The following is a 230,686-nucleotide window of genomic DNA, read 5'->3' on the forward strand; positions in this document are numbered from 1 at the left end:
CGCCCGCCGAGCGGGCCGGTGCGGCCGCGGCGGTCTCGGAGACCGCCTACGAGACCGGTATCGCCCTGGGCGTCGCGATCCTCGGCAGCGTGGTCATGGCGATCTTCCGCAACGGCCTCGACCTGACCGGTGTGCCGAGCGACCAAGTGGGTGTCGCGTCGGAATCCCTCGGCGCCGCCACGGGTTTCGCGCGTCAGCTCCCGGAGTCGGTGTCGGAAGCGTTCCTCACCTCGGTGCACGAGGCGTTCGTTTCCGGCATCCACTTCGCCGCGCTCGGCACGGCGTCGATCCTGTTGATCGCCGCGGTGGTCGCGTTCCGGCTGCGGGCCGCGCGTCCGTAAGGCCGAGAATTCGCGCCCGTTCTGGATTTCCCGGAGCGGGCGCGAAGCTCTATATAGAGGTGCCGTTCGTTATTCGGGCGCGGCCGTCATTCGGTTCGTTGCTCGCTCGGGTGCAGACCGCGCTCGGCCTGCGGCCCGGAACTGCGCGGGCGACCGAGCCGGGTCGGCGTGAGGCGGCCGCGCAGGGTGACGGACTCGCCGAGCTGCCAAAACGCCGCCTCGGTGTCGTCGGCGCTGTTGACGGTGTTCGCGGAGGTGAGCAGTAGGTCGTCGTGCTTGGCGAGTTCGCACAGCCGCGCCGCCTCGTTGACCGCGTCGCCGATGACGGTGAATTCGTAGCGCTGCCGAGCGCCGACATTGCCCGCGACCACCCGGCCCGCGGCGACACCGATGGCGGCGATGAAGTCGTCGGCGGTCAGGTCGAGGCGCTGCCGGATGGCGCGGGCGCAGGCCAGCGCCGCGCCCGAGGCGTCGGAAAGTGCGGCGGGCGTGCCGAATACGGCCAGGGCGGCGTCGCCCTCGAACTTGTTGAGCAGCCCGCCGTGCGCCTCCACCTCGTCGACCACGATGTCGAAGAAACGGTTGAGGATGGCGACCATCTCGGGCGCGGGCACCGTCGCGGCCATCGTGGTCGAGCCGACGATGTCGATGAACAGCGCCGCCGCCTCGGTCTCCACGCCGCCGAGCGTCGGATTACCGGCCAGCGCCGCGTCGGCCACGTCACGGCCGACGTGCCTGCCGAACAGGTCCCTGATCTGCTCGCGCTCGCGCAGCCCCTCCACCATGTGGTTGAAACCGCTTTGCAGCTCACCCAATTCGGTGCCGTCGTACACGGTGATGGCCACCCGCAGGTCACCGTCCTCGACCTGACGCAGCGCGCGGCGCACCCCGCGGATCGGCGCGATGATCGTGGACACGGTCTGCATCATCAGCAACAGGCCGAACACCAGCGTCGCGCCGCCGAGCGAGAGCACACAGACCGCGAGCCGGGCCGTGCTGACCGACGAGTCGACCAGGGCCCACCCCGCCACGATCATCGACAGCGTCACCGGCACACCGGCGCCCAGCATCCAGGCCACCATCGAACGGGAGAACACACCCATGCCGCGCCGCCGCCGCAACGGTGCCGCGTCCAGGACGCGGGCGGTCACCGCACGCAGTGCGAACTCGGCGATCAGGTAACCGTTGGCGCAGACCACGATGGCGCTGAAGGCGATGCCGATCAGAATCTTGGGAATGAGTGCGGGCTCCACCAAGGCGTAGAGCGGGGTCAGCACGGCGGCCGCACCCGACCACAGCAGGGCCTGTTGCAGCACCAGATGCCGGGGCACCCTGGACGCGGCGATCTGCTCCGCCTCGGTGGGCACCTGGTCCGGCTGGATCGCCCAGCGCAGCGTGCGCAGACCGCGCACGGTGCCCCACCACATGCCGACAAGCAAGGCCAGTGCCGCGTACAGCGGCGTCGCGATCACATCGAGCAGCAGCAGTTCCCGGGTGAAGACCGTCGGCCCGGGCAGCACGAACCCGATCAGCGCGAAAGTGACGGCCATGCCGGCCAGGTTCGCGGCCACCAGCGGTACGGTCAGCAGCAGCTGAACCCGGATCCGCCGCATCCCCGAGGACTCGTCCACCGGTCCGAGCAGCCGCGACCCGAACGCGGCTGTCGAGACGTCACTGTGGGCCATGGGACCAAAGCCTAGGCCGGAGGACCCGCGAAGAGCCGGACCAGTGGTCCAGGACCGGCCGAGCGCCTCGACCAGCGCGCGCCGGACGGTCAGTGGCCGCGGGGCAGTTCGCGGCGACCATGACCCGGCAGTTCGGGGTTTCGGCGGCCGCTGAGTTCGTCCTGCCGCCCGGCCGACAGGCCGTACGGCTGCGCCGCACCGTCCGGCAGTGCCGAGTAGCGCGGGTCCTGCTGCCCGTAGTCCGCGTCGACCACGGTGGCGGCGATGCGCTGGGCGTGCAGCGCCTCCGGCGAGCCCGGCGCGAGCTGGTAACCGGTCGGCGCGTGCGAGTCCTGGGTATCGACGGTGACCTTGCGGGTGCGGCGCAGGGTGAAGGTGATCTCCTCGACCTCTTCGAACGCCTGGCGGGCCGTGCGCAGCGGGTGCGTCGCGTTGTCGATCGCGTTGGCCACGAACGACGGCACCAGCGGGCGGATCAACCGGGCCGCGGTGTCGGTGAACGGCACCGTGCCGATCAGCGGGAGTTCCAGGCCGCCACCGGACTTGGGCGGCAGCGGCGCGGTGCTCGGGCCGAGTTCCCGCGCGGTGACGGGGGCGGGCAGGTTCGACGGCGCGAATCCTTCAGACACGGAGCTGTCCTTTCGGTCTTCAGCCGGTGCGGCTGGCAGTGCGGTTCGGCGCGGCGGCTCGGCGATACCGATCTCCAAGCCGCCGATGGCCGCGACGATCCTGGTGCGCTGGCGCTCCCGGTCGATGGCGGTGTCCGCCTCGGCGGCGAGGCGAGCCGCGGTGAGTTGTTGTTCGGCGCGCAGGGCTTGGGCTTCGGCGCGCACCTCGGCCCGTTTCAGGGCGATGGCCGTATCGGCTTCTTGCTCGGCGCGTGCCTGTACCTCGAGGTAGGCGACCCGCCGGTCGAACGAGGTCTGGCCGCGCCACCAGCGCAGTACCAGCGGCAGCAGCGCCAGCGCGACGACAGCGATGATGGTCAGGATGCGCAGCGGCAGCGCGCCCGCGTGGTGGGTGGTGTAGTCGTTCATCGCCAGCCAGCGCGCACCGAGGCCGCGGTCGGCGTCGGCGAAGGCGGCCGATTCGGCTGCGGCCACGGCCTTTTCGTCGTCGGCGATCCGCTGGTCCAGCGCGTCGGCCCGGCCTTGCGCCGCGGCCAGTTGCCTGCGGGCGTCGTCGAGCATGTCGTTGGCGGTCTGCGCTTCCGGCCCGCGTCCCGGCACATTGGTGATCCGGGTCTGCGGGCACTCGGGGGTCGGATTGAACTCACAACGGGCGATCACCAGCGAGCGGTCCAGGTCGGCCTGCGCCTTGGCGATCGACTGATCCAGCGCGGTCCGGTCGGCCCGCGCCTTGTCGAGCTCGGCGGCCGCGGCGACGACCCGCGGCGCGGAAGCGACGGAACGCTGGGCTCGTTCGTCGAGGGTCCGGTCGACGCTGCCGCCGAAGACGACGGTCGCGGCCAACTCGGCGAGCAACCCGCCGACCAGCACGGCGACGCCGATGCGAGCGAGCAGGCCGAGCCGGTCGGGCTCGCCGCTGGGTCGCGCGGTCGCCACCGCGCGGGCGATCGCGCCCGCGAGCACCGCGACGAGCAGCGCCACCGGAATTACCGCGAGCAGGGCCCAGGTGCCGGTCGAGGCCAGCGCGAGCGCGGCGACCAGGCCGGACACCACCGCGAACAACAGCACCGATGCACCGGTGACGGCATAGCCGGTGCGCTCGTGGCGGTAGGCGACTTCACCGGTCTGACCCCCGCCGAGCCAGGTGAACAAGCCGATGACGGTCATGGGAGCTCACATCCTCTTGGTCCCAGTCGATTTCAGGGCTCGATGAAACCGTCACGGTTTCGTGGTCACAGCGTGACAGGACCGAACCCGACACACCGAGTGGCGGCGGAGGTATGTGGTCAGGCTCACAAAACCGCCGATGTGGTGCGGGTACGGGTGCCGAAGGCGGGCGCGCGGTGCCGGTTTCGGGACCGGACGCGCGGGGCCGGTCGCTTACCCTGGCTCGATGATCGGTTTCCGCGCGAGCCAGCTCAGGAGGTCGGGTTATGCGCCTTGTCATGCTGATGATCGTGTCGGCGGCTCTGATCATGTCGCCGGTTAGCGCGGCGGCCGAGCCGGGCGACGACCGAGCCGAGTCGCTGGATCGCCTGGTCGCCCTGGTGCTCGAGCGCCTCGACACCGGTGACGCGGTGGCCGCGGCGAAGTGGGTGGCCGCCGCCGAGTCCGGCACCGAACCCACCATCGACGACCCGGCCAGGGAGGCCGTGGTCTACGACGCGATGGCAAAGCTGGGCGCCGGGCGCGACCTGCCCGAACCCTGGGTGCGGCAGGTGTTCTCCGGCCAGATCGAGTCCAACAAGATCGTGCAGCGCGGTCTGATCACCCGCTGGCGCTTCGATCCGGTCGCGGCGCCCGGGTCGGCCCCCGATCTGGCGGCGGTGCGCCCGGTGATCGACCGGGTGAACATCGAGATCGTCGACCAGCTGGCCGCCCGGCGGGCCGAGCTGACCGCACCGGACTGCGCGGAAAGATTGGCCTACAGCGTCTTCGGCGTATTCGGCGCCGGAAATACCGACGCCTTGCATCAGGCCGCGCTGGTGCGTGCCGCGGCCGCCTTGTGCGCGCCGCGTTGAACGCTGCAAGCTCCCCACGGAAGCCGCTCCATACCCCGCTTAACCCTTTCTTAAGCGCCGTCTTCAGGCGGAAAGTCCGCGCGATCGGCGAATATTCGGCGAAAAGCGTTCGGGCCCGCAATAAATCACACCCATTACCCCCTGACGGCGTATAGGTTTCGGCCGCGAAAATGTGTCGAATACCACTCCCGTCGGTTAGCTGAAAATGTGCTGAAGGCCACAGCAAACAAAACAGTCCGGACGGTCGGATCACAGCTCGGGCTCGTCAGGACCCTGTCGGAAATATCTCATCCAGCCCGCTTCCGAGTTAGCCGCCGCCGAGGGGTTTGCCGGATGCTGAGCGAGGGAAATCATCTTCGATGCAGGTGAGAGCGTTCTTCTGACCGATTTGCGAAGGTTGGGCCCGCTCTCGCGCGTCGGCGTCGAGCGGCTGGCCGAGGGTGCCGCAGGGTCGATCGAGCGGTACCCGCTGCTTTACACTGGACGACGCGCACACGTGGAGGACCGAATGAAGAAGCCCAGCTAGACCCGGTTATTAGTGCAACCTTAGTTGGTTGGGCCCCGGACCTGACTTATCGTTTGCTCTTACGCCGAACACAGAATGCTCGGCACCCTCGCCCGCTCGGGCAGCTCCTGGACCGGTGCTCAGCGTAGCTGGCGAGAACCCGCACGGAGGTAAGGATCTCGTTAGGGATCTGTTACCGACGAGCACCCACTACGTCACTGAAGCGGGTGAACAACTGGAGACGTGACTGCACGCCGAAGACCATCAGCGCGGCTGGTTTCGGAACGTACGGGCGCAGTCTTGTACGGAGGCATTCAGGCGAAATTGCGTAATTCATTTCGTCGAACGCCCTTCTTGAAGGCAGAGGCATGATGCAACTTCCTGGCCACAGGTCACCTGGACCCGTCGGGCTCTACGACCCGGCGAACGAACACGACGCCTGCGGTGTCGCGTTCGTCGTCGACATGCACGGCCGCCGCAGCCGCGACATCGTCGACAAGGCTATTACGGCTCTGTTGAACCTGGAGCACCGTGGTGCCGCAGGCGCCGAACCCAACAGTGGTGACGGCGCGGGCATCCTGATCCAGGTCCCGGACCGGTTCTTCCGCGCCATCGTGGACTTCGAGTTGCCGCCGGAGGGCTCCTACGCCACCGGTATCGCCTTCCTGCCGCAGGCCAGGCGCGAGGCCGCGCGTGCCGCCTACGGCGTGGAGAAGATCGTCAAGGAAGAGGGCCTCGAGGTTCTCGGCTGGCGCGAGGTGCCGATCGACGAGTCGTCGCTCGGTGCGCTGGCGCGCGACGCCATGCCGACCTTCCGGCAGGTCTTCATCGGCTCCCCGCGTGGTGCGGCCGAGCAGCTGTCCGGGATGGACCTGGAGCGCCGGGCCTACGTCGTCCGCAAGCGGGTCGAGCACGAGCTCGGCAAGTCGGGCCCCGGCGAGGGCTCGGTCGGCAAGGAGTCGGTGTACTTCCCGAGCCTGTCCGGCCAGACCTTCGTCTACAAGGGCATGTTCACCACGCCGCAGCTGCGCGCCTTCTACCTGGACCTGCAGGACGGCCGGGTGGAGTCCGCCCTCGGCATCGTGCACTCGCGCTTCTCCACCAACACCTTCCCGTCCTGGCCGCTGGCGCACCCGTTCCGCCGCGTCGCGCACAACGGCGAGATCAACACCGTCACCGGCAACGAGAACTGGATGCGGGCGCGCGAGGCGCTGCTGCGTTCGGACATCTTCGGCACCGACTCGGCGGGCAACAACCGGCTGGAGAAGATCTTCCCGGTCTGTACCCCGGGGGCGAGCGATACCGCGCGCTTCGACGAGGTCCTGGAACTGCTGCACCTCGGCGGCCGCAGCTTGCCCCATGCGGTGCTGATGATGATCCCCGAGGCGTGGGAACGCAACGACACCATGGATCAGCGCCGCCGCGCGTTCTACGAGTACCACTCGATGCTGATGGAGCCGTGGGACGGCCCGGCGTCGGTGTGCTTCTCCGACGGCACCGTGGTCGGCGCCGTGCTCGACCGTAACGGCCTGCGCCCCAGCCGCATCTGGATCACCGACGACGGCCTCGTGGTGATGGCGTCGGAGGTCGGCGTGCTCGACATCGACCCGTCCAAGGTGGTCCGCAAGGTCCGACTACAACCCGGCCGCATGTTCCTGGTCGATACCTCGCTGGGCCGCATCGTCGGCGACGACGAGCTGAAGACCGATCTTGCGGCCGAGCACCCGTACCAGGAATGGCTGGACGCGGGTGTGACCAAGCTCGAGGACCTGCCCGACCGCCCGCACGTGCACATGTCGCACGACCGGGTGCTGATCCGCCAGCAGATCTTCGGATACACCAACGAAGAACTGAACCTGCTGATCTCGCCGATGGCCAAGACCGGTGGCGAGGCGCTCGGCTCGATGGGCACCGACACCCCGATCGCGGTGCTGTCGTCGCGGCCCCGGCTGCTGTTCGACTACTTCTCCCAGCTGTTCGCGCAGGTCACCAACCCGCCGCTGGACGCGATCCGCGAAGAGGTGGTGACCAGCCTGCGCCGGGCCATCGGCCCGGAGGCCGATCTGATGCACCCCGGCCCGGAGTCGTGCAAGCAGATCGCGATCGAATCGCCGATCATCGACAACGACCAGCTGGCCAAGCTGGTGCACATCAACGACGACGGCTCCCAGCCCGAGCTGCGTTCGGTGATCGTGCGCGGCCTGTACCCGGTGGCCAAGGGCGGCAAGGGTCTGCGCAAGGCGCTCAAGGCCATCAACACCCAGGTGTCGGCCGCCATCGACGGCGGCGCCCGGATCGTCGTGCTCTCCGACCGCGAGTCCAACGAGAAGCTGGCGCCGATCCCGTCGCTGCTGCTGACCGCGTCGGTGCACCACCACCTGGTGCGCGAGCGCACCCGCACCATGGTCGGTCTCGTCGTCGAGGCCGGTGACGCCCGCGAGGTGCACCACATGGCGATGCTGGTCGGCTTCGGCGCGGCCGCGATCAACCCGTACATGGCCTTCGAGACCATCGAGGACATGCTCGAGCGCGGCGCGCTCGAAATGCCCGGCAGCACCGGCGATCACGCGGCGGACTTCCGCAAGGCGGTCGCCAACTACAACAAGGCCGCCAGCAAGGGCGTGCTGAAGGTGATGTCCAAGATGGGCATCTCGACGCTGGCCTCCTACACCGGCGCGCAGCTGTTCCAGGTGATCGGCCTGTCCCAGGACCTGGCCGACGAGTACTTCACCGGCCTGCGCTCGCACCTGGACGGCATCGGCCTCGAGGACATCGCGGCCGACGTCGCCGAGCGGCACCGGCTCGCGTTCCTGGAGAACCGCAACGAGCGCGCGCACCGCGAGCTCGAGGTGGGCGGCGAGTACCAGTGGCGGCGCGAGGGTGAGTACCACCTGTTCAACCCGGACACCGTGTTCAAGCTGCAGCACGCCACCCGCACCGGTCAGTACTCCATCTTCAAGGAGTACACCAAGATGGTCGACGACCAGACCGAGCGGCTGGCCTCGCTGCGTGGCCTGTTCAAGTTCAAGAAGGAGCGCGCGTCGATCTCGATCGACGAGGTCGAGCCGGCGTCGGAGATCGTGAAGCGCTTCTCCACCGGCGCGATGAGCTACGGCTCCATCTCGGCCGAGGCGCACGAGACCCTCGCCATCGCGATGAACCGGCTCGGCGGCCGGTCGAACTCGGGTGAGGGCGGCGAATCGCCGGCCCGCTTCGAGCCGGAGGAGAACGGCGACTGGCGGCGCAGCGCGATCAAGCAGGTGGCCTCCGGCCGCTTCGGCGTGACCGCGCACTACCTGACCAACTGCACCGACATCCAGATCAAGATGGCGCAGGGCGCGAAGCCCGGTGAGGGCGGCCAGCTTCCGGCGCACAAGGTGTACCCATGGGTCGCCGAGGTGCGGCACTCGACACCGGGTGTCGGCCTGATCTCGCCGCCGCCGCACCACGACATCTACTCGATCGAGGATCTGGCGCAGCTGATCCACGACCTGAAGAACGCGAACCCGCAGGCGCGGATTCACGTGAAACTTGTTGCGGAGCCCGGCGTCGGCACCGTCGCGGCCGGTGTGTCCAAGGCGCACGCGGACGTGGTGCTGATCTCCGGCCACGACGGCGGCACCGGTGCCTCGCCGCTCACCTCGCTCAAGCACGCGGGCGGTCCGTGGGAGCTCGGCCTGGCCGAGACCCAGCAGACGTTGCTGCTCAACGGACTTCGCGATCGCATCGTCGTGCAGGTGGACGGTCAGATGAAGACCGGCCGCGACGTGATGATCGCCGCGCTGCTCGGCGCCGAGGAATACGGTTTCGCCACTGCGCCTTTGGTGGTCTCGGGCTGCATCATGATGCGGGTCTGCCACCTCGACACCTGCCCTGTGGGTGTAGCGACGCAGAACCCGGTGCTGCGCGAACGTTTCACCGGCAAGCCGGAATTCGTCGAGAACTTCATGCTGTTCATCGCCGAGGAGGTCCGGGAACTGCTGGCGCAGTTGGGCTTCCGCACGCTGGACGAGGCCATCGGCCGGGTCGACCTGCTCGACACCGCCAAGGCCAAGCAGCACTGGAAGGCCAGCAAGCTGGACCTGTCGCCGATCCTCGACAATGTCGAGACCGCGTTCATGTACCAGGACCGGCGCTGCACCAAGACCCAGGACCACGGCCTGGACAAGGCGCTGGATCAGCAGCTGATCACGCAGAGCCGCGACGCGCTCGAGCGTGGCCAGGCGGTGAAGTTCGAAACCAAGATCACGAACGTGAACCGCACCGTCGGCACCATGCTCGGCCACGAGGTGACCAAGCTCTACGGTGGCGCCGGCCTGCCCGACGACACCATCGACATCACCTTCACCGGCTCGGCGGGCAACAGCTTCGGCGCCTTCGTGCCCGCGGGCATCACGCTGCGGGTGCAGGGCGACGCGAACGACTATGTCGGCAAGGGACTCTCCGGCGGCCACCTGGTGGTGCGCCCGTCGCTGAACGCGCCTGCCGAGTTCGTGGCGGAGGAGAACATCATCGCGGGCAACGTGATCCTGTTCGGCGCCACCAACGGCAAGGCGTTCATCCGCGGTGTGGTCGGCGAGCGCTTCGCCGTCCGTAACTCGGGTGCCCTCGCGGTGGTCGAGGGTGTCGGCGACCACGGTCTGGAGTACATGACCGGCGGCCGGGTGGTCATCCTCGGTGAGACCGGGCGCAACTTCGGCGCCGGTATGTCCGGCGGTGTCGCGTTCGTCTACAACCCGAACGGCACCTTCGAGTCCAGGCTCAACCCCGAGCAGGCCGACGCCGTCGAGCAGCTCTCCGGTGACGACTTCACCTGGCTGCGCGACATCATCACCCAGCACCGCGATCAGACGGGTTCCGCTGTCGCCGAACGCATTCTGGGCGACTGGTCGCAGCAGGTGAACCACTTCGTGAAGCTGATGCCGCGCGAATACAAGAAGGTACTGCTGGCCATCTCCGAGGCGGAGAAGGCGGGCAAGGACGTCGACGAGGCGATCATGGAGGCGGCCCGTGGCTGACACGCGACGCATTCAACAGCTGAGTCCGATGTTCCTAGGCAAGATTACGGAGGCCGAACGTGGCTGACGCACAAGGATTTTTGAAGCACACGCACCGGGAGCTACCGACCCGCCGACCGGTCGAGCTGCGCTTGATGGACTGGAAAGAGGTCTACGAGCAGGGGTATCCGAAGCAGACCCTGCAGCGGCAGGCCAGCCGGTGCATGGACTGCGGTATTCCGTTCTGCCACAACGGCTGCCCGCTGGGCAACCTGATCCCCGAGTGGAACGACCTGGTCTACAAGGGGCAGTGGCGCGAAGGCATCGACCGGCTGCACGCCACCAACAACTTCCCGGAGTTCACCGGGCGGCTGTGCCCGGCGCCGTGTGAGGCGTCCTGTGTGCTCGGCATCAACCAGGACCCGGTGACCATCAAGCAGGTCGAGGTCGATCTCATCGAGAACGCCTTCGACGAGGGCTGGGTGGCCCCGGTCTACCCGACTCGGTTGACCGGCAAGCGCGTCGCCGTCGTCGGTTCCGGCCCCGCCGGCCTGGCGGCCGCACAGCAGCTCACCCGCGCCGGCCACACCGTGACCGTGTTCGAGCGGGCCGACCGCATCGGCGGGCTGCTGCGCTACGGCATCCCGGAATTCAAGATGGAGAAGCGCTTCATCGACCGCAGGCTCGCGCAGATGGAGGCCGAGGGCACCATCTTCAAGACCGGCGTGAACGTCGGGGTGGACATCACCGCCGAGCAGCTGCGTGAAACCTACGACGCGGTCGTGCTCTCCGGTGGCGCCACCCTCGCGCGTGACCTGCCGATCCCCGGGCGTGAGCTCGACGGCATCCACCAGGCCATGGAGTTCCTGCCGTGGGCCAACAAGGTGCAGCTCGGCGACGACGTCACCGACGAAGACGGCCTGCCGCCCATTCACGCGCGCGGCAAGAAGGTCATCATCATCGGCGGCGGTGACACCGGCGCCGACTGCCTCGGCACCTCGCACCGGCAGGGCGCGGCCAGCGTCCACCAGTTCGAGATCATGCCGCGCCCGCCGGAGGAGCGCGCCGCGTCCACGCCATGGCCGACCTACCCGCTCATGTACCGGGTGTCCTCGGCGCACGAAGAAGGCGGCGAGCGGGTGTTCTCGGTGAACACCGAGCGTTTCATCGGCGAAGACGGCAAGGTCACCGGCCTGCAGGCGCACGAGGTCAGCATGGTCAACGGCCGCTTCGAGAAGGTCGACGGCACCGACTTCACCCTCGACGCCGACCTCGTCCTGCTCGCCATGGGCTTCACCGGCCCCGAGAAGCCGGGCCTGCTCGAAGATCTCGGCGTCGGCTACGACCAGCGCGGCAACGTGCAGCGGGACAAGAACTGGGCGACCAACATCCCCGGCGTCTTCGTCGCCGGCGACATGGGCCGCGGCCAATCCCTCATCGTCTGGGCCATCGCCGAAGGCCGCGCCGCGGCCGCCGCGGTGGACCGCTTCCTGGAAGGTGAGACGGCGCTGCCCGCCCCCATCACCCCCACCATGGTCGCCCAGCGATGACCTGAACCCCTCTCTTACCGGAGCGGAAAAGGCGCCTGTGGACAGCAATGTCCACAGGCGCCTTTGTTCTTGGCTGCCCAAATAACAAGGGGCTGACGGCAATCCGGTTCGACGCTCAACTACCCCAGCGCATAAGGACTTTCGCGACGAACGGGACGTAGCAGATTTGGGCATTCGACGAAAATTCGAACAAGGCCGGGGTTTCGGATGGCGCCGGCGAGCTGGTACCTCTATTGTGATCCCGTCGTGCTGCTGATCTTGGGATGTGGGCTGTGGTCGTAGCCGACACGTCGGTGGGTGGCTTGTGTTAACCCAGCGTGCACTGAAACGTCATCCGTCGGGTTCAGCATTGGGGCGCAACTTGTCGAGGACGCACTCGCGAGAGGCATGGTTTTGGACTGGAGCGGTATGCAGTTGAAGAAGGTTGTCGCGGCTCTCGGTGCTTCCGCGACGGTGTTGTCCGGCATGGTGTTCGGCGCCGGTGCCGCGAGCGCGGCGCCTGGCTGCCCGAGCCTGTACGTGGTGGCGATCCCGGGTACCTGGGAGACCGGCAAAGACAAGACGCCGAAGCCGGGCATGCTGGCCGGGGTCACCAACAATCTGCCCCGTTCGGCGGAGGTCGACTACGTGACCTATGCCGCGACCGCGTTCCCATGGGAGGGCGAGGTCTACGGCAACTCGAAGAAGGAAGCCGTCGACACCGCGCGCGGCCTCATCTCCGACATGGCGAAGTCGTGCGGCGCCACGAAGATCGCGCTCGTCGGCTACAGCCAGGGCGCCGACGCCGCCGGTGATCTGGCGGCCGAGATCGGCACCGGACTCAGTGTGGTCGCGCCGGAGCGGATCGCGGGCGTCGGCCTGATCTCCGACCCGCGCCGTTCCCCGAACGACATTCAGGTCGGCGCCCCGGCGCCCGGCGCGGGTGCCGGTGGCGCCAGGGTCGGCGGCTTCGGCTGGATCAGCGACCGCACCCGCAGCATCTGCGCGGTGAGCGACCTGTACTGCGCGACCGCACCCGACGACTTCGTCACCCGGTTCGCCGGCTTCCTGGCGCAGGCCTCGGACGCGAACCCGGCCAACATGTGGCGCTACCAGATCGAAGCCGGCAACATCATGAACGACCTGTTCGCGCATGGTGGCGTGCCGACCCTGCAGGCGCAGCTGACCGAGTCGGCGAACGAGCAGCGGGCCAAGGACCTGGAGCGCTTCTACAAGTCGCAGGCGCACACCCTGTACGGCAGCTACCCGGTCGGCGGCGGCCAGACCGCCGTGTCCTGGATGCACAACTGGATTGCGGGCATGGCCTAGCTCCACCGCGTACCGAAACGAAGGCCCACCTCCGGCAAGGAGGTGGGCCTTCGTCGTATGGACTAGCGGGACAAGGGATCAGCTGCTGCCCGCGGAACCGGTCGACGGTCGACCGTCCTTGAAGAAGATCCGCGGACCGGGCTCGTCCTTCCGGTGGATGCGCGGTCCGTCACCGCGCTCGCGATACTCCACCCGCGGGCCGTCATGTCCTTGGCCGCCGGGCAGCTCCAGGCCGCCGTGCGGATGCGCACTGATATCGGTGCCGTCAGCCGGGGTCAGCTGAATCGCCGCCGGATCGGGTGCCTGCGCCGAAGCTGTCGCGGCCAGCGCGCCGGCCGGTAACGCGATCAACGCTCCCGCCACGGCAATTCGGGTGAGGCGGCGTCTCGATGTACTGGAGAGCAACACGGGAATCCTTTCTCTGGAACCGTGCGCTACTGAGGGTGGTAGCGCACCCGTCCCATAGAAGGTTCCGTCGCTGGGACGGCGGTGCGATGTCCCTGCCAATCGTCTGTGAGTGCCGCTCAGGCTTTGATATTGCGCGGCAACAGATCCCAGACGTGCCCGTTCTCATTGATCGTCGCCGCGGTCCGGCGCCCGGTGCGGGAGAACAGGATTCGGGTGATCGAGCAGTAGTCGATCGGGAACGTCAGCGGCCGTTCCAAGCCGAGGATCTCCTGGAGCAGCACGTTGATCACGCCACCGTGCGTGAAGGCGACCACCGTGCCTGCCGGGTCGGTGCTCGCGGCGATCTCGGTGACGGCGTCGAGCACCCGGGACTTGAACGCCTTGCCGTCGATCTGATGCGGCAGGTGCCCCGCTTTGATCCGTTCGTAGACCTCGCGGAACTCGACCTTGGCATCCTCGATCGGAATGTAGGCGGGCAGATCGCGATCGTATTCGGCGAGATCATCGATGAGGTCGAGGCCGGCGCCGAGCTTCGCCGCGGTCGGTGCCGCGGTCTCGCGCGCCCGGCGCTGGGGGCTGCTCACCACCCGAGTGATCCGGTGCTGGCTCAACGCGGCGGGCACCCGCTCGGCCTGCTCGAGCCCGACGGGCGCGAGCTCGGGATCGGCGGGACCGGCCGAGTTCATGATCCGGACCGGTTGGGCATGGCGAACGAGGATCAACTGCACACGCCCACTCTGCCGTATCGGAGGCCGCGCCTCGATACGGGCGCGACACGGTGTCGCGTCAGCGACCGGTGCACTCCCGCGGCAGTTCGAACAGGGTGGTGAACTGCTCGGCGGCGGCCGCGTCGCCGGTTACCTGCGTGACGCCCGCGGTGATCGTCTCGGCCATCGAGTGCCCGTCGTAGACGACCGCGACGAAGGCCGCGACGCTGGTGTGGATGGCGGTCGCCGCGGTGCCGCTCGCACCGCGGGTGATGGTGAGCGTGCCGTCGTCGACCACCGCGTGGAATTCGTCGGTGTTCGCATCGGGTCCGGTGAAGTGCAGGTCGAAGTCGGCCCGTAGGCCGGCCGCCCGATCCGCCTGGAAATGCGTGCGCAGCGAGACGACGAGGGCGTCGGTGCTCACCTCCGAGCAGCGGTAGGTGCTGGGTGTGCGCGCACCCCAGTGACTGAGCGCGAGGATCACCGTGTCCAGTTCCTTGCCCCAGTCGGTGAGGTCGTAGACCGCGGCACTGACCGGCGGCGGCAGCTTGCGCTTGTGCACCACGCCCGCCTGGACCAGCTCGTCGAGCCGCTGGGACAGCACGTTCGGGCTGATCGTCGGCAGCCCGGCCCGCAGATCGGTGAATCGTTTGGGGCCGAGCAGCAGTTCGCGCACCACCAGCAGGGTCCATCGTTCACCGACCAGGTCGAGTGCGCGGGCCGCGCCGCACGCGTCGTGGTAGCTGCGCTTGTTGCGGTGCTCAGGAGCAGCAGTCATGGAATACAGCATATCAGCAGATACTGCAATCGAATTAGGTAGTTGTTTTTTAGGACTAACCACTGCTAGCGTCGCATCATAACGATCTTCGGGTGGAAGGCAACGCTGGTGGTTGACGTAAGAGAACGGACACGCGAGGCGGCGGACCGCGGTCGCTGGCTCGCGCTGTATGTGCTGTGCGGCGGCATGCTGATGATCGTGCTGGACGCCACGATCGTGAACGTCGCGCTAGCCGACATCCAGCAGGACCTCGGGTTCACCTCGGCCGGGCTGGCCTGGGTGGTGAACGGCTACCTGATCTCGTTCGGTGGCCTGCTGATGCTGGCGGGCCGGCTCGGCGACCTGATCGGTCGCCGCACCATGTTCCTGTCCGGCCTGGTGGTCTTCACCGTGGCCTCGGTGCTGTGCGGGCTGGCCGTCAACGAGGTCACCCTGATCGCGGCCCGGTTCCTGCAGGGCATCGGCGGCGCGATGACCTCCGCGGTGATCCTCGGCATGATCTTCGCAATGTTCCCGGACCCGAGGGAGCAGGCGAAGGCGATTGGTCGCTACGCGTTCGTCGCGTCGGCCGGTGGCGCGATCGGCCTGCTGCTCGGCGGCCTGCTCACCGCGCTGGACTGGCGGCTGATCTTCCTGGTCAATCTGCCGATCGGCATTCTGGTCGGGCTCGCCGCGATGAAGATCCTGGACAAGGATCAGGGCGCGGGCCTGAAGGACGGCGCGGATGTGCCCGGCGCCGTGCTGATCACGGCGGCGCTGATGCTCGGCGTCTACACCATCGTCAAGCCCGCCGCCGAGTACGGCTGGACCGACCCGGTCACCCTGGGCCTCGGGGTGGCGTCGCTGGCGCTGCTCGCCGGGTTCGTCGCGCGGGAGGCGACGGCGAAGACCCCGCTGATGCCGCTAACGATCTTCCGGTCCCGGAACCTGTCCGGCGCCAACGCGATTCAGGTGGTCACCGTGGCGGGCATGTTCGGCATGTTCTTCCTCGGCTCGCTGTACCTGAAGCAGGTGCTGGGCTACGAGCCGCTGCAACTGGGCCTGGCGTTCTTCCCGGTCGCCGCGATCATGGGCCTGCTCTCGGTGCGTTACTCCGAGGGCCTGGTGATGCGGTTCGGTGCGCGCAAGGTGCTGATCCCGGGTCTGTCGCTGATCCTCGCCGCGCTGCTCTGGCTGACCCAGGCACCCGTCGACGGCAACTACTGGCTGCACATCTTCGGCCCGATGGTGCTGTTCGGAACCGGTGCGGGCCTTGCCTTCCCGGCGCTGATGAACCTGGCGATGTCCGGGGTGGCGCCGGAGGAAGCGGGGCTGGCCTCCGGACTGGCCAACACCACCATGCAGGTAGGTGGCGCGCTCGGGCTCGCCGTGCTGGCCACCCTGTCGGCCAGCAAGACGACCGACCTGTTGGCGGCGGGCACCCCGGTGAGCGAGGCGCTGACCAGCGGCTTCCAGCTCGCCTTCTGGATCGGCGCGGCGTTGGTCGTCGCCGCGCTGCTGGCCGCGGTGCTCGTGCTGAAGTCGGTGCCCGCCACCGCGCACGGCGTCGACCTGGACGACGAGCTGTTGCTCGAGGCGGAAGTGGCGTCCGAGCGCACCGTCCTCTGAGCAACAGGCTGAACAAGCAATGGCCCGGTTCGTTATGCGAGCCGGGCCATTTCGGTCAAGGAGTGTAAGGCGGTTGCTGCTGCCCGTACGGGGGCTGCTCGCCGTAGGGCGGCTGGTTCGGCGGTTGCTGGTTGGGCCCCTTCTTCCGCCGCCGCATCAGGTAGACGCCTGCGATGATCGCCGCGACGACCAGCAGGCAGCAGAGCCCGCCGATGATCAGCCCGCCGCTGCTCCTGCGTTTCTTCTTGGCCGCGAGGTCCAGCGCCGAGTTCCAGACGTCCGGGCTCGCCCACACGCTCGTATCCACCAAGCTCATATTGGTCAGCAGGTCAACATACATTCAGAACCCCATCTCGTGTATCGGTCTCCTCCCGGGCCGAATACCACTCACCGCACGCCCGAACCACCGGCCGGTCAACCCGAGTATTCGGCCGCCCGGACCGAATAACCCAGGGTAGCTGTCCGATTCATCCGGAGTGGACCCTTCGCGAACCTTGCCTCGGCTCAGCGCGGTTTCACCAACGGGAACGGCAGCGTCTCGCGGATGCTGCGCCCGGTGATCAGCATGACCACCCGGTCCACGCCCATGCCGAGCCCGCCGGTCGGCGGCATCGCGTGCTCGAGCGCCTGCAGGAAGTCCTCGTCGAGCTCCATCGCCTCCGGGTCGCCGTTGGCCGCGAGCATCGACTGCTCGGTGAGCCTGCGGCGCTGCTCGATCGGGTCGGTGAGTTCGCTGTAGGCGGTACCGAGTTCGACCCCCCAGGCGACCAGGTCCCAGCGCTCGGTGACCCCCGGAATCGAGCGGTGCGCGCGGGTCAGCGGAGACACCGAGGTGGGGAAGTTGATGTAGAAAGTCGGTTCCTCGGTATGGGATTCGACCAGATGCTCATACATCTCCAGCACCACCTGGCCCTCGTCCCAGCCGTGCTGGTAGGGCACCTCGGCCTTGTCGCACAGTTCGCGCAGCTGGTCCAGGCCGGTGTCCGGGGTGATCTCGGTGCCGATGGCCTCGGACACCGCGCCGTGCACCGTCTTCACCGCCCACTCACCCGAGATGTCCACCGGCTCGTAGGAGCCGTCGTCCTGCGGCCGCAACGCCACCATCGCACCGTTCGCGGCGAGCGCGGCGTCCTGGATGAGCTGGCGGCAGGCGTGCATCATGCGCTCGTAGTCGCTGTGCGCCTCGTACGCCTCGAGAATGGTGAACTCGGGGTTGTGGCTGAAGTCGACGCCCTCGTTGCGGAAGGTCCGGCCGATCTCGAAGACCTTCTCCATGCCGCCGACGCAGAGCCGCTTCAGGTACAGCTCGGGAGCGATCCGCAGGTACAAGTCCAGGTCGTAGGCGTTGATGTGAGTGAGGAACGGGGTGGCGTTGGCGCCACCGTGCACCTGCTGCAGGATCGGCGTCTCCACTTCGAGATAACCCCAGGCGTTCAACGAGTCACGCAGCGAGCGGACCACCGCGCTGCGTTTGGCGAGCACCTCCCTGGTCTCGGCGTTGATCGCCATGTCGACGTAGCGCTGCCGCACTTTCGCCTCGGGGTCGGACAGGCCTTTCCACTTGTCCGGCAACGGATGCAGGCACTTGCCGAGCATGCGCCAGTCCGCCGCGAGCAGCGACAGTTCGCCGCGGCGGCTGCGCCCGATCTGACCGCTGACCTCGATCAGGTCGCCGAGGTCGAAGAATTCGGTGAACTCGGCGCTGCGCTCGGCGCCGACCCGGTCGCGGTCGATCACCAGCTGGATGTCGTCGGTCCAGTCCCGGACCCCGGCGAAGATCACGCCGCCGTAGTCGCGGATGCGCAGCAGCCTGCCGCAGACCCGGACCGTGGTGCCGCGCGGCGACTGCCTGGCCTTGGCGACGGTGTGTGTCGGCGGGTAGGCGACCGGGTAGGCCTCGACGCCGGACGCGGTGAGCCGGTCCAGCTTGTCCATCCGCACCCGCACCTGCTCGGGGCGGCGCGGCAGCTGCTCCTTGCCCTCGACGTGATCGATGTCGGGCGGGCTGCCGTCGGCGTGCAGGCCGGTCATGGTGGCGGGCACTGCGCTGTGTATACCGGTGTGCGCGACCGTATCCGGCTCCTTGCCGAAGCGCGGCAGGAAACCCTCGGCGAGCGCACTGGCCACCGCGACCCTGGGCAGTTGCCTGCGCTCCTCGAACAGGAAAAACCTTGGTACCCAATGCGGCTGGTACTTCACGTTGGAGCGGTACAGCGCCTCCAGCTGCCACCAGCGCGAAAAGAACAGCAGCACACCGCGCCACAGCCGCAGCACCGGTCCGGCGCCGATCCGGCCGCCCTCCTCGAACACCGAGCGGAACACCGCGAAATTCAGCGAGACCTTGGTGATGCCCTGCTGTTCGGAGTTCAGCGCGAGCTGCGAAATCATCAGCTCCATCACGCCGTTCGGGCCATTCGGGTCCCGGCGCATCAACTCCAGCGAGACACCGGTGCGGCCCCACGGCACCAGCGACAGCATGCCGAGCACCCGATCCTGACCGTTCACCGCCTCGACGAGCAGGCAGTCCCCGTCCAGCGGATCGCCGAGCCTGCCGAGTGCCATCGAGAAGCCGCGCTCGGTCTCGGTGTCGCGCCAGGCGTCCGCGCGGGCGATCACCTGCCGGAACTCCTCGGCCGGAATGTCGCGGTGCCGCCGGATCCGCACGGTGATGCCGTGCTTGCGCAGGCGGTTCGCGGCCTGACGGACCGGCTTCATCTCCGGGCCCGCGAGGGAGAACGTCCTGGTGTCCAGGATGGCCTCGTCACCGAGCCGGATCGCGGAGAGCCCGGCCCGCCGGTAGGAGGTCGCGCCGAGTTCGCTGGCGCCCATCACCGCGGGTGCCCAGCCGAATTGGTCGGCCAGCCGCAGCCAGGCATCGATGGCCTGCGGCCAAGCCTCGCGGATGCCGATCGGGTCGCCGCTGGCGAGGCAGACGCCCAGTTCCACCCGGTAGGTGACCGCCGCCTTGCCGCTGGGCGCGAACACCACCGCCTTGTCGCGGCGGGTCGCGAAGTAACCGAGCGAGTCCTCCAGATCGGAACGTTCCAGCAGGCCGCGGATGGCCGACTCGTCGGTGCCGGTCATCGCGTTCGCCGCGCGCTGCGAGCGCAGCAGGATGAGCACCGCGGCCAGCAGCGCGATCGCGCCGAACAGGCCGAGCAGGAAGTTGACGAACGGGCGCGGGTGACCGTCGAAGTGTTCGTTGTCCACCAGCACCGCGGCGGTCACCCGATAGATCGCCCAGCCGGGCCGCTGCGCGCCGCTCGGCAGCGAACCGGGGAACAACTCGACCAGACCCCAGCCGAGCAGCGAGCCGACCGTCAGGCCGCCGGCGAGCACCCCCAGCGCCTTCAAACCCGCGCCGCGGCGCACTCTCGTGTAGAACTCGCGCCAGGCCGCGATCAGCACGCCGATCACCGCCAGGTGCACGATCATCGCCACCAGCGCGTCGATATTGCCGGTGTCCGCGAAATCCAAGCCGTCGGCCAGCGCGTACAGCGCCAGATAACCGAGCAGCAACCACCAGGCGATCCGTTTCCGGCTGGCCAGCGCGCCCGCGAGCAGGCCGACGATCAGCGCCCACATCAGGTTGGTGTCGGGGGCGTCGAAGTAGTAGTTGTCGATGTAGCGACGCGGTACCTGGGTCAGGAAACGCAGGCCGGGCGAGAGGCTCCAGAGGAAGCACGCCACCGCGAAAACCCCGAGCACCAGGCCCGCGATATGCGGTACCTCGGCCAGTCGTCCATGTCCCCGATGCGGCACGGGCGGGGTCGGTCTATCCGCGGGCGGTTCGATCAGGTGTTGCCGGGCTTGCGTGGTGGTCACTGAACCAGTGTGTACGGTGCCGCCGTTTCGGTGCTCGAAGACCACCCGGGCATGTCGGTTCTCGGCGCGTCGCACACGCGTGTCAGCAACGCGCATCGGGGGCTGGCGTTTGCTGATTCCGGAGGCAAGGTAAGGATGTACCTCATGTCAGAACCAGTCGATGTACCGATCGATGACGACGTCATTCGGCTCGGTCAGTTCCTGAAACTGGCCAACCTGATCGAATCCGGCTCGGAGGCCAAGACGGTGATCGCGTCCGGTCTGGTGCGGGTGAACGACGAGGTGGAGCTGCGCCGCGGCCGGCAACTACAGATCGGCGACGTCGTCACCCTGGCCGGTCATCAGGCGAGAGTTTCAGTCTGAGAGGGACTTTCAGTCCTCGGCCCGCACCACGACGCCGTCGTGGTCGCTGTAGAGCATGTCGCCGGGCACGAAGGTGACGCCGCCGAACTCGACCGGCACGTCCCGGTCGCCGGAGCCGGTCTGGGTGCTCTTGCGCGGGTTGGTGCCCAGCGCCTTGATGCCGATGTCGAGCGTGCGCAGGATGGCCGAGTCGCGCACGGCGCCGTTGATGATCACGCCGGCCCAGCCGTTATCCACGCCGCGACCGGCGATGACGTCACCCACCAGCGCGGTGTGCACGCTCGCGTCGCCGTCGACGACCAGCACCTTGCCGTGGCCCGGTTCGCCGAGCGTCTGCTTCACCAGCAGGTTGTCCTGGAAGCAGCGGATGGTGGAGATGCGGCCGGAAAATGCCGCGCGGCCACCGAACTGGATGAACTGCGTATCGCAGCTGCGGATCTCGGGGCCGATCTCGTCGGCCAGGTCGGCAGTGGCGACAACATCATTCTGCGATTCGGTCACGGGCTCAGCTTAAAGGTGATCGAACAGCAGCTCCGGGAGGGCCGCTCCCGTTGTGAGGTTGATCGCTCTCGATGTGCTGAGGGGCGCTAACGGTGCCCGTAGCGCAGTTCGTACCGCTCCCGGTCGTGCTCGGAGAACTTGGCGCGGTTGACCAGTTCGGGGTTCAACCCGTGCTGGCCCAAACGGAAGCGGCGCCAGACATAGCTGAGCGCCACGGTGAAGATGACCATCGGAACGATCATCATCACGATCAAGCCGATCTTCAGCGGCATCGGACCCGGGAACAGCAGTACCAGGGCGAAGAACGGCAGCACCGGCCCGAGAAAGCGGACGAGATAGCGCTCCATGGCCCCGTGTCCGACGAGGTCGCGGATGACCCACTCGTGCAGCTCCTCGGAGAGCTCGCGGCCCAGATCGTAGGCGATCCGCTGCCGAATTGTGGGGGTTTTCATACCTAGAGGCTATGCCTGTGGTAAGGGTCACCGCTAGGTTGCTGAGCCGCTCAACCTCGGCCGTGCCGCCGCTCGTACGCGAGGCGTTCCGGCTCGGCTTTGCGCCGGGCATCCGCGTCGGCCAGCGCAGGGTCGAGGCCGTGCTTGATCAGCCGGTGCCGCCGGTACACGTACATCAGCGCGACCGTGAAGTAGATCAGCGGCAGATACAGCAGCGCCATCATGGCCAGGCCCATCCACAGCGGGCCGGGCAGCAGCAGGAACAGCATGAGCACCGGAATCAACGGCAGCAGGATGCGCAGCAGGTATCGCCGCGTCGCGCCGGGGCCGACCAGGTCTTCGCGCACCCAGTCGGTCATCGAGGGAGGCAGGGTACGGCCCGCGATGTAGCCGATGCGCTGGACGAAGGACGGCGTGGCACTCATCGACTAAGCATCCTCTACCGGTGGATCAATGCACGGACTCATCGGATTCCGCGGCGCGATCGGCATGGAAAGCCTGGATCTGGGTGATCAGGTTGTGTGTCGTGTGCTGCACCGCGATCTTCACGAACGGCTCGATGGTCTTGCCGAGCGCACGGCCGGCCAGGCCGCCGCCGACCCGGAAGTCGACGATCGCGTCGACGGTGCAGCGCGCATCGCCCTTGGGATGGAACAGGAAGGTCGACTCGACCTCGAAGCCCTTGATCGACTTCACCGCGATGAGGGTGTTCTCCGCCCAGCGCACCACCTCGACGCGGGACTTCAGCGAGGCGGGCCCGAGCTTGATGTGCCCGTCGAACGCGGCGCCGACACCGACCGTCTGCTCGCCGACCGGCGTGAACGACTGGATCCCGTACAGGAACTTCGGCAGATTCCGATAGTCGTTCACGTAGGCGAACGCGGACTCCGCCGACGCCGCACAGTCCTCGACGATCTTCACTTCGGTCATGCGAAAACAGTAACCGGTGGCGATCGAGGTCGCCCGGTCGCCGGAGGTGCCCCGGGTGCCGCACAGCGTTCCCTCGAGTTGGGGGGCCGGACCGAAGGGGGCGCCGCCACGAGGGGCAGAGGTTCAGGCGGTGACCGCGAGCGTTGCGGCCAAACCGAAGGCCAGCGCCATCACGACCACCTCGATGAGTGCCCGGCGCAGCGAAGCTTCCGCCGTCATCCGGTGATCGGCGGCCCGGCGTACCCAGCTGCGTCGCCACCACCAGCCCAGTGCCAGCAGACCAATCAGTACAAGAGTTTTCGCGAGCAGGATGCGGCCATAACCGGTGCTGATGAACGGCGTGATCCCGCCGACCCGCACCAGCCCGTTGAGCAGTCCGGTCGCCGCCACCACCGCGACCAGCGGCAACGCCGCCGCCGAATACCTCGGCAGCACCACGGCCCACTCGCCCCGGGTGCGCACCACCAGCGCGAGCGCCACGAGCAGCCCGAACCAGGCCGCCGCCGCCAGCGCGTGCACCGCGGCGAGCACCGACCCGAACGCCTGCTGCGACATGTGCCCGGTGATCGGCCGCAGCGCCAGCGCGACCGCCGCGAACACCAGAACCAGGTCGGCAGAGGCGATCTCGGTGCGCCGGAACGCCACCGTCGAGTAGCACGCGACCGCGCCGACCCCCACCAGGATGGCGATGCCGACCTGCCCGCCGCTGATCTCCACCAGATAGTCGCCGAACTGCGCGGCCCCCAACTCACTGATCGGCACCCCGACCACCTGGGCCGCCTCGAAGACGATGATCGCGAACTCGGCGCCGCACCAGCACCCGGCCAGCACCGCGAGCAACCGCCACGGCGGCTCGAGCCGCTGGTGCAGCCGGGGCAGCGCGGCCAAGCCGAGCACCGTCGCGCCGAACATGTCGGCGAGCACCCGGACGATGGCCTCGGCCGCGAAACCAGCGGACACGGCCAGCACCCAGGCGATCAGCACACCGAGCAGGCCGGCGGGGACGACCAGCAGCACCGCCCACGGTGCGCGTGCGGTACCCCGCCGCGCACCGCCCCGGCCGCCGATCGTCCTACCGGTCACTGGTTCGGTTTCCGGCTCCTGCCGCCGAACAGCGCGAACGCCAGCCCGCCGCCGAAGAGCACAACGGCGCCGACGATGAAGACCCACAGCGGGATTCCGCCGGAGCCGTCGTCATCGGAGCTACCGCTGTTGGCGTTCGGCTTCGCGCCCGGGACGCCGTTGCCCGCCTTGCTCAGCGTGAAATGCCGGGTGCCGCTGACCGGATGGCCGTCGGCGGAGGTGACGCGGTAGGCGATCGTGTATTCGCCGACCGGCCCCAGCTCGCCCACTTCGACGCTGACCGTATTGCCGTCGACCGTCGGCGAGCCCTTCGACCACAGCTTGCCGTCCGGGCCGACCACGGTGAGCGCCGGGAAGCTCGGCTGCAGGGCTTCGTTGAAGGTGACGCTCGCGCGCGCCGGGCCCGCCTCGATGGTCGCGCCGTCCTCCGGCACGCTGGCCGTCGGCGCCGAATGCGCGGCGGCGGTTCCGGTTGCGGCGAGACCGAATCCGAGCAGGAACAGCCCCGCGACGAGCGCGGTGAGCAGGCGCCGGGTCATGACTGCCGCGCCCGGATCACGTTGCCGAGGCCGAGCGCGACGGCGAGCAGGCCGAGTGCGAGGCCGATGCCGCCGAGCCAGCGGGCGGTGTTGTCGGTGCCGTCGGCGTCGCTGTGCGCGGCTTCGCTGTCGACCTTGTGGTCGTCGCCCGCGTCGGCCTTGCCCTGGGCGAGGGTGAGCGACGGCGCCGGATGTTCGGGCTCCGCACCGTCTTTGCCCGCGGGCTGATCCCAGTCGACGATCTTGCCGTCGCTGTAGGTCTGCTTGGCCGGGAAACTGACCGTCTCCTGCGCGGGCAGCGGGCCGACCGAGACGGCGAACCGCTGGAACTGGCCGGGGCCGACGCCCGGGGCGCCCGGATCCGCGGTCCAGGTGATCGCGGTGATCTCTTTCTTCTCGTTCTTGTCGACCTTGACCGACCAGCCCGGAATGGGTTCGGGCCGTGCGCTTTTCAGATTGGGCAGGGTGACGGTGAGCGCGGTGGTGCTTGCGGTGTCGGATTCGGTGGGCACCCGGAAGGTGGCGACCGAATACTTGCCCTGCTGGGCGCCCGGCGCGTCCACGCTGACGTGGGCGGCGGCGGTACCGCAGGCCAGCACGGCGAGGGTGGCGGCGGCTGCCGCCGTGCCGGTGGCGCGCGAAATCGAACGGTGCATGGAAAGGCTTTCTGTCCGAAGGGAAAAGGTGCTGCGAGTCAGGCGAGCACCGGTGGCGCGCGCGGGCCGATCGCACCCTTCGGCGGGCAGTGATAGTGCGCGAGACCGGGATCGGACCAGTGCGGCGATCCGGTGGCGCGGGGGAGACGCGGCGTGGCGAGTACCGCGCGGACGGCGCCGGAGACCAGCGCGTAGAGCCGCTCGGCGACCGAGATGACCGCGGCACAGCCGATCGTGGCGACGGCGTGCGCGGCGAGCATCCAGCCGGTGGGCAGCGGATTCGTTGCGGCAGTGCCGTGTTCGTGGCCGAGCAGACCGGACAGCGCGAGATGGCTCGCCACCTGCCCGGCCCCGAGCAGGGCGAGTACCGAACCAGGCCCGCGCGCAGCCACGTTCGCGGCGCTACCGGCCAGCGCGGCGACCAGCAGTACCAGGGTCAGCTCCGTCGAGCCGGGAAAACCGCCGCCTGCGACCCCGTGCGCGGCGACGGCGAGCGCGCCCACCAGCACACCGACCAGGCCACCACGCAGGTGGCCGGTACTCGGTGCTGGAGACATCGCGCGGAAGGTCAGCGCACGCCGAGTCGCGCGAGCACGTCCGCCTCGACGCCGGACAGTTCGTCCGCGATCGATGTGTGCACGGCGCGGCGCCGCGGCGCGGGCATCTGCTCGGCGGTCTGCACCGCGGCGGCGAGGCTGTCCAGGCGGGCCTGGGTGGCGGTGACGAATTTCTGCGTCTCGGCCTTGTCCTTGCCGCCCTGCGCGCCGACCTTGCCAAGGGCCGCTTCGGTATTCACGATCCTGGCCCGCAGCTTGGCGCCGTGGCCGCTGAAGTCGGCGAGCTGATCGACGCCGATACCCAGCTGCTGGGCCTTACGCGTGTCGAGCTGCGCGCGCACGAACGTCGCGCCACGGTAGGCCAGCGGCGCGAGCACGGGGATGAGCACCCGGGCAACGCCCAGGTACTTCTTCACCTGGCCCGCGCTGAACAGCTCACGCTCGGCCTTGGCGGCCAGCTTGAGCGCGGCCTTCTCCTCCGCCTGCAGGGCCGAGATCTGCGCCTTGGCGACCTTGCGCTGGGTACGGGCCTCCGCGCGGCGGGCTTTGCGGTCGTTCTTGGCGACCAGCTTGGCTTCCAAACCGGCCTTGTGCTTGAGAGCTTTCGCCTCGGCCCTGCGGCTCGGGCGCCGCTTGCGCTTCGTGAACAACCCCATCGAAGGCCCTCCGTCATGCTGGTTTGCCATGGCAGTACGACGCCGGGGAAAGCCCGTCCGCCCATGTCACACGGTTTGCGTCCTACCCTAACGGGTGCGTCGCGACACCAGCGAGCGTGGCAGGGCGACGAGCCGCGAACGGTGCCGTTGCCCATGGGGTTCGTGGGTTTGTCGGGGGTAGGGACCATACTGCATAGCGTGGAATCGGGCATCGGTGACCGAGCGGGTCGCAAGCACAACGGCACGGCCGTCGAACGGCCGGCCGGCGTCGCGGATGCGCCGACCCCCTTCATCGATGCCAGAGCGCTCATCGGCTGTCGTCATCGACTGCACTTGGACGCGGCGCATCCCGGGGCGCTGCACGGCGTCACCGAGGATCCGGGGGTGCGGCAGCGCAGGGAGGCGGCCACGGCCCATCGGCTGCGGGTCCGCGACGCGCTGATCGCGGCGGACCCGGCGGGCTGGGTGGTCATCGACCCCACGCTGCGCGCGGCCGAGCGCGCCGAGGCCACCATGCAGGCGTGTGCGGCTGGCGTGCAACACATCTGGGGCGGGCTGCTGCCACAGGAACCGGAGACGGGCAGGCGCGGCGGCTCGGAGATCCTGCTGCGCGACCACGATCGCGGCGGGGACATCCCCGGGATCGTGGGGAACCACAAAGGGACCGACCCCCGAAAACCCCAACCCGCCGATTTCCACCCGACCACCTCGAACCCGTACCACTGGAATCCGAAACCGGACCGGCACCGCAAGCTGCGCCAGCAGCCCCGCGACCAGCAGCGCCTCGCGCACCTGTACCGGATGCTGCAGCGCCACGGCATGGCCAGCCCGGCCCTGGTCGGCGGCGTGATCGGCTACCACTTCGACTGCATCCTGGTGCACGACCTCGGACCGGTGCTCGCCGACTACGACCAGCGCTACGCCGACCGGGTCGCGGTGGTCCGCGGCGAACTGCCGACCATTCCGTCGAAGGTGCCCGAGTGCAGGCAGTGCCCGTGGTGGACGCGCAGCATCGAAGGACCCAGCTGTGAGGGCTGGCTCATCGAGCATCGCGACGTCAGCCTGGTCGCGCCCGGCTCACGCGCCGACGTGCTGCGCAGGCACGGCGTGCAGACCATCGACGAGCTGGCCGAGTGGGCGGGCGACGACCCCGACGACTGGCAGCACGGCCCGTTCGACGAGGCGGTGGTCACCGCGCGCGCCTGGATCGCGGGCGCGCCGCTGGTGCGCCGGGTGGAGCCGATCCGGGTGCAGCGGGCCGATGTGGAGGTCGACGTCGACCTGGAGAGCTTCCAGGAATACGGCGCGTACCTGTGGGGCACGCTGCTCGACGGCGTGTACCGCCCGTTCGTCACCTGGGATCCGCTGCCCACCGAGGACGAGGGCCGCTCGTTCGGCGAGTTCTGGACCTGGCTGATGACCATCCGCGCGGAAGCCGCCGCGCGCGGCAAAACCTTTGCTGCCTACTGCTACTCGCGCACCGCCGAGGACAAGTGGCTCTACGAGTCGGCGCGCCGCTTCGCCGGTCGCCCCGGCGTGCCGACCGTTGACCAGGTGCGCGCGTTCGTCGACGGACCGGAGTGGGTGGACATGTTCCAGGCCGTCTCCGATCAGTTCATCTGCCCGAACGGCAAGGGCCTGAAGAAGATCGCTCCGGTCGCGGGCTTCGCCTGGCGCGATGCCGAGGCGGGCGGCGAGGCGTCGATGAGCTGGTATCGGCTGGCCGTCGGCTACGAGGGCGACCCCGACATGTCCCAGCGCACCCGGTTGCTGGAGTACAACGAGGACGACGTCCGGGCCACTCAGGTGCTGCGCGAATGGATGTCGAATCGGGCAGACCTCGAGGTTCCTGGCCTTGCGGATTTCGGGCGTCGTACTATCGCGTCGTGACAGAGCACGTCGAACAACTCGAGTTCCAGGCAGAGACGCATCAGCTGCTCGAGCTGATGATCCATTCGGTCTACTCCAACAAGGACACCTTCCTGCGGGAGCTGATCTCGAACTCCTCCGACGCGCTGGACAAGCTGCGGCTGGAGTCCTTCCGGGACAAGGATCTGCATGTCGACACGTCCGACCTCCACATCGAGCTGGAAGTCGACAAGGACAACCGGATCCTGACCGTTCGGGACAACGGCATCGGTATGTCCCGTGCCGAGGTGGTCGACCTGATCGGCACCCTCGCCAAGTCCGGCACCGCCGAGCTGCGCAAGAAGCTCAACGAGGCCAAGAGCGCGGCGGCCAACATCGACTCCGCGGAGCTGATCGGCCAATTCGGCATCGGTTTCTACTCGACCTTCATGGTCGCCGACAAGGTCACCCTGACCACCCGGCGGGCCGGGGAGACCGAGGGCACCCGCTGGGAGTCGGCCGCGGGCAGTTCCACCTACACCATCGAAACCCTCGACACCGCACCCCAGGGCACCGCGGTCTCGCTGCACCTCAAGCCCGCCGACGAAGAGGACCACCTCTTCGACTACACCCAGGAGTGGAAGCTCCGGGAGATCGTCAAGAAGTACTCCGACTTCATCGCCTGGCCGATCCGCATGCAGGTCGAGCGGACCGTCACCGAGGGTGAGGGCGAGGAGAAGTCCGAGAAGACCATCGTCGAGGACCAGACCCTCAACTCCATGAAGGCGTTGTGGACCCGCCCGAAGAGCGAGGTCAGCGACGAGGAGTACAAGGAGTTCTACAAGCACGTCAGCCACGCCTGGGACGATCCGCTGGAGATCATCCCGCTCAAGGCGGAGGGCACCTTCGAATACCAGGCGCTGCTGTTCCTGCCGTCGCAGGCGCCGTTCGACCTGTTCACCCGCGAGCACAAGCGCGGCGTGCAGCTCTACGTCAAGCGGGTGTTCATCATGGACAACTGCGAAGAGCTGATGCCGGAGTACCTGCGCTTCGTCAAGGGTGTGGTCGACGCACAGGACCTCTCGCTCAACGTGTCCCGCGAGATTCTGCAGCAGGACCGCCAGATCCAGATGATCCGCAAGCGGCTGGTCAAGAAGGTGCTGTCCACGGTCAAGGATCTGCAGGGCGCCGAGGACCAGACCAAGTACCAGACCTTCTGGAAGGAGTTCGGGCGCGTCCTCAAGGAGGGTCTGCTCGGCGACTTCGACAACCGCGAAACCATCCTGCAGGTCTGCTCGTTCGCCTCGACGAACTCCGAGACCGAGCTGACCACGCTGGCCCAGTACGTGGAGCGCATGCCCGAGGGGCAGGACGCCCTCTACTACATGACCGGCGAGTCCCGTCAGCAGGTCGAAAGCTCCCCGCACATGGAGGCTTTCAAGGCCAAGGGGCGCGAGGTGCTGATCCTCACCGACCCGGTGGACGAGATGTGGGTCGGCTCGGTGCCCGAGTTCGACGGCAAGGCCTTCACCTCGATCGCCAAGGGCGAGGTCGACCTGGAGTCCGAGGAGGAGAAGAAGGCCTCCGAGGCGCTGCGCGAACAGCAGGACAAGGACTTCGCCGAGGTGCTGACCTGGCTCGGCAAGACCCTGGACGACAGCGTCAAGGAGGTGCGCCTCACCAACCGGCTCACCACCTCACCCGCCTGCCTCGTCGGTGATGTCTTCGACTTCACCCCGATGCTGGAGCGGATGTATCGCGCGTCCGGTCAGCTGATGCCGGAAACCAAGCGGATTCTCGAGCTCAACCCGACCCACCCGCTGGTCACCGGCCTGCGCGACGCCTACGACACCCGCAAGGACGACGCCGACGCGGGCAAGGTGCCGGAGCTCACCGAGACCGCCGAGTTGCTCTACGGCACAGCGGTCTTGGCCGAGGGCGGCGAGCTGAAGGATCCGGCGCGGTTCGCGCACATCCTCACCGATCGCCTCACCCGCACCCTCTGATCCGGACTTCGGCGAGGGCCACCGCACGGTGGCCCTCGCCGAAGCACGTCCGGCACCAGTGGTTCACGGTCCTGCGTCCAGTGTGAAATGACAGGCTTCGCTACCTTCTGGCACGCGATCCGAATAGCTTCGCGCACAGCGTTATTCGCCTGAGTTGGTGCTGGGTCATGGGTGGACGCGGTTAAATTTGGGCGATCGAAAGGATCGTCAGCTTATGTCCGGAAACCCTCTTGCCGTCGCCGAGCCGTGGGATCTCGTCGCCGATGGATACGCCGAATTCGCGCCCGCGCTCATGCAGCCCTTCTCCGATCGCGCGCTCGAATTCGCTTCGCTGACACCGTCTTCCCAGGTCATCGATGTCGCGGCGGGGACGGGCCTGCTGAGCCTGCTCGCCGCGCCGCAGGTGGCGCGGGTGCAGGCCATCGACTTCTCCGCCCCGATGATCGAGCGGCTCACCGCCGCCGCGCGGGCCGCCGGGCTGACCAATATCGAAGCGCGGGTGGGGGATGGGCAGGCGCTGCCGTTCGAGAGCGACACCTTCGACGCGGGATTCTCGATGTTCGGGCTGATGTTCTTCCCGGAACGGGCCAAAGGTTTCGCCGAACTGTTCCGGGTGCTGCGCCCCGGCGGCACGGCCGTGGTGTCCAGCTGGGCGCCGGTGGCCGAATCACCGCTGATGCGCACGATGTTCGGCGCGTTGCACGCCGCCGACCCCACCGTCCAGGAGCCGCAGCCCAACTACCTCAGCCTGGAAAATCCGGAGGTCTTCCAGACCGAGATGCGCCGTGCGGGCTTCGAAGCCGTCTCCATCCAACGACATTCGACCGCGCTCGCCTTCGCCGGTGCCGACGAGATGTGGCAAACCCTGGTGCGCAGCAGCGCGCCGCTGGCCCTGATGCGCCGTAGCGTCGGCGAACAGGTGTGGGCCGAACGTGTCGCGCTGATGAAGGCCTACCTCGCCGAGCACTATCGCCCGCAGCGGCCGTTGTCCACGACCGCGTTCCTCGGTATCGGGCACAAGCCGCTCGGCTGAGTCACACGAAAAAGCCGCTGCCGACCGTGTTGGTCGGCAGCGGCTTTCGCGTTGGTTTTCTTTAACGCGGGGCCATGCGCAGCGCGCCGTCCATGCGGATGGTCTCGCCGTTGAGGTAGTCGTGCTCGACGATGTACTGCGACAGCTGCGCGTACTCGTCCGGACGGCCCAGGCGGGACGGGAAGGGCACGCCCGCCTCGAGGCCCTTGCGGTACTCCTCGGTGACGCCGGCCAGCATCGGGGTGTCGATGATGCCGGGGGCGATGGTGTTCACCCGGATGCCGAACTGGGCCAGGTCGCGCGCGGCAGGCACGGTCATGCCGTGCACGCCACCCTTGGACGCCGAGTACGCGATCTGGCCGATCTGGCCCTCGAACGCGGCGACCGACGCGGTGTTGATCACGACGCCGCGCTGGCCGTACTCGTCCACGGCCTCGGTCTTGGCGATGGCGTCGGCGGCCAGGCGCATCACATTGAAGGTGCCGAGCAGGTTCACGGTGATGACGGTGCGGAACAGCTCCAGGTCGTGCGGGCCGTTCTTGGACAGGATGCGTCCGGCCCAGCCGACACCGGCGCAGTTGACCACGATGCGCAGCGGCGCACCCGAGTCGACGACCTGCGCGACCGCGGCGCTGACCTCGTCATTGCTCGTCACATCGGCCGGAATGAGGGTAACCCCGGCGGGCACATTGTCCCCGGCCCGCTCGATCGACTGCGGCACATCCAGTCCGAAGACAGTGGCCCCCAGCTCGGCGAAACGCTTGGCGGTGGCGGCGCCGAGGCCGGATGCGCCTCCGGTGACAATGGCGGCGGAACCCGAAATCTCCACGATGGTCCTCTCGTTCGTGACAGCCAGTTGGCCCTTCGTCAATTGCACCCTAACGGTTGCCCCCACCGACCTTCATGAGGCATCCCTCTCATTTCCGCGCGGATTGTCGGCTCACCTGCGGTGCGATTACCAAGGCCGGTCCCTTCGAGGCCGCTCAAGATCCTCGAAATCCGTAGCGACGATGCGGAACGGCTATTTGCGAACAAACGTGTTCTTGGGTGGTACGGTCGCTGCATGAAGCTGTTCGGTGGGGTGTCGGTGGCTGGGCGGCGGGTGTTGATCACCGGGGCGGCGCGGGGGATCGGGGCTGCGTTGGCTCGGCAGTTGCACGAGGCGGGGGCGAAGGTTGCGCTGCTGGGGTTGGAGGAGGAGCTGCTGGCGGAGGTGGCGCGGGAGTGCGGGGACGCGCCGTGGCGCTACTGCGATGTCGGGGATGTCGCCCAGGTGGATCGGGTGGTGGAGACGCTGGTCGGGGAGCTCGGCGGGCTGGATGTGGTGGTGGCCAATGCGGGGGTGGCGCGGCAGCTACCGTTGATCGGCGGCGACCCGGCGGTGATGGAGGAGACGCTCGCGGTCAACGTGCTCGGCGTCTACTACACGGTGCGCGCGGCCGGTCCGCATATCAGTCACGCGAACGGCTATGCGCTGGTGGTCTCTTCGCTCGCCGCCGCGGTGAATCTGCCGCTGGTCGGCGCCTACAGCGCGTCGAAGGCGGCAGTGGAGGCGCTCGGCCATACGCTGCGCATCGAACTGAAGCACACGGGTGCGAAGGTCGGCATCGCATACTTCGCCGAACTCGACACGGACATGACCTCGCGCGGTTTCGGCACCGCGGCGGCCCGCGCCATCCTCGGCCGCTCCACCGTTTCCGGCGTCGCGCCGCTCGGCCCCGCCATCGATTCGGTGGAAAAGGCCATCGCGCGCCGGCGTCGTCAGGTGGTTTCGCCCTGGTGGGTGGCCGTCGCACTGCCGTTCCGGCCGATCGCGCAGCGGCTGATCGGCGTCACCTTGCGCCGAGGTGTACGGCGCGCCTTGGAGATCGCGCGAAGTGAAGAGGCACCCTTCACGACGGACCAACCCACCCGACCCCGCAAAATGGAGCGGCCAGCCTAGCCCGACCGAACCACCGGAGCCACCGAATGACCGAACCGGCAACCAGCGCACGCCAACTCCCGCGCGGTAGGCACGGCCTGCCGCGGGAGCAGGTGGTCGCCTCGCAGCGCGAGCGCATCCTGATCGCGATGGCCGAGGCGATGACCGAGAACGGTTATGTCGGCACGTCGGTCGCGGCGATCCTGAAGCGCGCGGGAGTGTCCCGGGAGACCTTCTACGAGCAATTCCGTTCCAAGGAGGCGTGTTTCGAAGCCGCCTACGAGCGCGCCGTACAGAATCTGCTCGGCCGCATCGAGGATGCCTCTCGCGGCGCCGACGATCCGGCCGGACCGGAACTGAGCAGCGTGGACCGGATGGACCGGATCTTCCGGGCCTATCTGCAGCACCTGGTAGACGATCCGGCCAGCGCGCGGCTGTTCCTGGTCGAGGTCTACGCGGTGGGTTCGGCGGCGCTCTCGCGGCGGGCGCAACTGATGGAGCTGTTCGTCGGCCTGATCGCCGACGTGCTCGGTGCGGGCACCGACGATCAGCGCTTCGCCTGCCAGACCCTCGCGGCCTCGATCAGCGCGATGGTCACCGGCCGGATCGCGGCGGATGACCTGGACGGCCTGCTCGCGCTGCGGGTTCCGCTGCTGAATCTGGTGCGGCGCGGCGGGGAGCTGTACGGCGACGCCTTGCTCGAAACCGACGAACCTCGGACCTAGACGGTCACAACGTCGGCCGGACTACCGCCGACCCTTCGGATCGAGGGGCGCGACTCGCACTGCCGAGTCGGCCGCCGATGCGGCAGATAGTGGCAGCCCGGACGGTGTTGGCAGGTCGGGTGTTTCCGCTGCGGGCTCCGGTGCCGCGACAGGGCGCAGCTTGCGCAGGATCAGCATGACCGCACCGCCCAGCGCCGGTGCGACGGTGGCCAGTACGGCCACGCTCGGCCCACCCAGTGCAGGCGCGGCAGTGGAAAGCAGCGTCGCGGCACCGAAGTACAGGAACAGCAGCCCCGAGCCGATGCCGATCGCGCGTTCCGGCAGATGCTTGCCGACCAGGATGCCGATCCCGATGGCGAGCGCGTCGGCGGCGACCATGCCGATGGTCGAGCCGAGCCAGACGCCGACCCAGTCGTAGTCGGTGGCCAGCGCGGCGGTCGCGAACATGGTCCGGTCGCCGAGTTCGGCGAGCAGGAAGGCGGACAGCACCACCAGGAACGGTGCGGTGCTCGCGCGCAATGACTTCGGGGCGGGGTTCTCTTCGTCCGCGCCGAAGTGCTCACGCAGCGTCCACAGGCCGACGGCCAGGAAGGTGAGGGCGGCGACCAGCGAGATGGCCCGGGTGGGCAGCGCCGATCCGAGGAAGTAGCCGACGCCCACCGAGATCAGATGCACCGCGGCCGAAGCGGTCGCGATGCCGCCGAGCACGACCCACCAGCGGTAGCGCAACGCGAACGTCAAGGCCATCAGCTGGGATTTGTCACCGAGCTCGGCAAGGAAGACGATGCCGATACTCAGCAAAATGGTGGCGATCATGATGTGTGCGGCTCCCGGGTCTCCGGCCTGCCGGTCGGAGTCTGGGTATGCCTCCGGCCGACAACGAAATAGTTGTCTCGGCCGAAGGTCTCGCCCACCGGTCTAGGCCGGTTCACACAGCCGGACCCGAGCCCTCGTGGGGAAGCGGGTCAGTATGTCGACTGTGCAATTGGGGGCTACTCCCCTTCGCTGTGCCCGACTCTACCCGCGGGTGCTCCGGTGTGCCAACCGGCTGTTACCCAAATCGCAATGCGCGCAGTAAGTTTGGCGATCCATGCGTAAGGTTTCGGGTACCCTTACGCGGCCAGCAGCATGGCCAGAACCGCAGTGTCGGGATCGCTGATCGGGTCCAGTCCCACCCGGCTGACCAGCGAGGTGACCGTGCCATCGGATTCGGCCTCGGCCCACGCCGCCCGGTGTTCCAGGCCCAGATGCGGCACGCCGGGCAGCAGCACACAGCCCGAGGCGGCACCCGCGCACTCCGGCAGCGACGGCCGGGTTTCCGAGGGTGGATGCAGCATCAACAGGGCGGCGGGCACATGGTCGGCAAACCGGCCGGGCGCGAGGGCCTCCTCGCCGAGCACCGTGCCCTCGGCCATCACCAGGCCGACCATGTCGGGTTCGGGGTCGTCCGGTAGTTCCTCGCGCACCCCGAACACCGTCGAGGTGGACAGCAGCCCGGGTAGCGTGGCCACCCGGACGGCGAGCACGAGTACCTGTGCCCATTCCTTGGTGGTGTCCGGCCAGCGGCCGGAGATGACGAAGCCGCGCAGCGAGCCGCGGGCATGGAAAGGCGTGATGCCGATCGGTCCATTCGTCCGCATGGTGCCTCCCGTCCGGGTAACCGGGGGCGGCCTCGCGCGTTCACGCTCGATAGCGCTCCCAGCGGCTTTGCCCGTCCTCGAACTGTGGAATCCGAGAATGAACTACGAATCACCTGGCACACAAGTACCAAAGAGTGCCAGCTGCCCGGCCAAATCGAGCTGACCAGCGATCGCGCCAGCCCACAGCCCCGCGACGGCCGGTCGGCCGCACGGTCCGAGACCGGTTTGCCGCTCGGGCGTGTCCTGATCGCGTCGCGGCAGTCACCCGAAACGGCGACGGGCCCGCGCCCCCGACCGCGCGAGCGCGGCAGAGACACGGGCCCGTGGGCGCGTGGTCGCTATCAGCCGAAGATGAGGCCCTTGCCCTGGCCGACGGCGCGGGTGAAGCGGTCCTGCACGTCTTCCCAGTTGACGACGTTCCAGAACGCGGTCACGTAGTCCGCCTTGACGTTCTTGTACTGCAGGTAGAAGGCGTGCTCCCACATGTCGACCTGCAGCAGCGGGATGATGCCCAGCGGGACGTTGGCCTGCTGGTCGTAGAGCTGGAAGGTCAGCAGCTTCTGGCCGAGGGTGTCGTAGCCGAGCACCGCCCAGCCGGAGCCCTGCAGGCCGTTGGCCGCGGCGGTGAACTGCGCGCGGAACTTGTCGAACGAGCCGAACTGGTCGTCGATCGCCGCGGCGAGGTCGCCGACCGGCTTGTCACCGCCGTTGGGGGACAGGTTCTTCCACCAGATGGAGTGGTTGACGTGCCCACCCAGGTGGAAGGCCAGGTTCTTCTCGTACAGGAAAATGGCGCCGTGATCGCCGCTTTCGCGGGCCGCTTCGAGCTTCTCGAGCGCGGTGTTCGCGCCCGCGACGTAAGCGGCGTGGTGCTTGGAATGATGCAGCTCGTTGATCTGCCCGGAGATGTGGGGCTCCAGGGCGCTGTAGTCGTAATCCAGATCTGGCAGCGTGTACTCAGCCACGATGTCCCTTCCTATGTCGGGCTGTGTGCGCCCTTATCGAGCACACCCAACCATCATTCGTACACCCGCTCGGTTCCAACCGGGCCTGATGCCCCCGCATTCCGACGCGGGCACGGGCTGTGCACCGGCACGTCGTCATCGGCAGCGGGTCGAACCTCACGCGTTGCATCGAACCATGTCGCGGTACGACGAACCAGTGCAGCGACCGCGCCTCCCCGCGCGCGTCCATGATCACCCGGAGCGGCGCTGCCCGGTCGGCAGCACCGATCCTCGTTCCGGATACCCAATACGTCAATGGTCATCCGCGGCAGCCGCCGATCCCGGAATCAGCCCGAGTCGAGGGCATGTTTCCGGCTGAGAATCACCGCGGTTGCCGCTCGCGCCGGCGACCCGGGATACAGAAATACCGCACATCCGGAAGTCCGAGTGTGCGGTATCGGTGTGGTGGATTCAGAGCGGCGGCGCTACGCCGGGACGGGTTGCGCGCGGGTCGCCCGCGTCGTGCGCCTCCCACCAGCGCGCCGCGCCGGCGATGAACTCCGCCAGCGGGATCTCCCGGCCTGCGGTGTCGTTGATGAGCATGTTGTCGAACCACACCCGCACGTCCAGCTCGCGCGGGTCGATGCCCTCCTCCTGGGAGAACTCCAGTACGTGCGCCGAGACGTGCTCGTCGAGGGTGGTGTCGAAGCTGAGCAGCTCGCTCCACAGTGCCCAGCCGCTGTCGTCGAGGTCGATGAACTCCCAGCCGTGCAGCCTGCCGCCGCCGAAGCTGCGGATGGCCTCGTCCAGACCGGTCAGTTCCAGTGGCAGCACCCGCGGTTCCAGGTCGTCCCAGTTCTGCATGCGCAGGGACGCCGCGACGCGGCTGACCCCGGTAAAGGTGACCTGCACCCGGTAATCCTCGGTGGGCGTTCCGTTTTCCGGAAGCGTCAGCACCTCTAAGTCGAGTCGTAGTTGTCCGGCCGCCGCGTCGACCTCCAGGCCGAGGCAGGTCGCCTCGGACAGAGCGACATTGAGCCCAGCCGTATCCATGCCGTCGAGTAGCCCCCTGCTCACGTTCATGGCCACAGGCTACCGACAGCTACCGGTGGAGCCCAGTATTTCAGTTTTTCGCTAGTGTTCTCGTTTTTTATGGAACCGAACCGGACCCTGCGCCGTCCAAGTAGATATCGGAACCCGCCGCGCCGCGAGTTCCGAGGTCGGCGGCGAATAACCGCTCCGGGATGGCGGTTGGAGGGGAGTCTCGGATCGGTTGTTCGCGCCGAAGGTCATGCCGCGAATCCGCTGAGGGCTGAGATGAGCCCCCTGATCCGGCAATCTGGGCTCGGAGGGCGGGTTAGCCGACGGGTAGCTTTGATAGCCAAACCCTGAAAATGGTGCGCTGTCCGATAGCTGCAGCCTGTGGATGAAGTTGTGGATTATGTGGATAACTCTGTCGGAGGTATGCACACGCCGACCCTGAGCGGGGCATCGATCAGGGTTCCGGGACGCAGAACATACCTGAAGTATCGGCTCGATGTCGAGCCGCCGACGGCCGCCGCGCGGGCGGAACCGCACGGCCCTCCGCCGCCCATGGCAGGATCGAAACTGTGACGAGTCCCCATGTGCCCTCGGTCCCGGTGGACGCGGTGCCGCGCGAATTCGACAGCGCCGAACCGCCCGCCGACGCCGCGCGCGCGATCCTGCTCGATGTGCGCGAGGACGACGAGTGGCAACTCGGGCACGCGCCGGGTGCCGTGCACATCCCGATGGTCGACGTGCCCGCCCGGGTGGACGAGCTGGAGTACGACGTCGATCTCTACGTCATCTGCAGGCAAGGCGGCCGTTCCCTCCAGGTGGTCGAATACCTCACGCACATCGGCTTCGACGCCATCCAGGTGAACGGCGGCATGGTCGCGTGGCAGCAGGCGGGCCGCCCGCTGGTCGCCGACGGTGACGGGCAGGCGAAGATCTACTAGGACCGCCGCGAAGGAGGCGTGATGAGACACAATGGCGCAGCGCTCATCAGCGCCGACCGGGCGCGGGTGTCCCGCAAGACACAGGAGGCACGGTGAGCACGGTCGTACAACCTTGTGCGCGGTGTGGCGCGCGCTGGGCCGTGCAGTCGACCCCGATGCACTGGTGCCCGCGCTGCCGCGGCGTGCTGCTCTCGCCCGCGCCCATCGACGCACCCGCCGAGCGGCGCAACTATCGCTGGGTGGCGCGCCGGCCGGACCATCGCGCGCGCCGGTCCCCGGCCGCCGGACCTCCCGTGCCGAGCGCCGAAACGCCGCGCTACACCCATATTCCGCGCTGGGGTCTGCTCGACCCGCCGCCTAAGCCCGCCGCCGCGGCCCCTCGTCCGCTCACCAGGCTGACCGCCAGGGCATCCACCCTGCTGATCACCACCACCGCGTTGTTCGCGGTCGCGGCCGTCGGCGAGTTGCTGCGCTATCTACTCCTGCTGCGCAATCGCACCCGGCTTATCCATCCCGCGCTGCTGTTCGCTTCCGACGCGCTCGTCATCGGCGCCGCGGTGCTCGCGCTGTTGTTCGCGCTGCTGAGCGCGGTCGCCGTGGTCGGCTGGTTGATCGACGCACGCCGCGCCGCCTTCCAGGAAACCGGGCGCGCCGACCCGCGATCGGTGCGGGTACTGGTGCTCGGCTGTGTGATCCCGGTGGTCAATCTGCTGTGGCCCGGGGTTTTCCTGACCGAACTCGTCGCACGACGGTCCGATCCGCGCGCGCTGCGGGCGATCCGGATCTGGTGGGCCGCCTGGGTGTTCGGCGGTGTGGTCGCCGCGGCCGCGCTGCTGTGGCGGACTGCGGATTCGTTGCAGGCCGAGGCGGACGGCGTGCTGTTCACCGCGTTCACCGACCTGGTCGCCGCCGCGGTCGCGCTGCTCACCCTGGCCATGATGCGGGCGGTCGAGGAACGAGACGTGCTCGGCCGCAGCAGGACCGCGCGGCGCTGGCTGGTAGCCGTCGACCCGGCGGTGCCGGTGATCGAGCCGGTGCATCCCGGTGGGCGGGCGCCGCAGGCGGTCGGTGCGTCCGCACCGGACGCGGCTGAGCACACCGATGCCGATGACAACGGCACAGGCGTTGAGGACAACGGTGCAGTGGACCGTGAGCAACAGGAGGTTTTGGCCAAGTGAGCCAGGTCAGTCGCGCACCGTTCGTCGTGGCGCACCGAGGTGCTTCGGCGGCGCGCCCCGAACACACCCTTGCCGCATACGAATTGGCGCTCCAGGAAGGCGCGGACGGCGTCGAATGCGACGTCCGGCTGACCAGGGACGGGCATCTGGTGTGCGTGCACGACCGCACCGTCGACCGGACCTCCTCCGGTACCGGCCTCGTCAGCGAGATGACGCTGGACGAACTGAAGGAACTCGACTTCGGCGCCGACGGCGAAGCCGCGGAGGTGCTCACCCTCAGCGAGCTGATCACGTTGGTGCTCGATTGGCGCAGCAGGCCGACGAAGCTGTTCATCGAGACCAAACACCCGGTCCGCTACGGCGCGCTGGTGGAGAACAAGCTGCTGGCTGAACTGCAGCGGTTCGGCATCGCCACCCCCGCCTCCGCCGATCATTCCCGCGCGGTGGTCATGTCTTTCGCGGCCACCGCGGTCTGGCGGATCCGCCGGGCCGCGCCCCTGTTGCCGACCGTGCTGCTCGGCGAATCGTCGCGTTACCTCGGCGGCGGCGCCGCGACCACGGTGGGCGCCACCGCCGTCGGCCCGTCGGTGAAGACGCTGCGCGACCACCCCGAACTGGTCGACAAGGCCGCCGCCGCAGGCCGCGCCACCTACTGCTGGACCGTGGACGACCCCGACGACGTGCGCCTGTGCGCCGACCTCGGCGTCAGCTGGGTTGCTACCAACCACCCCGGACGGACCAAGGCGCTGCTCGACGCCGCCTGATCCGCTCGAACGGGTTGGCGCCGCTGACCTTTGATGTAGTCCATGCGTACCCGCTTCGCGCCCTTCTCGACCGACGGGCTGGCTACTCGGTGCCACGTCATCGCCCGAATCGGCGACGCCTGGGTTCGCTGCCCATCGGCGCCGCTCGACACACACGGGCTGACGAATAGGCGGCTTGACAGAGTTGGTCTGGCGACTAGTTCACCTCGCGTCGGCGGACCGGCGAACCAGGTTGTGCGCGTGCGCCGTTCAGCAGCGACCTGCCCGCGGCCGCGCCGAGCACCGTCCCGGTGCCGTGGCGCGCGGGGTGGCGGAGCGCACACCATGTAGGTTGACCCCCCGTGGGTAAGAGCAAGCGCAATAGTCCTAAGCCCGGAGGGAACCGGGCACAGCGTCTCGCCGAGCGGAAGGTGGCGCTCGAGCAGGCGGCGCAGTCCGTCTCGCGTCCCTTCGAGGGGCTGGCCGCGGAGTGCGATCTGGTCGCGCTGTGCGAGTTCGTGCCGTCGGCGACCGCCGAACTGAAGCTGGCTTCCAGTGTCGCCGCCGAGCGTTCGGTCGTGCTCGCCACCGTGCTACCGGGTGCGGTGGCCGCGCTGGTGCGGGCCGGCGAGCCGCCGAGCGGCTACGTCGGCGCGCAGGTGCAGTTCCAAGGCGCCGACCTGGGCGCCGATATCGCGGCCGCCATCCTGTGGACGCAGTCCGCCGAGCCCGGTGACTCGCTGGCCTCGGTGGAGAGCGTCGCGGGCGGTCCTCGCCTGGCCGACGTGATCGATCCCGCTGCGCCGCTGGACATCACGGTGCACCAGGACTTCGACTGGTGGGTGCCGGAGGGCGTGCAGCCCGACCCGCAGGTCGCCGCGACCATCGAGCAGGCCAAGCTGGCGATCAAGCCGTCCGCCCGGATCGTGCTCGGCCCGGACGCGGTCGGCGCGGCGTGGTGGGTGGACGCCGGCGAGAAGGCGCACATCCGCTGGGTTCGCCCGGAGAACGAGGACGACCTGATGCTGGCGCTGGCTCGGTTGCACGCCGCGGGTGGTCTGCAGCTCGGCGAGGGCTCCCGGTTCGCGGGCTCGTTCCGCACGCACGGTGTGCTCGTCCCGGTCTTCGATCTGGATCCGGAGATGCACGCCGACGAATGGGCCAAGCCTGCTCAGGAATTCGACGCTCGGCTGGCCGAGGCGCTGGCTTCGGACGCGCCGTTGACCGCCGGTGAACGTCGGTCGCGGGATGGCCTGCGGTCGCGTCAGGTGACTTTGCGCTGAATTGCGGTGCACCAGTAGGAGAATTCAGCGAAAAACGGTCCGGCTAATTGCGCGGCCCGTTACTCCTGCCGAAAAGCGGTGCAGGTGAGCGCGGTCTCACGGACAGCGCGGCAGAAGAAACCGTGGACGTTATTCTTCGGCCGCTGAAATCGCTGCTCAGCACCGTGGGCGCTCAGTAGAACAGTGATAAACGGCAACAGGCCCAGCTCGTCGCGCGAGCTGGGCCTGTTCGCTATTGATGGGTGACGCCTATCAGACGGATCCACCCGCTGCCGAAGGGGCACCGGAAGTATCGCTGGGACCACTCATTTCCCGGGCGATGAACTCTTCCAGATCGAACAGGTTGGATCCGGCGCGCTCGGCAATGGTGAGCAGGGTGGTCATGTTGGCGACCTCCTCGACCTGCTCCTTCAGGAACCACTGCATGAACTGCTCGCCCAGGTAATCGCCCTCTTCGCGGGCGGTGCTGGCCAGCTGGATGATCTGGTCGGTGACCGTCTTCTCCTGGGCGAGGGCGAGCGCGATCGGCTCGTGCACATTCTCGAACTTGGATTTGGCGGCGTCGATGCCGGACAGCTCGACACTGATGTCCCGGTCGAGGAAGTACTGCACGATCATCATCGCGTGGTTGCGTTCTTCCACCGCCTGCGCATAGAAACGCTTGGCCAACTGGGGCAGATCAGCATTGTCGAACCACACCGCGATGGCGATGTATTGATGTTCGGCATTGAATTCATGCCTGATCTGATCATGGAGCAGGCCGTGGAATTTGCTGCGTGGGGACTCCGGATGGCTGGACATAGTAGCTGACATTAGCGCTGGTCAAGGCGCGTGTCATCCAAGTGCAACCTTATTGAGGCTAGTATTGCCTAATTAATTCTTCGCTGTGCCAGCCATTCTCGGGGTCGCGTTGTCGATGCGCTGCGGCACCCGGAGTTCGCGCGCGATGAAGTCCTCGACGTCGAACAGGTTGTCCGCCGCCCGGTCGATGACGGTCAGCAGCGTGGTCATTCTGGCGACGTCTTCGACCTGTTCCTTCAGGAACCATTGCACGAAGCGCTCGCCGAGATAGTCGCCCGATTCGCGGGCGGCACGAGCGAGCCCGGTGATCTGCGTGCTGCGGTGCTGCTCGGTCTCCAGCAGGAAAGCTATTGCGGCGCGGGGTGATTCGAAGGTCGACTGGATCTCGTCCAGTCCGCCGATCCGGACGTCGAGATCACGGTCGAGCAGATACTGGACCATCCGCAATGCGTGTGCGCGCTGCTCCTCGGACTTGCCGTAGCAGTGTCTGGCCAACTGCGGCAACCGATTCGCGTCCAGGTACACGGCGGCGGCGAGATACTGCTGCGCTGCCGTGAACCCGTGACGAATCTGTGCGGTGAGCAGAGTCGGGAAGGGGCGATCGAGCTCGGTGTCCGGCATGTGACCGACGCTACCTCGTCAGCAGGTCCTCCGGAATCGGACGGTCGGAAGCGAGCGCATCGAAGAACTGGCTCGCCTTGTTCTTGTCCCACACCAGCACATTGCCGCTGTCGGTATCGGCGAACCGGCCGATCGGCACCGTCGTCGCCACCGTGTCACCGCGCATCGCCCAGCCGAGTTGCGCCAGGTGCCAGATGTGGTCGCCGTCGTCGACCTTCAGCGACTTCACCGTGTCGGAGGCCAACGGCCACAGCTTGAACGGATTGACCAGGGTTGAAGTGCTGGTCGCCTTCTTCACCAGGGCGGCCATGAAGATGCGCTGATTATTGATGCGATCCAGGTCGGCGAGCGCGGTCGCGCGGCTGCGCACGAAACCGAGTGCCTCCGGGCCGCTCAGCTTCTGGCAGCCTGCGGGCAGGTTGATCCCGGCCAGCGGATCGTCGATGGCCGTCGGCAGGCAGACGTCGATGCCACCGAGCGCGTCGACGACGCCGGCGAAACCGCTGAATCCGATCTGCGCGTAGTGGTCGATGCGCACGCCGGTGGCGATCTCGACGGTTTGCACGAGCAACTGCGGCCCGCCGATGGCGAAGGCGGCATTGAGCTTGTCCTGGCCGTTGCCGGGAATACTGACGTAGGAGTCGCGCGGCAGGCTGACCATGGTGGTATTTCCCGACTTCGGGATGTGCACCAGCATGATCGTGTCGGTGCGCTCCGGGCCGACCTCGCCGCCGGTGGCGAGCTCCTGTTCCTGCTCGGGTGTCAGGCCCGCCCGGCCATCCGAGCCGACGATCAGCCAGTTGGTGCCGGGGGTGTCGCCGAGCCGCTCGGAGTAGTTGGCCAGTGCGGGGATGCGGGTCAGCGAGCCGTCGAGTTTCACGATGGCGCCGATGGCGGCCAGCACGAGCACCAGCAGCAGGACCAGGAACCAGCGGAAATAGTGGCGCTTGCGGCGCGGCCGCGGGGCGCGGGCCTGCCGTTCGCCACGCGATGGACCGGGGGGCGGTGGCGGCGGACTCCCGCGACGCGGCCGGGGCCGCTGCGGTGGCGGGCCCTCGCGATAGGGCACCGGCTGCTGGGTGGGCGCGTGCGTGGGGCCGCCGCGGGGCTTGTCGAGCGGCGGTGGCCGCCGCGACACCGCGGGTTCCGGCGGCACCTGCGAATACGCGAGCGGTTGGTGCGGGCCGCCGCGGCGCAGCACCTGCGTCGGCTCGATGTACGGCGACTGCGGGTCGACCGGCGGTCCGGCGCGGCGCGGTCCGGGGCGCGGCATCGGCGGCTGACCGGGCGGCGGCACCCGGCGCATCCGTGCGCGGTACTGGGGGTCGTCGCCATTCATCACTGAGACTCTACTTATCGCTCGTCGTTCGGGTCGGTGGTGCGACGGATGATCTCGATCCGGTCCGAGCGTTGTCCTGCCCCGTCGGCACGCGGGCATCGCCCCGGTCGCAGTGCCCGTCCGCCCGCGCACTCTCTATGAATTCGCCGGCACCCCGGCAGTGTTATCGCCGGACGGAGAACAGTTCGGTCACGGTAGCTGGCCGGGTGTATCGGGGCAGGTGAGCGGAGTCCCGGCCGAGTCGGTGTTGCGGCATCGGGTGTGACGAAAGGCGCGGCGCGCGGGGCGTGCGCCGCGGCGGTGGCGGCGGGGCAATAGATTCGAGCCCATGCGTGGTGAGTCCGGGGCCGAGCGGGGCGAGGCCGAGGTGACGGAGCGGGAGCGGCTCGGGATCAAACTCGAGATCGCGGTCGTGCTGGTGGTCACCTTCGGGTTGAGCGGGCTCAATGCGGGGCTGTCGCTGGTGGAGAGCGCGCTCTCGCCCGGCGGGGTGGGTGGGCGCACCGTCGCGCTGAATCCGTCGCGGTCCGCCCAGTCGACCATCGACCTGCTGTTCCAGCTGCTGAGTGTGGCGCGCCTGGCCGGGTGGGCGGCGCTCGGCCTGTACCTGTTGTGGCGCAGCGGGATCGGGCCGCGCCTGATCGGGCTGGCGGCCCGGCTGCGGTGGCGCGCGGATGTCGTGCCCGGACTGGTGCTCGCCGCCATCATCGGGCTGCCCGGCCTCGGTCTGTATCTGATCGCGCACACCATGGGGGTGAGCGTCACGATCGTGCCCGCGTCGCTCGGCGACCACTGGTGGCGGCTGCCCGCGCTGATCCTGTCCGCCTGCGCGAACTCGCTGGCCGAGGAGATCATCGTGGTCGCCTACCTGATCACCCGCTTGCGCAAACTCGGCTGGTCGGAGAACTCGTCGCTGCTCGCGTCGGCCCTACTGCGCGGCAGCTACCACCTGTACCAGGGTCTCGGCGGCGGCCTCGGAAACCTGGTGATGGGCTTGATCTTCGGCCGCTACTGGCAGCGCACGAACAAGCTGTGGCCGCTGATCCTCGCCCACGCCACCATCGACGCGGTCGCCTACCTGGGTTACATGCTCCTGCGCGGCCACGTGTCCTGGCTGCCGTAACAAGCACTCTGGCGGTCGCGGACATACCGCGCACGACGTACACCTGCACTGCACGCGAACCATTCCTAGCGCATGCACCATCGACGTGGTCGACTCCTGGGCTACTCAGTGCTGCGTCGCCACGTGTCCTGGCTGCCGTAAACGATCAGGCAAACGATCGAGTCGAGCGCTGCGGCCGGCGGTTCAGATGCGACGGAGTCCGTTAAGGAACGGGCAACCCGCCAGGGTGCGTACCGCGCGGCTGAGCGACTCGATGTCGTCGGCGGGGGAGTTGAACGGCAGCCGGAAGTCGTGGTCCCCGTCGCGGCCCTCGACGCGCAGGGTGAGACCGTAGCGGTCGATGGCGAGCGGGTGCACGATGCCGTGCTGGAGCCGGGGCGGCAGGTGCCTGGCCAGCTGTGCGACGACGTCCGCGTGGTCGGCGTCCATGTGCAGCAGCCAGGCGGATTCCAAGGCGCAGAACGGATCCGGTTGTGCCACCCGTAGTTCGTCGATGCTCACCGATTCGGCGCCGGTCGAGTCGGCGACCACCGCGGAGTTGATCACCAGCCGCAGCAGGGTCGCGGTGTGTCCGACGTCGAGCAGGCCCGGGTCCGGGTTCTCCTTGGCGACCTCGCCGGCCAGCGCCCGCTGCGCCTGCGCGGGCACCGCGCGCACCCAGCCGCGCAGCCAGACCAGCGCTCGCACGGGTTCGCGCAAGGGCAGCGGGGCGTGATCGGTGAGCTCCAAGACCGCGGGCGCGCCCGCGTCCGGTGAGTTGCCTGCCACCAACGCCGCCACCGACGTGGTCGGGACCGCGATCACCGCGTCGCCGCACTCGCGCACGTGATGCACCGAGACGGGCGTCGGATCGATGCCGGGCATGGCCAGCACCGCCTGTTCCGCATGCGCGCACGCGCTGCGAACCCGCTCGGCGGTGGACGGTGGGACGGTCGGTGTCGGACGCGGCATGCAAACCTCCGTGGTCGGGCGTTGTTCGCCTTGCTCGGCGCTCAATTAGGTTACCCTAAGCTAAGTGACGAGCGGAACATGCGCAAGCGTTCGCCCCACGCTGATCCTGAGAATTCGCTGCCCGTTGCACGGCCGAACTCCGCACCGCACCTGGTTGTTACGGTGGATCGGTGGCGCACGGAGAAGAAACACCTGGCGAACCGGTACTCATCGCCTTGACGGCACCCGCCCGGCGCAGCATCGTCGACGACCTGGTGCGCGTCCCGACCACAGGCGACTCGGCCCCGATCCTGGACGCTGACGCTCCCGACGCGGACATCGCCGACTTCCTGGCTGCCATCGTGCACACCGACACCGGCTTCATCGCCCGAACCTCCGCGGGCCCCCGCGCCCTTGCGATCGTCGCCGCCACTGCCGCCGCCCTCTGCGGTGAAGACATCCGCACCGCACTCAGTACCCCGGACACCGCGTTCCTGAACGCACTGAAACCGCCTGCGGTAGAAGCTCTGCGAACCGTCCTGCTCGCCATCGAGACCGAGCACCCCGACGAAGTAACCCACGCCCTCGCCCCGCTCGCGCGCAACAGTGAAAGGCGTGGTGAAAAGGGTTAGCCGGTAAATACCGGGAGCGCCGGTCGCGGACGCAAGTAAGGTCGTAACCGTGCCGCGTATCGCGTACTTCGGGCCCTCCGGAACCTTCACCGAGATGGCCCTCGCCGAACTCGAATCCTCGGGGGCCTTCGAAGGGGCCGTCGAGCGAGTTGCCGCGCCCAGTCAGGGGGCCGCGCTCGAGCTGGTCCGCGCCGGGGACGTCGACGGGGCGGTGGTGCCGATCGAGAGTTCGGTCGAGGGCTCGATCGCCGCGACGCTGGATTCCCTGGCCATCGGCCCGCGGCTGCAGATCGTGGCGGAGACCGAGCTGGAGGTGACCTTCACGATCCTGGGCCACCCCGGCACCGACCTGTGCGAGGTGCGCACGCTGGCCGCCTATCCGGTGGCCGCCGCCCAGGTCCGCGAGTGGGTGTCGCGCAATCTGCCGCAAGCCCAGCCCTACGTCTCGGCCTCGAATGCCGCTGCCGCCGAGGACGTTGCGGCAGGCAAGGCCGATGCCGCGGTGTCCACCGCGCTGGCGGGGACCCGGCTCGGGCTGGCGGTGCTGGCCGCGGGCGTGGCCGACCACGAGCAGGCGATCACCCGTTTCGTGCTGGTCACCCGGCCGTGCGTGGCGCCGCCCGCGACGGGTGCGGATCGCACCTCGATCGTGCTGGAGTTGCCGAACGAGCCGGGCTCGCTGATGCGCGCGTTCGCCGAGTTCGCCACCCGCGGTATCGATTTGACCAGGATCGAGTCCCGGCCGACCCGCACCGGCATGGGCACCTATCGTTTTTATCTCGACTGCGTCGGGCACATCGATGACACCGCGGTGGCCGAGGCACTCAAGGCTTTGCACCGCACCGCCCGGATCCGGTTCCTCGGTTCCTGGCCCGCCACGTCGGCGACCGGCACGCCTCCGCCCTCGGACGAGGCGGCCGCGGGATGGCTGACCCAGCTACGAAAGGGGGTGGCGGATCTGTGACCGAGGCGAAGATCGGCCCGGCCAAGTTGGTTCTGGTCCGGCACGGCGAGACCGAAGGCAATGTCGCGAAGCTGCTCGACACCAAGGTTCCTGGTTTGCCGCTCACCGAACGCGGTGCGGCACAAGCGAAGTTGTTCGGCGAAACCCTGCTGAACCCGCCGCGCGTGCTGTTCTGCTCGACGGCGTTGCGCGCCCGGCAGACCGCGGGCTACATCGAAGCCGCGACCGGCGTGCCCACCACGGTGCTGGACAACCTGCAGGAGGTGCAGGCCGGCGATCTGGAGGGCAAGCACAGCGAGGAAGCGCACCTGTTCTTCCAGCGCATCTACCGGGCCTGGCACAACGGCGATTTGGATGAACGCATCCCCGGCGGTGAGTCCGGCCGCGACGTGCTCGCCCGTTTCCTGCCGGTCATCGAGGAACTGCGCGAGACGTATTTGACGCCGGGGTCGAGCGAAGGCGATGTGCTGCTGGTCAACCACGGTGCCGCGATGCGCTTGGTGTCCCGCTATCTCGCCGACGTGCTGCCGCCGTTCACCACGAACAACCACCTCGACAACACCGAAACCATCGAACTGGTCCCGCTGCCCGACGGCACCTGGGACTGCATCCGCTGGGGCCGCTTCACCCCACCCTTCGGCTACGACGTCGCGCCCACCTCCGACGATCCGATGGGCTAGATCCGCACCAGCGCGATTCGATCTCACAGACCGTCCATACGTCTCACAGAGAGTGCTGGTCTTGTGAGACGTATGGAGGCCCTGTGAGTCGAAGCGACCGCCTGAACGGCCTCGGAAGCGGGCCGTTGAGGCCTCGGCTACACCTGTTCCGGTTTGCGTGGGAACTCCGCGCGCTCCGGCAGACCACTGATCAAGTCCTGCAACGCCGTTCGCAAACGGGATGTTGTTCCGGTGCTGAGCGATGTCCACTTCACGCCGTCATCGGATTTGCTCGCGGTCGCGATGAAACGGCCCGCGCGGGTGTTGAACACCGCGATGTGGTTGTCGGTGAGGTCGCGGGTGCCGTCGCCGTACACCACGCCGACGATCTCGGCGTGCGAATGGATCTGCACCATCGCCGAGGCGAGGGCTTGCGCGTCCGCAGGCGGGGTGCCGACCTTCGCCAACCGGTTGGCGGTCGCCGCCGCGTCGCCGGTGTCGTCGAAGATCGGGACCAGCTGTTCGGTCGGCGCCCGCATGCCGGTCAGGTCGAGCGGGTCGGCTTGGCCCAGGGCGGCGATCACCGGGCCGGGCAGGTCGTCCTCGGCCTCGTCGATCACATAGGACTGCGGCCCGCGCAGGGCGACGGTGACCACATCGTCGCCCTTCGCGAGACACATGCGACTCGCTTGACCCTCCACGAACAGCCGGAGCGCGACCACCCAGTGCGGCCGGTACAGCGCCCGCAGCCGGTCCTCCAGTTCCTGATGGACCGCGTCACCGATCAGCAGTTCCCGATCGGTGAGCGACTGCGCGGCCACGGCCATCGCGGCATCGTGATCGGTGACGTTGTCGTACTGCCCGCGTGCGTCCAGCACGACGGGCACCTCGTCGATCTCCAGCTTCTCCAGGAGAAACTGCATTTCATCGAGCGACAGCACCACCGATGCGAGCATCGACGGGCCGCGGCCCGCACCGAGCACCGTCACTTAGCGGCCATACCGGCGTCGGCGCCGATCACCCCGTCGGCGGCGTAGCGGCCGTCGTTGAAGTGCTCGGTCGAGCGCAGGTAGTCCTGCCCCTTGTGCTCGGACTCGTCGTCCTCGTCGCGCACCTGGTTGCCCAGCAACGGGCTGCCCGCGGTGTTGTTGCTGCGCGCCGGTGCCGCGGCGGGCTGAGTGGCCGAGACGTTCTCGACGACGGGTGCCGCGGCGGGTGCACCGGCCGGCGCGCCGGCGCCCCAGCCGTCGGGCAGCTTGAGCGAGCCGTTGCCGAGCGCGACCGAGGGGCCGGCGGAGAACGACGCGGACCGCGTTCCCGCCGCCGACGCGGCGGAGGCCAGTCCGGCGCCGCCGACCATGGCGGCCGGTGCGGCACTGGTGATTCCGGGTGTCGCGGCGGTGGTGACGGCCGCGACCGCCTGCGAGCCGATGGTGCCCACGGTGGACACACCGGTGGTCGCCACCGAGCCCGCGATGTTCGCCGCCTGTGTCGCGGCGCCCACCACGGCGGGGTTGTTCACGAACGCGCCCGCCGCGGCGATCGCGCTCTGCACCGGGTCGGCGTTGGTGGCCTGGAACGCCTGATCGGTCTGGCCCGCGTCCGCGGTGCCCGCACCCTTCGCGATCGTCGGCGGGTTCACGAACTCGCCGGGGGTGACCACCATCGCGGTGGTCGCCGCCTCGTAGGTCTCCATGGTGAGCGCGGCCCGCAGGTCGAGCGCGGCCTTGGCGGCCTCGGCCAGCTCCGAGGTGCCGTTGAGCACGCCGCCGGTCGAGTGCGCGGCGATGCGCGCCGCGTTCACCGCCGCGATCTCCGGGATGCTCGGCATGGCCAGCGAGGCCACGGTGTAAGCGATGGCGTTGCTCGCCGCCTTCGAGCCCATGGTGGCCGCCATGACACCCTGCTGCTCGGACCAGCCGATGAAGCCGGTGAGCTTGGACAGCGCCGAGATGCCGTTGATGCCCTGCATGCCGACGCCCAGCTCCGCCATCACCCGGGCGACGGTTGCGGTGGCATCGACCCAGGCCGCGGTCAGCCCGCCCCACGCGGTGGCCGCCGCCGAGATCGGGATGGCGTGTGCGCCTGCGTTCAGCGCGATCGAGTTGCCTTCTGCCTGACGGGGCAGCCAGAACACCCCGGTGATTCCTGCGGTCATGCTTTCTCCCCTTGCTTGTGCTTTATGCGATGCCCGCAGGCGTTAAGCGATTGTTCCGCTGACGATGTTGAGTGCGCCCGCCCGCACGACATCCTCACCGACGTGGGTGATGAGCTGGCTGCGCAACGTCGCGGCGGCGTGGTGCAGTTCCAGAATTCCCTGGGCTACGGCTTGGTCGTGCGTCGCGGCGCCCTTGTTGAGGTGGTTCGCGGCGTGCAGCGACACCTCGTCGATCCCGGAGGGCACGACATGCGTCGCGGGTGCGGTCAGCGCGGCGGCGGCGGCGAGCCGCTCGGCCAGCAGATCCAGCTCAGCGGCGGCAGCAAGGACGACCTCGGGTTGTACTAGTACGTGGCCAACCATGACTCGACTCCTTCTAGTGGCGGCTGTGGGGCGGAACCACGAGAATTCCCCCTTCGAGTGATAGGACGCGACAGCGAAGCGATCGGTTCCATCGAATCCCCTGAAGTTTCTTCCTGTCTCGCCCCAACTGCAACCGCACTCATACAGCTGGATAAAGACTAGCCCCATCCCAGCTGATGCAGGCGGTCTTCGTCAATGCCGAAATAGTGTGCGATCTCATGGATCACGGTGATTGCCACCTCTTCCACCACTTCGCTCTCGTCCGAGCAGATGGCGAGGATGGATTCGCGATAGATCGTCACGGTGTCCGGCAGCGCGCCGCCATAGTGACTGTCCCGTTCGGTGAGTGCGATTCCGTGATAGAGCCCGAGCAAATGTGGATCATCCGAATTGCGTGCTTCGATCAGCACGACCACATTATCGATGGCTTGGGCCAGCTCCGGCGGGATCCGATCGAGCGCATCGCCGACCAACTCCTCGAACCGGTCCTCGGACATGGAGACCGACATCGTCGCGGATTACCTCGGCTGCGGCGGCAGCGGCGCGGCGCCAGGCAGCGGCGTCGGGGTGGAGCGGCCGGTGTTCGGCGGCGGCTGCGGCGCCTGCCCGTTGATCAGGATGTCGCCGCGCGCGGAACCGGTGATCGGCGCGAAGCCCTCCCGATCGGCCCCCTTGCCGACCATGCAGTCCAGCTTGCGGCTGCCCGCCAGCCAGCTGCGCGCGTCCAGGAAGTCGAAGAACAGCGTCAGCGTCTTGTTGCGCACGACATCGGGCCCGCCGAGATACTCCGCCGAGGTGCGCGCGCACTCCTCCTCGACGAACCGGTCCTGCTCCTCCTTGGCGGGCGGCCCGCCCTGGAACCGCTGGCCGAGGTCGATGGTGGAGACGATCTCGACGGCGTGCACCTGCGAGCAATCCACCGGGTCGGTCGGCAGGTTCTGGTTGATGCCGAGGCATACGCCCGGCCCGTACACCTTCGACTGATCGTGTTCGGCGGCGCTGCCGGTCGACGGCGGCGTGCCCGCGCTGGCCGCGTACTGCAACCCGCAGCGCAGCGTGCGGTCGCCGTGCTGCCAGCCGTCCGGGCTCGGATACATCAACCCGACGATGTAGCGCCCGCGCGGATCGAACTTGCCGCCCATGTACTGCTGCACGGCGGGCACGCAGTGCTCTTCCTTCAGCTCGGTCAGCCGCAGCGAGTCGGGGAATCGCGAGCCGGGCCCGAACTCCTTGCCCGGGTACTTGCTCATGTCTATATCCGCCGCGACCTCGAACATGTGCTTGCTCTCGCAGCGCACCTTGACCAGGTCGGAGTGGTCGGGTTTGGACCAGCTCAGGCAATCGCCCTTGACCGCGGTACCGAACTCCTTGTCGACCACCGGTTCACCGGCCGAGGCCGGGCTGTGCGCCTCGATCTTGTTGTTGTCGAACCCCGTCACGAACAGCGTCACCAGGGCGGCGATCACCGCACCCGTGGCCACCAGCAGCAGCCCCCAGCGCAGCGTCGGCGCAGGCAGCGGCGTCTCACCGGTGAACACGCCCTTAACCGCGTCGAACGAACGCCGCGCCGCGCCGCCGCCGCTGCGTGACGGCATGGCGCGCGTGGTCGGCCGGCTCGATGGCTCTGGCTCGGGGGCGTGATCGGAGGGGGACATCGCGATCCATCATGGCAGTCTCCGCGCCGCGGTGCCACGACCCGTTCTGATCAGTGCTTTTCCCGGCTAACCACGGAACGCGGAGACGAAGATGCCGGGAATCCGGGCCGGGTTGCCGCTCGCGTAGAACTCGGTCAACTTGCGCGCGGTCGCCGCCGCGGCCGTATTGCCGACGAACCACGGCGGTTTCGGCGACAACGCGAGCTCCCCGTGCAGCAGCGAGCGCGGCGCGGGCCGGAACGGTCCGCGCACCACCGTGCGCTCCACGTCGTCGAGCAGGAAGGCGTTGTGCACCACGCCGATTCCGCTCTGCACGTCGTCGAGGGTGTGGCCGGGGAACGCGCCCCACGCGGCGTGCGGGGCGAGGAAAGCGAGCCCGGTCCACGCGTTCACCGCGATCGCGCCGTAGCGCAGCCGTTCGATGGCGCGCTCGAAGCCGATGCCGAGCCTGCGGATGGTGGACGGGTGGGCCAGCACGTTGGCGCCGAGCGTGCCGGTGAGTTCGTTGTTCACGAAATCGACCGCTCGCTGCAGGAATTCGCCGCCAGGGTAGGGCAGTTCGACCACGCCGAGCACGGGCGAGAAGTACTCGGTGCGCAGCAGCGGCGAATCGGTGAGCGGCAGCTGCTCGATCAGCACCCGGCCGGAGCCGACCTGCCCGGCGCCCGGATAGGACGCCAGCGCGTCCGCGACCCGCGAGTCGCTGCCCGGGTAGTACGCGGCCCGCTCCGGGGCCTGCGCGAGCGCGGTGCGCAGCTCGGCCAGGAACTTGTCCTTGAGCGCCCAGTCCTTGCTGAGCACCACCGCCTGCGCGGCGACGCAGTTGTAGCCGCCGTTGTGCAGCCGCTGGGTGGCAACGTGCTCGGCCTGGAAACGCAGATCGGCGTCGGACCAGTCACCGGGCACCACGATGGTCGGCGACACACCGCCGAGCTCGCTGGTGATCGGCTTGTCCAGCAGCGGCCGTTTGTCCTTCTTGCGTTCCAGCCCCTCCGGGCCGGGGCCCCACACGATCGTGTCGTGGGTCTGCGCGCTGCCGGTCATGTGCACATGCGCGACCTGCGGGTGGTGCACCAGGTAGCGGCCGGTGTCCGCGTCGCCGGTCACGATCCGCAGCACGCCGAGCTCGCACAGCGGTGCGAACACCATCTCGAACACCGTGTACAGCGGATCGGTGATCGGGTTCAGCTTCAGCACGACCACCCGGTTGTGCGCGAACAGCTCGTACAACGCGTCCAGCGGTGGAATGGAGGTGATGTTGCCCGCGCCGAGCACGACCCCGATGCCGCCGGTCGCGGTCGGATCGAGCTGCGCCAGCCCGGCCCGCCGCCGCGCGGTATCGGCGTCGACCCCCGGCCGCAGCCAGACCTCGCCGTGAAAACCGTTGAGCAGCAACCGGTCGTAGTTGCTCAGCGGCAGGATCGGCACCGCCACCCGATTGCCGAGCGCGGTCCGCACGGTGACTCCGTCGAGCGGGCTGCGCCCCTCGTCCAGCGCGGCCAGCGTCCCGGACAGCGCGGCCGTGGCCTGCAGCAGGGTCAGCGGTCCGGACATCCACTCCTCGCCGACCAGCGGCGAGTCGGCGGCCAAACCCTTGATGGTCCGCGCGGCCCGCACCCAGTCGCCGGCGAAGCGCCCGGTTCGGGCGTGGATGTCGTCGAGGAGCTCACGGCGGCGGCGCAGCGGGGTCTGTGCCCAGGCTTTCTCGCCCGCGGTCAGCTCGGTCAGTACGTCATCGATGGCTGATTCGTCGAAAGTTGTACCCACAAGCCAACTATGCGCGCGTCCTCGGCCGAGCGGTCCGCATCCTGGGATATCGGGGTGAAACAGCAATATCCCGACCACTAGGCTGAGGCCCCATGATCGACCTCCGATTCCTGCGGGACAACCCCGACGCGGTCCGCGCCTCGCAGCGCGCCCGTGGCGAAGACCCCGCCCTCGTCGATGCCCTGCTCGAGGCGGACGCCGCGCGCCGCGCGGCGGTGGCCACCGCCGACAACCTGCGCGCCGAGCACAAGGCGATGGGCAAGCTGGTCGGCAAGGCGAGTAAAGAGGAGCGGCCCGCGCTGCTCGCGCAGGCGCAGGAGATGTCGGTCAAGGTCAAGGAGGCCGAGGCCGCGCAGCACGCGGCCGATGCCGATATGGACGCCGCACACCGCGCCATCTCCAACGTGGTGCAGGAGGGCGCTCCCGCCGGCGGCGAGGCCGATTTCGTCGTGCTCGAAACCATCGGGACGCCACCGGAGTTCGACTTCGAACCGAAAGACCACCTGGATCTCAGCGAGTCGCTCGGCCTGATCGACATGGAACGCGGTGCGAAGGTCTCGGGCGCCCGCTTCTACTTCATGACCGGCTACGGCGCGCTGCTGCAGCTCGGTCTGCTGCAACTCGCGGCGCAGAAGGCGGTTGCCAACGGTTTCACCATGATGATCCCGCCGGTGCTGGTGCGCCCGGAGATCATGGCGGGCACCGGCTTCCTCGGCCAGCACGCCTCGGAGGTCTATCGCCTCGCCGAGGAGGACCTGTACCTGGTCGGCACCTCGGAGGTGCCGCTGGCCGGTTACCACTCGGACGAGATCCTCGACCTGAGCGACGGCCCGAAGCGGTACGCGGGCTGGTCGTCGTGCTTCCGGCGGGAGGCGGGCAGCTACGGCAAGGACACCCGCGGCATCATCCGGGTGCACCAGTTCGACAAGGTGGAGATGTTCGTCTTCACCACGCCCGAAGAAGCCGACGCCGAACACCAGCGCCTGCTCGGCTGGGAGCAGGACATGCTCGCGGCCGTCGAGGTTCCGTACCGGGTCATCGATGTCGCCGCAGGCGATCTCGGCAGCTCGGCCGCGCGCAAGTTCGACTGCGAGGCCTGGGTGCCGACCCAGCAGACCTACCGGGAACTCACCTCGACCTCGAACTGCACCACCTTCCAGGCCCGTCGCCTCTCGGTGCGTTACCGCGACGAGAACGGAAAGCCGCAAATCGCAGCCACTTTGAACGGCACGCTGGCGACCACCCGCTGGATCGTGGCCATCCTGGAGAACCACCAGCAGGCCGACGGTTCGGTGCGGGTGCCCGCGGCACTGGTGCCGTTCGTCGGCACCGAGGTGCTGACCCCGCCGAAGTAGCGGACGGGCCTGCGGCGGTGGGCGGACATTCGCTCGTCCCCACCGCCTCCGGTTCGCCCCGCGGAACTCTGGATAGTGGCTGTGAATATCGAGTGTGGGCACCCGTGGCCTAGTCGCGTTGGCTACCCGAATGTTTCGCGAAGATGAATAGCCAACCGTTCGCCACTCCGGATTCACGGGATGTGGCAACCGCTGGGATTCGTTGTGTCTAGGCTGTTCACCGTGCGAGGAATCGGGGCGCGCGGCGATACCCGAACCCGGGTGCGGGCGGCATCGGCGCTGGCGACAGCTATGGTCATGGCTCGGACCACCGGGGCGTTCTACGTCATGGGTGGTGTGCTGGGTCTGCTTATCACTGCCGTCGCCCCGGGCGACGAGGGTAATCGGGCACTGGTCGGCACGGCCGCGGCGATCGCGCTGACGCTCGGGCTCACCCTGCTGGCGTGGGGGCCGCGGTTGCCGCACTCGGTGCACCACGCTTACGTCGCGATCGCGACGGTGCTGGTGACCATCGCGGTGTACGCGTTCCCCAATACGGTCGGCGCGATCAGCCTCGCCGCGTTCTACGTCTTCATCGCCTGCGACGCCGCCCTGTTCTTCGCCTGGTCGCAAGCGGCCGCGCATATCGCCTTCGCACTGGCGTTGTGCCTGTGGGTGCTGCCCGCGCGGCCGGTGGATCCCGGGCTGCCGTGGTGGTCCGGGCTGATCCCGGCCGGTGTCACCGTCGGCGTCGGTGTGGTGGTCGGCATCCTCACCAGGATGGCCTCGGAAGCCGATATCGACGTGCTGACCGGGCTGTTGAACCGGCGCGGCTTCGATCGCGCGCTGAACTCCGCGATCGACCAGGCCACCCGCACCGGCCAGGGCCTCGCGCTGGTGCTGGTCGATCTCGACCGCTTCCAGAAGATCAACGACCACCTCGGCCACCGCGCGGGCGACGCCGTACTGCAGCGGGTGGCCGACACCTGGTCGAAACTGCTTGCGCCGGACCAGCGTCTGGCCCGCTACGGCGGCGACGCGTTCGCGATGTTGCTGCCGAACACCACCGAGCAGGCCGCCATCCTGCTCACCGAGCAACTACGCGCGGCGGTCACCACCGGCTGTTCGGCGGGCGTGACCTCGTGGCAGCCGGGCGAATCCGGCTCGCTGCTGGTGAGTCGCGCGGACGTCGGCCTGTACCGGGCCAAGCAGGCGGGCCGTAACCGGACGGTGCTCGAGTCGTCGCGCCAGCTGCCGCTTGCCGTGGAGTTGCGCGAAGCCATCGACCGCGGGCTGCTCGACGTGCACTACCAGCCGATCGTCAGTCTGACCGAGGGCGGCGGCAAGGCGGTCGGAGTCGAGGCGCTGCTGCGCTGGTCGTCGAGCGCGCAGCCGGACGTCACCACCGAGGGCCTGATCCGGGTCGCCGAGGAATACGACCTCATCTCCGATCTGGACGAGTTGGTGCTGCGCCGGGCCTGCGCCGACGCCGCCCGATTGCAGGACACCTTCGCCCAGCTCGACCTGACGCTGAACGTGAACGTCAGCGGCTTGGAACTGGCCGAAGCCGGCTACGCCGACCGGGTGGCGGGCATCCTCGCCGGCACCGGCTGGCCCGCCGAGCAGCTGGTGCTCGAGGTGACCGAGAGCGAGCTGGCCGCCGAATCCCACACCGCCATCGCGAATCTGCACACGCTGCGCGAGCGTGGGGTGCGCATCGCCATCGACGATTTCGGCACCGGATACTCCTCGCTCAGCAGGCTGGCCACGCTGCCCAGCGACATCCTCAAGGTCGACCAGTCCTTCGTCGCCGCGATCCGATCCGACTCCCCGGCGCCGCCGCTGCTCGGCGTGATCGCCGCGTTGAGCAGCGCACTCGACCTCCAGGTGATCGCCGAGGGGGTGGAGACCGAATACCAGGCCGCGGTGCTCACCGAACTCGGGTTCGCGCTCGCCCAGGGCTACCACTACAGCGACTCGCATCCGGTGGCGGAGCTGATCAGCGACCTCAACGAGAACCACGGACGGGTCGGTCCCGGTGCGACGGACCGGCGGCTCGACGACGGCGATTCGATGCACGCCGCCAACGGTTGGCTGCCGCTGCGATAACCGCTTGACGCGGCCCGGCGCGGCTGCGCATGCTGACCGTATGCGTTTGCTCGTTTATGCCTATTGACCTGTCAGTGAGGTGCTGGCCCGGCTGACGGGCAGCACCGATTCGCCGTCGCTGCGCGCGCTGACCATTCGCGCCGTGCTGTTCAAGGGCATCGGCGACCTGATCCCGCTGTATGCGCTGTACTCCCTGCTGTTCGCCGATCATGGGCTGAGCACCGGGCAGATCTCCTCGCTGTTCGCGATCTGGTCGACCACCGCGTTCCTGCTCGAGGTGCCGTCCGGCGCCTGGGCGGACACGGTGTCGCGGCGTGCCCTGCTCATCTTCAGCGGTGTGCTGCTGACCGCCGGGTTCGCCCTGTGGACCCTGGTGCCTACCTACCTCGGCTTCGCGCTGGGATTCGTACTGTGGGGCACGGCAGGCGCTTTGGTGTCCGGCACGTTCGAGGCCCTGCTGTACGACGACCTCGCCGCCCGTGGCGAACAGTCCTCTTACGCGCGCATCCTCGGCTACACCCGTGCGGCCTCGGAGACCGCCATCGTCATCGGCATCGTGGCCGCCACCCCGCTGTACCTCTGGGGTGGTTATGCGCTGATCGGTTGGTCCAGCGTCGGATTCGCCGCCCTGCACACGGTGATCGCGATGACGTTGCCCAGTGCGCCGAAGGTGGTATCCGCCACCGCGGTCGAAGAACTGGAAGACGAAGTCGGCGAGGGGTATTCGATCGGTGATTCGGGAGCCCTCGCAACGAGTCCTGCCGCGGTCATGGCATCGAGTGCGGACACAGTCGGCGACGGCCCGATTGACAGCAACTGGGTAGCGCGGGGACCGCACAGCACGGACCCAGCGGCGGCAGGCGCATTCGCTCGCTATCTCGGCATGCTGAAGACCGGTGTCGGGGAGGCGATTCGGGTGCGAGCGGTGCGCAACGGTGTGCTGCTCGGGGCGCTGCTGTTCGGGATCACCGCGTTCGACGAGTACTTCGCGCTGCTCGCCCAGTCGGCCGGGGTGGCGACGGCGGTGGTTCCACTGCTCGTCGGCGTGACGGTGCTCGGCTCGCTCATCGGCTCGGTCCTCGCCGGGCGCACCGAGGGCATGTCGGGTCGCACCATGGCGATTGCGGTCGGTTTTGGTGGTGTCCTGTTCCTCGGCGGTTCGCTCATCGCCGGGCTCGCCGAGGGGCGGCCGAGCGCCGTGTATGTCCTTACGGGCCTGGGGTTCACCGCGATCGGCGTCTCCTACGGCATCGTCTACAACGCCGGTGTCGTCGCGGGTGCGCGTCTCCAGGACGCGATCGAGGGTCCCGCCCGGGCGACCGTGACTTCGGTATCCGGGCTGCTCGGTGAAGTCGTCGCTCTGGTCGTCTTCGCCTTCGCCGCCATCGCCACCACCTGGTGGTCCATGCCGACCATCCTCGCCGTCCTCGGCGCCACACTGCTCCCGATCGCCCTGGTGACCACCTCGTGGCTACCGCCGAAACCGGTCGACCCGTCGTCAGCTGAGTGAGCCACCGCTTGGCACGTCATGCGTATGCCGGCTGATGACTAATCGAGCGTGACGCCGATGAGATGGCTTGCGGTGAGCAGGAATTGGTCGGTGGAGCGGTCGATCAGCGCGGTGCGGGTGATGGGAAGGGTGCCCGCCAGCCAGCTGTTGGTGGTTTCCCAGAGGCCGCCGAGGAGGTGGGTGGCGGCGAATTCGGCGTGGTCCCCGGCCTTTTCGACCACGTCGGCGCCGACCTCGCCCGCGCACACGGCCAGCATGATGCCCGCGAAGGAGCGCATCACCTCGGCCCTGCGCATAAGCAGTGCGGGGTTCAGCTGCGCTTCGACGGTGGCGATGCGCGCCTTGCGTGGGTCGTCGGCGATCAGGTCGATGGCCGCGGCGATGGCCGCCCTGGTCTTGGCGCGGATGTCGGTGGGCGTGGTGACGAACGCGGTGACCACCGCCTGGCCGATCTCGTCGACGATCCGGTCGAACACCTCGCTGAACACCGCGTCGAGATCGCTGAAACTCTCGTAGTAGTACCGCTCGGAGAGCCGCGCCCGCGTGCACAGACCGGAGACGGTCAGCTTGGCGAAACCCGAGGTCCCGATGATTTCCTGCGCGGCATCGAGCAGCGCGCCGCGACGCCGCGCCTTGCGCTGTTCGATCGGGACGCCGCCGTAGGACCGCGAGGTGGTAGCCATCCGAGACATTCTGGCATACATCCTTGCCAGATATCCGATTTTGTGGGACGGTCTTGTCAGAATGCTCGACCACGAACCTCGACCCGACGGGTGAAGTGCAATGGCGCATGACAACCAGAAACTCCCCACTCCGCAGCTGTTCACGGAGTTCCCGTTCAAGTACGCCGTGCCCGTCATGGCACCGGGCGACCTGAGCTGCACCGCCGCCCAGCGCGACTCGTTCCGCCGTTTCACCCAGGTCGGTGATCCGCTGGCGGACGCCGTGGTCGCCATGTTCAAGCGACTGCCCGTCGGCGAGGGCCGCCGGATGTTCGAGCTCGCCGTCGAAAACGGTATCGACGCCGTGCCGGATGCCCCGCCGGAGCTGGTGGCGCTCTTCGAACAGGTGGAAGCGGCGCCGTACTGGCTGGATCGCGACAAGATTGATCGCGGTGCCCGCGTGGTCGGTCGCACCGGCGTCTGGGGTGGCATCGCCATGGGCATGTTCGCCCTGATGGGCGGCTATCTGGCGTCGCGCGCGGACAAGACCCTGGTCGGCACCGGCGACCTGGACGCGATGGCGCCGCGCAGGCTGGCCGAGACCACCCAGTGGTGGCTGGACGTAACCACTCCCGGTGGCCTGGAACGTAATGCGATCGGTTACAAGAGCGTGCTGCGCGTGCGGTTGATGCACGCGCTGGTGCGGGCAGGCATGAACCGGCGCCCCGACTGGGACTACGCGGCCTGGGATCACCCGGTCAATCAGGTGCTCACCGTCGGCACCCTCGGCCTCTTCTCCATGGCGAACCTCGTTGGCGCCCAAGCGCTCGGGCTGCAGTTCTCGGCCAAGGAGAAGGACGCGGTATTCCAGCTGTGGCGCTATGTCGGGTTCCTGCTCGGTGTGGACGCGGAGATCCTGCCGACCTGCGAGACCGACACCTGGCGTGCCTTCTGGATTCTCGCCGACACCGAATTCATCCCCGACGCCGATTCCCAGCGCCTGGCCCAAGCCCTCATCCCCGCCGCCGGCGGCCTTTTCGTCGGCGACACCACCGCGGCGCAGCGCGCGGTGCGCCGCGTCGTCACCAGCTACATGGTCGCCTACAGCCGAATCATCCTCGGCCCCAGCAACGCCGACTTCCTCGACCTGCCCGACAGCAGGTTCTTCAAGACCGCCGTGCTGGCCACCGCCGTAGTCAACGGCGCGCTGGAGGTGCCCCGCCGAATCCTCCCCGGCGCCACCCGCTTCCACGAAAACCTCGGCGCCCGCATCCGCACCCGCCTGGTCCGCGGCTCCATCGCCCGCAACGGCGGCGACCGCACCTACGCCCGCCACGACACCTACGCCACCCGCGCCACCCTCCGCGCAGGGTGATCCCGCCTGTCGGCCTCCGTGCGCGGTGCACGCACCGGTCGCTGCCCGCGCCCTAGCGGTATCTGGGCGCTTCGCCGGCATCGTGTCGATCGCCTGGCCGTTGACCTCGGTGGCCACGTGGCAGTTAGTGGTCGACGGGTTGTTGATCGTGCTCGGTCGACCCTGCACGGCATAGCCCGCTGCTCCTGGCTCGGTGTGTCGGCGTCCGGCGTGCGCGCGGCGGGGTGAGGTGCTGCGGCGGTAGCGTGCCGGGGTGACCGCGCGGGCGAGGTTGGGACTTGTGTTCGGGTTCGGCATCGGCGCGGGTGTGGCCGTGCAGGGCCGAATCAATGGGGCGCTCGGGGCGCGACTGCACGACGGGATTGCCGCGGCCACCATCAGTTTCGGGTCCGGTCTGCTGATCCTGGTGATCGCTTTCGCGTTCAGCGCTCGACTCCGCGGTGGGGTGGTGCAGGTTCGGCGGGCGCTGGCGGCGGGCACGTTGCGGCCGTGGCATCTGCTCGGTGGCCTGTGTGGCGCGTTCTTCGTCGCGTGCCAGGGCCTTACCGTCGCGGCGATCGGGGTCACGGCTTTCACCGTCGCCGTTGTGGCGGGTCAACTGTTGAGCAGTCTCGTAGTCGACCGTCTCGGTGTGGCTCCGAACGGGCGAACTCCGGTCACCGCATTGCGTTTCGGCGGTGCCGCCCTGGGGGTGGCCGCGGTGATGCTCGCCGGGTCGGGCCGCTCGGGCGCACCATCCGGCGCCCTCTCGGTCCCCGACTCGCTGCGCGGCGCACCGACCGCGCTGCTGATCATCCTGCCCGCACTGGCCGGCATCGGCTTGGCTTGGCAGCAAGCGGTGAACGGCCGGGTGGGCCAGGCCGGTGGCCCGCTGCCCGCCACCCTGGTCAACTTCTGCGTCGGCCTGATCGCCCTGGTGGTGCTCGAGGCCGCCGTCCTGCTCGGTTCCGGCTTGCCCGCCGAATTCCCCACGCAGCCCTGGCTCTATCTCGGCGGCCTAATCGGTATCGCCTTCATCGCACTGGCCGCCCTCACCGTCCGCTGGATCGGCGTCCTCCTGCTCGGCCTGACCTCCATCGCAGGTCAACTTCTGATGTCGATCGCCCTGGACCTCGCCACCCCCACCAGCGCGGGACTGTCCGCCACTGCGGTAATCGGCAGCGTGCTCACATTGGTGGCCGTCGGCATAGCCACCCGTTCCCAGCCTTGAGTCGGGCCGCCGTCCTGGCTTGCGGCGCAGTTCCATGGTGTGCCACTCACCGGCGATCGAAGGCTGGAAGTAGTTCCGCTGATTCGTCTTTCGAGGGTTTGCGGGTGTGGGATGGTGCGCTCATGCTGATCGAATACGGGGTGTGGATTTCGCGGCTGGTGGTCGGTGTGCTGTTCGGATTGTCGGCCTTCGGGAAGGTGGCTGATCCGGTCGGTACGCGGAAAGCGGTGGGGGAGTTCGGTGTTCCGATCCGGTGGGTGGCCGTGGTGGCGTGGGGGCTACCGGCGCTGGAGGCGGTGGTTGTGGTCGCCGTGCTGGTGCCGTGCACGGTCCTGCCGGGCGCGTTGCTGGCGCTGCTGTTGTTGCTCGTGTTCACCGCAGCGGTGGTGCGGCTGTTGCGGCGGGGCGAGCGTCCGGCCTGCTCGTGCTTCGGCGCGATGAGTGCGGCGCCCATCGGGACGCGAACAGTGGTGCGCAACGGTGTCTTACTGGTACTCGCGGCGCTGGTCGCGTGGGGTGCGGTGGCGTACCCGCAGGTGCCGCGCGTGCTGCCGACCGACGATGCGGTCTGGCTCGTGGTGGCCGCGGTGCTGGTGGCGATGCTGGTGTGGGTGTGGGGCGAGGTGCATGCGCTGCGCAAACGGGTCGACGAGCAAGCCTTGTCGACGCTCGGCGCGGAGGGCTTGCCGGTCGGCGCGGTCGCGCCGGAATTCGAGCTGCTCGATGTCGGCGGTGGCCGAACGACTTTGGCGTCGCTGCTGGAGCGGGGCCGGCAGGTGCTGCTGGTCTTCGTGCACCCAGGCTGCGAACTGTGCGCGGCGTTGGCGCGGGAACTGCCGCGCTGGCAGCAGCGCACCGTGTCGGCGCTGACCATTGTCGTCGTCGGCAACGGCGACGCCGCCGAACACGCCGAATGGGGGCGTGAACAGGGACTGGCAGAGATCCCGGTACTGGTGCAGCAGGGTAACGAGGCGGCGCTGCGCTACCGCGTGCGCGGCACCCCGTCGGCGGTCCTCATCGACGCCGAAGGTCGGGTCGCCGCCCCCGTTGCCAGGGGCGCGATCGCCGCGCGTGAGCTGATAATGCAGGCGAAAACGGTTGTCCGGCGCTGAGAACACTGCGAATCAGGATTCCGGTACGCACCGCGCCGACCGTAACAGCAAATTCGTCCGTTTCTCCGAGCGCATACGGAACGGTCCTTTAATTATGTTGCCGCACAATCGATTTCGGCGGAAATAGTACAGCAGTGCTCGTTACCATCGAATGGCAAGGCTCCATCGACCGATCCTTCGAGGTGAAATATCATGGCGGACTTCGCATTCACGGATTACTCCGGCAAAGAATTCGTTGTCAGATTGACCAACGAGGCGCGCATCGCGGAAGCGCGACGGATCCTATCCGGCGAGGAACAGATGTCGATCCACGTGATGGGACGTATTCGCAAGCAGCAGGCCGACTACAACCCGGGCTGGAGTTTCCATTTGGACCCGGACACCGTCACCTTCTTCACCATGGCCATCGAGGTCTGCGACGCGAGCATCACCTATGTGGAGGACCACCTCGATGAGGCGTGCGGCGCGTTCCTGCCCGGATGCTTCTGGTGCCCATGGTCATCCCGGCTCACCAGGGAGTTGACCGCCTGAACACCGAAAAGGGGAGCGAACATCGGGCAGGTGCCGAAAGGTGCCTGCCCGGCCCGCTGCCTCAGCTCAGCTTGCGCGACCGCAGTTCGTGACCCTTGGACGTCTTGCAACGCCCCGATTCCAGATCCCACTGCCAGCCGTGCAGATTGCAAGTAAGGGTATTGCCCTCCACCACACCGAATTTCGACAGATCCGCCTTCAGATGTGGGCAGCGCCGCTGCACTTCCCACCCGTCCAATTCGGTCGAGGCGGAATCGTCGTGCGCCTCGGCGAACCAGCCGTCCGCGTAGGCGATCCGCTCGTCGGTGAGGCATTTGAAGAAGGTGTAGAGGAATTCGTTGTAGCCGCCGATCCGCCACGCCTGGAAGCGGGTGGACAGGAAAATCGTGTTCACCCAGTCGGGTTCGTTGTCCCGCAGCACGGTGCGCACCAGTTCGGGCGCGATGCGGAACCCGTAGCGGTATTTGCCTTCGCCCTCGATCGGGCCGCGCACCACGCGCTTGGGGAAGTCCAGCACCACGGTCTCGTCGCCGAGCACCAGACCGACCGGGTAACCGATGCCGTCGCAGATCAGATCGCTCTGCGCCATGATCGGCTCGAACAGTGCCTGCAGCGGTTCCAGCAGCGGCCCGTCACCCGTTGCCCAGGAGGCCTTTTCGGCCGCGAGCACCGGCGCGAGCCGCTGCGCCATCAGCTCGATGTACTCGGCCTTGTTGTCGTAGATCAGCCCGGGCTCGAAGGGGTGGGTCAACTCGAGCTCCGCGCCGCGCACGTCGGCGACCGAGCCGGGGATCATCAGGATCCCGCCCTCGTTGCCGTGGATCTTCATCTGCTCCAGGAACACCATCTGGTCCGGGAAGATGTTGCCCTCGTCGCCGCGATCATCGTTGAGGTAGCGCAGCTCGTCGTCCAGGAACACCGGCGGCCCGGCCGACGGCACCACCCAGGTGGCCCCGACCTGCTCGATGTAGCTGCGGCACCGGTCCATGCCGCGCTGGCGCTTCTGCTTACCGAAGTTCGACTTGGTCCGGCTCGGGATGTCGTAGACCATCGGATACCAGATGGCGCCCGAATACTGCAGCAGGTGGATGTCGATGTGGCCGAACGAGTCGTGCAGCACGTCCATGTCGACCGGGCGAGCGTCGTTCATGTTGAAACAGGTGGTCTCGCCGTCGGAGACGACCAGCCCGGAGTCGCCGATCGGCCCGTCGGCGGGCGCGCGCAACGCGATGATCATGATGTCCAGCGCGGCGCCGTCCCGGCCGGTGAGGGTGTGCTTGACCGAGTCCTCGGTCTCGAAGAACTTGTGGAAGCCGAGCGCCTCCAGCTCGCGCCGCAGGTCCGGCACCGGATAGTCCGGCAGCAGTACCGTCGCGTCCTTGTTGACGTGCTCGGTCAGGTTCCTCGCGTCGAAGTGGTCGCGGTGCAAGTGCGACACGTAGAGGAAATCGCAGTTACCCAGCTCGTCCCAGTCCAGCTGGGTGTTGTCGGGGAACGGGAACCACGAAGCGAAGTACGCGGGGTTGACCCACGGGTCGCAAAGAATCGACCCCGCCGCGGTGCGGATGTGGAATCCGGCGTGTCCGACGCTGGTGATCTGCACGAGCTGCTCCTCCTACCGTTACCAGCCATCCAGGGTAGTGGCTGTAGGGAATGCCGACGCTCGCGGTGCGGTACGAGCACCCCGGGCTAGGGGGAAACGTCGCCGATGCAGTAGCCCTGTTCGCCGGCGACCAGGGTGAAGGTGCGGGTCTTGGTCGCGCCGGCGGAGTTGGTGACCGGGACCTCGACGGCGAGGTAGTCCCCGCGCAGCGTCTCCGAGCTGATCTGCTGATCGGCGAAGCTGGTGACGCCGGTCAACTTGCCCGGGTTGTTGGCCAGTGGCGCGGCGATGGCCTTGCCGGTCCCGGTGGGGTCCCAGGTCGCCGGGGCAGCTTTGCAGACCAGCGGGTAGGTGCCCTCCTTGTCCGCGGCGTCGAGCGGAGTGCCGACGACTCTGGCCAGATAGCGGCGCACGGTGTGCCTGGCATCGGCGTCGTTGTACTCGATGTCCGCGCCCGCCGAGGCGACCCGGGGGCAGGCGTAACCGGTGTCGAGCGCGGCACGTTCGACGGAGACCGTGGTGGTGCGGGTCTTCCAGGTAACCGCGTCCTCGGTGGCAGTGCCCGGCTGAGCGAGGGCGGCCAGGATGGGCTGCTCGTCGGCGTACATGTCGGATACGTTCTTCGGCGCGATGGTCCAGCATTTCGCCTGGAGTTGGGCGATCGTGCTGGTCTTCAGATCGTTCGCCCAACGCTGCACGGCGGCAGGCAGTTCGGCGACGGCGCCGGTCGAGGGGGCAGCGGCCGACGGTGCGGGCGCCGCCGAGGTGGCGTGCATGGTCGGCACCGCGGCGGACGGGGTGGTGACCGCGGCGGGCGCCGGCTCGTCGCCGGGGATGCCGGAGACCGAGTCACAGCCAGCGAGCACGAGGGCGCCTGCGATCGCCAGGCCGCCGACGACTACTCGCCGAGCACGGGACGCCGACTGGTGCTGCGCGCCGAGCAGTCGCGAGGGATCCGGGGTGATCCTGCCGAGCTGCTGTCCGGTTCGGCGCGTCGTTTTCCGGTCGCGTCCAGATGAATTCGGACGGGCGGTTTCCACTTCGACGATCCTCTTCTCTACAGCGTGCGTCGGTCGAGCGAGCTGTCCCAGGCCCGGTGTGACCGAGAAAGCAGCGGCCCACTGCCGGATGAGACAGTCAGCGACTACGCTAGCGGAATTGTGGAACCCGTCTACCGGACGATCATCGGCCTTGCCCGTACCGTCTTCTTCGTCGAAGGCCTGAAGTTCACCGTCAAGGGCGATGAACATATCCCCGCGCGGGGTGGTGCCGTGCTCGCGGTCAACCACACCGGGTATATGGACTTCACCTATGCGGGTCTACCGGTGCGCACTCCCAAGCGCTACATCCGGTTCATGGCCAAGAAAGAAGTCTTCGACGACAAGATCTCCGGCCCGATCATGCGTGCGCTCAAGCACATTCCGGTCGACCGTGGCGCGGGCGCGGATTCGTACAAGGCCGCGGTCGAGTACCTGCGGCGCGGTGAGCTCGTCGGGGTGTATCCCGAGGCGACCATCAGCCGCAGCTTCGAGATCAAGGAATTCAAGTCCGGCGCCGCGCGCATGGCGATCGAGGCCGACGTGCCGATCATCCCGATCGTCATCTGGGGCGCCCAGCGGGTGTGGACCAAAGGTTTCCCGAAGCGGCTCGGCCGCACCAACACTCCGATCTCCATCGCGGTCGGCGAGCCGATCCCGCCGTCCGAGCCGGCCGCCGAGCTGACCGCGAAGCTGCGCTCGACCATGCAGGAGATGCTGCTCGATCTGCAAAAGGACTACACCCACGAGCCAGGCGCTTACTGGGTACCGGCCCGGCTCGGCGGCAGCGCTCCTACCCTGGAAGAGGCCGACGCGCTCGATGCCGCCGAGGCCGCGGAGAAGGCCGCGCGGAAGACGGCCACGTAGCAGCGGAGAATTCGGATGGCGCGGGAACCGGTTTACGACATGCTCACCGGCTTGGTCCGCACCATTTTCCTGGTGCAAGGTCTGCGGTTCGATATCGCGGGCCAGGACCGGATCCCGCGCACCGGCGGCGCGGTGCTCGCCGTGAACCACACCGCGTACCTGGACTTCATGGAGGTCGGGCTGGTCGGCCGCAAGTCGGGCCGCAACGTGCGATACATGATGAAGGCCGAGCTCGAACACGGCATCGTCGGCTTTCTGATGAAGCACTGCAAGGCGATCGGGGTGGACCGCACGGCGGGCGCCCAATCGTATAGTCGCGCGGTGGATGCGCTGCGCGACGGCGAACTAGTCGTGGTCTATCCGGAAGCCACCATCAGCCGCAGCTTCGAACTGAAGGAATTCAAGTCCGGCGCTGCCCGGATGGCGCTGGAGGCCGACGTCCCGATCGTGCCCCTGGTCATCTGGGGTGCCCACCGCGTCTGGACCAAGGACATCCCCAAACAGCTCGGCCGCCACCGATTCCCGATCAACATCCGCATCGGCGAACCCATCCCGCCCGCAGCACCACCCGAAACCCTCACCGCCACCCTGCGCACCCGCATGAGCGAGCTCCTCGACCAGGCCCAAAAGGATTACCCCATGGAACCCGGTGCCCGCTGGGTCCCCGCCCGCCTCGGCGGCACCGCCCCCACCCTCGCCGAAGCCGCCGTCCTGGAGCAGGAAGAACTAGCCCGCCGCCGAGCCAAATCCCAACGCCCACATCACTAGCTCACCGCCAACGGGCGGCAGGCGTGAGTGGCACATGGTTGCGGCATCGGCCGAGTTGCTTACTCCGTGGTGTGCCACTCACCGCACAGCCGCCAGCGGAATCGGCCGTGGTGGGCGGCTCGCCGGGCTAGATGCGGTCGAGTGGTCGGCATGCGGTTGGGGTGGGGAGGGCGCCGCGGAGGAAGGCGGTCGGCGGGACGCCCATGAAAGTGCGGAAGTCGGCGGTCAGGTGGGATTGGTCGAAGTATCCGTTGTCGGCGGCGAGCTGCGCGAGAGGAGTCCTGGCCGGTTGAGTGCCGGCGGTGCGCCACCGAGCGTGCCCCGCTTGGGCCAGCACCCGGCGCACCCGATCGATGCGCGCGAAGTGCTTGGGGGACAGGCCGATTCCAGCGGTGAACAGATTGCGGAGTTGGCGTTCACTGACCGCGAGTTCGCCGGCCAGTGTTTGCACCGAGCGGCCGATGGGGTCCGCCGACAGCGCCACCACGGCCGCACGGAGCACGTCGCGTTGGGTGCGCAGCGACGCGTTCTCCGAGATGCGTTGCGGCAGTGCCTCTTCCAGGAACGCAACGATCTCTTCCGGCGCCGATTCGGCCAGCTGATCGGCGAGATCGGCTGCGGCGCCGGGCAGGTCGGCGAGGCGAACCACCCGGTTGGTGAGGGCAGCCGCCGGAACACCGAGCAGCGGACGCGTCGCACCGGGCGCCAGGCGGAGCCGGACGCACCCCGCGGGTTTGATGGGGTGGGTGTAGAACGCCGTGGTCTGCGGGCCGATGACCAGCATCTCGCGCGGACCGAACTGCTCGGTGCGCAGCACGAGCGTGGTCGCGGTCTGCGGCAGGTGGGTGAACAGCTCGGGCAGGTCGTGCACCATCGGAATGCGACCGAGCTCGGTGAACCAGGGCCGCAACGACTCCGGCACGGGGACCGTCGTTTCGACGAGGTCCGTGGTCACGACGGGCGCCGTGCGCAGCATGGTGGTCACCCGACCCACTGTAAGCAGTGATCAGGTCGGCAACTGTGCCGAAATCTCCTAGAGAACGTGGTGGCTCGGGCGGCAACGTTGAGTTCATGATTCTGATCACCGGTGCCACGGGCACCATCGGTAGCGACCTCGTCCGGCAATTGGTGGCGCGCGGCGAGCAGGTCCGCGCCGTCACCCGGGAACCGGCGCGAGCGAACCTGCCCGCCGGTGTAGAGGTGGTTCGCGGCGACTACCTCGACCCCGCCTCGATGGCGGCGGCCGCGCGAGGCGCCGATGCGGCGTTCATCGTCGGCGTCCTCGGTCCGGAATACGTCGATGTCGACCGTGCCCTGATCGCCACCGCTCGGGACGCCGGTGTCCGCCGCATCGTCAAACTCTCCGCCATCGGCACCGGCGACACCGCGCTCGGCCGCGTCGGCAGCTGGCACCTGCCCGGTGAACAGGCGGCCCGCGAGAGCGGCGTCGAATGGACCATTCTGCGCCCCAGCTCGTTTGCCTCGAACACGTTGAGCTGGGCCGACGCGATCCGCGATGGCCAGCCGGTGCCCAGCATGACCGGTACCGGACAGCAAGGGGTGGTCGACCCACGCGACGTCTCGGCAGCCGCGGTCGAGGCGCTGCTCTCCGCCGACCATGCGGGCAACGTCTACACCCTCACCGGCCCAGAACTGCTGACCAGCACGGATCAGGCCGCCATCCTCGCCGAGGTGCTCGGTCGTCCGGTGCCGGTGCTCGACGTGCCCGACGAGGCGGCCCGCGAACACATGCGCGCCCTGGGCATGTCCGCGGAGTTCATCGAGGGCGCCCTCGCCGGGCAGGCCTTTGTCCGTGCGGGCGGCAACGCCGTGCTCACCGACGACCTCGGCCGGATCCTGGGCCGGGCGCCACGCACCTACGCCGAGTGGGCTACCGATCATGCCGCCGCATTCCTCGAAGCGCCGAAGGTGACTACCCCTGGCCGTATGACTCTGGCATAGCGGCCTCGAACAGGCGAGTAGTGCCGATTCCGGTTATGCCGTCATAGCAGTGGAAGACGCCGCGTCGGTATAGCAGTGACAGACGGTAGCGCCGGCATAACGGTGGAATCAGCGGCATCCCGCACTGAGCACGCCGAAGGGGACGACACCCTGTGGTGCCGTCCCCTTCGTATTCGCAGCGACTACTGCGCGGTGGAGCGGAACGTGCGCAGTCGCAGGCTGTTGCTGACGACGAAGACCGAGGAGAACGCCATGGCGGCGCCCGCGAGCATCGGGTTCAGCAGCCCGGCCATGGCCAGCGGGATCGCGGCCACGTTGTAGGCGAAGGCCCAGAACAGGTTGCCCTTGATGGTGCCCAAGGTCCTGCGGGACAGACGGATCGCGTCGGCCGCGGCACGCAGGTCGCCACGGACGAGGGTCAGATCGCTGGCCTCGATCGCGACATCGGTGCCGGTGCCCATGGCCAAACCGAGGTCGGCCTGGGCCAGCGCGGCGGCATCGTTGACCCCGTCACCCACCATCGCCACGACCTTGCCTTCGGCTTGCAGCCGCTTGACGGTGGCGACCTTGTCCTGCGGCAGCACCTCCGCGATCACCTGGTCGATGCCCACCTGCGCGGCGATCGCCGCGGCGGCGGCGGTGTTGTCGCCGGTCAACATGATCGGGGTGAGCCCGAGCGCACGCAGTTGCGAAATCGCTTCGGCGGAAGTCGGTTTCACGGCATCGGCGACCACGAGCACGCCGCGCGCCTTACCGTCCCAGCCGATCGCCACCGCGGTTTTGCCCTCGGCTTCGGCGGCCTGCATGGTCCGTTCCAGCTCCGCGTCCAGGTGCTGTGCCCAGTCGGCGAGCAGGCGGGCCCGTCCGACGATCACCGCGTGCCCGTCCACCACGCCCTGCACCCCGAGGCCCTCGATATTCGCGAAGCCCTCGACCGCACGCAGCGCACCGGTCTGCTCCCTGGCGCCCTTGGCGATGGCCTGGGCGATCGGGTGTTCGGACGAATCCTCCAGTGCCCCAGCCAATGCGAGCACCTCGGCGGTGTCTTCCCCGTCGGCCGCGACAACATCGAGCAGCGTCATCTTGCCGGTGGTGACGGTGCCGGTCTTGTCCAGCACCACGGTGTCCACCCGCCTGGTCGATTCCAGCACTTCCGGGCCTTTGATCAGGATGCCCAGCTGCGCACCGCGACCGGTCCCGACCATCAGCGCGGTCGGCGTGGCCAGCCCGAGGGCGCACGGGCAGGCGATGATCAGCACCGCGACCGCGGCGGTGAAGGCCGCGGCGACGGAACCGCCGGTGCCCAGCCAGAATCCGAGCGTCGCGACCGACAGCGCGATCACGATCGGCACGAAGATGCCGGAAATCTTGTCGGCCAGCCGTTGGGCCTGCGCCTTGCCCGTTTGCGCGTCCTCGACCAGCTGCGCCATCTGGGCCAACTGGGTATCCGAGCCGATCCGGCTGGCGCGCACGACGATCCGGCCACCGACGTTCACGGTGGCGCCGACCACGGTGTCCTCCGGCCCGACCTCGACCGGCACGGACTCGCCGGTCAGCATCGAGGCGTCGACTGCCGAGGAGCCCTCGGTCACCACGCCGTCGGTGGCGATCTTCTCACCGGGCCGCACGACGAACCGGTCGCCGACGGCCAACTGCTCCACCGGGATCCGCTGCTCGGTACCGTCGCGCAGCACCGAGACCTCCTTCGCGCCGAGTTCCAGCAGCGCCCGCAGCGCCGCACCGGCGCGCCGCTTGGACCGCGCCTCGAAGAAGCGTCCGGCCAGGATGAACGTGGTGACACCCGCCGCGGCCTCCAGGTAGATGCTGCCGCTGCCGTCCATCCGGGAGATGGTGAAATCGAACGGGTGCTTCATGCCCGGCGTGCCCGCGGTACCCCAGAACAGCGCGTACAGCGACCAGCCCAACGCGGCCAGGGTGCCCATCGACACCAGCGTGTCCATGGTGGCCGTGCCGTGGCGCAGGTTGGTCAGCGCCGCGCGGTGGAACGGCAGCGCACCCCACACCACAACCGGCGCGGCCAGCGTCAGCGAAAGCCACTGCCAGTTGGTGAACTGCAGTGCGGGGATCATCGCCATCGCGATCACCGGCACCGTCAGTACGAGCGACACCAGCAACCTGGTACGCAGGGCGGCCGTCGGATCTTGCTCGGTGACAGCGACTTCCGCCGGCGCCGACTTCGGTGGCGGCAGCGTCGCGCTGTATCCGGCCTGCTCGACGGTCGCGATCAACTCCGCCGGGGAGACGTCACCGGTGACATCGACCCGCGCCTTCTCGGTCGCGTAGTTCACCGTCGCGGTGACACCATCGAGCTTGTTCAGCTTCTTCTCGATGCGATTGGCGCAGGACGCGCAGGTCATGCCGCCGATTACCAGTTCGACCTGCCCGGTGCCGGGTGGTTGCGTCGCGGTGGTCATCGTGTGCTCCGTTCTGTGCGGCACGGTAGTGGAGATTCGTCGTCGCTGTCGCGACGGTGGTGCGCGCCGTGCTGGGTCGATATCTGCCGAGCCGGTGCCTCGCGGTCTGCGGAAGCACCGACCGGACATCAGTGGCCGTGTGCCGGTTCCGGGGCCGGGGCGCCGGGTGCCGGAGCGGGCGGGGGTGTGCTGCCGTGCCCGTCGTGGGTCACGGACTCCGCCGCCCCGGTGCCCTGGCCGACGGTCAGCGTGAACTCGGCGGTGCGGACCACCCCTTCGTGCTGGAAGTCGAGGAACAGCCGGTAGTCGCCCGCACTCGGTGCGGTGACATAGAAGGTGATGCCCGGTCCCGCCGGAGTGACACCGTCGCCGGGGTGACCGTCGGGGTGCACGTGCAGGTATGCGAGATCGGCGGCGCGCAGTGCGACGAGGTGACCGTAGGCCGCCAGGTACGGCTGCAGGTCGGTGACCGGCGCGCCGTTGCGGCTGACGGACAGCGTGACCTTCGAGGATTGTCCGGGGGTGACGGTGCCGTCGAGGGTGACGGTGTAACCGTCGACCGTGCTGGTGGTCGCCGCGACCGGCAGCGGCCTCGGATCGTAGTTGCCCGCGACCCGCAGGTCGGTGCCGAGGGTCAAGTTGTCGCCGCCCCCGGGGGTGAAGTCGGCGAACACTCGATAGTCACCCGCGCGGGTGAGATCCAGTGGGACGCTCCAGGTTCCGTCACCGCCGAGGACGGGGTGCACGTGCTGGAAGGCGGTCATGTCGCGCCGCACCACGATCAGGTGCAGGTCTTTGTCGTGGGTGCGCTGGTAGCGGGTGAGCGGTGCGCCGTCTTGGTCGAGGATGCGGAAGCGCAGCGTTGTGTTCGGCGCCGCGGCGGTGAGTGCGGTGTCGAGCCGCAGCGTGTAGCCGCTGGCGGTAGCCATCGTGCCGTTGGGTTCCCGGGCGGCGGGAGCTACCGGTCCGGCCTCGTGCGCGTGTGATTCGGGGGTTTCCGGCTCGGGACCGATCGCCGCGCCGGTGGCGATGGCGATGCCGAAGACGGCGGCCAGGCCGAGGGCGAAGCCGGCGAACTTGGTGGTTGCGTTCATCGGATGCTCCGTTTCCGGTGTCAGTCGGCGACGGTGTAGCCGGCCTGATCGATGGCCGCGACGATGGTGTCGCGCTCGATCGGGGCCGCGCTCTCGACGGTGACCTGGCCGGTGGGCAGGTCGATCGTGACGGTGTCGACGCCGGAGACGCGGCCGATCCCGTCGCGCACCGAAGTGGCGCAGCCGCCGCAGGTCATGCCGGTGACGGTCACGGTGATCGCGGTGCTCATGGTGGTTCTCCTTCTCCGGCGACGGCCTCTGCCGTGCTCCTGCTAGTTACCATACCCCCCTAGGGTACTGAGTCAAGAGGTTGTTTCGCGGCGGGAGAAGTGCGCCTGATCACAGGGGTGTTTGCCCGGGCACGAAAAAAGCCACCACCCGCAGGCGATGGCTAGTTCCGGTGGACCGCGCGATCAGCCCGCGTGCAGGTTGCGGGCGGTGGGGGAGGCTTCAGTGGTGGCGGGGTCGGGATGGGTGCCGAAGAGGCGATCAGCGGTGCCGGAGGTCGTCACGGTGAACCAGTAGTGCTCGTTCTTGTAGTGGTGGTGCCGGTGATTCCGCCAGACCGCGCGGTACAGCGCGCCTTTCGGCTTGTAGTCGGTGTGGATCAGGTAGTGCGTCCACTCGTAGCCGAGCCCGAGGATCGTGATGGTGATCAGGAAGGTCAGGCCCAGGCCTAGGCGCGGGAAAGCCAAGGCGGCCAGCGCGAGCAGCGCGACCACCAGCGCCGAGAGAGTCTTGGTCGGAATGAAGATCAGCGGGATATTGCGCGGATCGACATGGTGCTCCCGGTGTTTACGGGCCAGTTCGCTGTCGATCGGGATCGGCCCGAGTTGCCTAGGCCGCCAGTGCAATACGGTGACGTGCACGATCCATTCGAAGATCGGGAACACCGCGAGCATCACCGCTGGCACCAGGAGATCGGTCGATTGCCAGTCGCCCACCAGGATTCGGCCGACAACGGCCGCGATCAGCGTGCCGCCGATGAGCCATGGCGAAGGGTGGCGCAGAAACTCGCGGAACGCGGCGCCGAGCGTGAGTCCGCGACGCAAGGATCGTTCATCGTTGCGTACTCGGGCCCGCGCGTTCGCCTCGACTGAATTCTGCTCGGAAGCATGGGGTTTCGTCATGTTGTTTCCTCGTTGAAGCGTCCGTCGAGGACGTCGATCAGTGCGGTGGTCGCCGGCTCGAGCAGGGCCCGGGCGATCTCGGCGGCCTCTTGCGGCCGGCCCGCCACAATGGCGGCGGCCAGTTCGCGGTAGGCCGCGACATTGCCCACCTCGGCGGACATGATCGGGGCCAGCGCCGCGAGCGCTGGTTCATAAGCGGCCCGCAACATGTTGAACATCAGCCGGAATACGATCGAGTCGGCCGCGTCCACCACGTGATCCCAGAACTCCATCGCATGCCGCTGCTGCGCCACCGGATCCTGTTCCGCCGCAAGCGCTTCCACGGGGCCCGCCAGCAGGGCGCCCACTGTCTCGGCATCCGTCACACCCAGCCGCCCAGCGGCGAGTTCCGCCACCTTCGGCCCGTTGTGCAACCGCGCCTCCAAAATGCTGCGCGCCACCTTCGGATCCAACTCCCCGGCCTGCAGCAGCAGCCGCGGCAAAACCTCCAGCCCCGCCCCCCGCCGATAATCCAGCACCGTCGTCGCATCCCCCTGCCGCACCGCAACCAGCCCCGCCGCCGCCAACCGCTGCAACGCCTCCCGCACCGCAGGCCGCGACACCCCCAATGCCTCCGCCAACTGCCGCTCACTAGGCAACGTCGCCCCCGGCACCAACTCCCCACTCAGCACATCCGCCGCGATCTGCTCGAAAACATCCCCCGACACCGACCGCTTGACCACAGGTTGCAAAGCCATACCGCTACTGTGCGCCCTATAGGTCAGGAGGTCAAGTGGTCAGACCAATTTGCAGCACTGCATCGGTCATCGCGGCGCGCTCCGCACTTCGCTGCCGGTCCGCGCGGCGGAGATCTAGCGCCGGAGCTCGGACCCGGTTCGCCAGGGCAGCAGTAGTGAGCTGGTCAGCAGGGCGACCGCCGCGCAGCCGATGGCGAAGCGAACGCTGGTGACGGTGGCCAAGGCGCCACCGAGGGCGATGAAAATCGGCTGACAGCAGCGAGCACTGATGGACCAGGCGATGCCTACCCGCGACATGTACGCGTCGTCCGTCGCACGCATACGGAACGTGGTGAAGATCGGATTGAATACACCGGCACAGAACAGCAGCGTGGTCTCTGCCACGACAATGACCACCAGCCCGGCGACTCCCGGCCCGGCGAGCAGTAGGAATCCCATCCACCAGGTGCGCAACACCCCGAAGCCGAGCAGAACGGCGCGTTCGCCGAATCGGGCGACCAGCCGCCCGGTCAGCAACGATCCGACGATGCCGCCGAAACTGGGAATGCCGAGCGCAAGCCCGTACTGCCACGGCGTGAGCTGCAACTCGCGCAGCATCAGAATCGCCAGCAGCGGCCCGGACAGCCTGATCGCCCCGCCGAACAGCAGGGCGTTCCAGAACAACGCATGCAGCGTGCGATGCCGAAAGATGTAAGACCCCCCGCCGCGAATATCGGCCACCCAGTGGCGCTCGACCTGCGCGACCGGCGGTGCCGGCTCGGGTTGCCGCAGCGTGCGAATGCCCAACGCGGACACCAGGAAACTGACCGCATCGATCAACACGGTGACCCCCGCCCCGAACACAGCGATCAGGACGCCGCCGACCGGCGCACCGAGACCGGACACCGTCCAGAACGTCGTCTCGAACCTGCTGTTCGCCGTGGTCAGCATCGACTCCGGCACCAGTGCTTTCAGGTGCGCCCCGCTGGCCGCGCTGAAGACCATGGCACCGAGCACCTGCGCGGTAGCAACAACGCACAACTGGCCGTAACTCAGCACGCCGCAGGCCATCGCTACCGGAACGGTCGCCAGCGCCACGAAGCACAGTACGTCCGCACCGATCATCACCGGCCGCTTGCGACGGAACTCGATGAACGGCCCGAGCGGCAGTGCGATGGCCGCACTGACCACTGCTGCGAGCGCCGCGAGCAGTGCCACCCGAAAGTCCGAGGCCCCCAGCACAATGATCGCGATCAACGGCAAAGCACCGGCGCTCAGCGAACTTCCGAGCTGACTAACAGTGAACGCGCCCCACAGTCGGTGAAAGTCCTGGGGGAGCTTCGCTTCCACCGCTAGCGGCGATGTCACGCGCGGTTCAGCTCGGGTCGGAGCCGCGGATGGCGGAGAGCCAGAGGGCGGTGGCGGCGGCGACGCAGGTGGCGGCGAGGAAGGTGGTGAAGGAGCCGCCGTCGACGTAGATCCATAGGAGGGCTGCGAAGGGGGCGGCGACGGTGGATTGGGCATCGAGGAGTAGGCGCCGGCGTAGGCGGGACGCGGTGGTGGTGAGGGTGGGGGCGTCCGGGTCGGGGCGGGACGGGTTGTCGATCAGTCGGCCCGGTGGTTCCGTGGTGCGAATGCGGCCGGAGGGGTAGAGGCGGTGGCCTGCGACGTGGATGGTTCGATCGGTGAGATCGGCGGGGCTTTCGGTCAGGGTCATCAGTGCGGGATCGAAATAGACCGGTAGCCACCGTGGTCGGCCGGTCCCGCTGATCTCCAGCCAGGACCGGCTGAGCAGCCGGTGCTGCTGGCGGATACGCGAAACCCCCACGGTGCGTGCCGATCCAGAGGGCCAAAACGCGAGAAACCCCAGTGCAACGGCGATCCGATAGCTCGAATATCCGATGATCCCCAGCGCCACCGTCGCCAGCGCCGCCACCTGGTCCAGATCGCCGAACGGCGCCCAGGCGAGGCAAATCGCCAGGGCGCCGATCGTTACGCTGCTCGGATAGGCCAGTGGGTGGCCTGATCCGAAACTCACTTCAGGAAGCCTACTTTCGTGTAGTCGATGGAGGCGAGGCCGAAGGCGCCGTAGTTGGCGAGGTTTTCGCGGACGGCGTAGGTTCCCGATGCTTGCTGCAGCGGAACGGAGTAGCCCTCGGCCCAGATCATCTGGTCGCACTTGTTGGCCAGCTCGATCGCCTTCTGCGGATCCAGTTCCGAAATGGTCTCCTCGATCAGCGCATTCAGCTCTGGCGAACCGATTCGTGCCTTGTTGCCCTGCAAGTTGTTCGGATCGTAGGCGTAGATCTGCGGCAGTGCACCGAGCGGGAGAACGCTCCCGCCCCAGCTGAACTGGGCGATGTCGAAGTTACCCGGATCGATGACGTTCTTGAACAACCCGGCACCGGGCACCGTCTGGATATTCAGCTTCACGCCGACCTTCGCGAGATTCTGCTGCACGATCTGCGCCGTCTGGACCCACTGGTCCTGCTGATACATCACATCGCGGAGCTCGAGCTTGCGTCCATCCTTTTCGCGTACATCACCGTTCAGCTTCCATCCGAGTTCGTCCAGCATGCGCGCGGCCTCGTCAGGGTCGTAGGCGATGGGTGCGGAATTGTCTTGGTAACCCTTCTGGCCCGCCATGAAGATGTGGTTGTTGAGCGGTTTCGGATTGTCGACTACACCGTTCTGAGCTGCGTTGACCAGGCCCTGCCGGTCGATCGCCTTGGAAATCGCGATGCGCAACTTGGGGTCCTCGAGCAGCGCGCCGGGCGCACCGTTGAAGGTCAGGTGCGACCAACTCGGCTCAGGTGCGCGACGGATGACGACGTTCTGCGAATTGCGTGCCGCAGTGACGTTCTCGATGCCGGACATGTAGGCGTAGTCGAGTTCGTTGTTCTGAATCGCGGGCAGCCGTGCCGTGCTGTCGAGCACGCTGAAGGTGATCGACTCCAGCTTCGGTGTCGGACCCCACCACTTAGGATTGCGGCTCAAGGTGATCCGATTTTGGCCGCGGTCGATCTCGGTGATCCCGAACGGACCTGCGCTGACCGCCAGGCCGTTCCGGTCGCGATCGTTGAAGGCCTCGGGGGTTGCCGTGGTTTCCTTCGGATAGAGGTAGCCGAATTGGCCTTTCCACTCGGCATAGGGCTTGTTGAATGTGACGATCGCCTGCCGATCGTCCACTCCACGCTCGACCTTTTCGACGCGTTCGAAACCGCTGGTGGAAGATACGAGATACCGGTTGTCCCGGCCACTTTGCGCAGCCGCCTGCGACCGCAGGTCCTCCCAGGTGATCGGCGAACCATCGGACCACACGGCCTTCGGGTTGATCGTGTAGGTGACCTGTTGCGGGCTGGTACTCGTCAGCTTCACGTCGGTGAAGTAGTTGTGGTCCACGGTGAGCTCGCCCGCAGCGTCACTGACGAACGGCGAGGGCATGGTCGGCGCGGCAACAGCCGACACATCCTCCAGACCCCCGTCGACGTGCAGGTAGTTGAAGGTCTCAGGGAATGAGGTCAGCGCCAAGCGCAGATTGCCGCCATCGCGTAGTTCACTCGGATCCTTCGGGTTGATGTCGTTCGTGCTGCCGATGGTGCTCGTACCCGGCGTCACGCCGCCGTTGTCCGCACAACCGGACATGATCAGCCCGACGGCGACGCACGGAATCGCGAACCGCACGCCTAAATGGCGAATCCTCATTCGGGACCTTCCTTTTTCAATGGACAACTGGCAGCGCCTACTTCACGAAGCCGACTTTGGTGTAGTCGTAGGAGGCCAGGCCAGGCGCACCGAAGTTGGCGAGGTTGTCGCGTACTGCTACGGCTCCGGCAGACTGCACAATGGGCAGCGAGAAGCCTTCTTCGAAAATCATCCGATCGGCCTTGTTCGCCAGTTCGATCGCCTTCTGCGGATCGAGCTCGGAGATGACCTCCTCGATCAGGGCGTTGAGCTCTGGTGTGCCGATCTTGCCCTTGTTGCTCTGTGGAAGAGCAGGATCGTAGGCATAGATCTGAGGCAAAGCGCCCAGTGGAAGCGTGCCGCCGGACCAGGTGAATTGGACGATGTCGAAATTGCCGGGATCGACGACATTGGTGAAGAGTCCATTGCCCGGAACGGTCTGGATGGTGAGTTTGACGCCGACCTTCGCCAGGTTCTGCTGTGCGATCTGTGCCATCTGTACCCAACTGTCCTGCTGGTACATCACATCCCGGATCTCGAGCTTCCTGCCGTCCTTCTCGCGGACGTCGCCGTTGAGTTTCCAACCCAGCTCGTCGAGCTCCTTGGCAGCCTGTTCCGGGTTGTACGCGACCGCGGCGGCGTTGTCCTGATAACCCTTCTGCCCTTCCATGAAAATGTGGTTGTTCAATGGCTTGGGGTTCTCCACGACTCCGTTCTGGGTTGCGGTGGCGATGCCCTGCCGATCAATCGCCTTCGAGATCGCTACGCGCAGTTTGGGATCCTCGAGGATCGAGCCGGGTGCGCCGTTGAAGGTGAAGTGCGAGAAACGCACGCCGGGAGCGCGGCGCACCTTGATACCGGGTGCGTTGGTCGCGGTCTTCACCTCGTCGATCCCGGACACGGTCGCGAAATCGAGCTCGTTGTTCTGTAGCGCGTTGATACGGGCCGAATAGTCGAGCACGCTGTAGGTGACGGTGTCCAACTTCGGGGTGTCACCCCACCATTTCGGGTTGCGGCCGAGAACAATTCGCTGCTGTGCCTTGTCGATCGAGGTGACCATGAATGGGCCGGAGGACACCAGAAGGCTGTTGCGGTCGACGTCGTTGAAGGCTTGCGGCGTTTCCATCGACGCCTTCGGATACAAGGGATTGAACAGGCCCTGCCACTCTGCGTAGTGCTTGCCGAAAGTGACAACCGCTTGGCGGTCATCGACACCGCGCTCGACCTTGTCAACTCGGCTGTAGCCCTGGGTTGCGGACACCAGGAATTCAGGGTTGCGGCCGCTCAGCGCATTCGCTTGAGTCTTGAGGTCTTCCCAGGTGATCGGGGAGCCATCGGACCAGACTGCCTTCGGGTTGATGGTGTAGGTGATTTGCTGTGGGTTCGTGCTGGTGAGCTGCACATCAGTGAAATAGTTGCGGTCGACGGACAGCTCACCGGCGGCGTTCGAAGTGACGGTGCCTGGCATCGCCCACGCAACCAGGTCCGACAGTTCGCCGTCCGAGTCGACGTGATGAGCGTTGAAGGAGGCGGGAAAGCTGGTGAGGGTGAGCCGTAGATTGCCACCGTCCCGAATCTCACTCGCATCCTTGGGATTGATGTCGTTGACCGCACCGATCGTGCTTGAACTCGTCTGTGGGTCGCCGTCCGAACCACATCCCGTCAAGATCAGCGCCAGGGCGACAGCGGGTGCGGCGCATCGAATACCTATGGCACGGATGGTGTCGGTTTTGCCTGTGGTTGGGTTCACTTCATAAATCCGATCTTCGTGTAGTCATACGACGCCAACCCCGGTGACCCGAAGTTGGCGATGTCCGCGCGCACGCCCCAGTTCCCTTCCGACTGGGTCAGCGGCAACGAGTGCCCCTCCTCGAACACCTTTCGATCCACCTCGTTGGCCAACTCGATCGCCTTTTTCGGGTCCAGTTCGGACAGGGTGCGATCGATCAGGGCGTTGAGTTCGGGGGAGCCGATGTGGCCGAAGTTGTTCTGCCAGTCGCCGGGGTTGTAGCCGTAGGTCTGCGGGATGCTGCTGAGCGGGAAGGCGTCACCGATGTAGGCGAATTGGGCGACGTCGAAGTCGCCGGGGATGATGACGTCGGTGAAGAAGCCCGCGCCGGGCTTGGTGTCGATGGTGAGTTCGACGCCGATCCGGGCGAGGTTCTGCTGGATGATGCGGGCGATCTGGATCCAGGTGTCGTCGTTGTACATGACGTCCCGGATGACGAGCTTGCGGCCGTCTTTCTCGCGGGTGTCGCCGTTGAGCTTCCAGCCGAGTGCATCGAGTTCCCTTGCGGCGGCGTCCGGATCGAAGCCGAGGCTGTTGTCCTGGTATCCGGCTTGGCCCTCCAGGAAGACGTGGTTGTTCAGCGGTTTCGGTTGTTCGACCAGACCGTTCTGCACCGCGGTGGCGATGCCTTGACGATCGATTGCCTTCGAGATGGCTACGCGCAGAGCGGGATCGGCGAGGATGGAGCCGGGTGCGCCGTTGAAGGTGATGTGCCGCCAGCGATTACCCGGTGCGCGGCGGACGACGACGCCCGAGGACCTGCGCACGGTGGTCGCGTCGTCGAGGTTGCTGAGCAGCACCGCGTCGAGCTCGTTGTTCTGCAGGCCGCCGACCCAGGCGTTGCGGTCGAGCACGGTGTAGGTGATGGTGTCGAGTTTCGGCTTGGCGCCCCACCAGTTCGGATTGCGGCCCAGCACGATTCGGCCCTGGCCGCGATCGGTGGACTGGACCAGGAACGGGCCCGCCGTGGGCCCCATGTTGTCGACGAGACCCTTGTTGAAGGCATCCGGGTCGGCGGTCACCGATTTGGGAAACAGCGACGTGTTGCCCGCGAACTGGCCGCGCCATTCGGTGAAGGGCTGCCGGAATGTGATGACGGCCTGGCGGTCGTCGACGCCGCGCTCCACCTTCTCCACCCGGTCGAAACCGACGGTGATGGCGATCAGGAAGCGTTTGTCGGTGCCGTCGAGTGCCTTGGCCTGGGAGCGGATGTCTTCCCAGGTGATCGGATTGCCGTCGGACCAAACGGCTTTCGGATTGATCGTGTAGGTGACCTGCTGCGGGCTGGTGTTGGTGAGCTGGACATCGGTGAAGTAGTCGTGGTTGACGGTCAGCTCACCCGCCGCGTTGGTGTCGAACGCGCGCGGCATCAACGGCCGTTCGATGTCGGCGATCTCGCCGTCGTTGCCGTCGATGGACAGTGTGTTCCAGTTGGCGGGAAACGAGGTGGTGGCCAGCCGCAGGTTGCCGCCGTCGCGCAGCTCGTCGACACCTTTGGGGTTGATGTCGCTGGTGGAGCCGATCGCGCCGGACACGCCCTCGGTCGAGGGCGTATCAACCGCCCCGCAACCCGCCGTGAGCAGGCTCAGCGCGACCACCGGGATCGCCCAGCGCAATGCCGGCCTTCGGCTCGCTCGGATCGGCATCGCGCTCTCCTTCTATCGGCTGACGGCAGGCACGGGCACCGCGTCGATGAGCTCGCGGGTGTACTCGTGCCGTGGATCGGCGAAAATCTGTTCCGCCGGGCCGGATTCGACGATCTTGCCGCGGTACATCACCGCGATATCGTGGGCCAGGTTGCGCACCACGGACAGGTCGTGCGAGACGAACAGGTAGGACAGGCCGCGCTCGATCTGCAAGTCGCGCAACAGGTTCAGCACACCGGCCTGGATGGAGACGTCCAGCGAGGACACCGGTTCGTCGAGCACCAGGAGCTCCGGGTCCAGCGCGAGCGCGCGGGCGATGCTGATGCGCTGTTTCTGGCCGCCGGAGAAGTCGGCGGGATAACGCTCGGCATGATCGCGGCGCAGGCCGACCTGCTCGAGCAGTTCCGGTACCCGGCGGCTGATCTCGTCGCGTCCGCGCCCGTCGATGCGCATCGGCTCGGCCAGCGCGTCGAAGATCGGCAGGCGCGGATCCAGCGACGCGGTCGGATCCTGGAAGACGATCTGCATCTTCCGGCGGATCTCACGTTTGCGGGCCTTGGTCAGGGTCGCGACGTCGCTGCCCATGATTTCGATGGTGCCCGATTCCGGCCGGACCAGGTCGAGAATCTGGCTGAGCGTCGTCGATTTCCCGGAACCGGACTCGCCGACCAGCGCCAGCGTGCGGCCCGCGCGCACCTCGAAGCTGATGCCGTCGACCGCGCGGATCTCGCCCTTACGGCGCTTGAACAGGATGCCCGCGGTGATCGGGAAGGTCTTCACCAACTCCGAAACCCGCAGCACCACTTGCTCACTGACCTCGGCCTCGACCCTCGGCTCGGTGACTTCCTGCCGATACGCCTCGAACAGGTCGTCCGTGCCGACCTCCGCGGTGCGGATGCAGGCGGCGGCATGCCCGGGATTGGTCTTCTCCAACGGCGGCTCGGCGACCCGGCATTCGTCGATGGAGATCGGGCAGCGCGGCGCGAACGAGCAGCCCGGCGGCAGCGCGTGCATGGCGGGCGGTGCGCCGAAGATCGGGATCAGCGGCTGGCGGGCCGGGCGGTCCATCCGCGGGATGGAGCCGAGCAGGCCCACCGTGTACGGCATCCGCGGCGCGCTGAAAAGCTCAGTGGTGGTCGCGGTTTCGACGATCTTTCCGGCGTACATCACCGCGACCCGGTCGGCCAGTGTGGCCGCGATACCCATGTCGTGGGTGATCATGATGACGCCCGCGCCGGTGATGTCGCGCGCTTTGCGCAGCAGATTCAGGATCTGCTTCTGCACCGTGACGTCGAGCGCGGTGGTGGGCTCGTCGCAGATGATCAGCGCGGGATCGTTGGCGATGGCCATGGCGATCACCACGCGCTGGCGCATGCCGCCGGAGAACTCGTGCGGGAACGCCTTGGCGCGCACCTCGGGTTCGCCGATGCCGACCAGACCGAGCAGCTCGACCGCCCGGTCCGCCGCCTCGGTCTTGCTCATCTTGCCGTGGGCCAGCAGGGCTTCGGCGATCTGCTCGCCGACCCGGTACACCGGGGTCAGCGCCGAGAGCGGATCCTGGAACACCATGCTGATGGAACTGCCACGCAGTCTTGACAATTCGCGGTCGCCGAGGCCGAGCAGTTCGCGGCCGCGCAGCCGGATGGAGCCGCCGATCCTGGCCTGCTCGGGCAGCAGGCCCATCACCGCGAGCGACGACACGGACTTGCCGGAGCCGGATTCCCCGACGATGGCGAGCACCTCACCGTCGGAGACGGTGTAGTTGACCCCGCGCACCGCCTCGATGCGGCCCTCCTCGCTGGGGAAGGAGACCCGAAGGTCGGTGACCTCCAGCAGCGGTGCGGTGAAGTTCTTCTCGACCACGACCTTCTCGGTGGGGTCAGCGCCCGTCATACCTTTGCCTTCTTCTTCGAGCGCGCCCGCTTGGCGCCGGGATCGAATGCGTCGCGCAGTCCGTCACCGACCAGGTTGGCGCACAACACGATGGTGATCAGCAGGCCACCGGCGAACAGGAACAGCCATGGATAGGTGAGCGCCGACTTGGTGCCGGACGCGATCAGCGAGCCGAGCGAGACATCCGGCGGCTGCACACCGAAACCGAGGAAGCTGAGCCCGGTCTCGGCCATGATCGCCGCGCCGACCGCCAGCGTGGTGTCGATGATCAGGATCGAGGCGATGTTCGGCAGGATGTGGCTGACGATGACGGTGCGCGTCGGAGCACCCATATACCGTGCGGCCCTGACGAATTCGCGGTCGCGCAGGCTGAGCGTCAGGCCGCGCACGATGCGCGCGCTGATCATCCAGCCGAACAGGCTGAGCAGCAGAATCAGCAGCAGGATCGATCCGCTGCCCTTCGTGCGCGGCGCGAACAGCGCGACGATGATGAAACTCGGCACCACCAGCAGCAGGTCGACCAGCCACATGATCGCGCGGTCGGTCCAGCCGCCGAGCAGCCCGGCCATCGCCCCCGCCGTCGCCGCGATGGTGGTGGAGACCAGCGCCACGCACAGGCCGATCAGCAGGGACTTCTGCATGCCGCGCAGGGTCTGCGCCAGCACGTCCTGCCCGATCTGGGTGGTGCCGAACGGATGCTTGGCGCTGGGCGGCTTCAACAGCGCGGTGTAATCCAGCTGCTGGTAGTCGTATTTCAGCAGCGGCGGCAACGCGAAGCTGGCGATGAACAGCAAGATCAGGATCACCGCGCCGATGACGGCGGGCTTGTTGCGCAGGAACCTGCGCAGCACCAGCTTGCTGCGGCCTGCCGCCGCCGGTTCGGGCGCACCCTGGACGATGATCTCGACGGCTTCAGTCATCGCACACGCACCCGGGGGTCGAGAATCGCCAGCACCACATCGGAGAGCAGACCCGACACCAGCACCACCAGTCCGGCGAACGCGGTCACCGTGACCACCACGTACAGATCCTGCGCATTGATCGAATCCACCAGCCACTCACCGACGCCGTGCCAGCCGAAGATCTTCTCGGTGAACGTCGCGCCGGTGATCAAGCCGAGCAGGCTGTAGGCGAACAAGGTCGCCATCGGAATCAACGCCGTGCGCAAACCGTGCTTGTATAGCGCTTTGCTACGAGTCAGGCCTTTCGCGCGGGCCGTGCGAATGAAATCGCTTTGCAGCACATCGAGCATCGCGTTGCGTTGATAGCGGCTGTAGCCCGCCATACCGCCGAGGGCGAGACCGGCCGTCGGCAGCACCAGATGCTGCAGACGGTCGAGCAGTTGTGGCCAGAATCCGTCGATGCGGTTCGCCGAGGTCTCCCCGGTGTAGAGGAATATCTGCGAGCCGGTGAGCGAATTGATTTCCAGCGCACCGTATTTCAACAATGTCGCGAGCAGGAACACCGGCGTGCTCAACACCAGTAGCGAGATCACCGTGGTGAAGTAGTCACTGAATTTGTATTGCCTGATGGCACCCGCCGCACCGATCAGCACACCGAGCACCGTGCCGACCAGGGAGCCCAGGATCAGCAGCCGCAAACTCACCGCGACCCGGCGCGGCAGCTCCTCGCTCACCGGCTGGCCGGCCAGGGTTTTGCCGAAATCCCCTTGCGGGATCCCCTTGAGCCAGGTGATATAGCGCTGCGGGATCGGGTCGTTGAGGTGTAACTCCTCCGCCTTGGCGTCGATCACCGCCTGCGGTGGGCGCGGGTTGCGCTGTTCCAGACTGTCCAGCGGGCGAAACGTCAGCGACGCCAAGCTGAAGGTCAGGAACGACGCCAGCAGCAACAGCACGACATAGTGAAGCGCGCGTCGTAGCAGGAAGCCGGTCATCAGTCCTCATGGTCTTTCGGCTGGACGGACCAGCGTCGAGTATTAGCCCCTGATCATAAGGACGATGACCCGGTCGCGCGTGTCACGCGGGGTTCGGCATGTCCTTTATTCTTGCGGCACATAGGTGCGCGGGCGGTGCGACGCGTCGAAGGGGGAGTCGTGAGTTATCCGCAATATCCCGGGGGATACAACCCATATCCGGCGTATTCGGCCGGAGTTCCCGCGCCGAGCGGGGCAACCGCGGTGACCGCCGGAGTGCTGGCGTGCGTCGGCAGTATCGGCCAATTGCTCGGTGGCGGAATAAGTTTGGCGTTCGGGTTGATCGGCTGGCAACTGCAGGATTACGACACATCAGGGCTGTTTTCGCAGGACTGGTTTCAGACCTGGGCCATCGTGTCCGGGGTGCTGTCGCTGGTGATCGCGGTCGTGCTCGGCGTCGGCGCGGTCGCGATGTTCAGCCGGAAATCGTTCGGCCGGCTGCTCGTCGTCGTCGGCTGTGTCACCGTGGTCGTCGCGGAGATCGTCGGGTTCGCGCTCGTCAGTTCCATCGATGGTTCCTCGGACGGGCTCGGCGTGATCAGCGGCAGTGCGGGCAGTTTGATCGGGCTCATCTTTCCCGTCGCCACCGCGATACTCGCCCTGCTTCCGCCCACCTCCCGCTGGTTGGCACACAGTCCCGCCGTCGCCATGCCCCAGCCGTACGGATACCCCTACGCCGGCCCGCCGCAGCCCGGCCCGCCCTGGCAGCCCGCGCAACCAGGTGTCTCCGATGAGGCCTGGCACCAGCCGCCACAAGCCGCCTGGAGCGCGCCCGCTCAACCTCCTGCGCAATCCGCATCCGCGGATCCCACCGATCAGGTCGCCGCGGCCTCGCCGCAACCCACCTGGGGTCCACCCGCGCAATCTGGTGACGCGGTGTCCCTCGACAAGGCCGCGGAGGAGCCGTCAACACCACAGGTTGCCTGGAATCTGTCCGCACAGCCCCCGGCGCCGACCGGGCAGAGCGGGTGGCTGCCTGCCGTGCCACCGGCCGGTGGGAGCGGACCCGCACAATCCGGTGCCATGCCGCAGCGTGGCCAGGCCGCATCGTCTCCGCCAGAGCCGCAAGGTGCTTGGGGCGCACCCACCCAAACCCCGAGTGGTGTGGCTGCGGGGCCACGGCCAGAGCCGCAAGCTGCTTGGGGTGCGCCCGCCCAGCCGCCCAGCGGTCAGGAGGCGCGTCCGCAACCTGAGTCGCGAGCTGCCGGTGATCCGTCCGCGCAGCCCGCTCCCGAGAGGCGTGACGACGAGACGGTCCGGCAACCACCATCTTCGGAGCCGCCGAAACCCGAGGACGACAGCGTTTGGCGTCCGCCACCTTCGTAACCGCTGGGGCGTCGAGCGATCGGTTCCTGTGCGCAGCACGACACGCCCGCCACTTCGAGATGGTTGTCCGGCAGGATGGAATAGGTGACCCTCCTGCACCTGCCCAAGCCGAAGATGGTGGCCACCGACGTCGACGGCACCCTCATCGACCACGACGAGCGGGTCACCGCGCGCACCAAGGCCGCGGTCGACGCGCTGATCGGTGACGGTGTGCCGTTCGTGCTCGCCACCGGACGCCCGCCGCGCTGGATCGATCCGGTCGTCGACGGGCTGGGCTACGCGCCCCTGTGCGTGTGCGGCAACGGGGCGGTCATCTACGACAGCGCGACCGATCGGGTGCTGGCCAGCATGACATTGGACGTGGACACCCTGTCCTGGGTCGCCGACCTGGCCGAGGAAGCGCTGCCGGGGTGTGGCCTCGCGGCCGAACGGGTCGGGGCGAGTGCGCACGACGCGGTCACCCCGCAGTTCGTGAGCTCGCCGCTGTACGAGCACGCCTGGCTGAATCCGGACGACACCACGGTGGCCCGCAACGAGGTCGTCGACGCACCGGCGATCAAGATGCTGATCCGCCTACCCGGCGCCCGCAGCTCCGACATGCGCACGGTGCTGGCGCCGCTGATCGGCGAGCGCGCCGATATCACCTACTCGACCGAGCACGGCCTGATCGAACTGTCCGCACCCGGTGTCACCAAGGCCTCCGGCCTGTCGATCGTCGCGCAGCGCCTCGGCGTCGAGGCCGCGAACATCGTCGCGTTCGGCGACATGCCCAACGACGTGCCGATGCTCACCATGGCAGGCCACGGTGTCGCGATGGCGAATGCGCATGCCGAAGCCAAAGAAGCGGCTGACGAGGTCGCCGAGTCCAACTCCGACGACGGCGTTGCCCGCGTTCTCGAACGCTGGTGGATCTGAGCGGGTAGCCCGGCGCGCGATTGCCGCACGCGCCCAAGCAATTCCGGCGCAGAAGCCGAGGGGGGCCATGGTGTGGCATCGGCCGAGAGCCGCGATGCACCAGTTCCACCTGGGCTGTGCGGTTGGCAACAGACCATCGCGGCAGATAACGATGCCGTTGAACGAACTCGGAGCCCGCTGCTGTGGCAGCGAGCTCCGAGGGGTGGTCGTAGATCAGCCCGCTGGTTCCGGAGCGGGGTGCGGCAGGAAATCCTCGGGTGCTGGGAACTGGAGGGTGCCGGGTTCCGGAGTTGCGAACTCGGCGGGTGCGGGACCCTCAGCGGGGGCCGAATCCTGGCTCGGGGCCGGGACAATGGCGGGTGCCGGCGCGGGAACCACAGCGGGAGCTGGAGATTCGGCCGGAGCCGGTGCTACTGGTGCCGGACGACTCGCTTCCTGCTGATACATGTCGTTGTAGGTCTTCCACACCGTGGTGACGATCCCGGTCGCCTGGTTGAGGATCAGCGAGCCGTACTGGAAATCCGAACGCAGTCCGTCCGGCACCTGGTACGCATCGCTCTGCGGCAGGCCGAGCACGCCCGCGTCACCGCCGAGCTGCAGGAAACGATCGAGGATCGCGCCGAGCACCTCGATCACCTTGCCGTCCGGCGCGGTGTAGACGTAACCGTTGGCGAACTTGGCGTACTGCTGGCCCTGCGCGGCGGGCAGCGGTTCGGTCTGTGCGGCGCCGAGCGGTCCACTCGGACCACCCTTGTCGGCCCAGTGCTTGGCGATCGCGTTGTCGTTCACCATGCTGAGCAGCTTCTTGGTGAGCGCGGCCAGCGCGGCGAGGTCGGGCTTGCCGCGCGGCGCGGCCTGCGGGGCCGGGCTGTTCGCGGTGCCGTCGGTGCCGGTGCTGTTGTTCGCGCCGCTGTTTCCGCTGTTCGCCAGGCTCGCCCCGCCCGCGACACTCGCGGCGATTTCGCGAATTCGATCCATCATGTCGTAGGCGGCGTCACCCGGGCACGAGGTGTTGCCGACATCGCGGTGCGCGAACACGATCGGCAGCTTTACCGCCTGGCCGAGGGCGTACGACGTGAATTCGGTGCCCTCGGAATACATCGTGGTGTAGCCGACCGGGTCGAGGCCCGCGATCTTGGCCCGCCAGCCGATGAAGTTGCCGATCGCTTCGATGGACTCCTCGCTGGGCTCCTCGGAGGTGTAGTTGCCCATCAGCGCGACACCCGCGGTGTTCTCGTTGAAACCGCCCGCGTGCGCACCCTGCACCGCGCGGTTGAGCCCGCCCGCGCGGCCCTCGAAGATCTGGCCGTACTTGTCGACCAGTGCGTTGTAGCCGATGTCGCACCAGCCCAGCGTCTGCGCGTGATAGGTGTAGATCGCGCGGACGATGCCCGCGGATTCTTCCTTGCTGTAGTCGTTGCGTCCGGCGGTGTGGTGCACGGTGATACCACCGAGCCCGTCCTTGCCGGGGCCGTCGTCGTAGGTGGGTTCCTCGCAGCGGATGCTCTCGTCGGCGCCCCACCCCTCGCGGGTGATCACCTTGGGTCCGCCGCCGCCGGGCACGGGTGCCGCGACCTTGTGCAGCGCGCTGTCGATGGCGCCGCGACCCGGATCGATGAGCACGGCGGTCAGGTCGACACCCGCCAGCTGCGCGGGATCGTCCGTGCGCGGCGCCGGTGGGTTCGCGGAGTCCGGTGCGACGGCGTCGTCCACTGCCGCCGCGGCGGGCTTGCGGGTGACCAGCATCTGCACCGCGTTGGTGGTGCCGACATAGATCGGTTCGGTGCCGGACTTGCCGCCCGGGGCGGTGCGATCGGTGCGGCGAGTGTCCACCGGTTCGGTGTCGAACCAGGGGCCCCAGGTGCCGTCGGTCTGGCGGGCACGCAGCAGCGCCTTGGTGTTCGTCAGGTCCGCGCCGGTGAGCGCGACCACGCTGAAAGGTGTTTCCCGGGACAGTTCCTTGACCTGAGCGCCGACCTGGTCGGCCCATTCAGCCGGGACGGCGCCGGGTGCCAGCGCGGGCGTGTCGGGGGTGGTGCCCGGTTCGAGGTGGCTGGGATCCGCGATGAAACGGGCGCCGGGAGTGTAGGTCGGTGCCTGTGCGGGTTGCCCGGAGTTAGGGGCCTGACCAGGGGCTGGGTTCTGAATCGGTGCTGCGGCCTGGCCTGGAATGGGGTTCTGACTGGGCGCGACGGCCTGACCCGGTGCTGCGGCCTGACCGGGCGCTGCGGCCTGACCTGGTGCTGCGGCCTGGCTTGGAATGGGGTGACCAGGCGCGGCGGCTTGGCCCGGCACGACATTCTGGGCTGGCGCGGTGGCTTGACCTGGCACGGGATTCTGAGCCGGCGCAGTGGCTTGACCTGGCACGGCACTCTGGCCCGGCGCTACCGCCTGACCTGGGAAGGTGTTCTGCGCCGGTGCGACTGCCTGGCCTGGGACGGCGTTCTGGCTCGGTGCGACTGCCTGGCCTGGCACGGCGTTCTGGCTCGGTGCGACTGCCTGGCCGGGGACTGCGTTCTGATTCGGCGCTATCGCCTGACCTGGAGCGGGGTTCTGATTAGGCGCGGCACCCTGGCCTGGAATGGTGTTTCGATTCGGCGCGGTGGCCTGACCGGGAATCGGTGCCTGCCCTGGTGTGGCGGCTTGTCCCGGGAATGGTGTCTGGCCTGGTGCGATGCCTTGCCCGGGAGTGGCGTTCAGTCCAGGTGTGGAGTTCTGACCTGGCGCGCTCTGCTGGCCGGGAGTGGCCTGGTGTGGACCATTCAGCTTCGGTAGGGGAATTTCTTTGGGTAGTTGTACACCGGGCGGCAGCGGTAGCCCTTCCGGAATGGGAATGGACGCTGGTAGCGGCAGCATTCGTAGATCGGACAGGCGTAAATCCGGTAGGTCCAATCCGGTGAGTTCGCGCAGCGGAAGCACGATGTCGGGCGCCGAATTCAGCACGACCTCGGCGAGCTGCGCCGGTACGGCGGCGAGCTCGGTATCGGTGGCCGAGCGATAGTCGGGCGAGTCGCTCATCGTGAGCGCCGCGAGCGGGGCCGCTACCGCAAGCGTGGTGATAACCGGGAGGACGTAGGAACGTTTCGGTTTGCGGTAGGGCACGAGCGTCTCCATTCAGGTCGAACCAGTGATCGTGTGCAAAACCAGGGTTGCTTCCTGATGTATCAACGACCACAATAGTCACAACTGTCACATATCTAAACCTCTTGTTGAGGATTATGTGATTGCTCGAATGTAGCTCTCGGAATGCGGCCGGGACGGAACGACATGCCGACAGGTATGCAATCCACCTGGCCCCGGAATACCGTGGGAGTGAACGGATGCGACGCAACACAGCACCGGAACGAAAGAGCACGGGGGGAGCACGAATGCGGGTGAAATCTGCGCGCAGAGAAAAACGAGCGGTGCGCCGGGGGCAGCGCAGACGCGGACCCGATCGACCTGCGCTATCCGTGCGTCCAGTGCTGGTCACAGGTACTGCGGCGCTGGCGGTAGGCACTGTTTTCATGCTGTGGGCCTGGCCGGGGGAGTCCCCGTATCGCACGGTGGCGGGACCGGGCCACGGGCGCGGCATGAGCCAGCACGGCGCGTTCGCGAACGCGCAGGAGGGGTGGACCGCCGAAACCATCCTCGGTCACTACTACCCGGGCGCCACTCTCGGCACCGTTCCGGCAAACACCGTCGGCATCCGGCTGACCGCTCAGGACGACGCCACCCTCGACACCTACGCGGCCGCCGGTCTGCGCGTCGCCGGTCGGGTGGTGCAGGCCGGGCAGGCCGCACATCTGACCCCGCTGCCGAACGGCGGAGCGAACGTGGTGGTGACGGTCGGGTGCGAGGGCGAGGTGCTGTGGCAGGCGGGGACCAACGATCCGTGGGTCTATCCGCTCGACCCCGGCCCGAATCGGCCTGCCGCCGAACACCTCACCCTCTGCGGGGGCACCGGGTATCGCGGCGCGCTCGGGGTGGCGCTGGAGAACGGGGCGGCGCGCACAGTCAACCGCGTCGATGTGGAGGACTACCTGCTCGGCGTCCTACCGGCCGAGGTGCAGGCGAACTGGGCGGACCAGGGCGCGGCCGAGGCCTTGCGCGCCCAGGCGATCGCCGCTCGCTCGTATGTCCTTGCTGAGCACCGTTATTCGTACGCGCAGAGCTGTGACAGCACCGACTGCCAGGTGTATCCCGGTACCGTCAAGGAAGATCCGCGCACGGCCGCCGCCGTGGCGGCCAGCGCCGGGACCGTGCTGCTGCGGGACGGGCGGATCCTGCGAACGGAGTACTCCGCCGCCCCCGACGGCGGCGAACCCGCCGACATCTACACCTTCGATGTCGGACCCGCGCTGAGCGATCTCGCCCCTAATGCACCGCGGACCCCGGTGGACCCACGCACCCGCGCCGCAGTCGGCGAATCGCCGATCGACCTCGAGTACCGGCGGATCGGCGGTGCGAACAGCGCGGTCGGCCAACCACTCGGTCCGGAGATGGCACTGCCGGAGAACGCCGGAACCTACCGCATGTTCACCAACGGCGTCATCATTTCCACCCCCACCCTCGGTGCCCAGGTCGTCGACTTCACCACGCTCCTCCAGTTGGTCCCTGACCCGGCCACACCCGCCCCGGGCGTGCCGCCCGCTCGCGAGTCCGGCGTGGGCACAACGCCTGTGGATAAATCTGCCCCTGCCGGTTCGAGCACGCCACCTGTGCATGAATCCGCGCCCGCCGACGTGGGTGTACCACCTGCACCTGGCGATTTGAGCGTGCCTCCGGTGGGTGAGCCCGCACCCTCGGGTGTAGCGCCTGTGGATAAATCCGTACCCGCCGATGTGAGCACACCGCCTGTGCATGAATCCGCACCGGTCGGTGTGGGTGAGACCGCATCGGCCGGTGTGAACACACACCCCATGCGCGAACCCGGATCCACGGGTGTGCCGCCTGTGGATGAATCCGCGCCCACCGATGTGAGCGCGCCGCCGGGGGGTGCGCCCGTTCCGCCCAGCGGAAGTGCCCCGCCCGCAGGGAAATCCGGGGCGTCCGGCATAAGTTCGACGCCTGCAAAGGAATTCGCGCCGTCCTGGACGAATTCGCCAGCCGCGCAGGAGGCTGCGGTATCTGGGGCCAGCGTGCCTGTCGGGCCCGGGCCGTCCGGTACCAGCGTGCCGTCGCGGTACGAATCGGTGGTGTCGAACGCGAGCATGCCGCAGCAGCGAGAATCCGCGCCGTCCGGCACCGGCGGGTCGCGGCTGTCCGGCTCGGAGCCGTCGAACGCGAGCGCGCTGTGGATCCGTGAATCCGCGCCGCCCAGTGCGCATATCGCTCCGGTGCAGGATTTTGTGCCGCCAGAAGTCAGCGCGCCGTCGGCACACGAACCTGCGCCGTCCGATGTCGTCGTGGCGCCTCTGTACGAGTCGGCGCCGTCCAACGAGAGCGTCCCGCCGGTATTCGAGTCCGCGCCTTCGAGTTCGAGTGTGCCGCCCGTGTCCGCGCCGTCCGCTGTCAACTTGCCGCCCGCGGCATCAGCGTCACCGGGGCGCACGCTCGCACCGACCACTGCGGCTACTCCGACGCCACGTCCGACGCCTGGGATTCGTATCCCCGACAGGTAGTGCGACCGGCGGCCGGCTTGCCACCGTATCCACGGAAACCGTTGTGGCGGAGCGGTGATGGGCAGTGACGACTGCACGGTGGTGCCGGTCTAGGCGGACACTTTTCGTTGCGTCGCAACGCTAGAAGCCCGGCAGCGGCCGAAAGTGTCCACCCAGGCCGGGCTTTCGCTATAGCGATGTCAGTCCGGCGCCCCATCACCGAGTGATTCGGCGAGCGTCCGCAACAACCCTGCGAGCTGCTCGCGCGAGTCCAGGTCCAGCGACGCGAGCAGCCGCTGCTCGTTCTCCATGTGCTTCGGCAGCACATCGTCGATCACCTTGTGACCTTCCGGGGTGAGCCGGACTCGGATCACCCTGCGGTCCTCCGGGCACGGCTGGCGCTCGATCCACCCCTTGGCCACCAGCCGGTCGATCCGGTTGGTGATCGCACCCGAGGTCACCATGGCCACCTTGATCAGCGCGCCCGCGGTGAGGCCGGCTTCGCTGCCGGAGCGGCGCAGCGTGGCGAGCACGTCGAACTCCCAGAACTCCATGCCGAAGTCGCTGAAGAACCGCTTGAGGTCCTGCTCGAACAGGCGCGACAACCGTTGGATGCGGCCGATCACCGCCATCGGCGAGACGTCGACATCCGGCCGCTCCCGATTCCAGTGCTGGGTGAACAGATCCACTGCGTCCATGACCGCTCCTCTCTACTCGAAGAATCTTAACATTGATCTACTTGACGTTGAGGTACCCAACGGGGTAAATATTTCAACGTTGAGAATATCAATGAGGAGCGAACGACATGACCACAAGCACCACCCCGCGCGCCGGGAACTCGTACGCGGGCACCCTGGCGGTCACCGCCCTCACCCCCATCGTGTGGGGTTCCACCTACGCCATCACCACCGAATTCCTGCCGCCGGACCGCCCGCTGTTCACGGCGCTGATGCGCGCACTGCCCGCCGGACTCGCGCTCCTCGCCATCACCAGGGTGCTGCCGCGCGGCAACTGGATCGGGCGCGCCGCCGTGCTCGGCCTGCTCAATATCGGCGCCTTCTTCCCGCTGCTGTTCCTCGCCGCGTACCGGCTGCCGGGCGGCGTCGCCGGGGTGCTCGGTGCGGTCGCGCCGATGTTCGCGCTCGGCCTGGCCACCGTCGTGCTCGCCGAAAAGCCCAACGGACGCAAGGTGATCGCCGGTCTGATCGGTGTCTTCGGCGTCGCACTCGTGGTGCTGCGCGCCAACGCACAACTCGATACCGTCGGGGTCATCGCCGGACTGGCCGGTGCCGCGTCCATGGCGGCGGGCACCGTGCTCACGCAGCGCTGGGGACGTCCCGAAGGCGTCGGCCCGCTCGCGATGACCGGCTGGCAGCTCACCGCCGGTGGACTGTTCATCCTGCCGCTCGCCTTACTCATCGAGGGGGCACCGCCTGCGCTCGACAGCCGCGCCATCGGTGGCTACCTGTACATCGGCATCATCGGCACCGCCGCGGCCTACTGGCTCTGGCTGCGCGGCATCTCCAAGGTCCCCGCAACCTCGGTAGCTTTCCTCGGCCTGCTGAGCCCGGTGTCCGCCGCCGTGATCGGCTGGATCGCACTCGGTCAGGCGCTGAGCCCGCTGCAGATGGCCGGTCTGGTCATCGCGCTGGGCGGCACTGTGCTCGGCCAGATGGCGGGCAGGCCGAAGGCGGTGCCGGTCAACGTTGCCGCGCCGGTCGCCACCACCGAACGGACCATGCCGAGCGCCATTTCGCAGCCTGCCCGGCCGGTGCTGGCGACCGCGCGCTGAGCTGCGGATTAAAGGGTTGACCTTGACGTAACGTCAACTTGCATGCTGGTTACACCGACGAGATGAGAAGGGAGAACGAGGTCGTGCGCACCGAATGGTCCATCCAGGATCTGGCCAAGGCGGCCGGTACCACCAGCCGCACGCTGCGCCACTACGGCCAGCTCGGGCTGTTGCCGCCGAGCCGGATCGGCACCAACGGATATCGCTACTACGACCAGGGCTCCCTGGTGCGGTTGCAACGCATCCTGCTGCTGCGGGAACTCGGCCTCGGCCTTCCGGTCATCGCCGAAGTCCTCGCCGGTGAACAGGACTCCGGTACCGCACTGCGCACACACCTGGAACTGCTGCGGCAGGAACAGGAACGGATCCGGCGCCAGATCGAGTCGGTGCACACCACGCTGCACAAGACGGAAAGAGGTGAACCACTCATGGCCGCAGAGGTTTTCGACGGCTTCGACCACACTCAGTACAAGGATGAGGTCATCGAACGCTGGGGCAAGGATGCCTACGAGAGCGGTGATCGCTGGTGGCGCTCGATGAGCGAAGCCGAGCAGAAGCAGTTCCAGCAGACCCAGGCCGACATCGCCGCCGATTTCGGCCGGGCCCGCGCCGCCGGGCTCGCCCCGGACAGCGCGGAGGTGCAGGCCATCACGGCCCGCCATTTCCGCTGGGTCGGCATCGGCTGGCAGGGTCGCCCGGTCGCCAAGGAGGCCTTCATCGGGCTCGGTGAGATGTACGTCGCAGACCCGCGTTTCACCGCGAACTACGACGTACACGGCGCAGGCACCGCGGAGCTCATCCGTGATGCCATGCGGGTCTATGCCGAGACACACCTGTAGATCGCGCCCAACAGACGGCCGGTACGCATACTGGATGCGTGCCGGCCGTCGGCGGAGAAAGGGCATCGATGACATACGCCAGTGAGCGTCCCGCGGCGCCGAGTGGCGCCGTCGCGACCACCGCGGTCGTGCTGGCGCTGTGCGCCGGCCTGCTCAATCTGTGGGGCGCCGTAACCGTGCTGAACGCCTGGCGGGGCGAATCCCACATCGACCAATCCTTGGCCGTCTTCTCGATCCTGGGTGCCCTGCTCGCCGCCATCGCCCTCGGCTACGGCGCCGTCCTGCTGCTGCGCCGCGACGAAACCGGCCGCTTTCTCTTGGTCCTCACCTCGGGCCTGCTGACCGCACTCGCCCTTGTCGCCCTGGCCTGCGCACTGATCGACTACCAGCCGGAGTACGGCATCGATTGGCTTCCGGCAGAAAGCCATTCGCGCGAAGCCGTGAACGGACTCTTCAATGGTCTGGTCGGCTCGGTCACCGCCTTGCTCCACCGCGAATGGCTGGCCTCCCTGACCGCCGCCGTGCTGCCCTTCGCAGTGTTCCTCGCCGCCTCCTCGGGCTACACCACTCGCTGGATCGCCTACGCCCCTGACCGGCTGTCGGCACGCACGACGGTCCTTCACCCGGGCGAACCGTCCATTCGATAGCACCCCCTTTCCCTCACCCCCACCGCTCGGCAAACTTCCGGCGAAATTCGCATGGCTCGGACACGAAACCCGCCGCTGACAACCTGCCATTCTGTGCACCGCACGACTCCACCCAGACCCCGCGCGGACTTCCGATACTCTGGGCTCCCGTGACCGTCGCATCGTCCCCGGGTAACTCCGCCAACTCCACCTCACAGTTCGATCTGATCGTCGTCGGCTCCGGATTCTTCGGGCTGACCGTCGCCGAACGCGCCGCTACCGAGCTCGGCAAACGCGTGCTGGTGATCGATCGTCGCTACCACATGGGCGGCAACGCCTACTCGGAGCCGGATCCGGATACCGGGATCGAGATCCACAAGTACGGCGCGCACCTGTTCCACACCTCGAACAAGCGCGTCTGGGATTACGTCACCAAGTTCACCGAGTTCACCGGGTACCAGCACCGGGTCTTCGCGATGCACAAGGGGCAGGCCTACCAGTTCCCGATGGGCCTCGGCCTGATCTCCCAGTTCTTCGGCCGCTACTTCACGCCGGAAGAGGCGCGCAAGCTCATCGCCGAGCAGGCCGCGGAGGTCGACGCCAAGGACGCGCAGAACTTCGAGGAAAAGGCGATCTCGCTGATCGGCCGCCCGCTGTACGAGGCGTTCATGCGTGACTACACCGCCAAGCAGTGGCAGACCGACCCGAAGGAACTGCCCGCAGGCAACATCACCCGCCTGCCGGTGCGCTACACCTTCGACAACCGCTACTTCAACGACACCTACGAGGGCCTGCCCAAAGAGGGCTATACGAAGTGGCTGGAGAACATGGCCGCCTCCGAGCTCATCGAGGTCAGGGTGAACACCGACTGGTTCGAGGTGCGTGACGAGCTGCGCGCGGCTAACCCGGACGCCCCAGTCGTCTACACCGGCCCGCTGGACCGCTACTTCGACTACCAAGAGGGCGAACTCGGCTGGCGCACCATCGATTTCGAGACCGAAGTGCTCGAGACCGGCGACTACCAGGGCACCTCGGTGATGAACTACAACGACGCGGACGTGCCCTTCACCCGCATCATCGAGCCGCGCCACTTCCACCCGGAGCGCGACTACCCGAAGGACAAGACGGTGATCATGCGCGAGTTCTCGCGCTTCGCGCAGACCGGGGACGAGCCGTACTACCCGATCAACACGCCGGAGGACCGGGCCAAGCTGGCCGCGTACCGCGCGCTCGCCAAGAAGGAAACCGCGACGGAGAAGGTTCTTTTCGGCGGCCGCCTCGGCACCTACCAGTACCTCGATATGCATATGGCCATCGGCAGTGCGCTCAGCATGTTCGACAATGTGCTGCGACCGCACTTGGAGACCGGTGCGCCGCTCGCTGACGAAAGTGCAGAATGACCTCCCAAGCCCTTGTGGAAGACATGACCACCCAGACTCGCGCGAAATCGCTGCTCCAGCGGATCATCCTGCCCCGGCCGGGTGAGCCGCTCGATGTGCGCACCCTCTACGTCGAGGAATCCAAGACCAACGCCAAGCGCGCACACGCCGCCACTCGCACCTCGCTGTCGGTGGGCGCGGAGTCCGAGGTGTCGTTCTGCACCTACTTCAACGCGCTGCCCGCGAGCTACTGGCGCCGCTGGAGCATCCTCGACTCGGTGGTGCTGCGCCTGGAACTGGCGGGACACGGCCGGGTGGACGTCTACCGGTCGAAGGCGGACGGTTCGCGAATCCACGTGCAGGGCAAGGAGTTCGCGGTCGCGCCGGGCACCGAGTCGGTGCACGTCGAGTTCGAGACCGACCTCGGCCCGTTCGAGGACGGCGGCTGGATCTGGTTCGACATCACCACCGACACGGCGGTCACGCTGCTGTCCGGCGGCTGGTACGCACCGGTGGACGCACCCGACGAGGGCACCATCGCGGTCGGCATGCCGACCTTCAACCGGCCCACTGATCTGGTGAAAACCCTTGCCGCCCTTGGCTCGGACCCGCTGGTGCTGGCGAAGATCACCGCGGTGATCGTGGCGGACCAGGGCAACCGCAAGGTGGTGGACGAGCCCGGTTTCACCGAGGCCGCCGCGCCGCTCGGCGATCGGCTGTCCATTCACAACCAGCCCAACCTCGGCGGCTCCGGCGGTTACAGCCGGGTGATGTACGAGGCGCTCAAGACCACCGACGCCCAGTACATCGTCTACATGGACGACGACATCGAGATCGAGCCCGACTCGATCCTGCGCGCGCTGGCCTTCGCCCGGTTCGCCAAGTCGCCGATGCTGGTCGGCGGGCAGATGCTCAACCTGCAGGAGCGCTCACACCTGCACAGCATGGGTGAGGTCGTCGACCGCGGCATCTTCATGTGGACCTCGGCGCCGAACGTGGAGTACGACCACGACTTCGCCAAGTACCCGCTCAAGGACCGCGACAACTCCAAGCTGCTGCACCGGCGCATCGACGTCGACTTCAACGGCTGGTGGACCTGCGTGATCCCGCGCCGGGTCGCCGAGGAGATCGGCCAGCCGCTGCCGCTGTTCCTGAAGTGGGACGACGTCGAGTACGGCCTGCGCGCCCGGGTGCACGGCTACTCCACGGTCACCCTGCCCGGCGCCGCGGTCTGGCACATGGCGTGGAGCGACAAGGACGACGCCATCGACTGGCAGGCCTACTTCCACCTGCGCAACCGGCTGGTCGTGGCTTCGCTGCACATGCCGGGCAACGGGCGCGGCATGGTGGTGAACACGGTCAAGGCGACCCTGAAACACCTGCTCTGCCTGGAGTATTCGACCGTCGCCATCCAGAACCTGGCCATCCGCGACTTCCTGGCCGGCCCGGAGCGGCTGTTCCAGCTGCTGCCGAGTGCCCTCGGCGCGGTGCACGCGCTGCGCAAGCAGTACCCGGACGCGGTCATCCTGCCTTCGTCCACCGAACTGCCGCTGGCCAGCCATGTCGAGGTCGGCGCGGTCGGCGAACCGGCCAACCCGATCGCCAAGGTGGTCCGCCTGGCCAAGGGCCTCGTGCACAACCTGCGCCCGGCGCACACCCAGCACCACGAGGTCCCGCAGCTGAATGTGCCCACGCTGGACGCCCGGTGGTTCTTGCTGTCGCAGGTCGACGGCGTTACCGTCACCACCGCCGACGGCCGCGGCGTGGTCTACCGCAAGCGCGACCCGCGCCAAGCCCTCGGCCTCTTCAAGGAAGCCATGCGCCTGCGCAAGGAACTGGCCGCGCGCTTCCCGGAGATGCAGCAGCGCTACCGCGCCGCCCACCCGCAGCTGACCAGCACCGCGGCCTGGGAAAATGCCTTCGGCATCGGTGCTGAGACGAAGGGGGACGAGTCGTGAGCCTTGCGGACAACACAGCTGTAGACAAGCCGCTGCAGAGCACGAACGGCCACGGCGGCCCGGTATCCGCATTGCCGTCCACCGAGCAGGCAGCGACCGAGGTGCGGATCCTCAACGCGGTGCAGTCCAAGATCGGCACGCCCGAGGTGGTCAAAGTCGCCCGCGGCATGTCGCACTTCGGTGAGCACGCGCTCGGCTGGGTCGGCATCGCCGCGGCGGGCTGGCTGGTCGACAAGCCGCGGCGCAGGCAGTGGGCCGGCGTCGCGGTGGGTGCGGTCGGCGCGCACGCCGCCTCGATCGTCATCAAGCGGGTCGTCCGGCGGCCACGCCCGAACGATCCCTCGGTGCAGGTCAACGTGTCGACGCCGAGCAAGCTGAGCTTCCCGTCCTCGCACGCCACCTCGACCACCGCGGCGGCGGTGTTGCTCGGCAGATTGACCGGGCTACCCTTGCCTGCGGTGCTCGTCCCACCGATGCTGCTTTCCCGGGTCGTGCTCGGGGTGCACTATCCCTCCGATGTGCTCGCTGGTTCGGCGCTCGGTGCCGCGTCCGCCGCCGTTGTGCTTGCCGCCGAAAAGAGACTCGATGACCGCCACAGAAAGAGCTTTGGTAGTTGATATGAGGGAGCGCAGCGAGCGAATCATGAAACAGCGTGCTTCGCACATGACGGAGCCGAGCGCCAGCGAGGTGGAGTCATGAGCGAAGAGCCAACCGGAACCGACCTAGCCGAAGCGGTCGTCAAGGGTCCGCCGAAGACATTGGCCGGTGGGCTGTTCAAGGCTGTCCGGCCGCGGCAGTGGGTCAAGAACGTCCTGGTGCTGGCGGCCCCGCTGGCCGCGGGCACGGCCAACGAACTCGACGTGCTCCAGCCGATCGCCATCGCCTTCGTGGTGTTCTGCATGGCCGCCTCGGGCATCTACCTGATCAACGACGCGCTCGACGTGGACGCCGACCGGGCGCACCCGACCAAGCGGTACCGGCCGATCGCCGCGGGCGTCGTCCCGATCAAGCTGGCGTATGTGCTCGCGGTGCTGCTGCTGGCCGCCTCGATCGCCGGATCGTTCCTCGCCTCCTGGCATCTGGCCGTGGTGATGGCGGTTTACATCGGCATCCAGCTGGCCTACTGCCTCGGCCTCAAGCACCAGGCGGTGCTGGACATCTGCATCGTGTCCTCGGGCTTCCTGCTGCGGGCCGTGGCCGGTGGCGCCGCCGCGGATATCATTCTGTCGCAGTGGTTCCTGCTGATCATGGCGTTCGGCTCGCTGTTCATGGCGGCGGGTAAGCGCTACGCCGAGTTGCAGATCGCGCTGGGCACCGGCGCCAAGATCCGCAAGTCGCTGGAGTACTACACGCCGACTTACCTGCGGTTCATCTGGACCCTCGCGGCCACGGCCGTCGTGGTGTTCTACGGTCTGTGGGCGTTCCAGCAGGACAGTCTGAAAGACACCAACTGGTTCTCTATTTCTATGATTCCGTTTACCATCGCAATCCTGCGTTACGCGGTCGACGTCGATGGCGGCGAGGCCGGTGAACCCGAAGAGATCGCACTGGGGGATCGCGTCCTCCAGTTCCTCGCAATCGCCTGGATCGGAGCGGTAGGTGTCGCTGTCTATCTCACCTGACGAGATGTTGGTAGCGGGAGTGGAGCAAACGGAATACGCGAACGAGGGGCCGGCTGTGCAGCCGGCCCGCTCGGCGTCGCGGTACACCCTCCTATCCCGCGCCACGTTCGTCGGTGGGATCGCGTTCACCGTCGTCCTTTTCGCCGTCGGCGGCTGGCAGCGCCGCTGGATCGCCGACGACGGCCTGATCGTGCTGCGCACCGTGCGCAACCTGCTGGCAGGCAACGGGCCCGTCTTCAACGCGGGTGAGCGCGTCGAGACCAACACCAGTACCGCGTGGACCTACATCGTCTGGTTCTTCAGCTGGCTGACCCAGGCGCGACTCGAGTACGTGGTGCTCGGCATCGCGTTCACGTTGTCGCTGGCCGCGGTGGTGTTCGCCATGCTCGGCGCGAGCAGGCTGTGGGGCGGCCCGAAGTCGGCGCTGCTGCTGCCCGCCGGGATGCTCGTCTACATCGCCATTCCGCCGGCCCGGGACTACGTCACCTCCGGGCTGGAGAGCAGCCTGGTGATCTGCTGGCTCGGCCTGCTGTGGTGGCAGCTGATCCGCTGGAGTCAGGCGGAGCGGGTGCGGCTGCCCGGCCTGTTCGGGCTGGTGTTCCTCGCGGGGCTGGCCCCGCTGATCCGCCCGGAGATGACGCTCGTCGGCGGGCTCGCGCTGCTGATGATCGTCATCGCGCCGATGCCGCAGGCGCCGATGCGCCCGATCGTCTTGCGCGGCTTGATCGTTGCCGTCGCGGGTCTGGTGCCGATGGGCTACCAGATCTGGCGCATGGGCTACTACGGCCTGCCCTACCCGAACACCGCGGTGGCCAAGGACGCGGGCGGCGCCAAGTGGGGCCAGGGCTTCACCTACCTGTGGGATCTGGTCGGTCCGTACTACCTGTGGGTGCCGTTGCTGGTGCTGCTCGTCGCGGGTGTGGTCGCGGCGCGCGGCAAGGCGCCGGCGCCCGCGGCGCCGACCGGACGGCATGCCGCACCGGAGGAGCAGTCCCGGTGGAACGCGCACCGGATCCGGGTGTGGCTGCGCTCGCCGGGCGCGGTCGTCACCCTGGTGCTGGTGAGCGGTTTCCTGCTCACCATCTACGCGCTGCGCGTCGGCGGCGACTTCATGCACGGCCGAATGCTGTTGGCGCAGTTGTTCTTGCTGCTGCTGCCGGTCGCCGTGGTGCCGATCCGGTTGCCCGCGGGCGGATTACGGTCGGCCACCGCCGCCGACTGGTCGTTCGCCGTGGTGTTGTTCGCGCTGCTCGGCACCGCGGGCTGGGCGCTGTTCGCCGCCAATACGACCGCGATCAAGACCGGCACCAAGATCTCCGCGTCCGGCATCGTCGACGAGCGGGTCTACTACGTCCTCAACACCGGCCACGATCATCCGATCCTGGCCGAGGACTACCTGGACTACCCGCGCATCCGGCCGATGGTCGACACCATCGCGGCGACGCCGAACGGTGGCCTGCTGCTGAACTCGCCGTCGTTCATGTTCTGGTACATGGCCCCGCCGCCGCAGCCCATCCCGCCGGGCGGCGCCGGGCACACGGTCTACTTCCTCAACCTCGGCATGACCAGCATGAACGTCCCGCTGGACGTGCGCGTCATCGACCAGATGGGCCTGGCCTATCCGCTCGCCGCGCACACCGAGCGGCTCACCGACGGCCGGATCGGGCACGACAAGGCCCTGTACCCGGACTGGGTGGTGGTGGACACCGGCATGGTGGACAAGAAGCCGTGGATGCCCTGGTACATGGACGAGAAGTGGGTGACCCAGGCCCGCACCGCGATGGCGTGCCCGACCACCGAAGCGCTGCTGGTCTCCTACCGCGACCCGCTCACCTTCGAGCGTTTCCGGCACAACCTGCGCAATGCGCTGACCTTCGCCAAGTACCGGATCGACCGGGTGCCCAAGTACGAGATCGAACGCTGCGGCCTGGTCGATCCGTTCCCCAAGGCCCCGCAGCCGCCGCGCTAGCAACGTCTCCGGCCAACCCACCGAGCCCCGATTCTCCGGGTCCCGGTGGGTTGGTGCTTTCACAGGGTCCGGCGCGTCGCATTGGTCGAGTCCACAAATCTGGTGTACACCCCTCTGTCTCGGTTCGATAACGCCAGAGTCACGATGACACGCTAGGCTGCGAAAGTACGCCCGTCATGGCGTCAACTAGGTGTTGGCATCGGCGGGTCATCGTTAGACAACGGCCGATGCTGTTGCACGAACGAGAGGTCGAAACTGATGCGAGGCGTGTTCGGGCGTCTGAATACTCGAAGAGCCGGATCGTGGCTGAAGCGTTCGGCGCTGCTGTCGATGGCGATTCTGCTACCGCTCGGGGTGTCGGTGGCAGGCCCGGCCGGCCCGGCGTCTGCGGCGTTCAACCCGGACGGCTTCGATTTCTGGGTCGACTCGGAGATGGGCCCGATCAAGAATCGGGTCTTCCGTGCCGCCGACGGCAATACCAGTCGCGTGGTCTACGCGCTGGACGGCATGCGCGCCCGGCCGGATCTGAGCGGCTGGGAAGTCGACACCGAGGTCGTGCGCGAGCTGACCAAATGGAACATGAACGTCGTGATGCCGGTGGGCGGACCGTCGAGCTTCTACGCCGACTGGAACGGACCGAGCGATTTCTTCGGCCTCGGCAGCGCCGGATCCTCGTCCACCGGGTCGGCCAACTCCGGCTCCGGTCTGCTGTCGGGTTCGGCGGGCATGGGCAAGTCGAACACCTACAAGTGGGAGACCTTCCTCACCAAGCACCTGCGCTACGCGCTGCGTGACCGTCTCGGCTTCAACCCTAATAACAACGCCGTGTTCGGCCTGTCCATGGGCGGCAGCGCCGCGCTCACCCTGGCCGCCTACCACCCGGACCAGTTCCGTTACGCCGGTTCGTATTCCGGCTACCTGAACATCTCGGCCCCGGGTATGCGCGAGGCGCTGCGGGTGGCCATGCTGGACGCGGGCGGCTTCAATATCGACGCGATGGCGCCGCCGTGGGGCCCGCAGTGGCTGCGCATGGATCCGTTCGTCTTCGCACCGCGGCTCAAGGCCAACAACACCCGGCTGTGGATCTCGGCGGGCAGCGGCCTGCCGAGCGCTGCCGACGGGCTGAGCTTCAACACCGTCAACGCGATGGGGCTCGAGGCGCTGGCCCTGGCCAATACCCGTGCGTTCCAGGTTCGCATGATGACGCTGGGCGCCGGCAACGCCACCTACGACTTCCCGTCCGTCGGTGTGCACAACTGGACCTACTGGGCCGATGAGGTCTACCGAATGATCCCGGACATGTCCGCCAATATCGGGTGATTTTCGGGCAAGTCTGTTCGACCGGACCGCCCGGTGCCGAGTGCACCGGGCGGTCTTTTCGTGTGCCGGTCGTCCAAGTGCTGTTCGGTAACGAATGTGGAGAGGTAGTGGACGGTGAGTTGTGGCATGAGTCACTTTCCAGCAACATATAAGCTTCCGCTGCCGATTGATACACGAAGAACATGCACAGAGGTCGATTCGTCCCGTTTCGGTGGACAGCGGCACTCGGTGTCCGAAGAGGGGGCCGGTTTAGATCGCCAGCTGTTTGCCCCCCGGCCGCCCGAACGAAAGGTCGAGTTTGATGCGAATTGCCCGCTGGAAAGGTAGACCCGGTACCTCGGGAGCCACTGGTTCGTGGGTCAAACGATCCGCTCTGGGGATCGCCGTGGCACTTCTGCTGCCCTTCGGTATCGCGGCAGCAGGCAGCGGAGCCACCGCATCGGCGGGCTTCGACCCCGCCGCGTTCGACTTCTGGGTCGACTCCGGCATGGGCCCGATCAAGTCGCGCGTGCTGCGCGCCAGGGACGGCAATACCAACCGCGTCGCCTACGTGCTCGACGGCATGCGGGCGCCGGAGCACCTCAACGGCTGGGAAATCGAGACCAACGTCCCCCAGGTGCTGGCGGACTGGAACATCAACGTCGTCATGCCCGTCGGCGGCATGTCCAGCTTCTACGCCGACTGGAACGCGCCGAGCGAACTGCTCGGCATCCCGGCGGGCTCCGGCTCGTCCTCCGGCTCCGGCGCGCTCAACATCCTGGCCGCGGGGCCGGGCAAGAGCTACCGGTACCAGTGGGAGACCTTCCTGACCCGCGACCTGCGCAACGCGCTGCGCGACCGGCTCGGCTTCAGCGACACCCGCAACGGTGTGTTCGGCCTGTCCATGGGCGGCAGCGCCGCGCTCACCCTGGCCGCGTACCACCCGGACCAGTTCAGCTTCGCCGGTTCGTACTCCGGCTACCTGAACATCTCGGCGCCGGGCATGCGTGAGGCGATCCGGATCGCCATGCTGGACGCCGGCGGGGACAACGTCGACTCGATGGCGCCGCCGTGGGGCCCGCAGTGGCTGCGGATGGATCCGTTCGTCTTCGCGCCCAACCTGGTGCGCAACGGCACCCGCCTGTGGATCGCCGCGGCGAGCGGTTTGCCGACGGCGACCGACGGACCGAGCTTCAACACCCTGAACGGCATGGGGCTGGAGGCACTCGCCTTGGCGAATACCCGTGCGTTCCAGGTGCGGATGGCGACGCTGGGCGGCGGCAACACCGTCTACTCCTATCCTGCCTTCGGTATTCACGCGTGGAACAACTGGACCGACGAGGCCTACCGGATGATTCCGGACATGTCCGCCAATATCGGCTGACGAATTCGTCGTAACCAGACCGCCCGGCGCTATCCAGCGCCGGGCGGTCTGCTGCTTTCTGCCGGGCCGCGCTTATTGGCTGGTTGATCGCTGGCGGCCGGATTGCGATCTTGTCATCGGCCGGAGACACAAGCTGCCCGCTGATAACGGCAAATCACTGGTTTCCGTCACGATCCGGCATCGCCGTGCGTTTTCCGAATGGGAAAACCCGAATAACTGCCTATAGAAGAGCTATAGGCCCGAGGACTTCGCCAGGGGAAGCCACCGACGCCGAGTGTCGATCTCCATGCACCACGGTTGCGGTCAACGTCGACCGCACGGGCGAAAGGTGAAGTCGATGCGGTCTGATGGAGTACGCGGAGCGGTTGCCAGCGGGCGTGGAGCGATCGGTCGTCGCTGGTTCCGGCGCTCGGTCGCCGGTCTCGCCGTCGCCATTACCCTGCCGTTCGGCGGCGGCCTCGGCGCCCCCGCGCAGGCCGCATTCGATCCTGGCGGCTTCGACTTCTGGGTCGACTCCAGCATGGGCCCGATCAAGTCCAGGATCTTCCGCGCCGCGGACGGCAACACCGACCGTGTGGTCTACGCGCTGGACGGCCTGCGCGCTCGCAACGACCTGAGCGGCTGGGAGATCGACACCGACATCTCCCGGGTGCTGCCGCAGTGGAACATCAATGTGGTGATGCCGGTCGGCGGCCAGTCCAGCTTCTATTCGGATTGGATTGCGCCGAGTAATACCAACGGCCAACAGCAGGCTTATGCGTGGGAGACCTTTCTCACCGACAATCTGCGCTGGGCACTGCGCGACCGTCTCGGGTTCAGCCCGCGCGGCAACGGCGTCTTCGGCCTGTCCATGGGCGGCAGCGCCGCACTCGCGCTGGCCGCATACCATGCCGACCAGTTCCGTTATGCCGGTTCATATTCGGGCTATCTGAACATCTCCGCGCCGGCCATGAAGGAGGGCCTGCGGCTGGCCATGCTCGATGCGGGCGGCTACAACATCGACGCCATGTGGGGTCCGCCATGGGATCCGCGCTGGTTGCGCAACGATCCGTTCATGTTCGCGCCACTGTTGCGCGACAACGGAACTCGCCTGTGGATCGCCACCGGCAACGGCGCGAACGGACCACGCGATGTGATCAATGCCCCGATCGACGTCTACCACCTCGGCAACGCGATGGCGCTGGAGACGATCGCGCTGGCCAACACCCGTGCGTTCGAAGCGCGGATGAACAGTCTCGGTCCGAGCAATGCCGTGTTCGTGTACACCCCGGTGGGCGTGCACAGCTGGAACTACTGGCAGGACCAGGTGTTCCAGATGCTGCCAGATCTCAGCGCGAATTTGGGGTGAACTCAATTCGCCGCATTGCCAGGCACTCTCCGCTGTCCACGCCGGGTTCGGCGCCCGCGCTTGCGCTGACACTTCCGGCCATCAGGTGAAAATTTGGTGCTCCGGCACGACAATCACCGGCCGAACGCGATAGGGTCACCGCACCATCACAGATTGCGTACGGGCGGATTTCGGCCACCTGGTTGCCTCGGCCTTGCTAAGGCCACCGGTGTCGAATATCGTCCAGCGAGCGCAAGTGTGACCAGATCGTAGTTTCGCAGTCGCATGCGCCGGAATGTCGGGGTCCGGTGTGCTGCGGCGTGCGTCTCGTTGGCAGCACTGGTGCGGTTGCGCCCCTCGCGGGGTCGCCGACGGCACCACAACAGGCAGAAAAGCAGAAAGAGAGCAGGATTCATGCGTTTCGGCAGGGCGGCCGCGCCGATGAGAAGTGAGTCGGGACGGCGAGGCGCACCTCGTGGTTGGCGTAATCGAATTCTGGCTGTCGGTGCCGCTGCATTGGCGCTACCGATCGCCGCGGGCGTGGCGGCCCCGATCGCCACCGCGGCGCCGGTGCACGCACCGGTCTTGCGTGCTCCCGCAGGCGGATTCGAAGATTTGATGGTCCCGTCCAGCATGGGCCCGATCAAGGTTCAGGTGCAGTGGGCATCGCGCGGCGGCAACGCGGCGCTCTACCTGCTCGACGGACTCCGCGCGCGGGACGACCGCAACGCGTGGTCGTTCGAGACGAATGCGCTGCAGCAGTTCGCGAACGACAACATCACCCTGGTGATGCCGGTCGGCGGTCAGTCCAGCTTCTACACGGACTGGTACGCGCCGAGCAATACCAACGGCCAGAAGACCACCTACAAGTGGGAGACCTTCCTGACCAAGGAGCTCCCGGCCTTCCTCGAGGGCTACGGCGTCTCGCGCACCAACAACGCGGTGGCCGGTCTCTCCATGGGCGGCAGTGGCGCGCTCGCGCTGGCCGCCTACCACCGGGACCAGTTCAAGTTCGCCGCGTCGTACTCGGGCTACCTGAACATCTCCGCGCCGGGCATGCGTGAGGCGATCCGCATCGCGATGCTGGACGCGGGCAAGTTCAACGTCGACTCGATGGCGGCGCCGTGGAGCCCGGCGTGGCTGCGGATGGACCCCTTCGTGTTCGCACCGCAGCTCAAGGGCCTGCCGATGTACATCTCGGCGGCCAGCGGCCTGCCGGGTCAGTTCGACGCGCCGAACTCGGCGGTCGGTGTGTTCAACACCAGCAACGCGATGGCGCTCGAGGCCCTGTCGCTGGTCAACACCCGTGCGTTCCAGGCTCGCCTGGCCTCGCTGGGTATCCCGGCCCGGTTCGACTTCCCGGCCCAGGGCACCCACTCCTGGAAGTACTGGGAGGGCCAGCTCTTCAACTCGCGCAACCAGATCCTGGACGCCACCGGCGCCTGGTGATCGCCTGATCAACCACTCGGGCCGCACCCCTCAGGGGTGCGGCCCGAGTTGCGTTTCGGCACAGATGGTTTGCCGAGCCGCTCCCCGCGGTATCTCTGTGCTCACACATCATTTGTCCCGGTAAGACCGCTTCGGCGCCGCACCTTCTCGCACGGAAGAGGCGGCGCCGGATGCGTTGTGCGAGCCCGCAAAACGAACACGGCGGTTTTCTTATAGTGCGTGTCCTCCCCGGAAGACGGCGGGTACGGGAGTAGAAAGCTCTTGTGGCAGGGATTCGGCGCGGCAGATTGGGGAGACGCGAGCGTCGTGGCGCGCGTCCAGCTCGCGGGCGGTTAGTGCTGCTCGCCACCGCCATGGTCATCCCGTTGGCCGCGGGCGCCGCACCGGCCGCCGCGCAACCCGCTCCCGCCCCGGCACCCGGCCCGGCGGCCGCGGAGGCAGGCGCACCAGCGACCGTGCAGAAGGTGATCTGGCTGACCGACCGCCGGGTCGCCCTGTGGATCAACTCGCCGTCCATGGCCACCCCGATCCAGGTGCAGCTGCTGCTCGCCAAGGACTGGAACACCCGCCCCGACGTGCGCTTTCCGGTGCTCTATCTGCTCGACGGCCTGCGCGCCACCGACGAGGAGAGCGGCTGGACCAAGGATGCGGGCGCCGTCGATTTCTTCGCCGACAAGAACGTCACCGTGGTGCTGCCGATCGGCGGCCAGTCCAGCTTCTACTCCGACTGGATCCAACCGGACAACGGCAAGAACTACAAGTGGGAGACCTTCCTGACCAAGGAACTGCCGCCGCTGCTGGAAGCCGATTGGCGCGCGACGGATGTCCGTGGCATGGAGGGGCTTTCGATGGGCGGCACGGCGGCCATGTTCCTGGCCGCGCGCAACCCCGGCTTCGCCAAGTACGCCGCGTCGTACTCGGGTTTCCTCACCACCACCACGATCGGCATGCCGCAGGCCATCCAGTTCGCCATGCGCGACGCGGGCGGCTACGACGTCGGCGCCATGTGGGGCCCGCCGACCAGCCCGGAATGGGCCGCGCACGATCCGTACACGCTGGCCGACAAGCTCAAGGGCGTCACGCTGTACGTCTCCAGCGGCAGCGGCGCCTCCGGCCCGTTCGACCAGGCGTCCGGCATTCCCGGCGTCAGCACCAACTACGCGGGCATGGGGCTGGAGATCCTGTCGCGGCTCACCTCGCAGAACTTCGTCACCAAGCTCGGCAAGCTGGCGATCCCGGCGCAGGTGAACTACCGCCCGTCCGGCACACACTCGTGGCCCTACTGGGACTTCGAGATGCGCCAGTCCTGGACGCAGGCCGCGGCCGCGCTCGGCGTCGATCCCGGGCAGACCGGTTGTACGGTCGGCGGGCAGATCGCCACCGTGGCCGCCGCGAACAACTGGCTGGGCGACTGCCTGTCCGCCGAGTACCCGGTGGCGGGTGGCGGTGTGGCCCAGGACTTCCGGTCCGGCCGGGTCTACTTCACCCCGGGCAGCGGCGCGCACCCGGTCGGCGGCATGATCGGCGGTGGTTATCAGGCCACGCAGGGCGCCGCCGGTCCGCTCGGCCTGCCGACCGGTGACGAACGCGGGCTGCCGGACGGTAAGGGCCGCATGCAGACCTTCCAGCACGGCTCGCTCTACTGGACCCCGCAGACCGGCGCCCAGGCGGTGCGCGGCGCGATCCTCGACGAATGGGGCAAGCAGGGGTACGAGAGCGGCCCGGCGGGCTACCCGATCGGACCCGAGGTGGCGACCCCGGGCCGGGACGGCGCCGTGCAGTCGTTCGAGAACGGTCCGTTCTACTACAGCGCCAAGACCGGCGTGCACCGGGTGCAGGGCATGATCCTGGGCAAATACGCTCAAATGGGTTACGAGAACAGCTGGCTCGGCTTCCCCGCCGCCGAGGAGCAGCCACTGAAGGACCTCGGCCGGTACAGCCGTTTCGAGGGCGGCAATATCTACTGGAGCCCGCTCTCGGGTGCGTGGGCGGTGAAGAACGGTCCGCTCATGGAGGCCTGGCAGGTGCTCGGGTATGAGAACGGCAAGCTCGGCTATCCGATCAGCGACGAGTTCCCCGTCCCCGGCGGTGTGCAGCAGAACTTCCAAACCGGTTTCATCGTGCTGCGCGATGGCAAACCGGAGGTTCACGGGCTTTAAATCTGACCGGTCTGTTTGTTGTCCGGCTCCGATCTCTTAAGTCTTGCCGCTATGTTGGGTGGCGACCTCCCCCGTTTGCGAACAGATCGAGGACAGAATTCATGCAGAGGACCCGTGGCAAGGTATTCGGCGTTGTCGTGGCGATCGCGGCGACCGGCCTGCTCGCCGCCTGCGGTGGCAACGACTCGACCGCATCGAGCACGCCGACGCTGACCCGCACCACGGCGGCGACCCAGCCGCCCGCCTCGTCCACCAGCGGTGCCGACACCGGCCAGCAGGCGCCGGCGCCCACCCCCCAGCCCGAGCAGCCGCCCGCCGAGACGGTCGCCCCCGAGCGTCCGCAGCCGGTGCCTGCCGAGTCCGCGCCGCCCGCGGACACCTCGAAGCTCACCGACAAGGACAAGAAGTACCTCGACGCGCTCAAGCAGCAGGGCGTGACCCCGTCCACCCCGGATATCGCGCTCAGCGTGGCGAACTACGTCTGCCAGGGCGCTGCGTCCGGGGCCTCCGATCAGGATCTGATGACCTTCGTGACCGCGATGGCCGGCTCCGACCCCTCCTTCGACCCGGCCAAGATGCCGGTCGAGAAGGCCGGAGAGGTCTACATCAGCGCCGCGAAGCAGACGTACTGCAAGTCGTGAGCGACGTGAAGGAGCGCGGCGAGTGAACCGGGAACACAGCTGCACCGCAGGCCAGACGGAGCCGAGCGCTAGCGAGGCGCGGTTGTGAATGCGCGCCGTGGCGGCACATCCCGCCGGTCGAGGCCGGTGGGATGTCTCCTGCTGATCGGGATCCCCATCCTGATCATCATCGTGGTGTTGCTGCTGTGGTACCTGCTCGCCGGGCTGCTGCGCCAGCCGAAGCCGGGACCGAAGCCGCCCGAGGAGCCGACCTCACAACCGGCGAGTTGCCCGGACGTGCAGATGATCTCGGTGCCGGGCACCTGGGAGTCCAACAGCAACGACGACCCGCACAACCCGACCGCGAACCCGATCTCGTTGATGCTCAACATCTCCAACCCGGTCGGCCAGCAGTTCCCGAAGGAACGGCTGGACGTGTACACCGTCCCGTACGTCGCGCAGTTCTCCAACCCGATCGCCATTCCGCCGGACGGCCAGCAGTCCTACAACAACAGCCGGTCCGAGGGCACCCAGCGCATGATCGACGCGATGCAGCAGCGGCACCGCGAATGTCCGTTGACCACCTACGTGATCGCCGGGTTCTCGCAGGGCGCGGTGATCGCCGGTGATGTGGCTGCGCAGATCGGCCAGGGTAAGGGGCCGGTGCCTGCGAACAAGGTGCTCGGCGTGACGCTCATTTCGGATGGCAGGCGCACCGGCGACACCGGTCCCGGCCAGCCCGTCCAGATCGGTGCGGTGCCCGCGGGCGTCGGTGCCGAGGTCGCGCTGAAGGGTCTCAACGTTCCCGGCATCACGATGACCGGTCCGCGCCCGGGTGGTTTCGGCGAACTGGCCGAACGCACCTTCACGATCTGCGCGCAGGGCGACCTGATCTGCGACGCACCGCGCGAAGCACTGAGCCCGTGGAACATCATGGGCAGCGTCGGCGCGCTGGTGCGCGCGGCGGGCAACCCGGTGCACGCGCTGTACAACGGTTTCATCGTCGACGAGAACGGCACCACCTCCACCCAGTGGACCGTCAACTGGGCGAACGGCCTCGTCGAATCGGCACCGCATCCGCCACATTCGTGAGTAGGCGAACCGAAGACACAGCGCAAATCGCACGACGGAGCCGAGCGTCAGCGAGGCGTAGTCGTGAGATTTCACAGGCAAAGAAGGGGTCGGCACGCAGAACACCAGTACTGCCCCGACAAGCGCGACTCCCGTTGGACAGCACGCTGTAAAGTGCCGCAGGTGATCGCGACGCAGGTAGCACCGACGCCGTGTCCGGGACTGCACCCTGCACCGTCGCGCCCGAATTTCCTTACAGCCAGGAGCATGAGTTCATGACAGAAGCCGCCGCACCAGCCGGTGAGTTGACCGCGCTGGGTACGCCGCTGCGCAGCTTCCGCTTCGCGGCAGCGGGCGAGGGAAATAAGCAAGAGGGTGGCGCCCGCAAGTTCATCCAGACGGCGCAGCAGGCCGAGGAGTACGGCTTCGACACCTTCGTCGTGCCGGATCACCTGGGCGACCAGATCGGCCCGATCGCCGCCCTCGGCGCGCTGACCCAGGCCACCGAGAAGATCCGCCTCGGAACGTCGGTGCTGGCCAACGGTTTCCGGCACCCCGTGGTGCTGGCCAAGGATCTGGCCACCATCGACGTGCTGTCCAAGGGCAGGCTCGAGGTCGGCCTCGGCGCGGGCTGGAAGCAGGACGAGTTCGTCGCCGCGGGCCTGCCCTACGAGACGCCGGGCGTCCGGCTCGCGAAGCTGGACGAGGCGCTGACCATCCTGGACGTGCTGCTGCGCGGCCAGGAGTGCACCTTCGAGGGCAAGTACTACCAAGTACAGGGCATCAAGGGCACGCCTCGGCCACGGCAGGGTCCGCGCCCGCCGATCTGCACCGGCGGCGGCGGTCCGAAGATGCTGCGGCTGGCCGCCAAGCACGCCGACATCATCTCGGTCGTGCCGGTGACCACCAAGAACGGTAAAGGCCTCTTGTCGGGCATCACGCTGGAGAAGACCATCGAGAAGGTGAACCTGATCCGCGAGGCCGCGGGCGACCGGTTCGCCGATATCGAGCTGAACTGGGCCATCACCGCCATCGTCATCACCGACGATCGCGAGAAGACCGCTGAGATGGCGCTTTCCGCGATCGACCGCGGCCTGCACCCGGATCTCGAGGTGGACGTGAAGCTTTCGGTCGAGGACATCTTGAACTCGCCGTACGTGGCCATCGGCAGCTTCGAAGAAATCGCCGAGCAGATCCGCCGTGTGCGCCAACTCACCTCGATGTCGTATGTCGGGGTCTTTCCCACCCAGATGGACGCATTCGCCCCCGTTATTCCCCTGCTGCGAGACGAGTGAGCCGGTCTTCTCTGTAACATGACTCTGGTTTGAGTACATCTAGCCGATAGCGGTCACCGCGCAGACCGCCCAATAACTGCAGGCTGACTCGAGCACTTGGAGCCACCCGCGGGCGAAAGCGAGTCGGGGCCTCACAGGTAACAACGGCGTTGTCGCCGTCTTGCTGCGTGTGCCTCGGAGGAGAAGAAGGAATGGAAGAGACTTTCGACGACTACCTGGACGAGACCGGGAACATCCGAATTCCCGAGGATCACACCCTGGTCGATCACGTCGAGAAGCACACCCGGAACGACGCGAACACTCTGGCGTACCGCTACATCGATTACTCGCGTGAGCGTGATGGCGAGGCGCAGGAACTGACGTGGCGTGAGTTCGGCATTCGGCTGCGCGCGGTGGCCGCTCGACTGCAGCAGGTGACCAACCCGGGCGACCGGGTCGCGATCCTCGCGCCGCAGGGCCTGGATTATGTGATCTCCTTCTTCGCCGCGATCTACGCGGGCACCATCTCGGTGCCCCTGTTCGACCCGGACGAGCCTGGTCACACCGACCGCCTGCACGCCGTGCTCGGCGACTGCGAACCCGCCGCGATCCTGACCGCCAGCTCCTCGGCGGCCGGTGTGCGGCAGTTCTTCCGGTCGCTGCCCGCCGCGCAGCGCCCGCGCATCATTGCCGTCGACGCGATCCCGGACAGTGTCGGCGAGGGCTGGGTACGCCCGGACATCGCCATCGACGACATCGCCTACCTGCAGTACACCTCGGGCTCGACCCGTACCCCGGCCGGCGTGGAGATCACCCACCGCGCGGTCGGCACCAACCTGCTGCAGATGGTCGACGCGATCAACCTGGACTGGAACTCGCGCGGCGTCACCTGGCTGCCGCTGTTCCACGACATGGGCCTGCTCACGGTGATCCTGCCCGCGGTCGGCGGCAAGTACATCACCATCATGTCGCCGAGCGCGTTCGTGCGCCGCCCCTACCGCTGGATCAAGGAACTCGCCGCGCAGTCCGACGGCGCCGGAACCTTCGCCGCCGCACCGAATTTCGCGTTCGAGCACGCTGCGGCGCGTGGCCTGCCGAAGAACGGCGAGTCGCTGGATCTGTCGAACGTGATCGGCCTGATTAACGGCAGCGAGCCGGTGACCACCTCCTCGATGAAGAAGTTCAACGAGGCGTTCGCGCCCTACGGCCTGCCCAAGACCGCGATCAAGCCCTGCTACGGCATGGCCGAGGCGACGCTGTTCGTATCCGCGACCAAGGCCGAGGACGAAGCGAAGGTCACCTACGTCGACCGGCACGAGCTCAACGCGGGCCGCATGGTCAAGGTCGAACCGGGCTCGGAGAACGCCATCGCGCAGGTCTCCTGCGGTTACGTCGCGCTGTCGCAGTGGGCCGTGATCGTCGACCCGGAGACCGTCGAGGCCGACGGCGGGCACGAGCAGCCCGACGGCCGGGTCGGTGAGATCTGGTTGCACGGCAACAACATGGGCATCGGGTACTGGGGCAGGCCGGACGAGACCGCCGCGACCTTCCAGAACAAAGTCTCGCACCGGTTGGCCGAGGGCAGCCATGCCGAAGGCACCGACCGCGACGCCAACTGGATGCGCACCGGCGACTACGGCGTGTACCTGGACGGCGAGCTGTACATCACCGGGCGGGTGAAGGACCTGGTGATCGTCGACGGCCGCAACCACTACCCGCAGGACCTGGAGTTCTCCGCGCAGGAAGCCTCCAAGGCGCTACGCCCCGGCTTCGTCGCCGCGTTCTCGGTGCCCGCGAACCAGCTACCCGCGCTCGTCTTCGACCAGGGCAGCCACTCCGGACTCAAGTTCGACGCCGACGACGCCTCCGAGCAGCTGGTCATCGTCGCCGAACGCGGCCCGGGCGCGGGCAAGGCCGATCCACTACCCATCGCCGACGAGGTGCGCGCCGCGGTGGCGTCGCGCCACGGGGTGACCGTTCGAGACGTACTGCTGGTTCCCGCGGGCTCCATCCCGCGTACCTCCAGCGGCAAGATCGCCCGGCGGGCCTGCAAGGCCGCCTACCTCGAGGGAACGCTGCGGGGTGGTTACACCCAGCAGGCGTTCCCCGATGCACCGGAAGAGTAATTGCCCAGGGGTGGCCTCGGACAGCCGACATTCGCGGTGCGCCCGGTTCGCAGACAGGTAGCTTGAGGAATTGATGGCTGACAACGAGGGCACGTCCACCACGACGACCGAATCCCTGCCCGCCGACGCGGACGCCGACCAGGCATCCGCGCAGGTGGCCGCTGCCTCCACCGAGGCTTCCGGCGCGCAGACCGACATGACGGTGTCGGAGCTGCGGGACTGGCTGCGCAATTGGGTTGCCGAGGCGACCGGACTGCCGCTCGAGCAGATCACCGTCGACCGGCCGATGGAGGAGTTCGGGCTCGCCTCGCGCGACGCCATCGCGCTCGTCGGTGACATCGAGGAAATGACCGGCGTGGTGCTCACCGCGACCGCCTATTTCCAGCATCCGACGATCGCGTCGCTGGCCGAGATGGTCATCAACGGCGAGCCGGAGAGCGCGCAAGACGTCTCCGACGACTCCTTCTACACGGCGGGCTTCCAGCCGAACGACGCGCACGACATCGCGATCGTCGGCCTGTCGACCCGGCTGCCCGGTGCCGGCGATACGCCGGAGTCGACCTGGGAATTCCTGATCAACCGTGGTGACGGCATCCGGGAGCGGCCGGAGGGCCGGTGGGCGGAGTTCCTGCAGGAACCCGCGATCGCCAAGGCCGTCGCCGAGGGCAACACACTCGGCGGTTACCTGGACGAGGATGTGGTCAAGGGCTTCGACGCGGAGTTCTTCGCTATGTCGCCGATCGAGGTCGAGCGCGTCGATCCGCAGCAGCGCCTGATGATGGAGCTGACCTGGGAAGCGTTGGAGCACGCCAGGATTCCGGCCAGCGAGCTCAAGGGCGAATCGGTCGGCATGTTCGTCGGCTCGTCCACCAGTGACTTCATGCTGATCGCCGCGCTCGGCCTCGGCGCGGAGATGGATCCGAATGTGCCCGCCTCCGCGCAGGCCTACGGCATCATGGGCAGCTCCAACGGCATCATCGCCAACCGCATCTCCTACTTCTTCGACTTCCGTGGCCCGTCCGTCACGGTCGATACCGCCTGCTCGTCGACCTTGGTCGCCGTGCACCAGGCCGTGCGCGCACTGCGCGACGGCGACGCCGATGTGGCGCTGGCCGGCGGTGTGAACATGCTGCTCGCGCCGGTGACCACCCTCGGCTTCGATCAGAACGGCGGCGTCGCCAAGAACGGCCGGATCAAGGCGTTCTCCTCCGACGCCGACGGCATGGTGCGCTCCGAGGGCGCCGGCCTCGTCGTGCTCAAGCGCCTCGCCGATGCCGAGCGCGACGGCGACCGAATCATGGCCGTCATCAAGGGTTCCGCGGTCAACAACGACGGCCGGTCCAACGGCCTGCTTGCACCGAACCCCGATGCGCAGGCCGACGTGTTGCGGCGGGCCTACCGCGACGCGGGGATCGTGCCGTCCACCGTCGACTACATCGAGGCGCACGGCACCGGCACTCCGATCGGCGACCCGATCGAGGCCGACGCGCTCGGCCGGGTGATCGGTCGTGGCCGCGACGCCGACAAGCCCGCGTTGCTCGGTTCGGCGAAGACCAACTTCGGCCACCTGGAGTCCGGGGCGGGCGCGGCCAGCCTGGCCAAGGTCGTCATGGCCTTCCAGCACAACGTCATTCCGCCGAACATCAACTACGCGGGCCCGCACCCCTACATTCCGTGGGACCAGGCGCACCTGCAGGTCGTCGCCGAGCCGACGGAGTTCCCGCGCTACAGCGGCACCGCCACCGTGGGCATCTCCGGCTTCGGCTTCGGTGGCACCAACGCGCATGTCGTTGTGCAGGAATATGTTCCGGCCTCGGCCGAGGTCGCGGCGACCCCCGAGCCCGTGGCTACTGCCGCAGCGGTCGACGCCGATGTCGCGGCGCTCGAGACCGACCTGGACGACGAGACAACCGAGGTGATCGCGGAAGCGGACGCGGTAGTCGCCGAGGCGGACGACGCGACCCCCGAGCAGGCCGAAATCGAAACAGCGGTCGCGGAAGCCGTTGCCCCCGTTGCCGAATGGACCGCCGAGCGCACCGAGCCACTGCCGGTGATCCTGCCGGTCTCCGGTTACCTGCCCTCGCGCCGCCGCCGGGCCGCCGCGGAACTGGCCGACTGGCTGGAATCCGAAGCGGGCCGCGATGTTTCGCTCGAGGACGTGGCCAGGTCGCTGGCCAAGCGCAGCCACTGGCGCTCGCGTGGCGTGGTACTCGCCACCACGCACGAGGAGGCCGTGGCTGGTCTGCGCGCCATCGCGGCGGGCAAGCCTGGTACCGGTGTCTTCACCGCCGACGCGCCCGCCACCATGGGCCCGGTCTGGGTGCTCTCCGGTTTCGGTGCGCAGCACCGCAAGATGGCCAAGCGGCTCTACCTGGAGAACTCGATCTTCGCCGCGGCCGTCGACCAGGTCGACGAACTGGTGCAGGACGAGGCCGGGTACTCGATCCGCGACATGTTCCTCGACGACAGCCAGGACTACAACGTCGGCACCTCGCAGGTCGGCATCTTCACCATCCAGATCGGCCTGGCCGCGCTGCTGCGCGCGCACGGTGCCCAGCCCGAGGCCGTCATCGGCCACTCGATGGGCGAGGTCGCCGAGGCCTACATCGCCGGTGGTCTCCCGCTCGAGGACGCGGTCCGGGTGATCTGCGCGCGCTCGCGGCTGATGCACGAGGGCGAGCAGATGATCACCGACGACGACGTGCGCAACATGGCACTCGTCGAGTACAGCGCCGAGGACATCGAGAAGCTGCTCAGCGAATACCCGGACGTCGAGGTCGGGGTGTACGCGGCACCGACCAACACGGTGATCGGCGGCCCGCGCGAGCAGGTCGAGGCGATCGTGGCGCGGGTCGAGGCGGCGGGCAAGTTCGCGCGGATCCTGCAGACCCGCGGTGCGGGTCATACGTCGCAGATGGACCCGCTGCTCGGTGAACTGGCCGCGGAACTGGCGGGCATCGAACCGACCAAGCTGAAGACCGGCCTGTACTCGACCGTGCACAAGGGCGAGTTCTACCGCGCGGGGAGCGATCCGGTGCACAACGAGGACTACTGGGTCAAGAACATGCGCGGCAGCGTGTACTTCACCAACGCGGTGCGGCTCGCGGTCGACACCGGCCACACCACCTTCCTGGAGCTGGCGCCGAATTCCGTTGCGCTGATGCAGGTGCTCGGCACCACCTTCGCGGCGGGCGCGCACGATGCGCAGCTCATCCCGACGCTGAAGCGCAAGGAAGACGAGGCGGCGGGCGTGATCGGCGCCCTCGCGCAGCTGTACGTGCACGGGCACAAGGTCGATCTTCCGTCCCTGCTCGCCCCGGGCGACTACGCCGATATTCCGCGAACCAGGTTCGTGCGCAAGGAGTACTGGCCGAAGATCTCGATGGCCGGTGGCAGCGGCAACACCCGGGTGCCCGGTTCGCACGTGGCCATGCCGGACGGCAGGCACGCGTGGGAAGTCCAGGCGTCCTCGGTCACCGACCTCGCCGCACTGGTGAATGCCGCTGCGGCACAGGTACTCAGCGACGTATCGCTGGGCGCTTCGGTCGCGCATGCCACCGTTCCGGCTACCGGCACGCTGACCACCACGCTGACCCCGCACCCCGGCGGCGCCTCGGTGCAGGTGCATGCCAAGGAGGGCAACGCCTTCCGGCTGCTGTTCGACGCGGTGGTCACCTCCGGTGCGCCGCTGCCCGAATCCGTTGTGGCCGAGGCTGTTCCGGCGACCACGGCAGTCGCGACCACGGGCGATGCGGATCTGGAGGTCGTCGAAACCTTCGGCGACCGCTGGGATCCCGACGGCACCCAGCCGCTGGAAGACCGCCTCGCACTGATCGTCGCCGAGTCGATGGGTTACGCGGTCGAGGACCTCCCGATGGAGATCCCGCTGATGGAGCTGGGTCTCGACTCGCTGATGGCTATGCGCATCAAGAACCGGGTCGAGTACGAGTTCGACATCCCGCAGCTGCAGATCCAGGCGGTGCGCGACGCCAACCTGACCGAGGTCGGCAAGGTGCTGCGCTACGCCATCGATCATCGCGAGGAAATGCTCGCGGTGGCCGAGCGGCAGGCCGCCGGTGAAGAGATCGTGGTCGACAGCAACTTCATCGCCGCGGCCCGCGCGGCCGTCGAAGCTGGTGTGGATCCGGCCGCCGCGGTCACCGAAGCGGCTGCGGCCGAAGGTGTTTCGCTGGACGTCGAGACCACCTCGGTGCAGGCGGAGGCCGAGCAGATCGTCGCGCAGGCGGAGACGGCCGCAGGCATCACCGGTGCCGCCGCCGGTACTGCGGCACCCGCCCCGGCGTCGCCAGCGCAGGCCGCCGCGGCGGATGCGAAGGAAGCGGCGAACGAGCGGGCGCTCGACAATCAGGACACGACCGCGGTGGGTGCCGCCGAATCGGTTGCCGCACAGGCGGCCCCGGCCCCGGTCACCTTCGGTGCGCAGCCTTCGGCCGGCGATGACGACGACGTGCCGCCGCGTGACGCTGCGGAACGGCTGACCTACGCGACCTGGGCGATCGTCACCGGCAAGTCGGCGGGCGGCATCTTCAACACCCTGCCCATCCTCGAGGAGGAAGTCGCCGAGAAGCTGGCGGAGCGCCTCACCGAGCGGGTCAAGGCCGAGGTCACCGTCGACGATGTGCTCGACTGCGAGACCATCGAGCAGCTCGCCGATATCGTGCGCAACCTGCAGGACAGCGGCGCCGACGTGGACGGGTTCATCCGCCCGCTGCGGGCCCGCGAAGAGGGCTCGAATGCCGTGCCGGTCTTCGTATTCCACCCGTCGGGCGGTAACACGCTGGTCTACGAACCGCTGCTGAAGCGGCTGCCGGCCGGCACGCCCATGTACGGCTTCGAGCGCGTCGAAGGCGACATCCTGGAGCGGTCGCAGCAGTACGTGGCCGAGCTGCGCAAGATCCAGGGCAACGGCCCGTACGTGCTCTACGGCTGGTCCCTCGGTGCGGTGTTCGCACTGCAGGTGGCGCAGCTGCTGCGCGACGAAGGCGCCGACGTGCGTGTTGTCGGCCTGATCGACCTGGCGTTGCCGGTCGAGGACGAGGACAACAGCCCCGAAGAGCGGGTGCGCCGGATCGAGCGCTACCAGGTCTTCGCGAAGAAGACCTACGGTGTCGAGGGCGAGCTGGACCGTGAGCAGTTGGAGACGCTGGCCGCGGCCTCCGATGAAGAGCAGTTCAAGATGATCAGCGATCTGGTCAAGATGAGCGGCACCAAGATTCCCGGCGGCGTGCTGGAACATCAGCGCACCTCGTGGATCGAGAGCAGGCATCTGGCCAAGACGACGCCGACTCGCTACGACGGCGATGTCGTGCTTTACCTCGCGGATCGTTATCAGGACGGCATGATCGAGCTGGAACCGCGTTTCGCCGATCGGCGCCCTAATGGTGGTTGGGACGAATACCTTCCGAACCTGGAGGTCATCCACATCCCGGGTGACCACCTGCAGATCGTCGACGAACCACGGATCGGAAAGATCGGAGCCGACCTCACCGCGAAGCTTGCGGTGATCGCCCCTTAGTGGGTGCGCCTTACGAAAGGGACGAAGTGAGCACTACTGCCGAGAAGCTCGCCGACCTGCGTAAACGGATGGATCTAGCGCAGGAACCGGCGGGTGAAGCGGGGGTGGCGAAGCGGGCGAAGAAGGGGATTCCCAGCGCCCGTGAACGGATCAACATGCTGCTCGATCCGGGCACCTTCGTGGAAATCGGTGCGCTGGTGCGCAAGCCGGGTGACCCCACCGCGCTCTACGGCGACGGTGTGGTCACCGGGCACGGCCTGGTCGAGGGTCGGCCGGTGGCGGTGTTCTCGCACGACCAGACCGTCTACGGCGGTTCGGTCGGCGAGATGTTCGGCCGCAAGGTCGCCGGGATCATGGAGTACGCGGCCAAGGTCGGCTGCCCGGTGGTCGGCATCAACGATTCCGGCGGCGCGCGTGTGCAGGAGGCGGTGACCTCGCTCGCCTGGTACGCAGAGCTGGGGCGCCGGCAGGAACCGCTGTCCGGCCTGGTGCCGCAGATCTCGATGATCCTCGGCAAGTGCGCGGGCGGTGCGGTGTACGCCCCGATCAACACCGATGTGGTGGTGGCGACCGAAGAGGCGTACATGTTCGTCACCGGTCCCAAGGTGATCCGCGAGGTCACCGGCGAGGACGTCAGCCTCGAGGAGCTCGGCGGCGCGCAGAGCCAGGCCGAGTACGGCAACATCCATCATGTCGCGCCGGACGAGAAGTCGGCGTTCGAGTGGGTGCGCGACTATCTGAGCTTCCTGCCGACCAGCTGTCAGGAGCTGGCGCCGATCGTGAACCCCGGCCTGGAGCCGGAGGTCACCGACAGCGACCGGGAATTGAATTCCCTGGTGCCGGACTCGGATAACGCCGCCTACGACATGCACGACATTCTGCTGCGGATCTTCGACGACGGCGGCTTCCACGAGATCGGCGCCACCGCAGGCCGCAATATGATCACCGGCTTCGCCCGTGTCGACGGCCGTCCGGTCGGTGTGGTGGCGAACCAGCCGATGGTCTACGCGGGTGCGCTGGACGCGCGGGCTTCGGACAAGGCGGCGCATTTCGTGCGGCTGTGTGATGCGTTCGAGGTCCCGCTGGTCTTCATCGTCGACACCCCCGGCTTCTTGCCCGGGGTGGAGCAGGAGAAGATCGGCGTGATCAAGCGCGGCGGCCGGTTCCTGTTCTCCTTCGTGGAGGCGACCGTGCCGAAAGTCACTGTGGTGATTCGCAAGTCGTACGGCGGCGGCTACGCGGTGATGGGTTCCAAGCAGCTCGGCGCCGATGTGAACCTGGCTTGGCCGACGGCGCGCATCGCGGTGATGGGCGCCGAGAGCGCGGTGAGCCTGATCGGCGGCAAGCAGATCGAGGCGGCGCCGGAGGAACAGCGGGCGGCCGTGCGCCAGCAGATGATCGACTTCTACAACGCCACCATGGCGACGCCGTGGGTGGCCGCCGAGCGCGGCTACATCGACGCGGTGATCGAGCCCGCGAACACTCGGTTGGAGCTGCGTAAAGCCTTGCAGCTGCTGCGCGACAAGTCGCTCGCGCGCAATCCGCGCAAGCACCACCTGCTGCCGCTCTGACGCCAGAATCGGGCCGCATCCGTTGCGGCGCGGCCCGATTCACCGAGGTCGGTCAGCTCAGCCGAGGCTGGCGGATTCGATGATGACGTCGTCGGTCGGCACATCCTGGTGCCCGCCCGAGCTGCCGGTGGCGACGGCGGCGATCTTGTCGACCACCTCGGTGCCCTCGATCACCTTGCCGAATACCGTGTAGCCCCAGCCCGACGGCGTCGGCGCCGAGTGGTTGAGGAACGCATTGTCGGAGACGTTGACGAAGAACTGCGCGGTCGCCGAGTGCGGGTCGTTGGTGCGCGCCATCGCCACGGTGTACTTGTCGTTCTTCAGGCCGTTGTTGGCCTCGTTCTGGATCGGCGCCTGCACGCCCTTCTGCCGCATGCCGCGCTCGAAGCCGCCGCCCTGAATCATGAAGCCGGGAATGACACGGTGGAAGATGGTGCCGTTGTAGTGGCCCGCGTTCACGTAATCCACGAAGTTCTGCACCGTGTTCGGCGCCTTCTGGTCGTCAAGTTCCAGGACGATCGGTCCGTAATTCGTCGAGAGATTCACCTTGGTCATACCCACACCTTGCCAGCCCACCATCGCACGCCTTTTGCCGGTCTTCGAGTGCGGCGCGGGTATCGCCGTGTGCTGCGGGCCGGGAACGGGCGGCACGCTGGGCAGGATCGGCGAGCCTGCCGCGTTCCGGCCGGATCTGCTGTGACATTTGTCCAGGTCGGAAGGTGAAAAGTTCACTCGCATTTCAAATGGCGGAGAAACGAACAACTGATCTTGCGGGCACCGGGGTAACTCGCCGGGTACGTCCGCAACGTAACTCCTGGATATCCATCGGACGTCAACCAAACTTACTGCGCCGGTAAGTCCGGCCTGAAGTCGCGGAGAAGCCGGCGCGCCTTGCCGGAAAACGCGTAGACGCGGGGAGAGCGGGCCTGAAGACGTGCGGGGGCCGGGGAGCTAGCATTGCCAATCGTGCCCGACGCCGCTACTGCTGTCCTGACGAAACCGCCTGCCGTGCCCGCGGCCTCTACGGCCGATTTCCGCACCGCGCGAATAATCGCGCTGGTCGCCGGATTGCTCGGCGCGCTGTTCGCCTTGGCCACCCCGTTCCTGCCGGTCACCCAGACCACCGCGGAACTGAACTGGCCGCAGGGCGCGACGCTCGGCAATGTGCAGGCCCCCTTGATGTCTCAGGTCCCGATCGACCTGCGCGCCACCATTCCGTGTAGCGCGGTCGCGCAGCTGCCGGAGCGGGGCGGCATGCTGCTGGCCACCGCGCCGCCGCAGGGCCACAAGGCCGCGTTGGAGGCCATGTTCATTCGAGTGTCGGACACCTCGGTGGACGTGGTCGACCGCAACGCCGTCGTGGTGTCGGCGCCGCGCGCGGACATGGAGCGTTGTTCGGCGCTCGAGTTCACCTCCGACCACAAGCGCACGCACGCGGTGTTCACGGGGCTGACCACCACCGTCACCAAGCCGGTCGAGGGCGCGGCGCCCGGGACCGAGCAGCAGGTCGAGGTGCCGGTCGAGGGCGCGCTGAACGGCGACCTGCGGCCGCAGGTGGTCGGCGTCTTCTCGGATCTGAAGGGCGCGGCGCCCGCCGGACTCGACTTCCACATGACCGTGGACACCCGGTTCACCACCAGCCCGACCGTGATCAAACTGATCGCGATGATCGCGGCGGTGCTGTGCACCCTGGTCGCGCTCGCGGCGCTGGCCCGGCTCGACGGCAGCGACGGGCGTGGGCACCGCCGGTTCCTGCCGTCCAACTGGCTGAAGCCGACCTGGGCCGACGGCGCGGTGGTCGGCACGCTGCTGGTGTGGCATTTCGTGGGCGCCAACACCTCCGACGATGGCTACATCCTGAGCATGGTGCGGGTCGCGCCGCACGCGGGATACATGGCCAACTACTTCCGCTGGTACGGCGTGCCGGAGGCGCCGTTCGGCTGGTACTACTACGTGATCCAGGTCTTCTCGGAGATCTCCACCGCCAGCCCGTGGGTGCGATTGCCCGCGCTGGCCTGCGCCATCCTCTGCTGGATGGTGATCAGCCGCGAGGTGGTGCCCCGGCTCGGGCGCGGGGTGCGCAACAGCAAGGTCGCGCTGTGGACCGGCGGTCTGGTGTTCCTCGCGTTCTGGATGCCGTTCGACAACGGCCTGCGCTCGGAGCCGATCGTCGCGCTCGGCGCGCTGCTGACCTGGGTGTCGATCGAGCGGGCCATCGCGACCGGACGGCTGTTGCCCGCCGGTGTCGCGGTCTTGGTCGCGGCGTTCACGCTCGCGGCCGCGCCGACCGGATTGATGTGTGTGGCGGCGTTGCTCGCCGGTGTTCGCCCGCTGGTGCGGATCGTGGTGCGCAGGCGCAGGCAGTTCGGCTCGGCCGGGTCCAAGTGGTGGTCGACGCTGCCGCTGCTCGCCCCGATCGCCGCGGCCGGGTTGCTGGTGCTGATCGTGGTGTACAGCGACCAGACCTTCTCGGGTATCCAAGAGGCCAACCGGGTGCGTCAGGTGAAGGGGCCGAACCTGGCCTGGTACGAGGACTACCTGCGCTACTACTACCTGTTCGTGGAGACCGTCGATGGTTCGCTGGCCCGCCGGTTCGCGTTCCTGGTGATGCTGCTGTGCCTGTTCACCACCATGCTGGTGTTGTTGCGGCGCAGGCAGGTTCCCGGCATCGCGAGCGGGCCGACCTGGCGGTTGATGGGCGTCGTCTTCGGCACCGTCTTCTTCATGATGTTCAACCCGACCAAGTGGACGCACCACTTCGGCGCGTACGCGGGTATCGCCGGTTCGCTGGCCGCGGTGACCGCGGTCGCCGTCTCGGCGTCGGCGTTGCGCGCGCGCAAGAATCGCGCGATATTCCTGGCTGGCCTGTTGTTCGTGCTCGCGCTCGCGTTCTCCGGCATCAACGGCTACTGGTATGTGTCCAGCTTCGGGGTGCCGTGGTTCGACAAGCGGATCTCGCTGCACGGGTACCAGTCGAACACCCTGATGCTCGGTTTGTTCGGTCTCGCGCTGGCGCTGGTCGCCTGGCACTCGCTGCGCGAGGGTTACGCCAAACCGGAGGCCTCACCGAAGTCCGCGCGTGGCAAGCGAATTCGCAAGTTCGCGGCGATCCCGCTGACCGTTGTCGCCGCGCTGATGGTGTTGCTCGAGGCGATGTCGCTGGTCAAGGGCGCGGTCGCGCAGTACCCGGCGTACTCGCTGGCCCGCTCGAACTTCGACGCGCTGCGCGGTAGCAGCTGCGGTCTGGCCAATGACGTTCTGGTGGAATCGGATCCGAACGGCGGCGCGCTGGCGCCGATCGTCGATCCGGCGAACCCGCTCACCGATGCGAACGATCCGCTGGCCGGCGTCGACGCGGTCGGTTTCGCTCCGAACGGGGTGCCCAACGACCTGTCCGCCGACAGCGTGGAGGTGAAGCCGGGTACCGGCAACACCTCGAAGCAGTCCGTCGGCGCCGCGTTCGCCGACGGGCAGAGCGCGGGCACCGGCGGTGGTCAGGGCGCGCGCGGTGTCAACGGCAGTACCGTGGCGCTGCCGTTCGGGCTGGACCCGGCCACCACGCCGGTCCTGGGCAGCTACCAGGACAATGTGCAGCAGCCCGCGCATCTCACGTCCAGCTGGTACGGGCTCGCCCCGCGCTCGGCGGACAGCCCGCTCGTGGTGATCTCCGCGGCCGGTCGCGTCCTGTCGGTCGACGACACCGGTGACACCGAGTACGGCCAGTCGCTCACCCTCGACTACGGCAAGCGGCAGCCGGACGGCAGCGTCGCGAAGCTCGGCACCTACCTGCCGCGCGATATCGGCCCGGCCCCGTCCTGGCGTAACCTGCGCGTCCCGCTCGCCGAGATCGCGCCCGAGGCCGACGCGGTGCGGATCGTCGCCAACGACCCGATCCTGATCGGTGATCAGTGGCTGGCGTTCACTCCGCCGCGGATGCCGAAGTTGCAGTCGCTCAACAGCTTCCTCGGCCCCGATCAGCCCGTGCTCGAGGACTGGGCCGTCGGTCTCCAGTTCCCCTGCCAGCGCCCGCTCTACCACAAGAACGGCGTCGCAGAGGTCCCCGGCTACCGCATCCTCCCTGATCGCCCGCTGGCCACCACCTCCACCAACACCTGGCAAGCCCAGGAATTCGGCGGCCTGCTCGGCTTCTCCCAAATGCTCGCGACCTCGGTCACCATCCCCACCTACCTCAAGGACGACTGGGCCCGCGACTGGGGCTCCCTGGAGCGCTACGACCAGTACGACCGCACCGCCACCCCCGCCCGCCTGGAAACCGGAACGGCCACCCGCTCCGGCCTCTGGTCCCCAGGCAACCTCCGGGTGTTCTAACCACCCCCGACAACACCACAGGCCCGTCGAACCGGCAGTCCAGCCGGCCTCGACGGGCCTGTGATCGTTTGTTCCGACGGCCAGACGGCGCTGGTGACTAGCGTCGCTGGTGCCGAGCCAACTGCTCTTCGCCTGGGATAAGGGTGAAGGCCGCGCAATGCTTCGGAACGACCTGCCGGAAGTGGCGGTGGTCGAGGGTAGCCACGGTGGATACCCCGAGTCGTTCGGCGACTGCGACGACCGATGCGTCAGCCGCTCCGAGCGGGAAGCTGCCGTACTGAATCACCAATTCCGCCATCCGCCCGAAGTCCGACGAGGTCAGTGGTTCGACCTGAAGTTCTTCTGCCGCCAGGGCTCGCAGGAACTGTGCCTCAGCTTGTGGTCCATGCTTGGCGAGCATGTAGCAGACCTCGGTCACGATGGTCGCTGGAACGATCAGTGGGCCGGGTTCGTCGACGAGCGCTGCCGTACAGGACTGGTGCTCGCTGTCCTTGCTGTTCGCGATCGCCAGCAGCGGCCCGGTATCGCAAACGATCACGCTCCGCCGCCGAGTTCGCGCCGGAGAACTTCCTGTGCCGTGGTGGCAAAGTCCGGTGCGGCCTCGACTGTTCCGCTGAAGGACAGGCGGCGTGCAGGGGTGGTCGGATGCTGTTCAGTAGGGCGCCCATGGCTGGCGACCAAGCGCAGCACAACGGGTCGGAGGTCCCTTTGCTCGTCCTCGGTCAATAGCCGGACAAGCGCGGGCAAGTCCATGTCATCGAATGCCGCGGTCATGATGAAAGACTATCGCTCGTCAACTTGGTGTGCCTGCTCATTGTCGTAGCCGCCCCGGCCTACGGCAAGGCCGACAGTGAGTTGGTGGAGCCGGTTGGATGGTGCGGATGACCGGTTCGAGACTTTGTCGCAGTTCGGTCAGGCACAATCCGTCGGCGAGTCAAACCTTGGGGGTCGGGACTCCGATTGTGTTGCGCGGCATCGACATACCGTGGAGTGCGCGGTATGGATCGCTTCGCGCCGGTTCAGTGCCGGGGGGTTGCTCAGACCTTGGTCATACGCAGACCGAGTTCGCGGCGGAGGACCTCCTGGGCGGGGAGGCGGTCTAGTACGCGCAGGACTGCGGGACGCAGTTCGCGCTGTTCTTCTGCGGTGAGGAGACCGACGAGATCGCGCAGATCCATGTGGTCGAAGGTCGACGTCATACTGCACAGATTACGGATTTATGTGGGTTTCGTCCTGCGATCGTGCGGCGAAATAGGCTTCCAACCGGTCTGTTTACGACATCTTTGCGCCGGCGCAACACCGAACCGGCTGGTTCGGTGTCGCGCGCGGCTGCCGGCCTAGCGCACCCGGATCGGATCGTCCTTGGCTAATCCGGCGCGGGTTTCGACGGTGACGCCGATGCGCGCCGGTTCGGCCTGCGGGTCGTAGGGGGTGAACTTCTCCAGCGAACCCCAGTCCCGCGACCAGTCGTGCGCGAGGTAGCTGGGGATGGTTTCCGACTTCAGCAGCAGTCCGGTCCAGCCGAGCGGCCCGCCGCCGATATCGTCCTGCCAGGCGTTGGACGCGTCGGAGCCGACCCGGTCGGGCAGGATGCGCCAGTTCGGCACCTCGGCGACACCGTCACGATGGTTGAACGGACGCTGGCACGGGAAGGCGAGCCCGACGTGCCAGTCGAGCAGCACCGGATCAGCTGAGCCGACAACGGAATTCAGCGGGGCCAGCTTGGGCAGCCGGGGCGGGGTGACGGCGAGCCACTGCTTCGGCGTGATGTCGTTGTCCACCGCGACCAGCCGCACCGCGTTCGCCTCGATCGGCAGCTGGTCCAGCGGCACCCGCAAGTTTCGCCAGGACGGCGCGGGCCCGATATCGATCGGATCGACCGTGCCGAGCTTGCGCACCGAACCGTCCGCCTCGCGCACGCCGTACTCGAGATGCAGTTCCTGCCCGTAGGTCACCACACCGTCGGCGTCGACATGCCTGATCCGGCCCGCCGCGGTGATCGTGAGCACCTGGTAGGCGGGGTCGTGGCGCATGCTGTCGGCCAGGTCGAGGCGGTACCACTGAGAGGTCAGCGAGGCCTGCTGCTGCTCGTCCTCTTGAAAGCTGCCCATGATCGGCGTGGTGGCCGGGTCCAGGCCGAACGGCAAGGCGACCGTGCTGCCGTTGATGCCGGTTTGCGTGGTGGTGCCGCCGCCGGTGCCCGCCCCGGTGGTCTTGGTTGTTTTGTTCTTGGCGTCGGAGTTCACCGAGTTCGCCCCGCCTGCCACGGTTTCATCCGCGTCGGCGGTGAGGTCGCTCGCGACACCGTTGGGCGTGAATCCTTTTGACTCAGCAGCCAATCCATCGGCGGGCGAACCCGAGTAGGGGAGCAGCAGCGAGTTGGCGGTGTCCGTCTCCACCAGTACTTCGTTGGCCAGCGCGCACGGATCACCCTTCAGCGACTGGAGATTCGACTTGGCGACCGAGTACGCGGGGTACTGCGCGACCGCCGCTTTCGCCAGCGACATCACCTCGAACAACACCAGGACCGCAGCGGCGATGGTCAGCGGAGCGGTCGCGAATCGATCGAATCGTTTAGGCGCCGTACGTGCCTCGCGGTACGGCTCCCGATAGTGCAGCCAGACGGCGACCACCAGCGCGACTCCGCTGAGCCCCAGGAACAGCGTGGAGAAGCCCTTGCCCGCGAACAGTGGCGCCTTGTCCCACCACGGCACCCCGTAGCTGGACACATACCACCAGCCGTTCGACCCGGTGAAGGTGATCGCGAGCAGGAAGAGCACCGCCGCCGCGAACAGCGCCCGGTTGCGCGGTGAGCGAATTCCCTCGCTGCCCACCGCGACCGCCGCGAGCGCGGCCAGCGATCCGGCCAAGCCGGCGTACACACCGAAGTGGTGCGTCCACTTGGTCGGCGTGAACATCATCAGGACCAGCGACGCGAAGACGATGCCGAGGATCCGCACCGACGGCCCCCGCGAGGTGCCGGGGATGCGGCCCTTGCGCAGCACCTGCAACACGCAGACCAGCAGGCACAGCAGCATGACCAGCACACCGAACCGCCGCGCCAGCGACCCGTCCGGGGAGAGCATCAGCAGCGAATCCCACCGTGTGCGTTCATCGAACCAGGCCACGTTCGGGCCGACGATGGTGCGCACCCGGGTGGCTTCCAGCACGGTGGACAGGGTCTGATCGGCGAAAACCACTACCAGCACGAGGGTTCCGGCGGACAGGCCCGGTGCGAGCAGCGCGAGGTAGCGGAAAAGCGTTGTCGCCCAAGAGGGACGGCGCGTGGACTCGTGTGCTCCGGACTTCGTAGTCCCACTGTGGTTCTCGGCCGCATTGTCGGTCGCTACGGTCCCCGAATCCGTGGACGCAGTGCCCGAGCTTTCGGAGGTGCCGGCCTCCGCGCCGAGCGCCATTGCGCCGGTCGGGCTTTCGGCCACGCCACCGCCTACCGCAGGCACCACCCCGCGCGCCCGCTTGATGATGATCTGCAACACCGGCCGCGACCCCGCGATCAACGCCGCGATGCAGATGAGCCCGGTCGGCCCGGCGGCCAGCGAGAACCCCGCGATCAACACCGCGACCGCGGCGGGCAGCAGCCGTCCGGTGGCAATGGCCCGTTCGATCGAGCACCAAGTGAGCAGCGCGCCCGCCGCGATCAGCGGCTCGGGCCGCAGCCCGTTGTCATAAGGCAGCCAGAACGCGAGGAACACCAGCCCGGCGGTCCACAGCGCGACCTTGTTCCGCCGCACCCGAGCACCCAGGCGCGGCAACACTTCCCGGCTGATCACCAGCCAGCAGACCACGCCCGCGAGCACGGCGGGCAGCCGCATCCACGGACTGGCGTCGGAGATCCGGGTCATCCAGGCGAGCACCTCGTACGACCAGCCGAACGGCGCCTCGGGTACCGCGAACCAGCGGTAGTAGTTGGCCATGTACCCGGCGTGCCCGGAGGCTCGCGCCATGTTCAGGATGTAGCCGTCGTCGGAGGTGTTGGCGCCGATGAAGTGCCATAGCCCGAGCGTGCCGAGCACTACGCCGTCGGTCGCGGTGAACCGCCACCAGTGCGCGGGCAGGAACCGGCGGGCCCGGCGCCGGTCGCTGGTGTCCAGCAGGTGCAGCGCGATCAGTGCGATGAGGCTGCACAGCACGGCCGCGATGATCGCGGCCAGCTTCAGCACCGACGGTGACGAGGAGAACCGGGAGTCGATGTCGGCGTGCAACCGGGCACCGTCCAGCCGACCGGCCGCCAGATCGGTGAACGCCCCGACCACCTGCGGGCGGATGTCGCGAGTCACGGTGTTGCGGAAGGGGGTTCCGTCCTGCCGGGACGCGCCGGTGATCTCGGTGGTCGTCGCGGCGGCGGTCGAGTCGACGGTGAGTGCCGTGCAGCCCGCTGCGGTGATCTCCGCGACCGGCGCGGAGAGCAGCGGGACGTCGCGCAGCACCACCGACAGCGTGTCGTCGGCGACCGAGACGACCAGTCCCTTGCTCGCGGCCTGGCCCGAGGCGACCGGCACGGTGGACACCACCGTGCCCGTGCCCACCGCCTGGATGACCGAGCACGGCAGCGTCGTGGTCAGCCGCAGCGGCTGATACGACACCAGCGGCGCCTCGACGCTGCTGACCCCGGCCTGTGGCCAGTCCAGCGTGGCCTGGTCCTGCCGCACCGGCAACAGCGGTGTCAGCAGCGCCAGCACGAATCCCAGGAACCCGGAGACGAGGGCGATCAGGCGGTAACGGGTGAACGCTCGAGTTGATCGGTCCGGTCGCACGGGGGTTGATGCTAGCTACCCGCGGGGCCGGACCCGGTGATCACCACTGTTACCGGCGCTCAGCGCAGCGCGCGAACGTTCCAAACCCACACGTCGTCCACCCGGGTCGGCCCGAAGCCGAGCAGCCGCGTCACGGTGGCGGACAGCGTGTCGCCGTTCGCGGTCGCGGGCAGCACCAGCACGTCGGCCTGCCAGAAGTTCAGGTCGTTCAGCAGCTGCGCGCGTTCCTCGTCGCCGATCGGCGGCACCACCCCGGTGTCCTGCGCCTGCACGAGCAGCGCGGTGGTCGGGCGCATCTCCGGGCCGTAGATGCCCTTCTTCTGCGTCCCGGTCGGTCCGACGAAGTACCCGCCGGCCAGCGGGAAGTCGAAACCCGCGTCGGCCTGCCAGCGCAACGCCCGCGCGTCGGCCGGGCGCGGCGGCGGCACCATGACCACCGACCCGTCGCGCACGTACTCGCGCACCGCACCGCCGGCGAAGAACTCCGGCGTCGGCGCGCGCTCGATCACCGGCAGCACCGTCGGCACCAGCGGCAGCAACGCGCACGCGAGCGTGCCGAACCAGGCCAGCGGCCGCCAGTCGACCGGCGACTCGCGCCAGGCCCGGACCGCCCGATCGGTCGCCAGCGCGAGGATCACCGCGATGGCGGGAATCGCCGCCATGGTGAGCCGGGACTCCAGCACCGTGTTGAGCAGTGGGACCTTTTCGGCCCAGCGCCACGGCAATTCGACGCCGGTGCTCCGCTTGCCCAGCATGGCGACCGCACCCAGCGACAGCACGCCGAACACCACGATCACCGCGCCCGCGGCGCGCACCAGTCGATCACGCCACAGCAGCGCGGCGGTGGCGGCGACCAGCAGCAGCAGCGGCCAGCCGAAGTAGGCGTTCTGCTCGGTCTCGTTGATCGCCACGTACTGACCCGGTGAGAACACTCCGCCCAGCGATTCGGAGGGGAACTGCACGATCGCCTTCAGGTCGTTGACCATCGGCCCGTGATCGATCGAGCGGTAACTCTGCGGCCCGAAGAACTGCCACCACAGCGGTATCACGGTGAGCACCAGGGTGAGCACCGCCGCGAGCAGCACCGTCGGCGTGACCCGGCGCAGCGCGCGCAGCCCCAGCCGCGGCGCGTGCAGGTAGTACACGAGCGCGAACAGCCCGAACGACAGCGCGAAGATCAGCAGCGGCTCCTCGCCGAGCGCGATCTGCATGGCGACGAGCAGACCGAGCACGACGGCATCCCGGATCCGACTGCGCATTCCCGCCGTATCGGCCCGCCGCGCCATCCGGATCAGGTGTCCCGCGATGACCGGAAGAAGCACCAGCACAACGAAATTGGGGTGGGCGTTGGCGTGCGAGATCATCGCGGGCGCGAAGCCGCAGAACAGGCCGCCGAGGCTCGCCGCGAACTTCGATTCGACCAGCTCCCTGGAGAACAGCCAGTACCAGCCGAGCGCGGTCGCGGCCAGGCCGAGGGTGAGCACGAGCACGAAGGTCACCGTCGGCCCGAACAGCAGGGTGATCGGCGTGAACGGCACCCCGACCCCGAACATGGCCGTGTTGGCCATCATGTTCACCCCGGCGGGGAAGTTCTGCAGGTTCGTGCCGAGCGGGTTCTCCAGATTCGCCACCGAGTGCGCGGTGACCGCGAAGAACCACTCCCACATCGTCTGGTCCTGACCACTCTTGATCAGGTATCCGCTCTGTGTATTGCGCCACTGCCCGGACAGGACCAGGACGGCCAGCGCGAGGTAGCCGAGGCCGGCGAACAGGTCGAACCGGTTGATCCGGAGGCGGGCGAGTCTTCGTCGCCGAACCGGAGCCGACGGGCCCTTGGTGAGCACTCCGGTCGCGTTGGATTTCCTATCCGCGACCCCGACCGCCGACCCGTCCAGACTGCCCAGATCGACTTGCTCTGCCCGTTCCACCTGCAAACTTCTCCTACTAGCTAGCTCTAACTCAGCCGCCCACGGTAACCGAACACGCTGTGTTGTGCCTGGCAACGGGGGCTGACGGACGCACGGAACATCGCAGACGCGCAGGTTGGGACGCGCTTCTGCGATGTTCGGTGCGGAGCCGCGCTATCGACGGAGAGTGACCAGGGTGAACGGGCCGATGTCGGTAGTCGTGAAGCGCGGGTCGGCGAAGAGTTCCTTGGGGAAGGCGACGGTGTAGCGCTCCACGTTGGGGTCGTTCGGGTAGACGTCCTTGGCGAGACGCAAGGTGTAGGCATCATCACTGCGCCGGAACAAAAAGGCATCCGGAGCACGCCACGGGCAGGCGGCCAAGGCGTCCAGCAGTGCACCGGAGGACTTCAGCTTGCTCCAGCCCTCGATGGTCGCGGCCCGGCCGGCGAAGTCGGCGAGCGGGTTGGCGTAGTGCGAGGTGAGCGCCTGGAAGCCGTAGTACGGGTAGAAGGACAGGAAGCTGGTATCGGCGGTGAGGACCACCGTGTCCGAGCGCGGGCGGCCGGTCTGCGCGGTGAGTGCCGCGTCCACCGCCCGGTAGTGCCAGACGGCCGAGGGGGGGCGTTGATCCGCACGGTCGCCGTTACCGTCGGTGTCGGTGTACGCGGTGGTGATCTCCGGCGCCAGGATGTGCGGGATGTGCTGGGTGAACGCGAGTGCGCCGACGATAGCGACGGCCACCGCCGCGAGCCGGAACCGGCTCGGCTCGCCGATCGCCTGGTAGATGGCCCTGGCACCCTCGACGAAGCCGAACGCGCCCGCCGCCGCGAGCAGTACCAGCAGGACCGGCTCCAGCCGGAACGACAGCAGCGTGGTGCCTGCCGCGGTGGCCGTCATCGACAGCAGCGTCCACAGGTAGATCGCCACCACACCGATGCCGAGCGCCTGCGCCCGCCGCGACGAGGCCGCGCGCACCACCAGCCAGACCAGCCCGACCAGGCACAGCGCGCCACGCAACGAGAACTCCGCCATCGGGAACGCCAGCTCGGCACCGCCCTCCGGCAGGTAGTGGAACGCCGAACCGGACCTCGTCGGCACCGCGTCCATCGCCTTCACAAGGATCGGCAGCCACACGATCAACGCGACCACCGCGGCGATCGCGGCGATCACCACCAGCCGTACCAGCGGCGGGACGGCCGCCCGCCACACCGGACGCGCCGCGCCTTCGGCGGTGCGAACCCGCCGGGGATGACCGGCGAGCCGACGTTCCCGCACCGCGAGCCACGCCGCCACCAGACCCATCAGGCCGACGGCGAACGCCGCGACGCCGAAGTAGAGGGTGTAGAAGCTCGCCGCCACACCGAGGAAGAGTCCGGTGCCGACCACCGCGCCCCAGCCACCAGCGGTGCCGCGCGCGGTCGGTTCCTCCGGCCGGTGCAGCGCTCCCCACGCGAGCACCAGTGCGGGCGGCAACAGAATGACGATCACCGAGCTGTACGCCTCCGGCGCGGCGTAGGCCACCGCGAGCGCGGTAACCGCCGCCGTGACCGCGATCGCCCAGTCCGCGCGAATCAGCTTGGACCACAGCACGAGCGAGATCACCGCCGCCACCGCGATCGACCCGATCGCATAAGGCTTGAACGCCTCCCAGCCGTCCATGCCGAGCACGTTCGCGACACGTCCGCCGATCCAGAACCAGCCCGCCGGATAGAACGGCGGCAGATCCGCATAGGTCATGTCGTGCAGTGCGGCCGAATCGGTGAGGCGGGTCAGGTATTCGGTACGGAACTCTTGATCCACCGAGACACCGAACAGATACAGCTTGGTCGCCGCCAACGGCATGCCGAGGGTGAACGTGACGAACGTCGAAATACCCACCCAAGACAGCAGTTTCGCGACCCACGGCTGAGTGAACCACTGGCCCTGTCGCTGTCCGCGTCGAACCAGCGCGATCGCCGCGACCACGAAGACCGCGGCGACGACCTGCCCCACCGTCGTCAGTGCCCGAGTCACGTTGGAGGAGTTGAACGCAGGCCACTGCACCATCGAAAACGCCACGAGCCCGACCGCGGTCACCACGATCGCGACCACCGCGGCCAGCAGCGCTTCGCCGACCCCGGTCCCGATGTGCCTGAGCAGCAATGAACCTCGCCCACCGATGGGAGCAGGTGCTTCGTTCCGCTCGGCGACCGTGGCCGTCATCGGCCCACTCCGGCGGCCTCGACGTGCGGCAGGCACGCCGTGCCGGTGCGGCCTTCTCGGATTACTCGCATGGCATCTCCGGGTTCACTCGGGCTGAGCATTCGCGTCGGCGCCGCACGGTCTCGGATCGAGAGCGTGCGGGGGATCGGCGATCATGCTGCCAGGTCCGGCTTCGGATGCGGCAACACGTGCCGGTCGTGGCGAAACGAAAACCGCACCTCGCCGACCCGCGTACCGGATGCGGGATCGGATCGAGGTGCGGCTCGAAGCAAAACTCAGATGGGCAGCTTGCGGAAGATCGGGCGCGGGATGTGCCGCAGGATCATCATCACGTAGCGGAAGGCGCCGGGCGCCCAGATCAGTTCCTTGCCCCGCTGGGAAGCCGAGACGGCAAGCGCCGCAACGTCTTCCTTGTCGACGGTGAGCGGAGCCTCCTTGACGCCCGCCGAGGCCCACGCGTCGATGGTGGTCTTGGTGCGCACCTGACCGGGCCGGATGACCAGCACGCGCGGGCCGAACGGCCGCAGCGCCTCGCCGAGGCCGAGGTAGAACCCGTCCAGGCCGGCCTTGGTCGAGCCGTAGACGAAGTTCGAGCGGCGCACCCGCTCACCGGCCGCCGAGGACATGGCGATGATCCGGCCGTAGCCCTGCGCCTTCATCTTCTCGCCGATCAGCACGCCGACCGACACCGCGGCGGTGTAGTTGATTCCGGCGATCTGCACGGCCTTGCGCTGGTCCTGCCACAGCTCCTCGGCATTGCCGAGCAGCCCGAACGCGACGATGGCGACATCGACGTCGCCGCCGTCCCACGCCGCGTCGATCACCTTCGGGTGGCTGTCGGTATCGAGGGCGTCGAAGTCGATGACGTCGACCTGGCTCGCGCCGGCCGCCTTCATCTGCGCGACCGCCTCGTCCCGCAGCGGATCGTTGGGCAGCGCGGCGAGCACGATGCGCGCGGGGCCCTTCTTCAGGTATTCCGCGCAGATCGCCAGGCCGATTTCGGAGGTCCCGCCGAGCAGCAGGATGGCCTGCGGGTTTCCTACGGCATTGATCACTGCAGCTCCAGCCTTCTCGCCATATCGGACATGAAAACGCCTGTGGGATCGACGCTTCGGCGGATCTTGATCCACTCGTCGATCCGCGGGTACATCTGGTGGAACGTCTCCGCGGTGGTCCGCGAGTCCTTCGCGGTGTACAGCCTGCCGCCGAACTCCAGCACCCGCCGGTCCAGCTCGCTGACCAGCTCGTTCAGGCCCGGCTTGATCGGGAAGTCGACGCAGATGTTCCAGCCCGGCATCGGGAAGCTCAGCGGCGCCGGGTTGCTCGCGCCGAACAGCTTGAACACGTTGAGCGCCGAGTAGTGCCCGGACCCCTGGATATCGATGATGATCCGCTTGAACTCCTCGACCGCCTCGGTCGGCACCACGAACTGGTACTGCAGGAATCCGTTGGAACCGTAGCCACGGTTCCATTCCGCGATCATGTCCAGCGGGTGATAGAACTGCGTGAGGTTCTGCACCTTGCCGGTGTAGTTGCCACCCATGGCGTAGTACGCCTCGCCGATGGACCGCAGCGTGAGCTTGTTCATGGTCCAGTTCGGGAAGATGTCGGGGACCGTCATCAGTTGCGGCGCATCGAATTTCAGCGGCTTCTTGCGCAGCCGCTTGGGCAGCTCGTCCACCTTGGCCAGGCGGCCACGGGTGATGGTGGCCCGGCCGAGCTTCGGCAGCGGGCTGATCACGTCGAACCACGCGCTCGAGTAGGTGTAGTTCGCTTCGCTGCCGTCGCTGTGTGCCGCGATGGTCTCGTCGAGCGTGGTGGTCTTCACGCCGTCGTTGAGGAAGTACGCCGACTCGGTGGGCGTCATCTCGATGGTCGCGCGCAGGATGATGCCGGTGAGGCCGTTGCCGCCGACGGTCGCCCAGAACAGCTTGGCGTTGCGCTTCGGGGTGATGTGCTGCACCTGCCCATCGGCGGTCAGCAGATCGATCGAGCGCACGTGGTTGCCGAAGCTGCCCTCGCTGTGATGGTTCTTACCGTGGATGTCGGAGGCGATGGCGCCGCCGATCGTCACCTGACGGGTGCCCGGTAGCACTGGGACCCAGAGCCCGAACGGCAGCGCCGCCTTCATGAGCTGGTCCAGGCTGACGCCACCGTCCACGTCGACGATCCGCGTATCGCGGTCGATCCGGTGGATATGGTTCAGCGCCGTCATATCGACGACCAGCCCGCCGGCGTTCTGCGCGTGGTCGCCGTAGGAGCGCCCGAGCCCGCGCGCGATGATGCCGCGGCGCAGGTGCGGTGGCTTGGTGTCGTTGTCCTCGGCGACCATGGCGACGGCCTTGGCGATCAGTTCTGGATCGCTGGTCGAGAGCACTTCGGATGAGGTTGGTGCGGTGCGACCCCACCCGGTCAACGTGCGGGTGTGCGTCGGCAATGCGAACGCGTTCCCGGCGTCGGCCCCATCGTTTGTGACGGTGGTGCCGCTCTCGTTACCGGTTGTCGTGGTGGCGGTCGGAGCTTTCGTGGACATCGGGATAGAGGCTACAGGTATGACCGGACATCCGGTCGAGGTCTCTTACTCAGGAGTAGTGATCTACATATCGTTTTGGCGACCGCTACGCTCGTCGCGTGCATGCCGAACCCCACCTGCCGCTCCCGGCCGAGCTGCCGCTGGTCGACGAGCCGGGCGGTACCGACGTCGACCTGAAGACCCAGATCGTCCGGTTCACGCTGACCGGCGGGCTGTCGGCGGTCGTCGACTTCGGGCTGTACAGCCCGCTGTTCAACGTGCTCGGGCTGCCGCGCGAGGCGGCGAAGTCGCTCAGTTTCATCGCGGGCACCACCACGGCCTCCCTGATCACCCGCCGATGGACCTTCCAGGCGGCGCCGAGCCGGGCCCGGTTCGTCGCCGTGGTGATCCTCTACGCGGTCACCTTCGCCGTCCAGGTGGGTATCAACGCGGTGCTCTACGAAGCCCTGCCCGACGCCGTCTGGCGTCAGCTGCTGGCCTTCGTCGTCGCCCAGGGCACCGCCACCGTGATCAACTTCGTCGTGCAGCGCCTGGTGATCTTCAAGATCCACTAGCCCCGCGGGACGGCTCGATCAGCGGGTGACCAGCGCGGCCACCTCGACCCGGTCGCCACTCTGTGCTTTGGCGCCGAAGTAGTCGCCGCCCTTGGCGCGCACATTGTCGGTGCCCCAGTCGCGGCGTTCGCGGTCGGCGGGGACCAGGTGCGGAATGTGCTTGCGGCAGTGGATGTAGGCCTCTTCGACGTCGACCACCACCCAGCGTTCGGCGGTGCGGCCCTTGAGGTTCTCCGGCAGGCCGGATACCGCGTTGCGCAAGGTTGCGTCGGGGATGATCCGGGCCGAGCCGTTGATGTGCAGGCCGATCAGGTCGCGCACGAAATCGATTAGCAGGATGCCTACGTGCGGGTTCTCCAGAATGTTGCCGAGGCTGGCCAGCACCCCGTTGCCGCGGTATTCGGGATACGCAATCGTGCGTTCGTCGATGACGTGCAGAAAGCCGGGTTCGCCCGCCCGGAACGTCGAGTCGCACTCGCCGTGTTTGTCCGAGGTGGCGATGAAGGCCATGTCCATCCGCCCGATGAACTCGATCATCGTGGGATTGAGTTGCTCGAGCACCTGGTCGTGGTAGAAACGCGCCGCTCTGTCCTGTGTGCCGTACCGCTCCTGTAGCTCGTGCTCGCCGTCGCTGCCGCACTGCGTACTGGGCATCTTCGTCACCCTTTGGTAGCCGGAATCCGGATCCTGCGAGGGTTCGGCGTTGAGCCCGCGACTAAACCGAAATCCTGTCCATGTTAAGTCCGTTCGGCCTGGCAAAACTACGAAATCAACGTTGAGAATGCACCGAATGCGTAGTTAGCGCAAGGGATTCCGAAACTTAGCTACAAGCCGACCGGCCGGAATGCTCGGTCGGCCGGGTCGACGTGCGGGAGAGGGTTTCCGGACGCGTGTCACGCCGGGTTCAGGGTCACCGGGACACCGTTGAAGACCGCGTTGCCGGAGGGCACGTCGACCACCGAATCATCGGTCAGCACATTGGCATTGACACCCGCGTGTGCCCGCGCGACCGTCTGCGTGCTGTCGGTGTGGCCCCAGCCGTGCGGCAGGCTCACCACGCCGGGCATGATCGTCTCGGTCGGCTCCAGCGGCACCGTCAGCGTGCCCGCCGCCGACTTCACCACCGCGTGCTCGCCGAGCCCGAGCCGCGCCACATCGGCCGGATTGATATGCAGCGTGCAGCGATTCGACCCGCTCACCAGCTGGCCGATGTTGTGCATCCAGCTGTTGTTGGACCGCAGCTGCCGGCGCCCGATCAGCACCACGTCCGGCGCGGTGTCGGCCAGCCTGGCCCGCATCCTGGCCACGTCGTCGAGCAGCTGCGGCGGGGCGAGGTCCACCTTCTTCGACTCGGTGCGCAGCACGCCGGGCAGCTTCGGCCGCAACGGCCCGAGGTCGATGCCGTGCGGATTGTCGAGCAGCACTTGCAGATTCAGCGTGCCGCCGTTCCATTCGCCGTACGGCCCGAGGCGAAGCATCAGGTCGAGACGCTGCTCGGTGGTGTCGTTGCCGACCAATTCACCGCGCCGGTCCGCCATTCCGGCTTTCTGCAGCATGCCCGCCATGATCAGTTCGTCCACCCCGGTGAGCGGGTCCACCCCGTCGGCGCCCTCGTGCGGCATGCCCGAGACCGCCGCGGCCAGGCGCGCCAGCACCCCCGACTCCGACGGGCGATCGCCGAGCGGCACCAACGGCCGGGAGTAGCGGGCGTAGTTGTGCACCGCGAACTGCAGCAGGGCGAAGTCGTAGTGCGGTGACTGCACCGGGCGCGGCGGCGGCAGGATCACGTCGGCGTGCCTGGTGGTTTCGTTGCGGTAGCGGTCCACGCTGACCATGAAGTCGAGCTGGGCGAAGGCGGCGTCCAGCCGGGCGCCGCTCGGCGCGGAGAGCACCGGGTTGCCCGCGACCGTCACCAGCGCGCGGATCTGCCCCTCGCCCGGGGTGAGGATCTCGTCGGCCAGCGTCGCGACCGGCAGTTCACCCATCGCCTCGGGCAGCCCGCGCACCCGGCTGGCCCAGCGGCCGAGCCGGAACGGCCTGCTGCGCGAGATACTGCCCGCCGCCGCGGTGGCGAACATCGCCCCGCCCGGCGAGTCCAGGTTGCCGGTCAACGCGTTGATCGCATCGACGAGCCACTGGGTGATGGTGCCGAACTCCGCTGTGCAGGTGCCGATCCTGGCGTACACCGCCGCGGTCGGCGCGGCCGCGAGCTCGCGCGCGAGGCGGATCACCGTCGCCGCGGGCACCCCGGTGCGTACCGCCACCGAGTCCGGGCTGAAGGCCGCTGCGGCCGTGCGCAGTTCGTCGAGCCCGGCGACCTCGACCCGCAGGTCGGTGAGCTGCTCGGCGAACAGCGTGTGCACGATGCCGAACAGCAGGTACGCGTCGCTGCCCGGCCGGATGAACAGATGCTCGTCGGCCAGCTTCGCGGTACGGGTGACCCGCGGGTCCACCACCACGAACCGGCCGCCGCGGCGCTGCAACGCCTTCAACCGCCCGGGGAAATCCGGTGCGGTGCACAGTGACCCGTTCGACTCCAGCGGATTCGCGCCGAGCATCAGCAGGTAGTCGGTGCGATCCAGATCCGGGACCGGCACCGTGAGCGGATCGCCGAACATCAGCCCGCTGGCCACCTGCTTGGGCATCTGGTCGGCGGTACTCGCCGAGAAAAGGTTTTTGGTACTCAATGCGCGCAGCAGCACGGGTACATAGAGCGCCCCAGCGACGGTGTGTGCGTTCGGGTTGCCCAAATAGGCTGCCGCCGCCTGTTTTCCGTGTTCGGCGACCACCGCGGGAAAGCGTTCCGCGATCAGATCGAAGGCCTCGTTCCACGAGGCGGTGCGCCACGTATCGGTGGCCCGGTCGCGAATCATCGGCTCGGTCACCCGATCCGGGTCCTCGTCGAGATGGCCGAAGCTCGCCCCCTTGGGGCAGATGAATCCCTTGCTGAAGGGGTCCTGCTTGTCGCCGCGGACCGAGGTCACATGATCATCGGAATCGAGGGTGAGTTCGAGTCCGCACACCGCCTCGCAGAGCGGGCAGGTGCGCAACAGGTTGCGTGAATCAGTGATCGAGGCCATGCCACATCCTCCCGCGCTGTCGCCGGTCTGCAAAGAGAACACGGGATATGCGACGCGGGTGGCGGCTACAACGACCGATACCCGCTACCTCGACTTCGCACATCGAAGACATGGTGCGGGTGTCCAGGGGCGGCGACGGCACCCCTCGTATCGACCGAGCGACTGCTGGAAGCAGAACGACCGATACCGGAGCGCCGGGGCTGTCGACGCGAATCGGATATCGGTCGTAGTGGCCGGGGGGTCACCCGGCCGTCGTTCAAACCTCTAGCAGGCGACGCTGGTGAGCTGATCGCGCTTCTGCGCGGTCGCGGCCCGGACGGCGGCGCTGATCGCGACCACCGGCGGAACCCAGCGGGCCTCGCCCGGGGCGACACCCCAGCAGGCCGAACCGGCCAGCAGGTGGGTCGGCGGCAGCGGGACGGTCGCGCCGTCGGTGTGCACGATGGCACCCGCGGCGGTCAGCGCCTCGAGCGCCATGGCGGCCTTGCGGACGCCGGTGACCAGGTGGATCTCGCGACGCTCCGCGCCGGGCAGTTCGATGACCGGGCCGGAAAGGTTGTTCGCCCGCAAAAAGCGGCGAACCTCGCCGGCCAGCTCGCCGCTGACCTCGATGGCCGAAAGGTCGTCATCGGTGATCAGGCAGAGACCGTTGGCCGTTTCTGCGACCGTCCATCCGCGCTGGGTGTAGTCCTGCGCAGCGGCGGTCATAGCGGCCGCCGAGACGGAAGTCGGAAACGTGGTGCGCACTGTTCTCTCCATTCCCCGGTAGATCTGGGTCCTGCATTCATGGGTCGTATCGGTGCCAGCTGTCCGCAGCGTTACGCGATCTTCGAAACTTCTTTGCCAGTGTTGGCTACGTCTCTTTCAGGTGCCCTTGAAAGCAAATTGCTATGACGTTGCTCGAACTTCGCAAATTTTGTTGCCCCCCGGCTACTTTGAGTCGCTGACCTGTCCTTTCGCTGTGCCATTACTGCGAGACCGCTGAGGATGATGGGACTGATGTGGTCTGCGCTACTTCTCCGGCTGGCTCGGATGTCGGATTGCAGGGAGGATTCCGACCATGAGCGATGAGTCCACCGGCGCGGGCAAGGGGACCGAGCCGCCCGACCCGGAAGGGTACGAAGCCGAATCGCGGTGGATCACTTGGAAAGCATCAGCGGCCCGCCGGTTCTCCCGCGCCGCTGTCATCGAGGAGGAGCAACCGGCCGAGCCGTTCGAGAGCCCGCGCGCCTTCGGCCAGTGGAGTGTCGAGGCGGCGCGTGGCTTGCTCGATGTGCAGTTCCGGCGGCCCGCCACACGAACGCTGCTGCCGCTGGCCTACATCCTCGGTCTGGTGTTCGCCTGCGCCGTTCCGATCGCGCTGACAGTACTCATGTGGCGGGTCTCCGCGGTGCTGGGGGTGCTCGCCGCGGTGATCGGAATTCCGTTGGGGCTGACCATCGCGGCCGCGGTGCGCCTGATGCTGGAGTTCCTGGTGAACGCCTCCCGATTGGCGACCAGGGTGGAGCACATCAGCGAGCTGGCCGACGATTTGTTCCAGGCGCTGTCCGACGTCGCCGAACCGGTCAATCAGCTCTCCGAAGACGTTCGCGCCGTGCAGTTCTGGCGCTTCCGCAAGGGCGGCTCGCGCAGGTAGACGCGTCGAATCGCGCCCGGCGCAGGGTGTTTGGCGTTGTTTTGCCACCGGCCTAGCTGCGACACCCATCGTGACCTTTGTCCGTTTTGCTGTGAAACAATGCTGTTTGGATGCCGATGTTCCGACGACAGCATCTGGTAGGGATGGTCACAATGGCGAACTCGTGAGGGGTTCGGCAGTGCGGCCGGCGCACGGCAACGAGGGGGGAACAACTATGGCTTTACCGCAGGGGACCACTGGATCGACGATGCCGCGGCGTCAGCTGGGGCGGCACTTACGTGATCTGCGCAATCGCGCCCGGATGACCACCAGGACGGCGGCTCAGCAGCTGGAATGGTCGGAGGCCAAGATCTGGCGGATCGAGACGGGCCAAACCTCTTTGCGCAGCCTCGATGTCGAGGCGATGTGCAAGGTCTACGGCGCACCGTCCGATCTGATCGGTCCGCTCACCGCCTTGGCGCGGGAGACCAAGGCGCGGGGGTGGTGGACCGCCTACGGTGACGTCATCGCCGAGGGTTTCGAGGTCTACATCGGCCTCGAGGAGGCCGCCTCCCGGCTGTCGACCTACGAGAACGAGCTGGTGCCCGGCCTGTTGCAGACCGAGGCGTACACGCGGGCGATGCTGGCCGCCGCGCGTCCCGACATGTCCGCGAGCGAGATCGATCGCCGGGTGCAGTTGCGAATGGCCCGGCAGGCCTTGGTCACCCGGGTCGACGCGCCGTTGCAGCTCGACGCGGTGATCAGCGAAAGTGTGCTGTGGCGCCGCATCGGCGGGGCCGAGGTGGCGGCCGGGCAGCTGGCGCACCTGCGGCAGATGTGCGACCTGCCCAACGTGCGAATCCGGGTGGTGCCACCGGATTCCGGCTACCACGAGGGCATGGACTCGGGCCGGTTCGTCATGCTCGAATTCCCCGAGTTGCGCGTCGGTGAGCAGCCCGAGCCGCCGGTGGTCTACGTCGAGGCGTTCACCGGACCGGTCTACCTGGACAAGGAGAACGACATCGACCGGTACCGAAGGGCTTTCGCGAGCCTGGGGGTGGTGGCGGTGGACGCACGCGACGGCATCGAAGCGGCGCGTGAGAGCTGCGCTGTCTGAAGTTCGTTGTGCCTCAGCAATTTCGGCTGGGTCTCAGCACTTTCGACCGGGCGAGCGCCAGGTGTCGCTCAGCACCGCGCGGTGGGTGGGCAGTGCCTGCTCGTATACCTCGCGGCCCTTCTCGGTGAGGCAGACGAACACGGCGCGCCGGTCCTCGGGGCACATGGTGCGGGAGACCAGGCCGTCGCGTTCCAGCCGGGCCACGGCACGCGAGAGCGCGCTTTGGCTCAGGTAGATGTCGTTGGCCAGGTCGCTCATTCGATAGTCGCCACAGTTGGCGTCGACCAGCCGGTCCAGCGTCTCGAACTCGCTCAATCCGATCTGATGCTGGCCCTGTAGCGCTTTTTCCAGTGCGCAACTCACCGCCGCATGCCGGTCGAGCAGCTCTCGCCACTCGCCAACCAGCCCGGTCGGCGCGACGGTGCGCCGGGCTGTCTCGATTGCCGACGGGTTCGACATGGCCCCATCCTAGTGGTCCTCCGGTATTCATGCAACTGCATTAAATGTGTTGGCATTTAATGCGTGCGCATGTAACGTACCCCGCATGACTTCACCGGCAACCCCGGCGGCCGCCTCCGCGACCGACGCGAATGTATGGACTACCCGGCTTTGGGGCATGCTGATCACGCTGTGCATCGTGCTGTTCCTCGATGGCCTCGACGTCTCGATGATCGGCGTGGCACTGCCGTCCATCGGCAATGAATTGGATCTCTCGACCTCCACCCTGCAGTGGCTGGTCAGCGGCTACATCCTCGGCTACGGCGGCCTGCTGCTGCTCGGTGGACGCACCGCCGACCTGTTCGGGCGCCGCAAGGTCTTCCTGATCGCACTGGCCGTCTTCGCCGTCGCCTCGCTGGCCGGTGGCCTGGTCAGCTCCGGACCGCTGCTCATCCTCACCCGATTCATCAAGGGCCTGGCCGCCGCGTTCACCGCGCCGACCGGACTGTCGATCATCACCACCAACTTCGCCGAGGGCCCGGCCCGTAACAAGGCGCTGTCCATCTACACCGTGTTCGGCGCGGGCGGCTACTCGTCCGGCCTCCTGTTCGGTGGCCTGATGACCGGGGTCGGCTGGCGCTGGACCTTCCTGCTGCCGGTCCCGATCGCGCTGGCCGCGCTGGCCGCCGCGTGGGTGCTGGTGCCGAAGGACAAGCCCGCCGAGGAAGGCGGCCACGACCTGTTCGGCGCGCTGCTGTCCACCTCCGCGATGCTGCTGCTGGTCTACACCGTCGTCACGGCGCCGGAAGCGGGCTGGGTGTCCGCACGCACCCTCGGTTCGTTCGCCGCGGTGCTGGTCTTGTTCGCCGGCTTCGTCGCGGTGGAGAAGCGGGTCAAGCACCCGCTGGTCCGGCTCGGCATTCTGCGCAAGGTCTCGCTGGTGCGCGCCAGCTTGGCGATCGTCGCGGTGGCCGGTTCCTACTTCAGCTGGCAGTTCATCGTGACCCTGTACATGCAGGACACCCTGGGCTGGTCGCCGCTGAAGCTGTCGATGGCGCTGCTGCCGGTCGGTCTGATGGTCGCGTTGTCCGCGGTGTTCTCCGACAAGCTGGTCGACCGGTTCGGCACCGGCCCGATCATCGGCGTCACCATGGCCGTGATGGCCGTCGGCTACCTGATGTTCCTGCGACTGGACACCGCCCCGTCGTACTGGACGATGCTGCTGCCCGCGATCATGCTGATCGGCATCGGCTGGGTCGGCTTCCCCGCCATCAACATTCAGGCGACCAACGGGATCGACGACGACGAGCAAGGTCTCGCGGCGGGCGTGCTGCAGACCTCGATGCAGGTGGGTGCGGCCATCGTGCTCGCCGTGACCACCGCGATCATCGCGTCGGGCAGCCACGGTGACACCTCGCCCACCGCGATGCTGGACACCTACCGTCCCGGCCTGATCTTCGCCGCGGCCGTCTCCATCGCCGGTGCGCTGGTTGCCCTTTCGGCCTTCTTCGTGAAACGCACCAAGCAGGTCGAGCGGGCGCCGGAACCGGAGCTCGAGCTCGTCGGCTGACCTCCGACAGCCGATACGAAGCAGGCCGGTGCCACCGCGAGGTGGTGCCGGCCTGCTTCGTGCTACTCAGGAAAACGGCGGTGCGGCAGTGTCTTTGGCCGAGCGGATGAAGGTCAGCGGGCTACCGTCGCGGCCGACCGTCGGCCAGTCGATGCCGAGTCGCGGATCGAAAGCGTCGATGTCCCTGTCGAATTCGGGCGTGTACTCCAGCGAGCACAGATAGGTGACGGTGGAGTTGTCCTCCAGCGAGAGGATCGCGTGGCCGAGGCCCTCGGACAGGAACATCGAGCGCCGGTCGACATCGTCGAGCAGCACGCTGTCCCAGCGCCCGTAGGTGGGTGAGCCCGGGCGCAGGTCGACGACCACGTCGAGAAACGCACCGCGCACACAGGTTACGTATTTCGCCTGCCCCGGCGGATCCTCGGTGTAGTGGATGCCGCGCAGTACACCGGCGGCGGAAACCGAGCAGTTCACCTGCCGCAGATCGAACGGCCGGCCCGTCACCTTCTCGAACTCCGAGGCCTTGAATCCCTCGAGAAACATGCCGCGACCGTCGCCGAGCTGGCGCGGGGTGATCACCCAGGCGCCGGGGACGTCGAGCTCCCGGAACTCCATGCTCACCAGTCCCGGCCGCGTTCGAGGATGTCGAGCAGGTAGCTGCCGTAACCGGAGCGGGTCAGCGGCTCGGCCAGCTTGCACAGCTGTTCGTCGTCGATGTAGCCCATCCGCCAGGCCACCTCCTCCGGCACGCCGATCTTGAGACCCTGCCGCTCCTCGATGGTGCGCACGTAGTTGGCGGCGTCGAGCAGTGAGTCGAAGGTGCCGGTGTCCAGCCAGGCCGTGCCGCGCGCGAGCACGTCGACCCGGAGCCGATCCTGTTCCAGGTAGGCCCGATTGATGTCGGTGATCTCGTATTCGCCACGTGCGGACGGCTGCAGCGTGCGCGCGATCTCGACCACGTCGTTGTCGTAGAAGTACAGCCCCGGGATGGCGTAGTTCGAGCGCGGGGTCTTCGGCTTCTCCTCGATGGACACCGCGCGCCCTTCGGTGAACTCGACCACGCCGTACGCGGTCGGGTCCGATACCCAGTAGGCGAACACCGCGCCGCCGTCGATCCCGGCGAAGCGGTTCAGGCTGGTGCCGAGTCCGGGGCCGTGAAAGATGTTGTCGCCGAGCACCAGTGCCGCGTTGTCGGTGCCGATGTGGTCGGCGCCGAGCACGAAGGCGCGGGCCAGGCCGTCCGGCTCGGGTTGCACCACGTAGCTGATCGAGAGGCCGAACTGCGCGCCGTCGCCGAGCAGCCTGCCGAACGCGTCGGCGTCCTCGGGCGTGGTGATGACCAGGATGTCGCGGATGCCTGCGAGCATCAGCGTGGACAGCGGGTAGTAGACCATGGGCTTGTCGTAGACCGGGACCAGCTGCTTGCTGACCCCGCGTGTGATCGGATGTAACCGGGAGCCGGTACCACCCGCCAAGATAATTCCCCGCATGACCAGGAGTCTGCCAGTTCGGCCCTGGCCAAGCGTCGGCGAGGTTCCGAGTGCTCGTCGAATTGATTACGGAATCGGCGTTCGCGGTTTCCGGAGCGGTCGGTTCAGCGATTCTGTTGCTTAGGTCACACAATGCATGGTGTTCTGAAACAACACTGTGTGAGATGTCAGCGCCGACAGCTTGCCTGGGACCGCTCGGTCGTGGCTCGGCGCGCCAGTTGGTGAGGTAGGTGCGCGATGGCAGCGACCAGGGTCGGCGAGTCAGCCACTGTCATGAATCCGGAAAATCTGAGTGCCCCCGCGCGTCTGGTCCTGGCGGCCTGCCTCGGCGTGGTCCGGCCCGCGTTGCGCGCCGCACCGATCACCCGCGCGACCATCCCGATCGGCGCGCTGGCGATCGACACGCTCGCCAGGTTGCGGCCGGAGCCGCAAGGGATCGATCGGGAGCAGGTGTCGCTCAACGGTTTCCGGATGGAGATCGTGCGGCCCGCGGGCGCGGCCAGGGCACTGCGGCACGGTGCCCTGCTGTACATGCACGGCGGCGGATTCGCGGTCTGCGGGTTGCGTACCCACCGGCCGGTCGCGGCGAGCCTGGCGCGGCGCACCGGCCTGCCCGTGGTGAACGTCGACTATCGGCAGTTGCCGAGCAAGCGCATCACCAACTCGGTCGATGACTGTCTCACCGCCTACCGCTGGCTGCTGCGCCACGGCGCGGACGCCCGCCGGATCGTCTTCTCCGGTGACTCGGCGGGCGGCTACCTGGCCTTCGCCACCGCACTGCGCGCCATCGAGGAGGGCCTGCCCACCCCCGCCGGACTGGTCGGACTGAGTCCATTGCTCGACCTGGATTACGCGGCGAAGCGAACCCACATGAATGTGCGCAAAGATCCGTACATCCCGCTGCTCGCGCTGGAAGCCGTCGTCCGCATCGGCGCGGAGATCGACGGCAAACTCGACCCGCTGCTGTCCCCGGTCAACGGGCTCCTGGCGGGCCTGCCGCCGGTGCTGCTGATCGCCGCCGAAGACGAGGTGCTCCGGTACGACTGCGAACTGATGGCACAGCGGCTCACCGCGGCAGGCGTGCCGAACGCGGTGGAGCTCTGGCGCGGCCAAGTGCACGCGTTCATGAGCATCGCGCCGAGCCTGCCGGAGAGCCGTGCGGCCCTGGCCAGGGTGTCACGCTTCGTCCGGGCTCGGATCGAGGAAGGCCAACAGGCGCGGACGGCGTAAGCCGGCCGGCCTGTCCAGGCGAGCCCCGTTCCGCTGTGGCCGGGACGGGGCTCGCGCATGCCGGGGCCAGTTCGGCAGCAAGCGAATTCGCGCCACGCAACGACCGAACGGATGCACGGACACGAAAAACCCCGCCCGGCAATGGCCGAGCGGGGTTTTGCTTCGTATTCGGTTGTGCGCGTTGCCTACTTGGCAGGCGCGGCCGGGGGAACGAAGGGGGCGTTGATGGTGGTGAAGTACTGAATGGCTGCGCCGATGGCGACGGGAGCGGTCACGAAGACCTGGCCGAGCAGGGTGCCGAGAGCGCCGATGGCGAGGAAGCCGGCGATGCAGCCGCCGATGAAACCTGCGGGGGCGCCGAGCATGGCGGAGAGGGCACCGGTGAGGACGAGGCCTGCGGCGCCGCCGAGCACGCAACCGATCGCGGCGCCGCCGAGGCCGCCGACGAGGGTGCCGATGGTGGCGCCCATGGAGATGGGGGAGGTCATGCGCGACCAGGCGGCCTGCTCACGGTCGTACTCGGTCTTCCAGGGCGCCTTGTCCTCGTAGGGCAGGGCGACGGGCTTGTAGGTCGCGTGCGCCATGTCGAGCTGCGGGGTCAGGGTCGCGGTGCGGTCGGAGATGTCCGCGGCGATCGGGAACTCGAAGTCGTCGACGCGCATGACGAGCGGGGTGCCCGCGACGGTGGTGCCGGCCGCGTCCTTGATCTTGAGGGCGCCGTCTTCGACCTCGATCGAGCCCTGGTCGATCGAGAGAATGGACTGGGTGTCGGTGCCGGTGGCGGTGTAGTTGATCACCTTCTGATCGGCAGCGGGGGCCGCGTTGACGGTGCCCGCAGTCACGCCGAGCGCGGCGATCAGTAGTGCGGAGGTGGCGGCAAACTTGGTGATACGCATGTGCTTTGGTTCCTCATCGGGTGCGTTGAGTGAGTGAAACGGCCGGCAACTGATCTCACGAACTTTCAGTAACCTGGGCGCGGTCCTCAGGAACCCCTGCCCCCGGCGGTGCGCCGGGGGCAGGGGTTCCTGGCTCGGTGTTCGGTTGCAATTCAGTTGGGTGAATTCAGTTGTGCCAGGCCAGCTTCAGCTGGGCACGGACGTATCTACTTGGCCGGGGCCGGGGGGACGAACGGGGCGTTGATGGTGGTGAAGTACTGAATGGCCGCGCCGATCGCGACGGGAGCCGTCACGAAAATCTGACCCAGGAGAGTGCCGACGGCACCCATGGCGAGGAAGCCGGCAATGCAACCACCGATGAAACCGACCGGGGCGCCGAGCATGGCGGAGAGGGCACCGGTGAGGACGAGGCCTGCGGCGCCGCCGAGCACGCAACCGATCGCGGCGCCGCCGAGGCCGCCGACGAGGGTGCCGATGGTGGCGCCCATGGAGATGGTGGAGGTCATGCGCGACCAGGCGGCCTGCTCACGGTCGTACTCGGTCTTCCAGGGCGCCTTGTCCTCGTAGGGCAGGGCGACGGGCTTGTAGGTCGCGTGCGCCATGTCGAGCTGCGGGGTCAGGGTCGCGGTGCGGTCGGAGATGTCCGCGGCGATCGGGAACTCGAAGTCGTCGACGCGCATGACGAGCGGGGTGCCCGCGACGGTGGTGCCGGCCGCGTCCTTGATCTTGAGGGCGCCGTCTTCGACCTCGATCGAGCCCTGGTCGATCGAGAGAATGGACTGGGTGTCGGTGCCGGTGGCGGTGTAGTTGATCACCTTCTGATCGGCAGCGGGGGCCGCGTTGACGGTGCCCGCAGTCACGCCGAGCGCGGCGATCAGTAGTGCGGAGGTGGCGGCAAACTTGGTGATACGCATGTGCTTTGGTTCCTCATCGGGTGCGTTGAGTGAGTGAAACGGCCGGCAACTGATCTCACGAACTTTCAGTAACCTGGGCGCGGTCCTCAGGAACCCCTGCCCCCGGCGGTGCGCCGGGGGCAGGGGTTCCTGGCTCGGTGTTCGGTTGCAATTCAGTTGGGTGAATTCAGTTGTGCCAGGCCAGCTTCAGCTGGGCACGGACGTATCTACTTGGCCGGGGCCGGGGGGACGAACGGGGCGTTGATGGTGGTGAAGTACTGAATGGCCGCGCCGATCGCGACGGGAGCCGTCACGAAAATCTGACCCAGGAGAGTGCCGACGGCACCCATGGCGAGGAAGCCGGCAATGCAACCACCGATGAAACCGACCGGGGCGCCGAGCATGGCGGAGAGGGCACCGGTGAGGACGAGGCCTGCGGCGCCGCCGAGCACGCAACCGATCGCGGCGCCGCCGAGGCCGCCGACGAGGGTGCCGATGGTGGCGCCCATGGAGATGGTGGAGGTCATGCGCGACCAGGCGGCCTGCTCACGGTCGTACTCGGTCTTCCAGGGCGCCTTGTCCTCGTAGGGCAGGGCGACGGGCTTGTAGGTCGCGTGCGCCATGTCGAGCTGCGGGGTCAGGGTCGCGGTGCGGTCGGAGATGTCCGCGGCGATCGGGAACTCGAAGTCGTCGACGCGCATGACGAGCGGGGTGCCCGCGACGGTGGTGCCGGCCGCGTCCTTGATCTTGAGGGCGCCGTCTTCGACCTCGATCGAGCCCTGGTCGATCGAGAGAATGGACTGGGTGTCGGTGCCGGTGGCGGTGTAGTTGATCACCTTCTGATCGGCAGCGGGGGCCGCGTTGACGGTGCCCGCAGTCACGCCGAGCGCGGCGATCAGCAGCGCCGAAGACACGGCGAATTTCCTCATCAGCATGTGGTGGAACCTCAATGTGAAGCGTTCGGAGGGGACTAGACGATCGAAATCTAGACCAGCCAACGAGTGGTGAACGGGTTGTGACCTTTTATTCAAATTTTGTTCACCAAAGAGACTCGTCGCATGGTGGGGTTTCGGAAATGCACACTCTAAGTGCGGTTTTGGGCTGTAAACAGGACTGGATGTCCGACTTCTACTGAAGAGTAAGAGACGAAGGTCACAGAGCGCAACTCTGGCGGCATGGGCTAGTTCGATCGTTCGAGCGCGCCTATCTCGAATCGATCACGCTGTGCCTAACCGGTGGAAGTAAGGTCATGGGGTGCGCTTGCTTGTCACCGGCGGAGCCGGATTCATCGGAGCCAACTTCGTCAAGCAGACCGTTGCCGACCGTCCCGATACCACCGTAACGGTGCTCGACGCACTGACCTACGCGGGAAATCGTGCCTCGCTGGACCCGGTGGCCGATCGGATCGATTTCGTGCACGGCGATATCGCCGACCTCGATCTGGTCGACGAACTGGTCAGCGGTGTCGACGCGGTGGTGCATTTCGCCGCCGAATCGCACAACGACAACTCGCTGGCCGAGCCGTGGCCGTTCGTGCAGACGAATATCATCGGCACTTATTCACTGCTGCAGGCTGTGCGCCGCTACGACGTGCGCTACCACCACGTCTCCACCGACGAGGTCTACGGCGATCTCACGCCCGACGAGCCCGCGTTCACCGAACGCACTCCGTACAACCCGTCGAGCCCGTACTCGGCCACCAAGGCGTCCAGTGATCTGCTGGTGCGCGCCTGGACCCGCTCGTTCGGCGTCCGTGCCACCCTGTCGAACTGCAGCAACAACTACGGTCCGTACCAACATGTGGAGAAGTTCATCCCGCGCCAGATCACCAATTTGATCGATGGCGTCCGGCCCCGCCTCTACGGCGCCGGCCATCAGGTGCGCGACTGGATCCACGTCGACGACCACAACCGGGCCGTATGGGACATCCTGGAGCGCGGCCGGATCGGACAGACCTACCTGATCGGCGCCGACGGCGAACTGGACAACAAGTCCGTGGTGCGGATGATCCTGCAGGCCTTCGACCGCGACCCGGACGACTTCGACCACGTCACCGATCGACCGGGCCACGACCAGCGCTACGCCATCGACGCGACGCTGCTGCGCACCGAACTCGGCTGGACCCCGCGCTACGCCGACTTCCGCGCGGGCCTCGCGGCGACCGTCCAGTGGTACCGCGACAACGAATCCTGGTGGCGTCCTGACAAAGCCATCACCGAGCGCGCCTACGTCGCGGCGGGCGAGCAGACTCTCACCGCCGCCGACTAGCCGCACACCTTTCGATTTCCCGCACCGAGAATCACCTGCGATTCCAGGTGCGGGAAATATGGTGCAGCTCAGCCCCAGACGATGTCGTAGTACTTCCAGACCGCGCCGATCAGGGCGATGACGGTGGCGACGATGATGGTGACGGCGGGGCCGACGGTCGGCGTGCGGCCCGCGATGTTGGTGAGCCGCAACGGCATCCAGCGCAGCAATACCGCGAAGGCGACGATCGCCAGCGGCACGAAGTAGCGGCCCTGCACACCGTCGATGATGTAGTAACCGACCGGCGTGAACGACATATACAGCGTCACGTAGATCATCGCGACGCTGGCCGCCACGGTCAGCGCGACGAGCAGGGTGCGGCGGAAGGTGGCCGCGCTCAGTCGATCCGCGACACCGATGCTCACCGCGAACGCGAACAGGCAGGCCAGCATGGTCAACGCGGGGACGTCGATGTAGGCGAAACCCAGTTCACCGAAGAACTGGCTGAACCACCGTTGGTCGCGCAGTGCGATGCTCTCGCCGAACACGGAGATGAAATGCCCTGGATCGGTGAGAATTCCGCGCAGCTGCTCGCCCGGCTGCACCGAGCGCCACTGGTGCTCGGGCCGCATCAGGCCCATGCCGTCGCCGGTGGGCGCCGCGATCTTCATCCACACGGCGAAGACCAGACCGCCCGCGGCCGCGAAGGCCCACGGAATCCAGCGCCGCCAACCGGTGAAGCCGAGCCGGTCCGCCGGCACCAGCACCACCAGCATCGCGAGCAGCACATAGGTCGGCTTGCTCACCGGCAGCAGAATCGTCGCGGCAAGCAGCGCACCGGTTTCCACGCGACCGAGCCGGTCGCCGAGGAACAGCGCCTTGACCAGCAGCGCCGACACCATGATGGCCAGCGCGTTGGTCATGGTGTCCGCCGTGACGGTGCCCGCCTGGAACACCGCGATCGGCAGCACCGCGACGGTGAACGCCAGCCACTGCACCCGATGCTTGCGCAGCGCGTACAGGCCGAAGCCGACCACCGCGAGGTAGGCGAGCAGCCCGGCGAGCCTGGTCAGCGCGATCATCCCGCCGACATCGAGCCCGAACAGCTCGGCCAGCCGAATACCCACGGCGGCAGGGATATACGGCACCGGCGAGTAGGCGGCGGTGTTGGTGAACCAGACCGGCTCGGTCGCGTCGGAGACTGCGGCGCCGCCGAGCCGGTCGTAGGCGCCCGGGTCCTCGACCATCGAGCCCGGCTCTTCGGGATTGGTCGTGTAGTCGCGCAGCGCGTAACCCATTACGGCGGTGATGCTTTTCGGCACATCGCCGCCGTAGGCGACACCGCGCGTGTCGTGAATCTGCTGCGGCAACAAGCCACCGTGCGCGACCTGGTAGGCGCGGCCGAACTGGGTGATCTCGTCGTGGCCCCAGAAGGGCGGCGTGAGAACGGTGAACAGCCCGCCGAAGATCGCGACGAGCACGGTGAACGCGACCGTTGCCCCGCCGAGGCGCGTCACGATCCGCGCGCCGAAGTCACGAGCCGACCCGGACTTCGCCGGTGCTTCGACCGTCGTGGTCTTCGTGGATCCATTGGTCGATTCAGGAGCCGATTCGTCCAGCGCCCGGGTCGAATTCGATTCGGTGTCCTCCGCCGCGGTGGTCACAGTCCTGCTCCGCCGGTGCGGGCGTCACCGCCGTTGCCGTTGGGCCGGTGCTCGTCCGCGCTCACGGCGGAGTAGCGCAGGTACACCAGTCGCGCGGCCTCGTGCCGCGAGCGCCGGATGCCGTCCAGGATCAGGCCCGCGGTCCAGGCCAGGCTGCCGAGCAACAGCAAGGTGAAGGCGAGGAACAGCGTCGGGAAACGGGGCACCTCACCGGTGTTGTAGAACTCGACCACGATCGGGACGCTCAGAATGATGGACACCAGCCAGCTCAGCGTGCCGAACAGGCCGTAGAACGCGACCGGGCGTTCGTGCCTGGCCAGGCCGATGATCAGCGCCAGGATCTTGAATCCGTCGTGATAGGTGCGCAGCTTGCTCTCACTGCCCGCGGGGCGGTCGCGGAAACCGACCGGCACCGCGGTCCGCGGCACCCGCAGGTGCAGCGAGTGCACCGTCAGCTCGGTCTCGATCTCGAACTCGCGCGACACGGCGGGGAAGCTCTTCACGAACCGGCGGGAGAACACCCGGAAGCCGCTCAGCATGTCTTCGACGTTCTCGCCGAACACCTTGCCGACCACGCCGTTGAGCACCTTGTTACCGGTCTCGTGGCCCGCGCGGTACGCCGATCCGCTCTCGTCCTGCCTGCGGACGCCGAGCACGTGGTCGTACGGACCGTCGAGCAGGGTCTTGATCATCAGCGGCGCGGCCGACGCCTCGTAGGTGTCGTCGCCGTCGATCATCAGATAGACGTCGGCCTCGATGTCGGCGAAGGCGCGGCGCACCACATTGCCCTTGCCCTTGGTGTATTCGTGGCGCACGATCGCACCGGCCTCGCGGGCGCGTTCGGCCGTCTTGTCCGTGCTCAGGTTGTCGTAGACATAGACGACGATTCCCGGCACGGCGGCCAGCAGGTCGGCCACGACCTTGGCGACGGACGCCTCCTCGTTGTGGCACGGCACCACGGCGGCAATTCGAAGCTCGGTGGAGTCCACCCGGGTCAATCCTCGCGATCGGTGGTGAATGTGGGAACACCGGGAGGGTACAGGGAACTCACTGCGGACGTGTGGCCGACCTCAGCGCGCCGACAGGGGAATTTCGCCTCGCGCCACGGCGCGCCGGGGCTGCGGTACCGTCGGGCCGTGCCAACCAGTGAATCGACCGCGCGGGCGGGCGAGACCGTGCCCGCCGAGGCATCGATCGTCGGGAAGGTGCTCGCCGCGCTGCGGCAGGGCAGCGCGTTCCTGGTGGTCGGGGCGATCGGCTTCCTCGTCGACGCGGGCACCTACAACCTCCTGGTGTTCTGGGGCGGCGAGGGCATGCTTTATCACTACCCGCTGCCCGCCAAGATCATTGCGATCGCGGTGGCCACGGTGGTCACCTATTTCGGCAACAAGTGGTGGACCTTCGCGCACAAGAAGACCGACAACCCGGGGCGCGAATACCTTCTCTATGCCGTCTTCAATGTCGTCGCGATCGGCCTGCAACTGGGGTGCCTCGGTTTCTCCCGGTACGTGCTCGACCTGTCCTCGCCGCTCTCGGACAACATCTCCGGCACGCTCATCGGCCAGATGGTGGCGGTGATCTTCCGATATTGGGCCTACGACAAATTCGTCTTCACCGGCGCGCGCGAGCGCGGCGACGAGGCAGGCACCGACGGAACAGCGAACGTTCAGCAATCGAAATAGGACACGGCGGCACCACGGCTGAGCAGGCAGCTCGCTACGGTGGTTGATATCCTCACCCCCGCCGCGAACGGCATCCAGGGGCAGTCTGTCCCGTCCGGCACGATAACGATTTCGAGGACTTCATGGATCAGTCGGCTACCCAGGCCGTTACCGAAACGAACGATCGAGCGCCGGCCGTTGTCGCGCCTGCCTCGCTGCGCTCCGACCACCGGGCGCCGGATCGGCTGGTGTTGCAGCGCGGCATCTTCACCGGTCCCTCGGCGAAGGTGAGCGACGAGCTGTATGCCGTCGTCAAGGGTCGCGCGCATCGGGAACGCCAGGTGCTGCGGCTGGAAAAGGGCGCGGCCGCGCACACCAACACCTACTTCGGCCGATTCGCCGCGAGCTACTGGCAGCGCTGGACCACCGTCACCGAGGTGCGGGTGGCCATGGTGCTCGACGTGACCAAGAAGGCCAGGATCCGGCTGGTCGCCTCCGATATCGCGGGGCACCGCCGGATCATCGACACCGCGCAGGTCACCGAGAGCGGCCCGCTGACGCTCACCGCGCCGCTGGATCAGTACGTCGACGGCGGGGCGATCTGGCTCGAATTCGACGCCATCGGCGGCGACCTCGGCATCACCGAGGTCAGCTGGACCACCGCGGCACCGGACCACATCCGGCCCGTCGCGATCGCCATCTGCACCTTCAACCGGGCCGAGGACTGCGCGCACACCGTCGCGGCGCTGGCCTCCGACGAGGTCGTGCTCGGCGCGATCGACGCGGTGTATGTGGTGGACCAGGGCACCGACCTGGTGCAGGACCGGCCGCTGTACCAAGAGGTCGTTCCGGTGTTCGGCGACAAGCTGCGCTACCTGCGCCAGCCGAATCTAGGTGGGGCGGGCGGCTTCACGCGCGGGCTCTACGAGGTGTCCGCGGCGAACGAGCACGCCGACGTGATCCTGATGGACGACGACATCCTGTGCGAACCGGAAACGGTGTTGCGGCTCAACGCCTTCGCCAACATGACGGTGGAACCGACCCTGGTCGGCGCGCAGATGCTGTTCCTGCTCAACCCCGATTACCTCAACGTCGGCGCCGAAGAGGTGCATCTGCAGCAGCTGCGGCACGGCCAGAAGGTGCCGAAGGCGTTGCGCAACACCAGCATGCTCAAGCGCAACCAGGAGCGTCGCGTCGACGCCGGGTACAACGCGTGGTGGACCTGCCTGATCCCGGCCGAGGTGGTCGCCAAGATCGGACTGCCCGTGCCGATCTTCTTCCAGTGGGACGACGTCGAATACGGCATCCGCGCCCGCGAGAACGGTTTCGTCACGGTCACCCTGCCGAACGCCGCGGTGTGGCACGCGGACTTCTACTGGAAGGACTACGACGACTGGGCGCGCTACTTCAGCACGCGCAACTCGTTGATCGTCGGCTCGCTGCACACCGATCTCGACGGAAAGGCGATCACCCGCAAGCTGTTCCGTGAGCTGGCCGAACAGCTGGTCGCGATGCAGTACGGCCTGGTGCACACCACCCTGCAGGGTATCGAGGACTTCCTGAAGGGCCCGAAGGTGCTGCAGGACGGCGGTATCGCCGCGCTGGCCGCCGCCCGCGGCAGCCGGGCCGACTACCCGGAGACGATCAAGCATCCGGCCGCGACGCCGCCGGTGCGCTCCGGTGACATCCAATTGCGCCGCGCCACCGGCGAACCGAGCCGTCCGATGCTCGTGCTGATCAAGCGCGCCGTCAACCAGTGGTTCGGTCGCACCCAGCACGGCGTCATCGGCGTCACCCGCGAAGACGCGTACTGGTGGCATGTTTCGCTGTTCGACCACGTGGTGGTCACCGACGCCTCGCAGTCCGGTGTTCGCGTCCGTCAGCGGGACAAGGCGCGGGCGCGTCAGCTGCTGCGCCGCACCATTCACGTGCTGCGCAGGCTGCGCAACGAGCTGCCCGCCCTGCAGCGGGAATACCGGGCCGCGGTGCCCGAGCTGACCAGCCGCGCCAACTGGGAGCGGCTGTACGGCATCGCGAATGCCAAGCAAGACAGCTGATCTGGCACGGATATGAGCAGGGGACGGGCCTGGCCCGTCCCCTGCTTCCGTGCTACCTGCCGAGCGGCGAGTCGGTCAAGAACAGGTCGGTGGTGAGCGGGCCGTCGCCGGGGATCACGCGGTACTTCTCCAGATCCGTGATGCCATGCGCGGCAAGGACATCGTCATCGATGAAGAAGTTGCCGGAGGTCGACTTGGCCGGTGAGGTGAGCACCAGGTAGGCGGCGTCGGCGTAGATGTCCGGGGTGCGCGAGGTGGCGATCATTTCCTCGCCGCCGAGCAGGTTCTTCACTGCGGCGGTGGCGATGGTGGTGCGCGGCCACAGCGAGTTGACGCCGATCCCGTCGCCCTTCAGCTCCTCCGCCAAACCCAGTGTGGTGAGCGACATTCCGTACTTGGCGATGGTGTAACCCAGCGCCATACCTGCCCACCGCGGGTCGAGATTGAGCGGCGGGGAGAGGGTGAGGATGTGCGGGTTGCGGTCGGCCGCGGCCGAGGCGCGCAGATGCGGGATGCTCAATTTGGACAGCAAAAAGCTGCCGCGGGTGTTGATGTCCTGCATCAGGTCGTATTTCTTCATCGGCAGCGCGTCGGTGGGCGACAGATCGATGGCCGAGGCGTTGTTCACCACGATGTCGATGCCGCCGAAGCGCTCGACCGTCTGCCGCACGGCCTCGGCTACCGAATCGTCGATGCGCACATCGCCGACGAACGGCAGCACCTGCGCGCCGGCCGCCTCGAGTTCGGCCGCCGCGGTGTGGATGGTGCCGGGGAGCTTCGGGTGCGGCAGATCGGTCTTGGCGATCAGGGTGATGTTCGCGCCGTCGGCCGCTGCCCGCTTGGCGATTTCCAGACCGATGCCGCGGCTGCCCCCCGACATGATCAGCGTTCTACCCGCGAGCGGCTTGGATCCCGGTTCCGTCATTTGACCTGCTCCTGTCGTCAGCGCCGCAGGGGGAGACCCCGCAGCCGTCCACCGTGTGCACACTAAGCGTAAACCCTCGTCATATGCAACCAGTTGCATAGCAGGCTGAGCGGGTCGAGGAATTCGATGGAGTGCCCGCACGGAGCCGCGGTCCCGTGATCAGGTACCGACTCGGGACAGGGCAGGCGGCGGTGTGCCGGGGTGGGGGTGCTGGTCGCCGACTGCACCACCACCCCGGCGGCCTGCTAGCGGCGAGAACCTCGTTCCTTGTAGCCCTGCCGCTGCTGTTTGATGACGCCGCGCCAATGCCGGTCGCGTTCGGCCTGCAGGCGTTTGTCGGTGCGCGCCGCCATCCAGGCGTTCTCCTTGGCCAGCTTGCGGTAGCTGTCGAAGCGCCGCTGCGGGAGTTCGCCGTTGTCGATGGCTTCGAGCACGGCACAGCCGGGTTCGCCGTTGTGCGCGCAGTCGCCGAATCGGCATCGGGCGGCGAGGGATTCGATGTCGCTGAAGGTCTTCTCGAGGCCTTCGGCGGCGTCCCACAGCCCGATCCCGCGCAGCCCCGGGGTATCGATCAGCGTGCCGCCGTTGGGCAGCGGCCGCAGTTCCCGATGCACCGTCGTGTGCCTGCCCTTCTTGTCCGCGGCGCGAACGGCGTTGGTGGCGAACACTTCCTGCCCGAGCAGGGCATTGGCGAGGGTGGATTTCCCCGCGCCGGACGGTCCGATCAGCGCGACCGTGCCGTCGAGCATCGCGGCGAGCACATCCAGGCCGGCGCCGCTGTTCGCGCTCACCGCGGCCACCGCGGCGCCGGGTGCGACGGCCCGCACATCGTCTAGCGGAATATCCTCTGCCGCATCGGCTTTGGTGAGCACCACGATGGGCTGGGCGTTGCTTTCCCAGGCCAGCGCGAGCATCCGCTCGATCCGCCCGAGGTCGACGTCCCCGTCGGCCGCCGTGCAGATCAGCACCGTGTCGACATTGGTGGCGAGCACCTGTCCTTGCGAGCGTCCGGATACCGACGATCGCATGATCGCCGACCGTCGTGGCAGCAGCTGCCGCACCACTGATTCGGCATCGATCGTCACCCAGTCGCCGGTGCAGAGCCCGCTGACCTCGGCATCGGCGCGCGGACACTTGGCTCTGGCCGCTCCGGTGGGGGTCGCGACATCACATTCGCTGCGGTCCATCCGGACCACCCGGGCGGGCACACAGCCTTCCTCGATCAGCGAGGCGTATTCATCGGCTACGGCTTCGGTCCAGCCGTAAGGGACAAGAAGGTCGTTCTCGACCATGATGGAGGGAATCTTTCGCTGGGCACCGAGCCCAACGCGGACTCAGTGACTGAAGAATGAGGGGGCGTTTCGTGTGGCGGCGTGCGCAGGCACAGCTCGTCCGAACACGACAATCCGCAAGCTCCTAGCCACGGTCCACACCTCCTCGCCTCACTCGCAGTTGCCCAACATTGACATGGCTCGACACCCCACGCAACTCATTTATTGCCGGGTTCCGACTGCCCTAGTGCGCGCAGCCTGGCAGCGCGCAGGTTCAGGGACGCTCGTCGGGTTTGCCGAACTGCTCGTGGCGGCCGAGCGAGCGCAGATGGAACCATTCGCGCAGGCCCGCCGGGTCGCGGCGGGTGACCAGGAAGAACCAGGAGAAACGAATCCATTCCTGCGGCAGCAGCTTCCGCATACCGGGCTGCGACATCAGGTAGCCCCGGTTCCGGTAGGTGAAATAGCGCTTCACCGGATCGTCGGGGTACTGGGTATGCATCCGGCCGCCCAGGATCGGCTTGAATTCCGCGGCACCATTCGGATGCAGGTACGCGGTCTGCAGACAGGTGCCGAAGGGCAGCCCCGAGCGGACCAGCCTGCGATGCACCTCGACCTCGTCGCCGCGCACGAACAGGCGCAGGTCGGGCACGCCGATCACGTCGACGGCCTTGGCTGAGATGAGCGCGCCGTTGAACAGCGAAGCGATGCCGGGCAGGAAGTCCTCGTCGCCGAGTTCGGAACGCAACCGCCGCCACACCACGCCGCGGCGCAGCGGGAAGGCGAGCTGGTCGGGCTCGTTGATGTCGCAGACCACCGGCGACACCTCGACCAGGCCGTGCCGTTTCGCGCAATCCAGCAGGATGGCAAGGACTTCCGGGCCTTCGGGGCGGCCGTCGTCGTCGGCCAGCCAGACCCAGTCCGCGCCGAGGCTCAGCGCGTGCAGCATGCCGAGTGCGAAACCGCCCGCGCCGCCGAGGTTGTGCGCCGAACCGAGGTAGGTGGTCTCGATCGGCTGGTCCCGGACCAGGTCCGCGACCTCGGACTCGTTGGCGTTGTCCACCACGATCAGGTGATCGACCGGGCGCGACTGGGAGGCAATGACTTTGAGCGACTCGGCGAGCAGTTCGCGACGCTTGTGCGTGACCACGATCGCCACGATCCGCGCGTCGGGGCCGGTGCCGACGGCGCCGCTCGCGCGCACCGGCGCTGTGGTGGCGTCGACCGGAGCAGATGCCCCTTTCTCGATCGGGGTGTCCTGCCCGGTCGGCTCACTCATGCCTGGTTCCGCTCCAGTTCTCGTTCGGTGTCCATGGTCTTTTCGGCTTCCAATTCGCGCAGCACGGTCGCGACGTGGTTTCCCGCGTCCGGACCCTCGTAGGCTCGCACCACTTCTTCGATACCGCCACGCAGGCGGATCTGTCCGTGATCGATCCACAACGCGGAGTCGCAGAGTTGCGCGAGAAATTCGTTGGAATGGCTGGCGAATACCAGGATGCCCGATCGGGCCACCAATTTCTGCAGACGCAGCCGGGCTTTCTTCATGAATTCGGCGTCCACCGCGCCGATGCCCTCGTCCAGCAGCAGGATCTCCGGGTCGATCGAGGTCACCACACCCATCGCCAGGCGAACGCGCATACCGGTGGAGTAGGTGCGCAGCGGCATGGACAGGTATTCGCCGAGCTCGGTGAAGTCGGCGATCTCATCGATCTTGGCCAGCATCGACTTTCGCGTCTGCCCGAGGAACAGCCCGCGGATGATGATGTTCTCGTAGCCCGAGATCTCCGGGTCCATGCCGACGCCGAGGTCGAACACCGGCGCCACCCGGCCGCGGATGCGCGCACTGCCGCGCGACGGCTCGTAGATGCCCGAAAGCAGCCGCAGCAGCGTGGATTTACCCGCGCCGTTGTGCCCGACCAAGCCGACCTTGTCGCCTTCCTGCAGCGACAGGGTGATGTCGCGCAGCGCCTCGACCACCACCACATCGGATTGGTTGCGCCCGATCGCGCCGCCCGCCTTGCCGAGGAACGCCTTCTTCAGCGACCGCGATTTGGCGTCGAAGATCGGGAATTCGACCCAGGCCTGGCGGGTTTCGATACTCACATGGTCGGTCATCGATGCCCTCCTAAACCCAGTACGGCACGCGCGAGCGGAACTGCTTCATCGCGTAGATCGCGACGAGCCAGCCGACCACGGTGATGGCGCCGACGATGCCCCAGTGATACAGATGCTGATCGTCGCCGAGCAGTGGCGCGCGGATGATCTCCAGATAGTGGAACGTCGGGACCAGCTCGGCCAATTTCGCGCGTTCGCTGACCTGGCCGCCCTGCGCCTCGAGACTCTTGGTATTCCACATCACCGGCGTCAGCACGAACAGCATCAGCGTGAGGCTGCCGAGGATCGGCGCGATATCGCGGTAGCGGGTGCTGAAGATGCCGAACACGATCGACACCCACATCGCGTTCAGGAACAGCAGCCCGAGCGCGGGAATAGCGAACAGCGCGGTCCAGTGCAGTTTCTCCCACACCCCGAACGCGATGAGCACCACGACATAGATCAGCATGTTGTGCGCGAAGAACAACAACTGCCGCCAGACCAGGCGATAGACGTGCACGCTCAGCGCCGAGGGCAACTGTTTGATCAGCCCCTCGTTGGCGATGAAAACATCGGCGCCCTCGAGGATGCTCGCGTTGATCACATTCCAGACGATGATGCCGATCGCTACATAAGGCAGATAGTCCTTGATCGGCTGATTCAGCAGCGCCGCGTAGAGCAGCCCGATCGCGGCCGCCTGGACGCCGGTGGCGATGGTGATCCAGAACGGGCCGAGCACCGAGCGCCGGTACCGCTGCTTGATGTCCTGCCAGCCGAGCGACAACCACAGTTCCCGCTGGCCGAAACCGACGCGGAAATCCTTGAACGCCCGCTGCAGGGTCTGCGAATCCGAGGCGATCGGCTCGGTGTCCACCGGCTCGGCCGTCTGCTCGGGCGCGGCCGAGGTCTCGGCGGGACTCACCGGATCCTCTTCCGCCGCGCCGTCATCGGAGCGCACCATGCTGTCGCCGGAGGAATCCTCCTCCGAACGCACGGAGTCATCTGAACGCACTTGGCTGTCATCTGAACGCACTGAGCTCTCTTCAGGACGCCCCGGACTCTGTTCCGAGTCGGGGCGAGCGGCAGCGGCGGGCACGGTGCTCGACACTACCCTTGGACATTCCTACCGACCCGCGTGGCACACGCGGGTCAGCGCCTCACAGATACTGCCCGGAACCGCCGGTCACGTGATTGGCCGGGCCGCCGCGGGGGTCGCTCGCGTGGATGCCGGGCGGTAGCGCGCCCTGGCGCATCTGCTCGAGTTGCGCCCGTGCGGCCATCTGCTGCGCGAACAGCGCGGTCTGGATGCCGTGGAACAGGCCCTCCAGCCAGCCGACCAGCTGAGCCTGCGCGATCCGCAGTTCCGCGTCGGACGGAATGGCGTCGTCGGTGAACGGCAGCGTGAGCCGCTCGAGTTCGTCGCGCAGTTCCGGGGCCAGGCCCTGCTCCAGTTCGCGCACCGACGACTTGTGGATCTCCTTCAGCCTGCTGCGGCTGGCGTCGTCGAGCGGAGCCGCGCGCACCTCTTCCAGCAGCTGCTTGATCATGGTGCCGATGCGCATGACCTTCGCGGGCTGCTCGACCATGTCGGCGAGCGATTCACCCGAATCGTCCCGGTCGTCCGACTTGTCCTTCTTGTCTTCGTCGGTCACCACCTGCGCGGTGAAGGGCGCGTCGTCCGCGGCCTCCGCTGGGATGACCAACGGGCGGCCGTCGGGCCCGACTACGACGATGTGGTCCGGGGCCTCATCCGATTGCGTCATGGTCCCTATCATGTCGCGTCGTTCCCGAACGCGCTAAGCCGGTGTTCACGCCGCCTGCGGATAACCGGCTGCGACCAGGTTGCCCGGTCCTCGTCATAGGCGCGGGGCGGCGTTCTATTCTGTTCGGGTCGTGTGGTTCGGATTTGCTGAAAGTCGGTTGCCATGCTGAGTCCCAGGTCGCTGTGCCCCCGCTATGAAGCGGAGGGGAACACGGTTACACAGGCTCGCCCGCTGCCCTTAGAGTGGCCAACATGACTTACGACGTCGCGAGGGTTCGGGGCCTGATACCGTCCCTCGGCGACGGCTGGATCCATCTCGACCCGCAGGCGGGCATGCTGGTGCCCGATGCGGTATCTCGCGCCGTCTCAACGGGATTCCGAACTTCCTCTTTTTCGCATATCGGTCGCAATGGTGCAGCGGTGCGTAGCGCCGCCATTCTGGATGCGGCCCGCGAGGCGGTGGCGGATCTGGTGGGCGGCGATCCGGCGGGCGTTGTGCTCGGCCCGGATCGGGCCGTGCTGCTCGCCTGGCTGGCCGAATCCTTGAGCTCGCGGCTCGGGCTCGGCACCGGCATCGTCTTGTCCCGGCTGGACGACGAGGCGAATGTCGCGCCGTGGTTGCGCATCGCCAATCGCTACGGCGCGCACGTGCGCTGGGCCGAGGTGGAGATCGAGACCTGCGAGATGCCGTCGTGGCAGTTCGAGGAGTTGATCGGGCCCACCGCGCGGCTGGTCGCGCTCACCGCCGCCTCGCCGATCGTCGGCTCCGCCCCCGCGGTCCGGGTGGCCGCGGACCGGGTGCACGAGGTCGGCGGACTGCTCGTCGCGGACGCGTTCGGCGCGGCGCCCTACGCGCTCATCGACATCGACGAACTCAACGCCGACGTGGTCGCGCTCAGCGCACCCGCCTGGGGCGGTCCGCAGATCGGCGCGCTGGTGTTCCGCGATCCGGCCTTCTTGGACCGAATTCCGTCGATGTCGTTGAACCCCTACGCGAAGGGCGCCGAGCGGCTCGAGGTCGGCGGACACCAATACGCCCTGCTCGCCGGGCTGACCACCTCGATCGACTTCCTGGCCGGCCTCGACGAGCGGGCCCGGGGCAGCCGCCGCCAGCGCCTGGAAATGTCGATCACCTCGCTGCAGGACTACCACGATCAGCTGTTCGAGCACCTGATGGATGTGCTGGACAAGATCCCGAACCTGACCGTGATCGGCCGGGCCTCCACCCGAATCCCCACCGTCAGTTTCACTCTCGCGGGCATGCAGGCCGAGAAGGTCGCCGCCAAGCTCGCCGACAACCGCATCGGCACCCTCAGCGGCGTGCACGGCGGCAGCCGGCTGCTCGACGCCCTCGGCGTGAACGACGAAGGCGGCGCGGTCACCATCGGCCTGGCGCCCTACACCACCAAGTTCGAGATCGACCAGCTCGGCCGCGCGCTCGCGGCCATGGAGTAGTCGAGCGCCGTTTTCTCGCGCTCCGATCAGCTCCCCGCGCCCGTATTCGCTGGCAGCTCACGCGCCCGAATTCGCCGGCAACCGCTGCGCGCCATGGCAATTCGTCCGCGAGGTGCACGCAGCCGCGTCAGTCGCTGACGTGAGCGGCAATCCCGTACGAGCTCAGAGGTCCTGTACCTGCAGCACGACCTTGCCGAAGGCGTCACCGGATTCCAGCATCCGATGCGCCTCGCCCGCTTCACTGATCGACAGTTCCGCGTGGATCACCGGCGCGACGGTGCCGTCGGCGACCAACGGCCACAGCTGCCGGCGCACCTCGGCGATGATCTCAGCCTTGCTGCCGTGGCCGGTGGCCGGCCGGTTGCGCACATTGGTGGCGTGCACCGTGCCCCATTTCCGCAGCAGCGCACCGAGATTCAGCTCGCCGCCGACCCCGCCCTGCATGCCGATCACCACCAGGTGCCCGAAATTCGCCAGGGCCTCGACATTGCGGGCCAGATAGGCCGCGCCCATGTTGTCCAGGATGACGTCGGCGCCCGTGCCGTCGGCCCGCACCGCGGCGACGAAATCGTCGTCCCGGTAATTGATCAGCACGCTCGCGCCGAGTTCCTTGCACCGCTGCAGCTTGTCGGCCGACCCCGCGGTGACCGCGACCCGCGCGCCGAGACTGCGTGCCACCTGGATCGCATGCGTGCCGATCCCGCTGCCACCACCGTGGATCAACACCAGCTGACCCGATTGCAGCCCGGCGGTCATGACCAGGTTCGACCACACCGTCGCCGCCACCTCGGGCAGCCCGGCGGCCGCGCCGAGATCCAGCCCGTCGGGCACCGGCAGCAGTTGTGCGGCTGGTGCGACCACCTTTTCGGCGTACCCGCCGCCGGACAGCAACGCGCACACCCGATCGCCGACCTGCCAGTCGTGCACACCGTCACCGAGCTCCGCGATGACGCCGGAGCATTCGAGACCGAGCACCTCGCTGGCACCCGGCGGCGGCGGGTAAAACCCTTGGCGCTGCATCAGGTCGGCGCGGTTCACCCCGGCCGCCGCCACCTGGATCAGCACCTCACCGTGGCCGGGCGCGGGATCTGCCGCCTCGCCCCACGTCATTACCTCGGGCCCGCCGAATCCGTTCAACTCGATAGCACGCACAGGTTCCATAGTGCCCCGTCCGCACCGTCCCGAACCGCGGGCCCCTCGCGACCGGTCGCGGTAACGGTTGGCTCAGGCAACCACAAGCGCATTCTCGCGGTTTCGCGAACCGCGCCGAGCCGGCGAGATCACTGAGCGAGACTGTCCACTGAGCGATACATCTTTCCCCACAGGGAATTTCCGCAGTTGAGGGCGGCATAGAATGAGCACCGTGCATCCAGAACCGAGTAGTCCCGTGGCCGAACCGAGGTGGCTCACCCCGGCGCAGCAACGGGCCTGGCGGGCCTACATGGATGGCCACCAGCGACTGATGACCGCGCTGAACCGCCAGTTACAGCGCGACAGCGACCTCAGCGTCGCCGAGTACCGCATCCTGGTCCTGCTGTCGGAGGCGCCCGGGCGCGCCTTACGGATGAGCGAACTGGCCGACGGCGTGCTCTCCTCCCGCAGCCGCCTCACCCATCAGATCCGGCGCCTGGAAGGCGAGCGCATGGTGCGCCGCAACACCTGCTTGGAAGACGGCCGCGGCGTGCTCGCCGAGCTCACCGACGAGGGCATGCGCCGCCTCGAAGCCGCCGCTCCCGGCCACGTCGAAGCCGTCCGCCGCGACTTCGTCGACCTGCTCACCCCGCACCAGCTAGAGGTCATCGCCGAAGTCTTCGCCCGCATCGATCAGGAAATCGGAACGCGCCCCCTCTGACCCGTCCGCTACCATCGTGGTCCTGGAGACGTGGCAGAGCGGCCGAATGCACTCGCCTTGAAAGCGAGCGTCGAGAGATCGACCGGGGGTTCAAATCCCTCCGTCTCCGCAACAGACCTTGACCTGAACCAGCAGGTCAAGGTCGTGCGCGACTACTTGCTGGTGTTGATCAGGTCGCCGATGAGCGTCCAGTGGTCACCTTCGAACCGCTGGATCCGCATGGCTTCGAGCGGGAACGCGTCACCGGGGCCCGTCTTGACGGTGATGCCGGGCAGCAGCAGGCCGATATCGATGTTGTCTAGGGCCCGCATGGCGTCGCGGAGTCCTTCGCGGGTGGGGCATTTCGCCGCTTCCATGGTCTTGTGGAAGGTCTGCGCCATCGCCCAGCCGACCGCCGTGTACTGGTTGGTGGGGTCGGCGTCGCGGGTGTACTGGGCCACTTTGTCGCGGTAGGTGCGCATGCCGGCGTCGGCGTCCCACTGCGCGTCGGCGGGGTCCTTCATGAACGCGACCGACACCACGTTCTGCACGTTCTGGAAGCCGACCTGCTTGAGCATGGTGACGCTGTTCGCTACCTGCGCGAGGATGTGCAGCGGGTTCCAGTCGGTGTTGCGGGCGTCGGCGGCCAAAGCCTGCGACGCGAACTTCGGGGTCGAGAAGTTCAGCAGCACATCGGCTTTCGTATTGGCGAGATTGCGCAGCTGCGGTTCCACGGTCGGGTCGGTGACCTCGTAGCTCTGCTCACCCACGATCTTGATGCCGCTGCCCGCGACGGCCTCGGTGAAGCTGGTCAGCAGGTCCTTGCCGAAGTCGTCGTTCTGGTAGAGCACCGCGACGGTCGCGTTCGGCCGCTGTTCGCGGACGTAGCGCGCGAACGCCTGCCCCTCGGCCTTATAGCTGGGCTGCCAGCCGATGGTCCACGGGTGTTCGGTGTCGCTGCCCCATTTGGTCGCACCGCCCGCGATGAACGCCTGCGGCACCTTCCGCTGATTGAGGTAGTCCCATACCGCCGCCGAGGTCGCCGTGCCCAGGGTGGAGAAGACCGCGAACACCTGATCCTGTTCGACCAGCCGCCGGGTTTCCTCCACCGTTTTGGGCGGCTGGTAACCGTCGTCGCGGATCAGGAATTCGACCTTGCGCCCGTCGACTCCGCCCTGTTCGGCGTTGACGTAGTCGAAGTACGCGCGCACGCCCTTGGGCAGTTCGCCGTAGGCGGAGGCGGGCCCGGACAGCGGGTAGACGCCGCCGAGTTTCATGCTGGTCTCGGTGATGCCGGTGGTCTGCTGCCCCTTGCAGTCGCCCTGTCCCACGGTGCCGCCGTCTCCGCCGCGGCCACCGCGGGCGGTCGCCGTGAGCAGCACGGCCACCGCCGCTCCCACGGCTCGGATCGCCTTAGTGCGCATGGGTTTTCCCTTTCCGAAGGAGGTTTTCGATCCAGCGCGCCGCCCGGCCGATGAGCCCGGCCAATCCGTTCGGCGCGAGGTACATGACCGCGATGATCAGCAGTCCGAAGATGACGCCCGGTGCGGCCTGATTGATGTCCTGGGCGAAGCTCGGCACATACAGCACGAACAACCCGCCGAGCAGCGGTCCCCACTGGGCCCCGAGCCCGCCGACGACCAGGCCGGCCAGCAGCGTGATCGACAGCCCGACCGCGAACGAGTCGGGGGAGACGAAGGCGATCACCCAGGTGTAGACGCAGCCCGCGACGCCGGCGAGCATCGCGCTCCAGGCGAAGGCGAGCGTCTTGTAGAACGCCGTGCGCACGCCGAGCATCTCCGCGGCGATCTCGTTGTCCCGGATGGCGTGTAGCGCGCGGCCGACCCGCGATCTGAGCAGTCCCGCGACGAGCAGGAAGCACAGTCCGGTGGTGACCAAGGCCAGGAAGTACAGCCACTGGTCCTCGGCCAGCCCGGTCCATTGCGGCGGTACCGGTTTGGTCAGGGTCAGGCCCATGGATCCGCCGGTCAGTGTCTCGAACCGTTTGAGCAGCGGTACCAGGAAGATCGCGATGGACAGCGTGACCAAGGCCAGATAGAGCCCGCGCAGCCGCAGCGCGGGCACGCCGAGCGCGAAGCCGAGCACGAACGCCACCAGCGCCGCGACCGGCAGCGTCGCGAGATACGTTGTGTCCCAACGGTTCATCAGTACCGCGGTGGTGTAGGCGCCGATGGCGAAGAACGCGCCGTGTCCGAGTGAGATCTGACCGGTATGTCCCACCAGCAGATTGAGTCCCACCAGGGCGATCGCGTAGATCATCGCCATCGCGAGCTGGAAGGTGCGAAACGGCACCAACTGGAACGGCGCATAGCAGGCGAGGATGATCACCGCGGCTACCGCGAGCCATCGCCAGTGTTGTGCCGCGAGTCCGCGCAGCGATGTCTTCCGTGGTGGCACAGCCTGCTGCACAGCGGGTTCGGCGGTCACCGTCTCGGTGACCGGCTTGGTGGTGTCGCTCATACCCGCTCCACCACCGCCCGGCCGAACAGGCCTTGCGGCCGGACCAGCAGCACGCCGAGGATGATCACCAGTGGCACACCGATCTTGAGTTCGGTCCCGATCACGTCGACGTATGCGCCGGTGAGGGTTTCGGCGATGCCGACGATCAAACCGCCCGCCACCGCACCGCCCGGGCTGTCGAAACCGCCGAGCGTCGCCGCCGCGAAGGCGTAGATGAGAACCCCGCCCATCATGGTGGGTTCGAGGAAGAGCAGCGGGGCGGACAACACCCCCGACACCGCGCCGACCAGCGCGGCCAGCCCCCAGCCCAGCGACAGGACGGTGCCGACCCGGATCCCAACGAGCCTGGCGGACTGTGGATTACACGCGACCGCCCGCATCGCCAACCCGATCTTGGTGTAGCGGAACAGCAGATACAGCAGTCCCATCACCACGCCGACCACCGCGAGCACCCCGAGGTTGCCGTATCCGGCGGTCACCCCACCGGCTCGTAATGCACCGTCCGGGAACGGATTCGGGAACGACTTGACCTGAAAAGACCAGATCCAGCCCGCCGCGGCGTTGATGAAGAAGAACAACCCCACCGTCACGATGACCAGCGTCAATTCCGGGGCACCCTCGACCGGCCGGATGATCACCCGTTCAATGAGCATCCCGCCGATGAACGAGACGATGAGTGTCGCGATGAGTGACAACCAAAAGGGAAAGCCGTGCTGCATGAACTGCCATGCGAGAAACGCCGAGAACATGGCCAGCTCACCCTGCGCGAAATTCACGATCCCGGTGAACCGGTAGATCAGCACCAAAGCCAGCGCCAGCCCGGCGTACAACGCGCCGGAACTGATGCCTTCGAAAATCTGCTGTAGGAATTCGGCCACGATTACACCCGGTATCCGAGGTAAGACCGGGCGACCTGCTCGTCGGCCTTGATCTCGGCGGCGGTGCCGGATAATACGATTCGGCCGGTCTCGAGCACATGCGCCTGATGCGCGTTCTCCAGTGCCAGATGAGCGTTCTGCTCGACAACGATCACCGTGGTTTTTTCCTCTTCGTTGATGGTGTGCACGATGCGAAAGAGCTCCTGGGTGACCAGCGGCGAAAGCCCGAGCGACGGCTCGTCCAGCAGCAACAGCCGGGGTGCCAGCATGAGCGCCCGGCCGATGGCGAGCATCTGCTGCTGGCCGCCGGACAGGCCACCGGCCGGCTTGCGCAGGTTGTCCGCGAGCACCGGGAAGTAGCCGAACACCCGCTGCAGTTCCGTCTCGACGCGGGCGCGATCGCGACGCGGATACGCGCCGAGCCGCAGGTTCTCCTCGACGGTCAGCGGCATGAAGGTGCCGCGCCCCTCCGGCACGTGGGCGACGCCGAGCCGGGCCATCGCCTCCGGTGCGCGTCCGGTGACTTCGGCGCCGTCGAGCCGAACCGCGCCGCGCGGCCGGATCATGCCGCAGATAGCGCGCAGCAGGGTCGATTTCCCCGCACCGTTGGCGCCGAGGATCGCGCAGACCTCGCCGCGGTGGACCGTGAAACTCACCCCGTGCAAGACCTGGGCACCGCCGTATCCGGCCCGCAGGTCGGTGACCGACAGGAAAGGTTCCGCACTCATGCCGCCGTCCCCAGGTACGCCGCGATGACGGCCGGATCACGTTGCACCGCTTCGGGATCGCCCTCGGCGATCAGCCGCCCGAAATCCAGGCAGACCACCCGATCGCAGGTGCCCATGACGAACCCCATGTGATGCTCGACGACTATCACCGTCAGATCCGACTCGTCGCGCAGCGCCCGCAAGCGATCGGCGAATTCGCCGACCTCACTGTGGTTGAGTCCGTTGACCGGCTCGTCCAGCAGCAGCAACCGCGGCTGGACGGCCAGCGCCCTGGCCAGTTCGATCCGTTTGAGCGTCCCGAACGGCAGCCCGGCAGCCGGATGATCGGCGACGTCGGCCAGCTCCAAACGGTCGAGCAGCGCGTCGATTTCGCTGCGCAGGGCTCGTTCCTCGCGACGCACGCGCGGCAGCCGCAATGCGGCGCTGGTGAATCCGGCACCGGCCCGGTGGTGTGCGCCCACCAGGACGTTGTCGCGCACCGACATCCGAGGGAACAGCCCGAGATTCTGAAAGGTTCTGGCGATGCCGAGCGCGGCGAGCGCATCCGGTCGCACGGTCAGCAGATCGGTGTCCAGATAGCGCACAGCACCCGAATCCGGCAGATGGCGGCGGGTCAGGCAGTTGAACAGTGTGGTCTTCCCGGCGCCATTGGGTCCGATCAGGCCGACCATCTGTCCCGGCTCCACCCGGAATCCGACCTCGTGCAATGCGGTGATGCCGCCGAAGCGGACGGTCAGGTCGGATATTTCGAGCATTCGGCCTCCCAGCCCACGTTTGAGACGTGGGAAAAAATCCCTGCGCGACAACAACTTCAGCTGCCTGCCTGGAGTGCAGATGGTCAGCCTAAGTGCGCTGGTCAGCGGGCACATCGGCCGTGGAGGCCAAAGCCGGCCCGCGATGTTGTCCTCGCCGGACATGGACGGCCCGGCTCTAGTCGTGTTGACACCCCCGATACAGCGATGGAGTATCCGCATATGTCAGCTGGGTCACATTCGGACAGCACGGTGTATCCGGACGAAGTACAGGCCGAGCGCATTCGAATAATCGGCAACGCCTATGCCCAGGCGGAGCAGATCGCCGACGCCGGACTGTCGGCGATCCTCGCCCAGATTCCCAGCTACGCGGCTCGCGACAGCACCTTCCACGCCGATGTGCACGATCAACTCACCAGGCTGTGCCGGTCCGGGCTCAGCGCGTTCCTGGAGCACCGCAAGGTGACCGTCGAGGAGCTCGCCTACACCCGCCGGGCCGCGGTGCGCCGAGCCAGGGCCGGGCTCACGCTGGTCGACTACATCACCGCCTTCCGGCTCGGCCAGCAGGCGACGTGGAAGGCGCTGCTGGCCTTCGCCGGTGAATCCGAGGCCGGGCGGCAGGCCGCGCTGTCGATGGTCGCGCCGCTGGCGCGCTACAACGATCTGGTCAGTACCGAGGCCGCCAACGCCTACCTCGAGTTCCAGCAGGCGTGCTCGGCCGACTTCGGCCGCGAAGGACAGGACCTGCTGGAACGGCTGCTCGCCGGCGCACTGCCCGAGCGTGGACCGCTGCTCGCCAAGGCAAGCGCACACGGCATCGGCGCGGAGAGCACCGCCGCGATGGTGGTCGTCACCGCGACCGTGCTCGACAGCCAGCTGCGTGCGGCGCAGGACGGAACCGACACCGAGGCAAGACAACTCGCCGCCGCGGCGATGGCAGGTGTCGGCGTCAACGGACTGCGCACCCTCGCGGTGGTGCGAGGCACCGAGATCATCGCCGTGCCCGCGCTCAACCGCAGCGCGAGCACCGGCGAACTCTGCGAGCGACTACAGGCGATGCAGCGCAAACTCAGCGCGGCAGGCATCACCCTCGCCGTCGGCGTCAGCACCGTCGTCGCCGGCATCGCGCAACTACCGACGGCGTATCAGCAGAGCCGCAACGCCCTCGGTCTGCTGCTCGAGGCGGGCGGCGTCCTGGCGCTGCCGCACATCACCCCGTTCCGCTACCTCATGCTGCGCGCCGACGACACCGCCCGCCACCTCATCGACCCCGGCATCGCGGCCGTGCTGTCCGACGACCGAACCCGCGGCGGCGTACTCGCCGACACCATCCGCGCCTTCGCCGCCGCCGACATGAACCTGCGCGAAGCCGCCGACACCCTGCGCATCCACCACAACACCGCCAAATACCGCCTACGCCGCATCCAAGACCTCACCGGCCGCAGCGTCCGCAGCGTCAACGACCTGATCGAATTATTGGTGGCGATCGAGCTACAGCAGCCCGCGGCGCCAGTCGGCTCCTGAGTTGTTGACCGACACCACGTTTGGTGTCCCGGGCAGGAGCGATAGGTGTCGCCCTCACCTACCGCCGCCCAGAACGCGTGTTTGTCACCCGCGACGCCGGGTAACCGGCCGTCGACTGGGAGGTGCCAAATGACAGAAGCGCGGAGCGCGCCACCGGCGGAGACTCGGTCGGTCGGCGAACTGGTCAACGACGCGACCGAGCAGATCAGCAGGCTGATCCGGGACGAGTTGCAGCTGGCCAGGCTAGAGGTACAGAAAAAGGGCAAACTCATCGGCCGTGGTGCCGGGCTGGCCGGCGTCGGCGCCCTCTTGGCGTTCTACGGCGGAGCGGCCTTGATCGCGGCGGCGATATTCGCCTTGGCGATCCCGCTACCCGCGTGGGCCGCGGCGCTGATCGTCGGTGGAGTGCTGGTGGTCGTCGGTGCCGTACTCGCCCTCCTCGGCAAGAAGGACGTCCAGGAGGCGGTCCCGCCGGTGCCGCAGGAAGCGGCCGCGGGCGTCAAACGCGACATCGAAACCATCAAGGACGGGAGACACCGATGAGCGACCAGGGACGCCGGGCCGCCGACGACACCACCGAAGTCGACACGCCGATCGTGAGCGGACCGATCGAAGAGGAAGCACTGCGCGCGGACCGTGATGCGACCAGAGAACAACTGGGGCAGACGGTTTCGGAACTGACCGACAAACTGGACGTCAAGGGTCGAGCGCAGGACAAGCTGCACGATACCGCCGACACGGTGCGCGAAAAGGCAACGGAGGCAACCGAAGCCGCCGCCGAGAAGACCGCGCAGGCCAAGTCCGCCGCCAGCCGCAAGGCGGCCGAAACCAAAGAAGCCGCAGCCAAGAAGGCCGCCGCGACCAAGCAGGCCGCGAGCAAGAAGGCCACGGAGGCCAAGGAATCCACCAGCAGGAAGGCCGCTGAGGTGGAGGCGGCGACCGTCGAGAAGGCCGCGCAGGTGAAGCAGGCCACCGAGGAGAAGACACAGCAGGCCAAAGCGCAGGCGCGCGACCTGGTCGACAAAGCCGAAGCCGCCACCCCCGAGCCGGTCGTCGAACGCGGCAGGCAGGCTGCGGAGGTGGCCCGTCGGCAACCCGCCGCCGTGGCCGGTGCCGCGGCACTCGCGGCGCTCATCGTCTGGTGGATCCTGCGCAGGCGGCAGGCATGAAGACGTTGTACAAGCCGCTCGGCATGCTGGTCAGCGTGGTGGGCGGCCTCGCGGCCAACGCGGCGTTCACCCGCGTGTGGCGCACCGTCAGCGGTGAGGACGAAGCACCCAGCGCCACGGCGCGGAACTACACCTGGAGCGAGGTCTTGATCGCCGCCGCGCTCCAGGGCGCCATCTTCGGTCTCGTCAAAGCCGCCATCGACCGGGCGGGCGCGACCGGCTACAAGTCGTTGACCGGCACCTGGCCCGAGTAATCGGGCCGGTTCATTCGTCGCCGCTGAAATCCCGGCGGACGAAGTTGGGGCGGATGTCGGGGTCCGGCGGATCGTAATACCGGTGGAACGTCGGGGTCAGACCCGACGAGATCGGCGGGTTGATCCAACTCCAGTCCGTCGGGCAGGTCCGGCCCGCCGCCTCCTCCCGTTTGACGTGATCGCAGAACTGCTTGGCCACCGTGTGGTGATCGACGATGTACACCCCCGCCTTGCGGAAGCTGTACAGCACCGCGCGATTGAGCTCGACCAGCGCCGAGTCCCGCCACAGCGTGCGCTCGGAACGGGTGTCCAGGCACATCATTTCGGCGATCAGCGGCAGCATGTTGTAGCGGTTGGTGTCGCTCAGATTGCGTGCGCCGATCTCCGCGCCCAGGTACCAGCCGTTGAACGGCGCGAACGGGTAAGTGACACCGCCGACTTCGAGGTTCATGTTGGAGACGGCGGGTAACGCGTGCCAGCGCAGGCCCAGCCCCGCGAACCACTCGAACTCCGGGTGCTCCAGTTCCACTTCGCGGGCCAGCTCGGGCGGAATGTCGAACCAGCGGATCGGCTCGTCCGGCGTGCTGATCAGTAGCGGCAGAATGTCGAAAGGTGTTCCCGCGCCGCGCCAGCCGAGTTTCATCGCGAACTCGGTGAGCGCCACATTCGCCGCATCGCCGGTGACCGTGCCGTCGCCGTTGCGGTAACCGGCGTAGCGGATGAGCTGCGGGCTGACGATCCGGAACTCGCGCCCGTCCGGCTGCCGCGGCGGTCCGACGGTGATCATCGATTGAATAGCACCACCATTGGTGGCCATCTGCAGATGTTGCCAGCAGACCTCGGCCAGATCACGCGCGGACCGCACGCGCCGCGCGTCGAGCAATTTCAAGGAGCGCCAATGCTTTCGGCCGACACAGCGGGCGTGATTGCGCCACGCGAGTTTGGCGCCGATCAGAATCTCCTCGGCGGTCTGCAGATAGCCGCCGGTCTGTTCGAGCTGCTCCAGCGCGGTGCGGCGGCGCTGGGACGACAGATGGGCCAGTTCCGGCATGCGGAAGAATTCGTCGCACTCACGGAGCCGGCGTTTCAGATCGGTACTGAAAGGCTCTGTGTCGGGGGAGTTTTCGAACGGTGGCACGGGTAACACAGGATTCACGGTTTTCTCCGGTCGGGCATCGGTACTGCGGTGAAACAGACAAGTTCGAGCGGGAGAATTCGTACGGGCGCGTGGCCGACACCGTCGCCGCCGGTGGTCCGCGCGGGTGGGTACGCAGGGCGATGCCGCGAATTAGCTTCGGCTCGAAGGGGAGTGCGCGCCGCCGTGGGCTGTCGCGACTCCGTACCGAGCGGCCGGTCCGCTTGCTGGGCATAAGCGCAGCGCGAAGAGCTCGGTGCCGATAGTGCGGATCCACGATCATGTGCGTCCTTGTTCATGCCCGGGAGAGGCCCGGAGAGTAGCGTACGGCGGGTGTGCTGGCGGTGTGCCCGGATTTGCTGGATTTGCTGGGTCGGACCGAGTCGCGGAGCGAAAACGGGTGGCGTCGAGTCCCATTGACGGCGTGATGGGTTCGCGCACCAGGTGTTTGCTGAGTGCGCAGGATTGCCATTCGCGGTGGTGCTTCATGGGTCGAAGGACCCCGTTCGTGCAAGCTGCGCGACCCGTATGTCCGCGCGGGTGGATCGCAGCCGACTTCCCGCGGGTGGGGCGCCGTCGACATCCCGCGCGGCTGGAGCGCCGCCGCAAGCCGCGTCACCGGGATACTGCGGTCGCGCGGGTGGGCAACGCGGTCTGTCGGCGGATCTGCGTGATCTCGGCAACAGCATTGCCGGACGCACGGTGGCCCGCCGGATAGCCACCTTTGCCATCGGCCAGTCAGCGGGACTGCAACGCCCCTGGCAGGGCTCGAATACCTGCGCTCCGAACACCAAACGTGGCCCTGGTCACACATTATTGCGACTCGCTATGGCCGCCCGAGCGATCCACACATTTCTGGCAGGATGGGTCGCATGCTGTCTCGGCGCAGGATGCGGCGCTGGGTTTCCAGCGTCTTGGTCAGTGCGGCACTGGTTTCCGGTGCTGTGGTGTTCGGCGCTCCCCAGTCGTCGGCGGCCCCTTCGGATGCCCCCAAACCAAGCACCGGCTCCTCGGACGGCCCGGCCCCCGCCGAGCCCACCACGGGCCGGGCCGCGAAACCGGCGATCGACCGCATCGAACCCATCAACGATCGGTGGCTGCGGGTCTTCGTCGAATCGCCCGCCATGCGCCGCGCCGTGGAGGTGCAGGTGCTGCTGCCGCGGGACACATCGAAACCCCGTCCGACCGTCTACATGCTCGACGGGCGCAGCGCGAGCCCCGACAGCAACAACTGGACCGAAATGGGCCACGCCGACCGGTTCTTCGAGGACAAGAACGTCAATGTCGTGCTGACCGTCGGCGGCCCGGCCAGCTTCTACACCGACTGGAAGAAGCCCGACCCGGTACTCGGCACCAACATGTGGGAGACCTTCCTGGCCCGCGAGCTGCCACCGCTGATCGACGCGAAGTTCAACGGCAACGGGCGCAACGCCGTGATGGGTGTCTCGATGGGCGCCGAGGCCGCGATGATGCTGTCGTTCCGGAACCCGCAGCTGTACACCGCGATCGCGGCGCACAGCGGATGCTTCTCCATGGGCACCGACCTCGGCCAGGCACAAGCCAGGACCGTGGTCGCCACCTATCAGGGCGAGCCGGACAACATGTTCGGCCCGCAAGACGATCCCGCCTGGCTGGACCACGACGTGACGCTGCACGCGGAAGCGTTGCGCGGCAAGACGATCTACATGTCCGTCGGCAGCGGTATACCCGGCATCCACGACGTGCCCGGCAACCCCGACGTCGACGTGGCCACCGCCATCAGCTTCGGCGGCCCACTGGAAGCCGCGACCAACATCTGCACCCACCGCCTCACCGATCGGCTCCGCGTCCTCGGCATCCCGGTCACCGCCCACTTCCGGCCGACCGGAACCCACTCGTGGCCGTACTGGGCCGACGAACTGGTCCGGTCGTGGCCGGTCGTGGCGGGTGCCCTCGGTGTCTGATCCGGTCGCGGTCTAGATCGAGAAGCGTTCCAGCACTGCGGGATCGGTGGCGAAACTCAGGAACAGGTCGTTCTCATGCGGATCGCCGGTGGTGATCCGCACCCCGTCGCCGCCGTAGGGCCGGACGAGCACGCCTGCCTCGGCACTGGCCTCGCCGAACTCGACGCTGCGCGCGCCCAGCGGCAGCCAGACGAAGTTGGCCTCGCTCGGCGGCACCTGATAACCAGCGGCCAGCAGGGCGTCCCGCACGCGGTCGCGTTCGAGCACCAAAGCGTGGGTGCGGTCCAGCAATTCGTGCCGCGCCTCCAGCGACGCGATCGCCGCGGCCTGCGCGACCCGGTTGACGCTGAACGGGATGTGCACCTTCGTCAGCGCCGTGATCACGGCCGGATCGCCCACCGCGTAACCCGCGCGCAGGCCGGCCAGGCCGTACGCCTTCGAGAAGGTGCGCAGCACAACCACATTCGGGCGGGTGCGACCCAGCTCGATACCGTTCGGGTAGTCCTCCTCGGCCAGCCGCAGGTACTCGAAGTACGCCTCGTCCAGCACGATCAGCACCCGCTTGGGCACCGTGTCGAGGAAGCGGGTCAGCTCGGCCTTGCCGACCGCGGTGCCGGTCGGGTTGTTCGGGTTGCAGACGAAGATCAGCTTGGTTCGCTCGGTCACCGCGGCGGCCAGCGCGTCCAGGTCGTGCACGTGGTCCGGGGTGAGCGGCACCTGGACGGCGGTCGCGTTACCCACCTTGGTGACGATCGGGTAGGCCTCGAAGGAGCGCCAAGCGAACAGCACCTCGTCGGTCGGTGCGTCGCAGGTGATCTGCACCAGCTCCTGGCACAGCGCGACGCTGCCGCAGCCGACCGCGACGTTGTCCTGCGCGACGCCCAGGAACTCGGCCAGTGCGGCACGCAATTCCAGGGCCAGATTGTCCGGATACCGGTTGGCCAGCTCGGCGGCCTCGGCGATCGCCTTGGCCGCGGCGGGCAGCGGGCCGAAGGTGGTCTCGTTGCTGGCGAGCTTTACCGCGCCGGGGTGGTTGCGGCCGGGAACATACGCCGGAATCGAATCGAGGTCCGGCCGGGTTGACGCTGTCACATACCAACCATAGGTGGCGCAGCGCAAAGCATGGCCCGCGTACCGGAAAATCTGTGGTCGATGGGCCCCCAACAGCAATTTCTACCGAAGATCAAGAAGTCGCCCTACGCTGGTTTCATGTCGGGCACTTACAACGACCTCGCCCCCCTGCGCCGCGACGACCCGTCGCCCGAACCCGAGACCGGCTCGAAACATCAGGCCGCCGACACCCAGGTGCCCATCATCGTGGTGGAGCCCGAGGGCAATGCCCGCGGCGGCATCGTGATGCTGCACGAATCCCGCGAGTTCACCGGTGCGCTGCTCGCGCTGATGAATTCGTTGGCCTCCGAGGGCTGGACCGTGGTCGCGCCCAACCTGTTCCACCGGTCCGGCCGCGAATCGGTCGCGGAGGTGTTCGGCGACGAGCTCTTCGACGACTTCGACGCCTGCTTCGACTGGCTGACCCGGCACGGGGTGTTCCCCGACACCATCGGCGTGCTCGGCTTCGACTCCGCGGGCACCGCCGCGTTCCTGGTCGCCACCAACCGCCCGGTCGGCGCGGCGGTCAGCGTCGCCGCGCCCGGCATCGTCGAACCGCTCACCGAACAGGCCGACGCGCTCGTCCGCGTCGCCCCGCACCTGCAGGCGCCGTGGCTCGGACTGTTCGGCACCGACGACCCGGCCACCCCGCCCGCGGAGGTCGAACGACTACGCGACGCGACCGGCCGAGCCGCGGTGGCCAGCCTGGTCGTCAGCTATCCCGGCCTGCGCCACCGCGCCGATCATCCCGCCACCGAAGACGACAACGGTCTGGTCGACTCCCAGACCCGTATTTTCGACTGGTTCGACAGCAACTTACGCTGATAACCAGCCGTTTTGCGATCTGGACAACGGCTCCTGTAATCTTCATGCTCGGCGGTTCGAAAGGACCGGTGCCCTCGAAGAGAAGGCTCCAGGAGGCGTGCCAGAGCGGCCGAATGGGACTCACTGCTAATGAGTTGTCCCTTCACGGGGACCGGAGGTTCAAATCCTCTCGCCTCCGCCACAACCCGGGCAACCGGTACACAACTGAATAACCATGCGGCTGTAGCTCAACGGATAGAGCATCTGACTACGGATCAGAAGGTTAGGGGTTCGAATCCCTTCAGCCGCACAAGATGAAGGCCCCTCTCGGGTAATCGGGAGGGGCCTTCTCGCGCCCCTCGTCTACCGAGATCGATTCGCTTGGGGTTCGGTTCATCTTCGCTCGAGATTCGCCTGACCCGGTATAGTTGGGTCATCACGCAAGTGATGCTGGCGGTGGGACGCCGATTGCCCTCGACGCCCCACCTGATGGGTTATCTAGCCCCTCAACCAGCGGACCAGCACGAGCGCCCCGGCGACCACGGCAGTTGTTGCAAGCAAGATGCCGTAGTCGACCGGGGCCTTGCTCTTTGCCCGGCGATGTTTCGCCAAACCCACCACCTCCCTTCTCGGCACGGTATGGCTGGACAAATTCCATACCGCCCCTGAGCTGGAGGTGGCACCACCCTACGCCGGGGCGCCGACCAGAAACCGTTAGAACGCAGCTCACTCCGAGGTGCGTGGAGATTCCTGATGAATCTGCTCGTGTTTCTGGAACCTATTCCCGTGCTACGGGATTCACGCGGGCTGAGAAACCAGCGAGAGACTCATCGCGGGTCGGTTCGAAACGCTCTGCGATAGGCACCCGGGGTGGTGCCGAGGGCGCGGAGGAAGCGTCGGCGGAGGTTGGTGGCGGAGGAGAGGCCGACGTGGCGGGCGACGGCTTCTACGGGGAGGTCCGAGGTTTCCAGGAGTTCCTGGGCTGCGGCGATCCGCTGGGCCAGTAGCCACTGTCCTGGTCCGATGCCGAGTTGGTCGGTGAAGCGGCGGGCGAGGGTGCGGGTGGAGACTGCGGCTCGGGCGGCCAGGTCCTCGACGGTGAGGGGGTCGCCGAGGCGGTCGGTGGCCCATTCCAGCAGCGGTGCCAGGGAGCCGTCGATCTGGGTGGGATGGGGCGGTGCGGCGTACTGCAGTTGCCCGCCCTCGCGGTGTGGTGGCATGACCATGCTCCGGGCGACTTGGGCTGCGTATCCGGCGCCGTGATCCGTGCGGACGAGGTGTAGACACAGGTCGATGCCTGCGCCGGCGCCCGCGCTCGTGGCGACATCGCCGTGGTCGACATAGAGCACGTCGCGATCGACTTCGACGGCTGGGAAGCGGGCAGACAGTTCGTCGGCGCGGGCCCAGTGGGTGGTCGCTCGGCGTCCGTCCAAGACGCCCGTGTGGGCGAGCGCGAAAGCGCCGGTGCAGATGCTGACCAGCCGCGCACCGCGATCATGCGCGTGCCGGAGGGACCGGATAACGGCGGGGGAGGGTGTCTCCTCGGTGGGCAACCAGCCGGGGACCAGCACCGTGTCGGCTTGGTCCAGGGCGTCGAGTCCGTCGGTCACGACCATGTCGTACCCCGCGTACGTCGCGACGGATCCTGGCTGTTCGGTGCACACGCTGAAGGCGTATCGGGGCCGGAATTCCGGGTCGCTCCAGCCCGAACACCTCTGCCGCGCAACCGAGTTCGAACGTCGACTGGGGTGGGTGGACCAGTGCGACGACTCGATGCATGGCAGAAAAGTACCTCAGGATGTCATTTCTGACACTCGGCCGACAGGGCATCGGTCGACGAGGCTGGCTGCATGGCAACAGACTTGAACATGACCGGATACGAGTGGTCCACCACGCACGACGCCCCGGTCCGCGAGTTGTTTCCCGGTATCCGCGCACGCACGCTGTGGCTCGGCAGCAATGGCGCCAAGGCCTACTTCCTCGAACTGGACCCGAACACGTGTTGGCAGGGAATCGACGTGCACGAACCGGGCCCCGAGGAGGTCTTCGTGGTCTCCGGTGTCTTCAACGACGGCGTACGCGACTATCCCGCAGGCTCTTTCATCCACGCCCCTGCGGGTTCCTCGCACATTCCGCAATCGGTGACCGGTTGCACGCTGTTCGTTTTCTATCCCGAAGGTTAGGTCGCGGCTGCCACCAGAAGTGGGGTCAGCGAAGGTGCTCGGGGGAGGCGGAGTCGGCCGCTACATTGCACCGAAAGGCCTAACGAACGGAGATCGAAATGGCAGCTATTGGGCGCCGCATCATCACTGGTTCGACCTTCTTCGGCGTCGTGGCGGCCGCGACCATCGCCACCGCCGGTTCGGCGGCGGCGGAGCCGAGGGATTGTGTGCTCGATCGGTCGGTGACCGGGGCGACGGGCTTCTGCCCGGGCGGCGACGGGTATTTCACCGTGGAAGCCGACTGCTTCGGTGTGTTCGTCACCCGTGGCGGACTGGGGTTCGGCCCGTACCGGCAGACAAGTCAGCGCCACGCCTACGCGGGCCCGCACCCTGAGATGGACGCGACGCAAACCCATCCCAGGGCCGAGTGCAACGAGTTCATCACCGGTCATTTCGGCATCGCCACCGACGCCCGCCTGTACGAGACCTTCCGCTGACCTTCAGCGACGGAGACCCATTGCGCGACCGGCTCATTCGGCTGTCGGACAGCACTACTTCCAGGCAGGAAGCTCGGGCAGCTCACCGGTGAGATCGGAACCATCGGACCGCCCGATGAGCCAGGCGGCGATGGACGACGCGGGACCAGCCACGGAGCGGGTGGGGGCATCGGCGCCGACGATGCCGTGGAAGTCGGTGTCGGTGGCGTCGAGTTCGAAGCCGGGAACGGGTTCGGTTGCGGCGGCGGTGATTCGGTTCATGTCGACGGTCGCCTGGTGCAGTACGCGGGCTACGAAGGGGGCGGGCCAATCGGCGGGGGTGTACCCGGCGTTCAGGTCGACGTGGTGAATCTCCACCTCCTGCAAGCGCATCCACCGCACTTCGCTGGCGGGGATCGGCCGCCCTTGGCGGGTACGGACTTCCGCGTGCCAGGCGTCCTCGGTGAACGAATCGGCCAGGGCGAACCAGCGTTTGCCGGCTGCTTCATTGTCGAGCAGTTGTTCGGTGGCGGGCCGGGGTGCACCGGCCTCGATGTCGAAGTCGCGCAGGAACATGCTCGCGTACTGCGGGATCTCCACGCCGGTGTGCGCCCAGAGCAGCAGGTTGAGCAAGCTGTCGGCGTTGCGCGCGGTGTGCGCCAACACATGTCCGCGGGTCCAGCCGGGCAGCAGCGACGGTTCGTGCACGTCGTCGTTGCTCAGCTTGCGCGCGGTGTCGAGGAAACGATCGGTCGCCTCGGCGAGAATGTCGAGTGAGACGGGGCCTTCCAAAGCAGCACTGGTCACAGTTCCGACCCTAGCGATCCCGGGCAGACCCTGCCGGGCTTCTTCATGATCAACGGGACAGGACGGCAGCGAGCAATCGTCATGTCCCGTCGATCACGCGGGACTACTCGGCGACGATCGCGTCCGCTTCGATCTCGACCAGCAGCGCGGGGGTGATCAGGGCGCTGATCTCGTACATGGCGGTGGCCGGCCGGATGTCCCCGAAGACCTCGGCGTGTGCCTTGGCCACCTCGGGCCAGCGAGCGATATCGGTGACGAAGATGCGGGTGCGGACAACGTCGGCGAGACTCGCGCCCGCCTCGGTGAGCGCGGTGCCGATGCGGCGCAGGGTCTCCTTGGTCTGTTCGCCGATGTCGTCGCCGCCGACCGCGCTGCCGCCGGGGATCGAGGCGGTGGTGCCGCTGACCGCGACGTGGTTGCCGAGTCGGACGGCGCGGCTGTAGCCGACGATGTCTTCGAATTCGGAGCCGGAGGAGATGTTCACGCGTGCGGTCATGGCGACAGCATCGCATGGGGCGTCGATCGGGCAGTCAACGGGCAGCAACGCCGATGTTCGACACCGAGTTGTCACCTGCGCGTCGGTCAGAAGTCGGATCGGCGGGGTAGGCAGTCCCGGTGAAAGCTCATTCTCGTCCTCGCGTCACCGCCGCCGCCGTCCTCTGTGTCGGCGCGCTGGCCGCCGGCTGTTCCTCCGCGAATTCGGCCGCGGATTTCACCGCGACCGCGGACCAGCCGCTGGTGATCTCGCTGGATGACCTGCTCGGCAAGACGGGTGGCAGCGCCGCCGTCCGCATCGCCGACCCGGAGCACGGCACACTGAGCCGCCGGGTGGACGGTGCGCTGGTCTACACCCCCGACGCCGGCTACCGCGGCTCCGACGCCTTCAAGGTGACCACCACCGACGCGGTGCGCCTGTACACCACCGACATTCCGTCGCTGGGTGAGTTCGGCGGAACCACGGTGCAGGGCAGCGGTTTCGGCTCCGCGTGGACACCGGTGCCGGGCAGCACGGACGAGTTCTACGGGCTCACCGACCGCGGGCCGAACGTGGACGGGCCCGGCAAGAACGAGAAGCTGGCGCCGATAGCGAGTTTCGTGCCCAAGATCGGCCGGTTCAAGCTGGTCGGTACCCGTGCGGTGCTGCAATCGAGCATCGACTTGCACACCGCGGCAGGCGTTCCGTTCAACGGTCAGGTCGACCTCGCCGCGAACACCGGCGAAACGATCAAGGACCTGGCCGGAAATGTGTTGCCGCCCACCGATCACGGCCTCGATCCGGAGGGGCTGGTCGCGCTGCCCGACGGTACCTTCTGGGTCTCCGACGAATACGGCCCCTTCCTGGTGCATTTCGACGCCAAGGGTGCCGAGATCGAGCGGCTCGCCCCGGGATCCGGTCTGCCGAAAGAACTTTCGCTGCGCACACCGAACCAGGGCATGGAAGGCCTGACGATCACCCCGGACGGCAGCACCCTCGTCGGCCTGATGCAGAGCGGCCTGAATACGCCCGGCCTCACCGGTTCCGCCAAGGAGACACCGCTGACCCGCATCGTCACCGTCGACCTGAAGACGAAGGCGCTGAAGGAGTTCGTGGTCCCGCTGGAGAACCCGAAGAGCAGCAAGGTCGCCGACTCGGAGATCACCGCGCTCAGCGCGACCACCTTCCTGATCGACGAACGCGACGGCAGCTTGGCGCCGAAGGCGGACAAGAAGCTGTGGACCGTCGACATCGCGAACGCCACCGATGTCGGCCCCGACGCGAAGGTGCCTGGCGCGCAGTACGTTCCGGAACTCGGCCTGCAGATCGACGGCAAGTCGCTGGAGGCACTGGTCGGCTCGGTCTCGACCGCCGACGGTGTCGCCGCGCTGACCGAGGCGGGCGTCACCCCGGCCGCCAAGACCAAGAACCTCGACTTCGCCGCGCTGGTCCGGGAACTCGACGCCGACGGAAAGTTCTTCGGCCACGACAAGATCGAGGGCGTGGCCACCCTGGACGGCGGCAAGACGCTCTACATCGCCAACGACAGCGACTTCGGTCTGGCCGGCAGCAAAGGCGAGCAGCCGCCGTTCGCGCTGAAGCCCAAGACCTTGCCCAACGGCGTGCAGGACAGCGGCGAGGTCCTCTTCGTCGACACCACGAAGCTGCCCGCGAAGACCGCGGAGCACACCGTCAAGCTGACGGTGGAGTAGCTAATCGCCGCGATCGGTCCACTCGCGACCCTCCAGGATCACGGCGGCGGCCAACGTGATCAGCCACAGCGACATCGAACCGACCTGGATCCGCTGAGCGATCCCCAGCGCGTAATTGCCGGACAGGTTGTCGGCGACCAGCATCCACACGGTTGCCGCCGACCCGACCACCAGCACGACCAGCCCGGCTTCGCGCAGGATCCGCCAGCGGTGATAGCGGAACGCGGCCAGGCTGAACGCGAAGGTGGCGACGGCGATCGAGGTGACCGCGATGGTGCTCGACAGTGCGTGCGGTTGGTGCAACTGCGGGAAGAGCTCGCTTTCACCACCGCACGCACTGTCGCTCGCGGTGCAATCCTTCAGTGGCAGCAACACATCGGCGATCGTCGCGGCGCCGAAGCAGAGCAGCGCGACCCAGCCGATGGTGGTCAACCGGCGCCGCGGAAAAGTCAGCAGTCCGCCGATCGCCGCGGGGATCAGCAGCGCGCCGACGATCTTGTCCGCAGTCGCGAACACCGCACGATAGGGCTTGCCTTCGGCATCCAACTCGCTGAGGAACGAGTTGACCGGGTCGACGTCGACCTGCAGGAAGAACTCCAGCACCCAGGACGAGTAGCAGACGCCCGCGATCAGGATCGCCGCCGCGATCGCCAGGGACGCCACTCGCGTGCGCCGCTCGGCGACCTCCTGGCTATTCGTCACGGATCCATTCTCCTCCCTGCCGCCGGACCGATGATCGAACGGTAGGTCAGCGCGTCGGCAAACACACGCCATTGACAACCAGCACACAGGCTCCTGTCAGGTTCGACCGACAGGCTGTCAGGGAAGCGTTCCCAAGGAGGTCCCACATGATCGGCTTCGCAACAGCCGCCGCCGGAATAGCCGTGATGTCGGTGATGGTGGCATCGAGCTACCTCGCCGCGCACGCACCGCGCACCCTGGTCCGGGTCAGGTCCCGCTAGGTCGGTGTCTCAGCGCGGCCTGCACCCGATCGGCGGCGGCCACCGCGTCTTCGTGCTCCCACACGCGAACGACCTGCCAGCCGGCTGCCGTCAACGCCGCATCGGTCGCCCGGTCCCGCGCCACATTTCCGGCCAGTTTGTCGGCCCACCACTGCGCGTTGTTGCGCGGATCGGTCGCATGCTGCGGGCACCGATGCCAGAAGCAACCGTCGACGTACACCGCCACCCGTAGTCGCGGAAACACCAGATCGGCCCGCCGCCGCTGCCCACGCAGCGGCGCGCGATCGACGAAATACCGCACCCCACGCCGATGCAACTCCCTGCGCAACGCCAGCTCCGGCTTGGTCCCGCTGCGCCGCTGCCGCGCCATCCGCGCGCTGGTCGCCGCATCGGTCGTCGGACGGGGTGCGCGCCCGACCGGCCGCAGGTCACTCGATTGCTCCTGCGCATCGCCGGGCGCGTCGTCGAGACCGTCCCGCGAGTCGTTCATGCCGCCCAGCCGCCCATGCGATCGAGATGACTCTCCACATCATCGAGGAATCCCGGCGGAAACCGCAGGCTGCCCATGCCGGTGCGGCGCAGGAACCCTGCGGTCGCCCGCGCGGACAGCAGTCGCGAGTCGGTCAGGAAGTTCCGCAGGTCCTCGTACGGCTCGTGCACCGGCCAGGTCGACACCGCCACCCGATGGGCCACCCCGTTGTGTCCCCAGGCCGCCACCGGCCACGGTGTTCCCGGCGGTAGTGGCTGGTCACCGGGCAGCGGAGTCAGCGGCGCGGCCAGTCGGGACCCGACCCACCCGGCCATTCGCACACTCACCGCATTGCCGACCAGTTTCCACCGATGCCCCTGCCGGATACCCGGCACGTCACCCGCGGGCGCGGTCCAATCCGGCTCGAAGCCTTGCAGCCGTTCCACATCCACCAGGCCGGGTGTGACGATCTCGCCGGACGGCAGTCGCACCGCAGGCGGGCTCGCGATACCCAGCGCGGATCCACCCTTCAGCGTCGGCACCGCGTTCACGGCCCAGCCCAGCCCGCGCACACCCTCGGTCCAGTAGAAGCCGCACGGATCGCGGTCCGCGTCGCCGACGATCCGCGGGCCCGCGTCCTCGCCGAACAACACCCCACGCGGGTCCTCGGTCCGGGAGGCCAGCATCAGCACCCGCTGCCGCCGCTGTGGCAAGCCGAACGCGCGTGCGTCCACCACCCGATAGGCCCAGGTGTAGCCGAGCTCCTCCAGGGCGGTGGTGATGTGGCGCATCGCGGCACCGCGACCGAGTTGCAGCATGAACGGCACGTTCTCGATCAGCAGCCAGCGCGGCCCGCGCTTGCGGCGCACCAGCCGGAACACCTCGTCGACCAGCCCCGAGCGTTTGCCGGTGATGCCCGCGGTGCGCCCGGCCTGGGAGAGGTCCTGGCAGGGGAAGCCGGCCGCGACCAGTTCGGTGCCCGCCGGTAGCGCGCGCAGGCTGGTGATGTCGGAATGCAGTGGCACGTCGGGAAAGCGGGCGGACAGCACGCCCTGCGCGCCCGCGTCGATCTCGCACAGCAGCTCGGACTGCCAGCCGTTGCGGGCGAGGCCGAGCTCGAGCCCGCCGATCCCGGCGAACAGCCCGACCATGCGCGCGCCCGTCACCGACTGTCCCTTCTTCGCGTTCTCGGTTCCCCTGTGCCCGGCAGAGGTTACTCGAGTTGCCGGTTGCCGTCCGCGAACACCGCCATGACGGCGCGACGGAGCAAACCCGAGGGTGGCCTGGTACCGTCCGCGTGTCAGCAACATGATCGGTCTGCTGCTGCTCGATAATGCTCATCGGCCGATCATGTGTGCGGCCCTGATGACAGGCTCGGCAGGCTGATCTGCCTGCGCTCCAGCGCTATCCGCGCGGACGCCGCCCCACGTGCTCGGCGGCGCGTCCGCATGCGAAACGCATTTGCTCCACACAGCGTCTCTGCTCCACAAGGTTTTGGGCTCGACAAATTTCTTAGTCGTCACGCTAGGGAAAGTGAGCGAACATGCAGATACCTTCGAAAAACAGGAGCTTTCCCAACGTCGTGGTCACCAGCCTGGCGGCGACCACCTCGATCGCGGGCGATATCGACTCGACGTGGAAAGGCCTGCTCAACGGGGAGAGCGGGATCGACGTCCTGGAGGACAGCTTCATCGACCAGTTCGAACTGCCGGTCCGCATCGGCGGGCACCTGAAGGTCTCGCCCGCCGAGAGCCTCACCAGGGTCGAGGCGACCAACATGTCCTACGTCGAGCAGATGGCCACGGTCCTGTGCCGCGAGGTATGGCGCAACGCCGGTAGCCCGGAGGTCGACAAGACCCGGCTCGGCGTCGCCATCGGCACCGGCCTCGGCGGCGGCGAGTACATCATCGACGCGCGGGACCGCATCAAAAACGGTGGCTACCGCAAGATTTCACCGCTGACCGTGCAGCGGATCATGCCCAACGGATCGGCCGCCTGCGTCGGCATCGAACTGGGCGCGGGCGCGGGCGTGGTCACGCCGGTGTCGGCCTGCTCGTCCGGCTCGGAGGCGATCGCCAACGCGTGGCAGATGATCGTGATGGGCGACGCCGACATGGTCGTCACCGGCGGGGTCGAGGGCTCCATCCAGGCGGTGCCGATCGCGGCGTTCACCATGATGCGCGCGATGAGCACCCGCAACGACGATCCGAAGAGCGCGTCGCGCCCGTTCGACAAGGACCGGGACGGCTTCGTGTTCGGCGAGGCCGGCGCGATGATGATCATCGAGACCGAGGAGCACGCCAAGGCGCGCGGCGCGACCATCCACGCGCGGATCATGGGTGCGGGCATCACCTCCGACGCCTTCCATCTGGTCGCGCCCGATCTCGAGGGCAAGGGCGCCGCGCGCGCGATGACCAGGGCGATCGAGAAGGCCGGGCTGTCGAAGAAGGACGTCACCCACGTGAACGCGCACGCCACCGCCACCCCGATCGGGGATACCGCTGAGGCGCAAGCCATTTCGTCCGCGATCGGCAGTCACACCTCGGTCTACGCGCCGAAATCCGCACTCGGGCACTCGATCGGCGCGGTCGGTGCGCTGGAGTCGGTGATCACCGTGCTGTCCATTCGGGACGGAATCGTCCCGCCGACCCTGAATTTGGACAATCAGGACCCCGCCATCGACCTCGATGTGGTCAAGGGGCAGAGCAGGCCGGGTCGGATCGATTACGCCGTGAACAACTCGTTCGGTTTCGGCGGACACAACGTGGCGATCGCCTTCGGGCGGTACTGAGCGTCGGAAGGCTGCGCACCTGCTAGCCTTCCCGACGCTTCGTTATCGACCTGTGTTCGGTGTAGCTGCACGGCCTGTGTGCGTGCTTTGGCAAAAGGATAAGGCGATGATCGACGAGACCTTCGACGACTATTTGGACGACCAGGGCAATATCAAAATCCGCGGCGACAAGACCCTGATCGACTTCGTCGACAAGCACAGCGCGGAGAACGGCGACGACCTCGCCTACCGCTATATCGACTATTCGCGGGAACGGGACGGCGAGTACCACGAGCTGACCTGGCGGCAGTTCGGTGTCCGGCTACGGGCCGTCGCGGCCCGGCTACAGCAGGTGACCAAACCCGGTGACCGGGTAGCGATTCTGGCACCGCAGGGGCTCGACTATGTCGTCTCCATTTTCGCCGCCGTCTACGCGGGCAATATCGCGGTGCCGCTGTTCGACCCGGAGGAGCAGGGGCACACCGACCGGCTCACCGCGGTGCTCAGCGACTGCACGCCCGCCGCGATTCTCACCGTCGGCTCCGCGGCGGGCGGTGTGCGGAACTTCTTCCGCCATCTGCCCGCGGTACAGCGGCCGCGGATTATTGCGGTGGAAGCGATTCCGGACAGCGTCGGCGCGACCTGGGTGCGCCCGGATATCAATATCGACAGCGTCGCTTACCTGCAATACACCTCCGGGTCCACCAGAACGCCTGCGGGCGTGGAGATCACGCACCGGGCCGTCGGCACGAATCTGCTGCAGATGATCGATGCAATTGGTGTCAAAGAGAATTCGCGCGGCGTCACCTGGCTGCCGCTGTTCCACGACATGGGTCTGCTGTGCGTGATTCTGCCGACCGTCGGTGGCGGATTCATCACCATCATGTCGCCGAGCGCGTTCGTCCGCCGTCCGTACCGCTGGATCAAAGAACTGGCCGCCGCCTCCGACGGTGCCGGGACTTTCGCGGCGGCACCGAATTTCGCCTTCGAACACGCCGCGGCGCGCGGTAAGCCGAAACCGGGCGAAGAGCTCGACCTGTCGAATGTGATCGGGTTGATCAACGGCAGCGAGCCGGTATCGGTCTCGTCGATGCGTAAATTCAACGAGGCATTCGCGCCGTACGGGTTGCCGAAAACGACGATCAAGCCCTGCTACGGCATGGCGGAGGCGACGCTGTTCGTGTCCGCGACCAAGGCCGAGGACGAGGCGCGGGTCGTATATGTCGATCGCGCCCAGCTCAATTCGGGCCGGATGGTTCAGGTCGAGGAGGGCGCGGAGAACTCGATCGCGCAGGTGTCCTGCGGTTACGTGGCGTTGTCGCAGTGGGCGACGATCGTCGATCCGGAGACCGGCGTCGAGCGGGCCGACGGTGAGGTCGGCGAGATCTGGTTGCACGGCGAGAACATGGGCATCGGTTACTGGGGGCGTCCCGAGGAGACCGCGGCCACCTTCCGGGCCCAACTCGCGGCCCGTCAGCCGCAGGGCAGTCATGCGGAGGGCACACCGGAGGACGCGCACTGGATGCGGACCGGCGATTACGGTGCCTACCTCGACGGCGAGTTGTACATCACCGGCCGGGTGAAGGATCTGGTGATCGTCGACGGTCGCAATCACTACCCGCAGGACCTCGAGTTCTCCGCACAGGAATCCAGCACCGCGCTGCGCCCCGGTTTCGTCGCGGCCTTCTCGGTGCCCGCCAACGAGTTGCCTGCGCTGGTCTTCGAGAAGGGCAGTCACTCCGGGCTGAAGTTCGACGCCGACGACAACTCCGAGCAGTTGGTGATCGTCGCCGAACGCAACACCGGCGCGGGAAAGCTGGAGACCGAACCGGTCGCGGACACGGTGCGGGCGGCGGTTTCACAGCGGCACGGCGTCACCGTGCGCGATGTGCTGCTCGTGCCCGCGGGCTCGATCCCGCGGACCTCCAGCGGCAAGATCGCCCGACGGGCCTGCCGAGCCGCGTACCTGGACGGCACCCTGCGCGGCGGCTACCAGCAGCAAGCTTTCCCGGACGCCCCTGCGGCGGAGCGGGAGAGCGCGGGAGTTCGTTAGAGCCGCACCTCGTTCGCACAGTCGAATTCACTGACCTCGGCGCCCACGATGTGGGCGCCGAGGTCGTTTGTGGTCCCGGTGCCACGGAACTTGTCCACCGCGGCCCTGCTCGTCCAGCGCTCGTAGATATTCACGCGGTCGGGCTCGACCAGGTCGGCGCCGAGCGTGAAATCCAGGCAGCCGTCGGCGACGCGGGCGAGTTCGACCACCTCGCGGCAGGCGGCGAGATAGCGGTCCCGGTCGGTGACCTTCAGATACCCGGCGACGATCAGCATGCCGCGCAGTCTATTCGGCGGATCGACCCTTGACCTCGAGGTTGCTCGAGGTTGTTGGCTTGGCTCATGGAAGTCGGCGCTACCTGTGAAACGACCGTGATGTCCAGCACGGATGCCACCACCGGGGTATCGGCGAGCCCGGAAAACCAGTTGGCTGATCCGGGTGATGCTGCCACCCTGAAATGTCGGACCTCGATGCGAACATCACCGAGTGTCCGGGTTCTCGACCCTGCCATCCACAGACCTCGAGGGGGAACTATGTCGGTTGCACTTGATGTCGCGACGGTGGATCAGGAGGCCGACAGACCGGAGCGGCCCGGTGCGTCCGTGCCGGGTCGCCTGTATTCGCTGCGGCGTTTCTGGCCCTACGTGCGCCCGTATCGGCGCGCGCTGCTCGGCGCCACCACGCTCGCGATCCTCGCCTCGCTGACCGCGATCGTCATCCCGCTGGTGATCGCCAAGATCATCGACGGACCGATCGCCCAGCGCGATCTCGGCGCGGCCGTCGCGCCCGTGCTGCTGGTGTTCGTGCTCGGCCTCCTCGAAGCCCTCGGTGTATGGGGGCGCCGCTGGCTGGTTTCCAAGCCGGCGTCCATGGTCGAGATCACGATGCGCGCCAAGATCTTTCGCAAGCTGCAGTCGCTGGCGATCGGACGCCACGAAGCTTGGGAGTCGGGACAGCTGCTGTCCAGGGCGGTCGACGACATGGCCACCCTGCGCCGCTTCGTCGCGTTCGCCGGTCCGTTCCTGATCATCCACATCATCCTCATCCCGGTCGGTCTGCTGGTGCTGGTGTGGCTGAGCTGGCAGGTCGGGCTGATCTTCGCGATCATCTCGATTCCGTTGACCTACATCTGCATTCGCTTCGAGCGCGAGTACTCGCTCGCCTCACGTAAGTCCCAGGATCAGTCGGGTGACCTGGCCACCATCGCCGAGGAGTCGGCGCAGGGTGTGCGAGTGCTGAAGGCGTTCGGGCGCGGCGTGTTCTTCGGCGGGCGGTTCCTCGCCCAGTCGCGCGAACTCCAGCAGACCGAGCTGCACAAAGTGCGGCTGGACGCGCGGCTGTGGTCGGCGATGACCGGTCTGCCGCAGCTGGCGATCGCGTTCGCGCTCGGTTTCGGCGGCTACGCGGTGGTGCAGGGCTCGATGACGCTGGGCACCTTGGTCGCGGCGATCACGCTGGCGAACTTCCTGCAGTGGCCGATCATCTGGACCGGCTTCCTGCTGGCCGAGTTGAACGACGCCCGCACAGCGGGGGACCGGTACTGGGAGATCATCGACACTCCCGTCGACATCACTGACCCGGCCGATCCGGTGGAGTTGCCGGAGAAGATTGTCGGCGAATTGCGTTTGGAAGGCGTGAAATTCGCGTTCCCAGACGCGGAATCGCCAGTGCTGCATGATGTCTCGCTCAAAATTCGACCCGGCGAGACCGTCGCGCTGGTCGGTGCGACCGGCAGCGGAAAGACCGCACTACTCAACCTGATTCCACGGCTCTACGACCTGTCCGACGGCGTGATCACCATCGACGGCATCGACATCGCGTCCATGCGGTTGACCGATCTGCGTTCGCTCGTCTCGGTCGCGTTCGAGGATCCGGTGCTGTTCTCGGCGAGCGTGCGGGAGAACGTCGCGCTCGGCGACCCGACGGCCACCGACGCCGATGTGCGCCGCGCACTGGAGGTCGCGCAGGCCACCGAGTTCGTGGACAACCTGCCGTGGGGCCTCGACACCAGGATCGGCGAGCAGGGACTCAGCCTGTCCGGCGGCCAGCGGCAGCGGCTCGCGCTGGCTCGCGCCGTGCTGAGCGGTGCGAGTCCCGGCAGTCGCAGCCGGATCATGGTGCTCGACGACCCGCTGTCCGCGCTCGACGTGGAGACCGAGGAGCGGGTGCAGGAGCGACTGCGCACCGTGCTGGCCGGCGCGACGACGCTGCTGGTCGCACACCGGCCCTCGACGGCCGCGCTGGCCGACCGGGTGGCGGTGCTGGCCGAGGGCCGGATCGTCGCCGAAGGCACCCACGACCACCTGCTGCGCACCAGCAGCCGATACCGCGACCTGATGGGAGGTGAACAGCGGTGAGTACGGAGACAGTCATGTCGAAAGACGGGACTACCACCGAGAATTCGACGGCACTGGACAAACCAAGCGACGAAGCCGCCGATTGGCGCGGCATCGCCAGCGAGGACAAGGAGGTCACCCAGGCCGGAAACCTGGTGCTGGCCGAGCGATCTCGCCGGCTGCTGCTCGACCTGGTCCGGCCCTACCGCAAGCTGGCGGCGTTCGCGCTGGTGCTCATCGTGGTCGACAACGCCGCGATGGTCTCGGCGCCGCTGTTCGTCGCGTACGGGCTCGACAAAGGCATAGCCGAAGGCCGCCAAGGGAATTGGGCTCCGCTGACCTGGACGGTCGGTGGCTACCTGGGCGCGGTGCTGCTCGGCATCGCGACCACCTTCCTGTTCCTGCGGGTGTCCGGCAGGCTCAGCCAGAGCGTGCTGTTCGACCTGCGGGTGCGCTCGTTCACGCACATGCAGCGGCTCAGCGTCGCCTTCCACGAGAAGTACACCTCGGGCAAGGTCGTCGCGCGCCTCACCGGTGACATCGAGACGCTGCAGGAACTGCTGGAGAGCGCGCTGAACCAGGCGTTGAGCGCGATCCTCTCGGTGGTGACCATCGCGGCGCTGCTGATCTACCTGGACCTGATGCTGGCCGCGATCGTGCTGATCGGTTTCGTGCCACTGGTGTTCGTCACCCGGTGGGCGCAGCGCAGGCAGCGAGCCGGTTACCGCCGCACCCGTGGCGCCATCGCGAAGGTGGTCGTGCAGTTCGTCGAGTCGATGGGCGGCATGCGCGCGGTGCAGACCTTCCGCCGCGAGCAGCGCAACGAGTCGGTGCTGGCCTACGAGGACGCCGAATATCAGCAGGCGACCACCACGGCCATGCGCGGCATGGGCGACTACGCGGGCCTGACCAGGCTGCTCGGCAACCTGACCACGGTGATCATCATCCTGGTCGGCGCCTGGCAGGTGATCGAGGGCAATCTCGCGGTGGGCGTGCTCGCGGCATACCTGTTGTACCTCAACGAGTTCTACGGTCCGCTCGATGAACTCGCCCAGGTGTTCAACTCGTATCAGTCCGCGGCCGCGGCGCTGGAGAAGATCTCCGGCGTGCTCGAGGAAGAGCCCTCGGTGGTGGAGCCGGCCGATCCGACGCCGCTGGCGAAGGCCGCGGGCGCGGTCCTGATGGATCGGGTGTCGTTCGGCTACGGCACCGAACGTCAGGTGCTGCCGGAGTTCTCCTTGGACATCCCGGCCGGACAGGTCGTCGCGCTGGTCGGTGCCACCGGCGCGGGCAAGTCGACGCTGGCCAAGCTGTTGACGCGGTTCTACGACCCGTCCGACGGCGTGGTCACCCTGGACGGTATCGATCTGCGCCGGATCTCCGACGCCGATCTGCGCCGCAATGTCGTGATGGTCACTCAGGAGTCCTATCTGTTCTCCGGTTCGGTGGCCGACAACATCCGGCTCGGCAGGCCGGACGCGACCGACGAGGAGGTGTTCGCGGCGGCCCGCGCGGTCGGCCTGTACGACTTCGTGCAGGCGCTGCCGGAGGGCTTCGACACCGACGTGCGCAAGCGCGGCGGCCGGCTCTCCGCGGGGCAGCGTCAGCTGGTCGCGTTCGCGCGGGTATTCCTGGCGGATCCGGCGGTGATCGTGCTGGACGAAGCCACGTCCAGCCTGGACATCCCGAGCGAGCGGCTGGTGCAGCGGGCGCTGGAAACGGTGCTGCGCGAGCGCACCGCGGTGATCATCGCCCACCGGCTGTCCACCGTCGCCATCGCCGACCGGGTGCTGGTGCTGGAAGCCGGGCGCATCGTGGAGGACGGCACCCCGGCCGAGCTGATCGCGGGCACCGGCCGGTTCGCCAGCCTGCACGCGGCCTGGCGCGAATCCCTCGTGTGATGCGAGCTGGTGTGGTGCGGGCTACAGCCCGGTGTCGCTTACGGTAGATACGTGACGACTCCAGCCCCCGAGAGCCAGGCCTCCGGCCCCGAGACGCCCCCGGCCTCCCGTTGGCCGGCGATTCTCACCTGGCGCGCCCACAACGCGTCGCGGATGGAGTCGGTGCGGGTGACGCTGAACGGCAATCGCATCCGCGCCGCCGGTCGCATGATCGGCGGCGCGTGCGACGACCACCCGGCGTTCAGCGCGTCCTACGACCTGGTCACCGACGAGAGCGGCGCCACCAAGCGGCTCTCGCTGCGTACCACCACCGCCGCGGGTGAGCGGCACGCGTCCATCGCCAGGGACGAGGAGAACTACTGGCTGGTCGACGCGGGCGGCAGCCACGTGCGCTCCACCTTCGCCGGCGCCCTCGATGTGGACGTGGTGCTCAGCCCGTTCTTCAACACGCTGCCGATCCGCCGCTTCGACCTGCAGCACGCGGTGCACGACGTCCAGGTTCCGGTCGTCTACGTGCGCCTGCCCGACCTGCTGGTGCAGGAGGCGAGCCTCACTTACAGCAGCGCCGCCGACGGCATCAGCGTGCTGTCCCCGGTTTCCAGCGCGACGGTCACCGTCGACGCGGACGGCTTCCTGCTCGACTACCCGGGTCTCGCCGAACGCATCTGAGTTTTCAGCGCGTCGCGTTTTCTCGGCGGCGCTTCGGGATCAGGTCAGTCGAGTGATTACTCCGCCGCGTTGTCCGGCGTCCCGAAGGTTCGCGAGCCAATTGTGGTCGCCGGGGCGGATGTCGGTGATTTCCCACCGTTGTGCGGTTTCGTAGCGTTCCCGCGCATCGTGTCCGGCTTCGACGAGATCGGCCAGGGAATTGTCGGCGCGCAGGCTGTCGCGTGCGGCGCCGAGCACGGTGAGCGTTTCCTCGAGCACCGTCAACAGTGCTCCGGAATTCGGTTCGCAAATGGCGCGCACTAGATCGGGTGCGGTGCCCGCGACGCGGGTGCCGTCCCGGAAAGAGCCCGCCGCCAGCCCGAGCGCCAGCCCGCCGCCCGCCGCACCGGCCAGCGCCAGCGCCTCGGCGAGCACATGCGGCAGATGCGAGATCCGGGCCACCGCGCGGTCGTGCTCGTCCGCGACGATCGGGACGACCACCGAACCGCAGTCCAGTGCCAGCCGAACCACCCTGGACCATGGCTCGACATGGGTGCCCTCGTCCACGCCGACCGCCCACACGGCGTCCCGGAACAAGCCGGAATCGGTGGCTGCCCACCCGGATTCGGCGGTGCCCGCCATCGGGTGCCCGCCGACGTAGCGGGCCGACAAACCCTCGTTGCGCACCGCCTCGGCGACCGGTGCCTTCACGCTGACCACATCGGTCAGCGCGCAATCGGGCGCGTAGGTGGCGATGGCGGAGAGCAGGTGCCCGACCGCGGGCATCGGCACGGCGATGACGATCAGCGCGTCCGCCGCCGCGGCTCGGGTGAGCGCGGTGGGCAGTTCCTCGGTGACGTCGAAGCCGTCGGCCCGCGCGGCCTGTGCGCCGGTCGGCGATCGGTTGTAACCCCAGGCGTCGTACCCGGCGCCGACGGCCGCGCGCAGCAGGGAACCGCCGATCAAGCCGGTGCCGAGCACACACACGGACGCTTTCTCAGTCGAAGTCACCGGAACAGATTCGCATACGACTTCAACATTTCGGGTCGGGCAGACTACCGTTGCGCCCATGGCAGCACAGCGCTCGGGCACGAATAGGGCGGCGTCGGATGATTACGACGACGTAGAAGGGTTCGCAGTGGCGGTTGTCCGCGAAGAAGGCAAATGGCGGTGCAGCCCGTTGAGCCAGGCTGCGCTCACGGATTTGTCCGCCGCGGAAAACGAACTGAAGGCCTTGCGTAGCTCGGGAGCCGTGTTCGGTCTGCTGGACATCGATGACGAGTTCTTCATCGTCGTCCGGCCCGCGCCGAGCGGCACCCGGATGCTGGTTTCGGATGCGACCGCCGCCATTGATTACGACATCGCCGCGGACGTCCTCGACGCTCTCAACGTGGAAATTCCGGACATCGACCCCGACGAACTCGACGACATCGAGCCGTGGGAAGAAGGCGACCTCGGCGTGCTCGCCGACCTGGGTCTGCCCGAGCCGGTACTGAGCGTCATCCTCGCCGAGACCGACCTCTACCCCGACGAGCAACTCGGCATGATCGCCCAACGCCTCGGCTTCGCCGACGAACTCGCGGCGGTGCTGGACAAGCTCCCCCGCTGACATGACCGCCCCGTCGGACGCCGACATGGTGCGCGCCGCGATCGCCGCGGCCGCCGCGGCCGACCCACGCGACGTCCCCGTCGGCGCCGTCGTATTCGACTCCACCGGAAAGGAACTCGCGCGCGCGGCAAACGCGCGCGAGGCCCTCGGCGACCCCACCGCCCACGCCGAGATCCTCGCCCTCCGCCGCGCCGCCGAACTTCACGGCGACGGCTGGCGCCTGGAGGGCGCCACCTTAGCCGTCACCCTCGAACCCTGCACCATGTGCGCAGGCGCCCTCGTCCTAGCCCGCATCTCCCGCCTGGTCTTCGGCGCCTGGGAACCCAAAACCGGCGCAGTAGGCTCCCTCTGGGACGTAGTCCGCGACCGCCGCCTCAACCACCGCCCCCAAGTCCACGGCGGCATCCTCGAACCCGACTGCGCCGCCCTCCTCAACACCTTCTTCCAAACCCAGCGCTGAGCCCCACCTGACGCACGTTCCGCGCTCTTGACGCAGGCTGCAGCATGCGTCACGCGCACCTTCCGTGCGTCAAGTCACACGGGCACTGGTGGGTGTGCTGGTGATTTAGTGATTCGGGGGCGTTCCGGTATGGTTGTCGGCGGTGGCGTGTCCGAGCGGCCTAAGGAGCACGCCTCGAAAGCGTGTGAGGGGTAACCCCCCTCCGAGGGTTCAAATCCCTCCGCCACCGCCAAGAAGCCCTTCAGCTGCGCGAGCAGGTGAAGGGCTTTTTTATGCTGGTCGACCCGTCTTAAGGTGACGATTCCGACTGGAACTGCACTATGGCTGCGGCGTTGACGCTGACCCAGGACAGCAGGCCGTGTAATTGTTCGGCGACTTCCTTGCCCATCGGGGTGAGGGCGTAGGTGACCTGGGGTGGGGTGGTGGGTTCTACGGTGCGGTCGACGAGGCCGTAATTGGTGAAGGTGCGCAGGTTTTGGGAGAGCATCTTTTCGCTGATGCCACCGATGTTGTCGCGCAGGGCGTGGAAGCGCATCGGGCCGCAGCGCAAAGCGGAGAGGATGAGGACTCCCCAGCGGCTGGTCAGTTTGTCGAGAACGGTGCGGGCGGGGCAGTCGCTGTCGAATACGTCACGCTGGGCAGCGGGGGGCAGCTTGCTGTTCTGGAAACCTACGTCCACGCTATGAGCTTACTTCGAGGTAGGCCCTTACCTAGAGTTAGCTTCCTTCGTATCGTGAGCGCATGGCTCAACCGAACAGAATTCTGGCGATCGGCGCGACCGGTCATGTTGGCGGACAAGTGGTTTCGCAGCTGGCGAAGACCGGGGTGCAGGTGCGCGCACTGGTTCGCCGACCCGAAGCGGCTTCGCTGCCTGCCGATGTCGAGATCGCGCCAGGCGACCTGGCCGCACCGGAGACCCTGGCCCGTGCGCTCGACGGCGTGGACGCGGTGTACATGACTTGGCCCACTTTGCCTGCCGCCGTGGCGAACTCGGCGGTGCGGGTGATCGCCGAGCACGCGGATCGTCTTGTCCTGCTGTCCTCCGGCGCGGTCCGTGATGACACCTATGAGCAGGACAACCCGATCGGCGCGGCGCACGCGGCCGTCGAGCGGCCGATCGTCGAGTCCGGACTGGAGTGGACCTTCCTGCGGCCACACGGTTTCGCGACGAACACGCTGGAATGGGCACCGCAGATTCGCGCGGGCAATATCGTGCGCGGCGCCTACGGTGCGGCATCGATGACGTTGCTGCACGAGGCGGATATCGCCGCCGTCGCCGTTCGCGCGCTGACCACCGACGGGCACGCGGGCGCGAAATATGAACTGACCGGGCCGATTTCGCTGAGCAGAGTCCAACAGGTAGCCGCTATCGGCGCGGCACTGGGCCGCCCACTGGCATGGCAGGAACTCCCGCCGGAGCAGGCCGCACAGCACATGACCTGGCTGCCAGCGGAATACGCCGACTTCGTGCTGGCCGGGCTCGCCGCAATGGTCGACGCACCCGGACAGCCGACCTCGACGATTCAGGAGATCACCGGATCACCCGCCCGCAGTTATCAGCAGTGGGCCACCGACCACGCCGCGGACTTCGCCTGACGGCTAACCGATCCGCACGCAGGAACTGCCGGTGTCGAGCCCGCTGCCGACGACCTCGACGGTGATGAACTTCGTCGAGGTGTACTTGCCCGGTTCGCTCTGGATGCCGATCAGATTCTGCGAACCGACCCTGGTCGGCGTCCAGGTGGCGGTGACGGTGTTGTTCTCCGGATGGTGCACGACCTCGCCGGGGATCCGTTCACCGTTACCGGGGATCACCCCGCCGGCGAGCATGAAGAACACCGAGCCGGGCGGGATCACCGCATCGGTGACGGCGGCCGTCACGGTGTAGCGGCAGCCGGTCAGCAGCCCCTCGGCCCCGACGGCGGCGCTGACGGAGACCACGTCGGCGTTGGCCGGCGGACCGACGGTGGCGGCGGTGACGGTGAGGGCTGCGAAGACCGCGGCGCTCACGAGGGTTCGGGGAAAGGACCTGCTCATCGTGCTACCTCCTGGACAGGTGGGGTATGCCGGGCGAGCTGCGAGGGTCAAGTGCCGCGTGACAAGAGCGTAATCGGTGGCGGCATCCGGTACCCGAAACTCTTGATGAATCGTGCACCGACCTTGGCTTCTTCGGGCTCCAGCGGGCCGGCGCCGACCATGTTCATCATGCGGGTGGTCACGCCGAAGGTGGTACCCACCCACACGGCCTCCTCGAATGCTGCGGCGGAGACGCCCGCTTGCCGCACCTTGTCCGCGTCGCCGGGGGTGAGTCCGTCGGGGTCGCGGGCCAGCTTCTCCAGGAATTCGAGCATCGCCCGCGCCTCGGGGCGTAGCGGCGAGTCGTCGCCGGCGGCCAAGGCGAGGCGCACGACATTGCTGTCCACGTAGGCGCTGGCGATCGCGTGATGGGCCGACGCGCAGAAGGGGCACTCGTTGGTCTGCGCCGTGCCGGTGGCGAAGATCTCGCGTTCGCCCTCGGTCCAGAACGAGGGTCCGCGCATGGCCTGGTGCGTGAGGTCGGACAGCGGTGTCCCGAGAAAGCGATGCCGGTAGCACATCACCTTCAGCACGGCGGGCACGTCCCCTCTGGTGAAACGCCGCATCATGGCGAACATCCACCGGGTCGGCCGGTCATGTCCGGATTCGACTGCATTGAGCCACATTTCAGAGTCCTTCCCAGGCGCGGCGGGCGGCCCGCAGGCGCCGGTCGGCCGCCCCGTACGCCGCGAGGGCGGCTGCTTCGAAGATCTCGTCGTCGCTGTGACCCGCCGCCGTCAGTCCGGCGACGGTCGCTGCGGTAACCCGGGAGGAGCGCTGCGCGACCAGATCGGTAAAGGCGGTGAGCTCGGCGGGGATGCCGTCACCCTCTGTCGAATCGGTTGCGCGCCTGCGGATCTGCCGCCGCGCCTCGCCCGGTAGGCGTCCGGGCGCGGACTCGAGATGTTCGCCCAACCGCTGCCACTGCTCGTCCATCGACCGCTCCATCGGCCCATCATCTCTCGATCGGCGACGACACGCCCGCTCTCGAGCCGGCGAGCAATAGTTCACCCGCAACGGATATTTCGCGCGAACCGGGGTATACGCCGGATAGCTAAACGCGGGAAGGACGTGGTGGCCCATGCGCCGTCGAACAGTCCGCTCGAGACCGATGAGCGAGAGAAACATGAGAATCGGAAGCATTATTGTCCTGGTCTGGCTGCTGATCGGCGTTATCGCCGCAGCCCAGCGCGACTACTTCGACAGTGGCCCGGTGAACTGTGCCGGGTTCGGCACCATCGCCGTCACCGTGATCGCCGGTCCGCTCAACTACATGGGTGTGAACCCCAAGGTCGACGATTGCAATGTCCCGCAACCCAGTCCGTAGTCGCCAGACCCGGTGATCGCGGATAGCGCACCGGCCCAACCCATTCGGTGACCTCGCGCCCGGCAACGGGCGCGAGGTCCGCCGCGGCGCGCAGGATCCCTCGCTGCGTTCGGCGCGTCGCGTTCCGCGCCACATAATGAGCTTGCTCAAAGACGCCGACGAACGAGGCAGCGATGCGACTTGGCAGTTTGATTGTCGTGCTCTGGCTGGTGGTCGGTGTGATCGCCGCGGGCCAGCGCGACTACTTCGACAGCGGTCCGATCAATTGCGCCGGATTCGGCAATACCGCGCTCACCGTGCTCGCCGGCCCACTGAATTATGTGGGCGTGAACCCGAAGGTTGCCGACTGCAACGTGCCGCAGCCGAGCCCGTAGGGGATAAACCGTGCTCAGACGGGTATTCCCAGGTGGGGAGCACGGAAAGGGAGCGACGACATGCGCGACCACGAAATTCGCGACCGCGGTGTGCGCGGTCGAACAGTGCGCCATACAGGTACCCGGTTCTTCAGCTTTCTGTTGCTGATCTGGTTGGCCGTCGGCTTGCTCGCCGCCGGTCAGCGTCACTACTTCGACAGCAGTCCGACCAATTGCGCGGGCTGGGGCACCATCGCCGTCACCGCGATCGCCGGCCCGCTCAACTACATGGGTGTGAACCCGAAGGTCGACGACTGCACGTTGCCGCAGCCGAGCCAATAAACGACCTCGCCCCCACCGAGCGGTGGGGGCGAGTGTCCTTAACCGACGTCAGCCGATTGCCGCGCGTCGCCGGGCGTCGGCTGTCCACGCAACGCGAACAGCTTGGCGCCCTCCACATCGATGTCCGGCACGATCTTGTCCAGCCATCGCGGCATCCACCATGCCCACTTGCCCATCAGCGCGAGCAGCGACGGGATCAGCAGCATGCGCACCAGGAAGGCGTCGAACAGCACGCCGGCCGCCAGCGCGAAACCCATCATCTTCGCGGTGACATCGGATTCCAGCAGGAACGAACCGAACACCGAGATCATGATGATGGCCGCGGAGGTGACCACCCGGGCACCGTGGTGATAACCGCTGATCATCGCCTCCTTCGGCGGTTTACCGTGCACGTATTCCTCGCGCATCCGGGTCACCAGGAACACCTGGTAGTCCATCGCGAGGCCGAACACCAAGCCGATCAACATGATCGGCAAGAAGCTGACGATCGCCCGCGGGTCCTGGATCAACCCGAGCTTGCCCTCCTGGAAGATCAGCACCGTCGCGCCGAACGTCGCCGCCATGGAGAGCAGGAAGCCGAGCGCACCGGTGAGCGGCACCAGGATGGATCGGAAGACCAGAATCAGCAGGATGAACGCGGCGCCCGCGACGATCGCCATGTACGGCACGATCTTGCTGAGCAGCACATGGTCGATGTCGGCGTAGATGGCGGTGGTGCCGGTGATGCCGTATTCCATGCCGTACTCCGCTTCGAGCCGCCCCTCGGCGTCGCGGGCGTCGCGGACCAGGTCCTTGGTGGCTTGATCGTTCGGGCCTGATTTCGGCACACCGTTGATGACGGCGCCGAGTCCGTCCTGGCTCAGGCGCGGCTCGGTCACGTAGTCCATGTCCGGGTACGACGCCAGCTCGTCACGCAGGGAATTCAGGGCTGCGGTGCGTTTCTCGGCCGGTACGGCGGTGAGATCGACGGCTACTTGCAGCACGCCGTTGCTACCCTCCCCGAACCCGGCCGTGCGCAGCTCGTAGGCCTTCCGCACGGTGGAGGTCTTGGGCATGCTGTCCTCGCCGGGCAGCCCGAGGTTCATATTGGCGGCGGGCAGCGCGAGCAAACCGAGCACGACAACGCTGAGGACCAGCGCGACAGCAGGCGCCTTGCCGATCGCCTGGGCCACCCGCATGCCATTGGTGACCGAGCTGTCGTCCTCCGGATCGTGCTGCGCGATGACCGGCAGTTTCGGCTTGAACAGGAACCGCCCGAACGCACCGAGCAGCGCCGGCATCAGCGTGATGGCGGTGAGCACCGCGAACGCCGCGGCGACCGCGCCACCCAGACCCATGAAGGTGAGGAACCGAACGCCGACGATGCTGAGCCCGACCAGCGCGATGATCACGGTGAGACCGGCGAAGACCACCGCCGAGCCCGCCGTCCCGAGCGCGGTCCCCGCCGCTTCGTCCGGTGAATCCTGTACGGCCAGTTCATGTTTGTAGCGCGAGACGATGAACAGCGCGTAGTCGATGGACAACGCGATGCCGATCATCGAGGCGAGGAAGGTGGTGAAGCTGGGGATGGACAGGAACGAGGTGCCGAGGAAGATCAGCGAGGTGGCCGCACTCAGCCCGACGATCGCGGTGATGATCGGCACGAACGCGGCGACGATCGCGCCGAACGCCACGATCATCACGATCAGCGCGACGGCCATGCCGATCATCTCGGACTTACCGCTCGGCGCCTGCTGCTCCATCGCGATGGAGCCGCTCAGCTCGACCGACAGTCCCGCACCGCGCGCCTGGTCGGCTGCGTCGTAGGCGGCTTTGCGGTTGTCAGCGGTGACGTCGGTGAAGTTCTTGATCCCGAACGGCACGGAGAAGAACGCGACGGTATCGCGCTCGGTCTTGTTGAGCACGTTCAACGGCGCGCCGCTGCACTTCGAGGCGTCCGGGTCGGGGACGAGGCAGCCCATCTCCTCGGTCGCGGTGATCGGGTTGGGGATCGGCTTGCTGTGGTCGACGATGTCGAGCTGGTTCAGCTTCTCGATCAGCGCGTCGATCGCCTGCCGGTTGACCGGATCGGTGAGCTTCTGGCCTGCGGGCGCGCCGAGCACGTAGGTCCCGGTGACGGCGTCGAATTTGAACGCCTCGGACATACCGGGGAAGTGCTTGTCCAGGATCTGCGTCGCGCGCTCCGACGGCAGGTTGGGCATGCTGAAGTCGTCGCTCATCGGCTCCTTCAGCTGTGTTCCCAGCGCACCGAGAACCAGGAAGCCGACGATCCAGATGGGCAGCACTATCCACTTGTGGCGGAAGGCGAATTTTCCCCATCGGTACAGGTACACGGACACAGGGTTCTCCTCGCGGTGATCGAGTCGTGCCGGATCGAGCGACAAACCGCGCGCGGGCCGACTGCACCCGCCGGGGAACTACCGAGCTGGAGGCCGAACTGCTACTGAGTCTGCTGTGGACAGCGCACAAGATCAAGAACCGACCCCGGATACGACTCGGCCCCGCGCCCGAGAACGGGTGCGGGGCCGAGAGGTACTACCGGTGATCAGCTGACGCCGACCGGCTCCTTCACCGTGTCCGCCGAGCGCTGCTGCAGCTCACGCAGCTTCGCGCCTTCGACGTCGATGTCGGGCAGGATCCGGTCCAGCCACTGCGGAATCCACCAGGACCACTTGCCCATCAGGATCAGCAGCGACGGGATCAGCACCATCCGGACGATGAACGCGTCGAACAGCACACCGGCCGCCAGCGCGAAGCCGAACGACTTCGCCGTCACGTCGGTCTCCATCAGGAACGAGCCGAACACCGAGATCATGATGATCGCCGCGGAGGTCACCACGCGGGCGCCGTGGTGATAACCGGCGACGACCGCATCCTTGGGCGACTTGCCGTTGACGAACTCCTCGCGCATCCGGGTCACCAGGAACACCTGGTAGTCCATCGCGAGGCCGAACACCAAGCCGATCAACATGATCGGCAGGAAGCTGACCAGCGGATGCGGGTCCTCGATCAGCCCGAACTTGCCCTCCTGGAAGATCAGCACGGTCGCGCCGAACGTCGCCGCCATGGAGAGCAGGAAGCCCAAGGCCGCGGTCAGCGGCACCAGGATCGAGCGGAACACCAGGATCAGCAGGACGAACGCGGCGCCGGCGACGATCGCCAGGTACGGCACGATCTTGCCGAGCAGCACGTTGTCCACGTCGGCATAGATGGCGGTGGTGCCGGTGATGCCGTATTCCATGCCGAACTCGGCCTTCAGCTGGCCTTCCGCGTCGCGGGCGTCGCTGACCAGATCCTTGGTGGCCTGGTTGTTCGGACCCGACTTCGGCACGCCGTCGAGCAGCACGCCCTGCTTGTCCTCGCTCCACTGCGGCTCGGTCACGTAGTCCATGCCGGGGTAGGCGGACAGCTTGTCGCGCAACGCCTTGACCGCGTTGTCCCGGTTCTCCGCAGGCACCTTCGACAGGTCGGCCACCACGTTCAGCACGCCGTTGCTGCCCTCACCGAACCCCTCGGTGCGCAGCTCGTATGCCTTGCGAATGGTGGAGGTCTTCGGCTGGCTGTCGTCACCGGGCAGGCCGAGGTTCAGGCCGGCCGCGGGCGCGGCCAGCGCGCCGAGCACCACGACGCTGAGGATCAGCGCGACCCACGGCGCCTTGCCGATCAGCTTGCCGAAACGCATGCCGTTGGTGACCGAGTTGTCGTCCTCGGGGTCGTGCTTGGCGACCAGCGGCAGCTTCGGCTTGAACAGGAACCGGCCGAACGCGCCGAGCAGCGCGGGCATCAGCGTGATCGCGGTGAGCACCGCGAATCCGGCAGCGATCGCGCCGCCCAGCCCCATGAAGGTCATGAACTGCACGCCGACGATGCTGAGCCCGCCGAGCGCGATGATCACGGTCAGACCGGCGAACACCACCGCGGACCCGGCCGTGCCGAGCGCGGTACCGGCCGCTTCTTCCGGCGAATCCTGCACTGCCAGTTCATGTTTGTAGCGCGACACGATGAACAGCGCGTAGTCGATGGACAGCGCGATGCCGATCATCGAGGCGAGGAAGGTGGTGAAGCTCGGCACCTCGATCACCGAGGTGCCCAGCATGATCAGCGAGGTGGCCGCACCGAGGCCGACGATCGCGGTGACGATCGGCACGAAGGCGGCGACGATCGCGCCGAACGCCACGATCATCACGACCAGCGCGACGCCCATGCCGATCAGCTCGGACTTGCCGCTCGGCGCCTCCTGCTTCATCGCGATCGAGCCGCTCATCTCGACGGTCAGCCCGGCGTTGCGCGCGTCGGCGGCGACGGCGTAGGCCGCGTCGCGCTGCTCGTCGGTGACGTCGGTGAACTTCTTGATGGCGAACGGCACGTTCAGCACCGCGACCGAGTCGGGCACGGTCTTGCTCAGCACGTTCAGCGGCGCGCCACTGCACGATCCCGGATCGGGATTGGCCAGACAGCCCATCTTGTCGGCCGCTTCGACCGGGTTAACAATCGGCTTGCTGTGGTCGACGATGTCGAGCGCGCCGAGTTTGGCGATGAAGGCGTCCAGGGCCGTGCGGTTCACCTGGTCGGTGAGCTTCTGGCCGGCCGGCGCGCCGATCACATAGGTGCCGGTGACAGCGTCGAACTTGAACGCCTCCGAGGCACCGGGAAAGTGCTGGTCGAGAATGTCGTTGGCGCGGGCCGACGGCAGGTCCGGCATGCTGAAGTCGTTGGTCATCGGCTTGCTGAGCTGGGCGCCGAGGCCGCCGAGCAGCAGGAACAGCACGAGCCAGGCGGGCAGTACTATCCACTTTCTTCGGAAAGCGAACTTTCCCCATCGGTACAGGTAAACGGACACGAAGGAATCTCCTAGCGATAGCTGGGTGCGTGCTGATCAAGCCGGAGACAGCACTCGCGGGGCGCCCTGCCTGTCCCCGCCTCCACTGGCGCTTTCTGCCTACCGTGCGGTAGGTAGACTATCGAGGTCTAAGCGGAGGCACAACCTCAATTTCGCGGGCATCGTTAGCTCGGCGCACGAATGGTGAGAGGATCACTTGATGGCCGCTCGTTCCGTCCCCGCCACCGTTGCCGCTGGTCGGGGCACTAAATCCGCGATACGCGACGCCGCGGTGAAGCTGTTCGGTGACAAAGGATTCGAGCAGACCAGCCTGCGCGAGGTCGCCGATGCGGTGGGAATCACAAAGGCGTCGCTCTACTATCACTACGCCTCGAAGCTCGATCTGCTGCATGCGATCATCGATCCGATCATCGATCACCTGCGTTCGGTGGTCGTCGATCTGGACCGGACGCCGCGCGACGCGGACGGCATTCGCTACGTGCTGCGCAGCTACCTGCGCGGCATGGTGCACCACCGCGACGCGGGGGCGCTGGTGCTGCGCGACACCGTGACGATCGTCAACGCGGTGGCCGACCGGCATCCCGATCTCGTCGACGACGACCAGACCCTGCGCGAATGGCTGGCCGGCCCGGACGCCACCGATGAAGCCAAGCTGCGCGCCAGCGCCGCGCTCGCGATGCTCGGCGTCGCGCTGATGTCCAAGGAGTTCGCACCCGGCGCCGACGACGCGCTGGTGGAAGCCACGCTGCTCGATGCGGCGACCTGCGTGCTGACACCGCTGCGTAGCGCGTAGATTGCAGCTACTCGTCGGACCACCGCAAACGCCAGGAGACGCTGTGCACATCACCGCGAAGGTCGACTACGCGGTGCGGACGCTGCTCGAAATCGCCCGCGCACCGCGGTTGAATCAGGTCCCGAGCGGCCCGGTCGTGCAGGCGGCGCCGGTCGTCAAGGCCGACGCCATCGCGACCGCTCAGCGCATTCCGCCGAAGGTGCTCGAGACCGTGCTCGGCGACCTGCGCCGCGCCGATCTGGTGATCAGCAGGCGCGGCCCCGACGGCGGTTACTGGCTGGCCCGCCCGGCGTCGGAGATCTCCATCGCCGACGTGATCAGGGCGATCGAGGGTCCGCTCGCCTCGGTGCGCGGCGAGCGGCCTGAGGATGTGACGTATTCGGGTGCGGCCGAATCGCTGCAACGGGTCTGGATCGCGTTGCGGGTGAATATTCGTACGGTGCTGGAGAACGTGTCGATCGACGAGGTCGCCGACAATCGGCTGCCCGAGTTCGTCGATGCGCTCACCAACGACCCGGGTGCGTGGGCGCGTAGAGAGCATCCGCTGAATTAGGCGGCTGGATGACTGAGCACCGGCTGAATCAGCCGCCAGCGCCGGGCAATCGGACGGCAGGCGCCGGGGTGAGCGCCTCGACTGGAGGGTATTGATGCTGGTCAGAAATGTTTACGACGCCCGTCACCGGTTGCCGGTAGCCTGCGATCCATCATGCTGATTCGACTACTGCGCACCTATCTGCACCCCTACCGCGCCCAGCTGGCCGGGGTCGTTGTGCTGCAGTTGATCTCGGTGATCGCCATGTTGTATCTGCCGAGTCTCAACGCCGACCTCATCGACAACGGCGTCACCAAGGGCGATATCGGATATATCTGGAGCACCGGCCTGTGGATGCTCGCGGTCACCGGCGTGCAGATCGTGGCCTCGGGCTGCTCGGTGTACCTCGGGGCGCAGGCGGCCATGGGCGCGGGCCGCGATATGCGCGGCGCACTGCTGCACCGGGTCGGCACCTTCTCCGCGCGGGAGGTCGGCATGTTCGGCGCACCTTCGCTGATCACCCGCAATACCAACGACATTCAGCAGGTGCAGCTGCTCATCGCGATGTCGGCGACCATCCTGGTGATGGCGCCGATCATGTGCGTTGGTGGCATCGTCATGGCGTTGCGCGAAGACCTCGGGCTGTCCTGGTTGCTGTTGATCGCGGTGCCCGCGCTCGGCCTGTCGATGGCGTTCATCATCAGCAAGATGGTGCCCGGCTTCCGGGACATGCAGACCAGGATCGACGAGGTGAACCGGGTACTGCGCGAGCAGATCACCGGCATCCGCGTCGTCCGGGCCTTCGTCCGGGAACGCCAGGAGACCTGGCGCTTCGGCGTCGCCAACTCCGAGCTGACCGATACCGCGCTGCGCGTCGGCAGGCTGATGGCGCTGATGTTCCCGCTGGTCATGCTGATCAGCAATGTCACCGCCGTCGCGGTGATCTGGTTCGGCGGGCACGCCGTCGACGCGGGCACCATGCAGATCGGTTCGCTCACCGCGTTGCTCTCCTACATCATGCAGATCCTGATGGCGGTGATGATGGCCTCGTTCCTGGCCATGATGGCGCCGCGCGCCGCGGTCTCCGCCGACCGGATCGGCGAAGTGCTCGAGACCGAGTCGTCGGTCGTCCCGCCGCCGCTGCCGCAACCGTTCCAGGGCGACCCCGCCGACGTCGACTTCCAGTTCGCCGAGTTCGCGTTCCCCGGCGCTGAGAAGCCCGTGCTGAAAGCCATTCGGTTCCAGGTGAAGCCGGGCACCACCACCGCCATCGTCGGTGCCACCGGTTCGGGCAAGACCACGCTGCTCAATCTCATTCCACGGCTGATGGACGTCACCGACGGCGCGGTCTACCTCGGCGGCACCGACGTCCGGCACATCGACCTCGAACTGCTGCGTGCGCAGATCGGCCTGGTCCCGCAGAAGGCCTATCTCTTCTCTGGGACGGTGGCCACCAACCTGCGTTACGGCAATCCGGACGCCACCGACGCGGACCTGTGGCGCTGCCTGGAGATCGCGCAAGCCGACGACTTCGTGCGCGCCATGCCGCAGGGCTTGGACACTCCGGTCGCCCAGGGCGGCACGACTGTCTCCGGTGGTCAGCGCCAGCGGCTCGCCATCGCGCGGGCACTGGTCAAACAACCCCGGGTGTATCTGTTCGACGACTCCTTCTCCGCGCTCGACGTGGCAACCGACGCCCGATTGCGGGACGCGCTGCGGCCGGCGACCAAGGATTGCGCGATGATCATTGTGGCGCAACGGATTACCACGATTCGCGACGCGGACCAGATCGTGGTGCTGGAGGACGGCGAGATGGCCGGGGTCGGTACGCACGAGCAATTGATGCGCGACTGCAAGGAATATCAAGAGATCGTGTCGTCCCAGCTGAGCGCGGAAGAGGTGCGATGAGGCCAGGAATGCCGGCCCCCGGTGCGCCGGACGCCAAGCCCAAGTCGTTCGGACCGTCGCTCAAGCGATTGCTGCGCAGGCTCGCGCCGGAACGCATGTTCGTCTGGCTGGTCGTAGTGCTCGCCATCGTCTCGGTGGTGCTGAACACGCTCGGTCCGTACCTGCTCGGTAAGGCGACCAACATCGTCTTCGACGGTGTGGTCGGCAAGCAGCTGGATGTGCCTGCGGGGACCACCAAGGAGCAGGCGGTCGAGTACCTGCGGGCCAAGGGCGACAACACCTTTGCCGACATGCTCAGCGCCATGCACGTGGTGCCCGGGGTCGGCGTCGACTTCGACGCGGTCGGCCGGGTGCTGCTGCTGGTGCTCGCCCTCTACCTCGGCGCGTCGGTGTTCGGCTGGTTGCAGGCCTACCTGCTCAACCTGGTGATCAACCGGACGGTCAAGCGGCTGCGCAGCGACATCGAGGACAAGATCCATCGACTTCCGTTGCGCTACTTCGATTCGCAACCGCGCGGCGACGTGCTGAGCCGGGTCACCAACGACGTCGACAACGTCGCGCAGAGCCTGCAGCAGACGATGAGCCAGTTGATCGTCTCGGTGTTCACCGTGCTCGGCATCCTGGTCATGATGTTCTGGATCTCGCCGCTGCTGGCGCTGATCGCCCTGCTCACCGTGCCCGCCGCCGTGTACGTCACCGCGCTGATCGCCAAGCGCTCCAAGCCGCACTTCGTGGCCCAGTGGAAGAACACCGGTCTGGTGAACGCGCAGGTCGAGGAGGCCTACACCGGGCACGAGATCGTCACCGCGTTCGGCCGTAACCGTGAGGTCGGCGCGGAGTTCGACAAGCGCAACGAGGAGCTCTACCAGTCGAGTTTCAAGGCGCAGTTCATCTCCGGGCTGATCATGCCCGCGATCATGTTCCTCGGGAACGTGAACTTCGTGCTGGTGGCGCTGGTCGGCGGCCTGCGGGTCGCGACGGGCCAGCTCTCGCTCGGCGACGTGCAGGCTTTCATCCAGTACTCGCGTCAGTTCAGCCAGCCGCTCACCCAGATCGGCGCGATGGCCAACCTGCTGCAGTCCGGCGTCGCCTCGGCCGAGCGGATCTTCGAGATCCTCGACGCCGAGGAGCAGAGCCCCGACCCGGCGGTGGCCGACACCCGCCCGGTCGACCGCGGGCAGGTCGAGTTCGAAGGCATCTCGTTCCGCTACGAACCGGAGCAGCCGGTGATCGAACGGCTGTCGTTGCTCGCCGAACCCGGCCACGTGGTCGCCATCGTCGGCCCGACCGGTGCGGGCAAGACCACGCTGGTGAATCTGCTGATGCGGTTCTACGAGCTGGACTCCGGCGCGATCACCATCGACGGCGTCGACATCACCCGGATCAGCCGCGACCACCTGCGTTCCCGCATCGGCATGGTGCTGCAGGACACCTGGCTGTTCAAGGGGACCATCCGGGAGAACATCGCCTACGGCAACCCGAACGCCAGTGAAGAGGACATTCTCGCTGCCGCGCGGGCCGCGTATGTGGACCGTTTCGTGCACGCGCTGCCCGACGGCTACGACACCGTCATCGACGAGGAGGGCTCCGGCGTCAGCGCCGGTGAGAAGCAGCTGATCACCATTGCCAGGGCGTTCCTGGCGAAACCGTCCATCCTGATCCTGGACGAGGCGACCAGCTCGGTGGACACCCGCACCGAACTGCTGGTGCAGCACGCGACCGCGGCCCTGCGCCGCGACCGCACCAGTTTCGTCATCGCGCACCGCCTGTCCACCATCCGCGACGCCGACCTTATCGTCGTCATGGAGGCGGGCCGCATCGTCGAACACGGCACCCACGAACGGCTGCTGGCAGAACGCGGCGCCTACTACCGCCTCTACAACGCACAGTTCGCGGCGGCAGCGGCAGAGGTGTAGGCGGGATCGACAACGCCCGGCTCGCGAAGGGGTAGCTCAGGTCGAGAGCGCTCAGTTCACCGGCTATCGGCTGCCTCGGTGAGCAGCGAGTCGCGGACCTGGGAGGATGTCCGAGTGGTTGGACCCGGATCTTTTTCGTTCGCTGTTCGTAAGCGCCTGGAAGCGCGGCACGGCCGATCGGGCGTGATCAGCACGCCGCACGGCGATATCGCCACCCCCGCGTTCATCCCCGTCGGCACCAAGGCGACGGTGAAGGCGGTGCTGCCGGAGACGATGAAAGAGATCGGCGCGCAGGCTCTGCTCGCCAACGCGTACCACCTCTATCTACAGCCGGGGTCCGACATCGTGGACGAGGCGGGCGGGCTCGGCAAGTTCATGAACTGGCCCGGACCCACCTTCACCGACAGCGGCGGCTTCCAGGTGATGTCGCTGGGCGTCGGTTTCAAGAAGGTGCTCGCGATGGAAGCGGTGGACATCCGCAGCGACGATGTGATCGCGAAGGGCAAGGAGCGGCTGGCCACCGTCGACGACGACGGCGTCACCTTCCGCTCGCACCTCGACGGCTCGAAGCATCGGTTCACCCCCGAGGTGTCGATGGGTATCCAGCATCAGCTCGGCGCCGACATCATGTTCGCCTTCGACGAGCTCACCACCCTGCTCAATACCCGCGGTTATCAAGAGAAGTCGTTGCAGCGCACGCACGAGTGGGCGCAGCGCTGCCTCGACGAGCACGAGCGACTGACCGCGGCCCGCACCCATCGCCCGTATCAGGCGCTGTTCGGCGTGATCCAGGGTGCGCAGTACGAAGACCTGCGGCGCAAGGCTTGTCGCGGCCTGGAATCATTGCGCGGCAGCGCGGGAACGGGTTTCGACGGTTACGGCATCGGCGGCGCGCTGGAGAAGCACAACCTCGGCACCATCGTCGGCTGGTGCTGCGACGAACTGCCCGAGGACAAGCCGAGGCACATGCTCGGCATCAGCGAGCCCGAGGACATCTTCACCGCGGTGGAGAACGGCGCGGACACCTTCGACTGCGTGAACCCGTCGCGGGTCGCGCGCAATGCCGCCATCTATGTCGCCGAGGGCCGATTCAACATCAACACCAGTCGGTTCCGGCGCGACTTCACGCCCATCGACGAGACGTGCGACTGCTATACCTGCGCCAATTACACCCGCGCCTACCTGCACCATCTCTTCAAGGCCAAGGAGATCCTGGCCGCCACCCTGTGCACCATTCACAACGAGCGCTACACGATTCGGCTGGTCGACCGGATCCGCGAGAGCATCGAGGGCGGCTACTTCGACGAGCACAAGGCCGAGACGCTCGGTCGCTGGAAGGGCCGCATTCCGACGCCGTAGACCGGCGGCCCCGGACTCCACGGTGTGCAGTCCGGTGGCCACCAACGTCTTTCAGCTCTGTAGCGCGGGTTCTTTGCGGGGTGCGTAGGTCGGCTCGTTCTTCTTGAGCCAGGCGATCACCCGATAGGTGATCGGCAGCACCAGGATCTCCGCGAGCGTCTTCCACAGGAAGCCGACGATCACGTAGTTCACGAACTGGCTCCACGAGTCGATGCCGATGGCGGTGGCCGCGATCGAACAGAAGATCAGCGTGTCACCGAACTCGCCGACCACGGTGGAGCCGATCAGTCGCGCCCACAGGTGCTTTTCCTTGGTGCGTTCCTTGATCAGTACCAGCGTCGCGGAGTTCAGCATCTCGCCGACGAAGTAGCCGGCCAGGCCCGCGGCAACGAGCTGCGGTGTACTGCCGATGACGGAGCGGAACGCGTCCTGATTCTCGTAGAACCCCGCGGCCGGCAACTCGATCGCGATCTTGAAGCACACCACCGTCAGCAGCAGGACGGCGAAGCCGTAGTAGATGGCCCGGCGGGCGGACTTGAAGCCGTAGATCTCGCTCAGCACATCGCCGAGGATGTAGGCGAGGGGAAAGAGGAAGAAGGCGCCGTCGGTGCTGATCGGCAGCAACTCCACCGGTCCGATCTGGACCGACTGATCGGTGAAGAACTGCACGCCCTTGGTCGCGCAGATATTGGAGATGATCAGCGTCGCCGTGAACAACGCCACGATCGGTGTGTAGTACCCCCGCGCCACCTGGGCAAATGCCGCATGTGCCTGCACGGGGTGCCCAGGTTCCGGGGCTTCGGGTTTATTCGGCTCACTCACCCGCATCATCCAACCAGGTTGTGGAATACCCTGTAGCAATGACGAATCCCGGCGATTCCGACGAATGGTGGAAGCAGTACGGCGGCCAAGGCGTATCGCCGGAATCCGGTGCGCAAAGCTCTGTTCCGCAACACCCGAACGCTGACCAGCCCTCGGGGTACCCGTCGACGCCGCAATACCCGCAACAGCCCGCCCAGCCCATGACGCCCCCGCCGCAACAGCAGTACCCGGGCTACCAGCAGCAACCGTACGGCCAACCGCAGCAGCCCTACGGTCAGCAGCCGAACTACGGTTACCAGCCCGCCTACCAGCCCTACGGCATGCCGCCGCAGCAGGGCACCAACGGCATGGCGATCGGCGCGCTGATCTCCTCGCTGGCCGGATTCGTCACCTGTGGCCTCGGCTCGATCATCGGCATCATCCTCGGCGTCATCGCCTTGAACCAGGTCAAGCAGTCCGGCCAGGAAGGCCGCGGCATGGCGCTCGCGGGCGTCTGGATCGGCGTCGGCTCCATCGTGCTCGGCATCCTGTGGTTCGTCGTCGCGTTCGTAGCCGGATTCAGCGGCATGTAGCCGCCGCCCGCCGAAAACGTCAGGGGCGCACCCGGAAAACGGGTGCGCCCCTGCGCGTATGTGTCAGCCGTTCGACGTCAGGACTTGACGACCTGGGTGCCGCCAGCGAACTTGTCGTGCCAACCCTGCTTGTTCGGGTCCTGCGAGATGGTGACCATGATGTAGATCGCCAGACCCAGCGAGACCAGGCCGCCGACGCACGGAATGATGTTCGCCGCGACGAACAGGTTGCGCTTCAGCGAGGTGACCGGGTCGATCTTGGCCGCGCCGCCGGGGGCGAGCACCTTCAGACCGAGCACCTTCTTGCCGAGGGTGGTCCCCTGCGAGGTCTCCATGCCGACGAAGTAGCCGAGCTGCACCAGGGTCCAGACCAGGCCGAGGCCGATGGTCAGGCCCATGCTGTTCTTGACCAGCATGTAGAGGATGAAATAAGGAATCATCAGGATGAGCGCGTCGATGACGCGAGCACCGATGCGGGTGCCGAGGTCACCCGGCTGCCCACCGTAGTTGTTGAAACCGCCCGGCTGCTGCGGGTACTGACCGTAGGCGTCCTGCGGCTGACCGTACTGCGGCGCCTGGCCGTACTGGGGCTGCTGCCCGTACTGCGGCGGCTGCTGACCGTACTGGGGCTGCTGGCCGTACTGCTGGCCGCCCTGGGGGAACTGTTGGCCGCCTTGCGGATACTGCTGACCGCCTTGCGGAGGTTGCTGGCCGCCTTGCGGGTACGGCTGCCCATACGGCTGCCCGCCCTGCGGATATTGGTTGGGGTCGTACCCACCGCTTGTCATAGTTGTTTGTCCTCGTCGAGTGATCAGTAGTTGGACGAATGCGTACGTTACGGACATCGACTGCGTTGCAACAACCCATTCCCGTCGAGTATCCACGGTTCGCGTGGCAGATGTGCCGGGTCGAAACTGTCGAGGAGCTCCGCCGACGAGGTTGCCGCGTAGCCCAGTGATCCGGCCAGCGCGGCCACTACCTGGTCGGGCGTGTTGCCGAGCGCGAGTTGATCGGACAACGTGACCGCGCCGTCGCGCTTGGCCAGGCGTTGCCCTTCGGTGTTGAGCACCAGCGGAACGTGGGCGTAGTGCGGCACCGGCAGGTCGAGCAGAGTCGCGAGATAGGCCTGCCGTGGCGTGGACGGCAGCAGATCGTCGCCGCGCACTACCTGGTCGATGCCCTGCGCCGCGTCGTCGACCACCACCGCGAGGTTGTAGGCGGGGATGCCGTCGCCGCGCCGCAGCACCACGTCGTCCACCGGGGCGCGATAGCGTCCGTGCAGGTCGTCGACGATCTCGAATTCGGTTGCCGCCGCACGTAAGCGCAGCGCGGCCGGGCGGCCTGCGTCGCGAAACCTGGTGCGCGCCTGCTCGGTCAGGGCGCGGCAGGTACCGGGGTAGGCGCCCAGCGGACCGTGCGGTGCCGTCGCCGCCTGCTGGATTTCTCTTCGCGTGCAGAAGCATTCGTAGGTGAGCCCGGCGGCGGTGAGCCGGTCGATGGCGGCCTGGTAATAGGGCAGCCGCTCGGACTGCCGGACCACGGGACCATCCCAGTCGAGTCCGATCGCGGCCAGATCGTCGAGCTGCCGCTGCTCGGCGCCCGGCCGGACGCGATCGAGATCCTCGATCCGGATCAGGAAGCGCCGGCCGGTCGAGCGGGCGAACGCCCACGCGAGCAGGGCCGTGCGCAGATTCCCGACGTGCAGGTCCCCGGAGGGGCTCGGCGCGTACCGGCCCGCACCCGGCTCAGGCACGGGCCCGGCTGGTACGGGATGACGTGGACACGATGCCCATCGTAGATATCAGCCGCGCAGGCGCGGCGTCAGCTCCGTCGGCGAGATCGGTGTGCCCGCGTCCAGGGCGTCGAGCAGTGCTTGCGCGTGCGCGATCAGACCCGTGCGATCGATGCCGTAGGGCACGTCCGCGTCGCCCGCCGGGTGAAACTCGGTGAGCCGGGTGATCGCGCGGGTGAGCAGCGTGCGCGCGCCCTTCGCATTACCACGCTGGATGTGTGTGACACCGACAGCGAGCTGGGCCAGCGCCTGCCACAGCATCCGTTCGGCGAACGGGCCGTTCTTCCACGCCGCCTCTAATACCTCGTGCGCGTTGAATGCCAAACCATCGTCCAGCAGTTGCTGAGCGAAGGTCAGGGTTTGCTGCGGCGGCAGGTCCAGATCGTCGGGAATTCGGGCAACTCCGACACTGCCGGGTGGAAGCGGACGGCCCAATCGATCACGCGGACGTGAGTTGAGGGCGCGACCTGCGTCGTCGCGATCGCGGTCAACCATGACTTCCATCATGCACTGCCCAGGCGATGGCGTCGATGTGCCAGTGTCCGAAGAAAGAAACAATGACGGATCACGGAGTAATTGAATAGCCCCTATAGTTTGCCGATGCTCGATCAGGGGAATGGTAAGTTGACGCTGGCAATGTTCCCGCAACATTTCATCTTCGCAAGGTTGGCAGTTTCGATATCCTAATAAGCAAGAGGCGGGCAAACTTTCGATCGACCTGCTAGTGTTTATCGCGCGGGGGCAACCTCGTTGGGTGTATTCACCCCGACGTACCGTGCGATAACGACGCACCGTGTAGTTGCGCGCTTTCACTCAGGCGCACAGGGGATTCGGCGTTCCTGGCCGGGTGCCGGTGCTAGTTAGGACGATGTCAGAAGAAATCTCGTTCTCGACGCAGCAAAGGAGCTAGTGCCGTGGAGGTTGATTTGACGGATGCTGTGTGGCGCAAGAGCACATACAGCGGCCCTGATGGGAACTGCGTAGAAGTCGCCTTTCTGGTCGACGGAAAAATCGCGGTCCGTGACACCAAGGACAACGGATTCGGCCCGGTGCTTGCGTTCGGCCCGGGTCAGTGGGATGCATTCCTAACTGGAGTGGCGCAGGGGGAGTTCGGTCGCGCCTGATAACAGCAGGTCGTCTGAACAGGCACTATGGGCCCCGGGTCGGCACGGACTCGGGGTCTTCGCAATATTCGGGCACCGATTCACGGGTGTCCGAATACTTGCGTGTAGGGATAATGCGCGCCGTTCAGTTATCGGTGTTCGGCTATCCGGTCGCGCCGTCGCCGTCCGAACCGTTCCCGTTTCGGCTACCGCGTTCCTGATATTTCCGTAGCACCGCGAGCTGCCGCCGCTCCTCTTCGTGGTCGGCCTCGTGATTGCGCTCGGACTCCTGCCACGGATCGGGCCGGAAGAAGCTGCCGGTGCCCGGCTTGCCCGCCGCACCGAGCTTGCTCATCTTCTTCGGCACCGGCGCGCCCTGGTACGGCAGCGGGATGGGGTGGCCGTGCTCGTCCACGGGGCCGAGCGGCTGGTGGATCTCGATGTACTCGCCGTGTGGTAGCCGCCGGACCACCCCGGTCTCCACGCCGTGTTCCAGCACCTCCCGATCGGAGCGCTGCAGGCCTAGGCAGATCCGGTAGGCCGCGAAGTAGGCCAGCGGCGGCACGAGCAGGATGCCGATCCGGCCGATCCAGGTCGTCGCGTTCAGCGAGATGTCGAACTTGTAGGCCACGATGTCGTTCACGCAGGACAGCGTGAGCACCACATAGAACGCGATCGACATCGCGCCGATCGCGGTGCGCACCGGGACATCTCGCGGTCGTTGCAGCAAGTTGTGGTTGACGGTGTCGCCGGTGAGCCGTTTCTCGATCCACGGATAGGCGATCAGCACCATGAACACCAAGCCCATGATGAGCGCGCCCCACACCGGGGCGGGCACCGTGTAGCGACCCAGATACAGCTCCCATGGCGGGATGAGGCGCATCATGCCGTCGGTCCACATCATGTAGAAGTCCGGCTGCGAACCCGCGGAGATCTGTGAGGGGTTGTACGGGCCCATGTTCCAGATCGGGTTGATCTGCAACAAGCCGCCCATGAGCGCGACGATGCCGAGGGTGAACGCGAAGAACGCGCCCTGGTCCAGCGAGAACACCGGCACGATGCGCGCGCCGACCACGTTCTTCTCGGTCCGGCCCGGGCCGGGGAACTGGGTGTGCTTCTGATACCAGACCAGCGCGATGTGCGCCGCGATCAGCGCGAGCATGATGCCGGGGAACAGCAGCACGTGCGCGATGAACAGGCGCGGAATGATGATGGTGCCCGGATAGTCGCCACCGAACATCAGCCAGTGCAGCCAGGTGCCGATGATCGGCATGCCGAGGGTGATGGAGGAGAAAGCCGCCCGCAGGCCGGTGCCCGAGAGCAGATCGTCGGGCAGCGAGTAGCCGAAGTAGCCCTCGAACATGGCCAGGATCAGCAGCAGCGAGCCGATCACCCAGTTCGCCTCGCGCGGCTTTCGGAACGCGCCGGTGAAGAACACCCGGAACAGGTGCACGATGATCGACGCCGCGAAAAGCAGTGCGGCCCAGTGGTGTACCTGCCGCACGAAGAGTCCGCCACGCACCTCGAACGAGATGTTCAGCGACGTCTCGTAGGCCCGTGACATGGTGACGCCGCGCAATGGCTGGTAGGAGCCGTTGTAGACGACCTCGGCCATCGACGGGTCGAAGTACAAGGTCAGATACACACCGGAGAGCAGCAGAATGATGAAGCTGTACAGCGCGATCTCGCCGAGCAGAAACGACCAGTGCGTCGGGAAGACCTTGTTGATCGAGCGTTTGAGGAAATTGGCGGCCTGATATCGCTCGTCGGCGGAGTTCGCCTGCGCGCTGACCTTGCGACCGAGTTGAGTTGCCATGGTCGACACCCCGCCCCTGGGAGAGTGGTATGCGTTCTACTACAGACGGTAGCAGGTAGTCCGGCCGTAATCGATAGATTTTCGCTGATCTACTTGCAGATCAAGATCATTCGCGGTTGTCGGTGGGCGGGAGATGGGTCGTGATCGGCCGCCGCTACGTGCCGTTCAGCGCCGGGCGCGGGGGCTGCTGCCAGGTTCGATACTGTCGGAGGGTGAGCTCGATGGCGGCGCAGGACGCGACGATGTATTGGCTGTCGAGCCGCACCCGCAACGATTTGTTCCTGCTGTACTGCTTCGCGGACAGGGGGCGGCCGTCCGCTGAACTGCGCGCCGCCGTTGCCGAGCGCAGCGCGCGCATCCCCGATCTGCGGGTCCGGGCGCGTGCCGTGCCGGGGGATCTCGACTATCCGTCGTGGGTGCCGTGTGCGTTCGCCGACGATCAGTTCGTCGAACATGCGCTGGCGGAACCGGATTGGGCGCACCTGCAGGTGGCGGTCGGTGCGGTGGTCGGGACCGGTGTGGACGCGGCGGTGCGGCCGTGGCGGTTGCATGTGTTTCGCGGCATCGCCGATGCGCCTGGGAGTCGGTCGGGGCCGGCGCTCGTAGTGGTGTTGCAGATGTCGCACGCGCTTGCCGATGGTCGGCGTGCTGCTCGGATTGCGCGGGCGTTGTTTACGGAGGAAGACGACGCCGCTTCGAAAACTGCTGGGGGAGCCACTCCAGCGAGTCGGCTGTCCGGCGCCGACGTGGCAGCGGCGGTCGACGTGAAGTCGGGGTCCGAGCCGTGGGATGGGGCGGCGCGCTCCGCCCCTGTTACCGCAGCGGTGGTGTGGGCACGGTCGGTCGAGAAACGGATTGCCGAGCAACCCCCGATGGCCGTGACGCTCGCCTTGTCACAGCTGCCGATTCGCCTGGCCAGTACGGTGATTCGCGGCTACCGGGCGTTTCGGGCGCAGCGGGAACTCGCCGAGCTCACCACGGCGGGGGAGCTGCCACCCCCTGGACCCGACTTCCCATCCAGCCTGATCAACCGGCCCGGACCAACCACGGACTCGGACCACCAGGTGCGCATGATCGTGTGTGCGGCAACAGAATTGCGCGTTCCGGGACGGACCGTGACGGTTGTCGTGCTGACCGCAGTGTCGCTCGCGCTGGCCCGCTACCTGGAAGGGCGGGGCGCGCCGGTCGAGCGGCTCGGTGCGCAGGTGCCGATGGCGCTGGATGCCGATGAATCGCACGCGCGCAACAACTATCGCAGCCTCAGCGTCGACCTGTTCATCGATGAACCCGAGCTCCATCGCCGCGCCGACAAGATCGCTGCCACGCTGGCCGACCGTCGCCGACGAGCACAGCACCCGCTGCTGACAGCTCAGGACCGGGTCACCGCTGTCGTTCCCGCGCCGCTGCTCCGTCGCGACATCGCCCGCTATCCGCTGGATACGGTGCCCGACTCGATCGCCGGTCACACCGTGGTCTCCAGCGTCCACCGTGGTCCGGCGGACCTCACCTTCGGCGGCGGTCCGGTCCGTTTCACCGGTGGGTTTCCGGCCGTCGGTGCGGTCATGCGGCTGACCCACGGCGTGCACGGACTCGGCGAGACCGTCACGATCTCGCTGCATGCCGATGCCGAGATTCTGCCGGATATCGACGCTTACGCCGAGCTGTTGCGCGCCGCGTTGGCCGAAACAGTGCACAGCTTGAAGTGATTGCACTACAGCACAATCGGCCTGTGGATAACTCGAGCGGCCAGCAGTTCTAGTTGTCCGGCTTGTGCCACACCAGTGCGTACCGCCAGTAAACGAGCCGCCGAACTCGTGCGCCGGGCAGCAGCGCGGCCGCCTGCTGTCGCACCTGACGAGTGGTCAGCGGTGGATCCAGCACCACTGGCATGTCGCCGTGGTTCGTTCCTTTCGCATACCAGTTGCCGCTACCTAGTGTGCGGAGCACAGCGAAGCCGAGTGCGAACACCCGCTGACCGACCGCCGCCAAGAGTTCGACGGGGAGTTCCCGAGCGAGATCGGCGCGTGGCAGCGCGATGACCGCGAGTACCCCGCCGGGGCGCAGCGCCGCGGCCAACACCGGCAACGCCTCGTCGAGCGGCATATGGTGCAGGGTGCTGATCGATACGATCGCGTCGTAGGCGTTCGCGGGCAGCGGGTGCTCGAGGACGTCACCCAAGAGGCAGGTCACGTTGTCGGGCGTCGCCTGCTTCGCGGCGTCGATCATCACCGGCGACCGATCGAGCGCATCGACCTGGTCGGCATGCCGCGCCAGTTCGACCGCGAACGCGCCGGCCCCACAGCCGACATCCAGTACCCGCGCGCACGGCTTCGGCAGCTGCCGCACGAGAAACCGGTGGTAGAAGCTGTTGTGATCCCAATCGAGTCCGGCCATCAATGCCACTCTGCCACAGGATTTCCGAGCATCAGTCGAGCGCCAGCTTCGCCGTGACACTGTCGCCGTCGACAGTCGAAGTCGCCGACCCGAGCAGCTTGCGCGCCGCCGAATTGCCGACGGTGGTGGTGGCCACGACTTGGTGTGCGCCGATCGCCGCGGCGACCGCCCGTAGCTGGTCGGCAACGGCACGGCCCACACCGTGCCCGCGATCCGAGCGGCCGATCCACACGCCCGCTTCTAGTCCGTCCTCGCCGGGCTGCAACCGGGCGGCGCCCACAATCCGGTCACCCACCGCGATCAAGTACGTGTACTCCACGGGGTTTTCCGGCCGTAGCGCCCGCCCGCGATGAAAGTCGAGAAATGCCTGCCGGCGGGTCGCATTCCAGCCCGGCTTGCCGGCCACCGGCGGCATCACTTCCAGCGGATCCGCATCGGCCACCGCTGCGTCCAGCAGCAACATGAGGTTGGCTTCCGTCAGCGGGTCGAGCCGGACCGGTTCCGTATTCCTGTGCACAGCATCGAGCCTGGTCGACCGGCCAGGCGCTGGTCAACGGAGTTCCGCTGTCGTAGCAGGAAGTCACCGTGCCGGACGGCATGACTGCCCGCTTCCAGTGCGTCCGAGTCAGCGCATTCTGGCCACCCTCCATGGCAAACGCGCAGGTTACGATGGCCGAACGACCGGCACGGTCGAACCGGGGTGGTCACCATGTCCGCGTAGGTGCCTCGGGATCGGCAGCGCATCGATCGAGCGGAATGTGGTCGGTGACTCGACGTCTGAGAGGACGGGATGCTGCGCGCTGGTGAGGTTTTCGCCGGATATGTGATCGAGCGCCAGCTGGGTCGCGGCGGGATGGGGTCGGTGTATTTGGCGCGACACCCGCGCTTGCCTCGGCGGATCGCGTTGAAGCTGCTCAGCACGGAGCTGCATACCAACGACGAGATGCGAGCCCGGTTCGAGCGGGAGGCAGAACTGGTCGCGCGATTGGACCACCCGAACATCGTCGCGGTGTACGACCGCGGGGTCGACGACGGTATCCGGTGGATCTCGATGCAGTACGTCGACGGCATCGACGCCGGAGCCCTCGACCCGCGCTCGGTGGATCCGCAACGCGCAGTGGACATCATCGCCGAGACGGCCAAAGCTCTCGACTACGCGCACGCCGTCGGCGTGCTGCATCGCGACGTGAAACCGGCCAACATCCTGCTGGCCCACCCGACCGCAGGCCAGGACGAGCGAGTCCTGTTGACCGACTTCGGCATCGCCCGCCTGCGCGACGACGCACACCAGCTCACCCGAACCGGAATGTTCGCCGCCACCCTGGCCTACGCCTCGCCGGAACAGCTGTCCGCAACGCCGGTAGACCACCGCTCCGACCAGTACGCCCTGGCCTGCACCCTCTTCTGGCTGCTGTCCGGCACCGCACCCTTCACCGCCGACAACCCGGCCGCAATAATCGCCGGCCACCTCCACCAACCCCCGCCCCCGATACACACCCGCAACCCCAACTTGCCGCCCGCCATGGATGCGGTACTGACAAAGGCCCTGGCCAAGCATCCTGCGGACCGATTCGACTCCTGTTCGGAACTGGCCACCGCAGCGCGCCGAGCGTTGACCGGCGCAATCGGGGGAGCAACCGGCGCGAAATTCGATCAGGAGCGCAGAGCGCCGAGCGATCACCCATCGACTGGTCACGCACCACCTACCGTGCCGCGGCCGTGGATTCCGCCGGGCGGGCAAACGAAGTCAAGCGACGACCCGCATGAACTGGCGTCGAGCGAGCATGCGCGGCAGGTCGAGCCGAGCGACTTCGGCCCAGGTGCGGCACCTGGCGAACAGACGCGTCGAGTCGAGCCGAGCGACTTCGGCACAGGCGAGCCCACCCGGCGAGAACAGTCGAGTGGTCTCGCGGCAGGCGAGCGCACGAGGCAGGAGGAGCGAACCGAGTCCGGCCGGAGATCGGCGTTCAGCGAGCGCATCTCACCGGCGGCGGACCGGCATGAGCTGCCCGCAGGAGCGAGCGAGGGAGCGTCGGGCACTGAGGTCGAACGGCGTCCTGGTCGGACCGCGCGCAATGCCGGGTTCGCGGGGGCGGCGGTGGTTGTCGTGGCAGCGGTTGCGGCGGGGATCCTTTGGGCGAATGCGGGATCTTCTAATACTCCGGCGGCGTCAGGGCCTGGCGCGTCGCGGACGATCGATTGGGCGGGAGCCGTTGGTCCGGGGACCGCGGATGCGCCACGAGGCGTCGAGCCGCTGACGCAGATCGATGCGCTGGGCAAAGAGGTCGGTAAACCTGGTGCCGCCAGTACTCCGGCCGGCGACGGGAAGGCCAGGTGCGCGCCCGTAACCATCGCCACGACAGCCGTTTTCACGGGCCCGAACGCGGGCGCGGGTCGCAGTGCTGACGGTGGGGTGAAGCTGGCCATCGATCAGTTCACGAAGGCGAACCCGGGATGCCCTGTCGCACTGCGCGAATTCGATATCGCGGGCGGCGCGCAGGCGGCTGCTGGGGTGGCCGCGCAAATCGTGAACGACCCGTCGATCGTCGCGTTGATCGGTCCGGTGTTCTCCACCGAAACCCAAGCCGCCGGGCAGATTTTCGATAAAGCGGGCCTGCCGTTCCTGACCCCGTCGGCCACCGATCCCGCGCTATCCACCAATGGGTGGCGCACATTCTTCCGTGGTTTGGCCGCCGACGATGCCCAAGGTACCGCTCTGGCGAAATACCTGGTCAACACGGCTCGCTTCCGCAAGATCTGCGTCATCCAGGACAAGACCGGTTACGGCAGCAGCCTGGCGGGCAGCGCCGTCTCCAGCCTCGGTTCCGCGGCCTCGCCGAACTGCGCCGCGCACATCGCGCAGGGCGACCGCGACTTCGCCACGCTGACAGCCGATATCGTCGCCGCTGAGCCGGACGCGATCTTCTATTCCGGCTTCCCCGAAGCGGCGGCCGCGCTCCTCCAGCAGCTGAGACGAGCAGGTGTGACCGCCCCCTTCGTCTCCGCGGAGAGCACGGTCACCCCGGATTTCGTCGCCCAGGCAGGTGATTCGGCCGCGGGCGCGATCCTGTCCTGCTCGTGCGGCCCTGTCGTCGCCCAGTTCGCCAGTGACTACGAGACTCTCAACGGCCACGCCCCGGGCCCGAGCTCAGCCGAGGCCTACGACCTCACGACGATTGTCCTGAAGGGCATCGCCGCCGGCCGCACCAACCGCGCCGACCTGGTCGACTACCTGCGCAGTTACGACGGCCCCGGCCTCGCCCGTACCTACCGCTGGTCCACCACCGGCGAACTCGCCGCTCCCCAAACCTGGCTCTACAAGGTCAATTGACCCAGCTGGGTGACTTACTGCTTGATGAACTCGAGCAGATCGCCGGTGAGCTGCTCGCGGTGCGTCAGGTGCAGCCCGTGCGGGCCGTTGTCGTACACCTTCAAACGACTGTCCGGGATGAGGGCCGCCGTCTGCCGTCCACACAACCCCACCGGATTGAACGCATCAGCTTCGCCATGGATTACCAACGCCGGTAGATCGATTCGCCGCAGATCGTCGCGATGATCGGTCTCGGTCACCGGGTGCGCCAGGCTCATCATGGCCCGCACCGACACCGAATGAGTGTCTGCCACACTCCATTCGAGCAGGTCACGCGATATCTCGTTGCCCGGCAGCCCCACTCCGAAGAACGGCTCGGACACCTCCCGCACCCACCGCGGAAAGTCGATGGGCCACAACGCGTGCATCTGCTCGAGCTCGGCGGCCTCGAAACCGTCCGGGTTGTCCGGCGTCTTCAGCATCAATGGGAGCGCCGACGATACGAGCACGATCTTGGCGATCCGCTCGGAACCGTGCCGCGCCAGGTAGCGCACGATCTCCGGCGTCCCGGTGGAATGCCCGACCAGGGTGACACCGCGCAGGTCGAGCCGTTCCAGCACGGCCGCGAGGTCGTCGGCCAGGGTGTCGAAATCGTATCCATCCCACGGCTGATCGGACCGCCCGTGCCCTCGCCGGTCGTATGCCACGCATCGCAATCCCTGCTCGGCGAGCGGGATCATCTGGTACTGCCACATCGCGGAACTCAACGACCAGCTGTGCGTGAACACCACCGGCGCCCCCGAACCCCAATCCTTGTAGAACAGCTGCACATCGTCGCCGATGAATCCGGCTCCGCTTCCCCGTCTCGATAAGAGAGGCGCACGACGCGTGCGCGACCAGAGGAGACCGTCATGATCGACCTGAAGCCGGCCTGCCACGCCATGATCGAGCTGCTGCTCGGCACCTCCGATGATCAGCTCGCCCGCCCCACCCCGTGCAGCGAGTACAACGTCGCCCAACTCATCGGACACATCGATGAGGTAGCGCAGGCGTTCGCCGCCATCGCACGGAAGGACACCGGCGGAGCTGCCGCACCGGATCGCGGTGCCGACCACCGCCGCACCGGTGCCGCCTCGGTCCGCCTCCTCGGCCAGGCGTGGGGCGACCCCGCAGCCTGGCAGGGCGCCACCGAACTCAGGGCGGGACTGGAGCTGCCGAACGAGCTGTGGGGCAAGATCGCGCTGACCGAGATGGTGGTGCACGGCTGGGATCTTGCGGTGGCCACCGGCCGCCCCTTCGCCCTGCCCACAGCGACACTGCAGGCTTGTTTCGACCACGTCGCCGACTTCGTCCCGAACGCTCCCCTGCCCGAACTGTGGGGTCCCGCCGTCGAGACATCCGACAATGCCCCGCTGATCGATCGCACAGTCGCCATCACCGGCCGCAACCCCCGGTGGGCGGAGACAGCCCTGCGCGGGTAACCGCAGTCCCGCGCAAACACCGGACAGCATCGGTCTATTCCCTGATAGCCCAGCATATTTGCGCGCCGTAGCGCCTTGCCACATCGAGAGAGACTTTGTCG

General features: G+C 67.4%; 199 protein-coding genes and 4 tRNA genes (1 of these 203 cut by a window edge). 97 read left to right on the top strand and 106 right to left on the bottom strand.

Annotated features, from left to right (window positions below):
- Nucleotides 1-341, top strand: partial view of an MFS transporter gene (locus tag DBO33_RS02080; protein WP_107653534.1) — the end only. Its footprint begins 1,207 nt before the window's first position; only the last 341 of its 1,548 coding nucleotides appear in the window; its start codon lies off the left edge, out of view; it ends in the stop codon at nt 339-341.
- An 86-nt stretch (nt 342-427) separates the two neighbouring features.
- On the opposite strand, the gene DBO33_RS02085 is transcribed toward DBO33_RS02080, so the two are convergent.
- Both DBO33_RS02085 and DBO33_RS02090 read right to left on the bottom strand, forming a co-directional pair.
- A complete protein-coding gene (locus tag DBO33_RS02085) occupies nt 428-2,026 on the bottom strand; it encodes an adenylate/guanylate cyclase domain-containing protein (protein ID WP_107653535.1) in 1,599 nt (532 codons plus the stop codon).
- An 89-nt stretch (nt 2,027-2,115) separates the two neighbouring features.
- Nucleotides 2,116-3,822, bottom strand: a complete 1,707-nt coding sequence (locus DBO33_RS02090) for a DUF4407 domain-containing protein (RefSeq protein ID WP_107653536.1) — start codon at nt 3,820-3,822, stop codon at nt 2,116-2,118.
- Between the two features lie 266 nt (nt 3,823-4,088).
- Here DBO33_RS02090 and DBO33_RS02095 point away from each other — a divergent pair, with 266 nt between their 5' ends.
- The 4 genes from DBO33_RS02095 to DBO33_RS02110 all read left to right on the top strand — a co-directional run bounded on the left by DBO33_RS02095 (nt 4,089) and on the right by DBO33_RS02110 (nt 13,036).
- A complete protein-coding gene (locus DBO33_RS02095) occupies nt 4,089-4,676 on the top strand; it encodes a chorismate mutase (RefSeq protein ID WP_107653537.1) in 588 nt (195 codons plus the stop codon).
- Nucleotides 4,677-5,549: 873 nt separating this feature from the next.
- Nucleotides 5,550-10,199, top strand: a complete 4,650-nt coding sequence (gene gltB, locus DBO33_RS02100) for a glutamate synthase large subunit (protein ID WP_107653538.1) — start codon at nt 5,550-5,552, stop codon at nt 10,197-10,199.
- A gap of 59 nt (nt 10,200-10,258) precedes the next feature.
- Complete coding sequence (locus DBO33_RS02105) at nt 10,259-11,728, top strand: glutamate synthase subunit beta (protein WP_107653539.1); 1,470 nt, start codon at nt 10,259-10,261, stop codon at nt 11,726-11,728.
- A 408-nt stretch (nt 11,729-12,136) separates the two neighbouring features.
- Nucleotides 12,137-13,036, top strand: a complete 900-nt coding sequence (locus tag DBO33_RS02110; protein WP_199856512.1) for a cutinase family protein — start codon at nt 12,137-12,139, stop codon at nt 13,034-13,036.
- A 78-nt stretch (nt 13,037-13,114) separates the two neighbouring features.
- Here DBO33_RS02110 and DBO33_RS02115 read toward each other — a convergent pair whose 3' ends face one another.
- From DBO33_RS02115 to DBO33_RS02125, 3 genes are all read right to left on the bottom strand, one after another.
- Complete coding sequence (locus tag DBO33_RS02115; RefSeq protein WP_159080099.1) at nt 13,115-13,444, bottom strand: hypothetical protein; 330 nt, start codon at nt 13,442-13,444, stop codon at nt 13,115-13,117.
- 116 nt (nt 13,445-13,560) lie between these two features.
- A complete protein-coding gene (locus DBO33_RS02120) occupies nt 13,561-14,172 on the bottom strand; it encodes a histidine phosphatase family protein (RefSeq protein ID WP_107653542.1) in 612 nt (203 codons plus the stop codon).
- A 58-nt stretch (nt 14,173-14,230) separates the two neighbouring features.
- Nucleotides 14,231-14,929 (bottom strand): winged helix-turn-helix transcriptional regulator, encoded by a 699-nt coding sequence (locus DBO33_RS02125; RefSeq protein ID WP_107659884.1) that lies wholly within the window; start codon nt 14,927-14,929, stop codon nt 14,231-14,233.
- A gap of 108 nt (nt 14,930-15,037) precedes the next feature.
- On the opposite strand from DBO33_RS02125, the gene DBO33_RS02130 reads away from it, so the two are divergent.
- Nucleotides 15,038-16,537 (top strand): MFS transporter, encoded by a 1,500-nt coding sequence (locus tag DBO33_RS02130; protein WP_234390652.1) that lies wholly within the window; start codon nt 15,038-15,040, stop codon nt 16,535-16,537.
- 55 nt (nt 16,538-16,592) lie between these two features.
- On the opposite strand, the gene DBO33_RS02135 is transcribed toward DBO33_RS02130, so the two are convergent.
- A complete protein-coding gene (locus DBO33_RS02135; RefSeq protein WP_107653543.1) occupies nt 16,593-16,877 on the bottom strand; it encodes a hypothetical protein in 285 nt (94 codons plus the stop codon).
- Nucleotides 16,878-17,041: 164 nt separating this feature from the next.
- Nucleotides 17,042-20,362 (bottom strand): bifunctional lysylphosphatidylglycerol synthetase/lysine--tRNA ligase LysX, encoded by a 3,321-nt coding sequence (gene lysX / locus DBO33_RS02140; protein ID WP_107653544.1) that lies wholly within the window; start codon nt 20,360-20,362, stop codon nt 17,042-17,044.
- 144 nt (nt 20,363-20,506) lie between these two features.
- On the opposite strand from lysX, the gene DBO33_RS02145 reads away from it, so the two are divergent.
- Nucleotides 20,507-20,725: an RNA-binding S4 domain-containing protein gene (locus DBO33_RS02145; RefSeq protein ID WP_107659886.1), complete on the top strand. Its 219-nt coding sequence runs from the start codon at nt 20,507-20,509 to the stop codon at nt 20,723-20,725.
- 9 nt (nt 20,726-20,734) lie between these two features.
- Here the strand turns inward: DBO33_RS02145 and rraA are convergent, their stop codons facing one another.
- The 9 genes from rraA to DBO33_RS02190 form a co-directional block, all read right to left on the bottom strand.
- On the bottom strand, nt 20,735-21,226 hold the full coding sequence (gene rraA / locus DBO33_RS02150) for a ribonuclease E activity regulator RraA (RefSeq protein WP_107653545.1): 492 nt from the start codon (nt 21,224-21,226) through the stop codon (nt 20,735-20,737).
- 86 nt (nt 21,227-21,312) lie between these two features.
- Nucleotides 21,313-21,678, bottom strand: coding sequence for a DUF5313 family protein (locus DBO33_RS02155; RefSeq protein ID WP_107653546.1), 366 nt, complete (start codon nt 21,676-21,678; stop codon nt 21,313-21,315).
- Nucleotides 21,679-21,728: 50 nt separating this feature from the next.
- Nucleotides 21,729-22,103: a DUF5313 family protein gene (locus DBO33_RS02160; protein ID WP_107653547.1), complete on the bottom strand. Its 375-nt coding sequence runs from the start codon at nt 22,101-22,103 to the stop codon at nt 21,729-21,731.
- A 25-nt stretch (nt 22,104-22,128) separates the two neighbouring features.
- Nucleotides 22,129-22,608: an SRPBCC family protein gene (locus DBO33_RS02165; RefSeq protein WP_107653548.1), complete on the bottom strand. Its 480-nt coding sequence runs from the start codon at nt 22,606-22,608 to the stop codon at nt 22,129-22,131.
- Between the two features lie 123 nt (nt 22,609-22,731).
- The gene (locus DBO33_RS02170) at nt 22,732-23,691 is read right to left on the bottom strand and encodes a CopD family protein (RefSeq protein ID WP_107653549.1); all 960 of its coding nucleotides are present in this window, start codon (nt 23,689-23,691) and stop codon (nt 22,732-22,734) included.
- Complete coding sequence (locus tag DBO33_RS02175; RefSeq protein ID WP_107653550.1) at nt 23,688-24,230, bottom strand: copper resistance CopC family protein; 543 nt, start codon at nt 24,228-24,230, stop codon at nt 23,688-23,690. Before DBO33_RS02175 ends, DBO33_RS02170 begins: the two co-directional genes overlap by 4 nt.
- Entirely contained in the window at nt 24,227-24,886 is a 660-nt protein-coding gene (locus DBO33_RS02180; protein ID WP_107653551.1) for a YcnI family copper-binding membrane protein, read from the bottom strand. The genes DBO33_RS02175 and DBO33_RS02180 overlap by 4 nt, the downstream gene beginning before the upstream one ends.
- A gap of 38 nt (nt 24,887-24,924) precedes the next feature.
- Nucleotides 24,925-25,443 carry a hypothetical protein gene (locus DBO33_RS02185; RefSeq protein ID WP_159080100.1) on the bottom strand — a complete coding sequence of 173 codons (519 nt, stop codon included), beginning with the start codon at nt 25,441-25,443 and terminating at the stop codon, nt 24,925-24,927.
- An 11-nt stretch (nt 25,444-25,454) separates the two neighbouring features.
- The gene (locus DBO33_RS02190) at nt 25,455-26,099 is read right to left on the bottom strand and encodes a DUF6474 family protein (protein ID WP_107653553.1); all 645 of its coding nucleotides are present in this window, start codon (nt 26,097-26,099) and stop codon (nt 25,455-25,457) included.
- Nucleotides 26,100-26,252: 153 nt separating this feature from the next.
- Here DBO33_RS02190 and DBO33_RS02195 point away from each other — a divergent pair, with 153 nt between their 5' ends.
- From DBO33_RS02195 to DBO33_RS02205, 3 genes are all read left to right on the top strand, one after another.
- Entirely contained in the window at nt 26,253-27,989 is a 1,737-nt protein-coding gene (locus DBO33_RS02195; RefSeq protein WP_234390653.1) for a TM0106 family RecB-like putative nuclease, read from the top strand.
- Nucleotides 27,986-29,953, top strand: coding sequence for a molecular chaperone HtpG (htpG, locus tag DBO33_RS02200; protein WP_107653554.1), 1,968 nt, complete (start codon nt 27,986-27,988; stop codon nt 29,951-29,953). The genes DBO33_RS02195 and htpG overlap by 4 nt, the downstream gene beginning before the upstream one ends.
- A 214-nt stretch (nt 29,954-30,167) precedes the next feature.
- Complete coding sequence (locus DBO33_RS02205; protein ID WP_107653555.1) at nt 30,168-30,986, top strand: class I SAM-dependent methyltransferase; 819 nt, start codon at nt 30,168-30,170, stop codon at nt 30,984-30,986.
- Between the two features lie 61 nt (nt 30,987-31,047).
- On the opposite strand, the gene DBO33_RS02210 is transcribed toward DBO33_RS02205, so the two are convergent.
- A complete protein-coding gene (locus tag DBO33_RS02210; RefSeq protein ID WP_107659888.1) occupies nt 31,048-31,815 on the bottom strand; it encodes an SDR family NAD(P)-dependent oxidoreductase in 768 nt (255 codons plus the stop codon).
- Between the two features lie 234 nt (nt 31,816-32,049).
- On the opposite strand from DBO33_RS02210, the gene DBO33_RS02215 reads away from it, so the two are divergent.
- Together DBO33_RS02215 and DBO33_RS02220 are read left to right on the top strand one after the other, a co-directional pair.
- The gene (locus DBO33_RS02215; protein WP_107653556.1) at nt 32,050-32,928 is read left to right on the top strand and encodes an SDR family NAD(P)-dependent oxidoreductase; all 879 of its coding nucleotides are present in this window, start codon (nt 32,050-32,052) and stop codon (nt 32,926-32,928) included.
- 26 nt (nt 32,929-32,954) lie between these two features.
- Nucleotides 32,955-33,632 (top strand): TetR/AcrR family transcriptional regulator, encoded by a 678-nt coding sequence (locus tag DBO33_RS02220; RefSeq protein ID WP_107653557.1) that lies wholly within the window; start codon nt 32,955-32,957, stop codon nt 33,630-33,632.
- 21 nt (nt 33,633-33,653) lie between these two features.
- On the opposite strand, the gene DBO33_RS02225 is transcribed toward DBO33_RS02220, so the two are convergent.
- The 4 genes from DBO33_RS02225 to DBO33_RS02240 all read right to left on the bottom strand — a co-directional run bounded on the left by DBO33_RS02225 (nt 33,654) and on the right by DBO33_RS02240 (nt 37,299).
- Entirely contained in the window at nt 33,654-34,448 is a 795-nt protein-coding gene (locus DBO33_RS02225) for a TMEM165/GDT1 family protein (RefSeq protein WP_107653558.1), read from the bottom strand.
- 296 nt (nt 34,449-34,744) lie between these two features.
- A complete protein-coding gene (locus DBO33_RS02230; protein WP_107653559.1) occupies nt 34,745-35,272 on the bottom strand; it encodes a peptidase in 528 nt (175 codons plus the stop codon).
- Nucleotides 35,273-35,613: 341 nt separating this feature from the next.
- Nucleotides 35,614-36,237: a superoxide dismutase gene (locus DBO33_RS02235; RefSeq protein WP_107653560.1), complete on the bottom strand. Its 624-nt coding sequence runs from the start codon at nt 36,235-36,237 to the stop codon at nt 35,614-35,616.
- Between the two features lie 450 nt (nt 36,238-36,687).
- Nucleotides 36,688-37,299, bottom strand: coding sequence for a hypothetical protein (locus DBO33_RS02240; RefSeq protein WP_234390654.1), 612 nt, complete (start codon nt 37,297-37,299; stop codon nt 36,688-36,690).
- Between the two features lie 527 nt (nt 37,300-37,826).
- Between DBO33_RS02240 and DBO33_RS02245 the strand changes: the two genes are divergently transcribed.
- From DBO33_RS02245 to DBO33_RS02260, 4 genes are all read left to right on the top strand, one after another.
- Nucleotides 37,827-38,195, top strand: coding sequence for a rhodanese-like domain-containing protein (locus DBO33_RS02245; RefSeq protein ID WP_199856513.1), 369 nt, complete (start codon nt 37,827-37,829; stop codon nt 38,193-38,195).
- A 92-nt stretch (nt 38,196-38,287) separates the two neighbouring features.
- The gene (locus tag DBO33_RS02250) at nt 38,288-39,373 is read left to right on the top strand and encodes a DUF4328 domain-containing protein (protein WP_199856514.1); all 1,086 of its coding nucleotides are present in this window, start codon (nt 38,288-38,290) and stop codon (nt 39,371-39,373) included.
- Nucleotides 39,370-40,137: a glycerophosphodiester phosphodiesterase gene (locus DBO33_RS02255; protein ID WP_107653563.1), complete on the top strand. Its 768-nt coding sequence runs from the start codon at nt 39,370-39,372 to the stop codon at nt 40,135-40,137. The genes DBO33_RS02250 and DBO33_RS02255 overlap by 4 nt, the downstream gene beginning before the upstream one ends.
- Before the next feature lie 341 nt (nt 40,138-40,478).
- Nucleotides 40,479-41,399, top strand: coding sequence for a DUF5926 family protein (locus tag DBO33_RS02260; RefSeq protein WP_107653564.1), 921 nt, complete (start codon nt 40,479-40,481; stop codon nt 41,397-41,399).
- Between the two features lie 252 nt (nt 41,400-41,651).
- Here DBO33_RS02260 and DBO33_RS02265 read toward each other — a convergent pair whose 3' ends face one another.
- From DBO33_RS02265 to DBO33_RS02275, 3 genes are all read right to left on the bottom strand, one after another.
- Nucleotides 41,652-42,200, bottom strand: a complete 549-nt coding sequence (locus DBO33_RS02265) for a ferritin (RefSeq protein ID WP_107653565.1) — start codon at nt 42,198-42,200, stop codon at nt 41,652-41,654.
- Nucleotides 42,201-42,272: 72 nt separating this feature from the next.
- Nucleotides 42,273-42,821 carry a ferritin gene (locus DBO33_RS02270; RefSeq protein ID WP_107653566.1) on the bottom strand — a complete coding sequence of 183 codons (549 nt, stop codon included), beginning with the start codon at nt 42,819-42,821 and terminating at the stop codon, nt 42,273-42,275.
- A gap of 10 nt (nt 42,822-42,831) precedes the next feature.
- Nucleotides 42,832-44,160 (bottom strand): LCP family protein, encoded by a 1,329-nt coding sequence (locus tag DBO33_RS02275; RefSeq protein WP_107653567.1) that lies wholly within the window; start codon nt 44,158-44,160, stop codon nt 42,832-42,834.
- A 328-nt stretch (nt 44,161-44,488) separates the two neighbouring features.
- On the opposite strand from DBO33_RS02275, the gene DBO33_RS02280 reads away from it, so the two are divergent.
- Nucleotides 44,489-45,283 carry a CPBP family intramembrane glutamic endopeptidase gene (locus DBO33_RS02280; RefSeq protein WP_107653568.1) on the top strand — a complete coding sequence of 265 codons (795 nt, stop codon included), beginning with the start codon at nt 44,489-44,491 and terminating at the stop codon, nt 45,281-45,283.
- A gap of 183 nt (nt 45,284-45,466) precedes the next feature.
- Here DBO33_RS02280 and DBO33_RS02285 read toward each other — a convergent pair whose 3' ends face one another.
- Nucleotides 45,467-46,234 (bottom strand): DUF2470 domain-containing protein, encoded by a 768-nt coding sequence (locus tag DBO33_RS02285; protein ID WP_107653569.1) that lies wholly within the window; start codon nt 46,232-46,234, stop codon nt 45,467-45,469.
- Between the two features lie 170 nt (nt 46,235-46,404).
- On the opposite strand from DBO33_RS02285, the gene DBO33_RS02290 reads away from it, so the two are divergent.
- Genes DBO33_RS02290 through DBO33_RS02300 form a run of 3 tightly spaced genes read left to right on the top strand, consistent with a single transcriptional unit; the run spans nt 46,405 to nt 48,489 of the window.
- Nucleotides 46,405-46,845, top strand: a complete 441-nt coding sequence (locus DBO33_RS02290; protein ID WP_107653570.1) for a hypothetical protein — start codon at nt 46,405-46,407, stop codon at nt 46,843-46,845.
- A gap of 49 nt (nt 46,846-46,894) precedes the next feature.
- The gene (gene pheA / locus DBO33_RS02295; protein ID WP_107653571.1) at nt 46,895-47,809 is read left to right on the top strand and encodes a prephenate dehydratase; all 915 of its coding nucleotides are present in this window, start codon (nt 46,895-46,897) and stop codon (nt 47,807-47,809) included.
- A complete protein-coding gene (locus tag DBO33_RS02300; protein ID WP_234390655.1) occupies nt 47,806-48,489 on the top strand; it encodes a histidine phosphatase family protein in 684 nt (227 codons plus the stop codon). The genes pheA and DBO33_RS02300 overlap by 4 nt, the downstream gene beginning before the upstream one ends.
- 137 nt (nt 48,490-48,626) lie before the next feature.
- Here DBO33_RS02300 and DBO33_RS02305 read toward each other — a convergent pair whose 3' ends face one another.
- The 6 genes from DBO33_RS02305 to DBO33_RS02330 all read right to left on the bottom strand — a co-directional run bounded on the left by DBO33_RS02305 (nt 48,627) and on the right by DBO33_RS02330 (nt 54,411).
- Nucleotides 48,627-49,457, bottom strand: coding sequence for an ESX secretion-associated protein EspG (locus DBO33_RS02305; protein ID WP_107653572.1), 831 nt, complete (start codon nt 49,455-49,457; stop codon nt 48,627-48,629).
- Nucleotides 49,454-50,626: a PPE domain-containing protein gene (locus DBO33_RS02310; RefSeq protein WP_107653573.1), complete on the bottom strand. Its 1,173-nt coding sequence runs from the start codon at nt 50,624-50,626 to the stop codon at nt 49,454-49,456. The genes DBO33_RS02305 and DBO33_RS02310 overlap by 4 nt, the downstream gene beginning before the upstream one ends.
- A gap of 42 nt (nt 50,627-50,668) precedes the next feature.
- Nucleotides 50,669-50,989: a PE domain-containing protein gene (locus tag DBO33_RS02315; protein ID WP_107653574.1), complete on the bottom strand. Its 321-nt coding sequence runs from the start codon at nt 50,987-50,989 to the stop codon at nt 50,669-50,671.
- A gap of 158 nt (nt 50,990-51,147) precedes the next feature.
- On the bottom strand, nt 51,148-51,498 hold the full coding sequence (locus DBO33_RS02320; RefSeq protein WP_107653575.1) for a metallopeptidase family protein: 351 nt from the start codon (nt 51,496-51,498) through the stop codon (nt 51,148-51,150).
- 9 nt (nt 51,499-51,507) lie between these two features.
- Nucleotides 51,508-52,584 carry a septum formation family protein gene (locus DBO33_RS02325; protein ID WP_107653576.1) on the bottom strand — a complete coding sequence of 359 codons (1,077 nt, stop codon included), beginning with the start codon at nt 52,582-52,584 and terminating at the stop codon, nt 51,508-51,510.
- Between the two features lie 126 nt (nt 52,585-52,710).
- A complete protein-coding gene (locus DBO33_RS02330; RefSeq protein WP_107653577.1) occupies nt 52,711-54,411 on the bottom strand; it encodes an aldehyde dehydrogenase family protein in 1,701 nt (566 codons plus the stop codon).
- A 92-nt stretch (nt 54,412-54,503) separates the two neighbouring features.
- Between DBO33_RS02330 and serS the strand changes: the two genes are divergently transcribed.
- From serS to DBO33_RS02345, 3 genes are all read left to right on the top strand, one after another.
- Complete coding sequence (serS, locus tag DBO33_RS02335; RefSeq protein WP_107653578.1) at nt 54,504-55,766, top strand: serine--tRNA ligase; 1,263 nt, start codon at nt 54,504-54,506, stop codon at nt 55,764-55,766.
- Nucleotides 55,767-55,988: 222 nt separating this feature from the next.
- On the top strand, nt 55,989-57,854 hold the full coding sequence (locus DBO33_RS02340) for a putative bifunctional diguanylate cyclase/phosphodiesterase (protein WP_234390656.1): 1,866 nt from the start codon (nt 55,989-55,991) through the stop codon (nt 57,852-57,854).
- A 79-nt stretch (nt 57,855-57,933) separates the two neighbouring features.
- Nucleotides 57,934-59,364 (top strand): MFS transporter, encoded by a 1,431-nt coding sequence (locus DBO33_RS02345; RefSeq protein ID WP_325050688.1) that lies wholly within the window; start codon nt 57,934-57,936, stop codon nt 59,362-59,364.
- Between the two features lie 38 nt (nt 59,365-59,402).
- On the opposite strand, the gene DBO33_RS02350 is transcribed toward DBO33_RS02345, so the two are convergent.
- Nucleotides 59,403-60,047, bottom strand: coding sequence for a TetR/AcrR family transcriptional regulator (locus DBO33_RS02350; protein WP_107653580.1), 645 nt, complete (start codon nt 60,045-60,047; stop codon nt 59,403-59,405).
- A gap of 100 nt (nt 60,048-60,147) precedes the next feature.
- Here DBO33_RS02350 and DBO33_RS02355 point away from each other — a divergent pair, with 100 nt between their 5' ends.
- The 4 genes from DBO33_RS02355 to DBO33_RS02370 all read left to right on the top strand — a co-directional run bounded on the left by DBO33_RS02355 (nt 60,148) and on the right by DBO33_RS02370 (nt 64,254).
- Nucleotides 60,148-61,401 carry an oxygenase MpaB family protein gene (locus tag DBO33_RS02355; RefSeq protein ID WP_107653581.1) on the top strand — a complete coding sequence of 418 codons (1,254 nt, stop codon included), beginning with the start codon at nt 60,148-60,150 and terminating at the stop codon, nt 61,399-61,401.
- Nucleotides 61,402-61,654: 253 nt separating this feature from the next.
- Nucleotides 61,655-62,611, top strand: a complete 957-nt coding sequence (locus DBO33_RS02360) for a DMT family transporter (protein ID WP_107653582.1) — start codon at nt 61,655-61,657, stop codon at nt 62,609-62,611.
- A 122-nt stretch (nt 62,612-62,733) separates the two neighbouring features.
- Nucleotides 62,734-63,723: a peroxiredoxin family protein gene (locus DBO33_RS02365; protein ID WP_107653583.1), complete on the top strand. Its 990-nt coding sequence runs from the start codon at nt 62,734-62,736 to the stop codon at nt 63,721-63,723.
- Between the two features lie 192 nt (nt 63,724-63,915).
- A complete protein-coding gene (locus tag DBO33_RS02370) occupies nt 63,916-64,254 on the top strand; it encodes a BP74-related protein (protein ID WP_107653584.1) in 339 nt (112 codons plus the stop codon).
- 61 nt (nt 64,255-64,315) lie between these two features.
- On the opposite strand, the gene DBO33_RS02375 is transcribed toward DBO33_RS02370, so the two are convergent.
- Nucleotides 64,316-65,857 carry a Rieske 2Fe-2S domain-containing protein gene (locus DBO33_RS02375; protein ID WP_107653585.1) on the bottom strand — a complete coding sequence of 514 codons (1,542 nt, stop codon included), beginning with the start codon at nt 65,855-65,857 and terminating at the stop codon, nt 64,316-64,318.
- An 86-nt stretch (nt 65,858-65,943) separates the two neighbouring features.
- Nucleotides 65,944-66,897 (bottom strand): hypothetical protein, encoded by a 954-nt coding sequence (locus tag DBO33_RS02380; RefSeq protein ID WP_234390657.1) that lies wholly within the window; start codon nt 66,895-66,897, stop codon nt 65,944-65,946.
- A 120-nt stretch (nt 66,898-67,017) separates the two neighbouring features.
- Here DBO33_RS02380 and DBO33_RS02385 point away from each other — a divergent pair, with 120 nt between their 5' ends.
- Nucleotides 67,018-67,761 (top strand): lysophospholipid acyltransferase family protein, encoded by a 744-nt coding sequence (locus DBO33_RS02385; RefSeq protein WP_107659893.1) that lies wholly within the window; start codon nt 67,018-67,020, stop codon nt 67,759-67,761.
- Nucleotides 67,762-67,776: 15 nt separating this feature from the next.
- Nucleotides 67,777-68,529, top strand: a complete 753-nt coding sequence (locus tag DBO33_RS02390; protein ID WP_107653586.1) for a lysophospholipid acyltransferase family protein — start codon at nt 67,777-67,779, stop codon at nt 68,527-68,529.
- A gap of 127 nt (nt 68,530-68,656) precedes the next feature.
- On the opposite strand, the gene DBO33_RS02395 is transcribed toward DBO33_RS02390, so the two are convergent.
- Nucleotides 68,657-69,505, bottom strand: coding sequence for an AraC family transcriptional regulator (locus DBO33_RS02395; protein WP_107659894.1), 849 nt, complete (start codon nt 69,503-69,505; stop codon nt 68,657-68,659).
- A gap of 95 nt (nt 69,506-69,600) precedes the next feature.
- On the opposite strand from DBO33_RS02395, the gene DBO33_RS02400 reads away from it, so the two are divergent.
- Nucleotides 69,601-70,491: an NAD(P)H-binding protein gene (locus DBO33_RS02400; protein WP_107653587.1), complete on the top strand. Its 891-nt coding sequence runs from the start codon at nt 69,601-69,603 to the stop codon at nt 70,489-70,491.
- Nucleotides 70,492-70,673: 182 nt separating this feature from the next.
- Here DBO33_RS02400 and DBO33_RS02405 read toward each other — a convergent pair whose 3' ends face one another.
- The 13 genes from DBO33_RS02405 to DBO33_RS02460 form a co-directional block, all read right to left on the bottom strand.
- Complete coding sequence (locus DBO33_RS02405) at nt 70,674-72,926, bottom strand: heavy metal translocating P-type ATPase (protein WP_107653588.1); 2,253 nt, start codon at nt 72,924-72,926, stop codon at nt 70,674-70,676.
- Between the two features lie 128 nt (nt 72,927-73,054).
- The gene (locus DBO33_RS02410; RefSeq protein WP_107653589.1) at nt 73,055-74,020 is read right to left on the bottom strand and encodes a hypothetical protein; all 966 of its coding nucleotides are present in this window, start codon (nt 74,018-74,020) and stop codon (nt 73,055-73,057) included.
- A gap of 20 nt (nt 74,021-74,040) precedes the next feature.
- The gene (locus DBO33_RS02415) at nt 74,041-74,250 is read right to left on the bottom strand and encodes a heavy-metal-associated domain-containing protein (protein WP_107653590.1); all 210 of its coding nucleotides are present in this window, start codon (nt 74,248-74,250) and stop codon (nt 74,041-74,043) included.
- 183 nt (nt 74,251-74,433) lie between these two features.
- The gene (locus DBO33_RS02420) at nt 74,434-75,150 is read right to left on the bottom strand and encodes a sterol desaturase family protein (protein ID WP_107653591.1); all 717 of its coding nucleotides are present in this window, start codon (nt 75,148-75,150) and stop codon (nt 74,434-74,436) included.
- Entirely contained in the window at nt 75,147-75,887 is a 741-nt protein-coding gene (locus tag DBO33_RS02425; RefSeq protein WP_107653592.1) for a FadR/GntR family transcriptional regulator, read from the bottom strand. Before DBO33_RS02425 ends, DBO33_RS02420 begins: the two co-directional genes overlap by 4 nt.
- Before the next feature lie 114 nt (nt 75,888-76,001).
- Nucleotides 76,002-77,234, bottom strand: a complete 1,233-nt coding sequence (locus tag DBO33_RS02430; RefSeq protein WP_199856516.1) for an MFS transporter — start codon at nt 77,232-77,234, stop codon at nt 76,002-76,004.
- A 7-nt stretch (nt 77,235-77,241) separates the two neighbouring features.
- Nucleotides 77,242-77,904 carry a hypothetical protein gene (locus DBO33_RS43480; protein ID WP_234390658.1) on the bottom strand — a complete coding sequence of 221 codons (663 nt, stop codon included), beginning with the start codon at nt 77,902-77,904 and terminating at the stop codon, nt 77,242-77,244.
- On the bottom strand, nt 77,901-79,571 hold the full coding sequence (locus DBO33_RS02435) for an ABC transporter family substrate-binding protein (protein ID WP_107653594.1): 1,671 nt from the start codon (nt 79,569-79,571) through the stop codon (nt 77,901-77,903). Before DBO33_RS02435 ends, DBO33_RS43480 begins: the two co-directional genes overlap by 4 nt.
- Before the next feature lie 37 nt (nt 79,572-79,608).
- Nucleotides 79,609-81,300 carry an ABC transporter family substrate-binding protein gene (locus DBO33_RS02440; protein ID WP_407670456.1) on the bottom strand — a complete coding sequence of 564 codons (1,692 nt, stop codon included), beginning with the start codon at nt 81,298-81,300 and terminating at the stop codon, nt 79,609-79,611.
- A complete protein-coding gene (locus tag DBO33_RS02445; RefSeq protein WP_107653595.1) occupies nt 81,297-82,985 on the bottom strand; it encodes an ABC transporter family substrate-binding protein in 1,689 nt (562 codons plus the stop codon). The genes DBO33_RS02440 and DBO33_RS02445 overlap by 4 nt, the downstream gene beginning before the upstream one ends.
- A gap of 12 nt (nt 82,986-82,997) precedes the next feature.
- Nucleotides 82,998-84,878, bottom strand: a complete 1,881-nt coding sequence (locus DBO33_RS02450; RefSeq protein ID WP_107653596.1) for an ABC transporter ATP-binding protein — start codon at nt 84,876-84,878, stop codon at nt 82,998-83,000.
- Complete coding sequence (locus tag DBO33_RS02455; protein WP_107653597.1) at nt 84,875-85,798, bottom strand: ABC transporter permease; 924 nt, start codon at nt 85,796-85,798, stop codon at nt 84,875-84,877. The genes DBO33_RS02450 and DBO33_RS02455 overlap by 4 nt, the downstream gene beginning before the upstream one ends.
- Complete coding sequence (locus DBO33_RS02460) at nt 85,795-86,772, bottom strand: ABC transporter permease (RefSeq protein ID WP_107653598.1); 978 nt, start codon at nt 86,770-86,772, stop codon at nt 85,795-85,797. Before DBO33_RS02460 ends, DBO33_RS02455 begins: the two co-directional genes overlap by 4 nt.
- Nucleotides 86,773-86,931: 159 nt before the next feature.
- Between DBO33_RS02460 and DBO33_RS02465 the strand changes: the two genes are divergently transcribed.
- On the top strand, nt 86,932-88,137 hold the full coding sequence (locus DBO33_RS02465) for a hypothetical protein (RefSeq protein ID WP_159080101.1): 1,206 nt from the start codon (nt 86,932-86,934) through the stop codon (nt 88,135-88,137).
- A gap of 114 nt (nt 88,138-88,251) precedes the next feature.
- Nucleotides 88,252-89,052 (top strand): HAD family hydrolase, encoded by an 801-nt coding sequence (locus tag DBO33_RS02470; protein ID WP_107659896.1) that lies wholly within the window; start codon nt 88,252-88,254, stop codon nt 89,050-89,052.
- A gap of 213 nt (nt 89,053-89,265) precedes the next feature.
- Here the strand turns inward: DBO33_RS02470 and DBO33_RS02475 are convergent, their stop codons facing one another.
- Nucleotides 89,266-92,154: an N-acetylmuramoyl-L-alanine amidase gene (locus DBO33_RS02475; RefSeq protein ID WP_234390659.1), complete on the bottom strand. Its 2,889-nt coding sequence runs from the start codon at nt 92,152-92,154 to the stop codon at nt 89,266-89,268.
- A gap of 359 nt (nt 92,155-92,513) precedes the next feature.
- Here DBO33_RS02475 and DBO33_RS43800 point away from each other — a divergent pair, with 359 nt between their 5' ends.
- Nucleotides 92,514-94,655 (top strand): SpoIID/LytB domain-containing protein, encoded by a 2,142-nt coding sequence (locus DBO33_RS43800; protein WP_234390660.1) that lies wholly within the window; start codon nt 92,514-92,516, stop codon nt 94,653-94,655.
- Nucleotides 94,656-94,834: 179 nt separating this feature from the next.
- Here DBO33_RS43800 and DBO33_RS02485 read toward each other — a convergent pair whose 3' ends face one another.
- Nucleotides 94,835-95,332 carry a MarR family winged helix-turn-helix transcriptional regulator gene (locus tag DBO33_RS02485; RefSeq protein ID WP_107653600.1) on the bottom strand — a complete coding sequence of 166 codons (498 nt, stop codon included), beginning with the start codon at nt 95,330-95,332 and terminating at the stop codon, nt 94,835-94,837.
- Between the two features lie 107 nt (nt 95,333-95,439).
- Here DBO33_RS02485 and DBO33_RS02490 point away from each other — a divergent pair, with 107 nt between their 5' ends.
- From DBO33_RS02490 to DBO33_RS02580, 19 genes are all read left to right on the top strand, one after another.
- Nucleotides 95,440-96,426, top strand: a complete 987-nt coding sequence (locus tag DBO33_RS02490) for an EamA family transporter (RefSeq protein ID WP_107653601.1) — start codon at nt 95,440-95,442, stop codon at nt 96,424-96,426.
- A 62-nt stretch (nt 96,427-96,488) separates the two neighbouring features.
- Nucleotides 96,489-97,265, top strand: a complete 777-nt coding sequence (locus DBO33_RS02495) for a MerR family transcriptional regulator (protein WP_107653602.1) — start codon at nt 96,489-96,491, stop codon at nt 97,263-97,265.
- 68 nt (nt 97,266-97,333) lie between these two features.
- Entirely contained in the window at nt 97,334-97,912 is a 579-nt protein-coding gene (locus DBO33_RS02500; RefSeq protein WP_107653603.1) for a hypothetical protein, read from the top strand.
- A 149-nt stretch (nt 97,913-98,061) separates the two neighbouring features.
- Nucleotides 98,062-99,291, top strand: a complete 1,230-nt coding sequence (gene glf / locus DBO33_RS02505; protein ID WP_107653604.1) for a UDP-galactopyranose mutase — start codon at nt 98,062-98,064, stop codon at nt 99,289-99,291.
- A complete protein-coding gene (locus DBO33_RS02510) occupies nt 99,288-101,228 on the top strand; it encodes a glycosyltransferase (protein WP_107653605.1) in 1,941 nt (646 codons plus the stop codon). Before glf ends, DBO33_RS02510 begins: the two co-directional genes overlap by 4 nt.
- Before the next feature lie 71 nt (nt 101,229-101,299).
- Complete coding sequence (locus DBO33_RS02515) at nt 101,300-101,845, top strand: phosphatase PAP2 family protein (protein WP_107659898.1); 546 nt, start codon at nt 101,300-101,302, stop codon at nt 101,843-101,845.
- Between the two features lie 78 nt (nt 101,846-101,923).
- Nucleotides 101,924-102,850, top strand: a complete 927-nt coding sequence (locus DBO33_RS02520) for a decaprenyl-phosphate phosphoribosyltransferase (RefSeq protein ID WP_107653606.1) — start codon at nt 101,924-101,926, stop codon at nt 102,848-102,850.
- 4 nt (nt 102,851-102,854) lie between these two features.
- Entirely contained in the window at nt 102,855-104,819 is a 1,965-nt protein-coding gene (gene zomB, locus DBO33_RS02525) for a flagellar motor control protein ZomB (protein WP_107653607.1), read from the top strand.
- A 258-nt stretch (nt 104,820-105,077) separates the two neighbouring features.
- A complete protein-coding gene (locus DBO33_RS02530; RefSeq protein ID WP_107653608.1) occupies nt 105,078-106,139 on the top strand; it encodes an alpha/beta hydrolase in 1,062 nt (353 codons plus the stop codon).
- Between the two features lie 301 nt (nt 106,140-106,440).
- Nucleotides 106,441-107,502 (top strand): alpha/beta hydrolase, encoded by a 1,062-nt coding sequence (locus DBO33_RS02535; RefSeq protein WP_107653609.1) that lies wholly within the window; start codon nt 106,441-106,443, stop codon nt 107,500-107,502.
- A 337-nt stretch (nt 107,503-107,839) separates the two neighbouring features.
- Nucleotides 107,840-108,850 (top strand): alpha/beta hydrolase, encoded by a 1,011-nt coding sequence (locus DBO33_RS02540; RefSeq protein WP_107659899.1) that lies wholly within the window; start codon nt 107,840-107,842, stop codon nt 108,848-108,850.
- A 393-nt stretch (nt 108,851-109,243) separates the two neighbouring features.
- Nucleotides 109,244-110,278: an alpha/beta hydrolase gene (locus tag DBO33_RS02545; protein ID WP_407670457.1), complete on the top strand. Its 1,035-nt coding sequence runs from the start codon at nt 109,244-109,246 to the stop codon at nt 110,276-110,278.
- A gap of 353 nt (nt 110,279-110,631) precedes the next feature.
- A complete protein-coding gene (locus DBO33_RS02550) occupies nt 110,632-112,437 on the top strand; it encodes an alpha/beta hydrolase-fold protein (protein ID WP_107659900.1) in 1,806 nt (601 codons plus the stop codon).
- 101 nt (nt 112,438-112,538) lie between these two features.
- On the top strand, nt 112,539-113,078 hold the full coding sequence (locus DBO33_RS02555) for a DUF732 domain-containing protein (RefSeq protein ID WP_199856517.1): 540 nt from the start codon (nt 112,539-112,541) through the stop codon (nt 113,076-113,078).
- A 126-nt stretch (nt 113,079-113,204) separates the two neighbouring features.
- Nucleotides 113,205-114,149, top strand: coding sequence for a cutinase family protein (locus DBO33_RS02560; RefSeq protein ID WP_107653611.1), 945 nt, complete (start codon nt 113,205-113,207; stop codon nt 114,147-114,149).
- A 254-nt stretch (nt 114,150-114,403) separates the two neighbouring features.
- Nucleotides 114,404-115,423 (top strand): LLM class F420-dependent oxidoreductase, encoded by a 1,020-nt coding sequence (locus DBO33_RS02565; protein WP_107653612.1) that lies wholly within the window; start codon nt 114,404-114,406, stop codon nt 115,421-115,423.
- A 191-nt stretch (nt 115,424-115,614) separates the two neighbouring features.
- A complete protein-coding gene (gene fadD32 / locus DBO33_RS02570; RefSeq protein WP_107653613.1) occupies nt 115,615-117,528 on the top strand; it encodes a long-chain-fatty-acid--AMP ligase FadD32 in 1,914 nt (637 codons plus the stop codon).
- A gap of 73 nt (nt 117,529-117,601) precedes the next feature.
- Entirely contained in the window at nt 117,602-123,064 is a 5,463-nt protein-coding gene (gene pks13 / locus DBO33_RS02575; protein WP_107653614.1) for a polyketide synthase Pks13, read from the top strand.
- Between the two features lie 68 nt (nt 123,065-123,132).
- Nucleotides 123,133-124,635 carry an acyl-CoA carboxylase subunit beta gene (locus DBO33_RS02580; RefSeq protein ID WP_199856924.1) on the top strand — a complete coding sequence of 501 codons (1,503 nt, stop codon included), beginning with the start codon at nt 123,133-123,135 and terminating at the stop codon, nt 124,633-124,635.
- A gap of 57 nt (nt 124,636-124,692) precedes the next feature.
- Here DBO33_RS02580 and DBO33_RS02585 read toward each other — a convergent pair whose 3' ends face one another.
- Entirely contained in the window at nt 124,693-125,190 is a 498-nt protein-coding gene (locus DBO33_RS02585; RefSeq protein ID WP_107659903.1) for a peptidylprolyl isomerase, read from the bottom strand.
- A 411-nt stretch (nt 125,191-125,601) separates the two neighbouring features.
- Between DBO33_RS02585 and DBO33_RS02590 the strand changes: the two genes are divergently transcribed.
- Nucleotides 125,602-128,964, top strand: a complete 3,363-nt coding sequence (locus tag DBO33_RS02590) for an arabinosyltransferase domain-containing protein (protein ID WP_107653615.1) — start codon at nt 125,602-125,604, stop codon at nt 128,962-128,964.
- A gap of 97 nt (nt 128,965-129,061) precedes the next feature.
- Here the strand turns inward: DBO33_RS02590 and DBO33_RS02595 are convergent, their stop codons facing one another.
- The 8 genes from DBO33_RS02595 to DBO33_RS02625 form a co-directional block, all read right to left on the bottom strand.
- On the bottom strand, nt 129,062-129,502 hold the full coding sequence (locus DBO33_RS02595) for a type II toxin-antitoxin system VapC family toxin (protein WP_107653616.1): 441 nt from the start codon (nt 129,500-129,502) through the stop codon (nt 129,062-129,064).
- Nucleotides 129,499-129,738 (bottom strand): hypothetical protein, encoded by a 240-nt coding sequence (locus DBO33_RS02600; protein ID WP_107653617.1) that lies wholly within the window; start codon nt 129,736-129,738, stop codon nt 129,499-129,501. Before DBO33_RS02600 ends, DBO33_RS02595 begins: the two co-directional genes overlap by 4 nt.
- 263 nt (nt 129,739-130,001) lie before the next feature.
- The gene (locus DBO33_RS43485; RefSeq protein WP_167768902.1) at nt 130,002-130,163 is read right to left on the bottom strand and encodes a hypothetical protein; all 162 of its coding nucleotides are present in this window, start codon (nt 130,161-130,163) and stop codon (nt 130,002-130,004) included.
- Between the two features lie 138 nt (nt 130,164-130,301).
- Entirely contained in the window at nt 130,302-133,739 is a 3,438-nt protein-coding gene (locus DBO33_RS02605) for an arabinosyltransferase domain-containing protein (RefSeq protein WP_107653618.1), read from the bottom strand.
- A 59-nt stretch (nt 133,740-133,798) separates the two neighbouring features.
- On the bottom strand, nt 133,799-135,667 hold the full coding sequence (locus DBO33_RS02610) for a glycosyl transferase (RefSeq protein WP_107659904.1): 1,869 nt from the start codon (nt 135,665-135,667) through the stop codon (nt 133,799-133,801).
- A gap of 153 nt (nt 135,668-135,820) precedes the next feature.
- The gene (locus DBO33_RS02615; protein ID WP_199856519.1) at nt 135,821-137,848 is read right to left on the bottom strand and encodes an arabinofuranosyltransferase; all 2,028 of its coding nucleotides are present in this window, start codon (nt 137,846-137,848) and stop codon (nt 135,821-135,823) included.
- A 275-nt stretch (nt 137,849-138,123) separates the two neighbouring features.
- On the bottom strand, nt 138,124-138,903 hold the full coding sequence (locus tag DBO33_RS02620; protein ID WP_107653619.1) for a decaprenylphospho-beta-D-erythro-pentofuranosid-2-ulose 2-reductase: 780 nt from the start codon (nt 138,901-138,903) through the stop codon (nt 138,124-138,126).
- Nucleotides 138,900-140,381, bottom strand: a complete 1,482-nt coding sequence (locus tag DBO33_RS02625; protein ID WP_387712131.1) for an FAD-binding oxidoreductase — start codon at nt 140,379-140,381, stop codon at nt 138,900-138,902. The genes DBO33_RS02620 and DBO33_RS02625 overlap by 4 nt, the downstream gene beginning before the upstream one ends.
- Nucleotides 140,382-140,479: 98 nt before the next feature.
- Here DBO33_RS02625 and DBO33_RS02630 point away from each other — a divergent pair, with 98 nt between their 5' ends.
- A complete protein-coding gene (locus tag DBO33_RS02630) occupies nt 140,480-140,935 on the top strand; it encodes a GtrA family protein (protein ID WP_107653620.1) in 456 nt (151 codons plus the stop codon).
- Nucleotides 140,936-140,953: 18 nt separating this feature from the next.
- Here DBO33_RS02630 and DBO33_RS02635 read toward each other — a convergent pair whose 3' ends face one another.
- The 3 genes from DBO33_RS02635 to DBO33_RS02645 form a co-directional block, all read right to left on the bottom strand.
- Complete coding sequence (locus DBO33_RS02635; RefSeq protein ID WP_107659907.1) at nt 140,954-141,589, bottom strand: pyridoxamine 5'-phosphate oxidase family protein; 636 nt, start codon at nt 141,587-141,589, stop codon at nt 140,954-140,956.
- Between the two features lie 239 nt (nt 141,590-141,828).
- Nucleotides 141,829-144,015, bottom strand: coding sequence for a molybdopterin-dependent oxidoreductase (locus DBO33_RS02640; protein ID WP_107653621.1), 2,187 nt, complete (start codon nt 144,013-144,015; stop codon nt 141,829-141,831).
- A gap of 264 nt (nt 144,016-144,279) precedes the next feature.
- Nucleotides 144,280-144,762 (bottom strand): hypothetical protein, encoded by a 483-nt coding sequence (locus DBO33_RS02645; RefSeq protein WP_107659908.1) that lies wholly within the window; start codon nt 144,760-144,762, stop codon nt 144,280-144,282.
- A 313-nt stretch (nt 144,763-145,075) separates the two neighbouring features.
- Here DBO33_RS02645 and DBO33_RS02650 point away from each other — a divergent pair, with 313 nt between their 5' ends.
- Nucleotides 145,076-145,651 (top strand): DUF4282 domain-containing protein, encoded by a 576-nt coding sequence (locus DBO33_RS02650; protein WP_107653622.1) that lies wholly within the window; start codon nt 145,076-145,078, stop codon nt 145,649-145,651.
- A 214-nt stretch (nt 145,652-145,865) separates the two neighbouring features.
- Nucleotides 145,866-146,747 carry a helix-turn-helix domain-containing protein gene (locus DBO33_RS02655; RefSeq protein ID WP_107653623.1) on the top strand — a complete coding sequence of 294 codons (882 nt, stop codon included), beginning with the start codon at nt 145,866-145,868 and terminating at the stop codon, nt 146,745-146,747.
- A gap of 33 nt (nt 146,748-146,780) precedes the next feature.
- On the opposite strand, the gene DBO33_RS02660 is transcribed toward DBO33_RS02655, so the two are convergent.
- Nucleotides 146,781-147,206 carry a MarR family winged helix-turn-helix transcriptional regulator gene (locus tag DBO33_RS02660; protein WP_107653624.1) on the bottom strand — a complete coding sequence of 142 codons (426 nt, stop codon included), beginning with the start codon at nt 147,204-147,206 and terminating at the stop codon, nt 146,781-146,783.
- Between the two features lie 85 nt (nt 147,207-147,291).
- On the opposite strand from DBO33_RS02660, the gene DBO33_RS02665 reads away from it, so the two are divergent.
- The gene (locus DBO33_RS02665) at nt 147,292-148,755 is read left to right on the top strand and encodes an MFS transporter (protein WP_199856520.1); all 1,464 of its coding nucleotides are present in this window, start codon (nt 147,292-147,294) and stop codon (nt 148,753-148,755) included.
- A gap of 66 nt (nt 148,756-148,821) precedes the next feature.
- Here the strand turns inward: DBO33_RS02665 and DBO33_RS02670 are convergent, their stop codons facing one another.
- Nucleotides 148,822-149,370: a dTDP-4-dehydrorhamnose 3,5-epimerase family protein gene (locus DBO33_RS02670; protein WP_107653626.1), complete on the bottom strand. Its 549-nt coding sequence runs from the start codon at nt 149,368-149,370 to the stop codon at nt 148,822-148,824.
- A gap of 2 nt (nt 149,371-149,372) precedes the next feature.
- Nucleotides 149,373-150,245: a glucose-1-phosphate thymidylyltransferase RfbA gene (gene rfbA, locus DBO33_RS02675; RefSeq protein ID WP_107653627.1), complete on the bottom strand. Its 873-nt coding sequence runs from the start codon at nt 150,243-150,245 to the stop codon at nt 149,373-149,375.
- Nucleotides 150,246-150,482: 237 nt separating this feature from the next.
- Between rfbA and DBO33_RS02680 the strand changes: the two genes are divergently transcribed.
- Nucleotides 150,483-151,475: an alpha/beta hydrolase gene (locus tag DBO33_RS02680; protein ID WP_107653628.1), complete on the top strand. Its 993-nt coding sequence runs from the start codon at nt 150,483-150,485 to the stop codon at nt 151,473-151,475.
- A gap of 185 nt (nt 151,476-151,660) precedes the next feature.
- On the opposite strand, the gene DBO33_RS02685 is transcribed toward DBO33_RS02680, so the two are convergent.
- The 3 genes from DBO33_RS02685 to DBO33_RS02695 all read right to left on the bottom strand — a co-directional run bounded on the left by DBO33_RS02685 (nt 151,661) and on the right by DBO33_RS02695 (nt 154,199).
- Nucleotides 151,661-152,371, bottom strand: coding sequence for a hypothetical protein (locus DBO33_RS02685; protein ID WP_107653629.1), 711 nt, complete (start codon nt 152,369-152,371; stop codon nt 151,661-151,663).
- Nucleotides 152,372-152,577: 206 nt separating this feature from the next.
- Complete coding sequence (locus DBO33_RS02690) at nt 152,578-153,285, bottom strand: hypothetical protein (protein ID WP_107653630.1); 708 nt, start codon at nt 153,283-153,285, stop codon at nt 152,578-152,580.
- 206 nt (nt 153,286-153,491) lie between these two features.
- Entirely contained in the window at nt 153,492-154,199 is a 708-nt protein-coding gene (locus tag DBO33_RS02695; protein WP_107653631.1) for a hypothetical protein, read from the bottom strand.
- 319 nt (nt 154,200-154,518) lie between these two features.
- On the opposite strand from DBO33_RS02695, the gene rfbB reads away from it, so the two are divergent.
- Nucleotides 154,519-155,532 carry a dTDP-glucose 4,6-dehydratase gene (gene rfbB, locus DBO33_RS02700; RefSeq protein ID WP_107653632.1) on the top strand — a complete coding sequence of 338 codons (1,014 nt, stop codon included), beginning with the start codon at nt 154,519-154,521 and terminating at the stop codon, nt 155,530-155,532.
- 68 nt (nt 155,533-155,600) lie between these two features.
- Here the strand turns inward: rfbB and DBO33_RS02705 are convergent, their stop codons facing one another.
- Together DBO33_RS02705 and DBO33_RS02710 are read right to left on the bottom strand one after the other, a co-directional pair.
- Nucleotides 155,601-157,175: a DUF2142 domain-containing protein gene (locus tag DBO33_RS02705; RefSeq protein WP_107653633.1), complete on the bottom strand. Its 1,575-nt coding sequence runs from the start codon at nt 157,173-157,175 to the stop codon at nt 155,601-155,603.
- The gene (locus DBO33_RS02710; RefSeq protein WP_107653634.1) at nt 157,172-158,164 is read right to left on the bottom strand and encodes a glycosyltransferase; all 993 of its coding nucleotides are present in this window, start codon (nt 158,162-158,164) and stop codon (nt 157,172-157,174) included. The genes DBO33_RS02705 and DBO33_RS02710 overlap by 4 nt, the downstream gene beginning before the upstream one ends.
- 147 nt (nt 158,165-158,311) lie before the next feature.
- On the opposite strand from DBO33_RS02710, the gene DBO33_RS02715 reads away from it, so the two are divergent.
- Both DBO33_RS02715 and DBO33_RS02720 read left to right on the top strand, forming a co-directional pair.
- Nucleotides 158,312-158,857, top strand: a complete 546-nt coding sequence (locus tag DBO33_RS02715) for a GtrA family protein (protein WP_234390662.1) — start codon at nt 158,312-158,314, stop codon at nt 158,855-158,857.
- 122 nt (nt 158,858-158,979) lie between these two features.
- Nucleotides 158,980-160,893: a glycosyltransferase gene (locus DBO33_RS02720; RefSeq protein ID WP_107653635.1), complete on the top strand. Its 1,914-nt coding sequence runs from the start codon at nt 158,980-158,982 to the stop codon at nt 160,891-160,893.
- Between the two features lie 52 nt (nt 160,894-160,945).
- Here the strand turns inward: DBO33_RS02720 and DBO33_RS02725 are convergent, their stop codons facing one another.
- The 6 genes from DBO33_RS02725 to DBO33_RS02750 all read right to left on the bottom strand — a co-directional run bounded on the left by DBO33_RS02725 (nt 160,946) and on the right by DBO33_RS02750 (nt 166,946).
- Nucleotides 160,946-161,818 carry an SDR family oxidoreductase gene (locus DBO33_RS02725; protein ID WP_107653636.1) on the bottom strand — a complete coding sequence of 291 codons (873 nt, stop codon included), beginning with the start codon at nt 161,816-161,818 and terminating at the stop codon, nt 160,946-160,948.
- Nucleotides 161,819-162,063: 245 nt separating this feature from the next.
- On the bottom strand, nt 162,064-163,110 hold the full coding sequence (gene rsgA, locus DBO33_RS02730) for a ribosome small subunit-dependent GTPase A (RefSeq protein WP_107653637.1): 1,047 nt from the start codon (nt 163,108-163,110) through the stop codon (nt 162,064-162,066).
- A 253-nt stretch (nt 163,111-163,363) separates the two neighbouring features.
- Complete coding sequence (gene glfT1, locus DBO33_RS02735) at nt 163,364-164,368, bottom strand: galactofuranosyltransferase GlfT1 (protein ID WP_234390663.1); 1,005 nt, start codon at nt 164,366-164,368, stop codon at nt 163,364-163,366.
- Nucleotides 164,365-165,204: a galactan export ABC transporter ATP-binding subunit Wzt/RfbE gene (wzt, locus tag DBO33_RS02740; RefSeq protein ID WP_107653638.1), complete on the bottom strand. Its 840-nt coding sequence runs from the start codon at nt 165,202-165,204 to the stop codon at nt 164,365-164,367. The genes glfT1 and wzt overlap by 4 nt, the downstream gene beginning before the upstream one ends.
- Before the next feature lie 10 nt (nt 165,205-165,214).
- Nucleotides 165,215-166,144, bottom strand: a complete 930-nt coding sequence (gene wzm / locus DBO33_RS02745) for a galactan export ABC transporter permease subunit Wzm/RfbD (RefSeq protein ID WP_107653639.1) — start codon at nt 166,142-166,144, stop codon at nt 165,215-165,217.
- Between the two features lie 196 nt (nt 166,145-166,340).
- Nucleotides 166,341-166,946 carry a bacterial proteasome activator family protein gene (locus tag DBO33_RS02750; RefSeq protein WP_107653640.1) on the bottom strand — a complete coding sequence of 202 codons (606 nt, stop codon included), beginning with the start codon at nt 166,944-166,946 and terminating at the stop codon, nt 166,341-166,343.
- A gap of 251 nt (nt 166,947-167,197) precedes the next feature.
- Between DBO33_RS02750 and DBO33_RS02755 the strand changes: the two genes are divergently transcribed.
- Complete coding sequence (locus tag DBO33_RS02755) at nt 167,198-168,400, top strand: cysteine desulfurase-like protein (RefSeq protein WP_107659911.1); 1,203 nt, start codon at nt 167,198-167,200, stop codon at nt 168,398-168,400.
- A 162-nt stretch (nt 168,401-168,562) separates the two neighbouring features.
- Here the strand turns inward: DBO33_RS02755 and DBO33_RS02760 are convergent, their stop codons facing one another.
- On the bottom strand, nt 168,563-169,552 hold the full coding sequence (locus DBO33_RS02760) for an NAD(P)H-quinone oxidoreductase (protein WP_107659912.1): 990 nt from the start codon (nt 169,550-169,552) through the stop codon (nt 168,563-168,565).
- A 202-nt stretch (nt 169,553-169,754) separates the two neighbouring features.
- On the opposite strand from DBO33_RS02760, the gene DBO33_RS02765 reads away from it, so the two are divergent.
- The gene (locus DBO33_RS02765; RefSeq protein ID WP_107653641.1) at nt 169,755-170,252 is read left to right on the top strand and encodes a MarR family winged helix-turn-helix transcriptional regulator; all 498 of its coding nucleotides are present in this window, start codon (nt 169,755-169,757) and stop codon (nt 170,250-170,252) included.
- A gap of 24 nt (nt 170,253-170,276) precedes the next feature.
- Nucleotides 170,277-170,361, top strand: a tRNA-Ser gene (locus tag DBO33_RS02770).
- Nucleotides 170,362-170,404: 43 nt separating this feature from the next.
- Here DBO33_RS02770 and DBO33_RS02775 read toward each other — a convergent pair.
- The 5 genes from DBO33_RS02775 to DBO33_RS02795 are packed head-to-tail and all read right to left on the bottom strand — an operon-like array spanning nt 170,405 to nt 175,073.
- Nucleotides 170,405-171,655, bottom strand: coding sequence for an ABC transporter substrate-binding protein (locus tag DBO33_RS02775; protein WP_107653642.1), 1,251 nt, complete (start codon nt 171,653-171,655; stop codon nt 170,405-170,407).
- Nucleotides 171,645-172,712 (bottom strand): branched-chain amino acid ABC transporter permease, encoded by a 1,068-nt coding sequence (locus tag DBO33_RS02780; RefSeq protein WP_107653643.1) that lies wholly within the window; start codon nt 172,710-172,712, stop codon nt 171,645-171,647. Before DBO33_RS02780 ends, DBO33_RS02775 begins: the two co-directional genes overlap by 11 nt.
- On the bottom strand, nt 172,709-173,590 hold the full coding sequence (locus tag DBO33_RS02785; RefSeq protein WP_107653644.1) for a branched-chain amino acid ABC transporter permease: 882 nt from the start codon (nt 173,588-173,590) through the stop codon (nt 172,709-172,711). Before DBO33_RS02785 ends, DBO33_RS02780 begins: the two co-directional genes overlap by 4 nt.
- 2 nt (nt 173,591-173,592) lie before the next feature.
- A complete protein-coding gene (locus DBO33_RS02790; RefSeq protein ID WP_107653645.1) occupies nt 173,593-174,318 on the bottom strand; it encodes an ABC transporter ATP-binding protein in 726 nt (241 codons plus the stop codon).
- Nucleotides 174,315-175,073, bottom strand: coding sequence for an ABC transporter ATP-binding protein (locus tag DBO33_RS02795; RefSeq protein ID WP_107653646.1), 759 nt, complete (start codon nt 175,071-175,073; stop codon nt 174,315-174,317). The genes DBO33_RS02790 and DBO33_RS02795 overlap by 4 nt, the downstream gene beginning before the upstream one ends.
- Before the next feature lie 219 nt (nt 175,074-175,292).
- On the opposite strand from DBO33_RS02795, the gene DBO33_RS02800 reads away from it, so the two are divergent.
- The 4 genes from DBO33_RS02800 (at nt 175,293) to DBO33_RS02815 (ending at nt 178,017) form a co-directional block, all read left to right on the top strand.
- Nucleotides 175,293-176,594 (top strand): PucR family transcriptional regulator, encoded by a 1,302-nt coding sequence (locus DBO33_RS02800; RefSeq protein WP_107659913.1) that lies wholly within the window; start codon nt 175,293-175,295, stop codon nt 176,592-176,594.
- Between the two features lie 129 nt (nt 176,595-176,723).
- Nucleotides 176,724-177,137: a phage holin family protein gene (locus tag DBO33_RS02805; protein WP_107653647.1), complete on the top strand. Its 414-nt coding sequence runs from the start codon at nt 176,724-176,726 to the stop codon at nt 177,135-177,137.
- A complete protein-coding gene (locus tag DBO33_RS43805) occupies nt 177,134-177,763 on the top strand; it encodes a DUF3618 domain-containing protein (RefSeq protein ID WP_107653648.1) in 630 nt (209 codons plus the stop codon). The genes DBO33_RS02805 and DBO33_RS43805 overlap by 4 nt, the downstream gene beginning before the upstream one ends.
- Nucleotides 177,760-178,017, top strand: coding sequence for a DUF4235 domain-containing protein (locus tag DBO33_RS02815; RefSeq protein WP_107653649.1), 258 nt, complete (start codon nt 177,760-177,762; stop codon nt 178,015-178,017). Before DBO33_RS43805 ends, DBO33_RS02815 begins: the two co-directional genes overlap by 4 nt.
- Nucleotides 178,018-178,027: 10 nt before the next feature.
- Here DBO33_RS02815 and DBO33_RS02820 read toward each other — a convergent pair whose 3' ends face one another.
- Nucleotides 178,028-179,155 (bottom strand): nitric oxide synthase oxygenase, encoded by a 1,128-nt coding sequence (locus tag DBO33_RS02820; protein ID WP_107659914.1) that lies wholly within the window; start codon nt 179,153-179,155, stop codon nt 178,028-178,030.
- A gap of 869 nt (nt 179,156-180,024) precedes the next feature.
- Between DBO33_RS02820 and DBO33_RS02825 the strand changes: the two genes are divergently transcribed.
- Nucleotides 180,025-181,095 (top strand): alpha/beta hydrolase, encoded by a 1,071-nt coding sequence (locus tag DBO33_RS02825; RefSeq protein ID WP_107653650.1) that lies wholly within the window; start codon nt 180,025-180,027, stop codon nt 181,093-181,095.
- A gap of 12 nt (nt 181,096-181,107) precedes the next feature.
- On the opposite strand, the gene hisC is transcribed toward DBO33_RS02825, so the two are convergent.
- A complete protein-coding gene (gene hisC / locus DBO33_RS02830; protein WP_107659915.1) occupies nt 181,108-182,187 on the bottom strand; it encodes a histidinol-phosphate transaminase in 1,080 nt (359 codons plus the stop codon).
- 117 nt (nt 182,188-182,304) lie between these two features.
- On the opposite strand from hisC, the gene DBO33_RS02835 reads away from it, so the two are divergent.
- The 3 genes from DBO33_RS02835 to DBO33_RS02845 all read left to right on the top strand — a co-directional run bounded on the left by DBO33_RS02835 (nt 182,305) and on the right by DBO33_RS02845 (nt 183,319).
- A complete protein-coding gene (locus DBO33_RS02835; protein ID WP_107659916.1) occupies nt 182,305-183,030 on the top strand; it encodes a dienelactone hydrolase family protein in 726 nt (241 codons plus the stop codon).
- A gap of 91 nt (nt 183,031-183,121) precedes the next feature.
- Nucleotides 183,122-183,211, top strand: a tRNA-Ser gene (locus DBO33_RS02840).
- A gap of 35 nt (nt 183,212-183,246) precedes the next feature.
- Nucleotides 183,247-183,319 (top strand) — tRNA-Arg (locus DBO33_RS02845).
- A gap of 517 nt (nt 183,320-183,836) precedes the next feature.
- Here the strand turns inward: DBO33_RS02845 and DBO33_RS02850 are convergent.
- Complete coding sequence (locus DBO33_RS02850; RefSeq protein ID WP_234390665.1) at nt 183,837-184,619, bottom strand: GlxA family transcriptional regulator; 783 nt, start codon at nt 184,617-184,619, stop codon at nt 183,837-183,839.
- 240 nt (nt 184,620-184,859) lie between these two features.
- Here DBO33_RS02850 and DBO33_RS02855 point away from each other — a divergent pair, with 240 nt between their 5' ends.
- The gene (locus DBO33_RS02855) at nt 184,860-185,192 is read left to right on the top strand and encodes a cupin domain-containing protein (protein ID WP_107653651.1); all 333 of its coding nucleotides are present in this window, start codon (nt 184,860-184,862) and stop codon (nt 185,190-185,192) included.
- A gap of 98 nt (nt 185,193-185,290) precedes the next feature.
- The gene (locus DBO33_RS02860; protein WP_107653652.1) at nt 185,291-185,668 is read left to right on the top strand and encodes a hypothetical protein; all 378 of its coding nucleotides are present in this window, start codon (nt 185,291-185,293) and stop codon (nt 185,666-185,668) included.
- A 54-nt stretch (nt 185,669-185,722) separates the two neighbouring features.
- Here the strand turns inward: DBO33_RS02860 and DBO33_RS02865 are convergent, their stop codons facing one another.
- Together DBO33_RS02865 and DBO33_RS02870 are read right to left on the bottom strand one after the other, a co-directional pair.
- Nucleotides 185,723-186,454 carry a maleylpyruvate isomerase family mycothiol-dependent enzyme gene (locus tag DBO33_RS02865; protein WP_107653653.1) on the bottom strand — a complete coding sequence of 244 codons (732 nt, stop codon included), beginning with the start codon at nt 186,452-186,454 and terminating at the stop codon, nt 185,723-185,725.
- A gap of 103 nt (nt 186,455-186,557) precedes the next feature.
- Nucleotides 186,558-186,950 carry a RidA family protein gene (locus DBO33_RS02870; RefSeq protein ID WP_107653654.1) on the bottom strand — a complete coding sequence of 131 codons (393 nt, stop codon included), beginning with the start codon at nt 186,948-186,950 and terminating at the stop codon, nt 186,558-186,560.
- A 119-nt stretch (nt 186,951-187,069) separates the two neighbouring features.
- Here DBO33_RS02870 and DBO33_RS02875 point away from each other — a divergent pair, with 119 nt between their 5' ends.
- Entirely contained in the window at nt 187,070-188,641 is a 1,572-nt protein-coding gene (locus DBO33_RS02875; RefSeq protein WP_234390666.1) for an esterase-like activity of phytase family protein, read from the top strand.
- Here DBO33_RS02875 and DBO33_RS02880 read toward each other — a convergent pair whose 3' ends face one another.
- The 3 genes from DBO33_RS02880 to DBO33_RS02895 all read right to left on the bottom strand — a co-directional run bounded on the left by DBO33_RS02880 (nt 188,642) and on the right by DBO33_RS02895 (nt 191,223).
- A complete protein-coding gene (locus DBO33_RS02880; RefSeq protein ID WP_234390667.1) occupies nt 188,642-189,343 on the bottom strand; it encodes a DUF998 domain-containing protein in 702 nt (233 codons plus the stop codon).
- Between the two features lie 246 nt (nt 189,344-189,589).
- On the bottom strand, nt 189,590-190,093 hold the full coding sequence (locus tag DBO33_RS02890) for a very short patch repair endonuclease (RefSeq protein ID WP_267897874.1): 504 nt from the start codon (nt 190,091-190,093) through the stop codon (nt 189,590-189,592).
- Nucleotides 190,090-191,223, bottom strand: a complete 1,134-nt coding sequence (locus DBO33_RS02895) for a DNA cytosine methyltransferase (protein ID WP_199856926.1) — start codon at nt 191,221-191,223, stop codon at nt 190,090-190,092. The genes DBO33_RS02890 and DBO33_RS02895 overlap by 4 nt, the downstream gene beginning before the upstream one ends.
- A 392-nt stretch (nt 191,224-191,615) precedes the next feature.
- Here DBO33_RS02895 and DBO33_RS02900 point away from each other — a divergent pair, with 392 nt between their 5' ends.
- On the top strand, nt 191,616-192,863 hold the full coding sequence (locus DBO33_RS02900) for a KasA/KasB family beta-ketoacyl-ACP synthase (RefSeq protein ID WP_107653658.1): 1,248 nt from the start codon (nt 191,616-191,618) through the stop codon (nt 192,861-192,863).
- 106 nt (nt 192,864-192,969) lie between these two features.
- Complete coding sequence (gene fadD32 / locus DBO33_RS02905; RefSeq protein ID WP_407670458.1) at nt 192,970-194,895, top strand: long-chain-fatty-acid--AMP ligase FadD32; 1,926 nt, start codon at nt 192,970-192,972, stop codon at nt 194,893-194,895.
- Here the strand turns inward: fadD32 (DBO33_RS02905) and DBO33_RS02910 are convergent.
- Nucleotides 194,892-195,170: a putative quinol monooxygenase gene (locus tag DBO33_RS02910; protein WP_107653659.1), complete on the bottom strand. Its 279-nt coding sequence runs from the start codon at nt 195,168-195,170 to the stop codon at nt 194,892-194,894. The genes fadD32 (DBO33_RS02905) and DBO33_RS02910 overlap by 4 nt on opposite strands.
- A 258-nt stretch (nt 195,171-195,428) precedes the next feature.
- Here DBO33_RS02910 and DBO33_RS02915 point away from each other — a divergent pair, with 258 nt between their 5' ends.
- From DBO33_RS02915 to DBO33_RS02925, 3 genes are read left to right on the top strand one after another with little or no spacing between them, the layout of a single operon-like run.
- The gene (locus DBO33_RS02915; protein WP_107653660.1) at nt 195,429-197,252 is read left to right on the top strand and encodes an ABC transporter ATP-binding protein; all 1,824 of its coding nucleotides are present in this window, start codon (nt 195,429-195,431) and stop codon (nt 197,250-197,252) included.
- A 14-nt stretch (nt 197,253-197,266) separates the two neighbouring features.
- Entirely contained in the window at nt 197,267-199,132 is a 1,866-nt protein-coding gene (locus DBO33_RS02920; RefSeq protein ID WP_107653661.1) for an ABC transporter ATP-binding protein, read from the top strand.
- 51 nt (nt 199,133-199,183) lie between these two features.
- A complete protein-coding gene (locus DBO33_RS02925; protein ID WP_107653662.1) occupies nt 199,184-199,801 on the top strand; it encodes a putative glycolipid-binding domain-containing protein in 618 nt (205 codons plus the stop codon).
- Nucleotides 199,802-199,840: 39 nt separating this feature from the next.
- Here DBO33_RS02925 and DBO33_RS02930 read toward each other — a convergent pair whose 3' ends face one another.
- On the bottom strand, nt 199,841-200,791 hold the full coding sequence (locus DBO33_RS02930) for a prephenate dehydrogenase (protein ID WP_234390668.1): 951 nt from the start codon (nt 200,789-200,791) through the stop codon (nt 199,841-199,843).
- Between the two features lie 58 nt (nt 200,792-200,849).
- On the opposite strand from DBO33_RS02930, the gene DBO33_RS02935 reads away from it, so the two are divergent.
- The 3 genes from DBO33_RS02935 (at nt 200,850) to DBO33_RS02945 (ending at nt 202,081) form a co-directional block, all read left to right on the top strand.
- On the top strand, nt 200,850-201,389 hold the full coding sequence (locus tag DBO33_RS02935) for a tRNA adenosine deaminase-associated protein (protein WP_107653664.1): 540 nt from the start codon (nt 200,850-200,852) through the stop codon (nt 201,387-201,389).
- 1 nt (nt 201,390) lies between these two features.
- Nucleotides 201,391-201,849 carry a nucleoside deaminase gene (locus DBO33_RS02940; protein ID WP_107653665.1) on the top strand — a complete coding sequence of 153 codons (459 nt, stop codon included), beginning with the start codon at nt 201,391-201,393 and terminating at the stop codon, nt 201,847-201,849.
- Between the two features lie 141 nt (nt 201,850-201,990).
- Nucleotides 201,991-202,081, top strand: a tRNA-Ser gene (locus DBO33_RS02945).
- 57 nt (nt 202,082-202,138) lie between these two features.
- On the opposite strand, the gene DBO33_RS02950 is transcribed toward DBO33_RS02945, so the two are convergent.
- Complete coding sequence (locus tag DBO33_RS02950; protein WP_107653666.1) at nt 202,139-202,528, bottom strand: winged helix-turn-helix transcriptional regulator; 390 nt, start codon at nt 202,526-202,528, stop codon at nt 202,139-202,141.
- Between the two features lie 62 nt (nt 202,529-202,590).
- On the opposite strand from DBO33_RS02950, the gene DBO33_RS02955 reads away from it, so the two are divergent.
- Nucleotides 202,591-203,445 carry an NAD(P)H-binding protein gene (locus DBO33_RS02955; RefSeq protein ID WP_107653667.1) on the top strand — a complete coding sequence of 285 codons (855 nt, stop codon included), beginning with the start codon at nt 202,591-202,593 and terminating at the stop codon, nt 203,443-203,445.
- A gap of 3 nt (nt 203,446-203,448) precedes the next feature.
- On the opposite strand, the gene DBO33_RS02960 is transcribed toward DBO33_RS02955, so the two are convergent.
- Genes DBO33_RS02960 through DBO33_RS02970 form a run of 3 tightly spaced genes read right to left on the bottom strand, consistent with a single transcriptional unit; the run spans nt 203,449 to nt 204,873 of the window.
- Nucleotides 203,449-203,886, bottom strand: coding sequence for a hypothetical protein (locus DBO33_RS02960; RefSeq protein WP_159080102.1), 438 nt, complete (start codon nt 203,884-203,886; stop codon nt 203,449-203,451).
- A gap of 47 nt (nt 203,887-203,933) precedes the next feature.
- Complete coding sequence (locus DBO33_RS02965; protein WP_107653669.1) at nt 203,934-204,551, bottom strand: carboxymuconolactone decarboxylase family protein; 618 nt, start codon at nt 204,549-204,551, stop codon at nt 203,934-203,936.
- Nucleotide 204,552: 1 nt separating this feature from the next.
- Nucleotides 204,553-204,873, bottom strand: coding sequence for a hypothetical protein (locus DBO33_RS02970; protein ID WP_107653670.1), 321 nt, complete (start codon nt 204,871-204,873; stop codon nt 204,553-204,555).
- A 178-nt stretch (nt 204,874-205,051) separates the two neighbouring features.
- Between DBO33_RS02970 and DBO33_RS02975 the strand changes: the two genes are divergently transcribed.
- The 3 genes from DBO33_RS02975 (at nt 205,052) to DBO33_RS02985 (ending at nt 205,947) form a co-directional block, all read left to right on the top strand.
- Nucleotides 205,052-205,252 carry a hypothetical protein gene (locus DBO33_RS02975; protein WP_107653671.1) on the top strand — a complete coding sequence of 67 codons (201 nt, stop codon included), beginning with the start codon at nt 205,052-205,054 and terminating at the stop codon, nt 205,250-205,252.
- A gap of 173 nt (nt 205,253-205,425) precedes the next feature.
- Nucleotides 205,426-205,626 carry a hypothetical protein gene (locus tag DBO33_RS02980; RefSeq protein WP_107653672.1) on the top strand — a complete coding sequence of 67 codons (201 nt, stop codon included), beginning with the start codon at nt 205,426-205,428 and terminating at the stop codon, nt 205,624-205,626.
- A gap of 60 nt (nt 205,627-205,686) precedes the next feature.
- Nucleotides 205,687-205,947, top strand: coding sequence for a hypothetical protein (locus tag DBO33_RS02985; RefSeq protein WP_199857077.1), 261 nt, complete (start codon nt 205,687-205,689; stop codon nt 205,945-205,947).
- Between the two features lie 38 nt (nt 205,948-205,985).
- Here DBO33_RS02985 and DBO33_RS02990 read toward each other — a convergent pair whose 3' ends face one another.
- Both DBO33_RS02990 and DBO33_RS02995 read right to left on the bottom strand, forming a co-directional pair.
- Nucleotides 205,986-208,286 (bottom strand): MMPL family transporter, encoded by a 2,301-nt coding sequence (locus tag DBO33_RS02990; protein WP_107659921.1) that lies wholly within the window; start codon nt 208,284-208,286, stop codon nt 205,986-205,988.
- 206 nt (nt 208,287-208,492) lie between these two features.
- Nucleotides 208,493-210,787 carry an MMPL family transporter gene (locus DBO33_RS02995; RefSeq protein WP_107653673.1) on the bottom strand — a complete coding sequence of 765 codons (2,295 nt, stop codon included), beginning with the start codon at nt 210,785-210,787 and terminating at the stop codon, nt 208,493-208,495.
- Between the two features lie 199 nt (nt 210,788-210,986).
- Between DBO33_RS02995 and DBO33_RS03000 the strand changes: the two genes are divergently transcribed.
- The 5 genes from DBO33_RS03000 (at nt 210,987) to tgt (ending at nt 217,295) form a co-directional block, all read left to right on the top strand.
- Nucleotides 210,987-211,580 (top strand): TetR/AcrR family transcriptional regulator, encoded by a 594-nt coding sequence (locus tag DBO33_RS03000; RefSeq protein WP_107653674.1) that lies wholly within the window; start codon nt 210,987-210,989, stop codon nt 211,578-211,580.
- Between the two features lie 43 nt (nt 211,581-211,623).
- On the top strand, nt 211,624-212,133 hold the full coding sequence (locus DBO33_RS03005; protein ID WP_107653675.1) for an RrF2 family transcriptional regulator: 510 nt from the start codon (nt 211,624-211,626) through the stop codon (nt 212,131-212,133).
- Nucleotides 212,134-212,286: 153 nt separating this feature from the next.
- Nucleotides 212,287-214,020 carry an ABC transporter ATP-binding protein gene (locus DBO33_RS03010; RefSeq protein ID WP_107653676.1) on the top strand — a complete coding sequence of 578 codons (1,734 nt, stop codon included), beginning with the start codon at nt 212,287-212,289 and terminating at the stop codon, nt 214,018-214,020.
- On the top strand, nt 214,017-215,936 hold the full coding sequence (locus tag DBO33_RS03015; protein ID WP_107653677.1) for an ABC transporter ATP-binding protein: 1,920 nt from the start codon (nt 214,017-214,019) through the stop codon (nt 215,934-215,936). The genes DBO33_RS03010 and DBO33_RS03015 overlap by 4 nt, the downstream gene beginning before the upstream one ends.
- A 114-nt stretch (nt 215,937-216,050) precedes the next feature.
- Complete coding sequence (gene tgt / locus DBO33_RS03020; protein ID WP_107659922.1) at nt 216,051-217,295, top strand: tRNA guanosine(34) transglycosylase Tgt; 1,245 nt, start codon at nt 216,051-216,053, stop codon at nt 217,293-217,295.
- Between the two features lie 51 nt (nt 217,296-217,346).
- Here the strand turns inward: tgt and DBO33_RS03025 are convergent, their stop codons facing one another.
- On the bottom strand, nt 217,347-218,126 hold the full coding sequence (locus DBO33_RS03025; protein WP_407670459.1) for a queuosine precursor transporter: 780 nt from the start codon (nt 218,124-218,126) through the stop codon (nt 217,347-217,349).
- 29 nt (nt 218,127-218,155) lie between these two features.
- Between DBO33_RS03025 and DBO33_RS03030 the strand changes: the two genes are divergently transcribed.
- Nucleotides 218,156-218,689 (top strand): DUF4190 domain-containing protein, encoded by a 534-nt coding sequence (locus DBO33_RS03030; RefSeq protein ID WP_107653678.1) that lies wholly within the window; start codon nt 218,156-218,158, stop codon nt 218,687-218,689.
- A gap of 77 nt (nt 218,690-218,766) precedes the next feature.
- Here the strand turns inward: DBO33_RS03030 and DBO33_RS03035 are convergent, their stop codons facing one another.
- Genes DBO33_RS03035 through DBO33_RS03045 form a run of 3 tightly spaced genes read right to left on the bottom strand, consistent with a single transcriptional unit; the run spans nt 218,767 to nt 220,976 of the window.
- Complete coding sequence (locus tag DBO33_RS03035) at nt 218,767-219,477, bottom strand: RDD family protein (RefSeq protein ID WP_107653679.1); 711 nt, start codon at nt 219,475-219,477, stop codon at nt 218,767-218,769.
- A 47-nt stretch (nt 219,478-219,524) separates the two neighbouring features.
- The gene (gene gluQRS, locus DBO33_RS03040; RefSeq protein ID WP_107653680.1) at nt 219,525-220,442 is read right to left on the bottom strand and encodes a tRNA glutamyl-Q(34) synthetase GluQRS; all 918 of its coding nucleotides are present in this window, start codon (nt 220,440-220,442) and stop codon (nt 219,525-219,527) included.
- 48 nt (nt 220,443-220,490) lie between these two features.
- A complete protein-coding gene (locus DBO33_RS03045) occupies nt 220,491-220,976 on the bottom strand; it encodes a DUF309 domain-containing protein (RefSeq protein WP_107659924.1) in 486 nt (161 codons plus the stop codon).
- A gap of 419 nt (nt 220,977-221,395) precedes the next feature.
- Here DBO33_RS03045 and DBO33_RS03050 point away from each other — a divergent pair, with 419 nt between their 5' ends.
- Entirely contained in the window at nt 221,396-221,605 is a 210-nt protein-coding gene (locus DBO33_RS03050) for a DUF397 domain-containing protein (protein WP_107653681.1), read from the top strand.
- Nucleotides 221,606-221,747: 142 nt separating this feature from the next.
- Here DBO33_RS03050 and qcrB read toward each other — a convergent pair whose 3' ends face one another.
- Nucleotides 221,748-223,400, bottom strand: a complete 1,653-nt coding sequence (gene qcrB / locus DBO33_RS03055) for a cytochrome bc1 complex cytochrome b subunit (protein ID WP_107653682.1) — start codon at nt 223,398-223,400, stop codon at nt 221,748-221,750.
- Nucleotides 223,401-223,621: 221 nt separating this feature from the next.
- Between qcrB and DBO33_RS03060 the strand changes: the two genes are divergently transcribed.
- Nucleotides 223,622-225,106 carry a wax ester/triacylglycerol synthase domain-containing protein gene (locus tag DBO33_RS03060; protein ID WP_107653683.1) on the top strand — a complete coding sequence of 495 codons (1,485 nt, stop codon included), beginning with the start codon at nt 223,622-223,624 and terminating at the stop codon, nt 225,104-225,106.
- A gap of 49 nt (nt 225,107-225,155) precedes the next feature.
- On the opposite strand, the gene DBO33_RS03065 is transcribed toward DBO33_RS03060, so the two are convergent.
- Together DBO33_RS03065 and DBO33_RS03070 are read right to left on the bottom strand one after the other, a co-directional pair.
- Nucleotides 225,156-225,794: a class I SAM-dependent methyltransferase gene (locus DBO33_RS03065; RefSeq protein ID WP_107653684.1), complete on the bottom strand. Its 639-nt coding sequence runs from the start codon at nt 225,792-225,794 to the stop codon at nt 225,156-225,158.
- Nucleotides 225,795-225,825: 31 nt separating this feature from the next.
- Nucleotides 225,826-226,311 (bottom strand): GNAT family N-acetyltransferase, encoded by a 486-nt coding sequence (locus tag DBO33_RS03070; RefSeq protein ID WP_234390669.1) that lies wholly within the window; start codon nt 226,309-226,311, stop codon nt 225,826-225,828.
- A 273-nt stretch (nt 226,312-226,584) separates the two neighbouring features.
- Between DBO33_RS03070 and DBO33_RS43810 the strand changes: the two genes are divergently transcribed.
- Entirely contained in the window at nt 226,585-229,125 is a 2,541-nt protein-coding gene (locus DBO33_RS43810) for a bifunctional serine/threonine-protein kinase/ABC transporter substrate-binding protein (RefSeq protein WP_234390670.1), read from the top strand.
- A gap of 14 nt (nt 229,126-229,139) precedes the next feature.
- On the opposite strand, the gene DBO33_RS03085 is transcribed toward DBO33_RS43810, so the two are convergent.
- Nucleotides 229,140-229,934, bottom strand: coding sequence for an alpha/beta fold hydrolase (locus DBO33_RS03085; protein WP_234390671.1), 795 nt, complete (start codon nt 229,932-229,934; stop codon nt 229,140-229,142).
- An 81-nt stretch (nt 229,935-230,015) separates the two neighbouring features.
- Between DBO33_RS03085 and DBO33_RS03090 the strand changes: the two genes are divergently transcribed.
- The gene (locus tag DBO33_RS03090; RefSeq protein WP_107653685.1) at nt 230,016-230,585 is read left to right on the top strand and encodes a TIGR03086 family metal-binding protein; all 570 of its coding nucleotides are present in this window, start codon (nt 230,016-230,018) and stop codon (nt 230,583-230,585) included.
- Nucleotides 230,586-230,686 lie beyond the last annotated feature (101 nt).

The sequence above is a fragment of the Nocardia suismassiliense genome (genome assembly GCF_900269665.1).
GTDB classification, from domain to species: domain Bacteria; phylum Actinomycetota; class Actinomycetes; order Mycobacteriales; family Mycobacteriaceae; genus Nocardia; species Nocardia suismassiliense.

Bases quoted from the DNA above. Each gene is read 5' to 3' on its own strand.
- DBO33_RS02085 (WP_107653535.1), bottom strand. From the start codon at position 2,026: ATGGCCCACAGTGACGTCTCGACAGCCGCGTTCGGGTCGCGGCTGCTC.
- DBO33_RS02090 (WP_107653536.1), bottom strand. From the start codon at position 3,822: ATGACCGTCATCGGCTTGTTCACCTGGCTCGGCGGGGGTCAGACCGGT.
- DBO33_RS02095 (WP_107653537.1), top strand. From the start codon at position 4,089: ATGCGCCTTGTCATGCTGATGATCGTGTCGGCGGCTCTGATCATGTCG.
- gltB (WP_107653538.1), top strand. From the start codon at position 5,550: ATGATGCAACTTCCTGGCCACAGGTCACCTGGACCCGTCGGGCTCTAC.
- DBO33_RS02110 (WP_199856512.1), top strand. From the start codon at position 12,137: ATGCAGTTGAAGAAGGTTGTCGCGGCTCTCGGTGCTTCCGCGACGGTG.
- DBO33_RS02125 (WP_107659884.1), bottom strand. From the start codon at position 14,929: ATGACTGCTGCTCCTGAGCACCGCAACAAGCGCAGCTACCACGACGCG.
- DBO33_RS02135 (WP_107653543.1), bottom strand. From the start codon at position 16,877: ATGTATGTTGACCTGCTGACCAATATGAGCTTGGTGGATACGAGCGTG.
- DBO33_RS02145 (WP_107659886.1), top strand. From the start codon at position 20,507: ATGTCAGAACCAGTCGATGTACCGATCGATGACGACGTCATTCGGCTC.
- DBO33_RS02155 (WP_107653546.1), bottom strand. From the start codon at position 21,678: ATGAAAACCCCCACAATTCGGCAGCGGATCGCCTACGATCTGGGCCGC.
- DBO33_RS02160 (WP_107653547.1), bottom strand. From the start codon at position 22,103: ATGAGTGCCACGCCGTCCTTCGTCCAGCGCATCGGCTACATCGCGGGC.
- DBO33_RS02165 (WP_107653548.1), bottom strand. From the start codon at position 22,608: ATGACCGAAGTGAAGATCGTCGAGGACTGTGCGGCGTCGGCGGAGTCC.
- DBO33_RS02175 (WP_107653550.1), bottom strand. From the start codon at position 24,230: ATGACCCGGCGCCTGCTCACCGCGCTCGTCGCGGGGCTGTTCCTGCTC.
- DBO33_RS02180 (WP_107653551.1), bottom strand. From the start codon at position 24,886: ATGCACCGTTCGATTTCGCGCGCCACCGGCACGGCGGCAGCCGCCGCC.
- DBO33_RS02185 (WP_159080100.1), bottom strand. From the start codon at position 25,443: ATGTCTCCAGCACCGAGTACCGGCCACCTGCGTGGTGGCCTGGTCGGT.
- DBO33_RS02190 (WP_107653553.1), bottom strand. From the start codon at position 26,099: ATGGGGTTGTTCACGAAGCGCAAGCGGCGCCCGAGCCGCAGGGCCGAG.
- DBO33_RS02195 (WP_234390653.1), top strand. From the start codon at position 26,253: ATGGGGTTCGTGGGTTTGTCGGGGGTAGGGACCATACTGCATAGCGTG.
- DBO33_RS02205 (WP_107653555.1), top strand. From the start codon at position 30,168: ATGTCCGGAAACCCTCTTGCCGTCGCCGAGCCGTGGGATCTCGTCGCC.
- DBO33_RS02215 (WP_107653556.1), top strand. From the start codon at position 32,050: ATGAAGCTGTTCGGTGGGGTGTCGGTGGCTGGGCGGCGGGTGTTGATC.
- DBO33_RS02220 (WP_107653557.1), top strand. From the start codon at position 32,955: ATGACCGAACCGGCAACCAGCGCACGCCAACTCCCGCGCGGTAGGCAC.
- DBO33_RS02225 (WP_107653558.1), bottom strand. From the start codon at position 34,448: ATGATCGCCACCATTTTGCTGAGTATCGGCATCGTCTTCCTTGCCGAG.
- DBO33_RS02230 (WP_107653559.1), bottom strand. From the start codon at position 35,272: ATGCGGACGAATGGACCGATCGGCATCACGCCTTTCCATGCCCGCGGC.
- DBO33_RS02240 (WP_234390654.1), bottom strand. From the start codon at position 37,299: ATGAACGTGAGCAGGGGGCTACTCGACGGCATGGATACGGCTGGGCTC.
- DBO33_RS02265 (WP_107653565.1), bottom strand. From the start codon at position 42,200: ATGTCCAGCCATCCGGAGTCCCCACGCAGCAAATTCCACGGCCTGCTC.
- DBO33_RS02270 (WP_107653566.1), bottom strand. From the start codon at position 42,821: ATGCCGGACACCGAGCTCGATCGCCCCTTCCCGACTCTGCTCACCGCA.
- DBO33_RS02275 (WP_107653567.1), bottom strand. From the start codon at position 44,160: ATGAATGGCGACGACCCCCAGTACCGCGCACGGATGCGCCGGGTGCCG.
- DBO33_RS02280 (WP_107653568.1), top strand. From the start codon at position 44,489: ATGCGTGGTGAGTCCGGGGCCGAGCGGGGCGAGGCCGAGGTGACGGAG.
- DBO33_RS02285 (WP_107653569.1), bottom strand. From the start codon at position 46,234: ATGCCGCGTCCGACACCGACCGTCCCACCGTCCACCGCCGAGCGGGTT.
- DBO33_RS02310 (WP_107653573.1), bottom strand. From the start codon at position 50,626: ATGACCGCAGGAATCACCGGGGTGTTCTGGCTGCCCCGTCAGGCAGAA.
- DBO33_RS02315 (WP_107653574.1), bottom strand. From the start codon at position 50,989: ATGGTTGGCCACGTACTAGTACAACCCGAGGTCGTCCTTGCTGCCGCC.
- DBO33_RS02320 (WP_107653575.1), bottom strand. From the start codon at position 51,498: ATGTCGGTCTCCATGTCCGAGGACCGGTTCGAGGAGTTGGTCGGCGAT.
- DBO33_RS02325 (WP_107653576.1), bottom strand. From the start codon at position 52,584: ATGCCGTCACGCAGCGGCGGCGGCGCGGCGCGGCGTTCGTTCGACGCG.
- serS (WP_107653578.1), top strand. From the start codon at position 54,504: ATGATCGACCTCCGATTCCTGCGGGACAACCCCGACGCGGTCCGCGCC.
- DBO33_RS02350 (WP_107653580.1), bottom strand. From the start codon at position 60,047: ATGGCTACCACCTCGCGGTCCTACGGCGGCGTCCCGATCGAACAGCGC.
- DBO33_RS02355 (WP_107653581.1), top strand. From the start codon at position 60,148: ATGGCGCATGACAACCAGAAACTCCCCACTCCGCAGCTGTTCACGGAG.
- DBO33_RS02365 (WP_107653583.1), top strand. From the start codon at position 62,734: ATGCTGATCGAATACGGGGTGTGGATTTCGCGGCTGGTGGTCGGTGTG.
- DBO33_RS02370 (WP_107653584.1), top strand. From the start codon at position 63,916: ATGGCGGACTTCGCATTCACGGATTACTCCGGCAAAGAATTCGTTGTC.
- DBO33_RS02390 (WP_107653586.1), top strand. From the start codon at position 67,777: ATGGCGCGGGAACCGGTTTACGACATGCTCACCGGCTTGGTCCGCACC.
- DBO33_RS02395 (WP_107659894.1), bottom strand. From the start codon at position 69,505: ATGCTGCGCACGGCGCCCGTCGTGACCACGGACCTCGTCGAAACGACG.
- DBO33_RS02400 (WP_107653587.1), top strand. From the start codon at position 69,601: ATGATTCTGATCACCGGTGCCACGGGCACCATCGGTAGCGACCTCGTC.
- DBO33_RS02405 (WP_107653588.1), bottom strand. From the start codon at position 72,926: ATGACCACCGCGACGCAACCACCCGGCACCGGGCAGGTCGAACTGGTA.
- DBO33_RS02410 (WP_107653589.1), bottom strand. From the start codon at position 74,020: ATGAACGCAACCACCAAGTTCGCCGGCTTCGCCCTCGGCCTGGCCGCC.
- DBO33_RS02415 (WP_107653590.1), bottom strand. From the start codon at position 74,250: ATGAGCACCGCGATCACCGTGACCGTCACCGGCATGACCTGCGGCGGC.
- DBO33_RS02420 (WP_107653591.1), bottom strand. From the start codon at position 75,150: ATGACGAAACCCCATGCTTCCGAGCAGAATTCAGTCGAGGCGAACGCG.
- DBO33_RS02425 (WP_107653592.1), bottom strand. From the start codon at position 75,887: ATGGCTTTGCAACCTGTGGTCAAGCGGTCGGTGTCGGGGGATGTTTTC.
- DBO33_RS02435 (WP_107653594.1), bottom strand. From the start codon at position 79,571: ATGAGGATTCGCCATTTAGGCGTGCGGTTCGCGATTCCGTGCGTCGCC.
- DBO33_RS02445 (WP_107653595.1), bottom strand. From the start codon at position 82,985: ATGCCGATCCGAGCGAGCCGAAGGCCGGCATTGCGCTGGGCGATCCCG.
- DBO33_RS02450 (WP_107653596.1), bottom strand. From the start codon at position 84,878: ATGACGGGCGCTGACCCCACCGAGAAGGTCGTGGTCGAGAAGAACTTC.
- DBO33_RS02455 (WP_107653597.1), bottom strand. From the start codon at position 85,798: ATGACTGAAGCCGTCGAGATCATCGTCCAGGGTGCGCCCGAACCGGCG.
- DBO33_RS02460 (WP_107653598.1), bottom strand. From the start codon at position 86,772: ATGACCGGCTTCCTGCTACGACGCGCGCTTCACTATGTCGTGCTGTTG.
- DBO33_RS02470 (WP_107659896.1), top strand. From the start codon at position 88,252: ATGGTGGCCACCGACGTCGACGGCACCCTCATCGACCACGACGAGCGG.
- DBO33_RS02485 (WP_107653600.1), bottom strand. From the start codon at position 95,332: ATGGACGCAGTGGATCTGTTCACCCAGCACTGGAATCGGGAGCGGCCG.
- DBO33_RS02490 (WP_107653601.1), top strand. From the start codon at position 95,440: ATGACCACAAGCACCACCCCGCGCGCCGGGAACTCGTACGCGGGCACC.
- DBO33_RS02495 (WP_107653602.1), top strand. From the start codon at position 96,489: ATGAGAAGGGAGAACGAGGTCGTGCGCACCGAATGGTCCATCCAGGAT.
- DBO33_RS02500 (WP_107653603.1), top strand. From the start codon at position 97,334: ATGACATACGCCAGTGAGCGTCCCGCGGCGCCGAGTGGCGCCGTCGCG.
- DBO33_RS02510 (WP_107653605.1), top strand. From the start codon at position 99,288: ATGACCTCCCAAGCCCTTGTGGAAGACATGACCACCCAGACTCGCGCG.
- DBO33_RS02520 (WP_107653606.1), top strand. From the start codon at position 101,924: ATGAGCGAAGAGCCAACCGGAACCGACCTAGCCGAAGCGGTCGTCAAG.
- zomB (WP_107653607.1), top strand. From the start codon at position 102,855: ATGTTGGTAGCGGGAGTGGAGCAAACGGAATACGCGAACGAGGGGCCG.
- DBO33_RS02530 (WP_107653608.1), top strand. From the start codon at position 105,078: ATGCGAGGCGTGTTCGGGCGTCTGAATACTCGAAGAGCCGGATCGTGG.
- DBO33_RS02535 (WP_107653609.1), top strand. From the start codon at position 106,441: ATGCGAATTGCCCGCTGGAAAGGTAGACCCGGTACCTCGGGAGCCACT.
- DBO33_RS02540 (WP_107659899.1), top strand. From the start codon at position 107,840: ATGCGGTCTGATGGAGTACGCGGAGCGGTTGCCAGCGGGCGTGGAGCG.
- DBO33_RS02545 (WP_407670457.1), top strand. From the start codon at position 109,244: ATGCGTTTCGGCAGGGCGGCCGCGCCGATGAGAAGTGAGTCGGGACGG.
- DBO33_RS02550 (WP_107659900.1), top strand. From the start codon at position 110,632: ATGGTCATCCCGTTGGCCGCGGGCGCCGCACCGGCCGCCGCGCAACCC.
- DBO33_RS02555 (WP_199856517.1), top strand. From the start codon at position 112,539: ATGCAGAGGACCCGTGGCAAGGTATTCGGCGTTGTCGTGGCGATCGCG.
- DBO33_RS02565 (WP_107653612.1), top strand. From the start codon at position 114,404: ATGACAGAAGCCGCCGCACCAGCCGGTGAGTTGACCGCGCTGGGTACG.
- fadD32 (WP_107653613.1), top strand. From the start codon at position 115,615: ATGGAAGAGACTTTCGACGACTACCTGGACGAGACCGGGAACATCCGA.
- pks13 (WP_107653614.1), top strand. From the start codon at position 117,602: ATGGCTGACAACGAGGGCACGTCCACCACGACGACCGAATCCCTGCCC.
- DBO33_RS02580 (WP_199856924.1), top strand. From the start codon at position 123,133: ATGGATCTAGCGCAGGAACCGGCGGGTGAAGCGGGGGTGGCGAAGCGG.
- DBO33_RS02585 (WP_107659903.1), bottom strand. From the start codon at position 125,190: ATGACCAAGGTGAATCTCTCGACGAATTACGGACCGATCGTCCTGGAA.
- DBO33_RS02600 (WP_107653617.1), bottom strand. From the start codon at position 129,738: ATGACCGCGGCATTCGATGACATGGACTTGCCCGCGCTTGTCCGGCTA.
- DBO33_RS43485 (WP_167768902.1), bottom strand. From the start codon at position 130,163: ATGACGTCGACCTTCGACCACATGGATCTGCGCGATCTCGTCGGTCTC.
- DBO33_RS02615 (WP_199856519.1), bottom strand. From the start codon at position 137,848: ATGACGGCCACGGTCGCCGAGCGGAACGAAGCACCTGCTCCCATCGGT.
- DBO33_RS02625 (WP_387712131.1), bottom strand. From the start codon at position 140,381: ATGTCCACGAAAGCTCCGACCGCCACCACGACAACCGGTAACGAGAGC.
- DBO33_RS02635 (WP_107659907.1), bottom strand. From the start codon at position 141,589: ATGCCCAGTACGCAGTGCGGCAGCGACGGCGAGCACGAGCTACAGGAG.
- DBO33_RS02640 (WP_107653621.1), bottom strand. From the start codon at position 144,015: ATGGCCTCGATCACTGATTCACGCAACCTGTTGCGCACCTGCCCGCTC.
- DBO33_RS02650 (WP_107653622.1), top strand. From the start codon at position 145,076: ATGAGCGATGAGTCCACCGGCGCGGGCAAGGGGACCGAGCCGCCCGAC.
- DBO33_RS02655 (WP_107653623.1), top strand. From the start codon at position 145,866: ATGGCTTTACCGCAGGGGACCACTGGATCGACGATGCCGCGGCGTCAG.
- DBO33_RS02660 (WP_107653624.1), bottom strand. From the start codon at position 147,206: ATGTCGAACCCGTCGGCAATCGAGACAGCCCGGCGCACCGTCGCGCCG.
- DBO33_RS02665 (WP_199856520.1), top strand. From the start codon at position 147,292: ATGACTTCACCGGCAACCCCGGCGGCCGCCTCCGCGACCGACGCGAAT.
- DBO33_RS02670 (WP_107653626.1), bottom strand. From the start codon at position 149,370: ATGGAGTTCCGGGAGCTCGACGTCCCCGGCGCCTGGGTGATCACCCCG.
- rfbA (WP_107653627.1), bottom strand. From the start codon at position 150,245: ATGCGGGGAATTATCTTGGCGGGTGGTACCGGCTCCCGGTTACATCCG.
- DBO33_RS02680 (WP_107653628.1), top strand. From the start codon at position 150,483: ATGGCAGCGACCAGGGTCGGCGAGTCAGCCACTGTCATGAATCCGGAA.
- DBO33_RS02685 (WP_107653629.1), bottom strand. From the start codon at position 152,371: ATGCGTATCACCAAGTTTGCCGCCACCTCCGCACTACTGATCGCCGCG.
- DBO33_RS02690 (WP_107653630.1), bottom strand. From the start codon at position 153,285: ATGCGTATCACCAAGTTTGCCGCCACCTCCGCACTACTGATCGCCGCG.
- DBO33_RS02695 (WP_107653631.1), bottom strand. From the start codon at position 154,199: ATGCTGATGAGGAAATTCGCCGTGTCTTCGGCGCTGCTGATCGCCGCG.
- DBO33_RS02720 (WP_107653635.1), top strand. From the start codon at position 158,980: ATGGATCAGTCGGCTACCCAGGCCGTTACCGAAACGAACGATCGAGCG.
- DBO33_RS02725 (WP_107653636.1), bottom strand. From the start codon at position 161,818: ATGACGGAACCGGGATCCAAGCCGCTCGCGGGTAGAACGCTGATCATG.
- rsgA (WP_107653637.1), bottom strand. From the start codon at position 163,110: ATGGTCGAGAACGACCTTCTTGTCCCTTACGGCTGGACCGAAGCCGTA.
- glfT1 (WP_234390663.1), bottom strand. From the start codon at position 164,368: ATGAGTGAGCCGACCGGGCAGGACACCCCGATCGAGAAAGGGGCATCT.
- wzt (WP_107653638.1), bottom strand. From the start codon at position 165,204: ATGACCGACCATGTGAGTATCGAAACCCGCCAGGCCTGGGTCGAATTC.
- wzm (WP_107653639.1), bottom strand. From the start codon at position 166,144: ATGGTGCGCTCCGATGACGGCGCGGCGGAAGAGGATCCGGTGAGTCCC.
- DBO33_RS02750 (WP_107653640.1), bottom strand. From the start codon at position 166,946: ATGACGCAATCGGATGAGGCCCCGGACCACATCGTCGTAGTCGGGCCC.
- DBO33_RS02755 (WP_107659911.1), top strand. From the start codon at position 167,198: ATGACTTACGACGTCGCGAGGGTTCGGGGCCTGATACCGTCCCTCGGC.
- DBO33_RS02765 (WP_107653641.1), top strand. From the start codon at position 169,755: ATGAGCACCGTGCATCCAGAACCGAGTAGTCCCGTGGCCGAACCGAGG.
- DBO33_RS02775 (WP_107653642.1), bottom strand. From the start codon at position 171,655: ATGCGCACTAAGGCGATCCGAGCCGTGGGAGCGGCGGTGGCCGTGCTG.
- DBO33_RS02780 (WP_107653643.1), bottom strand. From the start codon at position 172,712: ATGAGCGACACCACCAAGCCGGTCACCGAGACGGTGACCGCCGAACCC.
- DBO33_RS02790 (WP_107653645.1), bottom strand. From the start codon at position 174,318: ATGAGTGCGGAACCTTTCCTGTCGGTCACCGACCTGCGGGCCGGATAC.
- DBO33_RS02795 (WP_107653646.1), bottom strand. From the start codon at position 175,073: ATGCTCGAAATATCCGACCTGACCGTCCGCTTCGGCGGCATCACCGCA.
- DBO33_RS02800 (WP_107659913.1), top strand. From the start codon at position 175,293: ATGTCAGCTGGGTCACATTCGGACAGCACGGTGTATCCGGACGAAGTA.
- DBO33_RS02805 (WP_107653647.1), top strand. From the start codon at position 176,724: ATGACAGAAGCGCGGAGCGCGCCACCGGCGGAGACTCGGTCGGTCGGC.
- DBO33_RS43805 (WP_107653648.1), top strand. From the start codon at position 177,134: ATGAGCGACCAGGGACGCCGGGCCGCCGACGACACCACCGAAGTCGAC.
- DBO33_RS02815 (WP_107653649.1), top strand. From the start codon at position 177,760: ATGAAGACGTTGTACAAGCCGCTCGGCATGCTGGTCAGCGTGGTGGGC.
- DBO33_RS02825 (WP_107653650.1), top strand. From the start codon at position 180,025: ATGCTGTCTCGGCGCAGGATGCGGCGCTGGGTTTCCAGCGTCTTGGTC.
- DBO33_RS02835 (WP_107659916.1), top strand. From the start codon at position 182,305: ATGTCGGGCACTTACAACGACCTCGCCCCCCTGCGCCGCGACGACCCG.
- DBO33_RS02855 (WP_107653651.1), top strand. From the start codon at position 184,860: ATGGCAACAGACTTGAACATGACCGGATACGAGTGGTCCACCACGCAC.
- DBO33_RS02860 (WP_107653652.1), top strand. From the start codon at position 185,291: ATGGCAGCTATTGGGCGCCGCATCATCACTGGTTCGACCTTCTTCGGC.
- DBO33_RS02870 (WP_107653654.1), bottom strand. From the start codon at position 186,950: ATGACCGCACGCGTGAACATCTCCTCCGGCTCCGAATTCGAAGACATC.
- DBO33_RS02890 (WP_267897874.1), bottom strand. From the start codon at position 190,093: ATGAACGACTCGCGGGACGGTCTCGACGACGCGCCCGGCGATGCGCAG.
- DBO33_RS02895 (WP_199856926.1), bottom strand. From the start codon at position 191,223: ATGGTCGGGCTGTTCGCCGGGATCGGCGGGCTCGAGCTCGGCCTCGCC.
- DBO33_RS02900 (WP_107653658.1), top strand. From the start codon at position 191,616: ATGCAGATACCTTCGAAAAACAGGAGCTTTCCCAACGTCGTGGTCACC.
- fadD32 (WP_407670458.1), top strand. From the start codon at position 192,970: ATGATCGACGAGACCTTCGACGACTATTTGGACGACCAGGGCAATATC.
- DBO33_RS02910 (WP_107653659.1), bottom strand. From the start codon at position 195,170: ATGCTGATCGTCGCCGGGTATCTGAAGGTCACCGACCGGGACCGCTAT.
- DBO33_RS02915 (WP_107653660.1), top strand. From the start codon at position 195,429: ATGTCGGTTGCACTTGATGTCGCGACGGTGGATCAGGAGGCCGACAGA.
- DBO33_RS02920 (WP_107653661.1), top strand. From the start codon at position 197,267: ATGTCGAAAGACGGGACTACCACCGAGAATTCGACGGCACTGGACAAA.
- DBO33_RS02935 (WP_107653664.1), top strand. From the start codon at position 200,850: ATGGCAGCACAGCGCTCGGGCACGAATAGGGCGGCGTCGGATGATTAC.
- DBO33_RS02940 (WP_107653665.1), top strand. From the start codon at position 201,391: ATGACCGCCCCGTCGGACGCCGACATGGTGCGCGCCGCGATCGCCGCG.
- DBO33_RS02955 (WP_107653667.1), top strand. From the start codon at position 202,591: ATGGCTCAACCGAACAGAATTCTGGCGATCGGCGCGACCGGTCATGTT.
- DBO33_RS02960 (WP_159080102.1), bottom strand. From the start codon at position 203,886: ATGAGCAGGTCCTTTCCCCGAACCCTCGTGAGCGCCGCGGTCTTCGCA.
- DBO33_RS02965 (WP_107653669.1), bottom strand. From the start codon at position 204,551: ATGTGGCTCAATGCAGTCGAATCCGGACATGACCGGCCGACCCGGTGG.
- DBO33_RS02970 (WP_107653670.1), bottom strand. From the start codon at position 204,873: ATGGAGCGGTCGATGGACGAGCAGTGGCAGCGGTTGGGCGAACATCTC.
- DBO33_RS02975 (WP_107653671.1), top strand. From the start codon at position 205,052: ATGAGAATCGGAAGCATTATTGTCCTGGTCTGGCTGCTGATCGGCGTT.
- DBO33_RS02980 (WP_107653672.1), top strand. From the start codon at position 205,426: ATGCGACTTGGCAGTTTGATTGTCGTGCTCTGGCTGGTGGTCGGTGTG.
- DBO33_RS02985 (WP_199857077.1), top strand. From the start codon at position 205,687: ATGCGCGACCACGAAATTCGCGACCGCGGTGTGCGCGGTCGAACAGTG.
- DBO33_RS03000 (WP_107653674.1), top strand. From the start codon at position 210,987: ATGGCCGCTCGTTCCGTCCCCGCCACCGTTGCCGCTGGTCGGGGCACT.
- DBO33_RS03010 (WP_107653676.1), top strand. From the start codon at position 212,287: ATGCTGATTCGACTACTGCGCACCTATCTGCACCCCTACCGCGCCCAG.
- DBO33_RS03015 (WP_107653677.1), top strand. From the start codon at position 214,017: ATGAGGCCAGGAATGCCGGCCCCCGGTGCGCCGGACGCCAAGCCCAAG.
- DBO33_RS03025 (WP_407670459.1), bottom strand. From the start codon at position 218,126: ATGATGCGGGTGAGTGAGCCGAATAAACCCGAAGCCCCGGAACCTGGG.
- DBO33_RS03030 (WP_107653678.1), top strand. From the start codon at position 218,156: ATGACGAATCCCGGCGATTCCGACGAATGGTGGAAGCAGTACGGCGGC.
- DBO33_RS03035 (WP_107653679.1), bottom strand. From the start codon at position 219,477: ATGACAAGCGGTGGGTACGACCCCAACCAATATCCGCAGGGCGGGCAG.
- DBO33_RS03045 (WP_107659924.1), bottom strand. From the start codon at position 220,976: ATGGTTGACCGCGATCGCGACGACGCAGGTCGCGCCCTCAACTCACGT.
- qcrB (WP_107653682.1), bottom strand. From the start codon at position 223,400: ATGGCAACTCAACTCGGTCGCAAGGTCAGCGCGCAGGCGAACTCCGCC.
- DBO33_RS03060 (WP_107653683.1), top strand. From the start codon at position 223,622: ATGGCGGCGCAGGACGCGACGATGTATTGGCTGTCGAGCCGCACCCGC.
- DBO33_RS03065 (WP_107653684.1), bottom strand. From the start codon at position 225,794: ATGGCCGGACTCGATTGGGATCACAACAGCTTCTACCACCGGTTTCTC.
- DBO33_RS43810 (WP_234390670.1), top strand. From the start codon at position 226,585: ATGCTGCGCGCTGGTGAGGTTTTCGCCGGATATGTGATCGAGCGCCAG.
- DBO33_RS03090 (WP_107653685.1), top strand. From the start codon at position 230,016: ATGATCGACCTGAAGCCGGCCTGCCACGCCATGATCGAGCTGCTGCTC.